Origin of the sequence: Vulcaniibacterium thermophilum (genome assembly GCF_007923255.1) — a bacterium.
GTDB lineage: Bacteria > Pseudomonadota > Gammaproteobacteria > Xanthomonadales > Xanthomonadaceae > Lysobacter_F > Lysobacter_F thermophilum.
Genome location: NZ_VOHJ01000001.1, coordinates 1 through 219,249 on the forward strand (window position 1 = coordinate 1; position 219,249 = coordinate 219,249).

The window sequence follows — 219,249 nt, forward strand, 5'->3', positions numbered from 1 at the left end:
GCGAAGCGTTCGGCGCGGATCAACCCAACCCGGACCCCGACGCCGACGGCATCGCCTTCGTGTTCGACATGCGCTTCCCAGGGCAGCGCTACGACAGTGCGAGCGGCCTGAACTACAACTACTTCCGCGATTACGAGCCGACGACGGGGCGGTATGTGCAGAGTGATCCGATTGGACAGATTGGCGGACTAGCGACTTTTGCATACTCCCTCTCAAATCCCCTGGTACTGTTCGATCGCAATGGGCTGGCAGCGTGCCGGATTGAGGCTGAGTTTGATGGCGATTACAAGAAGACCGGTTATATCGACAAGCGTGTGATTTCGTACACAGAGCGTCGGATTTGCGTTCCAGTTCCAGGGGTTGCACCCCCGGGGCCCACAGACTACATACCAGATCCCAGAGAGTACCCAGGGAGTGGGCGTGGCCGGATTCGAAGGTTTCCATTTGGTGTGCTCTCTTCATACAGTAGCTTCTGCGTGTTCCGCTACGCCACGACCTATAATTACTTCGACGAGTACGCGCTGAATATTTCGTACTACAACGTATGCCGCGATAGTTGTGGAGAAATCCTTTCGCGAGATTTCGTCCGAAGCGCTAAGGATTACAAGTACGAATATAGAGACACCGGGACCGAGGTTCGCTATGAATACAAGCTGCTCGACTCGCCCACGATGTAAAACCATTCTTTTCACCGCTATCGCGTTGAGCATTGCGGCTGTGGGGTTGCTTGGGTGCTCGATTGAAACTCAGCGGGGCGATGCCTGGAAATTGATCGATGGTGAACATCAGGATCTTCGAAGGGAAATTGCAATCGACTTTGCCAAGAACCCTGGCGCCGCACAGGAGAAGTATCTGACCGAATGGAAAGTGCTCAGGAGAAAGCAGAGCTTATTCGTACGGGACAAGATCTTTCTTGTTACTGTCGCGGGCGAGATGATGGCCCTACGGCGCGAGGGTGAGTATGAGAAGGTGGCCGCTAGTTTTCTGGGTGACCCATCACCTGAGGTGGTGGGGGGGGGCAATTGCCACGCTAGCTCAATCGCGAGATATCAAAACTATTGCAACGCTGCAAAAGTTTGGCTCAAGTGCAAATGAGAGGTATGCGACGGAAGCTATAAACGCTCTGTTATCACGACATTTGCGGGCGAGCCGTCAAGCAGATCGAGCCATCGAAGCGGAAATGCTGGAAAGCGCTATCAACATGGTCTGCGCACAACCTCAAACTTTGGTGGCACAGCAAGAGTGTGATTCTTGGCAGAGGCATATGCAGCAACGTTAGCCGTGGGCCTGCGGGCGGCTGTGTGGTGGTCGCGCCACACCCGCTACAACGCCGTCGGTCGGCAACACCGCCGCCATTGACGCACGCGAATTGGTCTGGTGCGGCCAACCGGCTGGGGGAGATGGGGTCAGCCAGCGTAGCCCGGTAAGGTCGAAGGCCGAACCCGGGTTTCTCATGGGAGGTGGAAGGCGAGTGAGCACGTTGAGGATCGACCACCGGCGTGGCGGCAAAGCCGAACTTTTCCGTCCCTAGGTGGGCACCACCCGCGCTACAGCGTCTACGACGAAGCCGGTCGCTGGCTGGCGACTACGACCCCGGCGCTCGGATCCAGGAGGTCATCTGGCTGGACGACCTGCCGGTCGGCCTGATCGCCAAGGACCCAGCGGCGAACGACAGGCTGTACTACATCCAGCCCGACCACCTCGGCAGCCCGCGTGTCGTCATCGACCCGATCTGACCTGTCCCCGCTGAGCCGTACCGAAGTTAGGTGGAGTCCGTCACTAAGAGAGAACGGACATGCGCAGGAGAGCAGTTCTGGCGGGTCGGCCGTGCGCCTCTCCCTCAGTTGGGAGAAGAACCAAAAGAAAGCCCCGCATGCGCGGGGCTTTCCGGTGCGGCTGGTCGTGCGTCAGAACTCGAAGCCGACGCGGGCGTAGTAGAAGCCGCCGTTGAAGCCGTACGGGGCGTGCACGGCGTAACGCGCGCCGGCGACGCCGCCCCACGGGTTCTCGTCGGGCACCTCGTCGAACAGGTTCTGCGCGCCGATGTTGAAGTACAGGCCGGAGGCGAACTTCCAGCCCACTTCCGCATCGACGGTCCAGGCGCTGCCTTCGTAGATCGGCAGGCCGCCGTCTTCCGCGCGCACCACGTCGCTGTCGAGGTGATCCTCGTAGAACGAGCCGTAGTAGCTCACGCGCAGATTGGCGCGGAACACCTCGCGCTGGTGGTTGATGCTGAAGTAGCCCTTGGTGCGCGGCAGGGATTCCTCCAGCTTCTTGATGCGCGCCTCGGTGATGATGCCCGGCGTGAAGTCGTCGACCTCGGTCTTGTTCCAGTTCACTGCCAGCGAGTACGTGGTCTCGCCGCCGAAATGCTGGCTGGTGTAGCTGGAGACCAGGTCGATGCCGGTGGTGGTGGTGTCGAAGTCGTTGACGAAGAAGTTCACCCGGCTGAGCGTGGCCGCCTCGGGCACGCCGGCGGCGATCAGCGCGGCGCGGTCGGCATCGGTGATGGTGAAGTCCGTGCTGCGCGCGATGCGGTCGGTGACCTTGATGCGGTACGCGTCGAGTGTGGTCTGCCAGTCGCCGGTGTTCCAGACCAGGCCGACCGAGGCGTTGCGCGATTCCTCCGGCGTGAGCGCCTCGCCGCCGTAGAACGCGGCCACCGGATTGGTGGGCGGCAGCGTGGCGGTATCGCGCAGTTCGCCATCGATGAAGGCGGTGGTGACCTGGCTGATGTTCGACTGGCCGGGCGTCGGCGCGCGGAACCCGGTGCTGAAGGCGGCGCGCAGCGCGAAGGTGTCGCTGAAGTCGTAGCGGGTGGTGAGCTTCCAGTTGGTGGTGCCGCCGAAGTCGCTGAAATCCTCGTGGCGTACGGCGGCCGCCAGCAGGAAGCGGTCGGTGAAGCGCGCTTCGGCGTCGACGTAGACCGCCCAGTTGTCGCGGCTCCAGGTGCCGGCGGTGCGCGGGTTGAAACCGGGGAAGCCGTTGGAGCCGATGCTGAAGCCCTGCTGGGTCAGCGGGCCGATGGCGAACGAGGCCGGGTCGCCCTGGATCACTTCGAATTCTTCCTCGCGCCACTCGGCGCCCATGGCCAGCGCGATCGGAGCGACGGTGAAGCCGGTCTCGATGTCGTGGCCGAGGTCGAAGTTCACGTTGCGCTCGGTCTGCACGTTACCGCCCGGGTTGAAGCGGAAGCCGGCCGGCTGGTTCGGACCCTGCGAGGCGTTGACCGTGTTGAGGATGAAGAAGTCGATCTCGTTGCGGCCCCAGGAGGCGCTGAAGTCCCAGTGCCAGCCTTCGCCCCACACGCCCTTGACGCCGGCGGTGATCGCGCGGTCCTCCATTTCGCCGCCGAAGTTCGGCGTGAAGCCGCCGGGGAACATCGACAGGAAGGTGAAGCAGTGCGCCGGCAGGGCGGAGACCTGCGGGCCGACGACCGAGTACGGGATGAGGTTGCCGTTGCCGTCGCGCAGGGCGATGGTCGGGCACGGATTGCCGTTGAGCGAGCCGATCAGCAGCGTCTGCCCGCCGTCGTTGGAGTAGACGCCGCCGCGGGTGGTCGGATTGCGGTAGTAGAAGCCGCCGATCACTTCGCGCCGCGCGTAGTTGCCGAACGCGTAGATATCCACCGTGTCGGTCGAGATCGCCATGTTGGCGACGAACTTGTGGTCCTTGTCGGTTTCCGGCGAGCCCCAGATCTGCGCCGGGTTGCGCACGCCGGGGTACCCGGCTGCGGCGACCGCGGCGGCGTCGTCGCGCTGCACGCTGCGCGAGGTGGCATCGGCCGTGCGCCACTCGGCGGTAAGGGTGGCGAAGCCGTTCTCGGTGAGCGGCAGGCCGATCTGCGCGCTGTACTGCTGGGTGAAGCCGTCGCCTTCGTAGTACTCGCCGGCGAACGCCTCGAAGGTGCCGCCTTCGCGGCGGCTGCGCAGGCCGAAGTTGATCACGCCGGCGATGGCGTCCGAGCCGTACTGTGCCGCGGCGCCGTCGCGCAGCACTTCGACCTGTTCCAGCGCCAGCGAGGGGAAGACCGAGATGTCCGGGCCCTGCGCGCCGTCGGACAGGCCGTGGCCGAGGAAGGTGATGACCGCCGAGCGGTGGCGGCGCTTGCCGTTCACCAGGATCAGCGTGTTGTCCGGCGGCAGGCCGCGCAGGTTGGCCGGACGCACGAGCGTGGCGGCGTCGTCGATGGGAATGGTGCTGACGTTGAACGACGGCACCATCACGCGCAGCTTGTCGAGTACGTCGACCGACGGCTGGTTGTGGAATTCCTGGCCGTCGAGGATGTCGATCGGAACCGCCGAGGTGGCTTCCGTGCGCGGCTTGGTGCGCGAGCCGAGCACCGAGACGGTCTCGAGGGTGGTGGCCCCCTCTTCGCCTGTCTGCGGCGCGGGTGTCTCCTGCGCGCCGGCCACGCCGGCCACCGACAGCACGGTGGTCGCCAGAGCCAGGCGGATGCCCAGTGCCAACGAATGGCGCCCGAGGCGCCGTTGAGCGTGCGTGTTCGCCCTCATCTCCTACCCCTCATCGTGTTGGATGAATCGGTTGTGACGCGTCCGTGTGACTTTGCCGCCCCTGTCCGTATTCCTTAAGGGCGTCTTAACATCGAACGAATCCGGCGCGCAAGCCGCCCGGCCGGGCGCATGGGGTGGGGCGAGCGCGGGCGTCAAGCCGGGGCGCGCCGCGCCGATACTGGAAGCGAAGGGGGCGTCACCGGCCGCCTCGGCGCCAAGGCTAGAATCCCGCCATGCAGCAAGAACCCACTCCGCTGACCCGCCAGCTCCTGATCGCCTTGCCCGCGCTGGCGCAGACCAACTTCTCCCGCAGCGTGGCCCTGATCTGCCAGCACGACGAGGACGGGGCGCTGGGCATCGTGGTCAACCGGCCCTCGGAATACACGCTGGGCGACGTGCTCAGCCAGATGGGCATCGAGGGCGGCGATCCGGCGGTGCGCGGCCAGGCGGTGCTGGCCGGCGGGCCGGTGCACCAGGAGCGCGGCTTCGTGCTGCACGACGGCGGCGTGCGCTGGACTTCGACGGTCGCCATCGGCGGCGGGCTGTATCTCACCACTTCGCGCGACATCCTCGAATCGATGGCGGCCGGCGAGGGGCCCGACCACGCGCTGGTGGCGCTGGGCTGCGCCGGCTGGGCGCCGGGCCAGTTGGAGAAGGAACTGGCCGAGAACGACTGGCTGACCGCGCCGGCCGATTCCGAACTGCTGTTCACCCTGCCGCTGGAGACCCGCTGGCAGGCGGCGGCCGGACGCATCGGGGTGGATTTCGCCCACCTCGCGGACTACACCGGGCACGCCTGAGCCGTATGCCCGGCGCCATCCGCGACGGCGGCACCGTGCTCGGCTTCGACGTCGGCGCGCGTCGCATCGGTGTGGCCGTCGGCAGCACGTTCGGTCACGGCGCGCGCGCGCTGGCGGTGGTCGACGTGCATGCGCACGGCCCGGACTGGGGCGCGATCGAGCGGTTGTTCCGCGAGTGGCGGCCCGACGGTTTCATCGTCGGCGACCCGATGACGCTCGACGGCGGCGAGCAGCCCTCGCGCACGCGTGCGCATGCGTTCGCGCGCGAACTGCAGGTGCGTTTCCGTCTGCCGGTGCTGCTGGTCGACGAACGCGCCAGTTCGATCGAGGCGGCCCAGCGCTTCGCGGTGGAACGCGCGCAAGGGCGCAAGCGCCGGCGCGATGCGGATGCGCTGGATGCGGTGGCGGCGGCGGTGATCGTCGAGCGCTGGCTGGCCGCGCCGCAGGACGCGCGGGCGCTGGAGAACTAGCGCCCGCCCGCGGGCGTGGCCGCGGTGGGCAGTAGAATCGCGCGGTCCCGGCCATCGCCCCTGCCATGCCCCATCTGCTCACTCTCGACGGGATGCCGCGCGAACGCATCCTGGCTCTGCTCGATCGCGCCCAGTTGTTCGCGGAGGGCCACGACCTGCGCGGCTCGCTCGCCGGCACCGCGGTCTGCACGCTGTTCTTCGAGCCCTCCACCCGCACGCGCATGAGCTTCCATCTCGCCGCGCAGCGGCTGGGCGCCGACGTGCTGAACTTCGACGCCTCGACCTCGTCCACCCGCAAGGGCGAGACCGCGCTCGACACGCTGAGGAATCTCGAAGCGATGGGCGTGCGCGGCTTCGTCGTCCGCCACTCGGAGGACGGTGCGGTGGCGGCGCTCGCGCGTCGCGTGCGGCCGGGCACCGCGCTGATCAACGCCGGCGACGGTCGCAGCGCGCATCCGACCCAGGGCCTGCTGGACATGCTGACGCTGCGCCAGGCCAAGGGCGATGCGTTCGAGCGGCTGACCGTGCTGATCGTCGGCGACGTGCGCCATTCGCGCGTCGCGCGCTCGGACCTGCATGCGTTGCGCACGCTCGGCGCCGGCGAGATCCGCGTGTGTGGGCCGCAGGCGCTGCTGCCCGACGACGGCACGCTGGCCGGTTGCGCCGTCTCGCACGATCTGGATGCGGCGCTGGACGGCGTCGACGTGGTGATGATGCTGCGCCTGCAGCGCGAGCGGATGGAGGAGGGGCTGGTCAGTTCGCTGGAGGACTACCACCGCACCTACGGCCTGACCGCGCAGCGCCTGCGCCGCGCGAAGCCGGACGCGGTGGTGATGCATCCGGGACCGATCAACCGCGGCGTGGAGATCACCGACGAGGTGGCGGACGGGCCGCAGTCGCTGATCCTGCGCCAGGTGCACAACGGTGTGGCGGTGCGGATGGCGGTGCTGGAGTCGCTGCTGGGCTGAGGCTCAGCCGCGGGTCTGCGGATGAACACGCATGCCAGCGGAGTAGCCCGGGTAAGCGAAGCGCACCCTGGGCTGTGGAGGCTGGCCGCCCCGGATGCGGCCTGCGGCCTTATCCGGGCTACGACCGCTGGTTCAACGGAGTAGCCCGGGTAAGCGAAGCGCACCCGGGGCTGTGGACTGCGGCCGACCCCGGATGGCCTGCGGCCTTATCCGGCCTGCGGGGTATCGGGGGTCTCGGGGAACTCCTGCGCCAGGCGCGCGATCACGGCGCGGCAGGTTCCGGCATCGAGCGCGAGCGGCAGCGCGTCGGCGTGCGGGGCGTCTTCGCCGAGCACCGAGGCCATCGCCAGACGTTCGCCGGCGACGAGCACCGCGGCGGCCGGGGCGCGACGGTCGCCCTCGGCCGCCTGTTCGAGCGCGTCGACCACGCCGTCCGGCACGCGCCAATGGCGTGCGGCGCGGGTGGTGAGACGGGCCGCTGCGCGGTGCAGTTCGAGCGCCGCCGCCTCCTCGACCGCGGCCCGCATCAGCACCGGCATCGGCGCGTGGCGCAGCAGCGCGGACAGGCCGGTGGTCCCGAGCACCGCCGCCAGTTGCACGTCGGATGCGTCGCACCGTCCGGGCGCCAGCAGCGCGCACGCGGTCATGTGGCGCTGCGTGTGCATCCAGAGGCGATCGAACGTGCGCGAGCCCGACGGCAGGCGCTCGCCCTGCGCGATCGGGCGCATCAGCACCGCGAGCGCGACGCGCCTGAGGCCATCGTGTCCCAGGCGCTGGACCGCCGCGGTCAGATCGTCGACCGCGCGCGCGCGTCGGTAGTACGCGCTGTTCGCCACCCGCAGCACCTCGCCGGCGACCACCGGATCGCGTGCGACGCAGTCGGCGAGCGCCTGCGCGCGGACGTCCTCGCGCCGCAGCGCGGCCAGCAGCGTCGGCAGCAGGGCGGGCAGGCGCGGCAGGCGGGCGACGTCGATCGCCGCGGCGATCGGGTCGGGCGACGCCGGTCCGGCGAGCGCGTGCGCATCCGCGCCGGCGGAGTCCGCCGGCAGATCCAGTACCCAGCGCAGCCATCGCGGTCGAAGCGCATCGCCCGCGTCCTCCGCGTCCGGCGCCGTGCGCGCGATCGTCTCGTCCTGCCGCCTGCGCGGCCACCAGCGCCCCAGCATCGCTCCCCCTCGCGTGCACGACGGCCGGCCAGGCCGGCCGGGCAAGCGTAGCGTCCGCGCCGTCAGGGAGCCATGCCGGCCGCGCGCAGCGACCGCGGCGCCACCAGCACCAGCACCGCGACCACCGCGAGCAGACGCCACGCCGCGGCGACGAAGCCGCCTTCGCCGACCAGCGAGGCGATCAGCGCGGTCAGCACGGCGCACGGCACCAGCACGACGGTCGCGGTGGCGAACAGCGCCAGCGTGAACAGGCGCTGCGCGCGGCGGTCGGACGCGGCATCGTGCGGCCGGCCGCGCAGATGGCGGAGGCCCTGCCAGCCCAGCACCGCGATCGCGAGCCAGATCGACACCGCCTTCGCCGCGCCCATCGTCAGCACCCAGGCGATGAACAGACCGACCGCCCCCGCGATCGCGCCCGGCCCGCCCGCGGCGGCACCGGCCCAGCCGCCTGCGATCAGCGCGAACAGCGCCGGCAGCATGGCCCAGGCGAGCTGCGCCCAGTTCGCGGGTGATGTGAGTTGTTCGAGGACGGTCGGTTCGCGGTGCGGCGTCATGCGCGGGCGTGTCGGTGGTGGTGGAGGTCAGCGCAGCAGGATGAGCGACGCCAGCCCGAGGAAGGTGAGAAAGCCCATCACGTCGGTGACGGTGGTGAGGATCACGCCGCCGGCGAGCGCGGGATCGAAACCCATGCGCTTGAGCGTCACCGGCACCAGCACGCCGGCGCTCGCCGCCGCCAGCAGGTTGAGCGTGAGCGCGGTGCCGATCACCAGCGACAGCGCGAGGTCGCGGTACCAGGCCAGCACGATCAGGCCGAGGAACAGTCCGAGCGACAGCCCGTTGATGAGCGCCACCGCCAGCTCCTTGCGCAACAGCACCCACATGTTGGACGCGCCGATCTGGCCGAGCGCCAGGCCGCGGATCGCCAGCGCCAGCACCTGGGTGCCGGCGTTGCCGCCCATGCCGGCGACGATCGGCATCAGCACCGCGAGCGCGACGATCTTCTCGATCGTGGCCTCGAAGCGGCTGACCACGCTGGCGGCGAGGAACGCGGTGCCGAGGTTGATCGTCAGCCACAGCAGGCGACGGCGGAACGCGCGCCGGATCGGGCTGAACAGGTCCTCATCCTCGTCCAGGCCGGCGGCGCCCAGCGCCTGGTGCTCGGCCTGCTCGCGGATGATGTCGACCACGTCGTCGATGGTGATGCGGCCGAGCAGGATGTTGTTGTCGTCCACCACCGGCGCGCTGATCCAGTCGTGGTCGGAGAACTTGCGCGCGACCTCGGCCGAGGACTCGTTGACGTTGATCGCCGGCTGTTCGTCGTCGATCAGGCGGTTGATCGGCGTGTTCGGGTCCTGCGTGAGCAGCGCCTGCAGCGCGATCCGGCCAAGGTACTGGTGGCGGCGGTTGACCACGTACAGGTGGTCGGTGTGCTCCGGCAGCTCGCCGCGCAGGCGCAGGTAGCGCAGCACCACGTCGATGGTGGTGTCGGCGCGCACCGTCACCACGTCGGGGTTCATCAGGCGGCCGGCGGTGTCCTCGTCGTAGGACAGCACCTGTTCGAGGCGCTCGCGGTTCTCGCGGTCCATCGACTTGAGCACCTCGTCGATGACCGTGTCGGGCAGGTCCTCGACCAGGTCGGCAAGGTCGTCGATGTCGAGATCCTCGACCGCGGCGACGATCTCGTCGGTGTCCATGTCGGCGAGCAGGCTCTCGCGCACCTCGTCGCCGACGTGCACCAGCACCTCGCCGTCGTCCTCCGGATCGACCAGGCCCCACACCACGGCGCGCTGATCCGGCGGCAACGACTCGAGCAGATTGCCGATCTCGGCGGGCGAGAGCGTGTTGACCAGCCGCCGCACCGGACCGAGGCGGCCGCTGTCGAGCGCGTCGGAAAGCAGGCGCAGCTGGCGCGCGGTCTTGTCGTGGCGGATGGCTTCGGCCATGCGGCGCTCCGGGTCGAGAGCCGCATCCACGACGGGATGCGACCGGCTTCAGGCGTTCATGTCGCGATTATCGCCGCTGCGGATGACGGACGGGAATGGGGCGGGACGCGATCCGCACGCCGGGCCCACGGCACGCGCGTTCAGATGTCGCCGTACAGCGCCTGCAGCGCCGCGATCGCCGCGAGGCCCGCGGTCTCGGTGCGCAGCACGCGCGGGCCGAGGCGGAGTCCGGCGAAGCCGGCGGCCCGCAGGTGCTCGCGGTCGCGCGGCGACCAGCCGCCCTCGGGGCCGACCGCGAGGCAGAGCGTCCGCGACCCGTCGAGGGCGAGCGTGCGCAGGCCGTGCGCGCCTTCCGGATCGAGCAGCAGTCCGAACGCATCGTGCGGCAACGCGACCAGCGCCTCATGCAGCGGCACCGGCGCGGCGACCTCGGGCACCGTCGCGCGCCCGCACTGCTCGCAGGCGGAGGCGACCACCTGCCGCCAGTGCGCCAGCCGCTTCTCCGCGCGCGCCTCGTCCAGGCGGACCTCGCTGCGCTCCGAGAACAGCGGCCGGATCGCGCTCACGCCCAGTTCGGTGGCCTTCTGCAGGATCAGATCCATCTTCTCGCCGCGCGCCACGCCCTGCAGCAGGACCAGCCGCAACGGCGATTCGCGCTCGACCGCGACGCGCGCTTCGACCCGCGCGCGGACTTCGCGCTTGCCGACGGCGACCAGCCGCGCCGGGTGGTCGTGGCCGTCGCCGTTGAACAGCACGCACGGGTCGCCTTCGCGCAGGCGCAGCACGCGCACGAGGTGATTGGCGGCGTGCTCGGGCAACGCGAGTTCCACGCCCGGCGCGAGCGGCGCATCGACGAAGGCGCGGGTGATCCTCACGCGGGATCTCCGGTGGCGATGCGGATCGCGGCGGCAGTGACCTCGGCGAGGTGGTCGAGCGCGGCCTCGTCCACGCAATAGGGCGGCATCCAGTACAGCACGTCGCCCAGCGGGCGCAGCAGCACGCCGCGCTCGAGCGCGGCGCGGTAGGCGCGCAGGCCGGTGCGACGCGCGGGATCGAACGGCGTGGCCTTGTCGCCGTCGCGGGTCAGCTCGAAGGCGACGATCATGCCGGTCTGGCGCACGTCGGCCACGTGCGGCTGCGCGCCGATCGCGCGCGCCCGTTCGGCCATGCCCTGCGCGGTGACGCGGTTGCGCGCCAGCACCTCGTCCTGCTCGAAGATGGCGAGCGATGCCAGCGCCGCCGCGCACGCCAGCGGGTTGCCGGTGTAGCTGTGCGAATGCAGGAACGCGCGCTCGCGCGAGTCGTCGAGGAAGCCGTCGTACAGCGCCTGGGTGGCGAGCACCGCGGCCAGCGGTAGCGCGCCGCCGGTGAGGCCTTTCGACACGCACATCAGGTCGGGCTGGATGCCGGCCTGCTCGCAGGCGAACAGCGTGCCGGTGCGGCCGAACCCGACCGCGATCTCGTCGGCGATCAGGAACACGCCGTGGCGATCGCACAGCTCGCGCACGCGCCGCAGGTACTGCGGGTGATGCATGCGCATGCCGCCGGCGCACTGCACCAGCGGTTCGAGGATCAGCGCGCAGACTTCGCCGGCGTGGGCCTGAAGCAGCGCGGCCAGTGCATCGGCGGCACGGTCGGCGCGCTGCGCGGGCGTCTCGCCGGCTGCGCACGGATAGGCGTCGGGCGACGGCGCGAACAGCGCCTCGGCCAGCAGCGGCGCGTACACGCGGCGGTAGAGCGGGATGTCGCCGACCGCGAGCGCGCCCAGCGTCTCGCCGTGGTAGCCGTTCGCCAGCGCGACGAACTTCGTGCGGCCGTCGATGCCGCGATTGCGGAACCAGTGGAACGCCATCTTCAGCGCCACTTCCACGCCCGCCGAGCCGTTGTCGGCGTAGAACACCTTGGCCAGCGGCGCGCGGCCGGGCTCGCGCGGGGCGATGGCGAGCAGGCGCTCGGCCAGCTCGACCGCGGGCGCGTGCGAGACGCCGGCCAGGATCACGTGCTCGAGCGTGCGCGCCTGTCGCGCGATCGCCTCGGCGATGCGCGGCTCGGCATGGCCGTGGATGTTGGTCCACCAGCTCGAGATCGCATCGAGATAGCGCCGTCCGTCGCGGCCGATCAGCCACGCGCCCTCGCCGCGCTCGACCGGCAGCAGCGGCAGCGTGTCGGGGTGCTCGCGCATCTGCGTGCACGGGTGCCAGAGCACGGCGAGGTCGCGCGCGCGCCACGCGGCCGCGTCGTCGCGCTCTGCTAGCATGCGGGGATCGTGAGGAGCCGTCTGCATCCGTCCATTATCGCCGCCCGCCCGGCCGCCGGAGAGTGCCGGTGAGCCGCGCGTTGCCGACCATCCACGGCGTCACCCGCCGGACCGAATCCGACGGGCGGGTGGTCGAGGAGCTGGATCTCGAATTCGGCAACGGCGAGCGCCGTCGCTATCACCGGGTCGTGCCGCAGGGGCAGGGCGCGGTGATCGTGGTGCCGATGCTCGATAAGGACACCGTGCTGCTGGTGCGCGAATACGCCGCCGGCGTGCACCGTTACGAGCTGGGGCTGGTCAAGGGCCGCATCGACGCCGGCGAGACGCCGCTGCAGGCGGCCGACCGCGAGCTGAAGGAGGAAGCCGGCTACGGCGCGCGTTCGCTGACCCTGCTGCGCACGCTCACGCTGGTGCCGACCTACATGGGCCACCAGACCTACGTGGTGCTGGCGCGCGATCTCTACCCCGAGCGCCTGCCCGGCGACGAGCCCGAGCCGCTCGACGTGGTGCCGTGGCGGCTCGATGCATTGCACGAACTGATTCTGCGCGAGGACTTCAGCGAGGGGCGCAGCATCGCCGCGCTGTTCATCGCGCGCGAATGGCTGAAGGGAGCACGCGATGCGGATGGATGAGCTGTGCGAGGGCGCGATCGCGGTGGCCCAGGCGGCCGCGGAGGCGATCCTGCACGTGTATCGCGGCGAGTTCGACGTCGAGCACAAGCGCGACGCCTCGCCGCTGACCGCGGCCGACCTCGCCGCGCATCATTGCATCGTCGACGGGCTGGCGAAGCTGACGCCGGACGTGCCGGTGCTGTCGGAGGAAGCGGCGAACCAGGTGCCGCCGCACGTGCGCCGCGGCTGGCATCGGCTGTGGCTGGTGGACCCGCTCGACGGCACCCGCGAGTTCGTCAAGCGCAACGGCGAGTTCACCGTGAACCTCGCGCTGATCGAGGACGGTGTCAGCGTGTTCGGCGTGGTGCAGGCGCCGGTGACCGGTGTGGTCTGGTACGGCGGCGCCGCGCTCGGCGGCGCGTTCCGCCGCGACGGCACCATCACTGTGCCGCTGCGCGTGCGCCAGCCTGCGACGTCGCCGCTGCGCGTCGCCGCCAGCCGCTCGCACCGCGATGCGCGCACCGAGGCGCTGATCGCGCGCATGGGGCCGATCGAGGAAGTGAACCTCGGCTCCTCGCTGAAGTTCTGCCGCCTCGCCGAGGGCGGGCTCGACGCCTATCCCCGCTTCGGCCCCACCTGCGAATGGGACACCGCCGCCGGCCAGGCCGTGCTGGAAGCCGCGGGCGGCTGCGTGATCGATCCGCGCGGCCGCCCGTTCCGCTACAACCAGCGCGACACCCTGCTCAACGGCGATTTCTTCGCCCTCGGCGATCCCGCGCTGCCGTGGCGGGCGTGGCTGGGCGAATGAGGCGCCGATCTGCGCGGATCGAAAGCGGATCAGGACAACGATCGCCGAATCTCCATTTGCGGTAGGTTGGGCTGAGCCGAAGGCGAAGCCCAACGTGCCCGGGCTTCCCGCCGCCATTTGTTGGGCTTCGCCACGCTCAGCCCAACCTACGGCTGTCGATCCGTGTCCATCCGCGCCGATCCCTGGCTGTCAGACCACCCACCATGACCGACCCGCACCCGATCGAACGCCTGCTCGAGATCATGGCCCGCCTGCGCGACCGCGAGCGCGGTTGCCCGTGGGACATCGAGCAGACCTTCGCGACCATCGCGCCGTACACGATCGAGGAGGCGTACGAGGTCGCCGACGCGATCGACCGCGGCGACCTCGCCGCGCTGAAGGACGAGCTGGGCGACCTCTTGCTGCAGGTGGTCTTCCACGCGCAGATGGCGCGCGAGCAGGGCGCGTTCGCGTTCGCCGACGTGGTCGCCGCGATCTGCGACAAGATGGTGCGGCGGCATCCGCACGTGTTCGGCGACGCCGACATCGCCGACGCCGAGGCGCAGACCGCGGCGTGGGAGGAGACCAAGCGCCGCGAGCGCGAGGCGGCGGGCGAGAACGACGGCTCCGCGCTCGCCGGCATCTCGCGCGGGCTGCCGGAGTGGATGCGCGCGATCAAGCTGCAGAAGCGCGCCGCGCGCGTGGGTTTCGACTGGCCGGGCGTGCAGCCGGTGATCGCCAAGCTGCACGAGGAGATCGAGGAAGTGCGCGCCGAGTTCGCGGCGAAGGCGGCGGGCGATGCGCAGGCGCAGGCGCGCCTGGAGGACGAGATCGGCGATCTGCTGTTCGTGTGCGCCAACCTGGCGCGCCACGCCGGCGTCGATCCCGGCGCCGCGCTGCGGCGCGCCAACCTGAAGTTCGAGCACCGCTTCCGCGCGATGGAGGCGCTGGCGCAGGCCGAAGGTCGCGCGCTGGCGGAACTCGATCTCGACGCGCAGGAGGCGCTGTGGGACCGCGCCAAGGCGGCCGGGCGCTGACCGCAAATCCCGTAGAGCGGCTTCAGCCGCGATCCGGGAGAGAGCGGCGCAGCGTTGTCGCGGCTGAAGCCGCTCCTGCCGACCGCTGCGCGGCGGCTCAGAAGCGGATGCGGCCGGTGAGGATGTCCTTGAACATCACCCAGTCGCCCATCAGCGACCAGACCGGATGACGGAACGTCGCCGGCCGGTTCTTCTCGAACACGAAGTGCCCCACCCAGGCGAAGCCGTAGCCGCACACCGGCATCGCCAGCAGCCACCACGGTTCGCGCTGCACGATCGCAAGCGCGAGGAACACCAGCACGCCGCAACTGCCGATGAAATGCAGCCGCCGGCTGGTGCGGTTGGCGTGCTCGCTGAGGTAGAACGGGTAGAACTCGCGGAAGCTGGCGAAGCGTGGCATGGACGGCTCCGGGGATCCTTTCGCGGCGCCATCATGCGACGGGCGCCGTGCGCGCGGTAGCCGCCCGTCAGTCCAGGAAGATCAGCCACGCCGCCGCCACGATCAGGGCGAACCCCGCCCAGTGGTTCCACTTCAGCGGCTGCCCCAGGTACAGCGCCGAGAAGCAGGCGAACACCAGCAGGGTGATCACCTCCTGCATGCCCTTGAGCTGGGGCGCGGAGTACACCGCCGCGCCCATGCGGTTGGCCGGCACCATCAGGCAGTATTCGAAGAACGCGATGCCCCAACTGGTCAGTATCACCAGCGGCAAGGCCACGTGCCGGTAGCGCAGATGGCCGTACCAGGCGAAGGTCATGAACACGTTGGAGCCGGTCAGCAGCAGCACGGGAAGCAGGCGTTCGAGCATGGGCGGGGTCCGGGGAGGGAGCACGCGACACTAGCCCCCCGTTCACGCCGCCTCAACACGGGGGCGGGCAGCCTTCACAAAACTGAAGACGCTCAGAGGAGTCGATGCCATGCAGATGCAGCGTGACGGCGGCCTGGTGCTCATCGTCGAGGACAACCGCAACATTTCCGAGATGGTGGGCGAATACCTGGAGGGCCGCGGTTTCGAGGTCGACTACGCCGGCGATGGCCTCGACGGCTACCGTCTGGCCGCCGAGAACAGCTACGACGTGGTGGTGCTCGACCTGATGCTGCCGCGTCTGGACGGCATCGAGGTCTGCCGCCGCCTGCGCAGCGAGGCCCGCAAGTCGACGCCGGTGCTGATGCTGACCGCGCGCGACACGCTCGACGAGAAGCTCACCGGTCTCGGCGCCGGTGCCGACGACTACCTCACCAAGCCGTTCGCGATCCAGGAGCTGGAAGCGCGCCTGCGCGCGCTGATCCGCCGCGAGCGCAAGCAGGTGGGCGGCGAGGTGCTGAAGGTCGCCGACCTGGTGCTCGATCCGGCATCGCTGCGCGTGACCCGCGGCGGTGTCGAACTGCAGCTCTCGCCGATCGGCCTGCGCCTGCTCACGATCCTGATGCGCGAGTCGCCGCGCGTGGTGAGCCGGCAGGAGATCGAGCGCGAGATCTGGGGCAACAGCCTGCCGGACTCGGACACCCTGCGCAGTCACCTGTACAACCTGCGCAAGACCATCGACAAACCCTTCGACAAGCCTCTACTCCACACGGTACAGAGCGCCGGCTACCGTATTGCGGACATCTCGCAGCCGCCGGAGTAGTCGTCCCTCATGCCCCAGGGACTGCCACGCAAGATCAAGGTCGCTTTCATCCTGCAGGCGTTCGTGGCCAGCATCGCGATCACGGTCGGCATCGTGATCGCGGGCTGGGCGATCCGCGAACACCTGATGCAGCAGCGCCTCGACGTCGAGGCGCGCGAGTTCTGGACGCACCGGGCCCGCGATCCGTCGTTCACCCCGCCGCAGGCCGCCAGCATCCGCGGATACCTGCGCACGCCCGGCGCGCCGCTCACCGGGATTCCGCAGGAACTGCGCGCGCTGGCGCCCGGGACGCACCGGCTGGACGACGGCCGCGTGGTGCGCGTCGAAGCGCGACCGGCCGGCACCCTGTACCTGCTGCTCGACGATTTCTTCGCCACCCGCAGCACCCTGCTGATGGGGATCGTGGCGATCGCGCTCTCGCTGCTGGTCACCTATCTGCTGTCGTGGCTGACCTACCGCACCTCCAAACGGCTGGTGGCGCCGGTGAGCTGGCTGGCCGAGGAGGTGGCGCGCTGGGATCCGCGCGGGCCCGACCCGCGCGCCCTCGTGCCGAGCAACCTGCCGGCGGAGGCCGGCAGCGAGGTCCATTCGCTGGCGACCGCGCTGCGCGGGCTGGCCGCGCGGGTGGCGGACTTCGTCCAGCGCGAGCGCGAGTTCACCCGCGACGCCAGTCACGAACTGCGCACGCCGCTGACCGTGATCCGCGTCGCGACCGACCTGATGATGGCCGATCCCGAAATGCCGCCGCGCGCGGTACGGTCGCTGGGTCGCGTGCAACGCGCCGGGCGCGACATGGAGGCGGTGATCGACGCCTTCCTGATCCTCGCGCGCGAGGCCGACATCCAGCCGCAGACCGAGGAGTTCGCGGTCGCCGACGTGGTGGCCGACGAGGTCGAACGCGTGCAGCCGCTGCTGGCCGGCAAGCCGGTGGAACTGCACGTGCACGACGAAGGCGCGCCGCGGCTGGTGGCGCCGCCGCACGTGCTGCGGGTGATGGTCGGCAACCTGCTGAGCAACGCGGTGCGCTTCACCGATCGCGGCGCGGTCAGCGTGCACATGTACGCCGATCGCATCGAGATCCGCGACACCGGCATCGGCATGTCGGAAGAAACGCTGGCGCGGGCGTTCGATCCGTTCTACCGCGCCCAGGTGGCCGAGAATTCGGGCAAAGGCATGGGGCTGTCGATCGTCCGCCGGCTCGGCGAGCGGTTCGGCTGGCCGGTGGAGCTGAGCAGCACGCTCGGGCAGGGCACGGTGGCGACGATCCGCTTCGCATCGCCCAAGTGACGCGACGAAACGCGCCGTCGAGGGCGATCGACGGCCGCCCTTGGACCCTTCGCCCCTTCCTCAGGACGCAACGCTCCGGCGCGCCTGGAGGCGCCGGTCAGGCGCGGCCTGCGCGCGGTCGGAAACTTCGTGCCACCGCCGCGGCATCGTCCACCGCCCGTATCCGCGCCGATCGCAATTCCTCGGCGAGATAGCGCGCGTTGGCGCCGCCGAGCCAGACCGGCACGTCGGGCGCCAGCGCGGCATCGAGCCGACGCAGCTCCTCCAGCGCCACGCGCGCCTGCTGCGGGTCCACCGAGCTCAGCGCGACGCCCGCGGCGCCGAGCTTGGACGCCACCCGCGCGATCTCCACTGCCGGCAGTTCGGTGCCGAGGTAGAGCACCGGCAGGCCCGCTTCGTGCGCCTGCAGCGCGGCGCCGATCAGACCGAGTTCGTGGCCTTCGCCCGGCAGCGTCGCGAACAGCACCCGGCGCCGCCGTTCGCGCGGCGGAGGATTGAGCACCGCGAGCAGTCGCATGCGCAGCAGGCTGCTGACCAGGCGCTCCTGGGCGACCGCGAGCCGGCCGTCGGCCCAGCGCAGTCCCACTTCCCGCAGCAGCGGCATGACCACGCGCTCCAGCAGGACCGGCATCGGCAGGGTGGCGATCGCCACCGACAGGTCGCGGTCGAATTCGTCGACGCGGTAGTCGGCGACGGCATCGAGCAGCCGCGACGGCAGCGTCTCCACGCCCCCGTAGGCGGCCCGACGGCCCTCGTCCAGCAGGCGGTCGAGCGCGGCATCGTCGAGCGCGGCCAGATCGCGGATCGGGTGGCCGCGGCTGGTCAGCCGGTGCAGCCGCGAGAGCCGCTCGATCGCCGCGGGGTCGTACAGGCGACGCCCGTTGGCGTCGCGCACCGGGCGGATCGCGCCATGCCGGCGCTCCCAGGCGCGCAGGGTCTCGGTGCTCAGTCCGGCGAGCTGGGCGGCGACCTTGATCGGGTACATGGCGCGAACGTACAGCATTTGTACAAGCCGTTGTTGTACGTCTGTCTAACGGCCGGGGGTGCAGAGTCCGCTTCGTTCCACCCCTTCCGGAGAACTCCATGGCTTCCCGCACCGCCCTGTTCCGAATCCCCGCGCTCGCCTGCGCGCTTGCCTTGGCCTGCCCGGCATCCGTCGCCGTTGCGGCGACCGCCGACGGCGGCACCGCCCACGGCGGCCGGGCGCAAACCCAGCCGCGCGCCGACATCGTCGATACCGCCGTCCGCGGCGGCCAGTTCAAGACCCTCGCCGCCGCGCTGAACGCGGCGGGCCTGGTCGAGACGCTGAAAGGGCCCGGTCCGTTCACCGTGTTCGCGCCCACCGACGCGGCCTTCGCGGCGCTGCCGCCGGGCACGCTGGAGGAGCTACTGAAGCCGGAGAACCGCCGGAAACTGGTCGCGATCCTCACCTACCACGTGGTGCCCGGCCGGGTCAGCGCGAGCCAGGCGGCGAAGCTGGACTCCGCCACCACCGTACAGGGCGGCGCCCTGGCGATCCGCGCCCGCGACGGCGCGGTGACCGTGGACGGCGCCCGCGTGGTCGCTGCCGACGTGGCCGCCAGCAACGGCGTGATCCACGTGATCGACAAGGTGCTCCTGCCCGAGGGCTGAGCATCCATCTCATCCGGAGAACCGCAATGAAGAGCCTGAATTTCGTGACGCTGGGCCTGCTGGTGATCGGCGGCCTCAACTGGGGACTGGTCGGCGCGTTCCAGTTCGATCTGGTCGCGGCGCTGTTCGGCGGCCAGGACGCGCTCCTGTCCCGCGTGGTGTACGGGCTGGTCGGGCTGTCGGCGCTGTGGCAGATCGCCGCGCTCGCACGCCCCGGATCGCGCGCCGACGTCGTTCGCAGCGCGTAACGCGCGCGTGGCCCCTTCGACGCCGGTCGCGGCAGCGCGGCCGGCGTCGCGCCGTCTGCACACGCCGCGCGGCTGGACCGCCCGGGGCCGTACGCTCGCAGCAGGCGCGGGCGGCGCTGCGCTCGGGCCGCGGGCCTTCCTGCGCCGCCGCGAATCGGCGAATCTGGGCAGCCCGCACACCGCCGTCCGTCCACATGCGAACCGTCGCCGCGCTGCTCCTGCTTGCCGCCATGTCCACCCACGCCGCCGAACCCGCCGCGCCCGCTCCCGAACGCCGGGTGGCGCTGGTCATCCACGGCGGCGCCGGCTTCGTGCCCAAGGATGCGCTCGGCGAGGAGGACCGGCGCGAGGTGCATGCCACGCTCAACCGCGCGCTGGATGCCGGCTACGCGATCCTGGCCCGCGGCGGCAGCGCGCTCGACGCGGTCGAGGCGGCGGTCGTCGTGCTGGAGGATTCGCCGCGCTTCAATGCCGGCAAGGGCGCGGTGTTCAACGCCAAGGGCGCGCACGAACTCGACGCCTCGATCATGGACGGCCACACCCGGCGCGCCGGCGCAGTCGCCGGAGTGACCACGGTGCGCAACCCGATCCGGCTGGCGCGTGCGGTGATGGAGCACACGCCGCACGTGATGCTCGCCGGCGCGGGCGCGGAGGAATTCGCCGACACGCGACCGGAGATCCGCCGCGTGCCGAACACCTGGTTCGACACCCCGCACCGCCGCGAACAGCTCGAGAAGGCGCAGCGCGCCGAGCGCGAGAAGCGCGCCGCGGTGCGCGATTCCGACAGCGACATGCCGGCCTACTTCGGCACCGTCGGCGCGGTCGCGCTGGACGCGCAGGGCCGCATCGCCGCCGCGACCAGCACCGGCGGCATGACCAACAAGCGCTACGGCCGGGTGGGCGACTCGCCGATCATCGGCGCCGGCACCTGGGCCGACGAGCGCTGCGGCGTGTCCGGCACCGGCTGGGGCGAGTTCTACATCCGCTACGCGGTGGCGCACGACATCTGCGCCCGCGTGGCCTACCGCGGGCAATCGCTGCAGGACGCCGCCGAGGAGGTGGTGAACCGCATCGTCCCCGCCGCCGGCGGCGACGGCGGCGCGATCGCGCTCGACCGCGACGGCAACATCGCCATGCCGTTCAACAGCGGCAGCATGTTCCGCGGCTGGATCCGATCCGACGGCAGCCGCGGCACCGCGATCCACGAAGACTGAACCGCCCCGTCCGGCCGCGGCCGGACGCCACGGGGCCTTGTGGCAGAATTCCCCGCCTGTCGCGGCCGCCGGAGACGGCTCCGCGCAGGCGCTCGTCGGACGACAGGATGGCGCCCGGGCACCACAACGTCAGCGTCGGGGGGCGCACATGGCGGACGAATACGGGCACCTGCCGCGCGGGCCGGGGCGGGTGCTGAAGGCGGCCTGGTGGTCGCTCAAGGGCCTGAGGGCCGCCTGGCTGCACGAGTCCTCGTTCCGGCTGGAGGTCTACCTGTTCGTCGTGCTGGCGCCGCTCGGCTGGTGGGCCGGACAGACGCCGGTGGAGCGCGTGCTGCTGGTCGGATCGCTGCTGCTGGTGCTGTCGGTGGAGCTGCTGAACTCGGCCGTGGAGGCGGTGATCGAGCGCTACGGCGCCGAGTTCCACGAGCTGGCCGGCCGAGCCAAGGACATGGGCTCGGCGGCGGTGCTGGTGGTCATGCTGAACGTGCTGCTGGTGTGGGGCTCGATCCTGGGCCCGCGCCTGTTCTGAAACAACGAGAAAAGAGGAAAACCCGTCCGTGATGGAGCTGCTGACCGATCCGCAGGTGTGGATCACCCTGTTCACGCTGAGCGCGATCGAGATCGTGCTCGGCATCGACAACCTGGTGTTCATCTCGATCGCGGTCAGCAAGCTGCCGTACGCGCGGCGTGAGGTCGCGCGCAAGTTCGGCATCGCGGTGGCGTGCATCACCCGCATCGGCCTGCTGGTCACGCTCGCCTGGCTGGCCGGTCTGACCGACGATCTGTTCTCGGTGATGGGGCACGGCATTTCGGTGCGCGACCTGGTGCTGATCCTCGGCGGCGCGTTCCTGGTGGTGAAGGGCACCGGCGAGATCCGCGACCTGATCGCCGGCGAGCCGGAAGAGGAGGACATCCACACCCGCCCGGCCACCGCGTTCTGGGCGGTGATCGCGCAGATCGCGATCATCGACATCGTGTTCTCGCTCGATTCGGTCATCGCCGCGGTGGGCATGGCCAACCACATCCCGGTGATGGTCGCCGCGATCCTGCTGGCGGTGGCGGTGATGCTGCTGGCGTCCAAGCCGCTGGGCCACTTCATCGACACCAATCCGACCATCAAGATGCTGGCGCTCGCCTTCATCGTGCTGGTCGGCGTGTATCTGGTGCTGGACGGCTTCGAGCTGCACGTGCCGAAGGCCTACGTGTACTTCGCGATGGGCTTCTCCGCCGCGGTGGAGGCGCTCAACCTGTGGGCCCGGCGCCGGGCCCAGCGGCGCCTGCAGCCGGAATAGCCGGGCCGTTGCGCGGCGTGGACGGGTGTGCTGCCATCCTGCGCACCCCCGCCACGAGGAGACGGTCCATGCGTGTCCTGGTCGTGATCCTGCTGGCCGCGCTGCTGAGCGGCTGCGGCTACAACACCATCCAGCAGAAGGACGAGGCGGTGAACGCCGCCTGGTCGCAGGTCATCAACGTCTACAAGCGCCGCGCCGATCTGGTGCCGAATCTGGTCGCCACCGTGCGCGGCTACGCGGCGCACGAGCAGCAGGTGCTCACCCAGGTCACCGAGGCGCGCGCCCGCGTCGGCAGCATCAACGTCGACGCCGGCGATCCGCAATCGCTGCGCCAGTTCGAGCAGGCGCAGGGCGAGCTGCGCAGCGCGATCGGCCGGCTGCTGGTGGTCAGCGAGAACTACCCGCAGCTCAAGGCCGACCAGCAGTTCCTCGCCTTGCAGGCGCAACTGGAAGGCACCGAGAACCGGATCGCGGTCGAGCGCCAGCGCTACATCCAGGCGGTGCAGGACTACAACACCTACATCCGCCAGTTCCCGGTCAATCTGACGGCGATGATGTTCGGCTACAAGACGCGCCCGAACTTCACGGTGGAGAACGAGGCCGCGATCCAGCAGGCGCCGACGGTCGATTTCGGCACGCCCGCCCGGCCGCAGCCGGCGCAGCCGCAGCCGCAGCCGCAATCGCCCGCGCCTTCCCAGCCGACGCCCGAGCCGGCTGGAGGCTGAGCCGGCGTCATGCCGCGGCCGCTCCAGGAATCCCCCGTCCCCGCCCGCGCGACGGCGTGGCGCGCGTTCGCGGCGGCGCTGCTCGTGCTGGCGATGGCGCTGATGCCGGCATGGGCGCAGGAGCTGGCGCCGATCCCGCCGCTGTCCTCGCCGGTGATCGACACCACCGGCACCCTCGATGCGCCGACGCGGCAACGCCTCGAGGCGCAGGCGCTGGCGCTGCAACAGCGCAAGGGCGCGCAGTTGCAGGTGCTGATCGTGCCGACCACGCAGCCGGAGGACATCGCGCAGTACGCGGTGCGCGCCTACGAGCAGTACCGTCTCGGCCGCGAGAAGGTCGACGACGGCGTGCTGCTGGTGGTCGCGAAGAACGACCGGCGGGTGCGGATCGAAGTCGGTTACGGACTGGAGGGGGCGATTCCGGACGCGATCGCGGTCCGGGTGATCCAGGAGTACCTGGTGCCGCGCTTCCGCCAGGGCGACTATGCCGGCGGCATCGTCGACGCCACCGCCGCGCTGGTGCGCCTGATCGACGGCGAGCCGCTGCCGCCGCCGATGGCCGACCATGCGCCCGCCGCGGACGGCGGCGGAAGCTGGGTGCTGGCGCTGTTCGCGGCATTCGTGGTGGCGCAGGTGGTGCGTGCGATGTTCCGCCGCGCACCGGTGCTGGTGCGCGGGGTCGCCGGCGGCGGCGCGGCGGGCGGCATCGCCTGGCTGATCTCCGCGCTGCTGCCGGTCGGACTGTTCGCCGGGCTGCTCGGGTTCTTCATGGCGCTGCCGGGGGCGGCGCCCGGGCGCTACGTGCGCGGCGGGCACTGGGGCGGCGGCTGGGGCGGCTTCCCGGGCGGGTTCGGCGGGGGCGGCGGCTTCGGCGGCGGAGGCGGCTGGTCGGGCGGCGGCGGCATGAGCGGAGGCGGCGGCGCCTCCGGAAGCTGGTGAGGTGAGCATGCGCCTGCTGCGTCATCTGTTTCCCCCGTCGGTCGCGCGCCGCTTCCCCGAGGCGAGCCTTGCGCGCATCACCGAGGCGATCGCCGCGGGCGAGCGCCGCCACACCGGCGAGGTCTGCTTCGCCGTGGAAGCGGCGCTGCCGCTGGCCGCGGCCTGGGCCGGCGTCGACGCGCGCCAGCGCGCCTGCGAGGTGTTCGCGCAACTGCGCGTGTGGGACACCGAGGCCAACAACGGCGTGCTGCTGTATCTGCTGCTGGCCGACCACCGGATCGAGATCGTGGCCGATCGCGGCTTCCGCGGCCGGGTGGACGACGCCCACTGGACCGCGATCTGCCGGGGCATCGAGGCGCGGCTGCGGCGCGGCGAGTACGAAGCCGGCGTGCTGCACGGCATCGCCGCGTTGCACGAGTGCGTGGCGACGCATTTCCCGCGGATCGAGGGCGCGTCCGACCCCAACGAACTGCCGGACCGCCCCCACATCCTGTAGGACGGTTTCCTCCAAGCCGTCTCCCGCGTGCGGTGCAGAGGCGCGTTTGCGGGCCGCAGGCTCGCGCGCCGCGAACGCCCGCCGCGCTGCGGCGGGCCGGACGAGGGGTTGCGGTGAGGGCGGCGGCGAAGGCGCGTGGCGCGGCGGGAGTCGCGGCCGAAGCTGCGCCTGCAGGGGCGCGTCCGTCGGCGTGGGCTTTGCCGCACAATAGGCCCCCAGCCCCGGTCTCCGAGCGCCATGACCTACCTGCACCAGATCGACCCGATCGCGTTCTCCTTCGGTCCGGTCACGGTCCACTGGTACGGGATCATGTACCTGCTCGGTTTCGCGGTCGCCTGGTGGCTGGGCCAGCGCCGCGTTCGCGCGGGGCGGCTGCCGGGCGTGGGCGACCAGGCGTTCGGCGACCTGATGTTCTACGCCATGCTCGGCGTGGTGCTCGGCGGCCGCATCGGCTACATCCTGTTCTACGCGTTCGACGACTTCCTGCGCGAGCCGCTGTCGCTGTTCCGCGTCTGGGAAGGCGGCATGAGCTTCCACGGCGGCCTGCTCGGCGTGCTGCTCGCCTGCTGGCTGTGGTCGCGCCGGCAGCGGTTGCACTTCTTCGACACGATGGATTTCATCGCGCCGCTGGTGACGCCCGGGCTGCTGTTCGGGCGTCTGGGCAACTTCATCGGCGGCGAGCTGTGGGGCAAGCAGACCGATGCCGGCTGGGGCGTGATCTTCCCGCGCGCGCTGCCGGCGCCCTACGCGCAGTTCGATGCGGCGGCGCTGCGCAGCGCGCACGAGGCCGGTCTGCTCGACGCGTTCGCGCGCCATCCCTCGCAGCTTTACGAGGCTGCGCTCGAGGGCCTGGCGATGTTCCTCGTGCTGTGGACGTTCTCGCGCATGCCGCGCCGCCGGTACACCGTGTCCGGGCTGTTCGCGCTGCTGTACGGCACGTTCCGCTTTCTGGTCGAATTCGTGCGCGTGCCCGACGCCGACATCGGCTACCTCGCCTTCGGCTGGCTGACGATGGGGCAGGCGCTGAGCCTGCCGCTGATCGCGCTCGGCGTGGTGCTGCTGGCGCTGTCGCGCCGCGCGCCGGTGCTGCAGCCGGCGAGGGCCTGAGCGATGCGCCAGTACCTGGAGCTGCTGCGCCACGTGCTCGAGCACGGCACCGACAAGGCCGACCGCACCGGCACCGGCACCCGCAGCGTGTTCGGCTGGCAGATGCGGTTCGACCTCAACGAAGGTTTTCCGCTGGTCACCACCAAGAAGCTGCACCTGCGCTCGATCGTGCACGAGCTGCTGTGGTTCCTGCGCGGCGAGACCAACATCGCCTACCTGCGCGAGAACAAGGTGACGATCTGGGACGAGTGGGCCGACGCCGACGGCGAGCTCGGTCCGGTGTACGGCAAGCAGTGGCGCCGCTGGAGCGCGCCCGACGGCAGCGAGATCGACCAGATCCGCTGGGTGGTCGACGAGATCCGCCGCAATCCCGACTCGCGCCGGCTGATCGTCTCCGCCTGGAACGTCGCCGATCTGCCGAAGATGGCGCTGATGCCGTGCCATGCGCTGTTCCAGTTCTACGTCGCCGACGGCAAGCTCAGTTGCCAGCTCTACCAGCGCAGCGGCGACATCTTTCTCGGCGTACCGTTCAACATCGCCAGCTACGCGCTGCTGACCCACATGGTGGCGCAGGTGTGCGGGCTCGGCGTCGGCGAGTTCGTGCACACGCTGGGCGATGCGCATCTGTATTCGAACCACGTCGAGCAGGCGCGCGAGCAGTTGAGCCGCGAACCGCGACCGCTGCCGCGCCTGCGGCTGAATCCCGCGGTGCGCGATCTCTTCGCGTTCACCTACGACGACATCGCCATCGAAGGTTACGAGCCGCATCCGGCGATCCGCGCGCCGGTGGCGGTGTGATTCTGACCATGCGGCCGCCGGCCGCTCGAAAAAGGGGAGTGAAGAGGATGATCCGGGGATGGAAATGGGCGGCCGCCGCCCTGTTGCTGACGGCGCCGGCGGTGCAGGCCGCGCCGGCGGATGCCGCTTACGAGGCGGCGCTGGACCGCTATTACGAGCTGACCATCGGCCACGAGCTGGCCACGCTCAACATCGACAAGGTCGTCGAAAGCTTCCGCCAGGGCGCGACCGGCAAGCTGCAGGAGCAGGACTGCGCGAAGCTCACCCGCACGATGGACGAGTTCGCCGACAAGGAGTTCCGCACCGCCGCGCAGAAGTACTTCACGTCGCCGGCGCTGCGCGAGGAGATCGAAGGCGCGCTGCGCAAGCACCTCACGCTCGAGGACCTCAACGCCTACCTCGCCTTCGCCGACACGCCCGCCGGACGGCGCTACATCGAGCACAACCGGCTGGCCTCCGGCGAGGCCGAGCGCGCGGTCGAGGCCAGCGCGGAGAAGCTGTTCGAGCGTCCCGAGTTCCAGGAGATGCTGTCCCAGCTCTTCGCCAAGGTCATGCCGGTGATGCTGGAGTGCCAGAAGAAGTGAGCGCATGGCGCCGCGCCTGAGCCTGATCGCCGCGCTCGACCGCCGCTACGCGATCGGGCGCGGCAACGCGCTGCCCTGGCACCTGCCGGACGACCTGCGCCGGTTCAAGGCGCTCACGCTGGGCAAGCCGGTGCTGATGGGGCGGCGTACGGCCGAATCGCTGGGACGGGCGCTGCCTGGCCGCCGGAACCTGGTGCTTACGCGCAGCGGCGCGGTGCCGTTTCCCGGCATGGAGCCGTTCGCGGCGCTGGAGACGGCACTGGAGGCGGTCGCCGACGCGCCGGAGGTGGCGGTGATCGGCGGCGGCGACGTGTTCGCACTGTGCCTGCCGCGCGCGCGCCAGATGCACCTGACCTGGGTCGACACGGAAGTCGGGGACGCCGATGCGTTCTTTCCGCCGTTCGATGCGGAAGCGTGGACGGTGACCTCGCGGCAGGCGCATCCGGCGGACGCGCGGCATGCGTTCGCGTTCGAATTCGTCGACTACGCGCGGCGCGGCGGCTAGCGGTCCGCCGGCCGTTCAGCGCCTGGACGGCGGTCGCGGCTTCGGCGGATCGGCCGGCACGTCGCGGCCGGGCACCTGCACCACGCACAGGGCCTCGCCGTCCAGCCGCAGCGCGGTGAGCCTGCCGCCCCACACCGCGCCGGTGTCGATCGCGTGCACGCCGTGGCCGATCATCAGCCCGAGCGTGGACCAGTGCCCGCAGACGATCCTCAGGTCGCGCTCCACGCGGCCGGGCACTTCGTACCACGGGTACAGACCGGCCGGCTGCGTGCCCGGCGCGCCCTTGTCCTCGAAGCCGATGCGGCCGCGTGGCGTGCAGTAGCGCAGGCGCGTGAAGACGTTGATGATCGCGCGCCAGCGGTCGATGCCGTTCAGTCGCGGATTCCATGCCGGCGCGTCGCCGTACATGTTCTTCAGCAGCTTGGCGTGCTGCTCGCCGTGCAGTTGCTTCTCCACCTCGGCCGCGTAGCGCTCGGCCATTTGCGTGGTCCACTTCGGCGCCAGCCCGGCATGGACCATCATCCAGCCGAGGCGGCGGTCCACGTGTGCCAGCTTCTGCCGGCGCAGCCAGCCCAGCAGCTCCGCGCCATCGTCGGCGAACAGGATCCGCTGCAGGTCCGGATTGACCTTGCGCTGCTCTTCCGGCTTGCGCTGCGCGATCGCCAGCAGCGACAGGTCGTGGTTGCCGAGCACGACCACGCTCTGTTCGCGCAGCGAATGCACCAGCCGCAGGGTCTCGAGCGACTGGCCACCGCGGTTCACCAGGTCGCCGCAGAACCAAAGCCGGTCGGTGGCAGGGTCGAAGCGGATCTTCTCGAGCAGCCGCTGCAACGGATCGAGACAGCCCTGCAGATCGCCGATCGCCCAGATCGCCATCGCGCGGCCTCAGTGCAGTGTGCGCGGCGTGCTGAGCGTGAACGCCGGGATCGGCGCCTCGAAGCGCGTGCCGTCGTCGGCCAGCATCGCGTAGCTGCCCTGCATGGTGCCGAGGCTGGTCTCCAGCACCGCGCCGGAGGTGTACTCGAAGTCCTCGCCGGGCCGCAGGCGCGGCTGCTGGCCGACCACGCCCTCGCCCTCGATTTCCTGCACCTTGCCGTTGGCGTCGGTGATCACCCAGCGGCGCGCCAGCAGGCGCGCCGGCACCCGGCCGCTGTTGCGGATGTGGATGGTGTAGGAGAAGACGTAGCGGTTCTTTTCCGGCTCGGACTGGTCTTCGAGGTAGCGCGTGGCGACGGCGATGTCGAGGGCGTAATCGTTGCGGCTCATCCCGGCAGTGTAAGCAATCGCGAACGGCGCGTGGAATGAAGGGCCGTAGGGGTTTTCCCATGCGCGCGGGCGCGATCGGGCCTGCGCGTGCGGCCGCGCGTGGCGGCTCAGGTCGGACCGCTGCGCTGGCCGAGGAGGTTGGCAAGACGCACGAAGTCCGCCACCGCGACCTGCTCGGCACGCGCGTCGGGACGCAGCCCGGCGGCCTCGATCGTCGCCGCGTCGCACTGCTGCGCCAGCGCGTTGCGCAAGGTCTTGCGGCGCTGGCCGAACGCGTCGCGCACCACCGCCGCGAAGCGGCCCGGATCGGCGATGCCGATGTCCTCGCGCCGGCGGGGCACCAGCCGCACCACCGCGGAGTCGACCTTGGGCGGCGGACGGAACGCGCCGGGCGGCACCCGGAACAGGGACGTGACCGTGCAGTAGGCCTGCAGCATCACGCTCAGCCGCCCGTACACCTTGCTGCCCGGCGCGGCGGCCATGCGGTCGACCACTTCCTTCTGCAGCATGAAGTGCATGTCGCGCACGACCGCGGCGTGGTCGAGCACATGGAACAGGATCGGCGAGGAGAGGTTGTACGGCAGGTTGCCGACCAGCCGCAGCGGCGGGCCGTCGCCGGCCAGCGCGGTGAAGTCGACTTCGAGCACGTCGCGGTGGATGACGGTCAGCTCGCCGTGCGCGCGCGCGGCCTCGGTGAGCGGCGCGATCAGATCGCGGTCGTACTCGATCACGGTGAGCGCGCGGTGGCGGTCCAGCAGCGGAAAGGTGATGGCGCCCTGGCCCGGGCCGATCTCCACGAGGCGATCGCCCGGCTGCGGATCCACCGCCTGCACGATCTTTCCGATGATGCCGCGCTCGTGCAGGAAGTGCTGGCCGAGGTGCTTCTTGGGCGGTTCGGTGAACGGTCGGCTCATGGCAGTGGATCCCACCGCGAATCCGCATGCACGATCGTGGACCGGGCAACGCAGCCCGGCGCATGGCGATCGGTCTTTGCGCGCCGCGCGTGATCGGCGTTCATCCGTGTCGATCCGTGGAGCGCCGGCGCGCGATGGCGATGCAGGTCTGCATCGCCGCGATCATGCTCGACGGGTCGGCGGCGTTGCGGCCGGCCAGATCGAGCGCGGTGCCGTGATCGACCGCCACCCGCGGGTACGGCAGGCCGAGCGTCAGGTTGACCGCCTGTTCGAAACCGGCGTGCTTGAGCACGGGCAGTCCCTGGTCGTGGTACATGGCCAGCACGGCGTCGAACTCGCGCAGTCTGGCCGGCAGGAAGGCGGTATCCGCGGGCAGGGGGCCGATCAGGGCGAGCCCTTCGGCGCAAAGCCGCGTCACTACCGGCGCGATGACCTCGATCTCCTCGCGGCCGAGATGACCGGCTTCGCCCGCGTGGGGGTTCAGACCCAACACCGCGATGCGCGGCGCCTCGATGCCGAAGTCCCGCCGCAGCGCGGCGTGCAGGATGCGCAGCGTGCGCTCCAGCGGCGCCGGCTGGAGCGCGTCGGGCACCGCGCGCAACGGCAGGTGCGTGGTCGCCAGCGCGACCCGCATCGACGGATTGGCGAGCATCATCACCACGTCGCAGCGCGCATGGGCCGCGAGCAGTTCGGTGGTGCCGCTGTAGGCGATGCCGCCGGCGTTGACGGTCGCCTTGTGCACCGGCCCCGTGACCAGCCCCGCGTAGTCGCCGCGCACGCAGCCGTCGGCCGCCCGCAGCAGGGCGTCGACGACGGCACGGGCATTGCGGGGATCGGGCGTGCCGAAGATCGTCGGCACCGCGTTCGGCACCGGCACCACCGCCAGTTCGCCGGGGCCGCGGGCGTCCGCGTCCGCGGGCAGCAGATGCAGCGGACGGCCGACCACGGCGGCGGCGGCGCGCAAGGTGTCCGGATCGGCGAGCGCGACCAGCGCGCACTCGCGCGGCCGATGCGCGAGATGGACGCACAGTTCCGGGCCGACGCCGGCCGGTTCGCCCGGGACCAGCGCGAGCCGCAGCGGGGCCATCAGCCGCCGGAGGTCGGCGCGGTCGCCTCGGCGTTGGCGTCGGCGGTGGCGTCCAGGCGCATCTCGACGAAGGCGTCGCCGCGCAGCTCGCCGAGGAAGCGGTTCCACTCGTCCTCGAGCTTGCGGCGGCCGATCATCTCGCGCACCTGTTCGCGGCGGTTCTGCTCGCCGACGTCGGTTTCGCGCGTGCCGACGCGCTGGATCAGGTGCCAGCCGGCCTGGGTACGCACCGGCGCCGACACCTCGCCGTCCTGCAGGCCGGCCACTGCGTTGCCGAACTCCAGGCCGTACTCGTCGCGGGTGAACCAGCCGATGTCGCCGCCGCGGCTCTTGGAGCCGAGATCCTCGGAATTCTCGCGCGCAAGCTGCTCGAAATCGGCGCCGCCGGCGATGCGCGCGCGCAGCGTCTCGGCGCGCGCGCGCGCCTCGGTGTCGCTGGTGTCCTCGTCGACGCGGATCAGGATGTGGCGCGCCTGATACTGGGTGACCAGACGCGGCTGCGCCTGGCTCGCATCGCGCGTCTCCACCAGACGCAGGAGCTGGAAGCCGCTCGGGCCGCGGATCGGTCCGACCACCTGGCCGACCGTCATGCCGCGCACGAGGTTGGCGAACGCCGGCGGGATCTCGTCGAGCGAACGCCAGCCGAGGTCGCCGCCTTCCAGCGCGTTGGGGCTGTCCGAATAGCGCACGGCGGCGGCCGCGAAATCCATCTCGCCGCGCTCGATGAGGTTGCGGATGCCCTCGATCTTCTTCTGGCCGGTGGCCACCTGCTCGGGCGTCGGATTCTCCGGCAGCGCGACCAGGATGTGCGCGAGCCGGTACTGGCTGCCGGTGGCCTGCTGCTGCTGGAGCGCGGCGTCGACTTCGGCGTCGCTGACGGCGATCCGGCTCTGCGCGAAGCGCTGGCGCAGGCGCTGGATCAGCATCTCGTCGCGCACCGAGGCGCGGAATTCGTTGAACGACGTGCCGTCGCGCGCGAGCTGCTCGCGCAACTGCTCCACGGTGATGCGGTTCTGGGCGGCGATGCCGGCGATCGCCTGGTCGATCTCCGGATCGGTGACGCGGATGCCGCTCTCCTGCGCGCGCCCGACCTGCAGCTTGATCAGCACCAGCCGCTCCAGCACCTGACGCTCGAGCACCTCGCGCGGAGGCAGCTGGGTCTCGCGCCCCGCGTACTGCTGGAGGATGTTGGCGACCGCGCGGTCGAGCTCGCTGCGCAGCACCACGTCCTCGTTGACCACGGCGACGATGCGGTCGATCGGCTGGGTCTGCTGCTGGGCGGGCGCGGCGGCGGCGAACAGCAGCAGCGTGGCGAGGAGACTCGCGAGGAATGTCTTCATGGGAGCGGATCGGAAGTGTCGTCGACGGGGCCGCGCGGGATCGACGAAGGCGGCACGAGGTAGAGATCGTCGCGGTCGTAGCCGAGGATAGCACGGCGCAACACGCGCTCGGTTTTCTGGCCGGCCGAGCCCAGGCCCTTCAGCTCGAATTCGACCTGCAGGGCGTTGTTGAGTTCCCCGGTGCGGTTGCGCAGATAACGCCGGCCCACCACGCGCACGGCGAGGCAGCAGCTTTCCCACTGCACGCCGGCGATGGTCTCCAGCTCCTTCTTCTCCAGCAGCGAGTAGTAGTAACGCCCGACCACGCTCCAGTTCTGATTGATCGGGTACAGGAAGGAGAGGTCGGCCTGCTCGAGCAGGTCGTTGCCGGTGGCCGGGTCGCGGCGGTAGCGGTAGCCCAGGTTGATCACGCCGGCCTCGCCCACGAGGTAGCGCACGCGCAGGCTGGCCAGATCCTCGCGGCGGAACTTGGGGTTCCACTGGTAGGCGGCGCCGATCGACCAGCGGTCGTCGGGCATGAAGCCGACCTCGGCCACCCACGCCGAGCGCCCGCGTTCGATCGACGGCTCGCCCGCGTACAGACGCACGCGGCTTTCGTCGAGGTAATGGATCTGACCGAGGCTGGCGGAAAGCCGCTCGCGGCCGTCGTCCTCGCTGATGAAACGGGTGGTGAGCGCGGTGGTGATCTGGTTCGCGTCCGCCTGGCGGTCGGCGCCGGTGTAGCGGTTGTCGCGGAACAGTTGACCCCAACTGAAGCTCATCAGGTTGGTGTCGAACAGCGGCAGGTCGTCCTGGTTCTCGTAGGGCACGCGCAGGTAGAACACGCGCGGTTCGAGCGTCTGCAGGAAGCGCTCGCCACGGAACCGGAAGGAGCGGTCGAAGTAGACCCCGGCGTCGATCGAGCCGATCGGCAGCGAGCGGCTGGGGCTGCGGTTGCGGAACGAGGCATCCAGCGCCGGGGTGTACGGTACCCCGTTCTCGGCCGCGAACGCGCGCGCGCGCGCTTCCGCGAGCGCGTCGGCGGTGTCGTTCTCCAGCGCATAGCCGGTGTAGCGCCAGGCCAGCCGTGGCGCGACGTACCAGGCAGCGCCGCCGATGGTGGCGGACACGTAGGGCCGTGCATCGAGGCGGCTGCCGCCGCCGAAGACCTCGTGGTCGAAGCGCACCGCCTCGGCGTCCACGCCCACCTCCAGCAGCCGCCCGAACGGCTGCGACCAGCGCGCCACCAGCCGCGGCAGGCGATGGAAGGGCAGGTTGGCGTCGCTGAGGGTGTAGTCGGCGAGCTGGTAGTGATCGGCACTGAGCGAGGCCTCCCAGTTCCGTCCGCGGCCGAACACGCCGATGTCGCTGCTGACGAAGTACGCCGAGTTGGTCAGCGTGCTGCTGCTGAAATCCTCGACGTAGTGGGTGTCGCTCACCCAGTTGAGGTTGGTCGCCGCGTGCCAGCGCGTGTCGAGCCTGTGTTGCGCGTCGAGGTGGAACATGCCGCGGTTGCGGCCGGGGCGCTCGGCCTCGGTGGAGACGCCATCGCGGTTGTCGTCGTAGCGGTCGGGCTCGTCGTCCGGGAGCTGGTCGTCGGGCATCCAGGTGCCGGCCACGCGCCCGTTGCCTTGGCCGTACAACCAGCGGAACTCGCCGCCGAGCGCCACGCCGCGCTTGCTCATCAGCCGTGGTTCGAGGGTGGCGTCGTAGTTCGGTGCGAGGTTGAGGTAGATCGGCTGGCGCCAGTCGAAGCCGTTGCGGCCCGAGTTGCCGACCCGCGGGTAGAGCAGGCCGGTGCGGCGGCGGTCGTCGACCGGGAACATGAACCACGGCACGTACAGCACGGGCACCTTGCCGACGCGCAGCGTCGCGTTGCGCGCCACGCCCAGGCCTTCGGCGGTGTCGATGTCGATCCGCTCCGCGCGCAGCTCCCAGGCGCGCTGCGAGGGCGCGCAGGTGGAGTAGGTGGAACCGATCAGCGCGCCGTGGTCGCCGCGCAGTTCCACGCGCTCGGCGCCGCCGTTGCCGCGGCGGCGGGTGAGCTGGTAGCGCACGTCCTCGATGCGGTGGCGGTCGGCTTGCTGGTCGCCTTCGGCGCGGGTGGCGGTGATGCGCATGCCCGAGTCCTGGTAGCGCACGCTGCCCTCGGCCACGTAACGCCCGGTCTCGGGGTTGTAGGTCATCTGGTCGGTGCCGAGGAACTGGTCGCCGCGCGTCAGCGTGACGTTGCCGCGGATCACCGCGGTGTCGTCCGCCTCGCCTTCGAGCTGACCGTCCAGCAGGTCGCCGGAGATGTCGGTCGGAAACTGCACGCGCGTGCCGGCATCGCCGGTGGGCGCGGGCGCATCCGGGAATACCGGCACCACGTCCTCGATCGGGCACAGGCCCCAGTTCTCCTCGTCTTCTCCCTCGGCGGCGAACGCGGGCAGCGCGAGGGCGATGCAGATCGACAACGGCAGCAGGCGGAGAGGTTTGCGCACGAGCACCGTTCCGGGCAGACGGAAAACGGCCGCTAGCTTGCCGGAAGGCTTGCGATGCGGCAATGCGGACGCCATCTTCGTGGAAACGGGCTTCATCCGCCGTGCAACCAGGAGGGCGTCATGACCGACATCCCGCGCACCGACGAGGAGTGGCGCCAGCGGCTCACGCCGGAGCAGTACGCGATCTGCCGCTGCTCGGCCACCGAGCGCGCGTTCACCGGCAAGTACTGGAACCACAAGGAGCCCGGGCGGTACGTCTGCGTCGCGTGCCGCGCGCCGCTGTTCGATTCGGCGGCGAAGTACGACTCCGGTTCGGGCTGGCCCAGCTTCCGCCAGCCGGTCGCGGCGGACGCGCTCGGCGAGCACGAGGACCGCAGTCACGGCATGCGCCGCATCGAGGTGCGCTGCCGCCGCTGCGATTCGCATCTCGGGCACGTGTTTCCCGATGGCCCGCCGCCGACCGGGCTGCGCTACTGCATCAATTCGGCCGCGCTGGATTTCGTGCCGGCGGAGGCGGGCTAGCCTCCTGCGACGCACTGCGCATGCCGGCTGGCGCGGCTTCGGTCGCGCTCAGGCCAGCAGGGCGCCGACGTGGGCGATGCTGCATTCGCGCAGCGCCGTGAGGTCGTAGCCGCCTTCCAGCATCGACACCACGCGGCCCTGCGCATGCCGCTGCGCCAGCGCGCACAGCGCGCCGGTGAGCCAGGCGTAGTCCTCGGCATCCAGCAGCAGTTGCGCCAGGGGGTCGCGCCGGTGCGCGTCGAAGCCGGCGGAGATCAGCAGCAACTGCGGCCGGAAGGCGTCGACGACCGGCAGCAGCCGTTCGCGCCATGCGGCGCGGAAGCCCTCGCCGCCGGTGCGCGGCGGCAGCGGCGCGTTGACCACGTTGCCCACGCCGCGCTCGTTGGCATGGCCGCTGTCCGGGTACAGCGGCATCTGGTGGGAACTGACGAACAGCACGCGCGGGTCGTGCTCGAAGATGGCCTGGGTGCCGTTGCCGTGATGGACGTCGAAATCGGCGATGGCCACCCGCGCGAGGCCATGCTTGTCGAGCGCGTGCGCGGCTGCCACCGCGATGTTGTTGAACAGGCAGAAGCCCATCGCGGTGCCGGCGGTCGCATGGTGGCCCGGCGGACGCACCGCGCAGAACGCCCGTCGCGCGTGGCCGCCGAGCACGGCGTCGACCGCCGCGATTCCGGCACCGGCGGCGTGCAGCGCGGCTTCGGCGGAGAACGGCGACAGATAGGTGTCCGGATCGAGCTGCACCGTCCCGCTCTCGACGCGCACGCCGAGCACGTCGCCCAGCAGGTCGGCGGTGTGCACGCGCAGAAGCTGGCCGCGTGTGGCGCGCGGCGATTCGTGCCACGACAGCGTGGGGTAGGCCTGGCCGAGCGCGTCCAGCACCGCCCGCAGACGCGCGGGCCGCTCGGCGTGCAGCGGCCCCGGGTCGTGCGCGAGGCACGACGGATGGGTGATCAGCCGCAGCGGATCGGCCGCCATGTCAGGCGCGGCGCCGTTCGTGGTTCCACAGCACCTCGCCGTGGCCGCTGGCGCGCGCCAGCACGCGCGCGAGCACGAACAGCAGATCGGAGAGACGGTTGAGGTAGCGCACGGCCTCGGGGCGCACGGCATCGTGGCGCGAGAGCGTCACCACTTCGCGCTCGGCGCGCCGCACCACGGTGCGGGCCAGATGGCAGCGCGCCGCGGCCTCGCCGCCGCCGGGCAAGATGAAATCCTTCAGCGGCGGCAGCGGCGCGTTGAACGCGTCGAGCTGCTGCTCCAGGCGCTCGACGTCGGCTTCGGAGATCGCCGCATGGCCGGGGATGCACAGCTCGCCGCCGAGGTCGAAGAGCTGATGCTGGATCGCGGTCAGCAGCGCGCGGACGTCGTCGGGAATCTCGCAGGCGAGGATCAGGCCGATGCACGAGTTGGCCTCGTCCACCGTGCCGTAGGCGGTCACCCGCGCGCTGTCCTTCGACACGCGCGTGCCGTCGCCCAGCCCGGTCGTGCCGTCGTCGCCGGTGCGGGTGTAGATCTTCGAGAGGCGGTTGCCCATCAGCGCGTCACGGCCGGCGCGCCGCGCAGGCGCGCGGCCTGCGCCACGGCGACGTGCAGCAGCGCCGCGGTGCCGACGTAGCGGGCGGTGGTGGCCATGAACGGCAGCAGCCAGTCGGTGTAGTTCTTCCACCAGCCGGCGAGCGTGGGTTCGGCCACCACGTCCGAGGTCCAGTAGAACGCGCCCTGGCTGATCAACTGGCAGACCACGACCGACAGCACGACGCTCGCCGCGAGCAGGCCGAGCGAGCGCAGGTCCGCGGCCGGGCGCCGGCGCTGCAGCCACATGCCGCCGGCCCACATCGCGAAATAGGCCGGCACCAGCGCCCAGTAGCCGGGCGAGACGCAGTAGTGCTGCCAGAAGCTCTGGCCGCTGGCGCTGATGACCAGCCAGTCGACCGCGACGGCGAGCGCCATCAGCGCGGGGAACGCGGCGCGCGTCCACGCGGCGAGATAGAAGCCGCCGATGAAGAACACGGCCCAGGACGCGTCCGGCAGCGGGCCGAAGTGGTCCGCGCGCGTGCCGGCCATCAGCACGGCGAGCAGGAGCAGGATCAGGCTGCGGAAAGCGGTGCGAGGCATGGGAACTCCGTGAACGGGCGGCGGCCGAGGCGCGGCCGGACCGGCGCATTCTAACGGAGCGCGCGGCGCGGACGCGTGCGCGGGGCCGCGGGCGCGGGGCCGCGGGCGCGGCGGCGTATCATCCGCGCATGAACGGATCCTCACGCACGCACGACGTCGTCATCGTGGGCGGCGGGCTGGTCGGCGCGAGTCTGGCGCTCGCGCTGGACCGCATCGGTCTGGACGTGGCGCTGGTGGAGGCCACGCCCGCCGACCGCATGCCGGCGGTGTTCGACGAGCGCAACCTCAGCTTCAGCGAGGCGACGGTGAACGCGTTGAACGCGCTGGGCGTGCTGCAGAAGCTGCGATCGCCGGCCGGCGCGATCGCGCGCATCCATGTCAGCCGTCGCGGCGATTTCGGGCGCGTGCTGCTGGAGGCCGCGCGGCACGGCCGGACCGAATTCGGCCGCGTGGTGGTCGCGCGCGATTTCGGCGAGGCGCTCGAGGCGCGGCTGGCCGAGCTGGGCGGACTCAGCCGCCATCGCCCCGCGCGTTTCGTCGGTCTGGGCGAGGTCGAGGCCGACGCGCGCCGCGTGCGCATCGCCGATGCGGGCGGCGAACGCGAGCTGCGCGCGCGCCTGCTGGTGGCCGCCGACGGCAGCGACAGCGCGGTGCGGGAATCGCTCGGCATCGCCGCGGATACCCACGATTACCGGCAGACGCTGCTGGTGGCCCGCCTGCGGGCGCAGCGCGCGCCCGACGGCACCGCCTACGAACGCCTCACCGCCGACGGACCGACCGCGCTGCTGCCGCGCGGCGACCGCCACTGGGGCCTGGTGCATGCGGTGCGCGCGGACGACGCGGCGGCGGTGATGGCGCTCGATGAGGCCGCGTTCCTGGCGCGCGTGCAGGACGCCTTCGGCTGGCGGGTCGGACGCCTGCTCGGCTGCGGCGCGCGCAGCGCCTATCCGGTCCGGCGCGTGCTGGCCTCGCGGCTGGTGGCGCCGCGCGCGGTGCTGGTGGGCAACGCCGCGCAGACCGTGCATCCGCTCGGCGCGCAGGGCTTCAACCTCGGCCTGCGCGACGCGCTCACGCTGGCCGAGCTGATCGCAACGCGCGGCGGCGATCCCGGCGCGCCCGCACTGCTCGCCGATCATGCCCGTCGCCGCGAGGAGGACCGCGCGCGTACCGTCGCCTTCTCCGACGGCCTGGTGCGCGTGAGCGGCAACGAGTCGCCGCTCGCCTCGCCGCTGCGCAGCGCGGGGTTGTGGGCGCTGCAGCGCGTGCCGTTCGTGCAGGCGTGGCTGGTCGGCGGTGCGATGGGCTACCGCGGCGACGTGCCCGCGCTGTGCCGGAGCGCGGCATGACGCGGCGCGAGCGGACCGAAGTGCTGGTGGTCGGCGGCGCCGTGGTGGGCGCGGCGATCGCGCTCGCGCTCGCGCAGGACGGCTTCGAGGTGATGCTGGCCGAGGCGCGCCCGCCGCCGCCGTGGCGGTTGGAGGCGCCCGACCTGCGCGTGTACGCGCTGGCGCCGGACAACGCCGCATTCCTCGATGCGCTGGGCGTGTGGGCGGCCATCCGCGAGGCGCGCGCGCAGCCGTATCGCAGCATGCGCGTGTGGGATGCCGGCGGCGGCGCGCCGCTGGTGTTCGAGGCCGATGCCGTCGGCCGGCCGCAGCTCGGCTGGATCGTCGAGCACGCGCTGCTGGTGGATCGGCTGTGGGCGGCGCTGCCCGCGGCCGGCGTGCGGGTGGCGAGCCCGGCTTCGCTGCAGTCGCTCGCCCAGGACGAGAGCCAGATCGAGGCGCGCTTCGTCGACGCGCAGGACCCGCTGGCGGTGCGCGCCCGCCTGCTGGTCGCGGCCGACGGCGGCGCCTCGCGGGCCCGCGAGCTGGCGGGCATCGGCATCTCGGCGCGCGATTACGGACAACGCGGGCTGGTGGCGTTCGTCGACAGCGAAGGCCCGCACCGCGCGACCTGCCTGCAGCGCTTCCTGCCCGGCGGGCCGCTCGCGTTCCTGCCGTTCGCGCACGCGGGCGGGCGTCGGCACTCGATCGTGTGGTCGCTGCCCGAGGCGGAGGCGCAGCGCCTGCTGGCGATCGACGACGCCGCGTTCGCCGGCGAGCTGCGGCGCGCGTCGGACGATGCGTTGGGCGCGCTGACGCTGGCCTCGCCGCGGGTGGCGTTCCCGCTGCGGCGCCAGCTCGCGCGCCGCTACCGCGACCGGCGGCTGCTGCTGGCCGGCGATGCCGCGCACGTGGTCCACCCGCTCGCAGGGCAGGGCGTCAATCTCGGCCTGCGCGACGCCGCCACGCTGCGCGAGACGCTGCGCCGCGCGCGGCAGCGCGGCGGCGATCCCGCCGCCTCGTCGCTGCTGGATCGCTGGGCGCGCACCCGGCGCAGCGAGAACGCGGCCGCCGCCTACACGTTCGAGACGATCAACCGCGTGTTCTCCAACGACGACCTCGCGCTGACGCTGCTGCGCGGCCCGCTGATGGGCCTCGGCGCGCGCGTGCCGATGGTGCCGGCGGCGCTGGCGCGGGCGGCGATGGGGCTCTGAGCGCGCAAAGGAAACGCCCCGGCGAGCCGGGGCGTTCCGATACGTCGAACCGGGTTGCCGCTCAGTCCATCCAGCCCTTCAGTTCGTCCTGGCTCAGGCGTCCGTCGCGGTTGCTGTCGACCGCGCGGAACTCGGCCATCAGCGTCGCGTTGGCGCGCGCCTCGCTGCGGCTCAGGGCGCCGTTGCCGTCCTTGTCGAGCGCGCCGAAGTCGATCTTGTAATCGCCGACCACCGAGTCGGGCAGGCTGCTGGTGACCTGCACGCCGCCGGCGACCGAGCCCACCGTTCGGGTCACGCCCGTGGCGGTGCCGGCGGCGCCGGCCTGCGTCGCGCCGGTGGCGCCCGTGGCGCCGCTGCCGCTCTGCAGGGTCCCGGCGGTGCCGGTGGCGCTGGTGCTGCCGCCCGCGCCGATGGTGCCGCTGCCCGCGGTGCCGCCCGCGCCCACCTCGCCGCTCGCGCTGGTCGACGTGCCCGACTGCGCGGCCGTGGAGGCGGCCGCGGCCTGCTCGGCGGCCACTTCCGTTTCCGCCGCCGCGGCCTGCGGGTTGGCGCCCTCGCTCGCGGCGGCGGCGCTGCCCTGCGCCGCCTGGGCCGCGTTCACCGCGGCGTTGGCGGAAGACTGGGCGGCGGCGCGGCTGTCGGTCTCGGCTTGCGCCGCGGCCTCGCGTGCCTTGCGCGCATCCTCGGTGGCCTTGCGCGCGTCGCGCTCGGCCTCGGCTTTCGGGCGGACGCCGGCCTGCGTCTGCTGCGCATACAGCGGGGCGGAGAAACCGGCGGCGGCGACGAGCGCCGCGGACAGGACGGAGCAGGTGAAAGCTTTGTTCTTCATGGCGCGTCCTCTCGGACTGGGGATCGACGCCACGCTAGGACGCGGCCGATCAAACGCCCGTTAAAAGCCGGCGAACGCGCGCTGAATCAGGACGTCGGTTCACTTGCGGTGGCGAAAACGGTGATCTCCTCGCGGTCGTGGTAGAGCTGCCGCGCGCGCAGCGTGAGCGGAGCGTGAACCTGCTCGCGCAGGCGATCCAGGCACAGCCGCGTCTCCGCCCAGCGCTTCTTCATCGGCAGCTTGAGATTGAACACGCTGCGCCGGCACCAGCCTTCGCGCAGCCAGGTGGCCATGCGGTCGGCGACGCGCCGGGGCTGTTCGACCATGTCGCACACCATCCAGTCCAGCGCTTGCGGCGGACGCCAGGTGAAGCCGTCGGCGCGCAGGTGTTCGACATGGCCGAGATCGAACAGATGCGCGCGCAGCGGGCCGTTGTCGATCGCGTACACGCGCAGGCCGTGGCGCAGCAGCACCCAGGTCCAGCCGCCCGGCGCGGCGCCGAGGTCGGCCGCGCGCATGCCCGGCCGCAGCAGGCGCTCGCGTTCGCGGTCGTCGAGCAGGGTGAGGAAGGCTTCCTCGAGCTTCAGCGCCGAGCGGCTGGGCGCATCGGGATGCAGGCGCAGGCGCGGTACGCCGAGCGGCCACGGCGCGCTGTCGTGCGGATCGCTCCATGCCAGCAGCGCGTGCTCGCCGCTGCGGAACACCACGTGCAGGCGGGGCAGGGCCGCATCGTCCTGCGGCGCGAGACGGCCGCTTTCGCGCAGCGCCGGGCGAAGCGCGTTGGCGAACGCGCGCGCGAGGCCCGCCAGCGGTTTGCCGGCATCGGAGTCGGCGTGCTCCACCCACAGCGTGCCGAAGCGCGAGGGGCAACCGGCCGCACCGTCGAGGGCGGCGAGGATCGGCGCGATGCGGTCGCGCGGATCGAGCGCCTGCAGTTCGGCGAAGCGGATCAGCTTCTGCCGCGCGAAGATCAGCGCGCGCAGCGGCAGCGCGGCCGACAGCGCGCTGGCGCCGTCGGCGAAGAACTCCACCAGCGCGCTGCCGCGCTCGGTGCGGGCGTAGCCGGCGAACCCGGCTTCGCTGGCGCGCTCGGTCAGCTCGGCGGCGAGTTCCGGTTCGAAGCCGGCACGGCAGTGGCAGAGGAGGGCGTCGGCGTGGGGCATGGCGGCGGGAGCGGAGAAGGGCGGCGTGCGCTCGGCTGGCGGGTTCACCCCGCCCCGGCCCTCCCCTGCCTTCGCAGGGAATGGAGCGGGCGGGCGCTGCCGTCCGCACCGGCGCGGGCGAACGGGTCAGTAGCGTGCGCCGCCGCTTTCGGCGTAGGCGCGCAACACCTGGCACGCGGCGTCGCGATGCAGGTCGCGCACGACCTCGATGCCGCGCCGCTGCAGCTCGCCGACCCAGTCCGCCGGCAGCGGCCCTTCGTCGAAGGCGGTGAGCGTTTCGACGTCCTCGCTGCGCGCGCCGATCAGCAGGCGGTCGATGCCGGCCCACACCGTCGCGCCGTAGCACTGGCAGCAGGGTTGGGCCGAGGTCGCCAGCGTGATCGGCCCGAGCCGCGCGCCGTCCTCGCCCTCGTTGAGCCGCGCGCGCTGGCAGCGCAGCTGCGCCAGCATGTAGGCCATCGTTTCCGCATGCGCGAGCGAGCACGACTGCGGCAGCACGCGGTTGACGCCGACCGCGATCACGCGGTGGTCGGGGCCGAACACGGCGGCGCCGAAGGGGCCGCCGCTGCGCGCCTCGACGTTGCGCCGCGCCAGCTCGATCGCGAGCGCGACCTTGGCGGCATCGTCGGGGTACACCGCGTGCGGGTCGACCGCCTCGTGCACCCAGGCCGGCAGGGTCAGATGGACTTGCGCGTAGAGCATCAGCGGACGACTCCTTCGCCGGCGGGGATTCCTTCGCAGCGGCCCCTCACGCAGCGGCAGCCGCCGAGCTCGGCAAAGCCGCACACCGACGCCATGCCCGTGCGCGCGCATTCGGCCTGCACCGCCTTGGGATCGGTCGGGCTGTCCTTGTTGAGGCATTGCGGGTAGTAGCCGCAGCAGTTGCCGACGTCCTTGACCGTGCAGTCGGCGTCGGTCCTGCAGCGGTAGTCGAGCTGCACGCCCGGTCGGCCGACCTGTTCCGGCGGCAGCGGGCCGCCGGTGCGCGGCATCGGCCGTGACGACGGAGCGGCGGGATCCACCGCTGCGGCCTGCGTGGGCGCGGTAGGCGCGGACTGCGGGCCATCGGTCGCCGGCGAGGCATCGCGTGCCGGCGGCGTGCAGGCCAGGACGACGAGGCCGATCAGCAGGACGAACAGCAGGCGTGCGGTCATGGCGGGGGTTCCTTGTCCGGGAGGGCAGGTTAGCCGAGCGCGCGTGGGCAGGCGGGACCGCACCCGCTCGTTGCCCCGGCGGAAGCCGGGGCCCTTGGGCTTCGTTCGTCGCGGGCGGCCGACGAAGGGGATGCCGGCTCGCGCCGGGATGGCGGCGCTACCCCGTCCAGCCGTCGCGCAAGGTCACGCTGCGGTTGAACACCGGCGCGTCGGCGCGGTGGTCGTAGCGGTCGGCGACGAAGTAGCCGAGCCGTTCGAACTGGAACGACTGCTCGGGCTGGGCGTTCGCCGCGGCCGGCTCCACGTAGCCGCGCACGGTGCGGCGCGAATCCGGGTTGAGGTGGTCCTTGTAGGTCTTGCCGCCCTCGTCGTTGTCCGGATCGGGCACCGCGAACAGGCGCTCGTACAGGCGCACTTCGGCCGGCACCGCGTGGCGCGCGCTGACCCAGTGGATGGTGCCCTTCACCTTGCGGTCGGCGCCGGGCAGGCCCGGGCGCGAATCGAGGTCGAGCGTGCAGCGCAGTTCGACCACCTCGCCGGCGCCGTTCTTCACCACCTCGTCGCAGCGCACGATGCCGGCGCCGCGCAGCCGGACCTCGCCGCCCGGGATCAGGCGCTTGAAGCCCTTCGGCGGCACCTCGGCGAAGTCGTCGCGCTCGATCCACACCTCGCGCGCGAACGGCACGTCGCGCTCGCCGAAGCTCGCATCCTTCGGGTGGTTGGCGAAGCGCAGCGTCGCCTCGTAGTCCTCCGGCAGGTTGGTCAGCACCATGCGGATCGGGTCGAGCACCGCCATGCGGCGCGGCGCGCGCGCGTCGAGATCCTCGCGCAGCGTGTTCTCCAGCACCGAGAAGTCGATCAGCGCGTTCTGTTTGGACAGGCCGAGCCGCTCGACGAACAGCCGCAGCGCGCGCGGCGTATAGCCGCGGCGGCGGATGCCCTGCAGGGTCGGCATGCGCGGATCGTCCCAGCCGTCCACCAGCCCGTCCTGCACCAGCGCCATCAGCTTGCGCTTGCTCATCACCGTGTAATTGATGTTGAGGCGCGAGAACTCGATCTGGCGCGGCTTGGCGGCCTCGAACGGAAAGCCCTTGTCGGTGAGCGGCTTCAGCAGCTCGGGATGGTGGGCCAGGTCCACCTTGTCCACGCACCAGTCGTACAGCGGGCGGTGGTCCTCGAACTCCAGCGTGCACAGCGAATGGGTGATGCCCTCGATCGCATCCGACAGCGAATGCGCGAAGTCGTACATCGGGTAGATGCACCAGGCATCGCCGGTGTTCTGGTGCGGCACGTGCTTGATCCGGTACAGCGCCGGATCGCGCAGGTTGATGTTGCCGCTGGCCATGTCGATCTTCGCCCGCAGCGTGCGCGCGCCGTCCGGGAACTCGCCGGCGCGCATGCGGCGGAACAGGTCGAGGTTCTCCTCCACCGAGCGGTTGCGGTACGGCGACTCGCGTCCGGGCTGGGTGAGCGTGCCGCGGTACTCGCGCACCTGCTCGGCGGTCAGGTCGCACACGAACGCGTCGCCCTGGCGGATCAGCTTCTCGGCGGCGAGGTAGAACACCTCGAAGTAGTCCGAGGCGTGGCGCAGCTCGTGCCAGTCGAAGCCGAGCCAGCGCACGTCGTCCTGGATCGCCTGCACGTACTCGGGGTCTTCCTTGGCCGGATTGGTGTCGTCGAAGCGCAGGTTGCAGCGGCCGCCGAACTCCTCGGCGATGCCGAAGTCGGTGCAGATCGCGCGCACGTGGCCGATGTGCAGGTAGCCGTTCGGCTCGGGCGGGAAGCGGGTCTTGATCGCGGCGTGCTTGCCGCTCGCCAGGTCGTCGCGGACGATCTGCCGGATGAAGTCCTGCTTCACGGGCGAGGCGTCCGTGGCGGCGGCGGAGGAAGGCGGCAGGGTGTCGGACGTCGCGGACATGCGGCGGCTGGCGTGGCGAAGGGGAACGCGCAGTTTAGCCGCTGCGGAGTGGACGCGTGCCCGCGCGGTGCCAGGCGGGTCGCCAGCCTGAACGCGGCCGACACCGTGGCGTGCCACACTGGCCGAGCCCGTCCGCGGAGTACGCCCGTGCGCGTCGTCTACGAAGCCGCCCATCTGATCGACGCCCATCTGGTCAAGCACGCGCTGGAGGATCTGGGCATCCCCGTGTTCCTGCGCGGCGAGGCGCTGGTCGGCGGCATGGGGGAGCTGCCGCTGTTCGGGGTGGTGGCGGTCTGCGTGCCGGAGGGCGCGCAGGCGCAGGCCGAAGCCTGCGTGCGGGCGCTCGGGCTGGGCGAGCCCGCCGCCGCGCGGCCGGCCGAGGACGGAGGCGCGATGCTGCCCGCCTGATCCCGGGGCCGCGCTGCGGATCGCGCCGTCCCGCCGCTGCGCTTGCCGCCGCCAGCCGCGCACGCGACGATGCGGCGCCTTCCGACGGAAACCCACGCCATGCCCGTGCTGGTGATCGGCAACAAGAACTATTCCTCGTGGTCGCTGCGGCCCTGGCTGCTGCTGCGGCATTTCGGCGTGCCGTTCGAGGAGCGCCGGCTGCCGCTGGATACGCCCGAGTTTCACGCCGAGATCGCGCGCTGGTCGCCCAGCCGCCGCCTGCCGGTGCTGCACGACGACGGCCTGGCGATCTGGGACTCGCTGGCGATCTGCGAGTACGCCAACGAGCGCTGGCTCGACGGCCGCGGCTGGCCGGCGGACTGCGCGGCGCGCGCACTGGCGCGTGCGGCCGCGGCCGAGATGCATTCGGGCTTCGCCCATCTTCGCGAGCAGTTGCCGATGAACGTGCGCCGCACGCCCGACCGCTACCGCTGGGACGCGCGCGCGCAGGCCGACATCGATCGCGTCCAGGCGCTGTGGCGCGACCTGCGCGGCCGCTTCGGCGGCGACGGCGAGTTCCTGTGCGGCGCGTTCGGCATCGTCGATGCGATGTTCGCGCCGGTGCTGTATCGCTTCCTCGGCTACGGGGTGGCGATGGACGAGGTCGCCACGCAGTGGTGCGCGGCGATGTCGGCGCTGCCGGCGATGCGCGAATGGCGGACGGCCGCGCTCGCCGAGACCGAGCGGATCGCCGACACCGACGCGAAGGCGCAGCCATGAGCGCGACGCCGTTCGCCGCGCTCATCCGCGATGTCGCGGATTTCCCGCAGCCCGGCATCCTCTTCAAGGACATCACGCCGCTGCTCGCCGACGCCGACGCGTTCGCCGACGCGATACGCGCGATGGCCGCGCCCTGGCGCGGGCGCGGGGTGCGCTACGTGGCCGGCATCGAGGCGCGCGGTTTCATCCTGGGTGCGGCGCTGGCGCGCGAGCTGCAGGCCGGTTTCGTACCGGTGCGCAAGCCCGGCAAGCTGCCGGCGCGGGTGATCGGCGAGCACTACACGCTCGAATACGGAGTCGCCCGCATCGAAGTGCATGCCGATGCGGTGCCGCCGCAGGCCGGGGTGCTGCTGGTCGACGACGTGCTGGCCACTGGCGGCACGCTGCGCGCGGCGCGCTCGCTGCTGCAGCGCACGGGCGCGCGTCTGCTGGGGGCGACCGTGCTGGTCGAGCTGGAGGCGCTCGGCGGCCGCCGGCACTGGGACGCGGACGTGCCGCTGCACGCGGTGCTGCGGTTCTGACGCGGCGGGGCGTACGCTGGCGGAGCGGCCGCCGGCGCCCGGCGCCGGTTTGACGGAAGCGGGGGTGATCACGATGCGGGGTATCGGAGCCTTCAAGCAGCGCATGCCGCGACCCGAGGACGCCTTGCCCGGCCGCGACGCGCCGCTGCCGCTGCGCAACGCGCACCACGTGCACGGCCGCCCGCTGCGGGGCGATTTTCCGGGCCTGCGCAGCGTGCTGTTCGGCATGGGCTGCTTCTGGGGCGCCGAGCGCAAGTTCTGGCCGCTGCCCGGCGTGTACACCACCGCGGTCGGCTATGCCGGCGGCTACACGCGCAACCCGACGTATCGCGAGGTGTGCTCCGGCCTCACCGGGCATGCGGAGGTCGTGCGCGTGGTCTACGAGCCGGGCGCGATCGCCTTCGGCGAGCTGCTGCGCGTGTTCTGGGAGAACCACGATCCGACCCAGGGCATGCGCCAGGGCAACGATGTGGGCACGCAGTACCGCTCGGTTGTCTACTGCGAGACGCAGGACCAGTACGACGCCGCGCTTGCCAGCCGCGAAACGTTCCAGCAACGCCTCGCCGATGCCGGCTTCGGCGCGATCACCACCGAGATCCGTTTCCCCGCTCCGGCGTTCTACTACGCCGAGGACGAGCACCAGCAGTACCTGGCCAAGCATCCGCACGGCTACTGCGGCCTGGGCGGGACGGGCGTGAGCTGTCCGGTGGGGTGGTAGCGGGGCCGGGGGGCGGCGAATCGGGGGTGGCGGCGCCTGGGCGAATCCCGAGCTTGAATGGGCCCCGGCCTTCCCCGGGGCGACGGGTGGCACGCTGTGCCGGCAGCCCTCTACGCCGTCGTCCCGGCGTCCTTCTTCACGCCCGGGATGAGCCCGGACCCGTTTGAACGTCGCCGTCGCCGGCTACTCGCAAGCGTCCTCCAGCCGCCGGTAGCGCACGCGGCCGGTCGGGAGGTGGAGGTAGGGCAGCTCGAAGCAGCGGCGTCGCACGCCGTCGGCGTCGCGCCCGCGCACCGTGCGCAGGGGATGGCGTTCGACGCGGCGACCGCGGGCGTCGTACACGTGCAGCTCGAGGCTCGGGCCCAGGACGGCCGGGCTGTCGCTGACGTCGGCGCCCGCCGCTTCGGCGAGCTGCAGGCGTCCGTCGGCCCCGCGCACGATGCGCGGCGCGAACACGATGCGGCCGTCCTCGTAACGGGGCATCGAGTAGTGATAGCGCAGCACGCCGTCGCCGCTGTCGACCGCGAAGAAGCGGCTCGATCCGCCGTCGACCCGCACCAGTGCGCGCCCGCGCCAGCGCCACACGCCCACCCCGTGCGAAGCCGCGCCATCGCGCCAGTAGGCGACCACGTTCCGCCGCTCGGCGTCGAACGCCGGCAAGGAGAGATCCTGCAGCGCTGCCGGCGCATCGACGAACCGCCCCGCGCGCGCGTCGTACAGCCAGGCCTGGTGCGGCACGTTCGGTCCCGCCGGCAGGTGCAGCCCGATCAGCAGATCGGCATCGCCGTCGAAATCGGCGTCCACGATCCACGGCGCGAACGGGCGGCAGGTGCCGATCGACTCGGTGTCCAGTTGCTGCAGCAGGCGGCCGTCGCGATGGATGCGGATGGCGCGCACGGTCGGCGCCTCGGCGCATTCGTCGCCACGCGGGGGCGGCGCGTCCATCAGCAGCGTGAGCGCGAACGGGAATGCCGGCGCGTGCGGTTGCGGGCGCAGCGCCACCGGCTGGGGGCCGTCGGCGCCGGTGCGCGTTCCCTGCCAGCCGTCGCCGGCGCGCGCGAGCGTCCAGCGCGCCGGCGCGTCGCCGGTTTCCACGAGTTCGAGCGTGCCGGCCGCGAACGTGCCCGACAGCCAGCGGCGACCGCCCGGCGGGCAGGGCGCGCGGCAGCGGGTGCCGGCGACGGTCGGCCCGAAGCGGTCCAGCTCGACCAGCGTTGGCTCGCCCGCCAGCGTGCCGTGCAGCCGCAGCGCTTCGAACTCGACTTCCACCGCCGCCTGGCCGCGGACCGGCCCGGCGAGCAGCAGCGCGCAGGCGAGGAGGCGGACGCAGCGGATCACGGTCGCCGCCGCCGCGAGGCCGGTACGGCGCGGCTCATGCGCGCGCTTCCGCCGGGGGCGCCTCGGCCGCCGGCGGGCGCAGCAGATCCGGCGGCAGGCGGCGGAGCTCGGCGGCGAGCCGCTGCAGGAACTCCCCCATCGCCGAACTGCGCCGCCACAGCATGGCGATGCGGCGGTGCGGCACCTCGCCGCGGAACGGCACCAGCCGGATGTCGGGCGAGGTCGGCACCGGCGGCTGCACCGCCAGCACCGGCAGCAGGGTGATGCCGACGCCGGCGGCGACCATCTGCCGCAGCGTCTCCAGGCTGGTGGCGCGGAAATCGTCGCGTTCGTCGGCGCCCGCCAGGCGGCAGACGTCGAGCGCCTGGTCGCGCAGGCAGTGGCCTTCCTCCAGCAGCAGCAGGTGCTGGCGGTCGAGGTCGCTGACTTCCAGCGCCTCGCCGCCGGCGAGCGCGTGGTCGCGGGGCACGGCCAGCACGAACGGCTCGTCGAACAGCGGCTCGACGTGCAACTGGTCGTCGTGCACCGGCAGCGCGAGGATGCCGGCATCGAGGCGGCCGTCGCGCAGGCGGGCCAGGATCTGGTCCGTCTTCTCCTCCACCAGCAGCAGCTCCAGCCGCGGGAAGCGCTCGCGCAGCGCCGGCACCACGTGCGGCAGCAGGTAGGGACCGAGCGTCGGGAACAGGCCCAGGCGCACGGTGCCGGCTTCCGGATCGCGGCTGCGGCGTGCGATCTCGGCCATCTCCTCCACCTGCGCGATGACCTTGCGCGCGCGCTCGGCGATCTGCTGGCCGACCGGCGTGAGCATCACCTGCCGCGGCGAACGCTCCACCAGCGCCACGCCGAGCTCCTCCTCGAGCTTCTTGATCTGGGTCGACAGCGTCGGCTGACTGACGAAGCTCGCGGCCGCGGCGCGGCCGAAGTGCTTGTGGTCGGCCAGAGCGACCAGATATCGCAGGTCTCGCAGGTTCATGCGTTCGATAGGTTCAGGCTATCGCCATCATAGGGACAATTCATTTCCCTGATCAAACGGCGCGCGCCACACTAGCCGTCTCCCGCGGCCTGCGGGCTTTCGATCCCCCATCCACGTTCAAGACAGGAGTCTTCGCATGCTCACCATCGGCGACAAGTTCCCGCAGTTCAAAGTCAAGGCCACCGTCGGCATCGACAACCTCGGCACCGCCTTCGCCGACATCGACAACGAAACCTACAAGGGCAAGTGGCTGTGCGTGTTCTTCTATCCGAAGGACTTCACCTTCGTCTGCCCGACCGAGATCAAGGGCTTCGCGGACATGAACCAGCAGTTCCTGGACCGCGACTGCCAGATCCTGGCGGCCAGCACCGACAGCGAGTTCGTGCACCTGGCCTGGCGCAAGGACCACAAGGACCTGCGCGATCTGCCGTTCCCGATGCTGGCCGACATCAAGAAGGAACTGACCACCGCGCTGGGCATCCTCGGTGAGGACGGCGTGGCGCAGCGCGCGACCTTCCTGGTCGACCCGGACGGCATCATCCGCTTCGTCTACGTCACCGACGGCTCGGTCGGCCGCAACCCGCAGGAAGTGCTGCGCGTGCTCGACGCGCTGCAGACCGACGAGCTCTGCCCGTGCAACTGGCACAAGGGCGAGGAGACGCTCAAGGTCGCCTGATCCTCCGGCGCTCCCGCGCGCGCCGCCGTCCGCTGGCGGGCGGCGCGCGGTTTCCGCACGCGGCCGCTGCGGCGGCTCTCTCTCCCTCCCACCGCGTGCGGGATCCGAGGCCGGGCGCTGCCCGGCCTCTTTTTTGCCCGCTCCCCACGAACGGAACCGCCATGACTCTTGCCGATCTGCGCAACCAGCTTCCCGACTACGCCAAGGACCTCAAGCTCAACCTCGACAGCGTGCTCAGCGAGAGCGGCGCGCCCGGACTCGATCCGCGCCAGATCCGCGTGATCGCGCTCGCCTGCGCCATCGCCGCCCGCCACGAGCCGCTGCGCCGCGCGGTGGAGGCGTTCGCCGCGGAGCAGCTTTCGCCCGCGGAGATCGACGGCGCGCGCGCGGCCGCCGCGATCATGGCGATGAACAACGTGTTCTACCGCGCCACCCACCTCATCTCGAATCCCGAGTACGGCCAGATGCGCGCCGGACTGCGGATGAACGTGATGATGAACCCGGGCGTGGACAAGGCGACCTTCGAGCTGGCGTCGCTGGCGGTGTCGGCGATCAACGGCTGCGGCGCCTGCCTGGATTCGCACGAGAAGGTCGTGCGCCAGCACGGGCTGAGCGCGCAGGCCGTGCACAGCGCGCTGAAGATCGCCTCGGTGGTGCACGCGGTGGCGGTGACGCTGGAGCAGTCGGAACCGGCCGCTGCCTGAGTCCGCGACCGCGCGGCTCAACTCCGCCCGCGCGCGGCCGATAGTCCGGATGACCCCGCGGCGCGCAGACCCGCCACGGGGCAGGGCATGCCGCTTGCATCCATGCGACGGCGCCGCCGCGTCGGCGGAGCCGGGATAGGATGGCCGCGAGGGGGGCGATGGAACAACTGCTGCTCCAACTCGACACGCGCACGCTGGCGTTCATCTCGGGCCTGGCCGGCTTGCTGCTGGCCGCGACCATGCTCGGCATCGCCATGACCGGCACGCGCCACCGCGCGCTCTACGACTGGGCCGCCGCCGGGCTGTGCTACGGGTTCGGTTTCCTGATCGGCGTGTGGATCTCGGTGCCGTGGCCGCCGTGGGTGTCGGCGGCGTTCGCCAATGCGCTGGTCGGCAGCGGGCACGTGCTGGTGCTCGCCGGCGTGCAGCGCCACCTCGGCCGGCGGGTGTGGGCGCCGCTGCTGCTGGTGCTGGTGGTCGCCCTGCTGCTGTCGACGCTCCTGCTGGAGCCGTTCCGCGCCGAACTGCGGCTGCGCGTGCTGGTGCATTCGGCGCTGTACTGCGCGGTCGATCTGACCGCCGGCGTGCTGCTGTGGCGCGCGGCGGCGCCGGGCCTGACCGCCTACCGGCGCGCCGTGGCGCTGCTGGCGATCCTCAACGGCCTGGCGATCGCCTGGCGCTTCGGCCATGCTTTGCTCGCGGAGCGGATCGAGAACACGCTGGTCGACAACCCGTTCAACATCGCCCTGTTCCTGGTCAGCATGGCGCAGATGTTCATGCTGACGATGGCGCTGGCGGTGATGCTGTTCCGCGGCAAGGCGGTGCAGTTGCAGTGGATCGGGCAGCACGACCCGATGACGGGGATGCTCAACCGCCGCTCGCTGCTGGAGCACGCGCAGCGCGAGGTCGCGCGCAGCCTTCGCTACGGGACGCCGCTGTCGCTGCTGATGCTCGACATCGACCGTTTCAAGACGATCAACGACCACGCCGGTCACGAGGCCGGCGACGAGGTGATCCGCCGTGTCGCCGCGCGGATCGGCGAAGGGCTGCGCGCCAGCGACACCGCGTTCCGGCTGGGCGGCGAGGAGTTCCTGATGCTGCTGCCGGCCACGTCCGTGGGCGCCGCGCTGCAGGTGGCCGAGCGCCTGCGCGCGGCGATCTCGGCGCTGCCGCCGGCCTGCGGCCGGCCGGTCACCGCGAGCATCGGCGTGACCGAGGTGATGCCGCGCGTGGAAAGCTGGGAGGACGCGATGCGGCGCGTGGACGGTGCGCTGTACCGCGCCAAGCACGAAGGCCGCGACCGCTCGGTGGCGATCGCGCATCCGGCCGCGCAGGCGCTCGCCGCGTCCGCCGCGCGCCTGGCGGAAGTGGGCTAGCATGGGCCCGGCGCCGCCTCCGCTTCCTGGCCGGCACCGGCGCCATGGGGACTGCGGATGGACCTGATCGTCCTGCTCGACACGCGCACGGTCGCGTTCGTGACCGGCCTGGCCGGTTTCGTGATGGCCGCGACGATGCTCGGCCTCTACGCCGCGGGCATGCGCGAGCGCGCGCTGCTGCACTGGGCGTTCGCCGGCCTGGCCTACGGCCTCGGCCACCAGGGCGGCCATCTGATGCTGAATCTGGCGACGCCGTGGTCGGTGGGCGTCTCGCTCGCGCTCGCCAACACGCTGATCGCGCTGGGTCACGTCTTCGGCCTGATCGGCACCCAGCGCTACCTCGGGCGTCGGCCGTGGACGCTTCCGCTGCTGGCCGCGTGCGCGCTGCTGTTCGCGGTGAGCGTGGCGTGGGAGCCGATGCACGCGAGCCTGCGCATGCGCGTGCTGGTGCTGTCCACGTTCTATCTGGGCGTGGACGCCATCGCCGGCGCGATGCTGTGGCGCGCCCGCGCCGAGGGCCTGACCGCCTACCGCCGCATCGTGGCGCTGGTGCTGCTGCTGGAGGCCGCGTTCCTCGTTGTCCGGCTGGGCTATGCGGCGGTGACCGACACGCTGACCACGTCCTTCGTCCAGGATCCGTTCCAGATCCTGTTCTACCTGCTCAGCATGGTGTTCGTGTTCGCGCTGGCGCTCGCGCTGGCGCTGCTGATGTTCCGCGGCAAGGAAGTCGAACTGCAGTGGCTGGTGATGCACGACCCGCTCACCGGCCTGTTCAACCGGCGCTCGCTCGAGGAGCACGCGGCGCGCGAGATCGCCCATTGCCGCCGCCACGGCGTGCCGCTGAGCGCGATCGTGTTCGACATCGACCATTTCAAGCGCATCAACGACACCCGCGGGCATCTGGCCGGCGACGAGGTGATCCGCGCGGTCGCGCGGCGGGTGGCGATGGAGCTGCGGGCCAGCGACATCGCGTTCCGGCTCGGCGGCGAGGAGTTCCTGCTGCTGCTGCCGTCGACCGCCGCCAACGGCGCGGCGACGCTCGCCGAGCGGCTGCGTGCGGGGCTGGCGTCGACGCCGCTGGAGGCGCTCGGCGCGCCGGTGACCGCGAGCTTCGGCGTGGCCGAACTCGGCCCGGGCGAGACGTGGAACGACGCCCTGCGCCGCGCCGACCAGGCGATGTACCGCGCCAAGCGCGAGGGCCGCGACCGGGTCGTGGTCGCCGCGCCGGCCGAGCCCGCGCCGGGCGCCCCCGTGCCCGCCGACGCGCCGGCCTGACGCGCCGCCCGACGCGGGGCGCTAGGATGGCGCCCGCCCCACCGACCGCACTCCGATGGCCCGCATCGACGCCCTGCTGCGCGCCGCGCGCGCGCGCCTGCCGCCCGGCGAGGCGGAGATCCTGCTCGCGCATGCGCTCGGCCGTCCGCCCGCGTGGCTGTTCGCGCACGGCGACGAGGAGGCCGCGCCGGCGCATGCGGCCGCGTTCGAGCGCCTGCTCGCCCGCCGCGTCGACGGCGAGCCGGTCGCCTATCTCGTCGGCCGACGCGGTTTCTGGCGGTTCGATCTCGATGTCACTCCGGCCACGCTGATTCCGCGACCCGACACCGAGCGCCTGGTCGAACTGGCGCTGGAACGCCTTCCGGACGACCGCGCGCTGCGCATCGTCGACCTCGGCACCGGCAGCGGCGCGATCGCGCTGGCGCTGGCGCTGGAGCGTCCCCGGGCGCGGGTGATCGCCACCGACGCCAGCGCGGAGGCGCTGGTGGTCGCGCGCCACAATGCGCAGCGGCTGGGCGCGGCCAACGTCGAGTTCCGCGCCGGCGACTGGTGGTCGCCGCTGGCGGGCGAGCGTTTCGACGCCGTGGTCAGCAACCCGCCGTACATCGCGGCGGACGATGCGCACCTGACGCAGGGCGACCTGCGCTTCGAGCCGCCCTCCGCGCTCGCCTCCGGCGCCGACGGCCTGGACGCGCTGCGCACGATCGCCGGCGGCGCGTGCGCGCACCTGGTGGAAGGCGGCTGGCTGATGGTCGAGCACGGCCACGACCAGGGCGCCGCGGTACGCGCGCTGTTCGCGCAGGCGGGACTGCGCGAGGTGCGCACGGCGCAGGACCTGGAAGCCCGCGACCGCGTGACCATCGGCCGCGCCCCCGGCTGACCCGGCGCCCGCGTGCCACCCGGCGAACGCCGGCGTTGCGCGCGCGTTCCCGGCGGCCGCGTCCGCCTGCTCTACAATCCTCCGCTGCGCGCGGCCCCGCCGGGTCGCGCCTTTTTCACGTCAACACGAGGGCAACGTGGCGGATCAGCAGCGCTGGATCGTACTCAAGTTCGGCGGGACCTCGGTGTCGCGCCGGCATCGCTGGGACACGATCGGAACGCTGGCCGCCAAACGTCGCGCCGAGAGCGGCGCGCGCGTGCTCGTCGTGGTCTCGGCGCTCTCCGGCGTCACCAACGAACTGCAGGCGATCGCCGACGGCCACGGCATCGACGCCCGCATCGACGCGCTGGTCGAGCGTCATCGCGCGTTCTGCGCCGAGCTCGGACTCGAGCCCGACGCGGTCCTCGGCGAGCGCCTGCGCGTGCTGCGCGCGCTCGCCGGCGATCGGCGCGCCGGAACGCGTCCGCTCGACTGGCAGGCCGAGGTGCTGGCGCAGGGCGAGCTGCTCTCGTCCACGCTCGGCGTGGCGTATCTGCGCGCGCAGGGCCACGAGGTCGGCTGGTGCGACGCGCGCCAGTGGCTGCACGCGGTGGAACTGCCGAACCAGAGCGAGTGGGCGCGGCGGCTCTCGGTCAACTGCCGCTACTTCGACCAGCCCGATTTCCCGTCGCGCTTCTGCAGCGCCGACGCGCCGGTGCTGGTGACGCAGGGCTTCATCGCGCGCCACGCCGACGGCGGTACCGCGATCCTCGGGCGCGGCGGCTCCGACACGTCCGCGGCGTACTTCGGCGCCTTGCTGAAGGCGCAACGCGTGGAGATCTGGACCGACGTACCCGGCATGTTCAGCGCCAACCCGCGCGAGGTGCCCGATGCGCGACTGCTCGCGCGGCTGGATTACGCCGAGGCGCAGGAAATCGCCACTACGGGCGCCAAGGTGCTGCATCCGCGCTCGATCGCGCCTTGTCGCGATGCCGGCGTGCCGATGGCGATCCTGGATACCGAACGCCCGGATCTGCCCGGCACGCGCATCGACGCCTCGGTGGTCACGGTGCCGGGCGTCAAGGCGATCAGCCGCCGCAACGGCATCGTGCTGGTGTCGATGGAAAGCATCGGCATGTGGCAGCAGGTCGGCTTCCTGGCCGACGTGTTCGAGCGCTTCAAGCGCCACGGCCTGTCGGTCGACCTGATCGGCTCCTCGGAAACCAACGTCACCGTCTCGCTGGATCCGAGCGAGAACCTGGTCAACACCAACGTGCTGGAGGCGCTCAGCGCGGATCTGGCCGAGGTGTGCCGGGTCAAGGTGATCGCGCCGTGCGCGGCGATCACGCTGGTCGGCCGCGGCATGCGTTCGCTGCTGCATCGGCTGTCGGACGTGTGGGCCACGTTCGGCCGCGAGCGGGTTCACCTGATCTCGCAGTCGTCCAACGATCTCAACCTCACGTTCGTGATCGACGAGGCCGATGCCGAAGGCCTGCTGCCGCAGTTGCACGCCGAGCTGATCCGCAGCGGCGCGATGCCGGTGCGCGATGCCAGCGTGTTCGGCCCGAGCTGGCGCGAGATCGCGCATGGGCGCGTGGCGCGGCCGACGCCGTGGTGGGTCGGCAAGCGCGCGGCGCTGCTGGAACGCGCGCGCGCCGGCACGCCGCGCTACGTGTACGACCTCGCCACCGTGCGCGAGCGCGCCCGGGCGCTGCGCGGCGATCCGGTCGACCGGCCGTTCTACGCCATCAAGGCCAACGCGCATCCGGCGATCCTGCGCGCGCTGGTCGAGGAGGGCTTCGGGCTCGAGTGCGTCTCGCAGGGCGAGCTGGAGCACGCGTTCGCATCGGTGCCGGGGTTGGCGCCGGAGCGGGTGCTGTTCACGCCGAGCTTCGCGCCGCGGCGCGAATTCGAGGCGGCCTTCGCGCGCGGCGCGCACGTCAACGTCGACGCCATCGAGGCGTTGCAGCGCTGGCCGGAGCTGTTCCGCGGGCGCTCCATCGGCCTGCGGCTGGATCTCGGCCACGGCGACGGGCACCACGAGAAGGTGGTCACCGGCGGCGCCGAGGCCAAGTTCGGGCTGCCGCTGTCGCGCTTCGACGCCTTCGTCGCCGAGGCGCGCCGGCTCGGCGCGCGCATCGCCGCGCTGCATGCGCATCTGGGCAGCGGGATCGAGGATCCGCGGCACTGGCGCGAGGTCTACGCCACGCTGGCCGCGCTCGCCGAGGGGCTGGACAGCGTGGAGACCATCGACGTCGGCGGCGGGCTGCCGATCCCGTACACGCCCGACGCCGAGCCGTTCGATCTCGCGGCCTGGCGCGCGGGACTGGCCGAGGTGAAGGCCGCCTATCCGCGCTACCGGTTGGCGATCGAGCCCGGACGCTATCTCGTCGCCGAGGCCGGCGTGCTGCTGGCGAGCGCCACGCAGGTGGTCGAGAAGGACGGCGTGCGCCGCGTCGGACTGGATGCGGGCATGAACGCGCTGATGCGGCCCGCGCTGTACGACGCCTGGCATGCGATCCACAACCTGAGCCGGCCCGACGACGAGGGGGCGGTCGCGTTCGACGTCGTCGGTCCGATCTGCGAGAGCAGCGACGTGCTCGGCCGGGCGCGGCTGTTGCCGGCCGCGACCGCCGAGGGCGACACGATGCTGATCGCCGATGCCGGCGCCTACGGCATGACGATGGCGAACACCTACAACCTGCGGGCGCTGCCCGCGGAGGATGTGCTGTAGGGCGGGCCTCGACCCGCCGCTGCGGCGCTTTCATGATGACGACACGGCGGGCCGAGGCCCGCCTCACGGGCAACGCATGACCGACTGGGTATTCAAACGCGACGCCATCCGGACCTTCCGCTTCGTGCGCTGCGGCTTCGACCCCGCGACCGGCGTGGCCGAGCTGGTGTACGCCTTCGACGACGGCCCCGAGCTCGTCGAAACGATCACCGTGCCCGGCGCGCCGTTCGCGCTGGAAGGCGCGCGCGCCGACGCGGTGCGGCATGCGCTGCGGCTGCTGCACCTGATCGCCGGCGTGAGCTACTACAAGGCGGCGGTGCCGGAGGACATCCGCATCGAGTCGTACGCGATCGACGCCGACACGGCGGCGCTGCTGACTTCGATCTACGAGAACGGCCTGGGCGAGTTCGCCTACCGCAACGGGCTGAACCTGCACGGGCGCATCCGGTTCCCCGTGAGCGCCGACGAGGACATGCGCGCCGGCACGCTCGGCCTGCGCCCGCACGCCCTCGTCGCCATCGGCGGCGGCAAGGATTCGCTGGTCACCGTCGAAGCGCTGCGCGAGGCGGGCCTGCCGCAGACGGTGGTGTGGGTCGGCGGTTCGCAACTGATCCGCGCCTGCGCCGAGCGCACCGGGCTGCCGACGCTCAACATCGGCCGCCAGCTCGCGCCGCAGTTGTTCGAATACAACCGCCAGGGCGCCTGGAACGGCCACATTCCGGTGACCGCGGTGAATTCGGCGATCCTGGTCCTTGCCGCCGTGCTGCACGGTTTCGACCAGGTGGTGTTCTCCAACGAACGCTCCGCCAGCTACGGCTCGATCATCCCCGGCACCGGCGAGGTGAATCACCAGTGGTCGAAGGGCTGGGCGTTCGAGGACGCGTTCGGCGCGCACGTGCAGGCGCGCGTCGCCGCCGATCTGCGCTACTACTCGCTGCTGCGACCGCTCAGCGAGCTCGCGGTGGCGCGCCAGTTCGCGCGGACCGACCGCTACGACCACCACTTCAGCAGCTGCAACCGCAATTTCCACATCCTCGGCGAACGGCCGGTCAACCGCTGGTGCGGCGTCTGCCCCAAGTGCCACTTCGTGTTCCTCGCGCTGGCGCCGTTCATGCCCAAACCGCGGCTGGTGTCGATCTTCGGTCGCAATCTGCTCGACGAACCGGCGCAGATGCCAGGCTTCGACGCGCTGCTCGAGTACCGCGACCACAAGCCGTTCGAATGCGTGGGCGAGGGCCGCGAGTCGCGCGCGGCGATGGCGGCGCTCGCCGAGCGTCCCGAGTGGCGCGAGGACTCGATCGTCGAGCGCTTCGCGCGCGAGATCCGGCCGCAGCTCGACGCCGCGGGATTGGCGCTGGCGCCGCTGCTCGCGCCCGAAGGTCCGCATCGCATTCCGCCCGCGCTGTGGGAGCGCGTGCATGCGCATTTCGCAGCTTGAGGGTCGGCGCGTCGCGCTGTGGGGCTGGGGGCGCGAGGGGCGCGCCGCCTACGCCGCGCTGCGCGCGCGATTGCCGGGACAGGCGCTGACGCTGTTCTGCGGTCCCGGCGAAGCGGCCGACGCCCGCGCGCTCGCCGATCCGGCGCTCTTCGTCGAGACCGGGGCGAGCGCCGAACGTCTGGCCGCATTCGAGGTGGTGGTGAAATCGCCGGGGATCAGTCCGTACCGGCCAGAGGCGCAGGCCGCGGCGGAGCGCGGCACGCGCTTCCTCGGCGGTACCGCACTGTGGTGCGCCGAACGCGTGGACGCCGACGGCCGCCTGCGCGGTGTGGTCTGCGTGACCGGCACCAAGGGCAAGAGCACCACCACCTCGCTGCTCGCGCATTTGCTGCGCGCCGGTGGGCACCGCACCGCACTGGCGGGCAACATCGGGCTGCCGTTGCTGGAGCTGCTGGCGCCCGATCCGGAACCCGAGTACTGGGCCATCGAGCTGTCGAGCTACCAGACCGGCGACGTGGCTGCGAGCGGCGCGCGCCCGGACGTCGCGGTGGTGCTGAACCTCTTTCCCGAGCATCTGGACTGGCACGGCTCGCAGCAGCGCTACGTCGAGGACAAGCTGAAGCTGGTCACCCACGCCCGGCCGCGCATCGCCGTGCTCAACGCCGCCGATCCCGTGCTCGCGGCGCTCGATCTGCCCGCCAGCGAGGTGCGCTGGTTCGGCCGCGAGGACGGCTGGCATCTGCGCGGGGACACGCTGTTCCGCGGCGGCGAGGCGGTCATGGACACCGCCGCGCTGCCGCTGCCGGGCCGCCACAACCGCGGCAACCTGTGCGCCGTGTTGACCGCCATCGAGGCGCTCGGGCTCGACGCGCGCCCGCTCGCGGCGCAGGCCGCCGCATTCCAGCCGTTGCCGCACCGTCTGCAGACTCTCGGCGAGCGCGCGGGCGTCGTGTACGTCAACGACTCGATCAGCACCACGCCGCATGCCACGCTGGCCGCGCTGGAATGCTTCCGTGGCCGGCGCGTCGCCGTGCTGGTCGGCGGCCACGATCGCGGCGTCGACTGGAGCGGATTCGCGGCGGCGATGCGGACCGGCGCACCGCATGCGGTGGTCACGATGGGCGAGAACGGCCCGCGCATCCGCGACGCGCTCGCGCCGGTGGCCGGCGAAGGCGGCTTTCGCCTGCTCGCCGCGCGCACGCTCGAGGAGGCGATGCGTGCCGGCGTGGACGCGCTGGGCGGTGCCGGGGTGCTGCTGTTGTCGCCCGGCGCGCCGAGTTTCGACGCGTACCGCGACTACGTCGCGCGCGGCCGCCATTTCGCCGGGCTGGCCGGCTTCGATCCGAACGCCATCAGCACGATCCCGGGTCTGGGCGTCTTCTGAGCCGGGCCGGGGCCGCGCGGCGCCGACGTGACTTCCTTCAGGCCGCCGACGCACACGGCGTGCGTATAGTGCGGCCGTCGCCACCCGATCCGCCCGCCATGCGCCTCCTCTCGCTGATCCCCGTGCTGCTTCTGGCGATGGCCCCGATGCCGGCCGCCGCGCAATCGCCCGCACAGGCCCCGCAGAAGGCCGAGCCGCGCCGCTGGAGCGAAGGCGACGACACCTTGCGCGTCAACATCATCGATCTGTCCCCGCGCTTCCTCGATTTCCATGCCGCGGCCAGCGCCGCTGGCGTGGACGCGGAGCAGCGATGGACGCTGTGGCAGCAGCGCTACGGGTTCGCCGCGGTGCCGCCGACGCCGGAAGGGCAGGCGATGGCGCGGCGCATGCTCGAGCAGGCGTGGCCGCGCTACGCCGGCGCGCTGCCGCTCATCCGCCGCGGCGCGAAGGCGATGCGGCCGCAACCGCTGGATACGCTGCGGGCAGTGGCGGCGGTGCTCGAACCGCGGGAGCCGGTCGAGGTGGACGTCGTCGCGTATGTCGGCGCGTTCGACGGCAATGCCTTCAGTTCCGGACAGGATGGCAGGCCGACGGTCGCGCTGCCGCTGGAGATGGACGAGCGCCAGCGCGAGGCGATCCTCCCGCACGAGATGACGCACGCGGTGCATATCGTCACCGCCGATCTGTCCGGCGGCTGGGAGCGCAGCATCGCCGCCACGTTGATGCAGGAAGGCCTGGCCACCCACGTGGCGCACGAAGTGGTTCCGGACCGTCCGCTCGCGGAACTGATCGAATACACGCCGGGCTGGTGGGCCGAGGTGCAGCCGAAGCGGCGCGGGATCCTGCAGGCGATCCTGCCGGCGCTGGAAGCGAAGGACGGCGATACCGTGTTCCGCTTCACCATGGGCAAGGGACCGAACGGCTTCGAGCGCGAGGCCTATGCGGCCGGCTGGTGGGTGATCGAGCACCTGCGCCGCCAGGGCATGAGCCTGGCCGAGATCGCGCGCATCCCGGAGGCGGAGATGCCGGCGGTCGCCCGGCGCGCGATCGAACAGATGCTTGCCGGGTCCGAGCCTGGGAGCTGAGTCGCCGCGGTGCGCGCGGCTCGGGTTCGCGCGACCTGTGGCGGAGCCGGGCGGACTTCAGTGATCGCGATCGACCGCGTAGCGCGCCAGACCGCGCAGCGCCGCCACGTGCGCGTTGTCGGCGAGTCCTTCGAGTTCCCGCTCGGCCGCACGCGCGTAGTCCTCGGCGCGGCGTCGGCTGTAGTCGAGACCGCCGGTGGCGCGGATCGCGGCGATCACCTCGGGCAGAGCGTCGACGTCGCCTTCCTCGACGATGGCGCGCAGCCGCGCGCGGACCGCATCGTCCGAATGCCCGATGGCGTGGATCAGCGGCAGCGTGGCCTTGCCTTCGGCGAGGTCGTCGCCGAGGTTCTTGCCCAGGGTGGCGGCGTCGGAGGCGTAGTCGAGCACATCGTCCGCGATCTGGAACGCGTAGCCCAGGTGGAGGCCGTAACGGTGCATCGCCTCGCACGTCGCCGCGTCGGCCCCGGCCAGCAGCGCCCCGAGCCGCGTCGCCGCGGCGAACAGCACCGCGGTCTTGCGCTCGATCACGCGCAGGTAGGCGGCCTCGTCGGTGTCCGGGTTGCGCACGTGCAGCAACTGCAGCACCTCGCCCTCGGCGATCGCGTTGGTGGTATCGGCGAGGATGCGCATCACCTCCATGCGGTCGAGTTCGACCATCAACTGGAAGCTGCGCGAATAGAGGAAATCGCCGACCAGCACGCTGGCGGCGTTGCCCCACACCGCGTTCGCCGTGCGGCGGCCGCGGCGCAGGTCGGACTCGTCGACCACGTCGTCGTGCAGCAGGGTCGCGGTGTGGATGAATTCGACCACCGCCGCCAACTGGTGCGCCTCCGCGCCGCGATGGCCGAGCGCGCCGGCGGCGAGGATCAGCAGCATCGGCCGCAGCCGTTTGCCGCCCGCGCCGACGATGTACTCGGCGATCTGGTTGATCAGCACCACCTCGGAGGCCAGCCGCCGGCGGATCAGCGCGTCCACCGCCGCCATGTCCTCGCGCGCGAGCGCCTGGATGGCGGGCAGGTCGAGCGCGTGCGGACCGGGAGCGGCGGAGCGGGCGTCCATCGAGGGCGGCGGCGGGAAAGACGCGGAATTATAGGCCGCCGCGCGTGCCGCCGACGCCGGCCCGGGTGCGGCGTTTTCCGAGGCGATTTCCGGACGGCGCCCGATGACGGGGGCCCGCGTATACTTCACCCTCCGTTGCCGTCCACCGGTAACTTCCAGGCAGGTTCTGAATCCATGGCACGCGGCGTCAACAAGGTCATCCTGGTCGGCAATCTCGGCAACGATCCCGAAGTGAAGTACACCCAGAGCGGCATGGCGGTCACCACGCTCAGCCTCGCCACCACCAGCGTCCGCAAGGACCGCGAGGGCAACACCCAGGAGCGGACCGAATGGCACCGGGTGAAGCTGTTCGGCAAGCTCGGCGAGATCGCCGGCGAGTACCTGCGCAAAGGTCGCCAAGTGTACATCGAAGGCTCCATCCGTTACGACAAGTTCACCGGTCAGGACGGACAGGAGCGCTACATCACCGAGATCGTCGCCGACGAGATGCAGATGCTCGGCGGTGGCGGCGGCGAAGGCGGCGGCGCACCGCGCCGCGAGTACGGCGGCGAATCGCGCGCCCCGCGCCAGGCGCCGCAGCGCGCCGAGTCCGCCCCGCGCCGCGAGGCGCCTGCCGCCCGCAACAACGATTTCGCCGGCGACTTCGCCGACGACGACATTCCGTTCTGAGAGCGACGGATCCGTTCCACGGCCGCCTCCGCGGCGGCCTTCGCATGTCCGTAAGGAGTTCCCGATGGCCACCTGGATCGTGACCGGCGGCGCCGGCTTCATCGGCGGCAATTTCGTGCTGGAGGCGGTGCGCCGGGGCGTCCGCGTCGTCAATCTCGACGCGCTGACCTACGCCGGCAACCTCGACACGCTCGCCTCCATCGCCGATGCGGACCATCATGTGTTCGTGCATGGCGACATCGGCGACGGCGAATGCGTGGAGCGCCTCCTGCGCGAGTACCAGCCGGACGCGATCGTCAACTTCGCGGCGGAGAGCCACGTCGACCGCTCGATCGACGGCCCGGCCGCGTTCGTGCGCACCAACGTGGTCGGCACCCTGAACCTGCTGGAGAAGGCCCGCGACTACTGGCGCGGCCTGGATGCGGCGCGGCGCGACGCGTTCCGCTTCCTGCACGTGTCCACCGACGAGGTCTACGGCAGCCTGGGTCCGACCGGCAAATTCACCGAGCAGACGCCCTACGCGCCGAACTCGCCGTACTCCGCCTCCAAGGCGGCGTCGGACCATCTGGTGCGCGCGTTCCACCACACCTACGGCCTGCCGACGCTGACCACCAACTGCTCGAACAACTACGGGCCGTTCCAGTTCCCGGAGAAGCTGATCCCGCTGATGATCGCCAAGGGCCTGGCGGGCGAGCCGCTGCCGGTCTACGGCGATGGCCTCAACGTGCGCGACTGGCTCTACGTCGGCGATCATTGCGCGGCCATCCGGCGCGTGCTCGAGGCCGGACGCGTCGGCGAGACCTACAACATCGGCGGCGACGCCGAGCGCGCCAACATCGAAGTGGTGCGCGCGATCTGCCGCCTGCTCGACGAGCGCCGCCCGCTGCCCGATGGCATCGCGCGCGAGTCGCTGATCACGTTCGTCAACGACCGCCCCGGTCACGACCGCCGCTATGCGATCGACGCGTCGAAGATCAAGCGCGAACTGGGTTGGCAGCCGACGGTGACGTTCGAGGAGGGCATCGCGCTGACCGTCGACTGGTACCTGGACAACCAGGCATGGGTGCGGCGCGTGCTCGACGGCAGCTACCGCCTCGAACGCATCGGCCAGGGCTGAGGACGCAGGCATGGCACGCAAGGGCATCATCCTCGCCGGCGGCTCCGGCACCCGGCTGTATCCGCTGACGCAGGCGGTGAGCAAGCAACTGCTGCCGGTGTACGACAAGCCGATGATCTACTACCCGCTCAGCGTGCTGATGCTGGCGGGCATCCGCGACGTGCTCATCATCAACACGCCGCACGAGCAGGTCCTGTTCCAGCGCCTGCTGGGCGACGGCGCGCAATGGGGCATGCGCTTCGAGTACGCCGTGCAGCCCAGCCCGGACGGGCTCGCGCAGGCGTTCCTGATCGGCGAGCGCTTCCTCGACGGCGCGCCGAGCTGCCTCGTGCTCGGCGACAACATCTTCCACGGTCCGGGGCTGACCGCGCTGCTCAAGCGCGCCGACGAGCGGCGCGAGGGCGCCACCGTGTTCGGTTACTGGGTGCACGACCCCGAGCGCTACGGCGTCGCCGAATTCGACGCATCGGGCCGCGTGATCGGCATCGAGGAGAAGCCCGCGCGGCCGCGGTCCAATTACGCGGTGACCGGCCTGTACTTCTACGACGGGCGTGCGCCGCAGTTCGCCGCGGCCTTGAAGCCTTCCGCCCGTGGGGAGCTTGAGATCACCGATCTGAACCGCCGTTACCTCGAGGAAGGCAGCCTGCACCTGGAGCGTCTCGGCCGCGGCTACGCCTGGCTCGATACCGGCACCCACCAGTCGCTGCTGGAAGCGTCCACCTTCATCGAGACGATCGAGGCGCGCCAGGGCCTGCGGATCTGCTGTCCGGAGGAGATCGCCTGGATCAACGGCTGGATCGGCGACGAGGATCTCGTCCGGCTGGCCAGACCGCTGGCGAAGAACGGCTACGGGCAGTACCTGCTCAGCCTGATCGAGCGGGGCCACGTGCCATGAAAGTGATCGGCACCGACCTGCCGGGTTGCATGGTGATCGAGCCGAAGGTTTTCGAGGACGCGCGCGGCTTCTTCTACGAATCGTTCAACTGCGACCGGCTCGCCGCCCACGGGCTGGACTTCCGCTTCGTGCAGGGCAACGTGTCCGCGTCGAAGCGCGGCGTCCTGCGCGGGTTGCACTACCAGTGGCCGAAACCGCAGGGCAAGTACGTCACGGTGCTCGAGGGCGAGGTGTGGGACGTCGCGGTCGACATCCGCCGCGGCTCGCCCACCTTCGGCCGCTGGACCGCCGTGCTGCTGAGCGCCGACAACCGGCGCCACTTCTGGATTCCGGAAGGCTTCGCGCACGGCTTCGTCGCGCTCAGCGAGCGCGCGGTCTTCAGCTACCTCTGCACCGCCACCTACGACCCGCAGGCGGACGCCGTGGTCCGCTGGGACGACCCGCAGCTCGCGATCGACTGGCCGGTGAGCGAGCCGCTGTTGTCCGACAAGGACGCGCGCGCGCCGCTGCTGGCCGGGATCGATCCGGAGCGTCTCCCCGTCTACCGGCCATGAGGCTGCTGCTGCTCGGCGCCAACGGCCAGGTCGGCCATGAACTGCGGCGCAGCCTGGCGCCGCTCGGCGAAGTGGTGGCGACCACCCGCACCGGCATGCTGCCGGACGGCGGCCCGTGCGAGGCGCTGGATCTGCACGAGCCGGGCAGCGCCGCGCGCATGATCGAACGCGTGCGCCCGGATGCGGTGATCAACGCCGCGGCCTACACGGCGGTCGACCGCGCCGAGGACGAGCCGGCATCGGCCTTCCGCATCAACGCCGAAGCGCCTGCGGACATCGCGCGCGCCTGCGCCGCGCTCGCCATCCCGCTGGTGCATTACTCGACCGACTACGTGTTCGACGGCACCGCCACGCGGCCCTACCGCGAGGACGATCCCACCGCGCCGCTCGGCGTGTACGGCGCGAGCAAACTCGCCGGCGAGCGGGCGATCCGCGACAGCGGCTGCGCGCACCTGATCCTGCGCACCGCGTGGGTCTATGGCCTGCACGGCCACAACTTCCTGAAGACGATGCTGCGGCTCGCCGCCGAACGCGATGCGCTGCGCGTGGTCGACGACCAGATCGGCACGCCGACCCCGGCCTGGCTGATCGCCGACGTGACCGCACGTCTGCTGCGGGACGGACTGCACGTGCGCGGCGTGCGCCACCTGACCGCGGCAGGCCGGACCTCCTGGCATGGCTTCGCGAGTGCGATCGTCGAGCAGGCGCATGCCCGCGGCCTGCTCGCGCGCGCGGTCCCGGTGCACGCGATCGCCACCGCCGACTTCCCGACCCGCGCCCGCCGCCCGGCGTTCTCCGTCCTCGACTGCGCGGCGCTGACGCAGGATCTGCGCGAGCCGCTTCCCGACTGGAACGCAGCGCTCGCCGCCACCCTGGAGGGGGTGACCCCCGCCGCGATCCGTTGAGTGTCGGGCAGCCCCCGTCTGACATACGCTTGTCGCGGGGATGCCCGTCACAGCAAGCAGGGGACAGCAATGAAGACAGGGGTATGGATCGCGGCCGGTCTGGCGCTGGCGTGCGCGTTCGGCGCGCGCGCGGCGGCGGAGCCGGCACCGTTGCCGATCGAGGATTTCGTCCGCCACCCGACCTACAGCGAAGTCAGGATCTCGCCCGCCGGCGAGTACCTGGCGATGACGGTCGACCGCGGCGGGCAGGACGTACTGACCGTGCTGCGCACGGCCGACCTGAGCATCGTCAAGGTCAACCAGCTCCCCGACGAGAAGAGCATCGGCTCGTTCTACTGGGTCAGCCGCGACCGCCTGGTGTTCAACGCGGTCAAGAAATTCGGCCGCTTCGCCGCTCCGTTCAACACCGGCGAGTGGTACGGCGTCAACGCCGACGGCAGCCAGCCGCGGCCGCTGGTGTTCTTCGGCACGCTCGATGCGACCCAGCGCAACAAGACCACCGACGGCATCTACAGCATGCTCGACACCCTGCGCGGCGACGACCAGCAGGTGCTGATGGCGGTCGCCAAGCCGCGCTCGAGCAAGGGCGCCGGAACCGAGGTGGTCGCGCTGGACGTGCTCTCCGGCCGCCGGCGCGAGATCGTCCGTGCGCCGCGCGAGAACTGCTCGATCGAGACCGACGCCAGCGACCAGCCGCGTTTCGCGGTCTGCTACGACGCGCAGAACGATGCCGGCCAGTTCGAGGAGCACCTCGAGCTGTACCGGCTGGAAGGCGCCAAGTGGGTGCTGATGAACCGCTCGCAGGATGCGGGCACCCGCATCCGGATCGTCGGCGTGGCGCCCGACGGCACCGTCTACGCGGAGCAGGACGACCGTAAGGCGCCGGCCGCGTTCGGCACGCTGGACCCGTCCACCGGCAAGTTCACCAAGCTGTTCCAGGATCCGGTCGCCGACCCCGCGGGCTACATCCGCGCCGCCGACATGCGCACGATCATCGGCGTGGTCACCGAGGCCGGCGCGCCGAAAGTGCATCTGCTGAACGAGGAACATCCCGACGCCGAGCTCTACGCCTCGCTCGCGCAGGCTTTCCCCGGCCAGTTCGTCACCTTCTCCAGCGCGACCGACGACGGCCGCAAGATCGTCGTCACCGTGCGCAGCGACCGCAATCCGGGCGAGTTGTACCTCTACGACCGCGACACCGGCAAAGCGCGTTTCCTCATGCAGAGCCGCAAGTGGATCGATCCCAAGCGCATGGCGAGCGTGAAGCCCTTCAGCTTCACCGCCCGCGACGGCGTGCGGATCTACGGCTACCTGACGATCCCGAACGGCTCCGACGGCCGCAACCTGCCGATGATCGTCAATCCGCACGGCGGCCCGATCGGTCCGCGCGACCACTGGTTCTTCAACTGGGAAGCGCAACTGCTCGCCAGCCGCGGCTACCTGGTGCTGCAGGTGAACTACCGCGGCTCCGGCGGCTACGGCCAGGCCTTCCAGGACATGGGTCATCGGCAGTGGGGCGGCAAGATGCAGGACGACCTCACCGATGCGGTGCGCTGGGCGGTCGCCCAGGGCTACGCCGATGGCGACCGGGTCTGCATCTACGGCGGCAGCTACGGCGGCTATGCCTCGCTGATGGGCGTGGCGAAGGATCCGGACCTGTACAAATGCGCGTTCGGCTACGTGGGCCTGTACGACGTGCAGATCCAGAAGAAGCTCAGCGACACCGCGGACTGGTATGCCGGCCAGAGCTTCTTCGAGCGCACCTTCGGCGCCACCCGCGCCGAGCAGGATGCGATCTCGCCGGTCAATCACGCGCACAAGATCAAGGCCGCCGTGTATCTCGCCGCCGGCGCGCGCGATCAGCGCTGCCCGCCCGAGCACACCGAGGCGATGCGCGACGCCCTGATCAAGGCCGGCAATCCGCCCGAGGGCGTGATCATCCAGTCCGGCGAGATGCACGGCTTCTACGACGAGAAGAACAACCTGAAGCTGTACACCGAGATGCTCGCCTTCTTCGGGCGGCACATCGGCGGCAAGGTGCAGGTCGGGGACGCCAAGCGCGAGTAGCGTTTGCTCCGCGTCCGACGCCTGCTAGCATCCGACGGCCACCGGGGAGGTGGCCGTCGTTTTTCCGGGACAGGGGAGGTCTCCGATGCGCTTCGCGCTCTTCGTTTCGTTGCTGATCGCCGGCCTGCTGGCCGCCGTGCCCGCCGACGCGGTCGACATCGACCGCTTCCTGCGCAAGGACACGTTCGAGAAACTCACGATCTCGCCGACCGGCGACTACTTCGCCGCGACCGTGCCGTTCGAGGACCGCACCGCGCTGGTGATCCTGCGCCGCAGCGACAGGAAGCTGCTCGGTACGTTCTCCCTCGGGCGGCATTCGCACGTGCAGGAGTTCGTCTGGGTCAGCCCGGAGCGGCTGCTGATCGCGGTGGCGGAGAAGATGGGCTCGCTCGACCGGCCGGTGCTGACCGGCGAGCTGTTCGCGATGGACGCCGACGGCTCCTCGCCCGAGCTTCTGGTCGGCTATCGGGCCCAGGACAACGGTTTGGGCACGCGGATCGTCGGCAAGAAGGAGGAATTCGTTTACGCCGAGCTGGTCGACGACCTGCCGGCCGACGACCGCAACGTCATCATCGCGGTCACCCCGTTCAGCGCCGACGCCTACAGCCGTGCGGACCGCATGGACGTGCACACCGGCCGCCGCGTCACCGTGGCGCGCTCGCCGGTGCGCAACGCCTCCTTCGTCACCGACAACAAGGGCGTGGTGCGTTTCACCTACGGCATCGGCACCGATCGGCGCATGCGCGTCTTCCACCGCGCCGCGGAGGGGCAGGAGTGGGAGCTGATCAGCGACGAAACCCGCACCGGCCTTGCGGAAATTCCGGTCGGCTTCGCCGAGGACGACCGCACCGCCTACCTCGTCGCCGAGCAGGCGGACGGCCCCGACAAGCTGATCGCCTACGACGTGGTGACGCGCGAGCGCCGCCCGGTGCTGGGGCACGAGATCGCCGACCCGGCGCGCCTGCTGTATCGGCCCTACACCCGCACGCCGATCGGCGCGGTGTTCCTGGACGGCCGCCGGCACACGAGCTTCATCGACCGCAACTCGCCGGAAGCGCGCATGCAGCGCAACCTGGAGGCCGCGTTCGCCGGCCATGCGGTCGAGATGACCTCGCGCACGCGGGACGGCCGGCTGACGCTGGTCTAAGTGTTCAGCGACCGCAACCCCGGCGACTTCTACCTCTTCGACTCCCAGACCAAGAAGGCCGATCTCGTCATCAGCCGGCGCGAATGGATCGACATCGACGCCATGGCCGAACAGCGGCCGGTGACGATCGCCGCCCGCGACGGCACGACCCTGCACGGCTATCTCACCGTGCCGCGCGGCCGCGAGGGCAGGCTGCCGATGATCGTCCATCCGCACGGCGGGCCGTTCGGCGTGCAGGACGTGTGGGGGTTCGACGACGACGTGCAGATGCTGGCCGCGGCCGGCTATGCGGTGCTGCAGGTGAACTTCCGTGGTTCCTCCGGCTACGGCAAGGCGTTCCGTGCCGCCGGCGCGCGCGAGTGGGGCGGGCGCATGCAGGACGATCTCACCGACGCCACCCGCTGGGCCATCGCGCAGGGCCATGCGGATCCGGCACGGATCTGCATCTACGGCGCGAGCTACGGCGGCTACGCGGCGCTGATGGGCGTGGCGAAGGAGCCCGACCTGTACGCGTGCGCCGCCGGCTACGTGGGCGTGTACGACCTGCCGACCATGTACAGCCACGGCGACATCCAGCGCAGCACTTCCGGCGAGACCTACCTGCGCGAGTGGCTCGGTGCGCCGGAAGCGGTGGCCGCGGTCTCGCCGGCGCGGCTGGCCGGGCGCATCCGCGCACCCGTGTTTCTGGCCGCAGGCGGCGAGGACGAGCGCGCTCCGCCGCAGCACACCGAGATGATGGAGAAGGCGCTGCGCCGCGCCAACGTGCCGGTGGAAGCGCTGTACTACGCGACCGAGGGCCACGGCTTCTATCGCGAGGAGCACCGCCGCGAGTACTACGCGCGCCTGCTCGCGTTCTTCGCGCGGCATCTCGGCGGACAGGCGGCGACGACCGGCGCCGCGCCGGCCGACGCGAAGAAATAGCGGCGTTCCGGCAGTCGTGGGCGAACGGCCCGATGCGTTATGCTCGGGCCGTTTGTCCGTCTGCCCTCGGAGCGCACATGAGTTCGCCGGCACAGATTCCCCAGCTGACGTTTCGGGCCGTTCTTCTGGCCGTCATCCTCGCGGTCGTGCTGTCGGCGGCCAATGCCTATCTCGGTCTGTTCGCGGGCTTGACGATCGCCACCGCGATTCCGGCGGCGGTGGTCTCGATGGGCGTGCTGCGTCTGCTCGGCGGCGGCACGATCCTCGAGAACAACATCGTGCAGACCGGCGCCTCGGCCGGCTCCTCGATCGCGGCGGGCGTGATCTTCACCATCCCGGCGCTGCTGATCCTCGGTTACTGGCAGGACTTCAAGTACTCGTGGGTGCTCGCCATCGCCGGTCTTGGCGGTCTGCTGGGCGTGCTGTTCTCGGTGCCGCTGCGGCGTTCGATGATCGTCGAGGACCCGCTGCCGTTCCCGGAAGGCAAGGCCGCCGCGGAAGTGCTCAAGGCCGGCGAGAACCCCGGCCCGGGGCTGAAGATCCTCGGGCTGTCGGCGGGCATCGGCGGGCTGGTGAAGCTGGCCGCCGAGAGCGGCCTGCGGATGATTCCCGACAACGCGGCCGGCGCCGGCTTCTTCGGCAAGTATCTGGGCTACATGGGGACGGGGCTTTCGCCGGCGCTGCTGGGCGTGGGCTACATCGTCGGGCTCAACATCGGCATCGTCGTGGTGTCGGGCAGCATCCTCGCCTACAACATCGCCATTCCGCTGTACCACGCGTTCTTCCTCGCCGGCGATCCGGAAGTCGCCGCGCAGGTGGCGGGCAAGACGGCGGCGGAGGCGGCGGCGATCATCCGCGCCGAACGCATCCGTTATCTCGGCGTCGGCGCGATGCTGATCGGCGGCATCTGGACGCTGTTCTCGCTGCGCAAGTCGTTGCTGTCCGGCATCCGCAGCGGCATCGCCGCCGCGCGCAAGGGCGCGGGTGCGAATCTCGCCGAGACCGAGCGCGATCTGCCGATGAAGTGGATGCTGGTCGCGCTGGTGCTGTTCATCCTGCCGCTGCTCGCGCTGTACCAGGCCATCGTCGGCAGTTGGGGCGTCAGCGTGCCGATGACGATCATCATGATCGTGGCGGGCTTCCTGTTCGTGTCGGTGTCGGCGTATCTGGCCGGTCTGGTCGGCTCGTCCAACAACCCGGTGTCGGGCATCACCATCGCCACCATCCTGTTCGCGTCGGTGGTGCTGATGCTGCTGCTGGGCAGCGACTCCAAGATCGGCGCGGTGGCCGCGATCATGATCGGCGCGGTGGTGTGCTGCGCGGCGGCGGTCGGCGGCGACAACCTGCAGGACCTCAAGGCCGGTTATCTGGTCGGCGCGACGCCGTGGAAGCAGCAGTTGATGCTGGGCATCGGCGCGTTCTCGTGCGCGTTGATCATGGCGCCGGTGCTGAATCTGCTGCACCAGGCCTACGGCATCGGCGATCCCACCCGCGAGGGCTCGCTGCAGGCTCCGCAGGCCACGCTGATGGCATCGGTGGCGCAGGGCATGTTCGGCGGCAAGCTGCCGTGGGACATGATCGCCGCCGGCGCGGTGATCGGCGCGATCGTGATCGCGATCGACAGCGCGCTGAAGGCGCGCGGTTCGCACTTCCGCGTGCCGGTGCTGGCGGCCGCGATCGGCATCTATCTGCCGCTGGAGCTGATGGTGCCGATCTTCCTCGGCGGCCTGCTGGCGTATTTCGTCGAGCGCCGCCACGGCGTCGTGGGCGCCGACGAGAGCCTGCGCGACCGCGTGCATCGTCCCGGCGTGCTGTTCTCGGCCGGCCTGATCACCGGCGAGGCGCTGATGGGCATCGCGATCGCCATTCCGATCGTGGTGAGCGAACGCGCCGACGTGCTGGCGCTGCCGGAGCGGTTCCACTTCGGTCAGGCGGTCGGCCTGGCGGTGCTGGCCATCGTCGGCTGGCTGATCTACCGCACCGGCGTGCGCGCACCGCACGCGCCGCGCGCCTGATCTCCCCTGCATAGCCCGGAGTTTCCGAGATGAAGTTCGCTGCTTCGTTGCTCGCCGCCGCGCTCGTGGCTGCCCTGCCTTCGACGGCCCTTGCGGCGCGGGGGTTCGAGGCGCGCGATCTGGCCGCCCTCGATCGCTATTCGGCGCCGACGCTGTCGCCGGATGGCCGCTTGCTGGTGTTCGCCAAGCGCGTGGTCGATTACGGCGCCAACAAGGCCAGCACCTCGCTGTGGATCGAGGACCTGCGCGCGCGCGACGCGGCGCCGCCGAAGCGGCTGACTCCGGACGGCTGGAACGTCAACTCGCCGGCGTTCTCGCCCGACGGCCGCACGGTGTATTTCCTCAGCGCCAAGTCCGGCAGCCAGCAACTGTATGCGGTGCCGGCGTCGGGCGGGACGCCGCGCCAGGTCACTGCCTTCGATGCCGACGTCGGCAGTTACCGCATCTCGCCGGACGGCCAGCGGGTGGCGTTCTCCGCCGAGGCGTTCGTCGAGTGCGGCGCCGATCTGTCCTGCACCAGGCGCAAACTCGACGAGCGCGAAAAGACGAAGGCGACGGGCCGCTCGTTCGACCGCCTGTTCATCCGCCACTGGGACAGTTGGAACGACGGCCGCCTCAACCGGCTGTTCGTCGCCGAGCTTCCGCGCGGCGACAAGCCGGTCGCCGAGGCGGTGCTGGTGAGCGACGACGTGGTCGGCGACGTGCCTTCGCGCCCGTTCGGCGACGACAGCGAGTACGCCTGGGCGCCCGACGGCCGCAGCCTCGTGTTCGCCGCCCGCAAGGCCGATCGCACCGAGCCGTGGTCGACCAATTTCGATCTGTACCTCGCCGCCGCCGACGGCAGCGGCGAGGCGCGCAATCTCACCGCCGACAACCCCGCCTGGGACACCGGCCCGCTGTTCTCCGCCGACGGCCGCACGCTGTACTACCGCGCGATGAAGCGTCCGGGGTTCGAGGCCGACCGCTTCGCGATCGTCGCGATGGACTTGGGCAGCGGCCAACGCCGCGAGATCGCGCCGAAGTGGGACCGTTCCGCGGACGCGATGGAGCTGTCGGAAGACGGCCGCACGCTGTACGTCAACGCGCAGCACCTGGGCGAGCATCCGCTGTTCGCGGTCGACATCGCCACCGGCATGGTGTCGCCGATCGTGCGCGAGGGTTCGGTGTCGGACTTCGATCTGGAGGCGGGCACGCTCGCGTTCGCGCGCAGCACGCTCAGAAGCGGCGACCAGATCTTCGTCGGCGGCATCGGCGGCGCGCCGGTGCGCGCGCTCACGCCGAGCGCGGGCGAGATGCTGCCCGACGTGCGCTTCGGCGACTTCGAGCAGTTCAGCTTCAAGGGCTGGAACGGCGAGACCGTGCACGGCTACGTGGTCAAGCCGTGGAACTACGAGGAAGGCAAGACCTATCCGGTCGCGTTCCTGATCCACGGCGGCCCGCAGGGCAGCTTCGGCAACGGCTGGAGCTACCGCTGGAACCCGCAGACGTACGCGGGCCAGGGCTACGCGGTGGTGATGATCGACTTCCACGGCTCGACCGGCTACGGCCAGGCGTTCACCGATTCGATCAGCCAGCACTGGGGCGACCGTCCGCTGGAGGATCTGCAGAAGGGCTGGGCGGCGGCGCAGCAGAAGTATCCGTTCCTCGACGGCTCGCGCGCGTGCGCGCTGGGCGCCAGCTACGGCGGCTACATGGTCAACTGGATCGCCAGCCAGTGGCGCGAGCCGTGGAAGTGCCTGGTGAGCCATGCCGGCGTGTTCGACACGCGGATGATGGGCTTCTCGACCGAGGAGCTGTGGTTCACCGAATGGGAGAACGGCGGCACGCCGTGGGATGCGCCGAAGAACTACGAGCGCTTCAATCCGGCGCTGCACGTGGACAAGTGGAAGGTGCCGATGCTGGTGATCCACGGCCAGCTCGACTACCGTATTCCGGTGGAGCAGGGCATCGCCGCGTTCACCGCGTTGCAGCGCCAGGGCATCGAGTCGAAGTTCCTGTACTTCCCCGACGAGAACCACTGGATCCTCAAGCCGCACAACAGCGTGCTGTGGCACGACACGGTGAACGGCTGGCTGCGCAAGCACATCGGCGACGGGCAGTGAGCGCATGACGGCTCCCGCCTCGGGCGCGCTGATCGCCAACGACGCCGTCGTTCTCGGCCTGCTCGCCGCCATTCTCGGCGCGGTGTTCTGGACCGCGTCGCGGCCGACCGGATTCTGGAAGAAGTTCTACGGGGTCGTGCCTGCGATCCTGCTGTGCTACTTCCTGCCGGCGGTGCTGAACTCGGCGGGCGTGATCGACGGCAAGGCCTCCGCGTTATATCCGATGGCGCGCGATTACCTGCTGCCGAGCGCGCTGGTCCTGCTGTGCGTGGCGATCGACTTCAGGGCGATCGTCCGCCTCGGACCGAAGGCGGTGGTGATGTTCCTGGTCGGCACCCTCGGCGTCATGCTGGGCGGCGTGGTGGCCTTTCTCGCGATGGGGGCCATCCATCCGGAAACGGTCGCCGGCGATACCTGGCGCGGCATGACGACGGTCGCGGGCTCGTGGATCGGCGGCGGCGCCAACCAGGCGGCGATGAAGGAGGTGTTCGCGGTCGATGCCACCACCTTCGGCCAGTTCGTCGCGGTCGATGTGCTGGTGGCGAACGTCTGGATGGCGGTACTGCTGTTCCTGGCCGCGCGCAGCGAGGCGTTCGACCGCTGGACGCGCGCGGACCTGTCCGCGATCGACGATCTCAAGCGCCGGGTGGAGGCCTATCAGGCCGAGCACACGCGTATTCCCACGCTCACCGACCTCACCGTCATCGTCGCGCTCGGGCTCGGTGCGACCGGCCTTGCGCATGCGATCACCGACCCGCTGGTGGCATGGCTGTCCAGCCTGCCGGCCGAATGGCGGTTGCAGGACTACAGCCTGACCGCGCGCTTCTTCTGGATCACGGTGCTCGCCACCACGTTCGGGCTGGCGCTGAGCTTCACCCGCGCGCGGCGGCTGGAGGGCGCCGGCGCGTCGAAGGTGGGATCGGTGTTCCTGTACGTGCTGGTGGCGACCATCGGCATGCAGATGGATCTTCGCGCGCTGCTCGACCGCCCGTGGCTGTTCGCGCTCGGGCTGATCTGGATCGCGGTGCATGCCGCGCTGATGCTGGGCGTGGCCAAGCTGATCCGGGCGCCGCTGTTCTTCATGGCGGTCGGTTCGCAGGCGAACATCGGCGGCGCCGCGTCGGCGCCGGTGGTGGCCAGCGCGTTCCATCCGGCGCTGGCGCCGGTGGGCGTGCTGCTGGCGGTGCTCGGTTACGCGCTGGGCACCTACTGCGCCTATCTCACGGGGCTGGTGCTGCAAGCGCTCGCCGCCTGAGCGCACACGTCGCGGCGGGGGCGAAAGTCGCCCCCGCAGCGGATGGACCGGGTGCTCAGTAGGTGGTGGCGAACGTGCGCTTGCAGGGCGTCGGCGACACCACCGCGGCCCCGTTGTTGAGCTGATCCAGCCAGTTCTTGAGCTGTTCGAGCTGCTCGCGGGTGGCGGCCGGGTCGGTCAGGGCGGCGTTGGCGTCCTCGAGCAGTTCGTCGATCGTGCACTGGCACGGCAGGAAGGTCGAACTGCCGTTGACGTAGCCGCCCTCCACGTTGAGCGTCATCGCCGCCAGGTGCGAGGACAGCTTGTAGGCCATGTTCACCGCGGTGCTGCCCAGCAGCCAGGTGCGGAACTGCTCGTAGCCGGTGGGATCGAACGCGTTGCCGGCGGCGTCGACCAGATTGAGGCTGGAGAGCAGGTTGAGCTCGGGCGCCATCGTCCCGCCGTCGGCCAGCTTCGCCTCGCCGTTCCTGTTGCTCCAGAAGCCGGGTGTGCGGCCGCCGCTGCCTTTCAGGCAGTAGTTGCCGAACTTCACCGTGACCGTCTTGCAGGGCACGACGGTGACCGACACCGGATGGGTGGCGGGAGCGGAGCGCACCCAGTTGGTTTCGACCGGCATCGATTCCTCGACCGTGTAGGTCGCACCACCCGGCAGTCCGCTCCAGGTGGCGGTGGTGAGCCGGGTGCTGGCGCTGACGCCGGGGCCGTTCAGCGTCATCGGCCAGCTCGACAGCCAGGGTTCGTACGCGTCGCGCACGCCGTTGGCGTTGGCGTCGTAGAACTTCTTCACCACGATGGTGCCGTGGTTCGGATCGACCGTGGTCGCCGTCTGCGCCAGCGCGGGCGCGGCCAACGCACAGGCGGCCAGACCGATCGCGGGAAGCAGGCGCCGGATCGCGGCATGCAGGCTCGGATGGTTGTTCTTCATTGGAAGCCTCTCTTGCGAAAGGGCTCCCGCATCGGACGTCCGTCCTACCGCATGGCACATGGAGCCGTGTGTCGGAAGCTGCCGATGGGCAGCGCGCGCTGCGACCGCCTCATGCGCTCGCATGCGCGGCGGACACCGTAGGTGCGAGGTCGTGAACGACGCGACGAGGAGCCACCCGCCGGCCGGCCCGTCAGGCGCTGCGCGTGCCGCCGGGCCACGTTGCGCGTCCCGCCGCGCGGGCCGACAGCGAAGCAGGCCTGGGGCGGCGCTGGCGGCGTTTCGCCCGCACTCGCGTCCGTGCCTGGCCGGGATCGGGTCTCACGCGGGAGCGCGACCGCCCGCCGGCATGCGGACACGGGAGAGCAGCCGCATCGGGCTCAGCCGTTGAGACGGCGTGGGCGTCCAATGGGCGCGGGCGTATACTGCCTGCGCAGGTAAAAATCCTTTTACCGGAACCGCCGATGCGCGAACTCACCGACCGCCAGGCCGCGATCCTGGCCTTCATCCACGCCCATGCCGAACGCGAGGGCGTGCCGCCGACCCTGCAGGAGATCGCCGCGGCGTTCGGCTTCCGCCAGCCCTGCGCGGCGCACAAGCACGTGCGGCGGCTGGAGCAGGCCGGTTACCTGAGCGTGCGGCCGAACGCGGCGCGCGGGATCCGGCTGAGCGCGACCGGCCGGGCGGCGACGCCGGGCGCGCGACGGGCCGGGCGGGCCCGCGAGGATCGGCTGGAACTGCCGGTGCTCGGCCGGGTCGCGGCCGGTGCGCCGATCGGCGCGGACGCGGGTATCGAGCGTCACTTCGTGCTCGACCGCGCGCTGTTCTCGCTGCGCCCGGACTATCTGCTGCGCGTGCACGGCGATTCGATGCGCGACGACGGCATCCTCGACGGCGACCTGGTCGCGGTGAAGCGCGGCAACGACGCGCGCGACGGGCAGACGGTGGTCGCGCGCATCGACGGCGAGCTGACCATCAAGCGGCTGCAGCGCACCGCGGACGCGATCCGGCTGCTGCCGCGCAATCCCGACTACGCCCCGATCGAGGTGCCGCCCGGCGCCGACTTCGCGATCGAAGGCCTCTACTGCGGGCTGGTGCGTCCCGATTGACATGGCCGCGCAGGATCTCCCTCTCGAATCCCTGCTGGCCGCGCGCACGGTCTGGCGCGCCGCGCGCAGTGCGGTGGTCGCGCCCAGCGGGGAATCGACCGGCTTTCCCGCGCTGGATGCGCTGCTGCCGCTCGCCGGCTGGCCGCGTGGTGCGTTGAGCGAGCTGCTGATTCCGGCCGACGGCGTCGGCGAGCTCGCGCTGCTGATGCCGACCTTCGCGCGGCTGACCCAGGCCGGCCAGCTCGTCGCGGTGGTGGCGCCGCCGTACCGGCCGTACGCGCCGGCGTGGCAGGCGACGGGCGTGGACCTGCGCAGGCTCGAAATCGTCGAGACCGACGGCAAGCGCGCGCTGTGGGCGCTCGAGCAGTGCCTGCGCAGCGCGGCATTCGCGGCGGTGCTCGGTTGGCCGCTGCAGGCCGATGGCCCGGCGCTGCGGCGGCTGCAGGTGGCGGCCGACACCGGCGACTGCCTGGGCTTCGCGATCCGCGACCGCCGGCACGCGGCCAATCCATCGCCGGCCGCGTTGCGGCTGGAACACGCGCAGGGCCGCTGGCACGTGCGCAAATGCCGCGGCGGGCAGGCGCCGGCCACCGCCTTCGTGCCGCCGGGACGGGTGGGGTGAGGCCATGCTGTGGGCCTGCATCGCCCTGCCGCATCTCGCGCTCGACAGCGTGCTGCGGCGCAGCGCCGATCCCGCGCGGCCGCTCGCGCTGGTGCACGGGCCGGTGCACCTGCGCAGCGTGCGCGCGGTGAATGCCGCGGCCGCCGCGGCCGGCCTCAAGCCCGGCATGCGCTTGGGTGCGGCGCATGCGTTGTGCGCCGAGGCCGTGTTCGTCGAGAGCGATCCGGCGCAGGAGCGCGCCGACCGCGCCATGCTCGCCCACTGGGCCTATCGCCACAGCTCGCTGGTGAGCCTGCAGGACGAGGACGCGATCGTGCTGGAGGTGCGCGCGAGCTTCCGCCTGTTCGGCGAATGGCCGCAGTTGCAGGCGCGCCTGCGCGAGGAGCTGACGCAACTGGGCTTCGCGCATGCGCTCGCGCTCGCGCCCACGCCGCGCGCGGCGCGGGTGTTCGCAGGATTGCGCGATGGGCTGGCGATCACCAATCCGGCGGCATTGCCCGACGTGCTCGATCGCGTGCCGACCCGCCGTGCCGGGTTGCCCGACGACGCCGGCGCGCGCCTGCACGACATGGGCGCACGCACGCTCGCCGACGTGCGCCGGCTGCCACGCGCGGGGCTGCGGCGGCGGTTCGGCGCGGCGCTGCTGGAGCATCTCGACCGCCTGTACGGCGAGGCCGACGATCCGCTCGATTTCTTCGTGCCGCCCGACCGCTTCGATGCCCGCATCGAACTCGGCTACGAGGTCGAAAGCCACCAGGCGCTGCTGTTCCCGCTGCGGCGGTTGACCGGCGATCTGGCCGTGCATCTGTCCGCGCGCGACGGCGGCGTGCAGCGCTTCGTGCTGCGGCTGGAACACGACCGCGCGCATACCGATGTCGAGGTCGGCCTGCTGGCGCCCGAGCGCGATGCCGCGCTGCTGTTCGACATCGCGCGCAACCGGCTGGAACAGGCGAGCCTGCCGGCCGCTGCGATCGGCGTGCGGCTGATCGCCGAGGAACTGCCGCCGTTCGTGCCGCCCTCGCGCGATCTGTTCGACACCCGGCCCGCGCAGGCCGTGTCCTGGCCGCAGCTGCGCGAACGCCTGCGCGCGCGGCTGGGCGACGGCGCGGTGTACCGGCTCGCGGCGACCGGCGATCCGCGTCCCGAACGCGCCTGGCGCAAGGCGGGCGTGGACGAGGACGCCGCCTGCGCTGCATCCGCGCCATCGCGTCCGCCGCGTCCGGCGCTGCTGCTCGACCCTCCGGTGCCGCTGCGCGATCACACGCTGCGCATCCTCGCCGGCCCCGAGCGCCTGGAGAGCGGCTGGTGGGACGGCGACGACCAGCGCCGCGACTACTACATCCTCGAAACCTCGCAGGGACAGCGCGCCTGGGCGTTCGTGCCCGCCGGCGAACGCGACGGCTGGATGCTGCACGGCTGGTTCGCATGAGCTGGGACGACGCCGTCGACGGTGTGGACCGCGAGACGCCGGGCGACCGCGTCCCGCGCGCGCTGCAGGTGGCCACGCGCCTGCGCGGCGCGGCCAACGACGACCCGCTCGACGCGCTACCGCCGTACGCCGAGCTGCACTGCATCAGCGACTTCAGCTTCCTGCGCGGCGCGGCGAACGCCGAACAGCTGTTCGCGCGCGCGGCGCAGTGCGGCTATCGCGCGCTCGCTATCACCGACGAGTGCTCGCTGGCCGGCATCGTGCGCGCGCTGGAGGCATCGAAGGCCACCGGCGTGCGGCTGATCGTCGGCAGCGAGTTCCGGCTGGAGGATGGTGCCCGTTTCGTGCTGCTGGTGGAGAACGCCGACGGCTACACGCGCCTGTGCGAGCTGATCACCCGCGGCCGCCGCGCGGCGGAGAAGGGCGCCTACCGGCTGACGCGCGCGGACGTGGAAGCACTGTTCGACACCATGGCGCCGGGCGTGTTCGCGCTGTGGCTGCCGGTGCGCGTGCCGGGGCGTGCGATCGACACGGAACCGGGACAGTGGCTGCGACGGGGGTTCGGCGAGTGCGCGTACCTCGCGGTCGAACTGCATCGCGACGAGGACGATGCCGCGCGGCTGCGCGAGTTGCTCGCGCTCGCCGACGTGCTTGGCATGACGCCGGTGGCCGCGGGCGACGTGCACATGGCCACGCGGCGCCAGCGCGTGCTGCAGGACACGATGACCGCGATCCGCCACGGCCTGCCGCTGGCCGAATGCGGCGCGCACCTGTTCCGCAACGGCGAGCGCCACCTGCGCCACCGCCGCGCGCTCGCCAACATCTACCCGCGCGCGCTGCTCGACAACGCGGTCGCGCTGGCCGAGCGCTGCACCTACGACCTGGAGAAGAACACCACCTACCGCTACCCACGCGAACTGGTGCCGGACGGCGAGACGCCCAGCTCGCACCTGCGCCGGCTGACCTACGAGGGTGTGGCGCGCCACTGGCCGGAGGGCGCGCCGCCGAAGGTGATCGCACAAATCGAGAGCGAGCTCGCGCTGATCGCCGAGCTGAAGTACGAAGCGTTCTTCCTCACCGTCGAGGACATCGTCCGCTTCGCGCGCGGCCGCGGCATCCTGTGCCAGGGGCGCGGCTCGTCGGCCAATTCCGCGGTCTGCTATGCGCTCGGGATCACCGCGGTGAACCCGGCCGAGAGCCGCCTGCTGATGGCACGCTTCCTGTCCAAGGAACGCAACGAGCCGCCCGACATCGACGTCGATTTCGAGCACGAGCGGCGCGAAGAGGTGCTGCAGTACGTCTATGCCAAGTACGGCCGCGAGCGTGCGGCGCTGGCGGCGACGGTGATCCGCTACCAGGGCAAGAGCGCGGTGCGCGACGTCGCCAAGGCGTTCGGCCTGCCGCCGGACCAGATCGCGCTGCTGGCCGGCTGCTTCGGCTGGGGCAACGGCGGCACGCCGATGGAGCAGCGTCTGCGCGAAGCGGGCTTCGATCCCCACAACCCGCTGATCGCCCGCATCCTTGCCGTGACCGAGGCGCTGATCGGCCACCCGCGCCACCTGTCGCAGCACGTCGGCGGCTTCGTGATCTCCGACGGGCCGCTGGCGACGGTGGTGCCGGTCGAGAACGCCGCGATGGACGAGCGCACCATCATCCAGTGGGACAAGGACGACCTGGAGACGATGCGGATGCTCAAGGTCGACTGCCTCGCGCTCGGCATGCTGACCTGCATCCGCAAGGCGTTCGACCTGGTGCGCGCGCATCGCGGCCGCGACCTCGACATGACCCGCGTGCCGCAGGAGGACCCGGCGACGTACGCGATGATCCAGATCGCCGATACGGTCGGCGTGTTCCAGATCGAATCGCGCGCGCAGATGACGATGCTGCCGCGGCTGAAGCCGCAAACCTTTTACGACCTGGTGATCGAAGTGGCGATCGTGCGGCCGGGGCCGATCCAGGGCGGCATGGTGCATCCGTACCTGCGCCGCAGGATGGGCCGCGAGCCGGTGAGCTATCCCTCGCCCGAGGTGAAGGAAATCCTCGAGAAGACGCTCGGCATCCCGCTGTTCCAGGAGCAGGTGATGGAGCTGGTCATGACGGCGGCGAAATACACACCCGACGAGGCCGACAAGCTGCGGCGCTCGATGGCCGCCTGGCGCCACAACGGCGACATGGAGCCGCACCGCGAACGCATCCGCACGCGCATGCTCGCCAACGGCTATAGGCCTGAGTTCGTCGACCAGATCTTCGAGCAGATCAAGGGCTTCGGCTCCTACGGCTTTCCGCAGAGCCACGCCGCTTCGTTCGCCAAGCTGGTCTACATCAGCTGCTGGCTCAAGCGCCACGAGCCCGCGGCGTTCGCCTGCGCGCTGCTCAACTCGCAGCCGATGGGGTTCTACTCGCCCAGCCAGATCGTGCAGGACGCGCGGCGCGGCTCGCGCGAGCGCGAGCCGGTGGAGGTGCGGCCGGTCGACGTGCAGTGCAGCGACTGGGACTGCACGCTGGAGGGCGGCGAGCCGGGCGGGACGCAGCCGGCGATCCGCCTCGGCCTGCGCGAGGTGCGCGGCCTGTCGGAAGCCGCCGGCCGCGCCATCGCCGCCGCGCGCGCCGGGCGTCCGTTCCGCGACCTGGACGACCTGCGCCTGCGCGCCGGGCTCGACGAGAAGGCCTGCCGCGTCCTCGCCGAGGCCGATGCGCTGCGCGGCCTCGTCGGCGATCGCCACGCCGCGCGCTGGGCGGTGGCCGGGCTTGAACGTCGGCGACCGCTGCTGCCCGGCAATGCGCCCGAGGACGCCGTCGTGCTGCCGGCGCCGCGCGCGGGCGAGGAGATCCTGTCCGACTACCGCGCGCTGGGCCTGACGCTGAAGGCGCATCCGATGGCGCTGATGCGTTCGCAGCTGCGCCAGCGGCGCATCCTCGGCTCGCGCGAGCTGCGCGCGATGCGGCACGGCCGCGGCGTGCACGTGGCCGGGCTGGTCACCCAGCGCCAGCGCCCGGCCACCGCCAAGGGCACGATCTTCGTCACGCTCGAAGACGAGGACGGCATGATCAACGTCATCGTCTGGCCCGACCTCGCGATCCGCCAGCGCAAGGCGCTGCTCGCCTCCACGCTGCTGGCCGTGCGTGGCCACTGGGAGCGCGTGGACGGCGTCGAACATCTGATCGCCGCGCAACTGCACGATCTCAGCCCGTTGCTGGGCAACCTGCGCGCCGGATCCCGCGACTTCCGCTGATTCGTGGATGCCCTGGCCATCCTGCTTCCCGCATCGCCACCGCCCGCGAGGCGAAGCGCACCGGCGCGCGCGGGACTGCGCCTCGCGCGGTGCCCGCTCAGCAGCAGCGCGAGCGGCCGCGGCCGTAGCGCGCGGCGAGGCGTTCGCGGAAGAACTCCTCGCGCGTCATGGGGGGGCGTTCCGGATGCATGCGGCGCGCGTGCGCGACGTAGCGGTCGTAGTCGGGCAGGCCGACCGCCATCCGGGCCGCGACGCAGGCCGCGCGCCAGGCGCGGCGCAGGCGCTCCGGCCAGCGCTCAGCGCGCCACGGCATCGAGCGCGACATAGTCGCTCTCCCGCGCGGTGGGCTCGCGATGGCGCCAGGCGGCCAGCCCCGCGCGCAGCCCGAACAACGCGGCGCTGAGCAGCACCGCCATGAACAGCGCGCACAGGCCCGCGTCGAGGTAGTTGTTGAAGACGACGCGCTGCATCTCATCGATCGATTTCGCCGGCGCCAGCACCTCGCCGCGCGCCGCCGCCTCGGCGAAGCGGCGCGCGTTGGCGAGGAAGCCGATCCTGGGATCGTCGTGGAAGAGCTTCTGCCAGCCGGCCGTCATCGTGCAGACCAGCAGCCACGCGGTCGGCAGCAGCGGGATCCACAGGTACCGCTCGCGCTTCATCCGCACCATCACCACGCAGCAGAACACCAGCGCCATGCCGGCGAGCATCTGGTTGGCGATGCCGAACAGCGGCCACAGCGTATTGATGCCGCCGAGCGGGTCGACCACGCCCTGGTAGAGGAAGTAGCCCCAGCAGGCGACCGCGATTCCGGTGCAGACCACGTTGGCGCCCCAGCTTTCGGTGCGCCGGAACGGCGCGTACGCCAGGCCGATCAGCTCCTGGAACATGAAGCGTGCCACCCGCGTGCCGGCGTCGATGGTGGTGAGGATGAACAGCGCCTCGAACAGGATCGCGTAGTGGTACCAGAAGGCCATCATCCCTTCGCCCGGAACCAGGCCGTGCAGGATCTGCGCCATGCCCACCGCGAGCGTGGGCGCGCCGCCCGTGCGCGAGAGGATGCTCGCCTCGCCGATGTCCCGCGCGACCCCGCTCAGCGTTTCCGGCGTGACCACGAAGCCGAGCGTGCGGATCGCCTCGGCGGCGGTGTCCGCCGTGGTGCCGAGCAGCGCGGCCGGCGCGTTCATCGCGAAATACACGCCCGGATCGAGCACGCACGCGGCCACCAGCGCCATCACCGCGACGAACGCTTCCATCAGCATGCCGCCGTAGCCCACCAGCGGGATGTGCGCCTCATTGGCGATCAGCTTGGGCGTGGTGCCCGAGCTGATCAGCGAATGGAAGCCGGACACCGCACCGCAGGCGATGGTGATGAACAGGAACGGGAACAGGTTGCCGGCGAATACCGGCCCGGTGCCGTCGACGAAGCGGGTCACCGCCGGCATCTGCAGGTCAGGGCGCGCCAGCAGGATGGCGACGGCGAGCAACACCACCGTGCCGATCTTCAGGAACGTCGAGAGGTAATCGCGCGGCGCCAGCAGCAGCCACACCGGCAGCACCGCGGCGACGAAGCCGTAGCCGATCAGCAGCCAGGCCAGCGTCGTCGCTTCGAGATGGAACCACGCCGCCCACTGCGGGTGGGCCGCGACCTTGCCGCCGATCGCGATCGATACCAGCAGCAGCGCCAGGCCCAGCACCGACACCTCGAGGATGCGTCCCGGCCGCAGCCAGCGCAGATACACGCCCATCAGCAGCGCGATCGGGATCGTCATCGCCACCGTGAACGTGCCCCACGGGCTTTCGGCGAGCGCCTTCACCACCACCAGCGCCAGCACCGCGAGCAGGATCACCATGATCATCAGGATGCCGACCATCGTGATAACCCCAGCCGCCGGACCGAGCTCGGCGCGGATCATCTCGCCCAGCGAGCGGCCGTCGCGGCGCGTGGAGAAGAACAGCACCAGCATGTCCTGCACCGCGCCGGCCAGCACCACACCGACCAGGATCCACAGCGTGCCCGGCAGGTAGCCCATCTGCGCCGCCAGCACGGGCCCGACCAGCGGCCCAGCGCCGGCGATCGCGGCGAAGTGATGGCCGAACACCACCGCCTTCGCGGTCGGCACGTAATCCAGACCGTCGTTGCGCCGCCATGCGGGCGTGGCGCGGGTGGGATCGACGCCGAGCGCGCGGCTGGCGATGTAACGCGCATAGAAACGGTACGCGATCAGCAGGGTGCAGACCGCCGCGGTCACCAGCCACATCGCGCCGATGGTTTCGCCGCGATGGAGCGCCAGCACGCCGAAGCTGGCGGCGCCGAGCAGCGCGACCAGCGGCCAGCCGATCCAGGACATCGCCTTCATGCTCAACCCTCCCAGTGACCGCGCGAGGGTGGCGCGCGCGGGCGGCCGCGGTCAACGGGTGAGCGCCGGCACGACATCCTGCCCCTGCAGGGGGGCTTCAGCCGCGATGGACGCGCCCGCCAGGCTTCGCGCTTGCGGCTGAAGCCGCTCCTGAGAGTTCGGGCGCTCCTGCAGGCGCGGCTTCGGCCGCGACCGAACCGCCCGCCGATCCTCGACCCGCGGTGCGCACCAACGCCGGTCAAAGCCAGCGCGCGCGCTTGAGCCAGGCGTACAGCACCACGCACACCAGCGCGGTCACCCCGATCAGCACGGGATACGCGTAGCGCTCGTCCAGCTCCGGCATGTGGCGGAAGTTCATCCCGTACCAGCTTGCGATCAGCGTGGGCGCCGCCAGCAGCGCCGCCCAGCCGGCGAGGCGCTTGACCACCTCGCCCTGGTGGATGGTGACCAGCGACAGGTTCACGCTCATCGCCGCGGTCAGCATCTCGCGCAGGGTGTCGGTGCTGTCGTTGATGCGCACGGCGTGGTCGTGCACGTCGCGCAGGTAGAGCTGGCTCTCCTCGTCGATCAGCACGGTGCGGTTGCGCACGAGCTGGCCGAGCAGATCCTGCAGCGGCGACACCGCCAGCCGCAGGCGCGCCAGGTCGCGCTTCAGCCGGTACAGGCGGCGGACCGTCTCCTTGCGGAAATCCTCGGCGAACACGTCCTGCTCGAGCGCGTTGAGCTCCTGCGAGAAGGCGTCGACGATCGGCATGAAGTTGTCGACGATCTGGTCCAGCACCATGTAGAGCCCGGCCGCCGGACCGCGCGCCATCGCCTCGGGTTCGCGCTCGAAGCGGGCGCGCGCGCTCGCGTAGCTGGTGGACGCGCCGTGGCGCACGGTGATCAGGTAGCGCGCACCGAAGAAGACGTGGGTTTCGCCGAAGCGGACCGTGCCTTCGACATGCTGCGCGGTATGCAGCACCAGGAACAGCGAATCGCCGTACGCTTCGAGTTTCGGCCGCTGGTGGGCGTGGTGCGCGTCCTCGACCGCGAGGTCGTGCAGGCCGAATTCCTCCTGCAGTTTGTCGAGCAGCGCCTCGTCCGGCTCGTACAGGCCGACCCAGACGAAACTCCCATCATTCACCGCGAGCACGTCGCTGATCGCATCGAGCGTGATTTCGCGGCGACTGCCGTCGCGCCCGTAGGCGACGCAGGCGACGACGGAGTGCGGCAGGCCGCGGGCATCGCAGGCGAGGGGATTCATGCGCGCATCCTGCCGCGTGAGGCGCGATGCGGCAATCAGCGCGCGGGCAGGGCGAAGGCGTCGCCGAAGAACACCCAGGCGAGCGTGCAGAGCGCGAAGACGACGGCGAGCCATCCGGCCCCCAGCGCGGTCAGTCGGTACAGTCGCATGCAGGCATCCCAGCCGGTCCAGCTCCCCGATTGGATGCGCGCGGGCGCGCGAACGTTGCATCGCGACGCAAGCCGGCGATCCTGCGCGTGGCCGGCCCGGCGCGGGTCAGCCGGTCCGCCGGGCCGCGCGCGGCCAGGCGAGGGCCAGCGCCGCGTGCACGGGCAGCGTCAGCACGATCCAGTGCAGGTTCTGCTGCGGCACCTTCGGCAGCCAGTAGAAGAACAACGCCAGCGCGGCGATGCCGGCGACGACGGCCAGCGCGGTGCGCTCCCACCTGCGCGGCGCGCGCGCGCGCAGGCGCCGCCAGGCCGCCGGCAGCAGCAGCGCGCACAGCGGCAGGAACAGCAGCAGGTTGCGGTTGGCCCAGGCGTAGCGGTGCTCGGTGCCGACCCACAGGAACAGCAACGTCGCCCCGATCAGCGTGCACAGCGTCCACCAGACCAGCGCGAACGCGCCGAGCGCGCGCGGCGCGCGCCGTGCCGCAAGCAGCAGCGCCGCCGCCAGCGCCACGCCCGCCGCCGCCCACGGCATCCAGCGGATCGGACGTTCGCCCGGTTCCGGCGCGAGCCGGTGCGGCAGCACGCGTTCGGTGGCGACCACCAGCGGGCCGCCGGCGGCGGTGCGCGTTTCCGCCAGCGCGTCGGCCAGCCGCATCGGCACGAACGCGTCCTCCCACACCGAGCGCGGCGCGTCGGCGGCCGGGCCCAGGCCGAGGTCGAACCCCAGCCACATCCACCACACCGGCCGCGACAGCCGCAGCGCCTCGCCGCGGTAGGTGTTGCCGTGCGAGCGCCCCGCGGTCTGCCGTTTCAGCGCGCCATCCAGCGCGCGGTCCAGCGCGTCGCGCACGCGAGTGGCGCAGTTGTCGTCGAAATACTGGTAGTCGTAATGCGCGTTCTGCGGCAGCGCGTTGATGCGCAGCGCCTGCGCGAGCTCCCGCGCCTGATCGGGAGTGAGGTCCAGCCACTGCACGGTCACGCCGCGGCCGACCTGGCGGTAATACGCCAGATCCTCCGCGAACGGCAGCGCGGCCAGACGGTAGCGCATGCGCCCTTCGACGAAGCGCGCGAGAAAGTCGGGCTCGGTCGGATCGAAGAAACCGAAGTTGTAGGCGGTGGCCGCGCCCGTGCGCGGGTCGGCCACCACGATCGCGTTGTGCCCGAAGCGCTCGAAGAAGATCTCGCCGGGCGCCATCGTCGCCACCCCGATCCGGGGCGCGTCGGCCTGCGCCTGCGCCGGCGGCGCCGCCAGCAGCCAGCCGAAGGCGAGCAGGGCGGTCAGCAGCAGGCGCAGGCAGCCGCCGCCGCGGGCCGGCGTGCGCCCGGTCATTCGGCCAGCACGCCGACGTGGAACGCGTGCACGCGGCGCGCGTCGGCGCTGGAGACGCGGAACACGAACCGGCCGAGCGTGAGCTCCTCGCCCGGCTCGGGCAGGTGTCCGATCGCCGCGGTCACCAGGCCGCCGATGGTGTCGTACTCGTCGTCGTCGAACTCGGCCTGGAAACGTTCGTTGAAGTCGGCGATCGGCGTCAGCGCGTCGACCACGAACTGGCCGTCGGCCTGCGCCGCGATCAGCGCGTTGGGGTCTTCGGCATCGTCGTGCTCGTCGTCGATCTCGCCGACGATCTGCTCCAGCACGTCCTCGATCGTCACCAGCCCGGCGACGCCGCCGTGCTCGTCGATCACGATCGCCATGTGGTTGCGCGACTGCCGGAACTCGCGCAGCAGCACGTCCAGCCGCTTCGATTCGGGGATCAGCACCGCCGGGCGCAGCAGCGCGTGGATGGTGGCCGGACCGTGATCGCAGACCACGCCGCGCAGCAGATCCTTGGCGAGCAGGATGCCGAGCACGTCGTCGGTGGTCTCGCCGTGCACGGGGAAGCGCGAATGGCCGGACTCGACCACCTTCTTCATGATGTCCAGCAGCGGCGCCTCGGCCGGCAGCGACACCATCTGCGCGCGCGGCACCATCACGTCGCCGACGGTGAGGTCGGACACCGCGATCGCGCCTTCCATCATCCGCAGCGTGTCGGCGCCGATCAGGCCGTCGGCCTGGGCGTCGCGCAGCAGCTCGACCAGATCCTCGCGGGAGGAGGGTTCGCCGGTGAACGCCGCGCCGATGCGCTCGAGCCAGGAGCGGCGACGTTCGTGGGGTTCGTGGGACTGGGAAGACTTACTGTCGTCCTCGGACATCGCGTTGGCATGGACGCCCCCGGGAGCGGGCGTCGGGCCTGGGAGTCTACCGCGGACCGGTGACGGGGGTGCAGTGGCGCCTCAGGCGGACCGCAGCCGGGCGCGCAGCCAGGCGGCGAGGGCGGCCTCGTCCAGCTCGCCGGCGGCGAGGGCGAGAAACGTGACCACGCACTCGGCGTCCGAAGCGTCCAGCCAGAAGCCGTGGAGGTTGAGGAACGTTTCGGCCAGTACCAGCGCCGTGCGTTTGTTGCCGTCTACGAAGGGGTGGAGCCGGGCGATGCCATGCGCGTAGGACGCCGCGAGCGCGGCCGCGTCGGGTGGCGGATCCGCATAGGCGTCGAGCTGGCGCGGCTTCGCCAGGGCCGTCTGGAGCAGGGACGAATCACGCAGGCCGGGGGCCCCGCCATGTTCCGCGAGCTGTTCGCCGTCAATGGCGATGGCGGTTTCTTCGGCAAGCCAGATCCATTGACTCATGGGCGCTCCGTGTCACTTGGCCAGTTCCCGCAACGCGGCGCGGCGCCGCTTCATGACTTCGCGGGCCACCTTCATCTGCGCCTCGAATTCGGCGTCGTAAGGCGTAAGCCGGTAGCCGTCGGGGGCTTCGGTCAGGAACACGCTGTCGCCGGCGTCGAGCTTGAGGCGGGCGAGCACCTCCTTGGGCAGGATCACGCCCACGGAGTTGCCGATACGGGTGAGTTTGAGCGCGGTCATGGCGGCGTCCTCGTTATAACGAGCGTTATTACGCCGCCGGAGGCTGCATGTCAAACACGCTGGCGTGCGGGCACCGGAGCGGGGGCGCCCACCCGCGCGGAACGATGGCGAAGTCGCGGTACCGCCTGCCCGCCGGCCTCAGCCGCGATAGGGATCGGGAATGCCGAGGTCCGCCAGGATCTCGCGTTCGAGCTGCTCCATCGCCTCGGCCTCGCGCTCGTCCTGATGGTCCCAGCCGAGCAGGTGCAGCGTGCCGTGCACGGTCAGGTGGGCGTAGTGGGCGGCGAGCGGCTTGCCCTGCTCGGCGGCCTCGCGCGCGACCACCGGCGCGCACAGCACCAGATCGCCCAGCAGCGGCATGCGCACGCCGGCCGGCAGGCCTTCCGGCAACTCGGCCGGGAAGCTGAGCACGTTGGTGGCGTAGTCCTTGCCGCGGTAATGGCGGTTGAGGTGGCGGCCTTCCTCCTCACCGACCACGCGCACGGCGAGATCCGCTTCCAGGATGCGCCCCTGCAGCGCCGCGGCCACCCAGCGCCGGAAGCTCACCGGCGCCGGCACGCCCGCGCGCGGGACCGCATAGAAGACCGCCACGTCCAGGCGGCGCGGCCCGCGCGTCATGCCGGCGGCACCGGCGGCGGCAGCGCCGGCGCGACCGGCGGCGCGGGCCCCGCTGCGGCCGCCTGCGCGTCGCGCGCGTCGTAGGCATCGACGATGCGGGCCACCAGCGGATGCCGCACCACGTCGCGCGCCTCGAAAAAGGTGAAGCTGATGCCGCCCACGCCGCGCAGCACGTCCAGCGCGTCGCGCAGCCCCGACTTCTGGTTGCGCGGCAGGTCGATCTGGGTGAGGTCGCCGGTCACCACCGCGGTGCTGCCGTAGCCGATGCGGGTCAGGAACATCTTCATCTGCTCGATGGTGGTGTTCTGCGCCTCGTCGAGGATCACGAACGCATCGTTGAGCGTGCGGCCGCGCATGTAGGCCAGCGGCGCCACCTCGATGACGTTCTTCTCCAGCAGCTTGACCACCTTCTCCACGCCGAGCATCTCGTACAGCGCGTCGTACAGCGGGCGCAGGTAGGGGTCGACCTTCTGGGTGAGATCGCCCGGCAGGAAGCCGAGCTTCTCGCCGGCCTCGACCGCCGGACGCACCAGGATCAGCCGCTGCACGCGCGATTCGTTCAGCGCTTCCACCGCGCTCGCCACCGCCAGGAACGTCTTGCCGGTGCCGGCCGGGCCGATGCCGAAGTTGATGTCGTGGGTGGCGATCGCGTGCAGGTACTTCTGCTGGTTCGGACCGCGCCCGCGGATGCTGCCGCGGCGCACGCGGATCACCACCTCCTGCGGGACGATCTCGTCGTCCTCGGCCTCCTGCGCGGCGGCTTCGCTCAGGAACAGGTGGATGGCGGCGTCGTCGAGCGGCTCGCCGTCGGCCTCCTCCCACAGGCGGCGCAGCAGGCGTTCGGCGCGGGCGACCGCCGGTTGCGGCCCGGCGATGCGGAACACGTTGCCGCGATTGGCGATCTCCACGCCCAGCCGCAGTTCGATCTGGCGCAGGTGCGCGTCGAACGGTCCGGACAGGTTGGCGAGGCGCTCGGCTTCGGGCGGGTGGAGGACGAATTCGGACGTGGCGAGCGGATGCATCGGGCGAAGGGGTGGAGCCGGATCGGGCAGTGTCGCAGATGGCGGTGGCGCCCGCGTCATCGCCGCTCGCGCAGCAGCGCCAGACCGAGCGCCAGCAGAACGGTCGCGCCGAGCGCCCACGCCGCATCGGTCGCCTGCCACGGCCCGGTTCCGCGCTGCCCGTGCGCGCCCAGGCGCAGCAGGGCGAGCGCGGCGAGGCCAAGGAACCAGAACGCGAGCGGGCGGCGGGACCGGGGGGCGGGCATCCGCACATTCTGCCGGGCGCCGCGCCGCCCAGGGCAGGCCCGCTCACGCGTCATTAATTGAACAAACAATTAAATATCGCGCCATGCCCCGCAAGCCCGCCCGCCGCCCCGGCCGACCCGCGGCCGCCGCCGCCCCGGATCTGCGCGAGCGTCTGCTCGACGCCGCCATCGCCTGCTTCTGCCGCGAAGGGATCGCGGGCACCTCGGTGCGCGCGATCGCCCGCGAAGCCGGCGTCACTCCCGCGCTGCTGCATTACTACTTCGGCGACAAGGCGCAACTGCAGCAGGCGGTGGTCACCGACCGCATCCTCCCGGCGGTCGCGCTGCTGCGCGAGCACCTGCTCGCCAACGGCGACGACATCGCCGGCATGGTGGCCGGCTTCGTCAGCGGCGTGGGCGCGGCGGTGGCGCGTCACCCGTGGCTGCCCGCGCTGTGGGTGCGCGAGGTGCTGTGCGAGGGCGGCGCGCTGCGCGAGGTGGTGCTGCAGCACGTCGGACCGCAGGTGCCGGCGCTCATGGCCGCGCGGTTCGCGCAGGCGCAGCGGAGCGGGGAGATCAATCCCGATCTGGATCCGCGGCTGCTGGTGGTCTCGCTGGTCGGCCTCACCTTCTTCCCGCTGGCGAGCGCGCCGATCTGGCGCCGCCTGTTCGGTGCCGACGATCTCGACTTCGCCGCCCTGCGCAAGCACACGCTGGCGCTGCTCGACCGCGGCCTGGAGCTTCCCGCATGAGCCCTTCCTCGCACCGCCCGCACGCGCGCCCGGCCACGACGCGTCGCCGCCTCCGCACATTCTGCGCGCCGCTCGCCGCGCTGCTGCTCGCGGCCTGCACGGCCGAGCCGCCGCAGGCGCTCGGCACGCTCGAATACGACCGTGTGACGCTCACCGCGCCCGCCTCCGAACGCATCCTCGCCGTGCTGGTGCGCGAGGGCGAGCGCGTGCGCGCAGGCCAGCCGCTGCTGCGCGTCGAACCCGCCCGCACGCGGGCCGCCGAGCAGGCCGCGCGGGCGGACGTCGAACGCAGCCGGGCGCAACTGGACGAGCTGCGCGAAGGCCCGCGCGCGGAGGCGATCGCCCGTGCGCGCGCCGAACTCGCCGCCGCGCGCGCCCAGGCCCGCGAGGCCCAGGCGTACCACGCCCGCCTGCAGCCGTTGGCGCGCCAGCGCCTGGTGGCCGCGGCCGACGCCGACCGCGCGCGGGCCGCCGCCGAGAACGCGGTCGCGCGCGAACGGGCCGCGGAGCAGGCGCTGCAGGAACTGGAGCGGGGCACCCGGCCGGAGCAGATCGCGCAGGGCGAAGCCGCGGTGCGCGCGGCCGAGGCGCGCGCGACGGCGCAGGCGGTCACGCTCGCCAAGCTCACGGTGAGCGCGCCGCGCGCCGGGCGGGTGGACAGCCTGCCCTACGAGCCCGGCGACGAACCGCCCGCCGGCGCGCCCCTGGCGGTGCTGCAGGTCGGCGACCGGCCCCACGCGCGCATCTACGTGCCGCAACCGTTGCGCGCGTCCGTGCGCGTCGGCACGCCGGTACAGGTGGAGGTCGACGGCCGCCGCTACGCGGGGCGCGTGCGCATGATCCGCAACGAGCCCGCGTTCACCCCGTACTACGCGCTGATCGGCGAGGACGTCGCGCGCCTGAGCTACCTCGCCGAAGTCGAACTCACCGACCCGCGCGCCGACGGCCTGCCGGCCGGGCTGCCGGTGGGCGTGCGTTTCGCGGCGGAGCGGGCCCGTGACTGAGGAAGCCGCGATCCGCGCGCGCGGCCTCACCAAGCGCTTCGGCGCGCTGGTGGCGGTCGATGCGGTCGACCTGACCGTGCCGCGCGCGCACGTGTACGGCTTCCTCGGCCCGAACGGCTCCGGCAAGTCGACCACCATCCGCATGCTGTGCGGGCTGCTGACGCCCGATGCCGGCGAGATCGAAGTGCTGGGCCTGCGCATCCCCGAGCAGGCCGAGGCGCTGCGCCGCCGCGTGGGATATATGACGCAGCGCTTCTCGCTGTTCGACAACCTCACCGTGCGCGAGAACCTGGAGTTCCTCGCCACCATCTACGGCCTGCCGCGCGCCGCGGCGCGTCGCCGCGTGGACGAGCTGCTGGCGAGCTACGACTTCGCCGACCGCACCCGGCAGCTCGCCGGCACGCTCAGCGGCGGACAGAAGCAGCGGCTCGCCTTGGCGGGCGCGATCGTGCACCAGCCCGAGCTGCTGTTCCTCGACGAGCCCACCAGCGCGGTCGATCCGGAATCGCGCCGCGCGTTCTGGGAAACACTGTTCGACCTCGCCGATGCCGGCACCACGCTGCTGGTGTCCACGCACTACATGGACGAAGCGGAGCGCTGCCATCGCCTTGCGATCCTCGACCGCGGCCGGCTGGTGGCCGATGGCACGCCGCGCGAACTCGCCGCCGCGCTCGCCGGCCGCACGCTCGAGGTGCACGCGCAGGCCCCGCGCCCGGCGCAGCGTTTGATCGAGCGCGTCGACGGCGTGCTCAGCGTCGCCCAGATCGGCAACGCCATCCGCGTGCTGTGCGACGACGCCGACGCGACACGCGCGAGGATCGCGCGCACGCTCGCCGATGCCGGCATCGGTGCGGCGATCGACGCGGTGACCCCGTCGCTGGAGGACGTGTTCGTCGCCGCCACCCGTGCCCGCGAGGCGCGGGGGAAGGCCGCATGAACGGGCAGCGGCTGTTCGCGATCATGCTCAAGGAGCTGCGCCAGTTGCGGCGCGACCGCATCACGCTGGCCATGATCGTCGGCATCCCGGTGCTGCAGCTCGTGCTGTTCGGCTACGCCATCAACCTCAACGTGCGCGGCCTTCCCGCGGTGATCGCCGACCAGGCCAACACCGCCGGTTCGCGCGCCGCGGTGATGGACATGCTGGCGAGCGGCGTGATCGCGCCGGTCGCCGACGTGCCCACCCCGCAGCAGGCCGAGGCGCTGCTGCGCCAGGGCGTGGCGAGCGTCGCCGTGGTGGTGCCGCACGATTTCGAACGCCGGCTCGCCGACGGCCGCGAGGCGATCCAGGTGGTGGTCGACGGCTCCGACACGGTGGTGCAGAGCGCCGCCGCCCAGCTCGCGCAGATGCCATTGGGTGCGTCGGCGCGCGCCGCCCGCGCCGAGCCGGCGATCGCCGTGGTCGCGTTCTACAACCCGCAGCGCCGGTCGGCGCTCAACATCGTGCCCGGCCTGATCGGCGTGATCCTGACCATGACGATGGTGCTGTTCACCTCGGTCGCCATCGTGCGCGAGCGCGAACGCGGCAACATGGAGCTGCTGATCGCAACGCCCATCAGCCGCAGCGAACTGATAGTCGGCAAGGTGCTGCCGTACGTGGCGATCGGGCTGGTGCAGACCAGCGTCGTGCTCGCGCTCGGGCTGTGGCTGTTCGACGTGCCCATCCGCGGCAGCGTGCTCGATGTCTACCTCGCCGCGCTGCTGCTGATCCTCGCCAACCTCACCCTCGGCCTGCTGATTTCCACCCGCGCGCAGTCGCAGTTCCAGGCGATGCAGATGACGTTCTTCGTGTTCCTGCCGTCGATCCTGCTGTCCGGCTTCATGTTCCCGTTCGCCGGCATGCCGCGCTTCGCGCAATGGATCGCCGAACTGCTGCCGCTCACCCACTTCCTGCGCCTGATCCGCGGCATCGTCCTGCGCGGCGCCGCGCTCGCCGAACTGTGGCCGGACGCGGTCGCGCTGCTGGTCTTCACCGCGGCGATGATGACGTTCGCCATCCTGCGGTTCCGTAAGCGGCTCGACTGACGCCCCGAAGCCCCTCTCCCGCGTCGCGGGGTGAGGAGGCGCGCTTGCGAGCCGCAGGCTCGCGCGCCGACGAACGCCCGCCGCGCTGCGGCGGGCCGGACGAGGGGTTGGGGTGAGGGTGAACCGGACGCAAGCGAAGGGCGTCAGCGCACCCCACGCCCACCCATTTGCGGCCATCCCCCACCTTCCCGCACAGTCCCGCCCACGCCTTCCGGAGTTCCGCCATGCGCAAACCGCTTCTGGGCCTCCTGCTCTCCGTGTTCGCCGGCCTCGCCTGCGCCGCCGACGTCACGCTCGTCACCGCCGCCCGCATCCACACCATGGACGCACGCCAGCCCACCGCGGAGGCGCTGGCGTACGACGACAGCGGCCGCATCCTCGCCGTCGGCACGCGCGCCGAGCTGCAGCGCCGCTACCCGAACGCGAAGCATCTCGACGTCGGCACCGCCACCGTCGTCCCCGGCCTGATCGACGCCCACGCGCACGTCTCGGGCCTCGGCATGACGCGCCTCACCGCCGACCTCGTCGGCGCGCGCGACAAGGCCGACGTGATCGCGCGCCTGCGCGCGTTCGAGCGCGAACTGCCGCAAGGCGCATGGCTGATCGGCCGCGGCTGGGATCAGAACGACTGGCCGGACAAGCGCTTCCCCACCGCCGCCGACCTCGACGCCGCGTTCCCGCAACGCCCGGTGTGGCTGGAGCGCGTCGACGGCCACGCCGGCTGGGCCAACACCGCCGCCATGCGCGCGGTGAAGCGCGACCTGCGCGGCGACTGGCAGCCCGACGGCGGCCGCATCGAGCGCACCGCGAACGGCGAGCCGACCGGCATCTTCATCGACGCCGCGATGGCGCTGATCGACCAGGCGCGCCCGCCGCTCGACGAGGCCACCGCCGAGCGCGCGCTGGTGCTCGGCATGCAGGAAGCGGTCGCGCACGGCCTCACCGGTATCCACGACGCCGGCATCAACCTCGCCGAGCTGCAGCGCTACCGCCGCCTCGCCGACCGCAACGCGCTGCCGCTGCGCATCACCGCGATGGCCGCGGGCGACGGCGATGCGCTCGCGTTCCTGTGCGAGCACGGCCTCTATCGCCATCCCGGTGGCCGCCTGCAGATGCGCACGGTCAAGGTGTACGCCGACGGCGCGCTCGGCAGCCGCGGTGCCGCATTGCTGGCCGACTACAGCGACGATGCCGGCAACCGCGGCCTGATGCTGACCTCACCCGCGGACCTCGCGCGCATCGCCGCGCGCGCCAAGCAATGCGGCGTGCAGGCCGCCACCCACGGCATCGGCGACCGCGGCAACCGCGAGATCCTCGACGCCTACGCGCGTGTGCTCGGCAACGACGCGCGCGGCGACCACCGCTGGCGGATCGAACACGCGCAGGTGCTGGCGCTCGACGACCTCGCGCGCTTCGCCGAACTTGGCGTCATCGCCTCGATGCAGCCGACGCACGCCACCAGCGACATGCCCTGGGCCGAGGACCGCGTCGGCCCCGAGCGCATCGTCGGCGCCTACGCCTGGCGCCAGCTCCGCGACCGCGGCGCCCGCCTGGCGCTCGGCTCCGATGCGCCGGTCGAATCCATCGACCCGCGCCTCGGCCTGTACGCCGCCGTCGCCCGCGCCGATGCCGAAGGCCAACCCGTCGGCGGCTGGCGCCCGCAGGAAAAGCTGACGAACTTCGAGGCGCTGCGCGGCTTCACTCTGGATGCCGCCTACGCGGGCTTCGCGGAACACGACGTCGGCAGCCTCGCAGTGGGCAAGCGCGCCGACTTCGTCGTCCTCGCCGAAGACCCGCTCGCCGCGGAAGCCGCCGCACTACGCAAGCTCACCGTGCTCGCCACCTACGTCGACGGCAAACCCGTCTTCCAGCGCCAGCAAGCAAAGTAGGGCGCCTCTCTCCCTCCCCTGCGAATGCAGGGGAGGGCCGGGGAGGGGTTGAGCAGTAACCCGACCGCGCGCACCGAGCCGGGGGCGCTCACGCCGCACGGTCTTGCGACGCCTCCAATCGATACCGGGTGTGGCAGGCTGGCGATATTCTCGACGGCTGCGCTCATATGCTCCTCTGCCAGTGGTTCTCCTCTATGAAGCACCCTGTTCAGAGCGGGCAGGTGTGCGGGTCAAGAACTCATCCGCACACAAACGTGGCGAGAACTGCCGTTGCGAATGGCGTAACGGCAATGTCCCGGCTCGCAGCGTTGAGGCTGTAAGGGGGAAACATGGAAGCGACCACCGGCGGCTGCCTCTGCGGCAACGTCCGCCTCGAAGCGCGGGGTCGGCCTTACCGCGTCGGCCTCTGCCATTGCCTGGACTGCCGCAAGCACCACGGCGCGCTGTTCCACGCCTCGGCGATCTATCCGCAGGAGGCGGTGACGGTCGAAGGCGAGGCCCGCGACTATGCCGGCCGCTTTTTCTGCCCGCGGTGCGGGTCTTCGGTGTTTTCGCGCAGCGGTGACGAGGTGGAGGTGCATCTGGGCGCGCTCGATGCGCCCGACCGCTTCACGCCCACCTACGAGCTGTGGACCGTCCGCCGGGAAGCCTGGCTGCCGCCCTTTCCGCTGGCGAGGCGCTACCCGCGCGACCGCGAGTCGGAGAGCCGCACGGAGCCGTAGCGGCCGACACCGCTGCCGCCCGCGGCGATCTCCGGGGCGCTTTTTCCACCGGAACGGCGAGAGCGGCGTACCCGGCGCGATACGCCGCCGGACCGCACGCAGACGAGGGGCCTACGCCCCCGCCTCCACCGTCACCACCCGCCCGCGCAGCGAATTCGACAGCGCCTCGGTGATCTGCACCTGCACGAACTGGCCGACCAGGCGCCTGGGGGCGGGGAAGTTCACGTAGCGCATGTTTTCGGTGCGGCCGGTCAGCTCGTCGGGGTTTTTCTTCGACGGGCCTTCGACCAGCACGGTCTGCACGGTGCCCACCATCGCCTGCGAAATGCGCGCGGCATTCGCGTTGATCGCCGCCTGCAGGCGGGCGAGGCGGGCGTGCTTTTCGGTATCCGTGACGTCGTCCGGCAGGTCGGCGGCCGGGGTGCCGGGGCGGCGGGAATAGATGAAGGAGAACGACTGGTCGAAGCCGACGTCCTCGATCAGCTTCATGGTCTTTTCGAAATCGGCGTCGGTTTCGCCGGGGAAGCCGACGATGAAATCCGAGCTGATCGAAATGTCCGGCCGCACCGCGCGCAGCTTGCGGATCCTCTGCTTGTATTCGAGCGCGGTGTAGCCGCGCTTCATCGCGGCGAGGATGCGGTCGCTGCCGGCCTGCACGGGCAGGTGCAGGTAGTTGGCGAGCTTGGGCACGTCGCGGAAGGCCTCGATCAGCGAGTCGCTGAATTCGACCGGGTGCGAGGTGGTGAAGCGGATGCGGCCGATGCCGTCGATTTCGGCGATGGCGCGGATCAGCAGGGCGAGGTCGGCGACTTCGCCGTCGCCGTACGGGCCGCGGTAGGCGTTGACGTTCTGGCCGAGCAGGTTGACCTCGCGCACGCCCTGCGCGGCGAGCTGGGCCACTTCCACCAGCACGTCCTCGAACGGACGGCTGACTTCCTCGCCGCGGGTGTAGGGGACCACGCAGAAGCTGCAGTACTTGGAGCAGCCTTCCATGATCGAGACGAACGCGGTCGGGCCTTCGGCGCGCGGCTCGGGCAGGCGGTCGAACTTCTCGATCTCGGGGAAGCTGATGTCCACCTGCGGCTGGCCGGTTTCGCGCTTGGCGCGGATCAGCTCGGGCAGGCGGTGCAGGGTCTGCGGACCGAACACCAGGTCGACGTAGGGCGCGCGCTTGATGATCGCCTCGCCCTCCTGGCTGGCCACGCAGCCGCCGACGCCGATGATCACCGGGCGGCCGGCCTTCTTCAGCGTCTTCCAGCGGCCGAGCTGGCTGAACACCTTCTCCTGCGCCTTCTCGCGGATGGAGCAGGTGTTGATGAGGATGACGTCGGCCTCCTCGGCCCTGTCGGTCAGCTCCAGGCCTTCGGACGCGGCGAGCAGGTCGGCCATCTTGGCCGAGTCGTACTCGTTCATCTGGCACCCGTGGGTCTGGATGTAGAGCTTGCCGGTCGCCGGCTTGCCGTCGCGGGTGGCGGAACGGGCTTCGGCGTCGAGGACGGGGAGGTCGATCAGGTCGGTCATGGCGGTGTCCGGGGGCGGCGGCGGTTAATCCGGGCCGGAGGCCGCGCAGTGTACCCGTGCCCGGCACCGGACGGTGCCCGCGGCGTCGGTCGCGACCGGTTGCCCCACCCCGCCCCCTCTCCGCCCGCTGGGAAGGGGTTTCGATGCGTGGGGGGGCTCACCCCAACCCCTCGTCCGGCCCTTGGCGCAGCGCGGCGGGCGTTCGTCGGCGCGCGAACCTGCGGCTCGCAAGCACGCCTCCTCATCCGCCCGCGGGAGAGAGGCTCATCAGGGCGGAGGCGATGAAGGCCGCCCCGCAATCACGTTTTTGAACCCGGGTCTTGGCATTTCACACGGACACCCGCCACACTGGCGGCATGGGGAAGGGGTGGGGCCTGCCATTGACGCTTCTGTGCCTGCTGGCCGCCGGGCCGGCAGCGGCGGGCACCGTTTACCGTTGCGAAACCGCCGACGGCATTCCCAGCTACGTCAGCAAGCGCGTACCCGGGGCGGAGTGCACCGTGGTCAGCCGCTACCGGGCGGGGCGCTCGCGCCCGGCGCCCGCGCGTCCCGCGCCGTCCGCTCCGGTGACCGTCGCGTCCGCGAGCGACGGGGCCGCCACGCCTGCGCCGGCCGCGCCCGTACCGGTCGCCGCGTCCGCGCCGGCCGCCGCAGGCACCCCGGCCCGCCGCCTGGTCCAGGGGCAGATCTACTCCTACGTCAAGGATGGCGTGCGGCACTACACCAGCCGCCCGCCGAAGGGTGTGGCCGGCGTGGACTCGATGCGGACCATCCGCTACAGCTTCATGGAGACCTGCTACGCCTGCGCCGCGCTGCCGGGCGTCAACTTCGGGCGGGTCCGCCTCAACACCGACGCCTATCGCGACGAGATCGCCGCCGCCTCGCGCGAGTTCGGCGTCGACGAGGCGGTGGTGCGCGCGATCATCCATGCCGAGTCCGCGTTCAACCCCAATGCCCTGTCGAGGGTAGGCGCGCAGGGGCTGATGCAGCTCATGCCGGCGACCGCGCGCCGCTTCGGGGTCAGCAACGCGTTCGACGCCGCGCAGAACATCCGCGGCGGCGTGCAGTACCTCGCCTGGCTGCTCAAGCGCTTCAACGGCAACCTCACCCTGGCGGCTGCCGGCTACAACGCGGGCGAGGGCGCGGTCGACCGCTACGGCGGCGTGCCGCCCTACAACGAGACGCAGCGCTACGTACAGCGCGTGGCCCAGCTCGCCGAGCGCTACCGCAGCGCGCTCAACCCGGTCGCCGCCAACCGCTGAACCCCGGCGCGGGCGGGCGTCCGGCGCAGTCGCGGATTGTCGGGCTCCTTCACCTTCCGCTACACTTTCGTGTCTTTTGAGCCGCGAGCCATCGCCAGTGGCGGGCCCTGCGGCACGGCTTCGACTTTCAACGCTTTGCGGAGTGCCGGATGGCCAATCCAGGGGTCAACGATCCAATTGAGCCCGTCAACACCGGTCGCCGTCGGTTCCTGACCATGACCACCGCCGTGGTGGGCGCGGTCGGTGCCGGAGTCGCGGCGGTCCCCTTCATCAAGTCGTGGAATCCGAGCGCGCGGGCCAAGCTCGCCGGCGCGCCGGTGATCGCCGACATCGGCGCCCTGCAGGAAGGTCAGCGTCTGATCTTCGAATGGCGTGGGCAGCCGATCTGGATCGTCAAGCGCTCCAAGGCGGTGCTCGAGGCGCTGCCGACGCTCAACGACCAGTTGCGCGACCCGATGTCGGAGAACCCGGAGCAGCAGCCGCCCTACATCAAGGGCGTCACGCGCTCGCTGAAGCCGGAAATCTCGGTGCTGGTGGGGCTGTGCACGCATCTGGGCTGCTCGCCCGAGATGAAGGCGGAGATCCGCCCCGAGCCGTTCGATCCGAACTGGAAGGGCGGCTACTTCTGCCCCTGCCACAAGTCGAAGTTCGACATGGCCGGGCGCGTGTTCGAGGGCGTGCCGGCGCCGACCAACCTGATCGTGCCGCCGCATCACTATGAGAACGACACCACGATCGTGATCGGCGTGGATCCCCAGGGAGCTGCCTGACCATGGCGAACGAGAAGCATTCGGCCCCCCTCGATCCGGCGACGGGCCTCGTCGCCGCCGTGCGTGCCTGGTTCGACGACCGCGCGCCGGGCATGGGCGTGGCCTACAAGAAGCACATGTCGGAGTATTTCGCTCCGAAGAACTTCAACGTCTGGTACTACTTCGGCTCGCTGGCGCTGCTGGTGCTGGTGAACCAGATCGTCACCGGCATCTTCCTGACGATGCACTTCAAGCCGAGCGCCGCGGAAGCGTTCGCCTCGGTCGAGTACATCATGCGCGACGTCGAGTGGGGCTGGCTGATCCGGTACATGCATTCCACCGGCGCCTCGCTGTTCTTCATCGTCGTTTACCTGCACATGTTCCGCGGGCTGATGTACGGCAGCTACCAGAAGCCGCGCGAGCTGGTGTGGATCCTCGGCATGGTGATCTACCTCGTGCTGATGGCCGAGGCGTTCATGGGCTACGTGCTGCCGTGGGGCCAGATGTCGTTCTGGGGCGCCAAGGTGATCATCTCGCTGTTCGGCGCCATTCCGGTGATCGGCAACGGGCTCACCGAGTGGATCATGGGCGACTACCTGCCCGGCGACGCCACCCTCAACCGCTTCTTCGCGCTGCACGTGATCGCGCTGCCGCTGGTGCTGCTGCTGCTGGTGGTGCTGCACCTGGGGGCGCTGCACGAGGTCGGCTCGAACAACCCCGACGGCGTGGACATCAAGAAGGGGCCGAAGGGCAACCGCTGGTCGAAGGACGCGCCGGCCGACGGCATCCCGTTCCACCCGTACTACACGGTGAAGGACCTGTTCGGCGTCGGCTTCTTCCTGCTGATCGCCGCTTTCATCATCTTCTTCACTCCGGAGTTCGGCGGCTGGTTCCTCGAGCACGACAACTTCACCGAGGCCAACCGCCTGGTGACGCCGGAGCACATCAAGCCGGTGTGGTACTTCACCCCGTACTACGCGATGCTGCGCGTCGTTCCGGACAAGCTCGGCGGCGTGCTGGTGATGTTCGGCGCGATCGTGCTGCTGTTCTTCGTGCCCTGGCTCGATCGGGCGAAGGTGCGCTCGTTCCGCTACCGCGGCTGGATCTCGAAGACGGCGCTGGCGGTGTTCGCGATCAGCTTCGTCTGGCTGGGCAAGATCGGCGCCGGTCCGGGCACCGACCCGGTCGAGACGCAGATCGGCCGCGTGCTGACTTTCCTCTACTTCGCGTTCTTCATCACGATGCCGCTGTGGACCAAGATCGACAAGACCAAGCCGGTGCCGGAACGGGTGAAGCTGCATGACTAAGATCCAGTCTCTCGCCCGTCGTGTGGGCGCGCTCGCGCTGGTGTGCGCGGGCCTGTTCGGCGCCGCCCCGGTTCTCGCCGCCGGCGCCGGCAACGTGCAGCCGGCCGGCACCGACCTCGGCGACCGCGCGTCGCTGCAGCGCGGCGCCAAGCTGTACATGAACTACTGCTCCGGCTGCCATTCGCTGAAGTACCTGCGCTACTCGCGCATGGCCGAGGATCTCGGCCTGACCGAGGAGCAGGTGATGCAGAACCTCAACTTCACCGGCGCCAAGTTCGGCGAGCACATCAACGTCGCGATGACGCCGGAGCAGGGCACCCAGTGGTTCGGCAAGAACCCGCCGGACCTCAGCCTGGTCGCGCGCGTGCGCGGCCGCGACTGGGTGTACACCTATCTGAAGTCGTTCTATCTGGACGAGTCGCGCCCGATGGGGTGGAACAACACCCTGTTCGCCAACGCCTCGATGCCCAACCCGCTGTGGAAGCTGCAGGGCCTGCAGGTCGCCGAGTACGGCGCGCCGGACAAGGCGACCGGCGAACGTCCGGTCACCGGCCTGAAGCTGCTGCACGCCGGGCAGCTCGACGAGGCCGAGTTCGATCAGGTCGTGCGCGACATCACCGCTTTCCTCGAGTACGCCGGCGAACCGGCCGCGCTCAAGCGCCAGAGCATCGGCGTGTGGGTGATCCTGTTCCTCGCGCTGTTCACCTTCCTCGCCTGGTTGTTGAAGCGGGAGTACTGGCGCGACGTCCACTGACGTCGAAGCGAAGGCGATCCGGCGCGGCTCCTCCGTGGGCCGCGCCCGCGCGATTGGCGTTCGAGGCCGTGACGACCGCCCGCACCGGGTGGGCGGCGTCGTGCGACCGGCGGATTCCGGTCGCGGGAGAGGTCGATGATGGCCGCGAGTCCTCGTATGCGTAATGCCTTGACCCTGTTTTCCTCCGTCGATTGCGTCCTATGCCACCGCGTGCGCCTGGTGCTCGCGGCGAAGGGCGTGACCTACGACCTGGTTCCCGTCGATCCGCAGAATCCACCCGAGGATCTGATCGACCTGAACCCGTACCACTCCGTGCCGACGCTGGTCGAGCGCGATCTGGTGCTGTACGCGGCGAGCGTCGTCAGCGAGTACCTCGACGAGCGCTATCCGCATCCGCCGCTGATGCCGGTCGATCCGCTTTCGCGCGCGCGGCTGCGGCTGGCGATGCTGCGCATCGAGCACGACTGGGTGCCGCAGGTGCAGGCGATTCAACTCGGCAACAAGGCGCAGGCCGAGGCCGGCCGCAAGCGGCTCAAGGAGCTGCTGACCGCGTCGGTCCCGCTGTTCAAGGCCAGCAAGTTCTTCCTGAATCCCGAGATGAGCCTCGCCGACTGCGCGATGGCGCCGATCATCTGGCGTCTGCCGGCGCTCGGCGTGCCGCTGCCGAAGGACGGCAAGGTGATCGAGGATTACGGCAACCGCATCTTCCGCAATCCGGGTTTCGCGCGCAGCCTGACCGAGCAGGAGCGCAAGCTGCGCGAGCTGCCGGCCTGACGGGCGTCGGGATGGGGTGCATCAAAGAGGGCCTGCGGGCCCTCTTTCGTTTCGGGCATGCATGGGATTCATCGGCCGGTGAAGCCGGGCGCCGGACGCGGCGTGCCCAGGGGAACGTCCATTGGGTTCCCGCTTGCGCGGGAACGACGAGCGTGACGAGGCAGCGCGTAGGTTGGGCTGAGCGCAGCGAAGCCCAACGGGCAGGCCGGCGTGGCATGGCCGGTTGCGTCGGGCTTCGCCTCCAGCTCAGCCCGAGCTACGCGAGCTGTCGAAGGGCCGAAGGAGGGAGCGACGCGGCATGGGCGCAGGTGAGGCCGGCGCAGTGCGTCATGCGTCGCCTGCCGGTTCCGCCGGTTGCTCGTCCGAAGCGGGCGGCCGGCGCGGCGCGGGCAGGCGGTCGGCCTTGCGCAGCGCGTCGCGCAGCACGTATTCGATCTGCGCGTTGAGGCTGCGCAGTTCGTCGTCCGCCCAGCGCTGCATGGCCGCGAGCACCTCGGCGCTGATCCGCAGCGGGTAGGCCTTGCGCTCGCTCATCGGTGCGGGGGACCCGACGGCGGACGCGCGCGTGCCACAGTGGCGACGATCGCGATTCCCAGCCCGTTCACCGCCACGAGCATCGCCAGCACCACCAGCAACTGACGGGCGCGGTCTTCGCCCGCCCACAGCATGCCGGCGCCGCCGAGCAGCACCGCGAAGCCGGTGGCGGCGAGCAGCCGCGAGAGGCGGCGCGCGAGCGCCGCCGGATCGCGCACCGTGCGCGCGTCCAGACCGGCGATCAGGTGCAGATGCCCACGCGAGACCATGCCGGCGATGACGAACAGCGGCGCGGCGCTGACCGCGAAGATGAGCGGCAGGAGCCACTTGTCGAAGTCCATGGCCGTGCGCCCTCAGTACAGCGTGCCGGCGTTGACGATCGGTTGCGTGCCGCGCTCGCCGCACAGCACCACCAGCAGGTTGCTGACCATCTGCGCCTTGCGCTCCTCGTCGAGGTGGACGACGCCGTTCTTCTGCAGTTCGGCCAGCGCCAGTTCGACCATGCCGACCGCGCCGGCGACGATGCGCGTGCGCGCGGCGACCACGGCGTTCGCCTGCTGGCGCTGCAGCATGGCCTGCGCGATCTCCGGCGCGTAGGCGAGGTGGCTGATGCGGGCGTCGAGCACCTGCACGCCGGCGTCCGCCAGCCGCTCCTGCAGTTCGTCGCGCAGGTGCTGCGAGATCTCGCTGGCGTGGCTGCGCAGCGAAAGCTGGCCGGGCTCGTGCTGGTCGTAGGGGTAGCTGGTCGCCATCGCGCGCAGGGCGGATTCCGACTGGATATGCACGAAGCTCTCATAGTCGTCGACGTTGTAGACGGCCTCCGCCGAGTCGACCACCTGCCAGACGATCACCGCGGCGATCTCGATCGGGCTGCCGTCCAGTTCGTTGACCTTGAGCTTGCCGCTCTCGAAGTTGCGCACGCGCAGCGAGAGCTTCTTCTTGCCGTAGAAGGGGTTGTTCCAGCGCAGGCCGTCCTGCTTGACGGTGCCGACGTACTTGCCGAACAGGCTGAGCACCGCGGCCTGATTGGGCTCGACCATGTACAGGCCGAACAGCAGGAAGAAGGCGACGACCGCGACGGCGACGCCGGCGACGGCCCGCGCGGGGGCGTCCTGGCTCGCGCCGGTCAACAGCAGGAAACCGCCGACCAGGAGTGCCGCGAGCAGGACCAGCAGGACGGGGATGCCGGGCAGGGAACGGATCGGGTTTTCTCTCATGGGACACCTCGGGTGTTTGCGAATTGATATCACATCGATATCAATCCGCGTGGCCGTATGTCGGGAAAGAGGGTGGTTTGGAACGCGGGTGCCGGGGCCGCGGATCGGGCAGCGAAGCCCGACATCGCGTTGCCGGGCGACGTTGGGCTTCGCCTTCGGCTCGGCCCAACCTACGGTCGATCGCGTCGTCGCCCGAATTCCTCGTCCGGCCCGCGGTGGAGAGGGGCCAAGGCCAAGGGGGCTGGCGGTCAGCGTGCCTTGAGGCGGTACAGGGGGGCGGCGACGAATTCGCCGGTGGCGTAGAGGTGGCGGCCGTCGGCGGACCAGGCGAGCGCTTCGGCCTGCGGCATCCAGGGCAGGGGGATCACGCGAATCGGGCGGCGCAGGCCTTCGGCCCAGCCGTCGCGGCCACGCGCGTACAACAGCACGTGGCGGTAGGTCATCACCGCGAGGGTGCGGCCGTCGGGGGCGAGGTCGGCGGCGGTGACCTGGGTCGCCAGGCGCGCGCCCTGCGGATCGCGGCGGCGCTCCTCGGCGTCCGGCTGCGGCATGCCGCCGAGCGTGCCGATCCGCCGGGCGGTGACGCGCTCGATGCCGGGCGGGTGCAGCGGCACCGCGAACAACTCCGGCGGCCGCCGGCGCTTGGAGATCAACAGCACCTCGCCGCGCGCCGCGTCCACCGCCACCGCCTCGGCGTCGCGCGCGCCGTCGGGCCAGCGGAACGCGACCGACCACGCGGGGGCGATCCGCCCGTTGGCGACCCGCGCAGGCTCGGCGAACACGTGCAACTGCAGCGTGCGCCGCAGGCCGCCGTTATCGCCGATGTCGGCCACCAGCAGATAGTCGCGTCCGCGCAGGCGGAATGCGGCCATGTCTTCCCAGTCGGTCTTGGTGACGCCTTCCACGCGCAGGGTCGCCAGCCGGTTGCCTTCCTCGTCGGTGGCGAACAGCCGCGCCGGATTGCCGCCATCGTCGTGCATCCACAGCACGCCCGGATGCGCGCGCGAGGCGGCCAGGCCGCTGACCTCGCCGAGTTGCGCGTCGAGCAGCATGCCCGCCACCTCGTGCCCGGGCGCCTCCGACGAGGGCGTCTGCCCGCAGCCCGCAAGCAAGGCGGCGAGCGCGAGCGCATACGCGGCGGCGTGGGGGAGACGCGTCATCCGGCAAGCATCGCATGCCGGCGCACGGCGCCATAGGCGCGGACGCTAGACTTACGCGCCCTCCCACGGACACCCGCCATGACCACGCTCGGTACGCCGCTGTCGCCCCATGCCTTCCGTGTGCTGCTGCTGGGGTCGGGCGAGTTGGGCAAGGAGGTGGCGATCGAGCTGCAGCGCCTGGGCGTCGAAGTGATCGCCGCCGACCGCTATGCCGATGCGCCGGCGATGCAGGTGGCGCATCGCAGCCATGTGCTCGACATGCTCGATGGGGCCGCGGTGCGCGCGCTGGTCGAGCGCGAGCGGCCGCACCTGATCGTGCCGGAGATCGAGGCGATCCATACCCAGACGCTGCTCGAGCTGGAGCAGGAGTACGCCCGCACCGGCGCGGCGACCCGCATCATCCCGACCGCGCGCGCGGCGCGGCTGACGATGGATCGCGAAGGCATCCGTCGGCTGGCGGCGGAAACGCTCGGCCTGCCGACCTCGCCGTACCGTTTCGTCGACACGATCGAGGACTACCGCGCGGCGGTGCGCGAACTGGGTCTGCCGTGCGTGGTGAAGCCGGTGATGTCCTCCTCCGGCAAGGGCCAGAGTCTCGTTCGCCGCGAGGACGAGATCGACGCCGCCTGGGACTATGCGCAGACCGGCGGTCGCGCCGGTCGCGGCCGGGTGATCGTCGAGGGCTTCGTCGACTTCGATTACGAGATCACCCTGCTGACCGTGCGCCATGCCGGCGGCACCACCTTCTGCGCGCCGATCGGCCACCTGCAGAAGGACGGCGACTACCGCGAGAGCTGGATGCCGCAGCCGATGAGCGAGGCCGCGCTGCGCCGCTCGCAGCAGATCGCGCGTGCGATCACCGACGACCTCGGCGGCTGGGGCGTGTTCGGCGTCGAGCTGTTCGTGAAGGGCGACGAGGTGTGGTTCAGCGAAGTCTCGCCGCGCCCGCACGACACCGGGCTGGTGACGCTGATCGCGCAGGACCTGAGCGAATTCGCGCTGCACGCGCGCGCCATCCTCGGCCTGCCGATCCCGGCGGTCCGGCAGTACGCGCCGGCCGCGTCGTGCGCGGTGCTGGCGCATGGCCACGGCGTGCCGGTGTTCGACAACGTCGAGGGCGCGCTGCGCGAACCCGACACCGCGCTGCGCCTGTTCGGCAAGCCGCGCGTGGAAGGCCATCGCCGCGTGGCGGTGACGCTGGCGCTGGGCGGGGATGTCGAGCAGGCGCGCGCCAGGGCGCGCGAGGCCGCGGCGGCGTTGCGCATCGAACTGCGCTGAGCGCACTGGCGTCGGTCTTGCGGCCGGCGCACGATGCGGGTGGGAAATCGCGTTCGGGGAGGGCGGCGATGGACGAGGTCCGCGGCTACGCGGTGTATCTGTTCGACGAGGCGCTGCAGGTGCTGGGCGAGGCGATCCGCCCCTACCTGCAGGACGGGCCGGGCGGGCCGCACGTGTTCTGCCGCGAGGTCGATGCCGGCGGGATGCTGCTCAACATGCAGCTCGACGGCCGCATGGCCGACGGCAAGCCGGTGGCGATCGAGCTGATGGTGCCGACCGGCATGGTGCGGATGATCGTCTCCGCGCGCAGCGACGGCGCGTTCGGCTTCCATCCGCGGTCGCAGGCGGCCCCGGCGGTGGCGGCGCTGGACGACTAGCGCGGCGGCGACAGATCGGCCCACACCAGGCGGTGGTCGCTGGCCTCGACCAGCTCCGCGCCCGGCGTGCCGCTGCGTGGCCAGAACACGCCGGCGCGGCGCACGGCAAGCCCGCGCGAAGGCAGCACGTAATCCAGCCGCAACGTGCCCGTGCGCGGGCCGAAATCGCCGGTGTGGGTGGCGGTGTCGCCGTCGCGCGGCAGGCCGTAGCGCGCGGCGCGTTCGCTGGCGCCGTCGCTGCGTGGCGCGATCGGCTGGACGCGCGGATGGCGCAGGAGCTGGTCGATCGCGCCCGCTTCGCCCGCGCCGTCGTGCGGGTCGGCGTTGAGGTCGCCGAGGATCACGAACGCGGCCCCGCGCGGCAGCCCGCCGCAGCGGCCGCGGTCGTCGCACAGCCAGGGCGCGTCGCCGTCGAGGTAGTGCGCCCACAGCGCGATCTCGTCGGCGTTGCGCAGGCCGTTGCGGTTCTCCGGACCGTCGAACACCGGCGGCGTGGGATGCGAGGCGAGCACGTGCAGGCGCCCGAGCGGCGTGTCCACCGGCACATCCCAGTGCGATTTCGAGGACAGCCGCAGTTGCGCCCACACCGCATCGGCATGGAACGGGCGACCGTCCGGCCAGTGCGGCCGGCGCGCGCCGGGCACCGCGCTCCAGCGCAGCAGGCGGAACGTGCGCGCGGCGTCGGCGTCGATCGGATGGCGCGAGAGCAGCAGCATGCCGTACTGGCCCGGGTGCAGGCCGTAGCCCCAGGCGTCGTCGCCGCGCGCGCGGCCCTCGCGGCCAAGCTCGCCGCTGCCGTCCAGATCGAGTCCGCTGGGCACGCCGGTGTTGACCGGCGCCAGATAGCGGTACGGATAGCGCAGCGGTTCGCCGCCGTCCTGCGCGACCTCCAGGTACCGCCGCTGGAACAGGTCCGCCGCGCGGCCGTGATCGTCGTAGTCGAACTCGTTGAGCAGCACGATGTCCGGGCGCACGCGCTGCAGCACGGCGGCGATGCGGCGCGCCTGCGCGTCGTCGCCCTCGAGCCGGCGGATCAGGCCGCCGGGGGCGTCGTCGTACAGCGAAGTGTTGTAGGTGGCCACGCGCACCACGCGCGGCGGCTCGCGGTGCGTCAGCACACGCACGCAGCCGGCGGCCGCCAGCGCGCCCAGCGCGAGCAGGGCCAGGCGCCAGGGCGTCATGCGAACGCTCCGCGGTCCGGATCGAAATCGCGCCAGCCGCGGCCGTCGAACGCCTCCAGCGGACGGAAGCGGCGCTTGTAGTCCATCTTGGGATGCGCCCCGATCCAGTAGCCGAGGTACAGATGCGCGCGCTGCTCGCGGCGCGCCCATTGCAACTGGTGCAGGATCGCCAGTGTGCCCGGGCTGCGGTGCGCCTCGGCCGGTTCGTAGAACGTGTAGACGGCCGACAGCGCGCCGTCGGCGAGGTCGGTGACGGCGACCGCCAGCAGGCGCCCCCGTTCGCGCAGTTCGAGGAAGCGCACCTCGCTCCAACTGCCGATCAGGAACTGGTCGAACTCGACCGCGCCGTGGTTCTCCATGCCGCCGCCCGGGTGCCGCGACTGCAGGTAACGGCGGTAGAGCGCCAGGTGCTCGTCGCTGCGCACGGCGGGGCACACCCGCGATTCGACCGCGGCGTTGCGCTGCAGACAGCGCCGCTGGGTGCGGTTCGGCACGAACCGCGCGACCGGGATGCGCACCGGCACGCAGGCACGGCAGGCGGCGCAGTGCGGGCGGTAGACGATGTCGCCCGAGCGGCGGAAGCCCCAGGCCAGCGCCAGCGGGTACCAGCGCGGCAGACGCGGATCGCGCGGATCCAGCACCAGATCGCGCGCGACGCGCCCCGGCCAGTAGCCGCAGGCGTGTTCGCCGGTGTGGAAGAGGCGGAGCTCGTCTTCGCCGTGCGCGTCGGTGCCCATGCGCCGCAGCATACCGCCGTCGCCGCCGCGCGCCCGTGGCCGCTGTCGGCGGGCTGAACGCGCCGGGCGCAAGCGGTCAACCGCGCGCCGGCGCACGCGTTACCCCGTGCGCGACGGCGCCGTTCGCCGTCGGGAGCCCCGGCATGAAATCGACATTCCCGCTGCGCGGCGGACGCCGCGCGTTGCTCGCCCTCACCGGCATCGTGCTCGCCGCCGCCGTCGCGCGCGCCTTCGCCGCGCCGCCCGACCCGGCGCCGGGGCCGGGGTCGAAGCTGGACGCCAACGCCGATGGCGTCGTCGACCGCGCCGAAGCCGCCGCGCGGCCGCGCCTGGCCGCACGTTTCGACAGCCTCGACGCCAACCGCGACGGCAAGCTGCAGCGCGACGAGCTGGCGTCCATGCGCGGCCGGCGCGCCGGCCACCACGGCATGCGGCTGGATCGCGATGGCGACGGCGCCGTCAGCCGCGCGGAGGCGGCCGCGCGGCCGCAGCTCGCCGAACGCTTCGACCGCATCGATGGCAATGGCGATGGCCGTCTCGAGCGTGCAGAGCTGCGCGCGCATCACGGTGAGGGGCTGCGGCAGCGGTTCGACGAAGCCGACCGGGATCGCGACGGCCGGCTCAGCCGCGCCGAAGCGGAGGCCGCGATGCCGCGCCTGGCGCAGCGGTTCGACCGCATCGACCGCGACCGCGACGGCCGGATTTCGCGCGACGAACTGGGCCACGGACGCGCGCGCCGGCAGCCCTGAACGCGGCGCGCGGGTGCGCGGCCCGGCGGGCCCGCGTATCCGCGCGGCTATGCGCCGCGCACGCGGATGCGGACGTCGCCGACCTCCACGGTCTGGCCGGCGCGGATCTTGCGCGTCTTGCGCAGTTCCACCTCGCCATCCACGCGCACGGCGCCGCTCGCGACCAGGTGCTTGCCGGCGCCGCCGCTGTCGCACAGGCCGGTCAGCTTCAGCAACTGGTTCAGTTCGACGTGGTCGCGGTCGAGGAGGAAATCGAGGGCGGTCATGGCGGCATTATCGCCGCCGGCGTCCGTTCGCGGTCTGCCGGCGCGTCCGGGCGTGTGACGAAGCCCGGCGCCGCGCGCCCGGCCGAACCGTTCATGCGCGATTGCGGCGTTGCCGACGAACGGCTCCTACACTGGGGGTCAAGCCCGCGCCGTCCCGGCCGATAGCCCGATCGAGAGGTGCAAACGCCGATGTTCCGCCCGTCCGTGTCGCTGCTGCCCGTCGTCCTGCTGGCCGCGCTGGCCGGCTGTACGCGGCAGGCGCCGGAGGAGCGGACGCAGACGATGATGCGCGCGGCCGACGCGGCGCCTCCGTCGGAGACCGCGCCCGCCGTGCCGGCGCGCGCGCAGGAGGCCGAGGCCGACGAAGTCGACGTGCGCCGTACCACCCGCTGGCCGGTGGCGCGGCTGACGTCGGGGCAGGCGCGCATCAGTTGCACGCTCGACTACGCCGCCACCGGCGACGGCGCCGCGCTCACCTCGCTCGAGTTCTTCAGCGTGCTGGACGCGATGAGCCCCTGCCAGGACGCCGGTGTGGTGCGCCTGAGCTACGACGGCAAGATCGCGGCCGACTTCACCGACCTGGTGAAGCGGGTCGCGGCGATGGCCGACCGCATGGGCATCCGCAAGCGCGTGCTCGACCTGAACTCGAGCGGCGGCCAGGTGGAGGACGCGATCGCGGCCGGCGACGACATCGGCCAGGCCGGCTGGACGATCTGGGTGCGCGAGGGGGCGGTCTGCCACAGCTCGTGCGTGCTGGTGCTCGCGGCGGGCGACAACCGCATGGTCGCGGGCGAGGTCGGCATCCACCGGATGATGCGCGTGCGTTCCAAGGCCACCACGCGCGCCGAACTGAGCCGCGAGCTGCAGGACATCTACGCCGAAGTGAAGGATTACCTGCAGCGCAACGGCGTGGCGATCGCCATCGCCGACGTGATGATGACCGTGCCCAACCGCAGCCTGCGCCTGCTCACCGCCGAGGAGATGGCGCGCTACGGCCTGTCGGGGCCGAACGCGGCGCAGGACGATCTCAACCGCATCGCTCTGATCCGCAAATGCGGCGAAGCGTTCGTCTGGCGCAAGGACGCGTTCGCGCAGGCCTACGCGCAGGAGTGCGAACGACAGGGGCGCGACGTCGACGAGGTCAATACCTGCGGCATGAAGCTGCGCGAGCGCTTCGGCTTCCCCGACGAGAAGTGCCCGGACGAGAGCCCGCTGTCGGAGTACGACGCCGGTCTTGCGCTGCTGCCCGTCGCGCCGGCGGGCGGAGGGTCGCGCGCCGGCCGCTGACGCCGCGCGTGATGCCGCCTGCACGCCCGCTCGGGCAGCCTGCGGGCGGATGCGAGGAGCACGCATGCGGCGCAAGCAGCTTCGATTCGGCAAGGGCTTCCGGGTGGCGTGGACGGTGCGCCGGGCGCAGGCCGCCGAGATGGTGATTCCGCCGGGCGGCCGCGAGGGCGGGCCCGACAACCGCCATCGCGGCGCGGACCAGTGGCTGTTCGTGGTGGACGGCGAGGGCGTGGCGGTGGTCGAAGGCCGCCGCGTGCGCCTGAAGCCGGGCACGCTGCTGACCATCGAGAAGGGCGAACGCCACGAGGTGCGCAACACCGGCGCGACGCCGTTGCGCACGCTCAATTTCTACTCCCCGCCTGCGTTCGATGCCGACGGCGATCCGGTCGGCCCCGGCCGCGGCTGAGCGTCAGTCGAGCGTGCCCTTGGCCTCGGAGGCGGCGAGCATGTCGGCGTGCTCGATGCGGGTGCGCCGGTGCAGCAGCGGATAGGCGAACACCGCCGCGAGCAGGATCGCCACGCCGGCGTAGAACAGCGGAGTGAGTTCGCGCTGCTCGTCCAGCAGCAGGATCGCCAGCACCACCGCGTACACCGGCTCCAGGTTCACCGCCAGTTGCGCGGCGAACGCGCTCATGTGCCGCAGCGCGACCAGCGAGAGCGCGTACGGCAGCAGCGTGCAGCCCAGCGCCAGCGCCAGCAGGTACGCCGTATCGCGCGGGGAGGGCAGGGCGAACAGCCCTTCTCCCTGGCCCGGCCAGAGCAGATCCGCCAGCGGCGCGAGCAGCACCAGCGCGACGGTTCCGGACGCCAGCTCGATGCCGGTCACGGTGAGCGCGTCGCCGTGCTCCACCAGCCGTTTGTTGAGCGAGCCGAACGCCGCCACCAGCAGCGCCGACAGCGCGCCCATCGCGATCCCGGCGCGCATGTCCGCCGGCACGCCGCCGACCACCAGCGCCACGCCCGGCAACACCGCGATGCCGAGCGCCAGATCGCGGAAGCGGAAGCGGGTGCCCGTCAGCGCCGGCTCCAGCAGCGCGGTGAAGGCGGTGCCGAGCGCGATGCAGGTGGCGCCCACCGACGCGTTGGAGAGCTTGATCGAGGCGTAGAAGGTGACCCAGTGCAGCGCCACCAGCACGCCGATGCCGGCGTAGGCGGCGATCAGGCGCGCCGGCATCGCGCGCAACGCGCGCCACACGCGCGGCACCAGCGCCAGCGCGCCGACCACGATCAGCATGCGCCACGTCACCAGCGCCATCGCCGGCAGCGTGATGAGCTTGCCGAGGATCGCGGTGAAGCCCCACAGCAGGACGCAGAAGTGGATTTGCCAATGGGCGCGGGTGGCGGGATGCATGCGGGTCGGGAACGGTGGAGGGAGATCGAGGACGGGCGCGCGTCGCCGCCTATTGGGTGTCGAGCGACAGCAGCCAGTCGACGAAGCGCTGTGCCGGTTCGCGCAGGCGCCGGTGCGCGGGGTAGACGATGTGGTAGCCCCAGCGTCCGGGCATCTCCGGGCCGGGCAGCTTCACCAACTGGCCGGCGTCGAGGTACGGCTGCACGATGCGCCCGCGCGCCAGCGCCACCCCCAGCCCCGCCGCGGCGGCGCGCATGGCGTCGGTCGAATCGGTGAACGTGAAGCGCGGCTCCACGCGCGCGCCGTGCACGTCGGCGAGACGGAACCAGTCGTGCCATCCCTGCCGGGCGTGATCGGCGATCAGCGGCGACGCGGCGATCGCCGCGGGCGTGGCGATCGCGGCCAGACCGGGGAACTGCGGCGAGGCCACCGGGAACAGGCGCTCGTCCATCAGCCGCACCGCGGCCAAGCCGTGCCATTGCCCCGGCCCGTGGCGGATGCCGAGGTCCGGCCCGCCGTCGTCGAAGCGGGTGAGGGCGACGTCGGTCTCGATGTCGAGGCGGACGTCGGGATGCAGCCGCGCGAACTGCGGCAGGCGCGGCAGCAGCCAGGTGTAGGCGAGCGAATGCAGGGTGGTGACGCGCACGCGCTGGCGCTGATCGCGGCCCGGGCGCAGGCTCGCCAGCACGCTCTCCAGATCGGCGAGGGCGGTGCCGGCGGTGTCGGCGAGCTGGCGACCGGCGGGGGTGAGGATCACGCCGCGCGCGTGCCGGCGGAACAGCGTGACGCCGAGCCGCGCCTCCAGCTTGCGCACCTGATGGCTCACCGCACTGGCGGTGAGATGCAGCTCCTCGGCCGCGTGCGCGAAGTTCTGGTGCCGCGCCGCCGACTCGAACGCCGCCAGCGCCGAGAGCCAGTCCGCCCGCATGCCCATCGCAGCCTCAAATCCGGTTTGTGCCTGGGGCAGAAAGTATGCGCTTGTGCAGTGCCGGGGCGGAAGCACAATGCCGAACACGGCGTGAGCGGTTTTTGTGCCCGGCGCCGAGGAGCCCGCATGAACACACTCGCCACGGACATCGCCGCCGCCCGCACGCACGTCTGGCTGACCCCGCTGGAGCTGGGCCTGCTCGGCGCCATCTGGGGCGCCTCCTTCATGTTCATGCGGGTGGCCGCGCCCGAATTCGGTGCTGCGCCGCTGGTCGAGCTGCGGCTGGCGCTCGGCGCGTTGGTGCTGCTGCCGATGCTGTGGCGCGCACGCGCGCAGTTTCCGCGCGCGCTGTGGCAGAAGCTGGCGCTGATCGGCGCGATCAACTCCGCCGTGCCGTTCGCGCTGTTCGCGTGGGCGGCGCAGCGCGCGCCCGCGGGCGTGGGCGCGATCACCAACGCGATGGCGGTGCTGTTCACCGCGCTCGTGGGCTTTCTGTTCTTCGGCGAGAAGATCGGCGTGCGTCGCGCCGGTGCGCTGCTGGCGGGCTTCGCCGGCGTGGTCGTGCTCGCCAGCGGCAAGACCGCGGGCGCCTCGATCGGCTGGGCGGTGGTGGCCGGCTGCAGCGCCGCGTTCCTGTACGGCGTCGGCGTGCATCTGGTGAAGCGCCATCTGACCGGCCTGCCACCGATGGCGGTCGCCGCCGCGACCCTGGGAACCGCGGCGTTGCTGATGCTGCCGTTCGCGCTGGCGCAATGGCCGCAGCACGCGGTGCCGGGGCGCGCGTGGTTCGCCGCCGGCATGCTGGGCGTACTGTGCACGGGCATCGCCTACGGCCTGTATTACCGCCTGATCAAGCGCGTCGGCCCCGGGCGCGCGGTGACGGTGACCTACCTCGTGCCGCTGTTCGCGGTCGGCTGGGCGTGGGCGTTGCTGGACGAGCCGCTGACGGTACCGATGGCGATCTCCGGCGCGCTGATCCTCGGCAGCGTGGCGATGAGCCAGCGCGGCGCGAAGTGATCAGCCGCGCAGGCGCTGCAGCAGCGCCATCGCCGCGTGCGGGTTGCGTTCCTTGGCGGCGGCGATGAAGAACACGAACACCTCGCGCGGCCGCTGTGGCGCGCGTAGGTCGGGCTCGATGCTGGGCAGATCGGCGGGCTCGCCGCCGCGCGCCCACTCGCGCGCGCGGGCTGCCCAGGCGTCGAGCTCGTCGGCCGGATAGCCGGTGGGCACCTCGCTGCGCGCACGCATCAGCCTCGCGTACACGAAATCGGCGGTGAGATCGGCGAACGAGGGGTAGTCGGGCGAGTCGGTGTACACCATCGCCATGCCATGCGCGCGCGCCAGCGCGAGCAGTGCGGCGTCGACGAAGGCCCGCACCCGCACATCCAGCACGTGCCGCAGCGGGCGGTCGCCGACGCGGGCGGGCAGCAGCTCGAGAAAGCGGGCGAAGTCGTCGCGGTCGAGGCGGCTGCCGACGTCGAACTGCCAGACCAGCGGCCCGAGCCGGTCGCCCATACTGGCGATGCCGGCGACGAAGTCCTCCACCTGCGCACCGGTCCGCGCCAGCGCGCGCGCCTGCACGATGCGCTGCGGCGCCTTGGCCGAGAACACGAAGCCCTCCGGCGTCTGCGCCGCCCAGTTGGCGTAGGTGGCCGGCTTCTGCGCGCCGTAGTAGGTGCCGTTGATCTCGATGGCGGTGAGCTGGCGCGAGGCGTACTCGAGCTCGCGACGCTGCACCAGTCCGGGCGGATAGAAGTTGTTCCGCCACGGCGCGTACACCCAGCCGCCGATGCCGACGCGGATCGCGTGTGCGGGCGGGGCGGTGAAAAGGTCGTGCATGGCGGCGCTCGCGGAGACGGCGCCTCATGCTGCCACGCGGCGGGCGGCGCGGGCGATGCGGCCCGCCCGGCTGCGCAATCGATTTCATCGCCAAGGCCGTCGACGGTCGTGCTGCAATCGGCGGGTCCGGTCGAGGAGGCTTCGCATGCGCTGGCGCGCGTCGTGGGCATTGGCACTGCTGCTGGCCGTGTGCTCCGCGCACGCGCAGGGGTGGCGTCACCTGGGGACGGTCGAGGCGGTGCGGTCCACGCCCGATGGCGTGGAACTGGCCGCGGGCCAGGCGCGTGTGCGCATCCACGCCTTCGCCGGCGGTGTGCTGCGCATCCGCGTCGCGCCCGAAGGCCGGTTCGCATCGGGGCCGTCCTGGGCCATCGCGCAGGCGCCGCGGGCGGTGCCCATCGAGCTGCTGGAGCGGGGCGACGCGCTCGAAGCGCGCGCCGGGCCGCTGACCGCCCGCATCCGCCGCTCGCCGCTGTCGATCGAGATCCTCGATGCGCAGGGACGCACGCTGGTGGCCGACGCGCCCGAGCTGCCGACCGCCTGGCAGCGCACGCACGTTCGCACGTGGAAGCGCATGCCGGCCGACGAGCGCTACTACGGTCTCGGCGACAAGCCCGGCCCGATCGACCGCCGCGGCCGCGCGTTCGTCAACTGGAACACGGACGCCTACGCCTGGCAGGGCCACAGCGATCCGCTCTACAAGTCGATCCCGTTCGTGCTGGCGTTGCGCAGCGACGGCTTCGCCTGGGGCCTGTTCCTCGACAGCCCGCACCGCAGCCACTTCGATTTCGGCAAGGAATCCGACACGCGCTTCAGCTTCGGCGGCGACGGCGGCGAGCTCGACTACTACGTGATCGCAGGCCCCACGCCGGCGCAGGTGATCGAGCGCTACACCGCGCTGACCGGACGCACGCCGCTGCCGCCGAAGTGGGCGCTGGGCTTCCAGCAGTCGCGCTACAGCTATGCCAGCGAGGCGCAGGTGCGCGAGATCGCCCGCACCCTGCGCGAGCGCCGCATCCCGGCCGATGCGATCTACCTCGACATCGACTACCAGCAGGGGCACGCGCCGTTCACCGTCGACCGCGCGAAGTTCCCGGCCTTCGAACGCATGATCGCCGACCTGCGCCGCGACGGCCTGCGCACGGTGCTGATCACCGACCTGCACATCAAGCGCGATCCGGGCAAAGGCTACGCGCCCTACGACGAAGGCATGGCGCAGGACGTGTTCGTGAGGAACGCCGACGGCAGCGTGTACGTCGGCCCGGTGTGGCCGGGCGAGAGCGTGTTCCCCGACTTCACCCTGAGCCGTGTGCGCCGCTGGTGGGGCGGGCTGTACCGCGACTTCGTGCGCGCCGGCGCCGCCGGCTTCTGGAACGACATGAACGAGCCGTCCGTGTTCAACGTGCCGGGCAACACCATGCCGCCGGATGTGCGCCACCGGCTCGACGACGGGACCACGCTCGACCATCGCGCCGTGCACAACGTCTACGGCATGCAGAACGCACGCGCGACCTACGAGGGGCTGCTGGCATTGAAGCCCGACACCCGCCCGTTCGTGCTCACGCGCGCGGCCTATGCCGGCACGCAGCGTTACGCCGCGACGTGGACCGGCGACAACACCGCAAGCTGGCATCACCTGTCGATGAGCACCGCGACGCTTCTCAGCCTGGGGCTGTCCGGTTACGCGCTGGCGGGCGACGACGTCGGCGGCTTCATCGGCTCGCCCGATCCGGAACTGCTGACGCGCTGGTACCAGCTCGGCGCGTTCAATCCGGTGTTCCGCAGCCACGCGGCCACCGACACGCGGCCGCACGAGGCGTGGGTGGACGGGGCCGAACACGAGGCGCGCCGGCGTGAGGCGATCGAGCTGCGCTACCGCCTGCTGCCGTACCTGTACACGCTGGCCGAGGAGAACGCGCGCACGGGCCTTCCGATCCTGCGCCCGGTGTTCCTGCATGACCCGCAGGCGGAGGCGTTCCACGGCGAGGGCCGCAGCTTCCTGTTCGGCCGCGACCTGTTCGTCGCGCCGGTGGTGACCGAGGCGGTCGATCCGCATCGGATCGCGCTGCCGCCGGGGCGCTGGTACGACTTCCGCAGCGGCCGCCGCATGCAGGAGGCGAAGCTCGTGCTCGATCCGCGGCCGCGCGATACGCCGATCTACGCGCGCGCCGGCGCGATCGTTCCGATGCAGCCGCTGGTGCAGCACACCGGCGAAACACCCAAGGGCCCGCTGGAGCTGCGCGTCTACCTGCCGGATGCCGGCCAGCCGTGCGACGGCGCCCTCTACGACGACGATGGCGAGAGCTTCGCGTATCGCAGCGGTGCGTACCTGCGTGTGCGCTTCACCTGCGCGGTGGATGCAGGCGGGATACGCGTTGCGGCGAACATCGAGCACGCGCGCTTCCGTCCGTGGTGGCGTGACGCCCAACTCATGCTCGTCGGATTGACGCGCGCGCCAGCGGCGGTACGACTGGACGGACGCGCGCTGCAAGACTGGCGCTACGACGAAGCGGCGCGCACGTTGCGGGTGCCGGTTGCGCATGCGCGACGCGACTGGACGTTGACCGTACAGCCGTAGGGCGGGTCTCGACCCGCCGTTCGTAACGCGTCCATCAGCCCGTAGGTTGGGCTGAGCGCAGCGAAGCCCAACGTCGCGCGCCAGCGCGACGTGGTACCGGGCAACGTTGGGCTTCGCCTTCGGCTCAGCCCAACCTACCGATCGAGCCTTGCGTAGGGCGGGCCTTGTCCCGCCGCATGCGGCGAAGCCGTGCGCGCCTGCGGGGCGCGCCCTCACGTTGCGAGGCCCGACGTCGGACTTCGCCTTCGGCTCAGCCCAACCTACCGATCGAGCCTTGCGTAGGGCGGGACTTGTCCCGCCGCATGCGGCGAAGCCGTGCGCGCCTGCGGGGCGCGCGCCCTCACGTTGCGAGGCCCGACGTCGGGCTTCGCCTTCGGCTCAGCCCGACCTACGGGAATCGACCGACGGGCCGGTCGGCGCGGGGTCAACTCCCCTCGCGCGCGTTCGGCGTCCACGGCCGCGCCAGCGCGACCTTCACCGCTTTCACGCCGGGCAATGAACGCAGCCGGCTCGGCAACTCGGCATCGACCCGCACCGAGCACGTGCCGTTGAGCTCCAGCGTGCCGGCCGCGCCGCGCACGAACGCATCCAGCCGCAGCGGCGTCGGCCCGGGCCGGTGCTCGGCCAGCAGCGCGTCGACCTTCGCCCACGCGCCGTCCTCGCGCAGGTCCACGCGCAGCGACAGCCGCTGCGCCTGCCTCGGACAAAGTTGCGCGTAGTCCCAGCAGCGCTGCGCGCGCAGCGCGAAGCCGCCGCTGAACGCGTCCTCGCGCAGGCCGCCCTGCACGACGATCAGGCGGTCGCGCGCGATCAGCGCCGAATACTCCGCGTAGGTCTCGGCGAAGAACGCGCACTCGAGCCGGCCGCGGCCGTCCTCGATCAGCACGAACATCTGCGCGTCGCCCTTCTTGCGGAAGCCGGTGACCAGACCCGCAACCACCACCTCGATCTCCGGCCGCCAGCCGCCGCGCGCGTTCTCCGGCCGCGACTCCCAGATCCGTTCCAGATCGCCGAGGTCGTGGCCGATCAGCCCGCGCACCTCCTCGCGATACGGATCGAACGGATGGCCGCTGAGGTAATGGCCGAGCGTCTCGCGCTCGCCGGCCAGCTTCTGCGCCAGCGGCCATTCGTCGGTCTCCGGCAGCTCGATCCGCAGCGCGGGCGCGGCGGTTTCGAAGCCGCCGAACAGCGACACCTGGCCGGCCTCGCGTTCGCGCGCGAGCTGCTCGGTGGCCTTCAGCACCTCCGGCAACTGCAGCATCAGGCTGGCGCGGTTCTTCCCCAGCGCATCGAGCGCGCCGGCGTGGATCAGCGCTTCCAGCGCGCGGCGGTTGAGCTTGCCGCCTTCCACGCGCCGGCAGAAGTCGAGCAGGTCGGTGAACACGCCCGCACGCCGCGCCTCGACGATCGCCTCGCACACGCCGCGGCCGACGCCCTTCACCGCGCCGAGGCCGTAGCGGATGGTGTCCGGCCGGTTCGCCTGCGGACCGGGTTCCGGCACGACCGCCTCGAACATGTACGCCGATGCGTTGACATCCGGCGGCAGCACGGTGAGGCCGAGCGCGCGCGCCTCGTCGAGAAAGCCGACCACCTTGTCGGTGTTGTCCATGTCCGAGGACAGCACCGCCGCCATGAACTCGGCGGGGTAGTGCACCTTCAGCCACGCGGTCTGGTAGGCGACCAGCGCGTACGCCGCCGAGTGCGACTTGTTGAAGCCGTACTCGGCGAACTTCTCCATCAGGTCGAAGATCTGCGACGCCTGCTTCGGATCGACGCCGCGCTCGGCCGCGCCGGCCTCGAACTTGGCGCGCTCCTTCGCCATCTCCTCGGGCTTCTTCTTGCCCATCGCGCGGCGCAGCAGGTCGGCGCCGCCGAGCGAATAGCCCGCCAGCACCTGCGCGATCTGCATCACCTGTTCCTGGTACACGATGACGCCGTAGGTCGGCGCCAGCACCGGCTCCAGCGCCGGGTGCGGATAGGTGACCTCGGTGTTGCCGTGCTTGCGGTCGACCCATTCGCGATCCATCCCCGAGCCGAGCGGGCCGGGGCGGAACAGCGCGGCGAGCGCGATGATGTCCTCGAAGGTGTCGGGCTTTGCGCGCTTGAGCAGCTCGCGCATGCCGCGCGATTCGAACTGGAACACCGCGACCGTGTCGCCGCGCGCGAACAGCTTGTAGGTCTCGGCGTCGTCGAGCGGCAGCGCGCCGATGTCGAGTGCCGGCTCGCCGGCTTTGGCGCGGCGCCGGTTGATGGCCTTCACCGCCCAGTCGATGATCGTGAGCGTGCGCAGGCCGAGGAAGTCGAACTTCACCAGACCGACCGCCTCGACGTCGTCCTTGTCGAACTGCGTCACCGGGTTCCTGCCGCGGCCTTCGCCGTCGTGTTCGGCGAACAGCGGGCAGAAGTCGGACAGCGGGCTGGGCGCGATCACCACGCCGCCGGCGTGCTTGCCGGCGTTGCGCGTGAGGTCCTCGAGCTTGAGCGCGAGGTCGATCAGATCGCGCACCTCGTCCTCGGCCTCGTAGCGCTGGATCAGCTCGGCCGAGGCCAGCGACGGATCCTTCTTCGCCGCCTCGCTGCGGCCGAGCGCGTCCTCCAGCGTGATGCCGAGCGTGTTCGGGATCAGCTTGGCGATGCCGTCGACGAAGCCGTACGGATGGCCGAGCACGCGGCCGGTGTCGCGCACCACCGCCTTCGCGGCCATGGTGCCGTAGGTGATGATCTGGCTGACGCGGTCGCGGCCGTACTTGCGCGCGACGTACTCGATCACCTCGTCGCGCCGGTCCATGCAGAAATCGATGTCGAAGTCCGGCATCGACACGCGTTCCGGGTTGAGGAAGCGTTCGAACAGCAGGTCGTACGGCAGCGGGTCGAGGTCGGTGATGCCCAGCGCCCAGGCGACCAGGGAGCCTGCGCCCGAACCGCGGCCGGGGCCGACCGGAATGCCGTGCTGCTTGGCCCAGTTGATGAAGTCCGCGACGATCAGGAAGTAGCCGGGAAACCCCATCTTGATGATGACGTCGAGCTCGGTCTCGAGCCGCTGCTCGTAGTCCTCGCGCGTCTTGCCCGCCGCCAGCGGGTACTTCTCCAGCCGCTTCGCCAGGCCCTCGCGCGCCTGGTTGCGCAGCCAGCTCTCGATCGTGTGCTCGCTCGGCACCGGGAACGCCGGCAGCGCGTACTGGCCGAGCTTCAGCTCGACGTTGCAGCGTTTGGCCAGCAGCACGGCGTTGTCGATCGCATCCGGCACGTCGGCGAACAGCGCCGCCATCTCCGGCGTCGACTTCAGGTATTGCTCGGGGCTGTACTCGCGCGGCCGCTTGGGGTCGTCGAGCACGCGGCCGGTGGCGATGCACACGCGCGCCTCGTGCGCTTCGAACTCGCCGGCGTGCAGGAAGCGCACGTCGTTGCTGGCCACCACCGGGATGCCGCGCCGCGCGGCGGCGTACAGCGCGAAGGCATTGAACGCGTCCTCGCCGTCGCGCCGCGCGCGCACCAGCTCCAGATGCAGACGGTCGCCCAACACGCCGGCCCAGTCGGCCAGCCACGCCTCGGCCAGTTCGTGACGATGGCCTGCGACGAGGCGGCCGGCGAGGCTCGCGCGTCCGGCCAGCGCGAACAGGCCCGTGTTGTCCTCGCGCAGCCAGTCCGGCCGCAGCGCCACGCCCTCGGTGCGGTGGCCTTCCATCCAGGCGCGCGTCAGCAACCGCGACAGCGTCAGATAGCCGGTGCGGTCGCGGCACAGCAGCGTCATCCGCGTGGCCGCCTCGTTGCCGTCGGCCAGCGCGACGTCGGCGCCGATGATCGGCTTGATGCCCCGGGCCTCGGCGGCCTTGTAGAACTTCACCGCCGCGAACACGTTGTCGAGGTCGGTGATCGCCACCGCCGGCTGGCCGAGTTCCACGCAGCGCTTCACCAGCCGGTCGACGCGGATGGTCGAGTCGGCCAGCGAGTATTCGCTGTGCAGGTGGAGATGGACGAACGCGGCGGACATGCGCGAGGGCGGCGTGGCAGGCCGCAGCGTAGCAGGGCGGGGCGGCGGCACACAGGCTTGACAGCACCGCCGCCGCGCGCGGCCGCCGGTTCATCGCCGACGGCCGCGCCGGCCGTCCGCTAATGCACCTGGAACAGGCGGCCGGAGCCGGACAGGTAGCTCGACTCGCGCACGCGCCGTGCCTGGGCCTCGTAGGCGGCCTGGTCGGCCTCGTCCGGGGTCGGCGGGCGGTCCGGCTCGGCGTTGCGACGGCGCGCCGCGGCCAGCGCCTCGGCGCAGGCGGCGCGGCGGGCCAAGCGGTCCTGCGTGGGGGCAAAGCGCGCAGACGGCGGGACGAGCAGGTTGGACAGGGTGTGGATGACGTTCATGGCTCTCTCCGAAGGGCGCCGCGCGGGGGTTCGCGACGCGGGGCCAGCATCCGCCGGGGGCCGCCGCCGATCATGAGGACGCAACATCGTTCATGAGAGGCTTTCGCGCGTTTTCCGAGGCCGTCATGAGGATTCGCCGATGACCGCCAACGGACGAGCGGCCGCGGAGCCGGCACCGGGTCGATACCGCTTCGACGGCTTCGTGGTCGACGTCGCCGCGCACACGCTGACCCGCGACGGCGTCGCGGTGACGGTCGAGCCGAAGGCGTTCGCGGTGCTGGCGGTGCTGCTGGTCCGCGCCGGCGAACTGGTCGGCCGCGACGAACTGCTCGATGCCGTGTGGGGCCATCGCCACGTCACGCCCGGCGTGCTGACGCGGGTGATCGCCCAGCTCCGCCATGCGCTCGGCGACGACGCCCACCACCCGCGCTACATCCAGACCCAGCACGCGCTCGGCTACCGCTTCGTCGGCACGCTGCAGACGGAGCAGCCGGCGCGGGCCGCGGCGCCGATCGCGACACGGGCGGCGGAGCCGGTGGCTGTCGCCGATGGCCCGTCCGCATCCGTTCCGGCGGCACTGCCATCGCCGCGCCGCCGCGGCGGCGAACCGCCTGCGCGCATGCGCCCGCGCGCGCGTCGGTCGGTGCGTCTGGCCGCGCTCGTGCTGGCGCTTCCCGCCTTGCTGCTGGTGTGGAACGCGCGGCAGCCTCCGGCGACGCCGACCGTCGCGCCGTCGGTCGCGGTGCTGCCGTTCACCCCGATCGGCCGCGACGAGGCCGACCGCTACTTCGCCGAAGGCCTGGCGGCGGAGATGCACGACGCGCTGGCCGGCGTGCCCGGGCTGAAGGTGGCCGCGTGGCTGCCGGCCACCGCCGGGCGTGCCGATCCGCGCGCGCTCGGCCAGCGGCTCGGCGTGGCCGCGGTTCTCGATGCGTCGGTGCAGCGCGAGGGCCAGCGGGTGCGCATCCGCGCCCGTCTCACCGACACCGCCACCGGCTTCACCCTCTGGAGCCGGCGCTACGACCGCGAGCTCGGCGACGTGTTCGCCACCCAGAGCGAGATCGCGCGCGAAGTCGCCTCGGCGCTGGTCGGCGTGCTGCCCGATGCGGGCGAAGGCCTGCGCCGGCGGCTGGCGCCCACCCGCGACGTGGCCGCCTTCGACGCCTACCTGCGCGGCCTGCACGCGCTGGCGAGCGGCGGCGACCGCCCGGCCGCGGGCGTCTACTTCCGGCGCGCGTTGGCGCAGGACGCCGGCTTCGCGCGCGCGCAGGCCGGGCTGTGCCGGGTCGAGGCATGGCGGTTCGAGACGCAGCGCAACGCCGCCGCATTCGACGGCGCGCGGCTGGCCTGCCGCACCGCCGAGAACATGGATCCGGGCATCCCCGACGTGCAGCTCGCGCTCGGCGACCTCTACCGCGTGCGCGGCGATCTCGACCGCGCCGCCGAGCAGTACCGCCGGATCGTCGAGGACCCGGCGCAACGCGCCTCGGCGCTGGTCGGGCTGGCGAAGGTCGAGGCCGCCCGCGGCCGCCCCGACGCCGCGCTGGCGCTGTTCCGCCAAGCCCTGCGCGCCAGCCCGTCCGACGCCCGCATCCATGCCGAGATGGGCTACCGGCTCTACCTCGCCAACCGCCTCGACGAGGCGGTGGCCGCGTTGAAGCGGGCCACCGAACTGCGCCCCGATTCGGCCGAGCACTGGGGGCTGCTGGGCGCGTTGCTGCTCACCGCGGGGTCGAACGAAGCGGCGATGCGGGCGCTCGAGCGCGCCGCGGCGATCGAGCCGGACGCGGGCGTGCTCAGCAATCTCGGCACGCTCAAGTACCAGGGCGGCGACTACGCCGGCGCGGCCGCGCTCTACCGCCGCGCCGCCCGGCTCAGCCCGGGCAATCACCAGTTGCTCGGCAACCTCGGCGATGCGCTGCTCGCCGATCCGGCCACCGCTGCGCAGGCGCGCGACGCGTTCCGCGAGGCCGCCGAGCTGGCGCAGCGCTACGTCGAACTCAAGCCGGAAGACGCCAAGGCGCTGGCCGCGCTGGGCTGGTATCGCGCCAACCTCGGCCAACGCGAGGCCGCCGTCGCGCTGGCGCGCCGCGCCGAAGCGCTGGGCGGCGAGCCGGCCGAAGTCGCCTTCTACAACGCCGAGACGTTCGCGCTGCTCGGCGATCGCGACGCGGCGCGGGCGCGCCTGCAGGCCGCGCGCGCCGCCGGGCTCGCGGAAACCCGCCTGACCACCCACCCGCTGTTCGCCCGTGCGGGACTGCTGGAGCGGCCGCCGGCGGCCGTCCGCGGCGCCGATCTCACCGCCGGCCTGCATCAGGAGAAAACGCCATGACCGCCGATGCCCCGACCTCGCGCGATTTCGCCGAGCGCGAATTCGTCATCCCGCTGTCGCAGGACGAGCATGCCGTCGTCCGCGTGCGCCTGGCCGCCAACACGCCGGTGGTGGTCGGGCCGCGGCCCAAGCGCTATCACGCCGCGCTCGGCGACGAGGCGCTGGAGCTCGAGGTGGACATGGAAGTGGTGCCGCCGATGAGCAACACGCCAGTCGTCACCGGCCCGCGGCCGGTACAGCGCTAGACGCCGTCCTCCAGCGCCAGCGCGAGCTGCTGCACCTGCGCCGCGTACACCGGCGCGAAGCTGCGCCGGTGCACGGGGCACGGGCCGTGCTCGGCCAGCGCCGCCAGATGGCGCGGCGTCGAATAGCCCTTGTGCTCGTCGAAGCCGTACTGCGGCCAGCGCTCGTGCAGGCGGCACATCAGACGGTCGCGCGCGACCTTGGCGAGGATCGAGGCGGCCATGATCGCAGGCTCGCTCGCATCGCCGCCCACCAGCGCCTCCGCCGCGCACGGCAGTTCCGGCGGCAGATGGTTGCCGTCGACGATCGCCAGCTCCGCGCACGGCGACAGCGCGCACAGCGCGCGCCGCATTCCGGCCATCGTGGCACGGAAGATGTTCAGACGGTCGATCTCCTCGACCTCGACGAACTCCACGTGCCAGCACAGCGCGCGCTCGACGATCTTCTCGTACAGCGCCTCGCGCTGCAGCGCGGTGAGCTTCTTCGAATCGTCGAGGCCGCGGATGCGGCGCGTTCGGTCCAGGATCACCGCGGCCACCGCGACCGGCCCCGCCAGCGGCCCGCGCCCGGCTTCGTCCACGCCGGCGATCAACCGGGTGTCGGCGGCGCGGAATCGGCGTGCGGGACGGGAGGCGGGCGGCACCGCGCCACCTTAGCGCGCGGCGCGCAGCGAATGAAGCGGGCGCGGCCCCGACGCCGCGTGCGGCGTGAAACGCGTGAACGGCAGGCGCAGTCGCGCGTTCATCGCGGTGAACCGCATCGCGCCCGGGCGCCGTCGATCAGCGCCGCGATCGCTTCGGCCGCGCGTGCCGAGGCATCGCGGCGCAGCCCGGCGTGGATCGCCTCGAAGCGGGGAACGAGCGCATCCGCCGCGTGCGGATCGCGCAGCCAGGCCAGCACCGCATCGGCGAGCTTCGCCGGCGTGCACTCGTGCTGCATCAGTTCGGGCACCAGCGTTTCGCCCGCGAGAATGTTCGGCAGCGCGTAGCGGCTCACCTTCAGCATGCCGAGGCCCTTCACCAGCCGGTAGGTCAACGCCGAAACGCGATAACCGACCACCATCGGCCGCTTCGCCAGCATCGCCTCCAGCGTCGCGGTGCCGGACGCCAGCAGAACGACGTCGCTGGCGACCATCAGCTCGCGGGCGCGACCGTGGTAGAGGCGCAATGCGCCGCCGGCGTCCGGCGCCCGCGCGAGGAGCGTCTCCAGCGCGGCATGGCAGCCGTCGTTGGCGGCCGGTACCACCACCTGCACGTCGGGCATGGCCTGCCGCACGCGCGCGGCGGCGTCGAGGAACACCGTGCCGAGGCGTTCGATCTCGCCCAGCCGCGAGCCGGGCAGCACCGCCAGCACGGTCGCGTCCTGCGCGATGCCGAGTGCGGCGCGGGCGGTGGCGCGGTCGGGATGCAGCGGCATCGCATCGGCGAGCGGGTGGCCCACGAACCGCGCATCGACCCCGTGCCGCGCGTAGATCGGCGGCTCCATCGGAAACAGGCACAGCACGCGGTCGGCGCTGAGACCGATCTTCGCCGCGCGCTTCTCGCGCCAGGCCCACACCGACGGGCTGACGTAATGCGCGGTGCGCACGCCGCGCTGCTTGAGCCAGCGCTCGACGCCGAGGTTGAAGTCGGGCGCGTCGATGCCGACGAACACATCGGGCCGCCACGCCAGCAGCCGCTCACGCAGCGCGCGGCGCAGCCGCAGCAACCGCGGCAGGTGCCGCAGCACCTCCGCCAGCCCCATCACCGCAAGCTCGGAGGCATCGTGCCACGCCTCCAGACCCGCTTCGCGCATGCGATCGCCGCCGACGCCGGCGAACACGGCGTCCGGATACCGCTCGCGCAGCGCCGCGACCAGCCCGGCGCCCAGCAGATCGCCCGACGCCTCGCCGGCGACGAGCGCGATGCGGGGAGAATGGGGATTCGGGATCGGGGATTCGGGATTCGACAAAGCAGGAGGCATCGCGACGGGTCGTCGCATGATCCGTCATTCCCGCGCGGGCGGGAATCCACGCAACCGGCGCGGCGGAGGGCGCCGCAGGCGCGCATCGCTTCGCCGCACAGACGGCGGGACAAGTCCCGCCCTACGCTGCGGGGCCGGACGAGGGGTTGGGGTGAGGGCGTGCGCCGCAGGCGCGCAGGGCTTCGCCGCACATGCGGCGGGACAAGTCCCGCCCTACGCTGTGGCGCCGGACGAGGGGTTGGGGTGAGGGCGCGCGCCGCAGGCGCGCATCGCTTCGTCGCACAGGCGGCGGGACAAGTCCCGCCCTACGCCGCCGACGTTCCCTGTTCCCTGTTCCCGATTCCCGATTCCCGATTCCCGATTCCCGATTCCCACCCTACCGAAGCAACGGCCGCTCGCCGCTGTCGACGAACTCCAGGAACGCGCGCACGTCGTCGCTCTGCGCCGCCAGTTCGGCGAGCCGGGCGCGCGCCTCGTCGAGCGAACCTGAGCCCAGGTAGAGCGCACGATAGGCGCGCTTGATCGCGGCGATCCGTTCCGGCCCGAAGCCGCGGCGCTTGAGCCCCTCGGCGTTGATCCCGCGCGGCCGGCCGTAGCCCTCCTGCGCCACCATCACGAACGGCGGCACGTCGCCGTTGACGAACGCGCCCATGCCGATGAACGCGTGCGCGCCGATGCGGCAGAACTGGTGCACGCCGACGAAGCCGCTGAGGATCACGTGGTCGCCCACGGTGACGTGGCCGGCGAGCGTGGCGTTGTTGGAGAACACGCAGTGATTGCCCACCTGGCAGTCGTGGGCGACGTGCGTGTAGGCCAGCATCCAGTTGTCGCTGCCGATCCGCGTCACGCCGCCGCCGCCGCCGGTGCCGCGGTTGAGGGTCACGAACTCGCGGAACAGGTTGCGGTCGCCGATCACCAGCTCGGTACGCTCGCCGCCGTACTTCTTGTCCTGCGGCTCGCCGCCGACCGCGCAATGGCCGACGAAGCGATTGTCGCGGCCGATGCGCGTCGGGCCGTGCACGCTGCAGTGCGGGCCGAACAGGGTGTTCTCGCCGACCTCGACCTCTTCGCCGATGTAGCAGAACGGACCGACCTGCACGCCGTCCGCGAGCCGCGCGCCCGGTTCGACCACCGCGGTCGGATGGATCTTCGCTCCCATCGCCGTCAGCGCTTCGCCTCGGCGCACAGCACGTCGGCGCAGGCGACCTGCTCGCCGTCCACGCGCGCCACGCCCGACAGCAGCGCCATGTTGCGGATCATGCGCTTGAGATGGACCTCGAGCTCCAGCCGGTCGCCCGGCACCACCATTTTCGAGAATTTCGCGTTGTCCACCTTCACCAGGTAGAACTGGCGGCCCTCCGCGCGGTTCGGATCGGAGAGCTGGGTGAGCACGCCGCCGGCCTGCGCCAGCGCCTCGATCACCAGCACGCCCGGCATCACCGGATGGCCCGGGAAATGGCCGTTGAAGAACGCCTCGTTGGCGCTCACGTTCTTGTAGGCCAGCACGCGCCTGGACGGCTCGAACTCGACCACGCGGTCGACCAGCAGGAACGGGTAGCGGTGCGGAAGCAGCCGCTGAATCGCGGCGATGTCGAGCGGCAGTTGGATGGTGTCGGTCATGTCGGATCGGAATCGGCGCCGCGGCGGAGCCGGCGGGCGAGGGCGTCGAGTTGCTTGAAGCGCGCGGCATTCCGTCGCCAGGAACGATTGTCCATCAACGGCGTGCCCGAGGAGTATTCGCCGGGCTCGCGGATCGAGTGGGTCACCAGGCTCATCGCCGTCACCGTGACCCGGTCGCACAGCTCCAGATGGCCCAGTACGCCGGCGCCGCCGCCGATCAGGCAGTAGCGGCCGATCCGCGCGCTGCCGGCCACGGCGGCGCAGCCGGCCATCGCGGTGTGCGCGCCGATGTGCGCGTTGTGGCCGATCTGGATCTGGTTGTCGAGGCGCACGTCCTCCTCGAGCACGGTGTCCTCGATCGCGCCGCGGTCGATCGTGGTGTTGGCGCCGATCTCGCAGTCGTCGCCGACCACCACGCCGCCGAGCTGCGGCACCTTGAGCCAGCGCCCGCCGTCCATCGCCAGCCCGAAGCCGTCGGCGCCGAGCACGGCGCCCGGGTGGACCAGCACGCGGCGGCCGAGCCGCACCCGCTTCACCAGCGTCACCCGCGCGACCAGTTCGGAGCCTTCGCCGACCACGCAGTCCTCCCCGATCACGCAACCGGGGCCGACGATGGCGCCGGCCTCGATGCGGCTGCGCGCGCCGATGCTGACGAACGCACCGACGTGCGCTCGCGGGTCCACCCGCGCGCCCGGATCGACGACCGCGCTCGGGTGCACGCCCGGCTCCGGCGCCGCGCGCGTTTCGAACAGGGCGGCGAGCCGGGCGAAGGCCGCGTACGGGTCGCGCGCGATCAGCGCGGTGCCGGCGAACCCTTCGGCGTCCTCGGCGCGCATCACCACCGCGGCGGCCGCGGTGTCGGCCAACTGCGCGCGGTAGCGGGGATTGGCGAGAAACGCCAGCTCGTCCGCCCGCGCCCGCGCCAGCGTGCCGACGCCGCGCACGCGCACGGCGCCGTCGCCCCTGAGCCCAAGTCCGGCGCGCTGCGCCAGCTCGGCGGCGGTGTAGACGGGAGCGGACACGGTCACACCGTGCGCGCGATCAGAACGCGCCGCCGAAGGTGAACTGCAGGCGTTCCAGCTCGTCGTCGTCTTCCTTGCGGATCGGGAACGCGTAGCTGATCGAGATCGGGCCGACCGGCGCGCGCCAGACCAGCGCCACGCCCGCCGAGGCGCGCAGCTCGCCGGCATCGAACGCATCGACGTCGGTGAACACGTTGCCCACGTCCACGAACGCCGACACGCGCGCCGTCGGCGTGCGCAGCAGCGAGGGGAAGTACATCTCCAGCGAGCCGACCGTCTTCAGCGCGCCGCCCATCGGCTGCGCGGTGCCGCCGGGGCGCGGCGCCGCGCGCGGCCCGAGCGTGTTGTCGCGGAAACCGCGCACCGAACGCACGCCGCCGGCGTAGAAGTTCTCGAAGAACGGCAGGCCGCTGGCGGTGACCGTGCGCTCGAAGTCCGGCGAGGTGGTAAGGCACGGCTCGCTCGGCGCAGGCCCCGGCGTGTAGACCGGCGGCGTGCTGGCGTTGTTGTCGTGGTCGACCCAGGTCGGCGGGGTGAAGCAGATGTTGCGCGTCACGTCGTCGCCGTAGCTGTCGCCGTAGCCCAGATCGACGCGCGTGTTGAGCACCAGGTGGCGCGAGAGCGGCCAGAACTTCGAGAAGTTGTAGCTGAGCTTGAAGTACTCGGCCGTCGAACCCGGCAGCGTCATCTCCAGGCCGACGCGCTGGATGGTGCCGCGGTTCGGCGTCAGGAAGTTGTCGATCGTGCTGCGCTGCCAGCCGAGCTCGGCGCGCCAGGCATGGAAGGTGCGCTGGTCGAGCGCGTCGACGTAATCGACGATCGGCGCGGGCGAATACGTCTCGCCGACGAAGATCTGGTTGCTGTCGGCGCCGACCATCAGCGAGACGGTGTCGGTCTCGGTGATCGGCAGGCCCAGCACGACCTGGCCGATGCGGCTGGTGGTGGAGTACTGCGCCGTGTTGAAGTCGGCGTTGTCGAACTCGCGGTACGACAGGTGATAGCCCAGCGACAACCCGTTGTCGGTGAAGTACGGGTTGGTATACGAGAAGTCGTAGCGCTGCACGAATCGGTTGCGCTGCGCCTGCACGGCGACGCGGTTGCCGCTGCCAAGGAAGTTGGACTGCGACAACTGGATCTGCGTGGTCAGCCCCGAGAGCTGCGAATAGCCCACGCCGAACACGAAGCTGCCCGACGTGGTTTCCTTGACGTTGAACACCACGTCGACCTGGTCCGGCGTGCCCGGCACCGGCTGGGTTTCGACGTCGACCTGCTCGAAGAACCCGAGCTGCTGCAGGCGGATCTTGGAGCGGTCCACCGCCGCCTGCGAGAACCAGGCGCCCTCGAACTGGCGCATCTCGCGGCGGATCACCTCGTCGGAGGTGCGGGTGTTGCCCTTGACCTGGATGCGGCGCACGCTCACGCGCGGACCGGGCACCACCTCGAGCGTCAGATCGACCGTCTTGTTCCCGCGATCGACGTCGGGGATCGGATTCACCTGCGCGAACGCGTAGCCGATGTTGCCGAGCGTGGCGGTGATCGAATCCGAGCTCAGCTCGATCAGCCGCCGCGAGAAGATCTGGTCGGGCTTGACCAGCACCAGCCGTTCGACCTGCTCGCGCGGCAGCACCGTGTCGCCGGCCAGTTCGACCTTGGCCACCTTGTACTGGTCGCCCTCGGTGATGCCGGCGGTGATGTACACGTCCTGGCGCTCGGGACTGATCGCCACCTGCGTGCTGTCGACGCTGAAGTCGACGTAGCCGCGGTCGAGATAGAACGCGTTGAGACGCTCGAGGTCGCCGGACAGCTTCTCGCGCGAGTACTGGTCGTCGCGCCGGTACCAGCTCAGCCAGTTGCTCGGGCGCGATTCCCAGGCGTCGAGGATCTGTTCCTCGTCGAGCTTCTCGGTGCCCACCAGGTTGATGTGGCGGATCTTGGCCGCCTTGCCTTCCTTGATGGTGATCGTCAGGTCGACGCGGTTGCGGTCCAGGCGCGCGACCGTCGGGGTGATCTCGACGTTGTACTTGCCGCGGTTGTTGTACTGCCGCGTGAGCTCCTGCCTGATGCGGTCGAGCGCGAGGCGGTCGTAGGTGTCGCCCTCGCGCAGGCCGGCCTCGCCGAGGCCCTTCATCAGGTCTTCGGTCTTGATGTCCTTGTTGCCGGTGACCGTGAGCTTGTTGATCGCCGGGCGCTCGGTCACCGTCACCACGAGGATGTCGCCCTGGCGGTCCAGGCGCACGTCGTCGAAGAAGCCGGTGCGGTACAGCGCGCGGATCGCCTCGGCGGCGCGCGCGGAGTCGATGCGGTCGCCGCGTTCCACCGGCAGATAGGTGAACACGGTACCGGCGGAGATGCGCTGCAGGCCGTCGATGCGGATGTCGGTGACGGTGAACGGATCGACCGACTGCGCCCACGCGGGAGCGGCGAGCGCCGCGGCGAGAGCGAGGGCGAGCAGGCGGCGAGGAAGGGGTCGCGTCATCATCACGTCCGGTTGGGAGTCGTCGACGCCCGCGGACGGGCGACGGGTCTGCAGGTTCGGGCCGGCCGCCGCCATCAGCGCACCAGGTTGTTCACGATGTCGTTGTAGAACGCCAGGCCCATCAGCCCGACGATCAGCGCCAGGCCGACGTACTGCCCGGCAGCCATGACGCGCTCGCTGACCGGGCTGCCCTTGATCAGCTCGATAAGGTAATACAGCAGGTGACCGCCGTCCAAGATCGGGATCGGCAGCAGGTTCAATATCCCGAGGCTGAGCGACAGCAGCGCCAGCATCGACAGGTACCAGGCCGCGCCCTGCTGGGCGAACGCGTTCGCGGCGCGCGCGATGGTGAGCGGACCTGCGACCGTGTGCTGTGCGGACACCTTGCCGCTGAACGCGCGGCCGATCATCGCGAACAGCTCGCGGGTCTGCTGCGCGCCCTCGCGCAATGCGGCCGGCACCGCGGCCACCGGACCATGGCGCAGCAGCGCGTCCTTCCCGGGTACCGCCACCTGGATGCCGAGCGCCCAGTACGTGCGGCCTTCGACGGTGCGCTGCCGCGGCCGCAGCGACACCGCGAGCTCGCGGCCGTCGCGGGCGAGCCGCAACCGCACCGGCGTGCCGCGCTCGCCGGCGCGCTGCACGAGCGGAAGGATCTGATCCCAGCGTTCGATGGGCTCCCCGTCGACCGCGAGGATGCGGTCGCCCGGCCGCAGCGCGCCGAGCGCCGGCGCTGCGGCGACCGCGCCGACCACGGGCGCCGGCGCGAGATGGCGCGGCACCAGACCGACCGCGCGCACCGCATCGAGGCCGCGCAGGCTGTCGGGCAGACGCGACAGGCGCAGCGTGCGCGTGGTCTCGCCGCCCGCGGCGGTGCGCACGCGCAGCGCGACGTCGTCGCGATCGAGCGCCGCCGGCAGCAGGCGCGTTTCGACTTCGGTCCAGGTGCTCACCGGCGTGTCGCCGACCGCGAGCACGGTGTCGCCCGCGCGCAGGCCGGACTCGGCCGCGACGTCGCGTACCGCGCCGATCACCGGCGCGTAGTCCGGCCGGCCGATGACGAACATCGCCCACAGCAGGGCGATGCACAGCAGCAGGTTCGCCAGCGGCCCGGCGACCACGATCGCCATCCGCTTCCACACCGACTGGCGGTTGAAGGCGCGATGCCGCTCCTCCGGCGCCACCTCGCCCTCGCGCTCGTCCAGCATCTTCACGTAGCCGCCGAGCGGGATCGCGGCCACCACGAACTCGGTGCCGTCGGCGCCGCGACGCCGCCACAGCGGCGTGCCGAAACCGATCGAGAAGCGCAGCACCTTCACGCCGCAGCGGCGCGCCACCCAGAAGTGGCCGAATTCGTGGATAGTGATGAGGATGCCGAGGCTGACCAGCAGCCACCACACCGAACCGAGGAACTCATTCATGGGTGGGCGGCTCTCGGGAAACCAAACGGGAACTCAGGACGCGGGGAACGCACGGAGGAGGGACTCGGCATGGCGGCGCGCGCGCGCGTCGGCGTCCAACAGGACCGCAAGCGAGGCCGCAGGTTCCGCGGGGATCGCCTCCAGCGTCGCACGGACCACCTCGGGAATGGCCAAGAATGCGATCCGGCGCTGAAGAAAGGCTGAAACCGCCACCTCGTTGGCGGCGTTGAGCACCGCCGGTGCGGTGCCGCCCGCGCGCAGCGCGTCGAAGGCCAGCGCCAGGCACGGGAAGGCGTCGAGGTCGGGCGCCTCGAAGTCGAGCCGGCCGTGACGGACCAGGTCCAGCCCGGCCACGCCCGAGGCGATGCGTTCCGGCCAGCCGAAGCCGACCGCCAGCGCGGTGCGCATGTCCGGCAGGCCCAGTTGCGCCAGCAGCGAGCCATCGGCGAACTCGACCAGCGAATGGACGAGGCTCTGCGGATGCACGACGACCTCGATGCGCTCGGCCGGCACGCCGAACAGGTGGTGCGCCTCGATCACCTCCAGGCCCTTGTTCATCAGCGTGGCCGAGTCCACCGAGATCTTCGGCCCCATCGACCACCTCGGGTGCGCGATCGCCTGTTCGGGCGTCACGTCGTGCAGCGATTCGCGCGGGCGTCCGCGGAAGGGTCCGCCGGAGGCGGTCAGCACGATGCGCGTCACGCCAGCGCGTCGCCAGTCGTCGCCGTGGCCCCAGGCGCCATGCCCGACCGGCAGGCACTGGAACAGGGCGTTGTGCTCGCTGTCGATCGGCACCACCACCGCGCCGGCCTCGTGCGCGGCGCCCATCACCAGCTCGCCGGCCAGCACCAGCGATTCCTTGTTGGCCAGCAGCAGGCGCTTGCCGCTGCGTGCGGCGGCGAGCGTGCCCGGCAGGCCGGCGGCGCCGACGATCGCGGCCACCACGGTGTCGCACGCGTCGCTTGCGACCAGCGCCTCCAGCGCCTGCGTGCCGCAGTGCGCCCGGGTCGCCAGGCCGCGTTCGCGCAGGCCCTCGCGCAACGCGTCGAAGCAGGAGGCATCGTCGATCACCGCATGCTCGGGGCGGTGGGCCGCACACAGCCGCAGCAGCGCCTCGACGTTGCAGCCGGCGGCCAGCACGCTCGCGCGCAGGCGCTCGGGATGGCGCGCGATCACGTCGAGGGCCGAGGTCCCGATCGACCCGGTGGCGCCCAGTACGGCGATCCGGCGCATCTCAGAACCCCAGCAGACCCTTGCCGAGCGCGAACACCGGCAATGCCGCCAGGACGCCGTCGATGCGGTCGAGCACGCCGCCGTGGCCCGGAATCAGGTGCCCCGAATCCTTCACGCCGGCGTGGCGCTTGAGCAGGCTCTCGAACAGGTCGCCGACCACCGAGAACAGCACGGTCGCGAACGCGAGCAGCGCCACCAGCGGCAGCTCCGCCACGCCGGCCTTGGCGAACAGGGCGAACGGGAGGCTCACCGCGACGCCGGCGGCGACGCCGCCGAGCAGCCCTTCGACCGTCTTGTTCGGGCTTACCACCGGCGCCAGCTTGCGGCGGCCGAAATGGCGGCCGACGAAGTAGGCGCCGGTGTCGGCCGCCCACACGATCGCCAGCGCCGCCAGCAGCCAGCGGTGGCCGTTGGGCTCCTCGACGTGGATCCAGCCGAGCGCGGCCCAGGCCGGGATCACCGCCAGCGCGCCGGCCGCGAGCTTGAACACCCGCGCGTGGGTCTGGTGGTTGCTGCCGAAGCGGGGGAAGCGCAGCCACAGCAGCGCCAGCACCCACCACACCACGCCGACCACGGTCGCCGTCTGCAGCAGGGCGAGGCTGAAACCCTGGGTGGAGCGCGAGGCCCATACCAGCGCCACCATCATCGCCACGTGCGCGACCAGCAGCACCCAGCGGCCCAGCGTGTCCTCGATTTCCGCCAGCTCGAACCATTCCCACAGGCCGGCCAGGAAGACCACGGCGGCCAGCGCCATCATCCAGGGCGTGGGCAGCAGCAGCATCGCGGCGATCGCGACGGGCGTCATCACCAGCGCGGCGATCAGGCGGGTTCGGGTCATTGCGGGTTTCCTTGCGGGGTTGCGTCGCTGCCTTCGCGCGCGGCGATCTGCGCGCCGGTCAGGCCGAAGCGGCGTTCGCGGCGGGCGTAGTCGTCGAGCGCCTGCTGGAGTGTCGCCGCGTCGACCTCGGGCCACAACCGCTCGGTGAACCACAGTTCGGTGTAGGCGAGCTGCCACAGCAGGAAATTGCTGACGCGCATCTCACCTCCGGTGCGGATGAACAGGTCCGGCGGCGGCAGATCGGCCAGCGCGACGCGCGCGCCGACCGCGGCCTCGTCGATCGCCTCCGGCGCGAGGCGGCCGGCCGCGACCTCGAGCGCCAGCGCGCGCGCGGCCTGGGCGATGTCCCAGCGCCCGCCGTAGCTGGCGGCGATGGTCAGGTGCAGGCGCTGGTTGGCGCGGGTGAGCGCTTCGGCCGCGTCCATGCGCTCGACGATGGCCGGCTGGAAGCGCTCGCGCTCGCCGATGAAGCGGATGCGCACGCCGCGGCGGGCGAGGTCGTCGACCTCGCGCTCCAGCGCGGTCATGAACAGCTTCATCAGCGCGCCGACCTCGTCCTGCGGGCGGCCCCAGTTCTCGCTCGAGAAGGCGAACAGGGTCAGCGCCCGGATGCCTTTCTCCAGGCAGAAGTCGATGCAGACGTTGACCGCGCGCGCGCCGGCGCGATGGCCGATGGCGCGCGGACGCCGGCGGCGCTCGGCCCAGCGGCCGTTGCCGTCCATGATGATGGCCAAGTGCCGCGGAATGCGCGGCGCGGCGGAAGTCGCTTCCGACATGACGACGGCGGCCGGCGCCGTCAGACCGCCATCAGTTCCTGTTCCTTCGCCTTGACGATCTCGTCCACCTCCTTGATGGCGTGATCGGTCAGCTTCTGGATCTCGTCCTCGGCGCGGCGCACGTCGTCCTCCGTGATCTGCTTGTCCTTCAGCAGCTCCTTGACGTGGTGATTGGCGTCGCGGCGGATGTTGCGGATCGCGACCTTGGCGTCCTCGCCCTCCGAATGCACCACCTTGGCCAGTTCGCGGCGGCGCTCCTCGGTGAGCGGCGGCAGGTTCAGGCGGATCACCGTGCCCGCGGTGTTCGGCGTCAGTCCGAGGTCGGAGGCGAGGATGGCCTTCTCGATCGGGCCGACCATCTGCTTCTCCCACGGCGTGATGGTGATCGTGCGCGCGTCGGTGACCGCCACGCTCGCGACCTGCGAGACCGGCACGTCCGAGCCGTAGTAGTTCACCTTCAGGTGGTCCACCAGGGCGGTGGAGGCGCGGCCGGTGCGCAGCTTGACCAGCTCCTGACGGAAGGCCTCCACGCTCTTGGCCATGCGGGTCTGCGCGTCTTTCTTGATCTGGTTGAGCATCGCCGGCTCCGGGATATCGCGGTAAGCGCGCGATTATACGGGGCGCGGCAGCGCGCGCGCCGGTCAGTGGCCGCCGTGCGGGGCGCGGACGTGGCGATCGTGCTCGCAGCCCTGCCCGTGCTCGATCTGCAGCGTCGGGTGGTTGATCCCGAAGCGGGCGTCGAGCGCGTGGTTCAGGCGGTCGATGAAGGCGTCGTGGTCGCCGGGGTCGGGGCGGACCAGGTGCGCCGTCATCGCCACTTCGCCCGCGCCCAGCGACCAGATGTGCAGGTGATGGACCGCCCGCACGCCCGGCTGCCCGCGCAGGAACGCCTCCACCTCGGCGCGGTCGATGCCGCGCGGCACGGCGTCCATCGCCGCATCGAAACTCTCGCGCAGCAGGCCGAACGAGCCCACCGCCACCACCGCGGCGACCAGCGCGCCCATCGCCGGGTCGAGCCAGGCCCAGCCCAGCCACAGCATCCCGGCGCCGGCCAGCACCGCCGCCAGCGACACCGCGGCGTCGGCCATCAGATGCAGGAAGGCGCCGCGGCGGTTGAGGTCGCGCTGATGGCCGCCGCCGTGCACCAGCCAGGCGGCGCCCAGGTTGACCGCGATGCCGATCGCGGCCACCGCCATCACCGGAACGGCCGGCACCTCGGGGGGCTGTGCGAAGCGGCGCACGGCCTCCCACGCCAGCGCGCCGGCGAAAGCGACCAGCACGATCGCGTTCGCCAGCGGCGAGAGCAGGGTGGCGCGGCGCCAGCCGTAGGTGTGGCGCGCGGTCGGCGGCCGGCGGGCGATACGCGCCGCGCCCCACGCCAAGCCCAGGCCGAGCACGTCGCCGAGGTTGTGCAGGGCGTCCGACAGCAGCGCCAGCGAGTTGGTCGCGAACCCGTAGCCGGCCTCGAGCGCGGTGTAGGCCAGGTTGACCAGGGTCGCGATCGCGAACGTGCGCGTCGCGCTGCCGTGGCCGTGAGCGTGATCGTGATCGTGGTGGCGGTGGTGCGCGTGCATGCGGCGATGGTGGCATGCGCGGGCGGCGGACACTATTCCGCGGCCGCCCGGGGCGTGCCGCCGCGACGCCGGCGGCCGGCGATCACGCGCCGCCGTTGCGGCCCTGCACCAGCGTGCCGATGTTCTCGCCGCGCAGGATCCTCAGCAGCACGCCGGGCTGGCCCATGTCGAAGATGCGCAGCGGCAGGTCGGAGTCGCGGCACAGGGCGAACGCGGCGGTGTCCATCACCTCCAGCTCGCGCGCGATCACCTCGTCGTAGGTGAGCTTCTCGAACCGCACCGCGTCGGCGTGCTTCTTGGGGTCCTTGTCGTACACGCCGTCGACCTTGGTCGCCTTCAGCAGCAGATCGGCGCCGATCTCGATCGCGCGCAGCGCCGCGCCCGAGTCGGTGGTGAAGAACGGGTTGCCGGTGCCGGCGGCGAAGATGGTGATGCGGCCCTTCTCGAGGTGACGCACGGCGCGGCGGCGGATGTAGTCCTCGCAGACGTCGTTGATCTTGATCGCGCTCATCACCCGGCACTTGGCGCCGAGCTTCTCCAGCGCGTCCTGCATCGCCAGCGCGTTGATGACGGTGGCCAGCATGCCCATCTGGTCGCCGGTGACGCGGTCCATGCCGGCCGCGGCCAGACCCGCGCCGCGGAAGATGTTGCCGCCGCCGATGACGAGGGCGATCTCGGCGCCGGCCTGCTGCGCTTCGATCACCTCGCGCGCCAGGCGCCCGATCACCTTCGGATCGATCCCGTAGTCCTCGTCTCCCATCAGCGCCTCGCCGGACAGTTTGAGCAGGACACGGCGGTAGGCGAGCTGGGACATGACGACCTCATGGAGTGGGGGCAAACGGCGGAATTGTAAGGGAGCGCCGCGACGCGCCGGTTCACGGCCGCCGACGCCCCCGCCGGCGACGCCGCGGATCGTCGCCCGCGCGGGTGGGGGGGAGGCGTGCCGGCTCCGTTATCGAATGCAGTCCGGCCGGGCAGCGGGTCAGGCTCGAACGTATCAGCCGGCGTCGTGTGGTCTACCATGCGGCGCCGGGCGTCCGGAAAAGTGCGGTGCCCCTCCGCCATGCTCAGACCCGCTGCCCGTGCCGGATCACCCGTGTTCGTACTCCGTAGCCGTTGGAAACCGAGACCGTGACCGAAGCGCCACTGGGCCCGGCCCACGACGGGGACGGATTCGATGCCTTCGTGCGTCGGCATCATGCCGCGCTGGTCGGTTTCCTGGCCCGGCGTTGTCATGAGGAGGACGCGCGCGACATCGCGCAGGAAGCCATGGTGCGGCTGATGCGCTACCGCGACCAGCCGCCGGAGAAGCTGAAGCTGCTGATGTACCGGATCGCCCTCAACGCGCTGCTCGACAGCGGCCGCCAGCAGACCAGCCGGCAGGCCGGGGCGCACGTCAGTCTGGACGCGGATTTCGAGCGGCTGCCGTCGGCCGAGCTGCCGCACGAACAGCGCATCGAGCACCAGCAGCAGCTCGAACGGGTGCGCGCGGCGATCCTGCGGCTGCCGGCGCGCTGCCGCGAGATCTACCTGCTGAACCGGATCGAAGGCATGAGCTACACCCAGATCGCGCGGCACTGCCGGATCTCGGTCGGCGCGGTGGAGAAGAACATCAGTCGTGCGCTGCACCTGCTGCGGCTGCACCTGCAGGGACACGTGGCCGGGGAAGGCTCATGAACGAATCGACGATCGCGCGACCGACCAGTACGGGCGGTCCGGAACAGGCCGACGCCTGGCTGGCGCGCCTGCTCTCGCCGGAGTGCACGCGCGAGGAGCGCGCCGAGTTCGAACTGTGGCTGGCGCGCTCGCCGCGGCATGTCGACGCCTATCTGGAAGCGGAGACGATGCACCGGCTGGTGGCCGAACTGGGCGACGATCCGCTGCTGCGTGCCGCCGCCCGTCGCGCGCGGCGCGAGGCCGGCGCGCGCACGGCAGGCCGGCGCTGGGGCTGGATCGCGAGCGGGCTGGCGGCGGCGCTGGCCCTGGTGGCGGGCGGCGCGCTCTGGCTCGGGCGGGCACCGCAGCCGCCTGCGGCGGAGGCCTTCGCCACCGTCGTCGGCCAGCAGCGCAGCCTGGTGCTCGCCGACGGCACGCGCGTGCATCTGGATACCGACTCGGCGATCGTCGCCCGCTTCGGCGAGGACGCGCGCGAGATCGAGGTCGAGCGCGGTCGCGTGCAGTTCACGGTGGCCGCCGATCCGCATCGCCCGTTCCGGGTGCGCGCCGGCGCCGGCACCGTCGAGGACATCGGCACCACGTTCCAGGTGCGCCGCGAGGGCGCCGACGTGAGCGTCGGGCTGATCGAGGGCGCGGTGATCGTCAGCGGACGCGAGGGGGCCTCGGCGCGGCTGGCGCCCGGCGAGCAGATCGCGGTCGACGCGCGCGGCCGGGTGGGGACGCGCGAGGCGTTCGATCTCGAGGTCGCCTCCGGCTGGACGCGCGGCGAGCTGGTGTTCAAGCGCCGCCGCCTGGACCAGCTGGTGGCGGAGATGAACCGCTATTCCAGCACGCGGCTGCGGCTGGCGGACGCCGAGCTCGGCGCGCTCACCGTCAGCGGCGTGTTCCATGCGGGGGATCAGGCGTCGCTGGTGGCGGCGCTGCGACAGGGGTGGGGCTTGCAGGCCGAGCGCACGGGCGATGGGGAGATCGTCCTGCGCAAGGCGCGCTAGCTAGGACGCTTTCGGCAGGAGGTCGAGAGCAGCAGCCCAGGGAGGGCTTGCGGCGGGCGGGGGCGCTGGATTCCGTCCGCGGCACGGTCAGGCAGGACCGCCGGGCGGCGCCAGGAAGGCTGCCGCCCGGCACTCTGCGATGCGGGGCGCCGGTTGCGCGCCGATGCCTGCCGCGTTCATGACGGCCGCGTTGCGCGGCCGGATGGCCTCTCGTAAGGTGGCAGGTCCCTGCCGCCCTGCCGACGAATGGCCAAGCCCCGCTTCACGCTTGCCCTCTGCTGCGCATTGAGCTTCACCGGCGCTGCGGTGGCGGCGGAAACCGGGCAGGCGGCGAGAACCGCGTTCGAGATCCGCGCCGGCTCGCTGGACAAGGCGCTGGAGACGCTCGCGCGCCAGAGCCGCATCCAGATCCTCTACGCCCCCGAGCTGGTCGCCGGCCGGCGCAGCCGCGGGCTTTCCGCGGCGTTGACGCCCGCCGAGGCGCTGGAACGGCTGCTCGCCGGCACCGGGCTGCGCGCGGTGGCGGTCAACGCCAACACCTTCCTGCTGCAGCGCGCGCGTGCGCCGGCGCCCGCGCCGCGCCCCGCGCCGTCGCCGCGCGCGGACGATGCGATCGCGTCGCTGGAGAGCGTGGAAGTCACCGGCACGCGCATCCAGCGGCACGACATCGACGTGCTGACGCCCTCGCCGGTCACCCTCATCACCCGCGAGGACATCGAGGCGAGCGGCCATCAGACCCTGTTCGACCTGCTGCGCGCGCGGCCGGGCATGGTCGGCCATCATCCGGTGGACGTCGCGGTGGAGGGCGGCGGCGGCGTGCAGCAGCCGTTCGCGGCCGCCGCCACCACCAGCCTCAACGCGCTCGGCCCGCGGGCGACGCTGTTCCTGGTCGATGGCCGCCGGGTCGCGCAGTACGGCCTCATCTCCACCGAGCTGGGCGGGCTGGTCGACCTCGACGGCATTCCGCTCAGCATGGTGGAGCGGATCGAGATCCTGCGCGGCGGCGCCTCGGCGATCTACGGCGCGGACGCGATGGCGGGCGTGGTCAACATCATCCTGCGCCGCGAGCTCGAGGGCGGCGAGGTGAGCGCACGCTACGGCGAGTCGGCCCACGGCGACGCGCAGGAGCGCCGGGTCTCGTTCGGCAACGGCTTCGACCTGCGGCGCGGCGGCCACCTGTTCGTGTCCGGCGACCGCTTCGAGCGCGAGGCGCTCGGCGCCGGACGACGCGACTGGCGCACGCAGGACATGCGGCGCTTCGGCCTGGGCGACTGGCGCTATCCGCTCGGTTACCGCGACGAGGACGGCGCGCTGCTGCGCACCGACTGCCCGGCGTGGAGCGGGCTGGGGCCGGGGTGCCTGTTCGATCCGCCGCGATACGACACCCTGCAGCCGGCGCAGGAGCGCACGTCGCTGTACGCCCGCCTGCAACAGCCGCTGGGCGGGGACCGCCTGTTCGATCTCAGCGCGCGCGCGAGCGACGCCCGGCAGACCCTTTCGGCGGCGCCGTTCTACGCGCGCGTGCGGCTGCCCGAGGCGCTGCGGCAGACGCCGCAGGACTACTACCTCGATTACGCCTTCTTCGACACCGGCCCGGTGCGCGGGATCACCGACACCCGCAGCGCCGACGTGGCGGCCCGCCTGCAGGGCGGCTGGCGACGCTGGGACTGGACGCTGCAGGCCTCGTACAGCCGCAACCAGGTGACCAGCCGCGCCGAGGGGCTGGTGCGGACGGACGCGTTCATGGACGCGCTGGAGGCGGGGGAATACCGCTTCGGCGCGCCGGACAACCCGCGCGAGGTGCTGGAGCGGATCTCGCCCGACGTGAGTTCGCGCGGTGTCTCCACCTTCGAGCAGGTGGGGCTGGAGGCCCACGGGCCGCTGTTTTCGATGCCGGCCGGCGAGGCGATGATGGCGGCCGGCATCGAGTACGGCCGCGACCGCCTGCGGCATCGCCCGGACGCGCTGATCGTGACCCGCGCGCTGGCGCTCGCGCCGCAGAAGCTCGACGTGGACACGGGGCGGCGCCACGCGTCGCTGTTCGCCGAAGTCAGCCTGCCGCTCGCGCGTCGCCTGCAGGCGGACCTGGCCGCGCGCGTGGACCAGCGCGAAGGCTACGGCAGCCGGCTGTCGCCGAAGATCGGCATGAAATGGCGCGCGCGCGACCGCTTCACGCTGCGCGCGACCGCGGCCGACGGCTACCGCGCGCCCTCGCTGTTCGAACTGCGGCAGCCGGTCAATTTCGACAGCTACGCGATCGTGGCGCGCACGCCGGCGCTGGCGCCGTGCGCGTTCGAGTTCGAGTTCGAGGACGCCGCCTACTGCATCGTCGAGCGCGGCGCGGTGGAGAATCCCGATCTGCGGCCGGAAACCTCGCGCAGCTACACGCTCGGCGCGGTGTGGACGCCGGCGCGCGACCTCAGCGTGGAACTGGACCGCTTCCGCATCATCCGCCGCAACGAGATCCAGCCGGGCAACGCGCTGGTCGATCCGGCGGCGTTCCCGCGCTCGCTGCGGCGCGATGCCGACGGCCTGCTGATCGGCATCGACGACTACTTCGAGAACGTCGGCCGCACCGACGTGCGCGGCTGGGAAGTGCAGGCGCGCTACGTGCTGGAGAGCGCGCGTTTCGGACGCTGGTCGCTGCAGGCGGCCGGGCAGGTGCTCGACCGCATCGAACGCCAGCCGCATCCCGGCGCGCCGGCGCTGCAGCACGCCGGCCACGGCGCGCCCGACCGCAGCGCGCTGGCCTCGCTGCAGTGGAGCCGCGGCGACTGGACCACCACGCTCAGCGCGCGGGCGGTGGGGCCGGTGCGGCTGGCCGAGCCCGGCGATTTCTGCCCGCGCTTCTACCTGCGCGCCGGCCGTTGCAATACCCCGGGCTGGACCACGTGGGATCTCAACCTGGTCTACGCGGGCGTTCCCAACTGGCGCTTCAGCCTCAACGTGCGCAACCTCGCCGACCGCGAGCCGGTCAACTACGACATCGACAAGGCCGGTTACGACATCGCCTGGGACGACCCGCGCGGCCGTTACGTGCTGCTCGGCGTGAGCTACCGCTTCGAGTGACGCCCCGAAGGGGGGTGAAGCGTGACGCGCGTCGTTATCGAATCGGCGCGAGGTTGCGCGCTCAATCCCTGACGAGGTTCAGAACGATGCAGAACAGGACGCATGCCGCGCGCCGGACGCGCGGCGACAGGACGTCGCGCGGCCGCTCGGCGCTCGCCGCCGCCATCGCCGGCGCATTGCTGTTTTCCGGCGCCGCGCTGGCGCAGGATCCGGGCCGCGGCGGCGATCCCGACTCGTGGGTGACCGACGAATTCGCGGCCGACTGGGGGCTGCAGGCGATCAACGCCCACTACGCCTACGCCCGCGGACTGACCGGACGCGGCATCCGCCTCGGCGTGTTCGACAGCGGCGCCGATCTGCGCCATCCCGAGTTCGCAGGCCGCACCCACCGCGGCATCCGCATCGCCGACCTGCTGAAGGACGGCAGCCGTTGCACCAACACGGTGGCGCTGGAAGGGCCGGACGCCTGCTTCATGTCCGACGGCGACCGCGCGCAGGTCGAGTACTTCGAATACACCGACGAGGACCGCGCGCTGGTGCAGTACCTCGTCGAGATCGGCTACCTCTACGACTGGGTGCCGGACTACCTCGAGTCCATCGCCGGTTTCAGCTACAACGCGCACGGCACGCACGTGGCCGGCACGATGGTCGCCAACCGCGACGGCGAAGGCACGCACGGCGTCGCCTTCGGCGCGGATCTGACCACCGCGCGCCTGTTCTCCAACAGCTACTACGACCTGTTCTCGCTGCTGGGCGTGGGCGGCGAGTCGTACCAGATCGGCCCCGATTCCACCGCGGTCGCCAGCATGTACGCGCAGATGGCGGCGCAGGGCGTGCGCGCCATCAACCATAGCTGGGGCCTGGCGCAGGAGCCCACTTCGGTGGAGGAGATGGACGAGCTGTACGCGCTGCCGGGCGTGGCCGAGTACTTTGCCACCTATGCCGATCCCTCGCTGCAGCACGGCATGCTGCAGGTGTGGGCGGCCGGCAACAACTACGGCGAGATCGCCGGCATCTACGCCACGCTGCCGCGCTGGGTCGAAGGCCTCGAGCAGTACTGGCTGAGCGTGGTCAATCTGGCGCCGAACGGCCAGCTCGACGACAGCTCCAGCATCTGCGGCCAGACCAGGGACTGGTGCGTCACCGCGCCGGGCACCGGCATCGCCTCCACCATCGTCGACGGCGAGATCGACGGACGCGTGGTGCGCGATGCCGACGGCAACTTCGTCGGCCTCGAGATCGACGAGGAGAACCCGGAGTACGGCTACGCCGACTTCACCGGCACCTCGATGGCCGCGCCGCACGTCACCGGCGCACTGGCGCTGCTGATGGAGCGCTTTCCGTATCTGAACAACCCGCAGATCCGCGACGTGCTGCTGACCACCGCCACCGACATCGGCGAGGAAGGCGTCGACGACATCTACGGCTGGGGCCTGATCGACCTGCGCCGCGCGATCGAAGGCCCGGGCCAGATCCGCGTCGACACCGAGGTGGTGATGAACCAGCGCGCCGGCGGCGCCAAGGTCTGGGAAGGCCTGGCCTGGGACGACTGGACCAACGACATCGGCGGCGACGGCCGGCTGACCAAGTCCGGCATCGGCTGGCTGCGTCTGAGCGGCGACAACACGTTCGGCGGCCTGACGGTGAAGCAGGGCGTGCTCGAACTGGACGGCGACAACGCGCTCGGCGGCGATGTGCGCGTGCAGGGCGGCTTCCTGCTGCTCGATGGCGGCCTGCACACCACGCTGCAGGTCGACGGCGGCCAGGCGATCGTCAACGGCCTCCAGACCGGCCTGACCACGATCGGCGCCGGCGGCAAACTCAGCGGCGCCGGCACGCTCGCCGACACCACGGTGGCAGGCACCGTCGCGCCGGGCAACTCGATCGGCACGCTGACCGTCGACGGCAATTACGTGCAGACCGCCAGCGGCGTGTACGAGGCCGAGCTCGCCGCCAACGGCAGCGCCGACCTGCTGCGCGTCACCGGCAGCGCGACGCTGGACGGCACGCTGCGGCTGTTCGCATCGGCCGGCCAGTACCGGCTCGGCCAGAGCTACACCCTGCTGACCGCCGGCGGCGGTATCGACGGCCGCTTCGCCACGCTCGATACCCGTGCGTTCTCGCCGTTCCTGCGCTTCCTGCCGGACTACCGCACCAGCGCGTTCGGGCTGAGCGTGGTGCGCGGCATGGCGCTGGCCGACGCCGCGCGCACGCCGAACCAGCGCGCGGTGGGCGCCGCCGCCGATCGCGCGGCCGACAGCGACCCGATGCTGCAGACCCTCGCGCAGATGTTCCCGGCGCAGGCGCTGCCGGCGTTCGACGCGCTCAGCGGCGAACTGCACGCCAGCGCGCAGGCGGCGCTGATCGCCGACAGCCGCCACCTGCGCGATGCCGCGCTGGCGCGCGCGCAGGCGGGCGAGGGCGCGTTCGATGCCGCGGTCGAGGGCGAGGCGCAGGGCACGGCGTGGGTGGAACTGCTGCGCACCGGCGGCAAGCTCGATGCCGACGGCAACGCGGCGCGGCTGGACCACGACGGCGACGCCACGCTGGTCGGCTACGACTACCGTTTCGCCAACGGCTGGCGGATCGGGGCGTTCGGCGGCGTCGGCGACGCCCGCCTGGACGTGCGCGATCGCGCTTCCGAGGCCGAGGTCGACTCGCGCCATCTCGGCGTCTACGCCGCGCAGAACTGGGGCGGCCTCGGCGTGCGCGCCGGCATCGTGCAGTCGCGCCACGAGCTCGACATCGAACGCACCTTGGCGTTCCCGGGCATCACCGCGCAGACCCGCGCGCGCTACGACGGCGACGCCCTGCAGGGCTTCGCCGAGGCCGGCTACCGCTTCGGCGCGCAGGCCTGGGAGGTGCAGCCGTTCGTGCAGTACGCGCACGTCCGCCTCGACACCGACGGCTTCCGCGAGAGCGGCGGCGCGGCGGCGCTGACCGGCCGCGGCGAGGAGGAGCGCCGCGACGTCGCCACCGCCGGCCTGCGCTTCGCGCTCGACCTCAAGGGCGCGCGGCAGGAGGAAAGCTGGCTGAGCCTGCGCGGCATGATCGGCCGTCGCCACATCGGCGGCGACGGCGCCCCCGCGAGCACGGTGATGTGGACCGGCGGCAGCGCGTTCGACGTGCGCGGCACGCCGCTGGCCGACGAGGCGACGGTGCTCGAAGCCGGCCTGGCCGCGCGGCTGGGTCGCGACGGTCTGCTCGAGCTCGGCTACAGCGGCCAGCACGGCGACCAGGCGCGCGACCACGGACTCAACGCCCGACTCTCCTGGAAGTTCTGAGCCTCCCGCGCCCGCGGCGGGCTTCCCGTCGCGGGCGCGGAACGGATTCGCTGGGCTCGTTCAGCCGCCTTCGGGCGGCTGTTTTTTCGTCTGCGGCCGCCTATGCTCGGCCTTCGCATCCGACCGAGGTGAACGATGAGCGTCAGGAGCCTGAAGGAGTTCGTCGAGAGCAGCCGGCAGAAGGACGCCAGCCCCGAGCCGTTCGAGCTGGAGAGCTCGCACCTGCTCGAAGTGAAGCTGAGCGGCCGCGTGTGGGCGAAGGCCGGCGCGATGGTGGCCTATCGCGGCGCGGTGAAGTTCACCCGCCAGGGCGTGCTGGAGCAGGGCCTCGGCAACCTGCTCAAGAAGGCGCTCACCGGCGAGGGCACCCAGCTCATGAAGATGGAAGGACAGGGGCGCGTGTATCTGGCCGACTCCGGCAAGAAGATCACGCTGCTGCGCCTGGCCGGCGAGTCGATCTACGTCAACGGCAACGACGTGCTGGCCTTCGAGGACGGCATCGCCTCCGACATCACGATGATGCGCCGCGTCGCCGGGATGATGTCCGGCGGTCTGTTCAACGTGCGGCTCTCCGGCAACGGCGTGGTCGCCATCACCTCGCACTACGAGCCGCTGACGCTCGCCGTCACGCCGGACCAGCCGGTGTTCTGCGATCCCAATTCGACCGTCGCCTGGTCGGGATCGCTCAACCCCGACATCGTCACCGACATCTCGCTCGGCACGCTGTTCGGGCGCGGCTCGGGCGAGACCGTGCAGCTCAAGTTCGCCGGCGAGGGCTGGGTCGTGGTGCAGCCTTACGAAGAGGTGTATTTCCAGCAGCCCGGCGCCGGCCGCGGCTGACGGCGGCATCGCGCCGTGGGGCGCGCGAATCCCCCCTCGCTCGGCGCGCCAAGCGGCGTAGGGCGGGACTCGTCCCGCCCGCGGATGTGGCGAAGCCGTGCGCGCCTCCGGCGTGTCCGAGCCACGTGTCGTGATCGGGGCGTTGGGCTTCGCCTGCGGCTCAGCCCAACCTACAGGCGTAGGGCGGGACTTGTCCCGCCGTGGATGCCGATGAAGCCGCGCGCGCCTGCGGCGTGTCCGTGCCATGTCTCGTGATCGGGGCGTTGTTGGGCTTCGCCTGCGGCTCAGCCCAACCTACAGGCGTAGGGCGGGACTTGTCCCGCCGTGGATGCCGATGAAGCCGTGCGCCCGCAGCGTGTCCGTGCCCGTGTCGTGATCGGGGCGTTGTTGGGCTTCGCCTGCGGCTCAGCCCAACCTGCAGACGTAGGGCGGGACTTGTCCCGCCGTGGATGCGGCAAAGCCGTGCGCCCGCAGCGTGTCCGTGCCCGTGTCGTGATCGGGGCGTTGTTGGGCTTCGCCTGCGGCTCAGCCCCACCTACAGACGTAGGGCGGGACTTGTCCCGCCGCGGATGGGGCGAAGCCGTAGGCGCTTGCGGCTCGTCACCGCGCCTCCTCCACCCCGCACCCCGAATTCCCAAACGAAAAGGCCGCGGTCCCCCGCGGCCTTTCGCTTGCTGCATCGGCAGGAAGGCTTACGCCAGGCCGGCCTGCTTCATCACCTCGGCGGCGAAGTCGTCGGCCTGCTTCTCGATGCCTTCGCCCACGGCCAGGCGCTTGAAACCCACCACATCGGCGCCGGCGGTCTTCAGCACCTGCTCGACGCTCTGGTTGGTGTCCATCACGTACGGCTGGCCGTACAGCGTGTTCTCGCTGACGATCTTGTTGAGCTTGCCGCTGATGATCTTCTCGAGGATGTCGGCCGGCTTGGCCTTGTCCTTCTCGCTCATCTTCGCCAGCTCGATCTCCTTCTCCTTGGCGATGAACTCGGCCGGCACGTCGCTGGCCTTGTTGTAGGGCGGGTTCATCGCGGCCACGTGCATGGCGATGCCGCGCGCCAGCTCCATGTCGCCGCCCTTCAGCTCCACCAGCACGCCGATGCGGCCGCCGTGCACGTAGGCGGCGACGTGGTTGGCGCTGTCCACGCGCACCATGCGGCGCACCTGCACGTTCTCGCCGACCTTGGCCACCACCGCGGCGCGCGCTTCCTCCACGGTCTCGCCGGAGGCGATCTTCGCCTGCTTCAGGGCTTCGACGTCCTGCACGCCGGACGCGAGCGCGGCCTGCGCGACGGCCTCGGCGAAAGCGAGGAAATTGCTGTCCTTGGCGACGAAGTCGGTCTCGGAGTTGATCTCCACCAGCACCGCCTTGCCCTCGCTCTGGGCGACGGCGATGCGGCCCTCGGCGGCGACGCGGCTGGCCTTCTTGTCGGCCTTGGCCAGGCCCTGCTTGCGCAGCCACTCGGCGGCGGCGTCGATGTCGCCCGCCGTCTCGGTGAGCGCCTTCTTGCACTCCATCATGCCGGCGCCGGTGCGCTCGCGCAGTTCCTTGACCAGGGAAGCGGTGATTTCTGCCATGGGACACCTCGAATCGGAAAACGGGCAGGCGGAGGCGCGTGGACGCGCCGGGCGCCGGGGGAAAGGGGATTGCGCGGCCGCGCAGCGTCGCGCGGCCGCATGACGCGGGAGTTACTCGGCGGCAGGCGCTTCGGCGTCGGCCTTCTTGGCCGGGCCCTTCTTGGCGTTGCCGCGGCCGCGCGGGGCCTTGCGGTCGTCCTTGGCGGCGGCTTCGTCGCCCTCGACCGCCACGAACTCCTCGTCGCGCGCGCCCATGACCGGCGCCGCGGCCTTGCCTTCCAGCACGGCGTCGGCGGCGGCGCGGGCGTAGAGCTGCACGGCGCGGATGGCGTCGTCGTTGCCCGGAATCGGGTAGTCGACGATGTTCGGGTCGTAGTTGGTGTCGACCACGGCGACCACCGGGATGCCGAGCGCCTTGGCCTCCTTGACCGCGATGTCCTCGTGGCCGATGTCGATCACGAACAGCGCGTCGGGCAGGCGGTTCATGTCCTTGATGCCGCCCAGCGAAGCCTGCAGCTTGTCGCGCTCGCGGCGCAGGGCCAGCACTTCGTGCTTGACCAGGCGGTTGAAGGTGCCGTCGGTCTCGGCCGCTTCCAGCTCCTTCAGGCGCTGCACCGACTGCTTGACGGTGCGGAAGTTGGTCAGCGTGCCGCCCAGCCAGCGCTGGGTCATGTACGGCATGCCGCAGCGCTCGGCCTCTTCCTTGATCGCGTCGCGCGCGGAGCGCTTGGTGCCGACGAACAGGACGATGCCGCGCTTCTGCGCCACGCCCGAGAGGAAGTTCATCGCGTCGTTGAACAGCGGAACCGTCTTCTCGAGGTTGATGATGTGGATCTTGCCACGGGCGCCGAAGATGTACGGGCCCATCTTGGGGTTCCAGTAGCGGGTCTGGTGGCCGAAGTGAACGCCGGCCTCCAGCATCTGGCGCATGGTGATCTGGGGCATTGCAGTGTCTCCAGGACGTGGAACCGGCCGCCGCGACGATGGAAAAGGGCGGGTGTCCCGCCGATGCGGGACGCGGGTTCCGGGGTTGGGCCTCCCCGCCGCGTTCGTGGCCGAACCCGCAGGCGGACCTGACGGGCACCCCGGCACGAAGGTGGGCGGCGGGTGTGTATTCGCCTGCGCGGAAGCGGGCTTCGCGCGCTGCGCCCGGCGTGGGCGGCCGACGACCGGGGCCGTCGGCAAGCCGCGCATTCTAGCGGGGCGGCGGAGCGGGCGGCAACCGCGGCGGTTCAGCGGGGGCGGCGGGCGCCGAGATCGAGGCGGGCGGTATCGCGAACACGGACCTCGACGCTGCGGGTGGCCGAGGCGTCGTCCAGATACCACGGCAGCGGCAGGTTGTCCGGCAGCACGGTGATCGTGTGCGTGCCCACCGCCACCCGCGGGAACTCGAAGTTGCCGAGGCTGTCGGTGCGCACCGACCAGCGCCCGTCGAGCACGACGGTGAGGTTCGCCGCCGGCAGTTCGGCCGCCGAACGCACGCCGTCGTCGTTGTCGTCCAGGAACACGCTGCCGGCGATGCGGCCGTGCGCGGCGTTCGGCGGCCCGCCCAGCACCGCCTGCGGCCGCCCGGCCTGGCGCTGGAACTGTAGGCTGAGCAGCAGCGCGCGGTCGCGCGGCAGGCGCACGAACGGCTGCTCGTTCGCCAGCGGATCGATGACGAACGGCGAACGCTGCGAGCCGCGCGTCTCGTAGTAGGCCGCGGTCAGCGTCAGGTGGCGCGACAGCCGCCAGTTGAGGCCGAGATTGACGTCGTTGCCGCGCAGCGCCGAGGGGCCGTCGGCATGCGTCCAGCGCGCGCTGCCGTCGAGCGAAAGGGTGTCGGTGAGATCGGCGCTGCCGTAGAACGCGACGCTCGCGGTGGTCGTCGCGGCCTCGCCCTCGGCGGCCACCGCGCCGTAGGAGGCGCTCAGCGCGAGACGGCGGCCCTGCTGCAGCGGCAGATCCTGGTCGAGGGTCAGCAGCCAACTGTCGCCGCTGCCTTCGCCGCCGGCCTGATCGAACTGCAGGCGCGTCTGGCCCCAGACGGTGCGCTTGTCGAGGAAGAGCTGCACGCTGTGCGCCACGTCCGGCGTGCGCCGCAGGTTGACGCTGGCGCCGTAACCGAGCGTGGTGCTGGCCTGGTAGCGCGCGTAGCCGGTGGCGTACCAGCCGTCGAGTCCCGGGCCCTCGAGCGTGCGCAGGCGGTCGATCCCGGCGGTCCAGTTCCAGCGCGCGTACTGGTAGCTCAGACGGTAGTAGCCGCCGGCGACGTTGTTGTTGATCGGCAACGCGCCCCAGGCGAGATCCGGCTCCAACCGGAACAGCCCGGCGTTGTGGCCGAAGCGTCCGCGGCGGTGGGCGTAATCGGCCCAGACGCCGAGCGCGGAATCGAGTCCGTCGCCGGCGCTGCCGAGCAGGTTCATCTGCAGGGAGGCATCGCCCGACGTGCGCGCCACCGCGGTGTGCAGCGCCCGCGTGCGGCCGGGCTGCAGCGCCGCCTCGCCGGGCGGCGGCAGCGAACCGTCGGGGTCGGGCACGACGCGGCCGTCGGTGACCAGCGCGGTGGCCGCGCCGCTCCACAGCGGCGAGAAGCGCCATTGCGCGCCGAGGGTGCCGACCTGCCCGGAGGCGACGTCGAAGCCGACCACGCGGGTGCCGTCGTACCGCCCGGCGCGTCCGAACGCGGCCTGCAGCTCGGTTCCGGTGTCCGGGTTGCGCCAGCCGCTGGCGATGCCGGCGAAGCTGACGGTCGGCAGGAAGAAGCGGTACTGGTCGCGCAGCATCGGCACGGTCGGCGTGTTGAGCACGCCGAGGCCGTTGTCGACCCGCCAGCCGCCGTCGAGCGGCAGATTGCGCTGCCACAGGGTCGCGCTGCCGCCGACGCCGGTGCTGCCGGGGCGCTCGCTGCGGAAGGCGGTGAAGTCGAAGGAGAAGCTGCCGAGCGCGGCGGTCTCCCAGAACGCGCCGCCACGCAGGCCGTATTCGTCGTACGAGGCGTCGCCGCGCTGGTTGCGGCTGACGAGGACTTCGGCCCGCTGGCTGCGCGGCAGGCCGCCGCTGTCCTCCGGGGCGTCCTCCTCGGGCGCCAGCGGCGGCAGTTGCGCGGGCGAAAGGATGCGGTCGCGGTAAGGTTCCGCGTCGCGCGCGGCGGGACGCCCGCCCGCCGGCGCCACGGCCGGAGGCAGTTCGCGCTGGGCCGCCGGCCCGCCCAGCGTCAGCACCGCCGCGCGGGTGAGGACGTTGCCTTCCCCGTCCTCGCGCTCGTCGGTTGCCGCCGGGGTCGGCGTCCGGGCCCAGGTCGCGCCGGCGAGGATGGCCAGGATCGCCGCGCTCAGCCGGCGGGCGCGCGGCGCGCCGGAGCCGCTCATCCCGGAAACGTGCCTTCGACGTCCACCGCGCCGGCCGACGTCTCCAGGCGGCCCTTCAGCCGGACCGGGAAGCGCAGCGTCGGCGCCGGGGCGTCGGGACGGTCGGCTTGCGGGACCAGCGGGATCACGCGGGTCTCCCCCGGCAGGATCGGAAGGCCGTTGGGCGCGAACGCGTAGCGCGTGCCGCCGGCGTCCTCGCCTTCGACCAGGCCGTCCAGGCGGCCGTGGGCGTTGCCGTCGTTGCGCACCTCGATCGCGGGCACCTCGCGGCCCTCCACCGTCGCCGTGCGCGTTCCCATCACCGTCAGCCTGGGCGCGGCGCCGCCGACGGCGAGGTAGACGATCACTCCGATCCGCCCGGCGATCGGCACGGTGGAGCCGCGCACCGCCTGCGGGTCGCCCTCCAGCATCAGCGCGAAGCGGCATTCGCCGACCGGCGCGTCGGCCGGCACGGCGACCTCGAACCGGTAGCGTCGCTTGCCGTTGGCCGGCAGGTGCACCTCGGCCGCCTCCAGGCCGACCCACGGCCGGCAACTGCCGGGCGCCAGCGCGTAGTCGAATTCCGCGCTGGCGTCGGCGCGCAGGGTCCAGTCGGCGGTGCGGATGCCCAGCCGCGCCGGCTGGCTGGAGACGTTGGTGATCTCCAGCACGCTGCGGAAGGTCTCGCCCGGCTTTGTCGACGCCTCGAAGCGGGGCGGCGAGACCAGCACGGAGAACTCCTGCGCCGCGGCGGGCAGCGCGCAGAGAGCGAGAGCGAGCAGGGCGGACAGGCGGATCACGGGGTATCGACGTCGATTTCGAAGCGGAACTCGACCGCCTCCGTGCGGAACAGGCGGCTGCCGTCGGCTTTCAGCGTGAGCAGCAGCACGTCCTCGATCTCGTCGGTCGCGATCGGGCCGGCGTAGACCAGCGTGCGCTGGCCGCTGCGCACGGTGCCGGGCAGCAGCCGGCCATGCGTGGTCCAGGACGCCGTCAGCGCATCGAACGCCTGCGGCGGCAACGTCAGGTAGATGCGGCCCTCCCGCCCGCGCCACGGCGACACGTCCAGCCGCGCCACCACGGTGAGCTGGCCGATCACCGCATTGCTGCCGCGCCCGGGCACCGGATCCTCCCAGCGCGTGCGCACGAGCGGGCTCTGCACATGGCTGCGGCTGTCGTCGACCGGGAACGTGGACGCGGCGGTCGCGGGGCCGGCAGCCAGCAGGAGCGCAAGCGGAAGGAAGCGGCTCATGGCGCGGTCAGCGTGTAGGTCGCACGCCCGGTGTAGGTGCCCGCCGGCACGACCGCGTCGTTGGCGTAGAAGAAGCTCATGCAGCTCTCGCGCCACGAGTTGTCTCCGAACGTCGCGAGCGTCTGCACGCCGCCGTTGAAGCTCCCGGCCGGCACAGGCTGCGCCGTTCCGGCGCCGTCACTGTTGCCGCTGGTGGTCCAGCGGATCTGGCCGATCGGGATGGCGTCGCCGAGGCCGTTGCCGAGCGAGGGCGGCGTCGTCACCGTAAGCGTCGCTGTCCCCGACTCCCGCCTCGGCAGCCGGTAGAAAAACCCGACGTAGACCTGGTTGGGATTGCAGAACAGGTAGTTGTCCCAGTGGCTGATCTGCTGCGGGGTTCCGCCATTGACGGCCATCGCCAGGTCGGTCCCATTGCCGACCTGGGCGGCCGGGATCGCCAGCGATACCATGTTGACCGTGGTGTTCGCTTGCAGCGTGTCCTCGTCGCTGCTGTACGGCGTGCCGTTGTAGCCACCGGTGCCCACGCGCAGATAGATCGCGCGCGGCCCGGGCGAGATGGTGACGGTGAACGCGTTCGCCAGGCACGGCAGCGCCAGCGCGGTCACCAGCAACGCAGGCCGCACGCGGCGGAGCATCGGGACGTCCTCGCGAGAAAAGGCCGCCGGCATGGGACCGGCGGCCTTCACGACTTACGGCATCGACGCGGTGTAGGTCACGCGGCCGTTCTGGGTGTTCACGCCGCCGTAAGTACCGGGGGCGACGACCGCCGCGTTGCTGTAAGTGTACGTCCACTGCGCGCCGCGGTTGATGACGCGGCCGGACGTCGGGGTCAGGTTGAGGCTGGTGGTCGTGCCGTCGGCCAGGGCCGGATGCATGAGCTGCTCGCTGACACCCGCCAGGCTGGCCACCGAGGTGGCGATCGCGGCGTAGGAGATCGTGTCGCCCGCACCGTTGCTGAGCGCGCCGGTGGTGGTGGACGAGAAGGTGATCGCGCCGCCGTTGCCGATCAGGCGGGCGGTGACGGTGCCGTTGCCGAGGTCGCCGGAAGCGGCGGTGGCCGCGACCGCGGTGCCGTTGCCCACCTGCGCGGCCGGCACGTTGAAGTCGATCAGGTTGACCGCGGTGTTGTTGGCCATGGCGTTACCGGCGCCCACGCGCAGGTAGAGCACGCGCGGCACGGTGATCTGGAAGTCGAGCCGCGCATTGGCGGTCAGGGCGCCGTTGCCGGTGACGAAGTTGGACTCGGCATGGGCGAGGAACGGAGCGGCCAGCAGAGCGGCCGCCAGCAGAGACTTCTGGAAAACGCGCATTACGGTAACCCCCTGTGGATGGAAGCCGGGCTCGGCCTGGGCCGGCGGTAGGTCCGGCGCCACCCCGGCGGCCGATTGCGAACGGCGTCACATCGGCTTGCGGACCAAGCGCGAAATCTAAAAGGACGTGATTGGCGTGTCAAACCTTTGTCTTGTGATTGTGATCACGTAATGACGCGCTTCCGTCGCGCCGTGGAGGCGACGGGGTGCCGTCGCCCGCCCGCAGCCCCAGGTGGCCACCGGACGGCGGCCGGGCGAAATCGGCGATACTTGCCGGATGCCCGTGACCCTGAAGACTCCCGAAGAGATCGAGAAGATGCGCGCCGCCGGCCGCCTGGCGGCCGAGGTGCTGCAGGTGGTGGCCCCGCACGTCCGCCCCGGCGTGACCACCGCCGATCTGGACCGCATCTGCCACGATCACATCGTCAACGTGCAGAAGGCGATCCCGGCCAACGTCGGCTACAAGGGGTTTCCGGCGTCGATCTGCACCTCGGTCAACAACGTGATCTGCCACGGCATCCCGAGCCCGGCGAAGGTGCTGAAGGACGGCGACATCCTCAACATCGACGTCACCGTCATCAAGGACGGCTGGCACGGCGACACCAGCCGCATGTACTTCGTCGGCACGCCCTCGGTGATGGCCCGGCGCCTGGTGGAGGTCACGCGCGAGGCGATGTTCCGCGGCATCCGCGCGGTCCGGCCGGGCGCGACGCTCGGCGACATCGGCCATGCGATCCAGAGCTTCGTCGAGAGCGAGCGCTTCTCGGTGGTGCGCGAGTACTGCGGCCACGGCATCGGCCGGGTCTACCACGAGGAACCGCAGGTCCTGCACTACGGGCGGCCCGGCGAGGGGCTGGTGCTCAAGCCGGGGATGACCTTCACCATCGAGCCGATGGTGAACGAGGGCAGCCGGCATACCCGCCTGCTTCCGGATGGCTGGACCGTGGTGACCAAGGACCGGAAGCTGTCCGCGCAGTGGGAGCACACGGTGGCCGTCACCGAGGACGGCGTGGAGATCCTCACCCGTCTGCCGGGCGACGACAACGACCTATGACCGACGCGACGGCCGGGCAGGCGGTCGGCTCCCAGGACGCGGGGAACTGGGCGGCACGGACCCGTGCCTGGCTCGCCGAGCACGACGCCGCCCTCGCGGCGCGCTTCGGCGCCGAGGTCCAGCTCGATGCGCTCACCGCCGCGCGCGCGGCGGCCGCCGACCGCGTGGTGCTCGAGGCCTGGCGCCGCTGCATCGCCGACGACGCGCCGCTGGCGCTGTTCGCGGTGGGCGGGTACGGCCGCGGCGAGCTGTTCCCGCACTCCGACATCGACCTGCTCGTGCTCGCCGACGAGGACGCGCAGGCGCGCCACCGCGAGGCGCTCGGCTGCTTCTTCGCGATGCTGTGGGACGTGCGCCTGCCGGTCGGCCATGCGGTGCGGTCGCCTGCGGCGTGCACGGAAGCGGCCGCCGACGACATCACGGTGCTGACCGCGATACTGGAGGCGCGCCAACTGGCGGGCCTTGCGTCCGCGCGCGAGGCGCTGCGGCAGGCGATCGCGCCGGAACGGGTGTGGCCGGCGCGCGCGTTCTTCTTCGCCAAGCGCGACGAGCTGCGCGCCCGCCACGCGCGCTACGGCGACACCGCCGACAACCTCGAACCGAACGTGAAGGAGGGCCCCGGCGGCCTGCGCGACCTGCAGACGCTGCGCTGGATGGCGCTGCGCATCGCCGGCACGCCCGACCTGCAGTCGCTGGTGGCGCTGGGGCAGCTCGGCCAGGACGAATACGCCACGCTCGATCGCCAGCGGCTCGTGCTCTCGCGGCTGCGCTTCGGCCTGCATCTGGTCGCCGGCAAGCGCGAGGAGCGCCTGCGCTTCGACCACCAGAAGGCGCTGGCCGCGCGGCTGGGCCACGTGGACGATGCCGACACGCTCGCGGTCGAGCGGATGATGCAGGAGTTCTACCGCGCCGCCGCGCTGGTGATCCGCATCGGCGACCGCCTGCTGCAGCGGTTCGAGGAGCAACTGGAAGGCGAGGGCGCGCCGACGCCGATCGACGATGCGTTCGAGCTGCGCCGCGGCTACGTCGCCGCGCGCGATCCGCGATGGCCGCGCACGCCGGCCGACGTGTTCGCGCTGTTCTCGGTCTGGGCCGGACGCGACGACGCCCGCGGCCTGCATTCGCGTACCGCGCGCGCGCTGGCCGAAGCGTTGCCATCGATCCCGGCCTACGACGCCGCGCCGCCGGAACTGCGCGCGCGCTTCCTGCAACTGCTGCGCGGCCCGCAGCCGGTGGAGTCGTTGACGCGGATGGCGCGGCTGGGTGTGCTCGGCCGCTGGATTCCGGCCTTCGCGCAGGTCTCCGGCCGCATGCAGTTCGACCTGTTCCATGTCTACACGGTCGATCAGCACACGCTGGCGGTGCTGAAGAACCTGGCGGCGTTCGCCTCGGGCGAGCGCGACGAGCGCTTCGCGGTCGCGCACGAAGTCTGGCCGCAATTGCGCAAACCGGAGCTGCTGCTGCTCGCCGGTCTGTTCCACGACATCGGCAAGGGCCGGGGCGGCGATCATTCCGAGCTCGGCGCGGTGGACGCGCGCGCGTTCTGCGAGGCGCATGGGCTGTCGGAAGCCGACACCGCGCTGGTCGAATGGCTGGTGCGGCATCACCTGCTGATGTCGGTGACCGCGCAGAAGCAGGACATCGCCGACCCCGAGGTGATCCACCGCTTCGCGTCGAAGGTGGCCGACCGCGAGCGGCTCGACCATCTCTACCTGCTCACCTGCGCCGACATCGCCGGCACCTCGCCGAAGCTGTGGAACGCCTGGAAGGACCGGCTGCTGGCCGATCTGCACACCGCCACCCGACTGGCGTTGCGGCGAGGGCTGGAGAACCCGGTGGCGGAGGCCGAGCGCAGCGCCGAGACGCGCGCGCAGGCCGCCGCGCTGCTGCGCGCGCAGGGCGTCGCCGACGCGGAAATCGAAACGCTGTTCGCGCGCATGCCGGAGGTGTCGTTCCAGCGCGCGCGGCCGGATCAGATCGCCTGGCATGCCGAGGTCATCCGCGACGCCGCGGCCGGCGACACCCGCGTCGCCGTGCGGGCGCTCGGGGCGCAGCAGACCGCGTTCGAGGTGTTCGTGCATTCGCCCGATCGCGACGGCCTGTTCGCGGCGATCGTCGCCACCCTCGACCGCGGCGGCTACGCGATCCAGCAGGCGCGCATCCTCGACGGGCCGCACCACGCGGTGTTCGACACGTTGCTGGTGGTGCCGGTGGAGCCGCAGCGGGCGGTGCCGCCGGAAACCCTGCGCGCCGAGCTGGAACGCGTGCTGGCCGGCGCGCTCGAACACGTGCGCCCGCCGCGCCGCGCGCAGCCGCGCCATCTGCGCCATTTCCGCATCGCGCCGCAGATCGCCTTCGACGACGCGCCGAACGGGCGCACGCTGATGAGCCTGGTCTGCACGGACCGGCCCGGCCTGCTCGCCGATGTCGCGCAGACGCTGCGCGCCCAGGGCCTGCGCGTGCACGACGCGCGCATCGCCACCTTCGGCGAGCGCGCCGAGGACGTGTTCCAGATCACCGACCGCGCCGATCGGGCGCTGGATCCCGCTCAACAGCAGGCGCTGCGCGAGGCGCTGATCGCCTGCCTCGACCCTGGAGTGAACCGATGAGCATCGACAAGACGCCCGCCAAGCGCGTGCGGAAGAAGGCCGTGCCGAAAGGGCCGGGCCGCGAGGAACTGAAGTTCATGGTGGAGAGCGCGTTCGAGCGCCGCACCATGCTCACGCTCGACGAGATCGAGGGGTCCACCCGGCCGACCGTGGAGCGCGTGATCGCGGGCCTGGAGAGCGGCGAGTTCCGCGTCGCCGAGCCCGACGGCCAAGGCGGCTGGACGGTCAACGAGTGGCTGAAGAAGGCGGTGCTGCTGTACTTCCGCGTCAACGACATGCAGGTGATCGATGCGCAGCCGGCGCCGTTCTGGGACAAGGTGCCGGCGCGCTTCGGCGGCTTCGGCGAGAACGACTTCCGCAAGCTCGGCGCGCGCGTGGTGCCCGGCGCGATCGCGCGCCGCGGCGCCTACATCGGCAAGGACGTGGTGCTGATGCCGAGCTTCGTCAACATCGGCGCCTACGTCGGCGAGGGAACGATGGTGGACACCTGGGCCACGGTCGGTTCCTGCGCGCAGATCGGCAAGCACTGCCACCTGTCCGGCGGCGCCGGCATCGGCGGCGTGCTGGAGCCGCTGCAGGCCTCGCCGACGATCATCGAGGACCATTGCTTCATCGGCGCGCGCTCGGAGATCGTCGAAGGCGTGGTGGTCGGCCACCACAGCGTGATCGGCATGGGCGTGTTCATCGGCCAGAGCACGCGCATCTACAACCGCATGACCGGCGAGATCGGCTACGGCTACGTGCCGCCGTACAGCGTGGTGGTCTCCGGCCAGCTTCCGGCGAAGGACGGCTCGCACTCGCTGTACTGCGCGGTGATCGTCAAGCAGGTCGACGCCAAAACGCGCGCGAAGACGTCGATCAACGATCTGTTGCGCGGCTTGGCGGAGTGAGTTTTGCCACGGATCGGCACGGATGAACGCGGATCGATGCCTCGCGCGTACAGGCAGCGCCGGGACGGCCCCGCGACGGCAGACGCTGATAACGCAGTAGGAAGAAGGGATCCGCGTTCATCCGCGAAAATCCGTGGCTGAACTCCCCTGTCTGCACCGAGGAAATCGAGAGATGGTGACCCTGTACGGCCTCGCCAACTGCGACACCTGCCGGAAGGCGCGCAACTGGCTGACGCGCTTCGGCATCGAGCACGCGTTCGTGGATTACCGCGAGCAGCGCGTGGCGCCGGAGACACTGGTCGCGTGGAAGGACGAGCTGGGCGGCTGGGATGCGATGGTCAACAAGGCCTCGCCGACCTGGCGCAACCTGCCGCCGGCGCGCAAGACGCCCGGTTCCGACGCCGAGTGGAAGCTGCTGCTGAAGGAGTACCCGCAGTTGATCCGCCGCCCGGTGGTGGTGACCGACGACGGCGCAGTGACCCAAGGCTTCAGCGACAACGGCTTCAAAAAGCGGTTCGGCGTGGCGTAGGGCGGGTCTCGACCCGCCGACAACGGGCTGGGGAGATGGGATGCGGTCCGTAGGTCGGGCTGAGCGCAGCGAAGCCCGACGCCGGGCCGGTGCGTGAGAGGGATGGGAGTGTTGGGCTTCGCCTTCGGCTCAGCCCAACCTACGGATTCACTCCTGACGGGCGGGTCTCGACCCGCCGACAACGGGCGGGTCCCACCGCCCTGCGGAGATGCGATGAGCGACGTGTTCGACCTCACCTGTGAGCTGATCGCGCGGCCTTCGATCACGCCCGACGACGCCGGCTGCCAGGGGCTGATCGCGCGGCGGCTGGAAGCCCGCGGATTCCGCTGTGAAGCGCTGCGCTTCGGCGCGGTCGACAACCTGTGGGCGGTGCACGGCGAGAGCGGTCCCACGCTGGTGCTGCTCGGCCATACCGATGTGGTGCCGCCGGGGCCGCGCGAGGCGTGGTCGAGCGATCCGTTCGTGCCCCAGGTGCGCGACGGCCTGCTGTACGGCCGCGGCGCGGCCGACATGAAGGGCAGCGTGGCGGCGTTCGTGGTGGCGCTGGAGCGCTTCGTCGTCGCGCATCCCGGGCACACGGGCCGGGTCGCGCTGCTGCTGACCTCGGACGAGGAGGGCGACGCCATCGACGGCGTGCGCCGGGTCGCCGAGATGTTCCGCCAGCGCGGCGAGCGCATCGACTGGTGCGTGACCGGCGAGCCCTCCTCGAAGGCGACGCTCGGCGACCTGCTGCGCGTCGGGCGGCGCGGTACGTTGTCGGCGACGCTCACCGTGCACGGCATCCAGGGCCACGTGGCGTATCCCGAGAAGGCGCGCAATCCGATCCACAAGGCGTTGCCGGCGCTGGCGGAACTCGCCGCGCGGCGCTGGGACGAGGGCTACGAGAGCTTCCCGCCGACCAGCCTGCAGATCAGCAACGTGCACGCCGGCACCGGCGCCAACAACGTCATTCCCGGCGAGCTGCAGGTGCTGTTCAACCTGCGCTTCAACCCGCACTGGAGCGCGCCGCGCCTGGAACAGGAATGCGAGGCGGTGCTGCGCGCGCACGGGCTCGACTACGCGATCCACTGGCACCGCGGCGGCGAGCCGTTCTACACGCCCGAAGGCCCGCTGCGCGCCGCCGCGCGCGAGGTGCTGGCGGCTTTCGCCGGCAGCGCACCCGACGAGAGCACCGGCGGCGGCACGTCGGACGCGCGTTTCATCGCGCCGCTTGGCGCGCACTGCGTCGAGATCGGCCCGGTCAACGCCAGCATCCACAAGGTCGACGAGCACGTGCGGGTGGCCGATCTGGAGCGGCTGCCCGCGCTGTACCTCGCCTTGATCGAGCGCCTGCTGCTGCCGTCCTGAGCGGCGCGGTCAGGCTTCGCGCGCGAGCAGGCGGCGGATCGGCGCCGGCATCCCGTACTCCGGCAGCGCGAGCGGTTCGACCCAGCGCAGGTCGTCGGCATCGCGCACCCCGGGCGGCGCCGCGACGCCGCGCAACCGCCGCGGATGCAGCCGCAGGCGGTAGTGGCTGAAGCCGTGTTCGATCGGCGGCAAGGGCTCGGCGTCGCGGCAAACGCGCCCGTGCGCGGCCAGCCACGCGGCCGCCGCCGCCTCGTCGTCGAACTGCGGCAGCGACCACAGCGCGGCCCACACGCCGGTGGGCGGCCGGCGCGCCAGCAGCACGCGGCCGGACGCGTCCTCCAGCCACAGCAGGATGGCCTCGCGCTGCGGCAATGCCCTGTTCGGCCGCGGCGTCGGCAGTTCGGCGGTGCGGCCCTCGATGCGCGCCACGCAGTCGGCCTGCAGCGGGCACAGCGCGCAGGCCGGATCGCGGGTGCAGATCGTCGCGCCGAGATCCATCTGCGCCTGCGTGTAGTCGGCCAGCCGCGCGTGCGGCAGGTGCGATTCGGCCAGCGCCCACAGCCGCTTCTCCACCGCCGGCAGTCCGGGCCAGCCGTCGATGCCGTGATAGCGCGCCAGCACGCGTTTGACGTTGCCGTCGAGGATCGCGTGCCGCTCGCCCCAGGCCTGGGTGAGGATCGCCGCGGCGGTGCTGCGGCCGATGCCGGGCAGTGCGGTCAGCGCCTCGGGATCGCGCGGCAGTTCGCCGCCGTGCCTGTCCATGCACACGCGCGCCGCCGCGTGCAGATTGCGCGCGCGGCTGTAGTAGCCCAGCCCCGACCACAGCGCCAGCACCTGGTCCAGCGGTGCGGCGGCGAGCGCGGGCAGGGTCGGCAGCGCGTCGACGAAGCGCAGGAAGTAGGGGATCACCGTCCTCACCTGCGTCTGCTGCAGCATGATCTCCGACAGCCAGACGCGGTACGGCGTGCGCGGGTGCTGCCACGGCAGATCGTGGCGGCCGGAGACGTCGAACCAGCGCAGGAGGCGAGCGGCGAAGTCGTCGCGCGCGGTCATGGCGCGGCGTCGCCCAGTTCGATCTCCACGCCTTCCAGCGTCGCGCCTGCGACCTCCAGCCGCGGCGCGCGCAGGCGGCCGTCGAGCGGCGGCAGCGGCGATTGCGTCAGGCCCGCATCCAGCCAATCCAGCACCGCCGGCAGGCGGAAGCGGGCGTCGAAGGTGGCGGCGTCGCGCGCCAGGTGCAGCTCGACCGGCGCGGCGAGGTCGGTCGGGCCGGCATAGCGCAGCGCGAACGGCAGCGGCGCATCCGATGGCCCGACCGGCGCGGGCAGCGCCGGCCAGGTGTCGGGCCAGTCGGCGAGCGCGCCTCGCAGGTCCAGCCGCAGCGTCTCGCCGACACCGAGCGCGCCGCGCGCGCGCAGCACCGGCATCAGCGCGGGAGCGACGCCCTCCTGCGGGCGCAGCGCGATCGTCGCCGGTTCCATCGCAAGCCTCCCGTCGGCGAACGCGAGCGGCCCGTACGCCCCCACGCGGAACGGAACCGTCGCCTCGTGCGCGAGGTAGCGCGCGGCCACGCCGAGGCGCAGCGGGCGCACGGCGAAACCGCCGTCGGCCGCGTGCAGCGCGCCGCTCGCCGTCAGCCAGGCCGGCATCGCCCAGGTCGCGGTTTCCACGCGCACCGTGCCGTCGAGCCGCACGGGCGTCGGCAGAGTCGCGCGATCCACCCGGCCCTCGAGCGCGAAGTCGGCCGCCAGCGCGCCGCCCACGTAGCGCCCGCGCACCTCGCCCTCGAGCGCGAGGTCGCCGCCGTAGCGCGGCACGTCGAGGGTGATGCCCTCCACGCGCCAGCCTTCGCCGCGCAGTACGCCGTGCTCGACCGCAAGGCCGTCGGTGAGGACGAACACGCGTCCGGGCTCGGTCGGAGGGCGCGCGGCCAGCCAGCGTTGCAGCGCGGGAAGGTCGATCTCCGGCGCGTCCAGTTCGATCCGTGTCACCACCAGCGGCGCGCCGCGCGTGCGCAGCGTGCGCCACGGCAGTTCGACGTGGACGCGACGGGCGCGCAGCAGCGGCACCGACTCGCCGGGCCGGCGCGCGACCACCTCGCGCAGCGTGATGCTCGGCGCGCCGCGCCAGGTGTACTCGCTGACGCCTTCGGCGGTGATCGCAAGATCCAGCGCCTTGCCGAGCTGCGCCACCACCAGCCCGGCGACCTGCGGCGGCCGCGTCAACCAGACCAGCGCGAGCGCCAGCGCGGCGAGCAGCAGCGCGAGCGCGATCCAGCGCCGGCGCGGGCGCGGGCGGTCGGGTCCGGCGTCGCGGGCGGGCGCGTCGGGATGCACGGATCGGGGATCAGCCGCCGTTGCCGAGCGCTTCCGGCAGCAGCGCGTCGACGAACGCTTCGGCGTCGAACACGCGCAGGTCTTCCGGCCGCTCGCCGATCCCCGCGAACCGGATCGGGATGCCGAACTCGCGCGCCAGCGCGAACAGCACGCCGCCCTTGGCGGTGCCGTCGAGCTTGGTGACGACCAGGCCGGTGACGTTGACCGCGGCATGGAACTGGCGAAGCTGCGAGATCGCGTTCTGCCCGGTGGTGCCGTCGAGCACCATCAGCACCTCGTGCGGTGCGGCCGGATCGAGCTTGCCGAGCACGCGGCGGATCTTGCCCAGCTCGGCCATCAGACCCTGCTGGGTGTGGAGGCGGCCGGCGGTGTCGGCGATCAGCACCTCGGTGCCGCGCGCCCTGGCCGCCTGCAGCGCATCGAACGCGACCGAGGCGGCGTCGGCGTTCTGGCCCTGGGCGACGACCGGCACCCCGTTGCGTTCGCCCCACGCCTGCAGTTGCGCGACCGCAGCGGCGCGGAAGGTGTCGCCCGCGGCCAGCATCAGCGAGCGGCCTTCGCTGCGGAACCGGTGCGCCAGCTTGCCGATGGTGGTGGTCTTGCCGACGCCGTTGACGCCGACGGTGAGGATCACGAACGGCCGCGCCTGCGCATCGATCGCCAGCGGCCGGGCCACCGGCGCGAGCATCGACACCAGCTCGGCGCGCAACGCCGCAAGCAGCGCGTTGGCGTCGGCGAACTCGCGCGCCTTCATCCGCTTGCGCAGCGTCTCGACCAGTTGCGTGGTCGCGGCGACGCCGACGTCGGCGGTGATCAGCGCGGTTTCGATCTCGTCGAGCAGATCGTCGTCGAGCTTCGGATTGCGCGAGAACAGGCCGGCGAACGTGCGCGCGAATGCGGTGCCGCGCAGCCGCTCGCGCCAGCCCGGCTTGCCGGGCGCGGCCGGGGCGGCTGCAGCTTCGGGAGCGGGCGCGGGCGTGGGCTCGGACACGGTCGGCGCGATCGCGGCGACGTCCGGCGTCGCCGGCTGCGCGGGGGGCGGAGCGGCGGCGGGCGCGGAGCGCTCGGCCGCGGGCGCTGCGACCGCCGCGACGTCCTCGACCGGCGCCGCGGGCGCCGGCGCGGCAGGTTCGGATGCTTCGGCTGCCGGCGTATCGCGCTGCGCGTCCGGAAACGCGGCGGCGAGTTCCTCGATGCTGTAGCGACGCTCGCCTTCCGGCTTCTTGCGGCGGAAAAAACTGACCATCGAAGCGGAGGGGGACGATGGGGGAGAATGGCGGCAATGCTAACACCCGACCTGGGAGCCCCCCGATGAACCGACCGCGCGCGGGCGGCGCGCCGGGCAAGGTGCGCCTGATCGCCGGACGCTGGCGCGGCACGCGGCTGGCGGTGCCCGACGCGCCGGGGTTGCGCCCCACGTCCGACCGCGTGCGCGAGACGCTGTTCAACTGGCTGATGCCCGCGCTGCCCGGCGCGCGCGTGCTCGACCTGTTCGCCGGCAGCGGCGCGCTCGGCCTGGAGGCGGTCTCGCGCGGCGCCGCGCATGCGACGCTGATCGAGCGCGACGCGCGTCTGGCGCAGGCCTTGCGCGACACCGTGGCCCGTCTGCCCGGCGGCGATGCGGTGCGGGTGCTTCCGGCCGACGCGCTTGCGTGGTTGCGCCAGCCCGCCGAGCCCGCGCCGCCGTACGACATCGCCTTCGTCGATCCGCCGTTCGCCGCCGGCCTGTGGCCCGAGGTGCTCCAGCGCCTGCCCGCGCGTCTTGCGCCGCAGGCATGGTTGTATCTGGAATCGCCGGTCGACCTTGCGCCCGCTCCGGACGCCGACTGGCGCCTGCATCGCGAAGGCCGCACGCGCGAGGTGCGCTACGCGCTGTACCGGCGGGCGGCGTCCGCGGGCTGATACACTCCGGCGCGAGCCGGCGGGCGCCGGCGACCGAGTCCTCCATGAGTCCGGCCCGTCATCGCATCGCGGTCTATCCCGGCACGTTCGACCCCATCACCAACGGCCACATCGACCTGGTGGACCGTGCCGCGCCGCTGTTCGAGAGGATGGTGATCGGCGTGGCGGCCAGTCCCGGCAAAGGCCCGGCGCTGCCGCTCGAGCTGCGCGTGGAGCTGGCGCGGCAGGCCGTGGCACGCCACGCCAACGTCGAAGTGCGCGGCTTCACCGGACTGCTGGCGCACTTCGTTTCCGAGATCGGCGCCGGCGTGCTGCTGCGCGGCCTGCGCGCGGTGTCCGACTTCGAGTACGAGTTCCAGATGGCGAGCATGAACCGTCATCTCATTCCCGACGTGGAGACGCTGTTCCTCACCCCCGCGGAGCAGTACGGCTTCATCTCCTCCTCGCTGGTGCGCGAGATTTCCCGCCTGGGCGGCGATGTGTCAGGGTTCGTCCCGCCGGCGGTGGCCAGCGCGTTGCAGGCACACTGGCAACGCCATTCCTTCTGACCGACAAACCCGGGGACCGCATCCATGAAGACTTCCATCCGCCTGCTGCTGATCGCCTGCCTCTCGCTGCCCGCGCTGGCCGCGTGCAAGAAGGAGGAGGCCCCCCAGAAAGTCGAGAAGGCGCCGCTGACCGCGCCGGCCAGCGCCGACGACGAGAAGGCGTGGGAGGCGTACGTGATCGACGTGGTGCAGCGCCGCGTCGAGGCCGACGGCCTCAACACCAACCCGTACGTCTACTTCCTGCCGCCGGAAAGCAAGCCGGGCTTCGAGGACGAGTACAACCGCCTGCTCGAGAAGGCCACCGCCGATGCCTCGCGCGGCATCACCGCCGGCAACATGCTCGTGTTCGCCTCGCCCTCGTCGGCGAAGATGGCCGACCTGGTGGTGGCGGCGTTCGCCAAGGCGCAGGAAGGCTCGATGAAGGGCGTGAAGCTGTACTTCATCGGCAAGCCCGAGGATAGCGAGCGCGTCAAGGCGGCGGTGTCGCCGGCCGGCGTCGACTACGCCTTCATCGAAGCGAAGTGACGCACCGGCGCGTCCGCGCACAGCGCGGACGCCTGTGCCGGTGCGTCATCCCCGCGCAAGCGGGGATGCATGGACCTCGCACACGGCCGCCGCAAGGCGGCCGTGCTCTTTGCGCCCGTCCGCGCCTGGCGCGGCGCCTTTGCCGTGCGTCATCCCCGCGCCAGCGCACTGCCGTCCGGAATCCCGCCAGCCTTATTGCTCGAATATCCCCGCGTGGGACCTGAGCCTGTCGAAGGACCTGGCCTGTCGAACGATCGCGGGAACGACGACAGCGGGAGCAGTGGCCGCGGCCCGGCTCCTGAACGCTGTTTTCCCGATACGGCCCCCCCATCGCGCGGCCCGCGCGGGCGCGAGGTGCGACAATGGCGCGGTCTGCCGGCCGGTCCCACCATGGCGCTCAAGATCAACGAGACCTGCGTCAACTGCGACGTCTGCGAGCCCGCCTGCCCGAACCAGGCGATCTCGCAGGGCGAGGTCGTCTACGTGATCGACCCGTCGCGCTGCACCGAGTGCGTGGGTCACTACGACGAACCGCAGTGCGTCATGGTATGTCCGGTGGAGTGCATCGACCCCGACCCCGCGCATCCCGAGACGCAGGAGCAGCTGCTCGCCAAGCTCAAGCGGCTGCAGGAGACCGTGCCGTGAAGCCGACCGCCCGCCGCTGGATCTGGACCCTCTGGCTTCTGCTTGCGCTGCCCGCGTTCGCCGCGGAGTCGCCGCGCGCCACCCCGCCCGGCGCGGCGATCGCCAGCGCGCACGAGCTCGCCACCGAGGCGGGGCTTCGGATCCTGCGCGAGGGCGGCAATGCGTTCGACGCCGCGGTGGCGGTATCGGCCACGCTGTCGGTGGTCGAGCCGGTCAGCTCGGGACTGGGCGGCGGCGGCTTCTTCCTGCTGCACGACGCGCGCAGCGGCCGCGACGTGTTCGTCGACGCGCGCGAGGTCGCGCCGCGCTCGGCCTCGCCGCAGGCCTATCTCGACGCCGCCGGCGAGCTCGACCGCGACCGCGCCGTCAACGGCCCGTGGGCCGCGGGCATTCCCGGGCTGCCCGCCGCGCTGGTGCACATCGCCGGCAAATACGGACGGCTGCCGCTCGCGCGTTCGCTGCAACCGGCGATCCGCATCGCGCGCGACGGCTTCCCGGTGTACGCGCGTCTGGCCGACGGCTACCGCAGCCGCAGCAAGGTGATGGAACGCTACCGCGGCACGCGCGAGGTGTTCCTGGCCGACGGCGATCCGCCCGAGGAAGGCGAACTGCTGAAGCAGCCGGACCTTGCGCGCACGCTGGAGAAGCTGGCGCGCGAGGGCTTCGACGGCTTCTATCGCGGCGAGGTGGCGCGCCGCCTGCTGGCCGGCGTCCGCGCCGAGGGCGGGCGCTGGAACGCCGAGGAGCTGGCCGCCTACCGGGTCAAGGAACGCGAGCCGCTGCGGTTCGAGTACGACGGCTGGCAGGTGGTCACCGCGCCGCCGCCGTCCTCCGGCGGCATCGCGCTGGCGCAGATGCTGCAGATCCTCGAGCCGTGGGATCTCGCCGGCCTGTCCGAACCGCAGCGCGTGCATCTCACCGTCGAGGCGATGCGCCGTGCCTACCGCGACCGCACGTTCTACCTCGGCGATCCCGACTTCGTGCAGGTGCCGGTCGCCCTGTTGACCAGCCCCGACTACGCCGCGGGCCTGCGCGCGACGATCCATCCGCAGAAGGCCACCCCGAGCGCGCTGCTGTCGGGCGCGCCGACGCCGCTCGAGGACGAGGAGACCACCCACTTCTCGATCATCGATGGCGAAGGCAACCGCGTCGCCGCCACCCAGACCGTCAACCTCACGTACGGCTCCGGATTCATTCCGCGCGGCACCGGCGTGCTGCTCAACAACGAAATGGACGACTTCGCGCTGCGCCCGGGCACGCCCAACGCGTTCGGCGTGATGGGCTTCGAGGCCAACGCGCCGGCGCCGGGCAAGCGCATGCTCAGTTCGATGACGCCGACCTTCCTGGTGTCCCGCGACCGGATCGCGGTGCTGGGCACGCCGGGCGGCAGCCGCATCATCACGATGGTGCTGCTCGGCATCCTCGGCTATGCGGACGGGCTTTCGCCGCAGCAGGTCGCGGCGCTGCCGCGCTACCACCACCAGTGGCTGCCGGACGCGATCCAGATCGAGACCGGCGCGCTACCGCCGGCGACGATCGCCGCGCTGCAGGCGATGGGGCACACCGTGCGCACGCCGGTGGATCCCTCCGAAGGCCGCGGCTCCAGCCACGTCTGGGGCAACCTGCAGACGGTGATGTGGGACCTGCGCGCGGGCACGCTCGAGGGCGGTACCGATCCGCGCAATCCGGTCGGCAAGGTCGGCCTGCTGCCGGCCGCCGCGCAGCAGGCGCGCGCCAGCGCGCGCTGAGCGGGTTTATCGGCGCGCGCCGATCGCCGATCATGTCGAAGGCGCTTTCGTAGGACGCATCGCGATGAAACTCTGGTCGGTTCTCGGCAACAGTCAGAAGCTCGACGGCGGCGCGATGTTCGGCAACGCGCCGCGCGCGATGTGGGCGCGATGGGCCAGCCCCGACGAGCACAACCGCATCGATCTCGCCTGCCGCGCGCTGCTGGCCTCCCCGCTGGCCGGCAGGACGGTGCTGTTCGAGGCCGGCATCGGCGCGTTCTTCGAACCGAAGCTGCGCGAGCGCTACGGCGTCAACGAGGACCGCCACGTGCTGCTCGATTCGCTCGCCGCCGCCGGCTTCACGCCCGAGGACATCGACGTGGTGGTGCTTTCGCACCTGCATTTCGACCATGCCGGCGGCATCCTCGCGCCGTGGCGGGAAGGGCAGCCGCCGCGGCTGGTGTTCCCGAACGCCACCTACCTCGTAGGCCGCCGGCACTGGGAACGCGCCCGCGCGCCGCATCCGCGCGACCGCGCCAGCTTCATCGCCGAGCTGCCGGCGCTGCTGGAGGCGAGCGGGCGGCTGGAGCTGGTGGACGGCGAATACTCGCGCACGCTCGGCAGCGCGGTGCGCTTCCATTTCAGCGACGGCCATACGCCGGGGCTGATGCTGGCCGAGATCGTCGGACCGGAAACCGTGGACGGCCAGCCGCACGGCGGCGTCGTGTTCTGCGCCGACCTCATTCCGGGGCGGCCGTGGGTGCACGTGCCGATCACCATGGGCTACGACCGCAACGCCGAGCTTCTGATCGACGAGAAGCAGGCGTTCCTGCAGGACAAGCTCGAGCGCAACGTGCACCTGTTCTTCACCCACGATCCCGGCTGCGCGCTGGCCCAGGTGGTGCGCGACGAGAAGGGCCGCTTCGCCACCGCGCACGAGGTGGCGGAGCTGAAGGCGCGGACGCTCGCGGCATGATCCCGCGGCACGGCGCGCTGCTGGCCGTGCTGCTCGCGCTGGCGCCGGCGGCGGCGGCGCAGACGCCCGGCGCTTCCGGCGGCGCGCAGCCGGTCGGCGAGCCGCAAGCGGGCGAGGTGCTGCGCGACCGCGAGTTCGGCGTGAGCGCGCGCGCCTTCGGCCTGCAGCGCGACGTCGAGATGTTCCAGTGGCGGCGCACGCCCTACGGGTACGTGCAGGAGTGGAGCGCGGGGGTGATCGCGTCCGACGCGTTCGACCCCGCCTATCGCAACCCCGACGAGATGCCGCTGCCCGGCCGCATCTGGTGGTCCCGGCAGGTGACGCTGGACGGGCGCCCGGTATCGCCCGACGTGCTGCGCGCGTTCGGCGAATGGCGCAGCTTCCGGCCCTCGTTCAGCCGCCTGCCGGCCAATCTCGCCGCGACCTTCCAGCCGGACGGCGACGGCCTCAGCAGCGCGGAGAACCCGTTGCGGCCGCAGATCGGCGATCTGCGCATCACCTGGCGCAGGCTCCACCTGCCGCCGCTGCGGGGCAAGGTGACGCTGCGCGACGGCGTCTGGGTACCGGTACCGACGCCGGAGGCCGCGCCGGCCGCCGCCTCGAGCCTGCCCGCGGCCGCGCCGGAGCCCGCCGGATGGCGCTGGCGCGGCTGGTACTGGTTGCCGCTCGCGCTCCTCGCCTTCGGCGGGGCGATGGCGCTGCGGCGCGGGCGGGGACGCCGCCCTCAGTGACCCATGACCATTCGCGCCGCCGAGGGAGCGTCCGGGGGGATCAGACGGTCTCGCGCCGGCTCCCGTGTCTGGACGAGGGACTCGGCGAGGACTTCGAGTTGCCGATAGCGTTCCTCCGCCGGCATCGCCAACGCCTCCCGCGTCGACATGTGCGTGCGGTTGGCCGCCGGATCGGGCGAAGCGGTCGGCCTGTCGCGCCATAGATGCACGATCTCGCCCGCCGCGTAGCGGTCGGTCGGCAGGTTGAAGGCCAGACGCAGCTCGTCGTCGGCGCCGAACCCGTTCGCCTTCGCCATGACCAGCGCGCTGGCGAGCAGCCGCTCGCTGTGTTCGTCCCAGCCCTTGCCGGCGGCCCGGTCGAGTTCGCGCACGCGGTCCTGCATCTTCACCCACAGCGCGTGATCGGGATGGTCTGCATCGGCCGGCGTGCCGGCCACCATGCGTGACCGCGCCTCGTGCAGTTCCGGTGTGCGGCGAGGGGCGCTGCCGCGGAACTCGATAAGACGTGATCGTCCGTCGCTGATATCGACGATCTCGAACGGCGCCTCCGCTGCAAGCCTCATCGGCATCGCACGCAGCCGTTTGGCATCCAGGCCCAAGCGGGCGAGATCGATCCGGTTGTCGGTGACCGGCCGCAGTGGATCGTCGGCGCGCAGGGCCAATTCACGGTCGGCGATCAGCCGCATCGCGCTGGCGGCGTAGTGATGGCGGTAATGGGGGTTGGCGTCGAAGTGGCAGCGCGCGATCGCGGCCAGGTTCTCGGGGGTGGGGCGGACCGACTGGGTAGCGGGGTCGAAGGTGACGCCGGGTTTGAAGCGATATCGATTGTCAGCGCCAATCTCAACACACGCCGAAGTCTGTCGTAGGCGTTCCGCAAGATCCACCTCAGTGACAGGACCATTGCCTTCGCGCCGGATGCGATCGGCCAGAGTGTTGATGCCGTCCAGCTCGGCCAATGCTTCCATCCGCCGTCCGAAAGCGATGTAGTCGCCGACGAAGGCGGTCCACTCGCGCGGCCCCTTGCTCTGCCCGAAAGCCTGCGCGCGATCCAGCATCCTGGCATCGAACCCGTTGATTTCGTCGAGCTGCAAGGCGTGGCGCGTTTCATGGGCCAGCACATCGACGACTTTGTCGAGGCTTTCCTGGTTGATCGGGGCGCCGAACAGGGCTGGGTGCAGCCTGATCTCGCGGTAGTGCGGGTCGTATTCGCCGTAAACCGTCGCACTGGGCGGCAACAGCCGAAACGAGGCCAGACGGCCGGTACGCATCGCCTCGGTCATCGCACGGTTCAGTTCGGGGGAGGCGCTTACCGCCTCGGCGATCATCCGCAACTGGTGTGCGTTGGCCCCTGCCCGCTGGAAGCGGTGGAACGGAGTGTCTACTCCCGGCCCGGTCATCGCGCACTCCCCTCAGCAGGGATAACGAAACTCATCACCACCCGATCGACGCAGGCCTCGTCGTAGTTGGCTTCATCCATCTCCTGCGGTCGCAGGAAGTAGTAGTACGTATTGAGAACGAGCGGAGGACGGCTGAAGGTCCAGGAGTACGCGCGATCCCCAGTGGCGGTGAGATTGCGCGCTTCGAAGCCCCGCGCCAGCAGTGCATCATGCAACTGGCGGAACGGGAAGGTGCAGGTCGGCGCAACCCCGTTTGAGCTGCTCAGCTCTGGAACGTAAACATCGAACGCGACCCTGCGATCCGCCTTCGAATAGGTCATAAGCTTGAAGGCGTAGTGCCAGCCGCCTGTGGTTCGGCCGGCGATCATGGTCATCCTGACCGAGCCATCGTGCTGCTGGAGCGGCAGTCCGATCGCCCGTTCGATATGGCCGCGATTGAGGTCGGTCTCGTCGCGCAGGCTGTCGATCAGGCCCATCAGCTTGCGCCACACCTGCTCCGGCGTTAGTTGGGGGCCATCGGGTGGTTCGGGAGTTGGCGGTCTGGTGTCGGGTGCGATCATGGGGCGTCCTTCCGTGGGCGTTGGGGTCGCAACCGGGACTGGCTCGAAGCGAGCCGCTTCAACATCAGGCGCACCGGCCGCTGTGCAAGCCGTGATCGCCAGGAGCATGCACAGCATCAGCCCGGCCTCGACCTTCAATGGGGTGCTATCGGGCATGTCCTTGTGCCTTGCTCGGGTCAGGTCATGGTAGGTGACGGAGGAACCCCATTGTCAAACGCAGCGCCTTCGGCCTTGGCGTGGATCAGGCACGGCATCGGGTCACGATATGTCCGTCAGGCTGCGGAGGCGGCGGCGCTCACGACGCCGTCGTCGTACGGCCGGGCAGGGGCCTGCGCCCCGCCGCGATCGCCTCGCCGGGGCGGAAACCGGGTGCGCCGCGCGTGCGGCCCTGCGCGCCTACCAGTCCGACCCGCACAGCACCTCGACGCCCTCGCGGCCGCCGATGGCGGTGCGCAACAGGGCGACCAGCGCGCCGGCTTCCGGGTGCTCGCGCTCGATGGCCTCCAGCGAGATCGCATCGACCCAGTAATCGTGGTCGTGCGGGCCTTCCTTCTCCAGCGCCGCGACCAGGATCGCGTGCTCCTCGGGCGTGATCACGCCGATCGGCGTACCGGTGTCCTTGTCGATGAGCTGGATCATCGGGCCTCCTCGCCGGTCAGGCGGCGGCGGCCTGCTCCAGTCGCGGACCTTCGCGCAGGGCGCGGCCGACCATGCCCACCACCAGTTCCAATTCTTCGCTGGTGATGGCGAAGTGCGGCGTGAAGCGCAGCGAATTCACGCCGCCGTGGATCACGCCGATGCCGCGCTCGCGCAGCCATTCCTCGATCGAGCCCGCGCCGTAGCACTTGAACACGGGCGCCAGCTCGCAGGAGAACAGCAGCCCGGTGCCCTGGACCTTGGTGATCAGGCCGCCCGACTCGTTCTTCAGCGCCTCCAGGCGCTCGATCGCCTCGCGGCCGCGTTCGCGGATGTTGGCGCGCAGTTCCGGGGTGAGTTGCGACAGCACCGCGGCCGCCACGTCCATCGCGCGCGGATTCGCGGTCATGGTGTTGCCGTACACGCCCTTGCGGTACAGCGAGGCGGCGCGCTCGTTCACCGCCAGCACCGACAGCGGATACTGGCCGGCGTTGAGCGCCTTCGAGTAGGTCTCCATGTCGGGCGCGTCCAGGCCCTCGAAGCCCGGGTAGTCGACGATCGACAGCACGCCCTGCGCGCGCAGGCCGGCCTGGATCGAATCCACCAGCAGCAGCGTGCCGTGCTCGCGCGTCAGCTCGCGCGCGGCGGCGTAGAACTCGGGCGGCACGCTGCGGCCCGGATCGCCTTCGCCCATCACCGGCTCGAGGAACATCGCCTCGATCGTGTACCCCTGCGTGTCCGCCTCGGCGAACGCCCGGCGCAACTGGTCGATGTCATACGGCTCGATGGTGATCAGCTCGCCCTCGCGGCGCATGAAGCTGGCGAGGTACTTCGCGTAGGTCGGCCGGGTGGAGTCCGAATACTGCGCCGGCAGCTCGGTGCGGCCGTGGAACGCGCCCTTGATGGCGATGCGCTTCACCGCGCGGCCGGCGTGACGGCCGCCCGCCTCGATGTTCAGTCGGGTGTTGACGTCGGCGATGCGGCCGGCGAGCGAGACCGATTCCGAACCCGAGTTCAGGCACAGGAACGCCGCGTACGGGCAGCCGCCGCGGCTGTGGCCGATCTCGCGGCGCAGCGCGCGGGTGAGGCGGAGCTGGGCGAGGTTCGGCGTCATCACGTTCGCCATCGCTTGCGGACGCGCCATCGCCTCCAGCACCGGCGCCGGGGTGTGGCCGAAGCCGAGCATGCCGTAGCCGCCGGAGTCGTGGATCACCGCGCCCTTGAGGGTCACGATCCACGGTCCGCGCGCGACCAGCGCGACGTACGGGTTGACGTTGTCGTCGGCGTAGAAATTGACGAAGTCGGCCTGCACCGCACGCATCTGGGCGTCCTCGTCGAGGTCGAGCAGGTCGGCGAACTCGGCGCGGATGCGCGCGTATTCGGCGGGAGCCGCCTCGATCGCCGCCGCAAGGTCGGGATCGCGCGCGGCGAACCGCAGCACGGTCGCATCGTCCAGACCGGACGTGCGCCGGCGGCCGGCATGGGCGCGCAGCGGGGCGAGCTTGTCGAGCAGGGTCATGGCGTCCTCCCGGCGGAAAAAGGGGTATCGGCGTATTATCCGGAACGATTCGTCGTTCGATAGCTGGCAATTGGACGAATCAACGGACAATTCCGTGCAGATCGACGAAACGAGGCGGCCAGAATGCGACTTTCCGCGACCGACCGGCAACTGCTCGCGCTGCTGCGCGAGGACGCCCGCGCGCCGGTGGCCGAGCTCGCGCGCCGGCTGAAGCTGTCGCGCACGACGGTGCAGAGCCGGATCGAGCGCCTGCAGCGCGAGGGCGTGATCGCCGGCTACACCGTGCGCGTGCACGACGAGGCCGAACGCAGTTGGATCCGCGCCTGGATCATGATCACCGTGCTGCCCAAGCAGATGCCGGCGGTGGTGGAGGCGCTGCGGGCGATGCCGGAGGTGCGGTCGCTGCATTCGGTCAGCGGCCCGTTCGATCTGATCGCGCTGGGCACGGTGCCGACGGTGGGCGAGATGGACGAGCTGACCGATCGCATCGGCGCACTGGACGGCGTGGAGCGCACCACCTCGTCGATCGTCCTCTCCGCGAAGTTCGAGCGCTGAGGCCGAAGCCTTCGCCCGGCGAAAGACCACTGCTGTCCGGAGAACATGGGTGGCAGCGGCATGAGGGCGGCGCCGTGCGCGAGTACGCGGCAGTCTGCGCGCATGGCGACCTGTCACGCGTGGCGTCGTGCGGCTGGACGCTCGTGAGGTTTCTCCTCCCCCTGCTCGCAGGGGGAGGTCGGGAGGGGAGCCAACGGTTACGCCCGGATGCCTGTTTTCGTCGTTCCCGCGAAAGCGGGAACCGATGGACGTTGGCTGCAGCATGGGTGACGTCCATGGATCCCCGCTTGCGCGGGGATGAGAGCGCGACGGCCGGCTGGATTCCGCGCAGCAGTGGGCGAAAGCCGGAACCCGTTCTCGTCCGTGCGACGCCCTCCCATCGCGGCCCGAGCTGGCGGACGCTTTCAGCGACGAGCCACCGCCCCCAGCCCGTACAATGGCCGGTTCCGTAGCCCCTCGTTCCCCGGCCGGTGAAGAAATCCGACTTCGACTACGAACTGCCGCCCGAGCTGATCGCGCAGGCGCCGCTGCCCGAGCGCGCGGCGAGCCGCCTGCTGGTCGTGCCGGCCGGCGATGCGCCGTTCGAGGACCGCGTGTTCCGCGATCTGCCGTCGCTGCTGGCGGCGGGCGACCTGCTGGTGTTCAACGACACCCGCGTGATCCCGGCGCGGCTGTTCGGGCAGAAGGCCACCGGCGGGCGGGTCGAGATTCTGATCGAGCGCCTGCTCGGCGGCTTTGACGCGCGCGCGCAGATCGGCGCGAGCAAGCCGCCCAAAGCGGGCTCCCGCATCGCGCTGGACGCCGGCGGCGAAGCGGAGGTGATCGAGCGCGAGGGCGAGTTCTATCGCCTGCGTTTCCACGTGCCCGAATCGCTGGAGCAGTGGCTGCTGCACGCCGGCCAACTGCCGCTGCCGCCCTACATCCAGCGCGCGCCGGGCGCGGACGACGCCGAGCGCTACCAGACCGTGTTCGCGCGCCAGCCGGGTGCGGTCGCCGCGCCCACCGCCGGCCTGCATTTCGACGAGCCGCTGCTGGCGACGCTGCGCGAGCGCGGCATCGAGTTCGGCCACGTCACCCTGCACGTCGGTGCGGGGACGTTCCAGCCGGTGCGCGTGGAGGACGTGCGCCAGCATCGGATGCACAGCGAATGGCTCAACGTCGGCGCCGAACTGGTCGAGCAGGTGCGGCGCACGCGCGCCCGCGGCGGGCGGGTGATCGCGGTCGGCACCACGGTCGTGCGCGCGCTGGAGAGCGCGATGCGCGACGGCGAATTGCAGCCGTTCGCCGGCGAGACGCAACTGTTCATCTTCCCCGGTTACCGCATCCGCTCGATCGACGCGCTGATCACCAACTTCCACCTGCCGCAGAGCACGCTGCTGATGCTGGTCTCCGCGTTCGCCGGTCGCGAGCGGGTGCTGGCGGCGTACCGCCACGCGGTGCAGGCGCGCTACCGGTTCTTCTCCTACGGCGACGCCATGCTGCTGTGGCCGGGAGAGGCGTGATGTCGCGGACGGCGTTCGAGCTGCTGGGCACCGACGGCGTCGCGCGCCGCGGGCGGCTGACGTTTCCGCGCGGCACGGTGGAGACGCCGGCGTTCATGCCGGTCGGCACCTACGGCACGGTCAAGGGGGTGCTGCCGCACCAGGTGCGCGAGCTGGGCGCGGAGATCATCCTCGGCAACACGTTCCACCTGTACCTGCGCCCCGGGCTCGACGTCATCGCCGACCACGGCGGCCTGCACGGCTTCGCGCGCTGGGACGGGCCGATCCTGACCGACTCCGGCGGCTTCCAGGTCTTCTCGCTGGCGCACCGGCGCAGGATCACCGAACAGGGTGTCACCTTCGCCTCGCCGGTGGACGGCAGCAGGGTGTTCCTCGGCCCCGAGGAGAGCATGCGCATCCAGCGCGTGCTCGATTCGGACATCGTGATGATCTTCGACGAGTGCCCGCCGGTGCACGTGGACGGCAAGCCGGTCGACCCGCGGGTGGTGGAGCGCTCGATGGAGCTGTCGCTGCGCTGGGCCGAGCGCAGCAAGCGCGCGCACGAGGGCAACGACGCCGCGCTGTTCGGCATCGTGCAGGGCGGGGTGCACCACGAGCTGCGCACGCGCTCGGCCGAGGGGCTCAAGGCGATCGGCTTCGACGGCTACGCGATCGGCGGGCTGGCGGTCGGCGAGACCGAGGCCGAGCGCAACGCGATGCTCGAGCACACCTGCCCGCAGTTGCCGGAAGACCGCCCGCGCTATCTGATGGGTGTGGGCCGTCCCGAGGACCTGGTCGAGGCGGTCGCGCGCGGCGTGGACATGTTCGACTGCGTGATGCCCACCCGCAACGCGCGCAACGGCCACTACTTCACCCGCTTCGGCGTCGTGCGCGTGCGCAACGCGAAGTACGAGCGCGACACCCGGCCGATCGAGGAGGGCTGCGACTGCGTGGCCTGCGCCGGCGGCTACACGCGCGCCTACCTGCGGCATCTGGACCGCTGCGGCGAGATGCTCGGGCCGATGCTCGGCACCCTGCACAACCTGCGCTACTACCAGCGGCTGATGGCGCAGATGCGCGAGGCGATCGCGCACGGCCGTTTCGCCGAGTTCCGCGCCCGGTTCCACGCCCTGCGCCGCGCGGGCGAGGGTGCGGCATAGGCGGTCAGGCCCGTAAGCGGGACCCATCGGCCTTCGCTGCAGCTTGCGTGACGTCCATGGATCCCCGCCGCTCATCCCGATCCTGTCGAAGGAATGCGGGGATGACGGGCGAAGGGCAGGGAGGCGGGTCTTCCCGACGGCATGGGCGCACGTGGGTTGCCGACGCGCGATGCCCCACCGGCGTCGTCCCGGCGAAAGCCGGGACCCATTGTCGTGCTCCCGCCACATGCAGGCCCTTCGCCCGGTCGCGCAACGAAGCGCTGCGCGGCAACCCGCAAGCGCTCGCCCCGCCTCACGACGCGCGCGCACGCCTCCGCCCGGCGCCGTCGGAACCCACGCCCGGTGAAGCCGCCGTGTGCGTGGCATAATCCCCGGCTATTTTCCGTGCCGGACCCTCGCGATGAACCTGCTCGACCTCCTGATCGCTCCCGCCTACGCCCAGACCGCGCAGCCGCAGGGCGGCGGCCTCGGCATGCTGCTGCCGATGCTGATCATCCTGCCGATCATGTACTTCCTGATGATCCGGCCGCAGATGAAGCGCCAGAAGGAGCACCGCGCGATGCTCGAGAAGCTCGCCAAGGGGGACGAGGTGCTCACCAACGGCGGCATCGCCGGAACCGTCGCCGAGATCGGCGAGAACTTCGTCAGCGTCGAGATCGCCGAGGGCGTGCGCGTGCGCGTGCAGAAGGCCGCGATCGCCCACGTCCTGCCCAAGGGCACCTTGAAGTCGGCCTAAGTCGCCGCCACGCCCTGACTCGACCGTAAGGCGCCGCCGGTGCGGCGCCGCAGGAAGCGCCCATGCTGACCTACGCACGCTGGAAGTACGTCGTGATGGTGCTCGTGCTGATCGCGAGCGCCCTCTACGCACTGCCGAACCTGTTCCCGCCCGATTCGTCGGTGCAGATCACCGCCAGCCGCAACGCGCCGGTCGACGCCGCGTTGCGCCAGCGCGTCGAAGGCGCGCTGCGCCAGGCGGGCGTCGCGCCGAAGGCGATCGAGCTGGAGGGCGACAACCTCCTGGTCCGGCTCGGCAACGCCGACCAGCAGGCGAAGGCGGCCGACGCGATCCGCCCGCTGCTGGGGTCGGACTACGTCGCCGCGCTCAGCTTGGCGCCGACCGCGCCGGACTGGCTCGATCGGATCGGCGCGCGGCCGATGCTGCTGGGCCTGGATCTGCAGGGCGGCGTGCACTTCGTGATGCAGGTGGACCGCGCGGCCGCGCTGGAGAAGCGGCTGGAGGCGGTGGCCGAGGACGTGCGCGGCGCGCTGCGCGACAAGCGCGTGGTGTACGAATCGGTCGAACGGCGCGGCAACGGCGTCGCGGTCACGCTCGCCAACGCCGGCGACGCCCAGCGCGCGCGGCAACTGATCCTCGACACGCTGAACACCGGCGCCCCCATCGGCGGCGAACCGCCGGCGAGCGTGCAGGGCGACGGACGCGAGCTGCGGGTGCAGCTTTCGGAGGGCGAGCTGACGCGCACCGCGGTCGACGCGGTCGAGCAGAACATCGGCACGCTGCGCAACCGCATCAACGCACTGGGCGTGGCCGAGCCGGTGATCCAGCGCCAGGGCGAGGAGCGCATCGTCGTGCAGTTGCCGGGCGTGCAGGACACCGCCCAGGCCAAGCGCATCCTCGGCGCCACCGCCACGCTCGAGTACCGCGCGGTGATCGGTACCGAGAGCGAGTGGATCGAAGCCGAACGGACCGGCGTCGCGCCGCCGGGCGCGAAGCTTTACCGCACCCGCGCCGGAACGCCCGTGCTGTTGAGCCGCCGCGTGATCGTCTCCGGCGACCAGTTGATCGGCGCCAGCTCCCTGCGCGATCCGCAGAGCGGCACGCCGGCGGTTTCGGTGCGCCTCAACAGCCTCGGCGGTTCGCGCATGTACGACTTCACCAGCCAGAACGTCGGCAAGCCGATGGCGGTGGTCTACATCGAACGCATCCCCGAGGTACGCACCGTCGACGGCAAGGAGGTCCGCTCGACCCGTGTGGACGAGGAGGTGATCTCGGTCGCCAACATCCAGGAGCCCTTCAGCAACCAGTTCCAGACCACCGGCCTCGCCAGCATGAAGGAGGCCGCCGATCTGGCGCTGCTGCTGCGCTCCGGCTCGCTCGCCGCGCCGATGGAGTTCGTCGAGGAGCGCGTGATCGGCCCCAGCCTGGGCGCCGAGAACGTCGAACGCGGCCTGCGCGCGGTGCTGTATTCGTTCCTGTTCGCGCTGGCGTTCTTCCTCGTCTACTACAGGATGTTCGGCGTCATCACCTGCCTTGCGCTGCTGCTGAACATGCTGATGCTGGTGGCGGTGATGTCGCTGTTCGGCGCCACCCTCACGCTGCCGGGTCTTGCCGGTATCGCGCTCACGGTCGGCATGTCGGTGGACGCCAACGTGCTCATCAACGAACGCATCCGCGAGGAGCTGCGCGCCGGCGTGCCGCCGCTGACGGCGATCGCCTCCGGCTACGACAAGGCCAGCGGCACGATCGCCGACGCCAACATCACGGCCATCCTGGCCGGCATCGCGCTGTACGCGTTCGGCACCGGGCCGGTGAAGGGCTTCGCGGTCGCGCTGATCGTCGGCATCCTGACCTCGATGTACACCGCCGTGTCGGTGTCGCGCGGCATCGCGACGCTGATCTACGGCCACCGCCGCAAGCTGAAGTCGATCGCGATCTGAGGGAGCCAGCATGAAGCCGTTCAACGTGTTCCCGTACGACAGCCGCTTCGATTTCATGCGGCTGCGCTGGGTTTCCCTGGCGGTCGCGCTGCTGCTGCTGCTCGCCGCGGTCGCCGCCATCGGCCTGAAGGGATTCAACTTCGCGCTCGATTTCACCGGCGGCATGGGCATCGAACTGCGGTTCGAGCGCCCGGCCGACGTCGACGCGGTGCGCACCCGCCTCACCCAGGCCGGTTACGACGGGGCGCAGGTGCAGACGCTCGGCACCGGCGCCGATCTGCTGGTGCGCCTGCAGCCCAAGCCCGGCCACGCGCTGGCGGAAACGCGCGCCGAGGTGCTGCGTCTGGTCTCCACGCCAGAGAATCCGGCCCAGGCCATCGGCGGCGAGTTCGTCGGCCCGCAGGTCGGCAAGGACCTGGCCGTCAACGGAATCTGGGCGCTGATCTTCGTCGTGGTCGGCTTCCTGATCTACATCTCGTTCCGGTTCGAGAAGAAGTTGGCCGTCGCCGCGGTGATGACGACCATGCACGACGTGGTGGTGGTCGCCGGCTGGTTCGCGTTCACCGGGCACGAGTTCGACCTCACGGTGCTCGCCGGCCTGCTGTCGGTGATGGGCTATTCGATCAACGACACGATCGTGGTGTTCGACCGCGTGCGCGAGAACTTCCGCTCGATGCGCGCCGATTCGCTGACCGTGCTGAACGTATCGATCAACCAGACGCTGTCGCGCACGGTGATCACCTCGTTCGTGGCGTTCCTGACCGTGCTGGCGCTGTATCTGTACGGCGGCGGTTCGCTGCGCGGCATGGCCGAGGCGCAGATCATCGGCATCGTGATCGGCACGCTCTCCACCATCTTCATCGCCTGTCCGCTGCTGACGCTCGGCTGGCTGAAGGTGAGCAAGCAGGATCTGCTGCCGAAGGCGCGCGACGAGGAGGCGCTGGCGCGGCGTCCGTAAGCGGCCCGCGAAGCTGGCCACGACGACGGGCCCTGTGGGGCCCGTCGCCGTTTTTTGCGCCAAGCCGATCGATAGCGACAGGGACGCCCGCTTCCCGCTTCCCGCTTCCCGGTTCCCGGTTCCCCGTTCCCGATTCCCGATCCCCGCCCTCAGTCGAACGCCGCCGCGTACCCCGTCTCGACGATCCTCTTCTGCAGCACGTCGGCGATCTTGACGTTGCCGGCGATCAGGCCGCGGCCGGCGGTGCCGCGGCCGTCCATCGGGCCGGTGGCGCGGCCGCGGAAATCGGAGACCTTGCCGCCGGCCTCGCGCACCAGCAGCACGCCGGCGGCGATGTCCCACGGCTTCACGCCGGCTTCGAAGTAGGCGTCGGCGCGGCCGCAGGCGACGTAGGCGAGGTCGAGCGCGGCCGAGCCGGTGCGGCGCACGTCCTCGGCTTCGGCCAGCAGCGCCTCCAGGCAGCGCAGGTGCGGCGCCACGCGCGCGCGCTCGCGCGGCGGGAAGCCGGTGATCAGCATCGCGCCCTGCAGGTCCTTGCGCTCGCCGATGCGGATGCGCTTGTCGTTGAGCGTCGCGCCGCCGCCGCGGCTGGCGGTCCACAGCTCGTTGCGCAGCGGGTCGAAGATCACGCCGTGCACCGGCTCGCCGTTCTCGACCAGCGCGATCGACACGCAGAAATGCGGGATGCCGTGCAGGTAGTTGCTGGTGCCGTCGAGCGGGTCGATCACCCACGTGTAGCGGCCCTTGCCCTGGGCGCCGCCTTCCTCGCCGAGGAAGGCGTAATCCGGCCCGGCCTTGCGCAGTTCGCGCACGATCTCCTTCTCGGCGGCCTCGTCCACCTCGCTGGCGTAGTCCATCCGGCCCTTCTCGACGATGTTGAGCGCATCGAGCCGGTTCATGTGCCGGATCAGCACGTTGCCGGCGGCGCGGGCGGCACGGACCATGAGCGTGACGGCGGGTTTCTGCACGGCGGGCAGCCTCGTGGGAGCAGGGCGGGGAGAAAGAACGAACCCGGCGCGAGGCCGGGGCGCGGAGTTTACCATTCGCGCCCATGAGCATTTCCTCAACCCAACCTCTCGACCGCGTGCGCGTCGTGCTGGTCGGCACCCAGCATCCGGGCAACATCGGGTCGGCCGCCCGTGCGCTGAAGACGATGGGCCTGCGCCGGCTGGTGCTGGTGTCCCCGGAACGCCCACCCAACGCCGAATCGACGGCGCTGGCGGCCGGAGCGGAGGACGTGCTGGCGGCGGCCGTCACCTGCGGCACGCTGGCCGAGGCGGTGGCCGACTGTCACCTCGTGCTCGGTTCGACCGCCCGCGCGCGCCGGATCGCGCTCGAGGAGCTGTGGCCGCGCCCGGCCGCCGCGCGCGCGCTCGACGCGGCCGCGGGCGGGGCGGAGGTCGCCCTGGTGTTCGGCCGCGAGCGCACCGGGCTGACCAACGAGGAGCTCGATCTGTGCCATGCGGCCGTGTTCATTCCGGCCGATCCGGGCTACAGCTCGCTCAATCTGGCCGCGGCGGTGCAGGTGGTCGCCTACGAATTGCGGCTGGCCTGGCTGGGCGGCGCCGGAGCGGCGCAGGCGCCTGCCCCGGCGACGGCGGCCGCCGACGCCGATCGCGAGCCGCCGGCGCCGCACGCGCAGATGGAGGCGCTGTTCGCGCACTTCGACGCCGCGCTCGAGGCGATCGACTTCCACAAAGGCCGCGCCCCGGAAGTGGCGATGCGCAAGCTGCGCCGCCTGCTGCTGCGGGCGGCGCCGGAGGAGCGCGAGGTGCGTCTGCTGCGGGCGATCCTGGCCGACGTGGAGCGGACCGCGCGGCTGGCGTCCGGGCGGAATTGAGCCGGCATCGCGACACGATTGCCGCGCCGACCCGGTTTTCGTTTAGGCTGCGAGCGTCTCGGAAGCAGGGGGCGGGGATGGGCGCAGCCGTCAGCCGGATCGCGGCGTGGGTGCTTTGCGCATTCGCGTTGGCGATCCCGCGCGTGGCCGCCCCGGCCACCGACGGGGGCGTGCTGGTGCTGGGCCGCATCAGCGACGACCCCAAGGCGCACTACGACCAGCTCAAGCCGCTGCTGGAGTACGTGGTCGCGCACATGGAGGATCTGGGCGTTCGCCACGGCCGGATCCTGATGGCGAAGGACGCCCAGCAGATGGCGAGTTACCTGCGGCGCGGCCGCGTCGACTGGGTCACCGAGACCGCCGGCTCGGCGATGCTGCTGGCGCAGCGCGCCGGAGCGCGGCCGCTGCTGATCACCGAGCGCGAAGGCGTCAGCCGCTACCACACCGTGTTCTTCGCGCGTCGCGACGGCGCGGTGGACGCGCTCGCCGATCTGCCCGGCCATTCGGTGGCGTTCCAGCGCCCGGCCTCGACCAGCGCCTACTTCGTGCCGGCCGCGACCCTGCTCGATCAGCGTTTCCGGCTCGAACTGCTGCTTTCGCCCACCGATGCCCCCGGCACCGGCGCGGTGGGGTATCTGTTCGCGCGCTCGGAACTCAACATCGCCACCTGGGTGCACAAGCGCCTGGTCGATGTCGGCGTGATGAGCAATCTCGACTGGAACAACCCGCGCCGCGTGCCGCCCGCGTTCCGCCCGGACCTGCGCATCATCGCGCGCACGCCGGACTACCCGCGCGCGGTGGAGATGGTGCGCGCCGATCTGGACCCGCGCATCGCCGCCCGCCTGCGCGAGGTGCTGCTGCGCGCGCACGCCGATCCGCAGGCGCAGGACGCGCTGCGGCGTTTCTTCGCGACCTCGCGGTTCCTGCCGGTCGACGACGCCGCGCGCCGGGAGCTGGAGCGCGTGTCCGCGGGCGTGCGCCGCGTCCGCGAGGAGGTCGAATGAGACTGCGCTACGGCCTGCAGGCGCGCTTCCTCACCGGCATGACCGCGGTGCTGGTGCTGACCCTGCTGCTGCTGGGCCTGCTGTGGCAGCGCCAGACCGCGATGCAGCGCGAGGTCGAGAGCATCAGCCGCGAAGTGCTGGACGCGATGGTGCGGCAGAGCGTGGAGCGCCGCGGTACCGCGACCGCGAACCAGCTCGCGCGCACGCTCGCCAACCCGCTGTACTACTTCGACCTCGACGCGATCGGCGACCAGACCCGTTCCGCGATGCGCCAACCGGGCATCGCCTACGTGCTGGTCTACGACGCCGACGGCAACATCATCCACGACGGTACCGAGGACATCGGCCGCTTCGGCCAGATCATGGCCGACCCGCTCGCCTCGCGCGTGATGGCCGCGCGCGAGCCGGCGGTGGTCTGGACCGATCGGGTGATGGACGCCTCCGCGCCGATCATGATCGGCAGCCAGCGCATCGGCGGCGTGCGTCTGGGCCTGGACCTGGCCAGCGCGCGGCGGACGCAGGAGGACGCGCTGCTCGGCCTGCGCACCCGCCTGGACGCGATGGCGCGGCGCCAGCTCGGCTGGATCGTGGTGCTGGGGCTGGTGCTGTTCGCCGCCGCCGCCGCCGCCCTGCTGCTGGTCCAGCGCTTCGTCGTGCGGCCGATCCGCGAGCTGGCGAGCGCGGCCGGCGAGATCGAGGCGGGCCGCTACGACACCGACACCCCGGCCAGCGTGCGCCACGACGAGATCGGCGAACTGGTGCGCGGCTTCCGCCGCATGCGCGACAGCATCGCGCGGCACGATCGCGAGATCCGCCACATCGCCTACACCGACGCGCTCACCGGCCTGCCCAACCGCACCGCGTTCCGCGACGTGCTCGAAGCGCGCATGGAGGAGGCGCGCAAGGGCGGCGCGGATCTGCAGATCGCGCTGCTGTTCGCCGACGTCGACGACTTCAAGCGCGTCAACGACACCCTCGGTCACGACGCCGGCGACGAGGTGCTGCTGCAGTGCGCCAACCGCATCCGCAACGCGGTCGACCGCCACGGCGGCGACCGCGCGATGCTCGCGCGCTTCGGCGGCGACGAGTTCGTGGTGATGCTCGAGGGCGTGGAGCTGCGGCAGACCGCTGCCCAGCTCGGCGCCGCCCTGGTGCGCGCGCTGGCCGAGCCGATCGCGGTCGAGGGTCGTCAACTGTTCCTGGGCACGTCGGTCGGCATCACCCTCTACCCGGACGACGCGCGCGACGCCGCGGTGCTGATGAAGAACGGCGACATCGCGATGTACCAGGCGAAGATCGCCGGCAAGAACTGCCATCGCTTCTACAACGCCACCATGAACCAGGCGATGGAGCGGCGCGTGTATCTCGAGCACGACCTGCGCGGTGCCTGGAACCGCGGCGAGCTGAGCCTGGCCTACCAGCCGATCTACCGGCTCTCCGACGGCGCGCTGGTCGGCGCCGAGACCCTGCTGCGCTGGCTGCATCCGGAGCTGGGGCTGGTGGCGCCGGCGGCGTTCATCGACGTCGCCGAGCAGAGCGGGGTGATCGAGACCCTGGGGCCGCTGGTGCTGGATGCCGCCTGCCGCGACGCGGCGCGCTGGCAGGCGGTGGCCGGCGAGGCCGGGCCGCTGTTCCTGTCGGTGAACGTCTCGCCGCGTCAGCTCCGCACCGGCGATCTGGCGTCGCTCATCGGCCAGTCGCTGGCCGATACCGGGCTGGCGCCGGCGCTGCTGCACATCGAGCTCACCGAGACCGCGGTGCTCGGCGACGAGGCGCACGTGAGCCGCCTGCTGGAGCGCATCCGCGAGCTCGGCGTGAAGGTGTGGCTGGACGACTTCGGCACCGGTTTCTCCGGCCTGAGCCATTTGCGCCGGGTGCCGGTGGACGGCGTCAAGATCGACCGCAGCTTCATCGCCGACATCCTGCACGACACCGACGACCTGGCGCTGACCGGCGCGATCATCTCGATGGCGCATTCGCTCGGCATCGTGGTGGTCGCCGAGGGCGTGGAGAAGGAGGGGCAGTACGCCGTGCTGCGCGAGCGCGGATGCGATCTGGCGCAGGGCTTCTGGCTGGGCCCGCCGGTCGGCGCCGAACAGTTCCTGAAGCTGCTCGACCCCGCCGAAGCCTGAGGCGCGTCGTCAGCCGGTCAGCCGCCCGACCCAGTCCGCGATCAGCGTGGCGATCTGCCCGGACAGCACACCGAACACCGCCACCGCCGCCGCACCGCCCGCCCATGCGGCCGCCATCAACCAGCCGTCGCGTTCCAGCAGCGCCAGCGCGAACAGCAGCAACAGGCCGCCGAAGATGTAGTTCGTCAGCGGGATCGGCAGCGCCAGCAGCACGCCCACCAGCACCACCAGCGTGCCGGAGACGCCGCTGGCGAGGCGGTGATCGAGCAGCCAGGCCGCGCGCGGACGCACCACGCGCTCCAGCCGCCTGAGGAACGGCGCGAGCAGGTCGCGGAAGCGCTTGAGGGTGTGCCGGTGCGGCCCGCGCCGGGCGACGAACTGCGGCAGCCACGGCCGCCGCAGGCCGACCAGCAGTTGCAGCCCGATCAGCACCGCGAGCGGGCCGCTGACGATGCCGCCGGCGCCGGGGATGGGGATGAAGGCCGGCAGCGCCGACACGAACAGCAGCATGCCGAAGGAGCGCTTGCCGAGGCCGCCGAACAGCGCGTCCAGGCGCAGGGCATCCTCGTCGGGGCCTTCGGCGAAGGCGTCGAGCAGGGCGCGCGTGCCCGCCTCGTCGAAGCGGGGATCAGCCGGCGGTCGCATCCGGGTCATCGTCGGAGGATGGCGCCCGCCTCAGCAACAGCTTGTCGACGCGCGGGCCGTCGAGGTCCACCACCTCGATCCGCCAGCCGTCCCAGTCGAACGCCTCGCCCACGTGCGGAATGCGGCCGAAGCGGGCGATCACCATGCCGGCGGCGGTGTGGTAGTCGTGCTCGTCCTCGCCGGGCAGGCGCCCGCCGCCGAGCAGCTCGCGCAGGTCCTCGCGCGGCAGCGCGCCGTCCACCAGCAACGAGCCGTCGGCGCGGTGCACCACCGGGTTCTCGTCCTCGTCGCCCTCCGGCGACTGGATGCGGCCAAGCACCGCGGTGAGGACGTCGTTCACCGTCACCAGGCCGGCGATGTCGCCGTACTCGTCGACCACCAGCGCCAGCGACTGCTGCTCCTCGCGGAAGATCTCCAGCAGCTTCAGCGCGTGGGTCGATTCGGAGACGAACAGCGGCTTGCGCAGGCGGTCGAACAGCGCCGGCGCGCCGCTCTGGATGCCCTCCAGCAGCGATTTGACCTCGAGGATGCCGAGCACGTCGCGGTCGCTCTCGCGGTAGACCGGATAGCGCGAGAACGGCGTCTCGCGCATCACCGCCAGGTTGTCGGCCAGCGGCGCGGCGGCGTCCAGCCAGGCGATGCGCGTGCGCGGCGTCATCAGGCTCTCGACCGTGCGGTCGCCGAGGCTGAGCACGCGGTAGACCATCTTGCGCTCGTCGGCGTCGATCACGCCCTGCTCGTGGCTCTCGCTCACCAGCAGGCGGATCTCCTCCTCGCTGATGTGCGCGCGGGCGTCGTCCTTGAGCCCCAGCAGGCGCAGCACGCCGCGGTTGATCGCACCCAGCGCCAGCACGGCCGGGCGCGCGGCGCGCGACAGGCCGTACAGCGGCAGCGCGACCGCGCAGGCGATCCGCTCCGGATTGGTCAGCGCCAGCCGCTTGGGCACCAGCTCGCCGAAGATCACCGAGCCGGCGGTGATCAGGCCCACCGCGGTGCCGATGCCGATCGGCTGCGCGTACTCGCGCACGAGCGGCATGCCTTCGCCCAGCCAGCCGGCGATCGCAAGGCCGATGCTCTCGCCGCCGAACACGCCGGTCAGCACGCCGATCAGGGTGATGCCGATCTGCACCGTGGACAGCAACTGGTCCGGATGCTCGGCCAGCAGCAGCGCGGTGCGCGCGCCGCGGCTGGTTTCGGCCATCTGCTTCAGGCGCAGCTTGCGCGAGGTCATCAGCGCCATCTCCGACATCGCGAAGAAGGCGTTGAGGACGATCAGGAAGACCACCACCGCCAGCTCAAGCATCCGCCGCGCTCCGGTCGTACGGCAGGCGCGCGCCCGGGGCGCGCGGAGCGGGAGGTCGGGAGGGCGTCGGGTCGTCGTCCATGCGGCGGCGGGGGCCCGGAGGGGGGTGTCCGGGAGCGGGCGATCTTAGCAGGCGCGGGCGGATGTGCCGGTGGCGAGCGCAAACGGTCATCGAGCGGTCATAATTCGCGCTTCGCCCCGCTGGCGCAGAGGCTTCCTGCGATGTTCTCCCTGCAAACCATCTTCGGCCAAGGCAACCAGTTCTACTCCCTGCTCGAGCAGGCGGCGGTCGCCGCGCACGACTCGACCAAGGCCCTTCACGCGATGCTGAGGGAGTCCAACCGCGAGCCCGCGCTGGACGCCTTCAAGCTGGCCCGCCAGCGCGAGCGCGAAGCCGCCGACCGCATCAGCCACGAGCTGGTCAACAGCTTCATCACGCCGATCGAGCGCGAGGACATCGAAGCGCTCGGCTCGGCGCTGTACAAGATCCCCAAGCAGGTCGAGAAGTTCGCCGACCGCTACGCGCTGGCGACCCAGCACCTGGCCCACATCGACTTCGCGCCGCGCGCGGCGATGCTGGAGAAGGCCGCCGACGTGGTGGTGCGGATGGTGCGGCAGTTGCCGAAGATGAAGCTCGAGCCGATGAAGGCGCTCAACGACGAGCTGCGCGCGCTGGAGAACGAGGCCGACCGCCTGATGCTGGAGCTGTACCGCGACATCTACTCCGGCAAGCTCGACCCGGTGCAGATGTTCCTGCTGAAGGAGTTCTTCGAGATCCTGGAGAAGGCGATCGACCGCTGCCGCGAGGCGGGCGTGGTCGCATACGAAATCGTGCTGAAGAACTCCTGAGGCCGCCGCCATGCTGACGCTGGTCCTGGTGGTCGTACTGGCCGCGCTCGTGTTCGAGTACATCAACGGCTTCCACGACACCGCCAACTCCATCGCCACCGTGGTCGCCACCAAGGTGCTGACGCCGCTCCAGGCGGTCAGCCTGGCGGCGTTCACCAACCTGGTCGGCGCGCTGTGGGGCACCGCGGTGGCGAAGACGATCGCCTCCGGCATCGTCGATGCCGGCGTGGTGGAGGTCACCTCGCAGATGATCCTGTGCGCGTTGCTGGGCGGGATCATCTGGAACCTGATCACCTGGTGGTGGGGGCTGCCGTCGTCCTCGTCGCACGCGCTGATCGGCGGACTGGTCGGCGCCGCGTTCGCGGCGGCGATGAACAACCCCGAGGCGATCGTGTGGTCCGAAGTGAAGGACCCCTGGTACAAGAGCGCGGGCATCCTGTGGAAGGTCATCGTGCCGATGGTGAGCTCGCCGCTGCTCGGGTTCGCCGCGGGCTTCCTGGTGATGGGCCTGCTGTTCGCGGCGATCGGCCTGATGGCGCGCAGCGGCGGTCTGGCGGCGCGCATCGCGCGGCCGCGCTGGGTCAATTCGATCTTCGGCAAGGCGCAGCTGGTCAGCGCCGGCGCGATGGGCTTCGCGCACGGCTCCAACGACGCCCAGAAGACGATGGGCATCATCGCGCTGACGCTGGTGGCCGCGCAGGCCGACGGCACGCTGGACAACCTGCCGTCGTGGCTGGCGTTCCTGCATCCCTCGCCGAATGCGCTCGCCAACAACGACATCGACGCCTGGATCAAGGTCACCTGCGCGATCGTGATGGCCGCCGGCACCGCGGCGGGCGGCTGGCGGATCATCAAGACGCTCGGCCACAAGCTGGTGAAGCTGCATCCGATCCACGGCTTCGCCGCCGAAACCAGCGCCGCCTCGGTGATCCTGGCGGCGTCGTCGCTGGGCATCCCGGTGTCGACCACGCACAACATCTCGTCGGCGATCATGGGCGTGGGCACCGCCAAGCGCTTCAACGCGATTCGCTGGACGGTGGTGGAGCGGATGATCTGGGCGTGGATCCTGACCATCCCGGCCGCGGGCGGCATCGCCTACGCGCTGTTCCACGGGCTGCGCTGGGCGGGGTGGGTCTGAGGGCGGGGAACGGGGAACAGGGAACAGGGAACAGGGAACAGGGAACAGGGAACAGGGAACAGGGAACAGCAGGGCTCGTTCCCCGTTCCCCGTTCCCCGTTCCCCCCTCTCAGAACAGATCGCCGTCGGACAGCGCCCGTTCCATGCGGTCGCCCATGCCGCCGATCTCGAGCACCAGGCGGTCGACTTCCGACAGGTTGAGCCCTTCGTACGGCCGGTTCTCGCACAACTGCAGGTGCGCGGTGCCGTCCAGGTCGCCGATCGCGAGATAGCCCACCCGGCTCTCCCAGTTGAACGCCAGCGCCTGGCGCGCATCGATGCCGTCCGCCGCGCCGATGGCGGTGCTCACGCGCAGGAACGGGCGGCCGTACTCGTCGTCGATCTCGGCGAGGAAGATCGACTGGTGACGCTGGCCGTTCTCCAGCGAGAGCTCGACCCAGGCGAGGCGGTCTTCCTCGAGCGTGACGCGGAAGCCCGCGGTGTGCAGGTGGCGGCGGATCTGTTCGAAGGTGCGCATGGGCTCGGCCGGTAGCGGTCGTGGCTATGCTACGCCGATGGGCGAGGAAAGCACCCGACGGATTCTCGACGCGATCCGCGCCGTGCCGCGCGGGCAGGTGGCCGGGTACGGCGAGATCGCGCGTCGCGCCGGCCTGCCGGGCCGGGCGCGCCTGGTCGCGCGCGTGCTGGCGGAAAACGACGACGCCACGCTGCCCTGGCATCGCGTGCTGCGCTCGGACGGGCGGATCGCGTTTCCGGAAGGCTCGCGCGGGTGGCGCGAGCAGTGCGCGCGGTTGCGCGCCGAGGGCGTGCGCGTGGAGAACGGGCGCGTGCGCGGCCAGGCCGCCGCGGCCACGCTCGACGAGCGGCTCTGGCGGATGGATTGAGGCGCAGCGGCGGCCTCGCCCGCGGAACACGGCGTTCGCGCCGCGGTGAACGGCCGAGCCGCTACCATGGCGCGACTGCGAGGACCCCCATGCTGCGCAACCTACCCCCCGTGACCCGGGCGTTGCTGATCGCCAACGCCGCGATGTTCGTCCTGCAATGGCTGCTGCAGGACAGCGAAGTGACGCTCGCGCTGATGCTGTGGCCGGTGGGCAGCGCCGGCACCTATCCGGGCGCGCCGGGGTTCGAGCCGTGGCAGCTCGTCACCTACGGCTTCCTGCACGGCAACCTGCCGCATCTGCTGTTCAACATGCTGGCGCTGCTGATGTTCGGCGCGCCGCTGGAGCACGTGTGGGGCGCGCGCCGCTTCCTGCTGTACTACCTGGTGTGCGTGGTGGGCGCGGCGTTGTTCCAGCTCGGCGTGGGCCTGTGGGCGGTGTCGGAGGGCGCGCCGGCGTATCCCACGGTGGGCGCGTCCGGCGGCGTGTTCGGGCTGTTGCTGGCCTACGGGATGCTGTTTCCGCAGCAGCGCGTGATGCTGCTGATCCCGCCGATCCCGATGAAGGCGCGCACGCTGGTGATCGTGTACGGCGTGATCGAACTGCTGCTCGGCGTGACCGGCCGGCAGCCGGGCGTGGCGCACTTCGCGCACCTGGGCGGGATGCTGTTCGGCTGGCTGCTGATCCGCTACTGGCGCGGGCAGCCGCCGTTCGGGCCGCGCCGGCGCAGGCCGCCGCCGCACATCCGCATCGTGCGCTGATCAGGGCGCGGGCAGCCGTTCCAGCCCGCACTGCGCGAGCACGCGCGGCCACGGGAAATGCGGCCCCGGGTCGCGCTTGCGGCGCACGCGCACGGCCGGGTCGTCGCTGGCCGGCACGTCCTCGCGGTCGAGATCCTCGTGGCCGGCGATCCAGCGCAGCGCGGGCAGCGCCCCGCCCAGCGCGCGCAGCAGGCGCACCAGCGCGTCGATCTGCGCATCCGGGTAGGGTTCGTCCATCGTCTGGTGGCGCGAGTCGAGCCAGTGCGGCCAGCGGCCGCGGTTGACCAGCTCGATGCCGACCGAACGCGCGTTGTAGCCGCGAACGTGGTGGGCGATGCGCCCGGGCGGTACGTACTGCTCGATACGGCCGTCGCGGTCGATGTAGAAATGCCCGCTGTTGCCGGTGCCGGAGGCCGGGTAGAGCACGCGTTCGCCGTACTCGCGCGCGGTGGCGAGGTCCGGCAGTTCGGTGCAGTGGATCACCGCCAGATCGATCGACTCCACGGGGCGCGCCTCCAGCCGTTCGGCATACGGGAGCCAGTGGAGGCGGACGGGAAGCGCGGTCAGGGGCTGCATGCGGGCCGATGCTAGCATCGCCACCCCGGCGCCCGACCGGCGACGTGCCGCACGCGCCACGCCCGATCGGCGATCATGGCGCCCCTTCTTTCCACGCCGGATCGCATGCGCGGACACTGCATCCTTTCCCACGGCTTCGAGAGCGGCCCGGACGCCGCCAAGGTGACGGCGCTGGCCGAAGCGGCCGCGCGGCTGGGCTGGACGCACGAGCGTCCCGACTACACCGACCTCGACGTCCGCCGCGAAGTGAGCGAGCTCGGCGACGTTCCGGCGCGCATGGCGCGGCTGCGCGCGCTCGCGCAGGCGGCCGGGGAGCGCGGTCCGCTGGTGCTCGCGGGCTCGAGCCTCGGCGCCTGGATCTCGGCGCGGGTGTCGCTGGAGGTGCCGGTGGCCGCGCTGTTCCTGATGGCGCCGCCGGTGCGGATGGGGCACGCGCCGGCGCTCGATGCGCGCGCGGTGCCGACTTCGATCGTGCACGGCTGGGACGACGAACTGATCCCGGTCGCGGACGTGGTCGCCTGGGCGCATGCGCGCCGCGCGCGCCTGCTGCTGGTCGACGACGGCCACCGGCTGTCCTCGCACGTGCGGGCGAGCGCGGAGGCGTTCGCCGCATTGCTGGCGTCGCTCGCGTGAGCCGCTTCTTCGCCAGTTGCGCCAAGGGCCTGGAGTACCTGCTCGTCGACGAGCTGGTCGCGCTCGGCTGCGCGCGCGCCACCGCCACCGTCGCCGGCGTCAACGTCGAAGGCACGCTGCGCGACGCGCAACGCGCGGTGCTGTGGTCGCGCCTGGCCAGCCGCGTGCTGTGGCCGCTGGCGACGTTCGACTGCGCCGACGAGCACGCGCTGTACGCCGGTGTGGCCGCGCTCGACTGGGAGGCGCACCTCGACCCCGACGACACGCTGGCGGTGGACGCGCACGTCGCCGGTCCCGCGCTCACCCACGCGCGTTACGCCGCGCAGCGGGTCAAGGATGCGGTGGTCGACGTGCTGCGCGCGCGCACCGGCCGCCGGCCGGCGGTGGACGTCGAAGCGCCCGGCCTGCGCCTGAACCTGGTGGTGCGCAAGGGGCGGGCGACGCTGTCGGTGGATCTCGGCGGCGGTCCGCTGCACCGGCGCGGCTGGCGCCGCGCGCAGGGCGAGGCGCCGCTGAAGGAGACGCTCGCCGCCGCCGTGCTGCTGCGCGGCGGCTGGCCGCAGGTGTACGCGCAGGGCGGCGCGCTGCTCGATCCGATGTGCGGCAGCGGCACGCTGGTGATCGAGGGCGCGCTGATGGCGGCCGACGTCGCTCCCGGCCTGCAACGCCACGGGGAAGCGTCGCCGACGCGCTGGCCCGGTTTCGACCTCGCGGCCTGGCGCGAACTGCACGCCGAGGCGCGCACGCGCGCGGACGCGGGACGCGCCAAGCTGCGGCGCGCGTTCCTCGGCCGCGACCTCGACCCGCGCGCCATCGCCGCCGCCCGCCAGAACGCCGAGGCCGCGGGCGTGGCCGATGCCATCGCCTGGGACGTCGGCGACGTGGCGGTGCTGGACGCGGCGCACCTCGCGCCGCTGACGGGCGACGGCGCGCCGCCGGCGACCGGGCTTGCGGTCGGCAATCCGCCGTACGACGCGCGGCTGGCCGCCGATCCGGCGCTGTACCGCGAGCTGGGCGATGCGCTCAGGCGCGCGGTGCCCACCTGGCGCGCCAGCCTGCTGTGCGGCGACGCGGAACTGGCGCGCGCCACCGGCCTGCGCGCGAAGAAGGCGTACACGGTGTTCAACGGCGCGCTCGAATGCGCGCTGATCGCGGTCGATCCGATCGCGCCGCCCGCGCGCGTCGAGCCCGAAGCGCCGCGCGAGCTGAGCGAAGGCGCGCGCATGGTGGCCAACCGACTGCGCAAGAACCTGCGGCACCTGAAGGGCTGGCGCGAGCGCGAGGGCGTGAGCTGCTTCCGCGCCTACGACGCCGATCTGCCGGAATACGCCGCGGCGATCGACGTCTACATCACCGACGAACCCGAGCCGCGCACCTTCCTGCATGTGCAGGAATACGCCGCGCCGGCCGAGATTCCCGAGGCCGACGTGCGCCGCCGCCGTAACGAACTGCTGGCCGCCGCGCGCGAGGTGTTCGAGGTGCCGCGCGAGCGCATCGCGCTCAAGACCCGCGCGCGCGGCAAGGGCGGCAGCAAGTACGGCCAGTTCGACCAGCGCGGCGAGTTCGTCGTCGTGCGCGAAGGGCGCGCGCGACTGCGGGTGAACCTGTTCGACTACCTCGACACCGGGCTGTTCCTCGACCACCGGCCGATGCGGCTGCGCCTCGCGCAGGAGGCGCACGACGCGCGCTTCCTCAACCTGTTCGCCTACACCGGCGCGGCGACCGTGCATGCCGCGCTCGGCGGCGCCCGCAGCACCGCCACGGTCGACCTGTCGGCCACCTACCTGCAGTGGTGCGCCGACAACCTGCGCGAGAACGGCGTGGGCGGCGCGCGCCACGCGCTGGTGCAGGGCGATGCGCTGGCCTGGCTGGAGGCCGACCGCGGCCAGTACGACCTGATCTTCTGCGACCCGCCGACGTTCTCGAACTCCAAGCGCGCCGAGGACTTCGACGTCCAGCGCGAGCACGTGCGCCTGCTGCGCGCGGCGGTGGCGCGGCTGGCGCCGGACGGGGTGCTGTACTTCTCCAACAACTTCCGCCGCTTCCGGCTCGATGCCGAGGCGGTCGCCGCGTTCGCGCAGTGCGAGGAGATCACGCCGCAGACGATTCCGCCGGATTTCGCCCGCGATCCGCGCATCCACCGCTGCTGGCGGTTGCGGCGGCGCTGAGCCGCCGCGCGCGCGTCACCACCAGCCCCACCACGGCCACGGCGCCGGGTGGGTGATGACGTCCACGCGCTCGCGCACCGGCCACAGGTAGACGACGTCGGCGTCGACGCGCGGGAAGCGGTAGTCGTAGCCGCCGATCTTGCGGTTCTCGTAGCCGCCGATGCGGCCGGTGAAGGTGACTTCGCGGTTCTTCTCGAACACCGCCGGGTCGTAGAAGCCCGCGCGGCAGGCGATGAAGCGGCCGCCGATCTCGTCGCTGGCCCAGCGCGGGCGGCCGTAGGCGTCCAGCGGCATCGACAGCATCTCGAAGCAGGTGCTGTTGGGCTGCGGCTCGACCGCGACGATGCGGCCGCCCCAGCGCACCGTGGTGCCGGTGGCGTCGCGCGCGGCCGCCTCGTGCGGGGTGATGGCGGCGTACTCGCCCTGCAGCGGGGTGGGCAGAGTGGTGCAGGCGGCCAGCAGGGCCGCGGCCAGGGCGGTGAGAGCGAGGCGGGTGGTCATCGGCGGTCTCCGGTGGGGCGGGGGCGGTGCGCGTGCAGCAGGCGCACCAGTTCGCGCTGTTCGCGGGCCGCGGCGGGCCCGGGGGTGCGGGCAGCGTAGCGCCAGTGCACGAAACGCCGACTGAGCGCCTCCAGCGCCGGCGCGAGGTCCGGGCGCTGCGCGGCCACGCGGGCCACCCAGTCGCCGGCCGGTTCGTGCGGCTCGCGGCCCAGGCCCAGCCGGCGGTAGCGCCGCTCCAGCCGGTGCCAGGCGCGCAGCACCGGGTCGGGCTCGCGCACGCCGCGCGCGCTCAGCCAGGCCATCCACAGCAGCGCCAGCGCGGCAGCGGCGGCGAACAGCGCGATCAGCGCGCCGCTGTCGAGGCGCTCGATGCCGAACGGACGCAGCAGCCGCTGCTGGCGCTGCGCGTCGTAGCCGAGCACGAAGTCGTTCCACGCCCGGCGCGCCCAGTCGCCCAGGTTGAACAGCGGCGTGGCGCCCGCGCCGAGCAGCCCCTCGGCGCCGGGCGCGCGGTCGTCGATGGTGTCGTAGATGCGCTCGGGCGCGACCGCGGCGGTCGGGTCCACCCGCACCCAGCCGCGGCGCGGCAGCCACACCTCGGCCCACGCATGCGCATCGGAGTTGCGCACCAGCCAGTAGTCGCCGAGCGGATTGCGGTAGCCGCCCGCATAGCCGGTGACCACGCGGGCGGGGATGCCGGCCGCGCGCATCAGCACCACGAACGCGCCGGCGTAGTGCTCGCAGTAGCCGGTCCGGGTGTCGAACAGGAATTCGTCGACCGCGTTGCGGCCCAGCGGCGGCGCGCTGATCGAGTAGGCGAACTCGCGCCGGAACCAGCCGAGCGCGCGGCGCACCACCGCCGCGTCGTCGTCGCCGGCCTCGGCGCGCCAGCGGCGGGCGAGGGCGAGCGTGCGCGGGTTGTAGTCCGGCGGAAGCTGCAGCGCCATGCGCAGCACCATCGGCGTGAGCTTGTCCTCGAAGCGCACCGGCGGCGCGGATTCCAGCCGCCAGCGGGTGAGTCCGCTGAGCGGGCGCAGCGTGCTGAGCGTGTGGCCGAAGGTGAACCGCGTGCCGGCCGGAGCGGCGAGCGGCACTTCGAGCGCCGGCAGCTCGCGGCGGTCGGTCGGCTCGACTTCCAGTTCGTAGCGCCAGCGCGGGCGTCCGGGCTGCGGCGGCGGCACCGGCGCGGCGGCGAGCCAGTCCGGCCGCGACCACGTGCGCCCGTCGTAATGCCACAGCACCGGGCCGCGCCAGTACATCGCCGACTGCGGCGGCGCCGCGCCGAAGAACCGCACGCGCAGTGCCGGCGTGTCGTCCGGCAGCAGATCCAACCAGTCGCCCGGCGACATCCGGTCCGACAGCCCGGTGCGCGCCAGCGCCCGTTCCGGCACGCCCCACATCGGCGCGGCCAGGCGCGGGAACAGCCAGAACGCCGCCAGCGCCAGCGGCAGTCCGATCGCCACCAGCCGGCCGACCTGCGCCAGGCTGCGCGCCAGGGCGCGCGGCGCGGCATCGCCCGTCTCCAGCTCCGCCAGCCGCTGCAGCGCCGTCAGCGCCGCCAGCGCGCCGAGCAGTCCGAGCGCCAACGGCAGCGGTCCCTGATCCAGCAGGAAGGTGCCGAACGGCGCGAACAGCGAAAAGCCGATGAAACTGCGCGCATCGCGCACCTGCGTCATCTCCGCCGGCTTGAGCGCCAGCATCGCCGCCAGCAGCGCGCTGCCGGTGTCGCGCCCGAGCTGGAAGCGGCTCTGCGCCAGCATCACGCCGAGCACGGCCAGCGCCAGCAGCGCGCGCAACGCCGCCGGCATCGGACCGCGCGCGCTGAGCGCGACGATCAGCACGCCGCCGACCGCGATCGGCGCCGACAGCGTCGGCGGCAGCGTGAGCAGCAGCGGCAGCAGGCACAGCGCGCCGGCGGCGAGCGTCCAGCGCCGGGTGGGCGCATCGAGCGGAACCGGCGTGCGCTCAGCCATCGGGCATCAGCGCCAGTGCGCGCAGGCAGGCGTGGCGGTGCGCCTCGCCGCGGTCGGGTCCGAGCTCGGGCTGGCCGGGCAGGCGCAGACGGTAGCGGCGGCCATCGCGCTCGGCCTCGTCCACCCATCGCGCCAGGCGCGCGATGCGCGGCTCGACGTCGAGCGTGGGCAGCGCGGTCCAGTCCAGCACCACCTCGGCGCCGAGCGGCTGCTCGAACTCGCGCACCAGCAGCGCATCGCGCCGCGCCGAGGCCTTCCAGGCGATCGCGCGGCGCGCATCCCCGGCGCGGTAGGCGCGCAGGTGGTGGACGTCGTCGCCGGCCGGATGCAGCCGTGTCTGCGCGATCTCGCCGGCGCCCTCGGGCAGCGGCGGGCCGTCGGTTTCGGGGCGCGGGTACACCAGCAGGGGGCGCTCGGGCCAGACGTAGGCCCAGGCGCGCGCCAGCCCGAGCGGACGGGTGGTCCACACGCGCAGACGGGGCACGTCCAGCCAGCCGCGGCGCTCGGTCGGCAGCGTCCATCCGGTTTCGCCCAGCCCCTGGTCGAGATGCAGCACCGCCGCCGGCGCCGCGGCGGTGACGCCGTCGTCGTCCACGCGCAGCCCGCGGCGGATGCGGCCCGGCGCCGCGCGGACGTGGATGCGCAGGTGCAGGGGTTCGCCGGCGGGGACCGGCTCGGCGTCGATCGCGGTCACCGACAGGCCCGAGAGCTGCAGGTGGGCGGCGACCAGGCTGGCCAGACCCGCGCCGGCCAGCAGCAGCGCGAGCAGCAGCGCCGGGTTGTTGTTGTAGTTGAGCGCTCCGGCCGTCATCGCCGCCAGCAGCGCGGCGTAGAACAGGCCGAAGCGGGTCGGAAGCACGTAGATGCGACGGCGGTCGAACGCGGCCGGAAGCGGCTCGGGCTCGCGCGGCCGGACCCAGCGGCGCATCGCGGCGATCGCACGGCGCGCGGGCATCCTTCAGTCCACCGGCACCGCGTGCAGGATCTGCTTGGCCAGCTGAGCGCCGCTGCCGGCATCGGCGTCGGTCACCAGCCGGTGCGCGGCGACCGGCAGGAACAGCGTCTGCACGTCTTCCGGCACCACGTGGACGCGGCCGAGCAGCATCGCGTGGGCGCGCGCGGCCCGCAGCAGCGCCAGCCCGGCGCGCGGCGACAGCCCGACGCGCACCCCCGGATGGCGGCGGCTGCGTGTCAGCAGCGCCTGCACGTAGGCGATCAGCGCGTCGCTGGCGTGGATCGCGTTGACCGCCCGCTGCGCGGCGCGCACGTCGTCGGTGCCGAGCGCCGGCATCAGTTGCGCGATCATCGCCCGGCGGTCGACGCCGGCCAGCAGCTCGCGTTCGGCCTGCTCGTTCGGATAGCCCAGCGCCAGGCGCAGCAGGAAGCGGTCGAGCTGCGAATCCGGCAGCGGGTAGGTGCCGGAGAGATCGACCGGGTTCTGGGTGGCGATCACGAAGAACGGCTCCGGCAGCGTGTGGGTGACGCCGTCCACCGTCACCTGGTGCTCGGCCATCGCTTCCAGCAGCGCGCTCTGCGTGCGCGGCGGAGCGCGGTTGATCTCGTCGGCCAGCAGCACCTGGGCGAACACCGGACCGGGATGGAACTCGAAGCGGCGCGCCTGCGGATCGAACACCGACACGCCGACCACGTCGGCCGGCAGCAGGTCGGAGGTGAACTGCACGCGCTGGAACTCCAGCCCCAGCGTGGCGGCGAGCGCGTGCGCCAGCGTGGTCTTGCCCAACCCCGGGAGATCCTCGATCAGCACGTGGCCGCCGGCCAGCAGCGCGACGAACGTCAGCCGCACCTCGTGCGGCTTGCCGAGCACGATGCCGTTGACCTGCGCCAGCGCGCGTTCGAGGGCGGCGCGCAGGCCGTCGGGTAGCATGGCCGCCGCGGTGGGGTGTGCCGCCATCGTGATCTCCTTCGAGGCGACCGGCGCGCATCGCCGGCCACGGGCCGTCCGCCCGCCCAGAGTGTAGCGAGGACGCGAGTCGATGCAGGACGAAGGTCAGCGCGCGCGACGCGCGTTCTGGACGCTGTGGACGCTCGTGCTGGCGGCGAAGATCGCGCTCGCCGCGCGCCTGCCGCTGTTCGTCGACGAGGCGTTCTACTGGCAGGAAGGGCAGCATCTGGCCTGGGCGTACTCCGATCTGCCGGGGCTTACGGCCTGGCTGACGCGCCTGGGCGTGGAGCTGGGCGGCACGCACCCGCTGGCGTTGCGCGCGCCGTTCCTGGCGATCGGCGCGCTCGTGCCCTGGCTGCTGGCGCGGCTGGCGATGCGCGAGTACGGGGCCCGCGACGGATGGCGCGCGGGCACGCTCGCGCTGCTGCTGCCGTTGGCCGGAACGCTCGGCCTGCTGGCGCTGCCGGACGTGCCGATGGCGTTGGCGACGGTGCTGTGCCTCGACGCCGGCGCGCGCCTGCTCAAGCGCGCGAGCGCGTCCGCATCGCTCGAACTCGCGGCCGGGCTGGCGATCGGCGCGCTCAGTCACTACCGGTTCCTCGGCGTGATCGCGGTGGGGCTGGCGGCGCTGCTGATGCTGCGCGACGGACGCCGCGTCTTGCGCCATCCGTGGGTGTGGGCCGCGATCGCGACCGGCGCCGCCGCCTGGACACCGCTGGTGCTGTGGAACCTGCACAACGCGGATGCGGGCCTGCGCTTCCAGTTGCTCGACCGCCATCCGTGGGCGTTCCATCCGGACGGCGCGCTGTTCGTGCTGGTGCAGGCCGCGGCGGTCACGCCGCTGCTACTGGCGGCGCTGCTGGTCGCGGTGCGCCGCGGCGCGCAGGACGCGGCGCCGGTCTCGCGCTACTTCGCCGCGCTCGGCGGCCTCACCGTGTTCGGCTTCTTCGCGCTGGGCTTCTTCGCCGACAACGAGCGCGTCAGCTTCCACTGGCCGCTGCCGGGGTATCTCGCCTTGCTGCCGCTCGCGCCGCGCGTGCTGGACGCCTGGCCGCGTACGGCGCGCGTCGCCACGCTGGCCCTCGCCGCGCTGGGACTGGCCGGTGCGCTGGGCTATCACCTGACCGCCGCGCGCGCGGATCTGCGCGAGCGTCTTGCCGGCACCAAGGCGTATCCCGCCAACTTCGCCGGGTGGCGGCCGCTCGCCGATGAGGTGCGTCGCACGCTCGCCACGCTGCCGCCGGGCACGCGCGTGATCGCCGACAACTTCAAGGTCGGCGCCCAGCTCGGCTTCGCCCTCGGCGATCCGGACATCCCCGTGCTCGATCATCCGCTCAACCACAAGCATGGCCGCGCGCCGCAGTTGCGTCTGTGGGGGCTGCGCGCCGACCGGCTGCCGGACGAGACGCCCGTGCTGCTGGTGGCCGGCACGTCCGACGTGCGCCTGCGCGATCTGCCGGCCTACTACCACGCCCTGTGCGCACGCCTCGGCCCGCTGCCGCCGCCGCGCGTGCTGCACGTGGACCGCGGCGAGCAGCGGTTCCTGCTCTTCCGTTTCGATCCCGGCGCGCCCCGCGCGGGCTCCTGCCGCACGCCGGCGATGGCGTGGATCGACGTTCCGGCCGAAGGCGGGCGCGTGCCGCGCCGCTTCGTGGTGCGCGGCTGGGCGTTCAAGGACGGCGTCGGCCTGGACCGGGTCGAAGTGACGCTCGACGGACGGGTGGTCGCGCAGGCGCGCTACGGAACGCCGGATCCGGGGCCCCGGCAGCGGTGGCCGTTCTCGAACGATCCGCAGCACCCGCAGGTCGGTTTCCAGGCGCAGGTCGATGCGCGCCGCCTCGCGCCGGGGCGCCACCGGCTCGGCCTGCGCCTGCACGGGCGCGACGGCAGCGTCGAGCCCTGGCCGGAGCAGGCCATCGAACTGCGCTAGGGCAGCGCGAATCCGGCCTCGCGCAGGAGCTGCGCGGTGGCGATCAGCGGCAGGCCCACCAGCGCGGTCGGGTCGCACGTTTCGATCGCATCGAACAGGGCGATGCCGTAGCCCTCGGATTTGAAGCTGCCGGCGCAGTCGAACGGCCGCTCGGCATCGACGTAGCGCTCGATCTCGGGATCGGTCAGCGCGCGGAAGCGCACCACGGTGGTATCGAGCTGCTCGGCCACGATACGGCCATCGCGCGCCAGGCAGACCGCGGTATGGAAGGCCACCGCCCGTCCCCGCATCGACCGCAATTGGCCGATCGCGGCGTCGCGCCCGCCGGGCTTGCCGAGCGGGCGCTCGCCGAGCGCCGCCACCTGGTCCGAACCGATCACCCACGCCTGCGGCCGCCGCGCCGCCACCGCCTGCGCCTTGGCGCGCGCCAGGCGCATCGCCAGTGCGACCGGCGGCTCGCCCGGCTGCGCCGTCTCGTCGACCTCCGGACGCTCGGTGTCGAACGGCAGCCGCAGCCGCGCCAGCAGTTCGCGGCGGTAGGCCGACGTGGACGCGAGGATCAGCGGCGCCATCGGACGGGGGCCGACTCAGGTCATCGGTGCGCGGGCGCGCTCGATCCGGTCGAGCTGGTCGTCGATCCGGCCGCGGGCCTGGTCGATGCTGGCCCGCACGCGGTCGAGCTGCTCGATGCTGGCGCTGGCGCCGTGGTCGCGCAGCCACAGCCGCTGCCGCAGCATCTCGCGCAGGGCATCGCCCACCGGATCGCGCTCGCGCTCGCCGACCACCGCCTCGATCTCGGCGCGGGCCACCCGCAGGCGCTCCTCGAGCGCATCGGCCGCGTCCAGCACCTGCCGCAGGGCGCGTTCCCGGCGCGACGGCCGGTGCGCGCGGACCAGGAGGATCGCCGCCGCCACCGCGGCCAGGCCGGACAACAGGAGCAGGAACGTGGACAGAGGCGGCAGCGGCTGGGGAACGGACGGGAAGTCTGCGCGACCGGGTCAGTGTGGCGCAAATGGCGGTCGAGGGCCGGTCAATCCGCGCCGGTTTGACACGTTCCGGGCGGCTCCCTACCATTTCGCGTCTTATGTCAGCGGGTACTTCGGCAGGGCGCAGGCCCGAGGCGGTCGACGCCTGGCGCATGGTGTCCGGCCGGCGCGGGGTCGAGGGGCAGTTGCCGCTGTCGTCGATGCCGCGCCTGGGCGGGTTGCTGGTCGACGGCGAAGGCAGCGTGCGCTACGCGCTGCAGTTCGACCGCGACGCCCTGCAGGTCGCCTACGTCGAGCTGCGCGCCGAAGCCGAATTGCCGTTGACGTGCCAGCGCAGCCTGGAACGGTTCCTGCTGCCGGTGCGGATCGTGCAGCGGCTCGGCCTGATCCGCGACGAGGCCGAGGAGGCCGCGCTGCCGGCCGGCTACGAGCCGCTGCTGGTGCCCGAGGACGGCATGCTCGATCCGGCCGAACTGGTCGAGGACGAGCTGATCCTGGCGGTTCCCGCGGTGCCGGTGGCGCCCGGCAGCGAGACGGTCGAGCGCGAGTTCGGCCCTGCGACGGAGGAGGCCCCGCGCCCCAATCCGTTCGCCGCGCTGGAAGCGCTGAAGAAGAACAAACCGAGCTGAACCGCGCGAAGGCGCGAAACACCGGGCGCATTCGCGCCGCAACCGATTCACCTGGAGCAAGACCATGGCCGTTCAGAAGTCCCGCGTCACCCCGTCCAAGCGTGGCATGCGCCGTTCGCACGACGCGCTCACCAGCAAGCAGCTCGCCACCGATCCGACCAGCGGCGAGACCCACCTGCGCCACCACGTCACCGCCGACGGCTACTACCGCGGCCGTCGCGTGATCGAGCCGAAGACCAAGATCGTCGACGAGGAGTAAGCGTCGGTGCCGTGTCCGCACGGCCCGCGCCATCCATCTTCGTGAGGCTCTGACCGGAAGAGGGGAACGGTCAGGCGTCCGGCCGGCGACGCCGGTCCGCAAGCGGCACTCCCCTGCGCCGCGCAAGCGCCCGAGGCGTTTGGCGGCGGCGTCGCTGGAGCGGTGATGAGCGAACGTATCTATTCCCGCATTGCGGGAACCGGCAGCTACCTGCCGGAGAAAGTGCTGACCAACGATGACCTGGCGCAATTCGTCGACACCAGCGACGAATGGATCACCGCCCGGACCGGCATCCGCGAGCGGCACGTCGCCGCCGAGGGCGAGACCACCTGCGATCTCGCCTACCAGGCGGCCATCCGCGCGATGGAGGCGGCCGGCGTCACCGGCGCCGATCTGGATCTCATCGTCGTCGGCACCACCACGCCCGACCTGATCTTTCCGTCCACCGCCTGCCTGCTGCAGGCGCGGCTGGGCGCCAGCGGCTGCGGCGCGTTCGACGTCAACGCCGCCTGCTCCGGCTTCATCTACGCGCTGACGGTCGCCGACCAGTTCATCCGCGCCGGCACGGTGAGGACGGTGCTGGTGGTCGGCAGCGAAACGCTCACCCGCATGCTGGACTGGGGCGACCGCTCCACCTGCGTGCTGTTCGGCGACGGCGCCGGCGCGGTGGTGCTCAAGGCCGACCGCGAAACCGGCATCCTCAGCACCCACCTGCACGCGGACGGCGCGAAGAAGGAGCTGCTGTGGAACCCGGTCGGCGTCTCCGCCGGCTTCAAGCCCGGCGAGAAGAACGCCGGCGTGCGCGTGCTGATGACCGGCAACGAGGTCTTCAAGCACGCGGTGAAGGCGCTCGACTCGGTGGTCGAGGAGACGCTCGAAGCCAACGGCCTCGACCGCCACGACATCGACTGGCTGATTCCGCATCAGGCCAACCTGCGCATCATCGAAGCCACCGCCAAGCGGCTGGACATGCCGATGGACCGCGTGGTGGTCACCGTCGACCGGCACGGCAACACCAGCTCCGGTTCGGTGCCGCTGGCGCTGGACGAGGCGATCCGCTCCGGCCGCGTGCAGCGCGGTCAGTTGCTGCTGCTGGAAGCCTTCGGCGGCGGCTTCACCTGGGGCGCCGTTCTGCTGCGCTACTGACGCCGTGCAGAAGCGGCTTCAGCCGCGACAACGGTTGCAGGATCGCGGGGCGCACGTCGCGTGGGCCGGACCATCCGCGCGGGCGCGGCCCTGTTCGCGCGACCCGAGCGTACGGGCCGGTACAGACAATCGTGCGGACCTGCCCGTATCATCGCGCTCCGTTTCGCCACTGGATTCCCGCGTGAGCGCTTCGCAACTCGCCTTCGTGTTCCCTGGCCAGGGCTCGCAGTCGCTCGGCATGCTCGCCGAGCTCGGCGAGCGCCACGCCCTCGTGCGCGAGACCTTCGCCGAGGCCAGCGAGGGCGCGGGCGTGGACCTGTGGGCGCTGGCGCAGCAGGGCCCCGAGGACCAGCTCAACCGCACCGAGTTCACCCAGCCGGCGCTGCTGGCCGCGGGCATCGCGGTGTGGCGCGTGTGGCAGGCCTGCGGCGGCGCGCAGCCGGCGCGGCTGGCCGGCCACAGCCTGGGCGAATACACCGCGCTGGTCGCCGCCGGCGCGCTGACGCTGGCCGACGGCGCGCGCCTGGTGCGCCTGCGCGGCCAGCTCATGCAGGACGCCGCCCCCGCCGGCACCGGCGCGATGGCCGCGGTGCTCGGCGCCGAGGACGCGCTGGTGCAGGAGGTCTGCGCCGCGGCGTCGGGCGAGGAGGTGGTGGTGCCGGCGAACTTCAATTCGCCCGGACAGATCGTGATCGGCGGCCATGCCGCCGCGGTCGACCGCGCGCTGGCGATGCTGGCCGAGCGCGGTGTGCGCAAGGCGGTCAAGCTCGCGGTGAGCGTGCCTTCGCACACGCCGCTGATGCGCGAGGCCGCCAACCGCCTGAGCGATGCCATGTCCACGCTCGATTGGCGGGCACCGCAGTTGCCGGTCGTGCAGAACGTCGACGCGCAGGTGCGCGACAGCATCGAATCGATCCGCGACGCGCTGGTGCGCCAGCTCTATCTGCCGGTGCGCTGGACCGAATGCGTGCAGGCGCTCGCCGCCGCCGGCAGTACGCGCATCGCCGAATGCGGCCCGGGCAAGGTGCTCGCGGGTCTCGTCAAGCGCATCGACAAGGCGCTCGACGCACGCGCGCTCGGCACGCCTGCAGAGCTCGATGCGGCGTTGGCCGACTGGAAACTTTGATCCGGGCCACGGATCACCACGGATAAGGCGCGGATACGAGCGATGCACTGCGGTCACGCCGCGCTACCGCATGACGGATCCTTGCGCTCTCCGTGCGGAACCGCATCCGTCCGTGGCTCAAACATCATCCAGGGAGAATGGGAATGACCCAACCGCTGAAGGGTGAAATCGCGCTGGTTACCGGCGCCAGCCGCGGCATCGGCGCCGCCATCGCCGACGAACTGGCCGCGCAGGGCGCGACCGTGATCGGCACCGCGACCAGCGAGAGCGGCGCCGCCGCGATCGGCGAGCGTCTCGCGCCGCACGGCGGACAGGGCCGCGTGCTGAACGTGACCGACGGCGCGGCGATCGACGCGCTGATCGACGCGATCGCCAAGGAGATCGGCCCGATCGGCATCCTCGTCAACAACGCCGGCATCACCCGCGACAACCTGCTGATGCGGATGAAGGACGAGGACTGGCAGGCGATCCTCGACACCAACCTGACCAGCGTCTACCGCACCTGCAAGGCGGTGATGCGCGGCATGATGAAGGCGCGCAAGGGCCGCATCATCAACATCGCCTCGGTGATCGGCGTCACCGGCAATGCGGGCCAGGCCAACTACGCGGCGGCGAAGGCCGGCATCATCGCCTTCAGCAAGTCGCTGGCGCGCGAGATCGGCAGCCGCAATGTCACCGTCAACGTGGTCGCGCCGGGCTTCATCGACACCGACATGACCCGCTCCCTGCCGGAGGACGCCAGGAACGCGATGCTCGGCCAGATCGCGCTCGGCCGCTTCGGCGAGCCGGCCGACGTCGCCCGCGCGGTGGCGTTCCTGGCCGGCCCGGCCGCCGCCTACATCACCGGCGAGACGCTGCACGTCAACGGCGGCATGTACATGCCCTGAGCCGCCACGGGGCGCGGTCGGCCCCGCCCGGGCGGTTGCACGGCCCGGTTTCCACTACACTATCCCTTTGATTCAACCCTCCCGAGAGGAGCCATCACATGAGCAGCATCGAAGAGCGCGTCAAGAAGATCGTCGTTGAACAGCTTGGCGTCAAGGAAGAGGAAGTCACCAACAACGCTTCGTTCGTCGACGACCTCGGCGCGGACTCGCTCGACACGGTCGAGCTGGTCATGGCCCTCGAGGAAGAGTTCGAGTGCGAGATCCCGGACGAAGAGGCCGAGAAGATCACCACGGTCCAGCAGGCGATCGACTACATCAAGGCGCACGTCAAGGCCTGATCCGATCGCGGACGGCGCCGCTTGCGCGGTGCCGTCGTTCCGGGGCCGCGTCCGCGCGGCCCCGTGCGTTTGGGGCCGCGTACGGCCCCGTACCCACGAGCCGACCGCCGTGGGCAGCCGGCGCAGCGGGCGCCGGCACCAAAGGCCGGCGCGCCGCCGGCGAGGTCACGACACACTCTGGAGTCCGTCATGTCGAAACGCCGCGTAGTGGTCACCGGGATGGGCATCGTCTCCCCGCTTGGCAACGACCTCGCCAGCACCTGGGACGGCATCGTCAACGGCCGCTCGGGCATCGCCCCGGTGACGCATTTCGATGCGTCCGGCTTCCCGACCCGCATCGCCGGCGAGATCCGCGATTTCGACGTCACCCGCTGGGTGAGTCCGAAAGACGCCAAGAAGATGGACCCGTTCATCCACTACGGCGTGGCCGCCTCGCTGATGGCGATGGAGGACGCGGGCCTGAAGGTGGACGAGTCCAATGCCGACCGCATCGGCGCGCTGATCGGTTCCGGCATCGGCGGCATCCTCGGCATCGAGGAACAGGCCATCAAGTACCACGAGGGCGGCCCGCGCAAGATCTCGCCGTTCTACGTGCCGAGCACGATCATCAACATGCTGCCGGGGCAGGTGTCGCTGCTCACCGGCATCAAGGGGCCGAACTTCTCGGCCGTGTCCGCCTGCGCGACGTCGAACCACTCGATCGGCGTGGCGATGCGGATGATCCAGTACGGCGATGCCGACGTGATGCTGGCCGGCGGCGCCGAGCGCGGATCCTCGCCGACCTCGATGGGCGGCTTCTGCGCGATGAAGGCGATGTCCACCCGCAACGACGAGCCGGCGAAGGCATCGCGTCCGTGGGACAAGGACCGCGACGGCTTCGTGCTCGGCGACGGCGCCGGCGTGCTGGTGCTGGAGGAATACGAGCACGCGAAGGCGCGCGGCGCGCGCATCTACTGCGAGCTGGCCGGTTTCGGCGCCAGCTCCGACGCCTACCACATGACCGCGCCGAGCGAGGACGGCGAGGGCGCGGCGCGCTGCATGATCGCGGCGATGAAGGATGCCGGCGTCAATGCCGACGAGGTCGGCTACCTCAACGCGCACGGCACCTCCACGCCGCTCGGCGACGTCGCCGAGACGCTGGCGATCAAGCGCGCGCTGGGCGAGCACGCCTACCGCACGATGGTCAGTTCGACCAAGTCGATGATCGGCCACCTGCTGGGCGCGGCCGGCGGCGCCGAGGCGATCTTCTCGGTGATGGCGCTGCACACCGGCATCATTCCGCCGACCATCAATCTCGACGAGCCCGGCGAGGGCTGCGACCTCGACTACGTGCCGAACGTGGCGCGCGAGGCCAAGGTCGACGTGGCGATGTCGAACGGTTTCGGCTTCGGCGGCACCAACGGCACGCTGATCTTCCGGCGGATCTGAAGAAGCCGGGCTTGGGACTTCGGCTTTCGGGATTCGGCGCGCCGCAGCTTCGCTCTCCCGAATCCCGAATCCCGATCCCGCATCCCACCCGATGATCCTGACCCGCGCGCTGCCCGCCGGCTTCGACCTGCTGGCGCTGCACCGGCTCGCGCCGCAGCGCTATCCGGTGCTGCTGGAGTCGAGCGCGCACGGCACCGCGCAGGGGCGCTGGGATCTGCTGCTGGCGACGGGCGGCGAAGCGCTCGTGTGCGGGCGCGATGGCGTCACCCGCGACCACACCGGACGCGCGCTGCCCGGCGGCTTCCTGGATGCGCTCGACGCCGCCTGGCAGGCGTTGCGGGTGCCGCGCGACGAACCGCGCTGGCCGTTCCGCGGCGGCTGGGCGTTGCTTTTGGCCTACGAGCTGGCGGGCGAGGTCGAGCCGGTGCTGCGCCTGCCGCAGGCCGAAGGCGCGCTGCCGGTGGCGATCGCGCTGCGCTGCCCGGCGGCCGTGCTGCGCGATCGCGTGACCGGCGAATGCGTGGCGGTGGCGGAGCCCGAACACGCGGCGCTGCTCGATGCGATCGAAGGCGATGCGCGGGCGGCGGGCGAAGTCGCACCGCCGGCGTGGACGCCGCCGGTCGCGCTCGAGGAGGACGCGCCCGCGCGCTTCACCGACGGGGTCGCGCGCGTGCTCGACTACCTCGCCGCCGGCGACGTGTTCCAGGTGAACCTGTCGCGCGGCTGGCGCGCGCGTTTCGCGCAGGCGCCGGAGCCGGCGGCGCTGTTCGCGCAGTTGCGGCGCCACAACCCCGCTCCGTTCGCCGGCCTGTTCGCGCAGGCCGACTGGGCGGTGGTGAGCTCTTCGCCGGAGCGGCTGGTCGCGATCCGCGGCGAGAGCGTGGAGACGCGTCCGATCGCCGGCACCCGGCCGCGTCTGCCGGGCGACGACGAGGCCGCGCGCATCCGCGAGCTGGTCGGACATCCGAAGGAACGCGCCGAGCACGTGATGCTGATCGACCTCGAACGCAACGACCTCGGCCGCGTCTGCGCGCCCGGCAGCGTCGAGGTCGACGAGCTGATGACGGTGGAGAGCTACGCCCACGTGCACCACATCGTCAGCAACGTGCGCGGCCGCCTGCGCGCGGACGCCACGCCCGGCGCGGTGATCCGCGCGGTGTTTCCCGGCGGCACCATCACCGGCTGTCCGAAGGTGCGCTGCATGCAGATCATCGCCGAGCTCGAAGGCGTCGGCCGCGGCGCCTACACCGGGGCGATGGGCTGGCTGAACCGCGACGGCGACCTCGACCTCAACATCCTGATCCGCACCGCCGAGCTCGAGGGCGACACCCTGCGTTTCCGCACCGGCGCCGGCATCGTGATCGACTCGGTGCCCGAGCGCGAGCTGGAGGAAACCCGCGCCAAGGCCCGCGGGCTGCTGCGCGCGCTGGGAAACGCGTCGTAGGAGGCTTCGGCCGCGACCGCATGCCGTGATGCGCGACGCCTTCGTCCCGCGCGGCCGGCGCCACGGTCACGGTGTTCGCCCGCTAGACTGCCCCATCCCGTGACGTTCCCGACCGCGTGACCGCGCCTCCGCCCCGTTTCCGTCTGTTCCGCGGCGATCGGCCGCTGGATGCGTTGCCGTCCGACGACCGCGGACTCGCCTACGGCGACGGCCTGTTCGAGACGATGCGCGCGCATCGCGGCGATGTGCCGTGGTGGGAGGCGCACTGGGCGCGGTTGGCGCAGGGCGCCGCGCGTTTAGGCCTGCCGCTGCCCGATCCGGCGCAGGTGCGCGCCGAAGCCGGGGCGTTGCTCGCCGGCGACGACGCGGTGCTGAAGCTGGTCGTGACGCGCGGCAGCGGCGGTCGCGGCTATGCGCCGCCGCGCGACGCCGCGCCCACCTGGCTGCTGGCGCGCCATCCGCTGCCGCCGGCCGCGCCCGAGGAAGGCATCGTGCTGCGCTGGTGCCGCACCGCGCTGGCGCTGCAGCCGGCGCTGGCCGGAATGAAGCACTGCAACCGGCTCGAACAGGTGCTCGCCCGGCGCGAATGGGACGAGCCCGGCAGCGCCGACCGCGACGCCGACGAAGGGCTGATGTGCTCCACCGAAGGCGACGTGGTGTGCGCCACCGCCGGCAACCTGTTCGCGCTGCGCGGCGGCCGCTGGCACACGCCACCGGTGGATCGCTGCGGCGTGGCGGGCGTGTGTCGCGCCTGGCTGGTTCCGCGCACGCAGGCGGTTGTGGTCCGGCTGTCGCCGGAGGATGTCGAACGCGCCGAGGCGCTGTTCGTCTGCAATGCCGTGCGGGGTATCCTGCCGGTCGCGCGGCTCGGCCGTCGCCGCTGGCCGCCGCACCCCGCGGTGGACGCCCTGCGGCGCGCGCTGGCCGACGCGCATCCCGGACTCGTGCTCTAGGAGGTTTCGTGGCCCGCAGCCGCACGCGCCGCTTCGGCGGTTTCCTGCTCGTGCTGATCGCGCTCGCCGTGGCGGTCGCCGCCTGGGGCTGGCAGCGCTATGCCGCGTTCGTCGACGCGCCGCTGGCCACGGTGGAAGCGGGCACGCGGGTGGAGGTTTCGCCGGGCGACTCGCTGCCGGCGGTGCTGCGCAAGCTGCGCGAGGCCGGCGTGCGACAGGGCGACGACTGGGCGTGGCGGCTGCTCGCGCAGCAGCTCGGCGCCGCCGGCCGGCTGCAGGTGGGCGAGTACGAACTCACGCCGCAGACCACGCCGAAGGCGCTGCTGACCGCCATGCGCGACGGCCGCGTGGTCAGCTACCGCTTCACCATCGTGCCCGGCTGGAACATCCGCGACCTGCGCGCGGCGCTCGCCCGTGCGAAACCGCTCAGGCAGACGATCCAGACGATGGACGATGCCGCGCTGATGAAGGCGCTCGGCCATCCCGGACAGCATCCCGAGGGCCGCTTCCTGCCGGAAACCTACCACTACGGCAGCCGCGACCGCGATCTCGACGTGCTCAGACGCGCCCATGCGGCGATGGAGGAAGCGCTGCAACGCGCCTGGGCGCAGCGTGCGCCGGACAGCGTGCTGAAGTCGCCCGAGGAACTGCTCACCCTCGCCTCGATCGTCGAGAAGGAGACCGGCGTGGCCGAGGAGCGCCCGCGCATCGCCGGCCTGTTCGCGCGGCGCCTCGAGCTCGGCATGAAGCTGCAGACCGACCCGACCGTGATCTACGGCCTCGGCACGAACTACGACGGCAACCTGCGGCGCGTGCACCTCGACACCGACACCCCGTACAACACCTACACCCGCACCGGCCTGCCGCCGACACCGATCGCGATGCCCAGCGAGGATGCGCTGATGGCTGCGGCCAAGCCGGCGCCGGGCGAGGATCTGTATTTCGTCGCGGTCGGCGACGGCAGCGGCCGTCACCGCTTCGCGCGCACGCTGGAGGAGCACAACGCCAACGTGCGCGCCTACCTGCAGCAGTACCGCGCCGCGCGCCGGGCCGAGGCGGAACGCCGATGAGCCTGCGGACCGAGCCGCGGCTGATCACGCTGGAAGGCGGCGAGGGCGCGGGCAAGACCACGGTGCTGACCGCGCTGCGCGATGCGCTGCTGGAATCCGGGCACGAGGTGGTCAGCACGCGCGAGCCCGGCGGTACGCCGCTGGCCGAACAGATCCGCACCCTGCTGCTGGCCGGCGACCACGAGCCGCCCGCGCCCGAGACCGAACTGCTGCTGATGTTCGCCGCGCGCGCCCAGCACGTGCGCGAGACCGTGCTGCCCGCGCTGCGCCGCGGCGCATTCGTGCTCAGCGACCGCTTCACCGATTCCAGCTACGCCTACCAGGGCGGCGCGCGCGGGCTCGATCCGGCGTTCATCGCAGAACTGGAGCGGCGCGCGGTCGGCATCCGTCCGGGGCTGACGCTGCTGCTCGACGTGCCGGTCGCGCACGGGCGCGAACGCACGCGCGGGCGCGACGTGTATCCCGACCGCATCGAGCGCGAGCAGGACGCGTTCTTCGAAAAGGTGCGCGCCGCCTTCCGCGAACGCGCGCAGGCCGAACCCGGGCGCATCCGGGTGATCGACGCCACGCCGGCCCCCGAGCGCGTGGTCGCGGCGGCCGTCGGCGCGCTGCGCGCCTACCTGGAGACGCTGCGATGACCGCGTTCGCGCCGTGGCAGCAGCGGCCGTACGCGCAGGCGGTGGCGGCGCTCGAAGGCGGCCGCCTCGGTCATGCGCTGCTGTTCTGCGGGCCGGCCCGGCTCGGCAAGCGCGCGGTGGCCGAACGGCTTGCGCAGCGCCTGCTGTGCCCGCAGCGACGGCCCGACGGCGAGCCCTGCGGCGCATGCCGCAGTTGCCATCTGCTGGCGAGCGGGACGCATCCCGACTTCCACGCCGTCGGACTGGAGATGAACCGCGAAGGCACGCGTCTGCGCACCGAGATCGTCATCGAGCAGGTGCGCGCGGTCTCGGAGAAGCTGGCGCTCACGCCGCAGTACGGCAGCGCGCAGGTCGCACTGATCGATCCCGCCGAGGCGATGAACGCGGCCGCGTACAACGCGCTGCTGAAGACGCTCGAGGAACCGGTGCCCGGTCGTTATCTGTGGCTGGTCAGCGCGCATCCGGCGCGCTTGCCGGCCACCATCCGCAGCCGCTGCCAGCGGCTCGAATTCCGTCTGCCGCCGCGGCAGGAAGCGCTCGACTGGCTGCGCGCGCAGGGCCATGCCGGGCGCGATGCGGTCGAGGCGCTCGAGGCCGCGCGCGGTCACCCCGGGCTGGCGGATGCCTGGCTGCAGGGCGAGGGGCTGGCGCTGCGGCGCGAGGTCGCGCGCGATCTCGACCAGTTGGCGCGCGGCGATGCGGACGTGCTGGGCACGGCGCAGCGCTGGACCGGCGACGAGCACGCCGAGCTGCGGTTGCGTCACGCCGCCGATCTGGCCCTCGACCGCGCCGCGCGCGACTTGACCGAGCCGGCGCAGGTGCGCAGGCTGGGGGCCTGGTTCGAACGGGCCAACCGCACCCGCGATCTGCTGCGCACCACGGTGCGCGCGGATCTCGCGGTGGCCGAGCTGTTGATGGCCTGGCGCGACGGCGAGCCGCGTCCGGCGGACACCGGGAGCAAGCGATGAGTGCAACGGGAGCGGGCGCAGGGCGGCAGGGCATCCTGTCGGTCGCGATCAAGGACAAGGCGCAGCTTTACAACGCCTACATGCCCTTCCTGAAGTCCGGCGGCCTGTTCGTGCCCACGCCGAAGCGCTACTTCCTCGGCGACGAGGTCTTCCTGCTGGTGACCCTGCCGGATTCGGCCGAGCGCCTGCCGGTGGCGGGCAAGGTGGTATGGGTCACCCCGGTCGGTGCGCAGGGCAATCGCCCCGCCGGCATCGGCGTGCAGTTCGCCGACAGCGCCGAAGGCGAGGCCATCAAGGGCAAGATCGAGACGCTGCTCGCAGGCCAGCTCAGCGGCGAGCGGCCGACGCACACGATGTGAGCCGCCGGCGAGGCGCGCCCGTCGCCTCGAGCCCACGTGTTCTGCAGGAGCGGCTTCAGCCGCGAAACAGGATGCCTGCCAGGCTTCCGGGTCGCGGCTGAAGCGGCTCCCACAACGGTGGGCGACCTCAGGCGCGCATCGACGCATGCCGCGCGCGGCGCGGAGTCGCCTTCGGGCTCGTCCGCGCCGCGCTCCTAGGCGCGCAGCGCGGGATCGTCCCAGCCCGGCCGCGGCGCGAAGCGCTCGCCGTACTTGGCCTGCAGCGTTTCGAGGCGCGCGCGGACCGCATCGACGCCGGTCTCGCGGATGTACTGGATGGGGCCGCCGCGGAACGGCGCGAAGCCGGTGCCGAAGATCACGCCGGCGTCGAGCAGTTCGGCGTCCGCCACCACGCCCTCGTGCAGGCAGGCCACGCACTCGTTGAGCATCGGCAGGATCAGGCGGTCCTGCAGATCCTCCGGCGCGCGGTAGTCCCGTGGCAGCGGCGGCTTGACCGCCTTGCCGTTCTCCCAGCGGTACAGGCCCTGGCCGTCCTTCTTGCCGCGTCGGCCGGGCTGCGGCGGCGCCGACAGCGACGCGGGGATCTGCAGCCCGAGGAACGGCGCCAGCTCCGCGCCCACGCCCGCGGCGACGTCCAGCCCCACGGTATCGAGCAGTTCGATCGGTCCCATCGGCATGCCGAACGCGGTCGCCGCCTTGTCGATCGCCGGACCCGGAACGCCCTCGGCCAGCGCGGTCGCCGCCTCCAGCATGTAGGGGAACAGCACGCGGTTGACCAGGAAGCCCGGTGTGCCCGCCACCGGCACCGGCAACTTGTCGATCGCGCGGCAGAACGCCGCCAGGCGGCGCTCGGTCTCGGGCGCCATCGCGTCGTGGCGGACGATCTCCACCAGCGGCATCATCGCCACCGGATTGAAGTAGTGCAGGCCCGCGAACTGCGCCGGCCGCTGCAGGCCCTCGCGCAGTTCGTGCAGCGGAATCGAAGAGGTGTTGGTGGTCAGCAGCGCGTCCGCCTTCAGCCGCGGCTCGACCTGCGCGTACAGCGCGCGCTTGGCGTCGGGATTCTCGACGATCGCCTCGATCACCAGATCCGCATCGGCCACGCCGTCGCCGGCGAGGTCGCCCCTCAGGCGCGCGGCGACCTCGGCGCGCCTGTGCTCGTCCTTCACCTTCTTCTCGAACAGCGCCTTCGCGCGTTCCAGCGCGCCGTCGACGAAGCGCTGCTCGCGGTCGGTGAGCGTCACATCGAAGCCCTTGTAGGCCGACCAGGCGGCGATGTCGCCGCCCATCACGCCGGCGCCGACCACGTGCACGCGGGCGATGCCCGGCAGCGGCTTGCCGCCGCTGCCATCCTTGCCGCCCTGGCTCTTCAGCCGTTCCTGCAGGAAGAACACGCGGATCAGATTGCGCGCGGTCGGGGTGGAGGCGAGCTTGACCACCGACTTGCGTTCGGCCGCCAGCCGCGCCTGGATGCCGCCGCCGCTGCGACGCCAGGTCTCGATCAGCAGGTACGGGGCGGGGTAGTGCTCGCGGCGCGCCTTGCGGGCGACCTGCTTCACCAGCATCGGCGCCAGCACCTGCCGCGCCGGCCAGGTGTTGGTGATCCAGCCGAGCAAACGCTGGCGCAGCGGACGCTCGGCGCCGCGCCTGGCCAGTTCGACCGCGGCGTCCAGCAGGAACGCGGGCTCGGCCACCTTGTCCACCAGGCCGATCGCGCGCGCGGCCTTGGCGTTCAGGCTGCGGCCGGTCAGCATCAGATCGAACGCCGCCGGCGCGCCGACCAGCCGCGGCAGGCGCACGCTGCCGCCCCAGCCGGGGAAGATGCCGAGCTTGATCTCCGGCAGGCCGATGCGGGTGGACGGATCGCTGCTGGCCACGCGGTAGCGGCAGGCGAGCGCGATCTCGGTGCCGCCGCCCATGCAGAAGCCGTGGATCGCCGCGACCGTGGGGCAGGGCAGTTCGGCCAGCCGCTGGAACACCTGCTGGCCGCGGCGGATCGCATCGCCGACCGTGCCCTGGGCGTCGAAGGTCTGGAACTCCTTGATGTCGGCGCCGGCGATGAAGCCGCTGGCCTTGGCCGAGCGCAGCACCAGCGCCTTCGGCGGATCGAGCGCGACGCGCTCCAGCAGCGCGTCCAGCTCGAGCAGCACGTCCTGGCCGAACGTGTTGACGGCGCTTCCGGCGCGGTCGAACGACAGCACCAGCACGCCGTCGTCGCGGACCTCGGTGGTCCAATGCTGGAAGCGGAGACCGTCCATGCCTGCTGTCATCGCGGCACCATTCGTTCAGGTATGGGAAAGGCCGTTATCATCCCGGCCTCGTTTCGTCGGCGTCAAATGCGCGCGTGGCGCGCCAAGCCGGCCCGACCGCCCGCGCGCCGGCCCGACGTCGACCGAACGCCGACGCACGCGCGTCGGGCGCCCTGAACTTTTCCGCGGACGCGTTGTCCCATTGCCCGGCCATCGGCCGCGCCTGACTGGAGTGCCGGCACGGCATGGCCGAAGACCTTTCGACGAAGCGGGACGTGTCCCCCGAAGCGGAGTTCGACGTGGAGCTGGTCAAACGGGTCCAGCAGGGCGACAGCGCGGCGTTCGATGCGCTCGTGCGCCGCCATCAGCACCGCGTGCTGGCGGTGATCGCGCGCTACATCCCCGACTGGAGCGAGGCGCAGGACGTGGCGCAGGAGACCTTCCTGCGCGCCTACCGCGCGCTCGGCAGCTTCCGCGGCGAGGCGCAGTTCTCCACCTGGCTGCACCGCATCGCCGTCAATACCGCCAAGAACCACCTGGTCGCGCATCACCGCCGCCCGCCCAACGAGGACGTCGATGCGGTCGAAGCCGAACAGTTCGACATCGGCGGCCGTCTGCGCGAAACCGCCACACCCGAACATGAACTCCTGCGCGAGGAAATCGAACGCACGGTGATGCGCGCGGTCGAAGCCCTGCCGGAGGAACTGCGGGCCGCCATCACCCTGCGCGAGGTGGACGGCCTGAGCTACGAGGAAATCGCGCAGAGGATGGGGTGTCCGATCGGCACCGTGCGTTCGCGGATCTTCCGCGCCCGCGAGGCGATCGACGCCCAGCTCCGGCCCCTGCTCGACCACGACACACGGGAGCGCGCGTTCTGATGTCCACGAGCCCCTTCCGCCCCGAAGCGCCCGGCACGGGCGACCGCGAAACCCTGAGCGCGCTGATCGACGGCGAGCTGCACGGCGATGCCGTGCGCTTCGCCATGAAGCGGCTGGGCCACGACGCCGAATGGCGCGCGACCGCGGGCCGCTGGCAGCTCATCGGCGATGTCCTGCGCGGGCAGCAGGTGGCGATCGCGCGTGGGGATTTCGCCGCGCGCGTGGGCGAGCGCATCGCCCGCGAGGCGGCCGCGACGCCGGTCCGGCCGCGTCGGGCCGGCCGCTGGGCGGTCGGCGGCGCGCTGGCGGCTTCGGTCGCGCTGGCGGCGTGGATCGGTCTGCGTCCGCACACCGGGCCCGCGCCC

Annotated in this window: 209 protein-coding genes and 1 pseudogene; 121 read left to right on the top strand and 89 right to left on the bottom strand. The window is 71.7% G+C overall.

What is annotated here, in order from left to right; all coding sequences use genetic code 11:
* The 3 genes from FQY64_RS00005 to FQY64_RS00015 form a co-directional block, all read left to right on the top strand.
* A partial coding sequence (locus tag FQY64_RS00005) for an RHS repeat-associated core domain-containing protein (protein WP_146471650.1) occupies positions 1 to 677 on the top strand: 677 nt, incomplete at its 5' end.
* 25 nt (positions 678 to 702) lie between these two features.
* Entirely contained in the window at positions 703 to 1,095 is a 393-nt protein-coding gene (locus FQY64_RS00010) for a hypothetical protein (protein ID WP_146471651.1), read from the top strand.
* A gap of 404 nt (positions 1,096 to 1,499) precedes the next feature.
* Positions 1,500 to 1,736 carry a hypothetical protein gene (locus tag FQY64_RS00015; protein WP_146471652.1) on the top strand — a complete coding sequence of 79 codons (237 nt, stop codon included), beginning with the start codon at positions 1,500 to 1,502 and terminating at the stop codon, positions 1,734 to 1,736.
* A gap of 171 nt (positions 1,737 to 1,907) precedes the next feature.
* On the opposite strand, the gene FQY64_RS00020 is transcribed toward FQY64_RS00015, so the two are convergent.
* Positions 1,908 to 4,469, bottom strand: a complete 2,562-nt coding sequence (locus FQY64_RS00020) for a TonB-dependent receptor plug domain-containing protein (protein ID WP_229814828.1) — start codon at positions 4,467 to 4,469, stop codon at positions 1,908 to 1,910.
* A 278-nt stretch (positions 4,470 to 4,747) separates the two neighbouring features.
* On the opposite strand from FQY64_RS00020, the gene FQY64_RS00025 reads away from it, so the two are divergent.
* The 3 genes from FQY64_RS00025 (at position 4,748) to FQY64_RS00035 (ending at position 6,752) form a co-directional block, all read left to right on the top strand.
* Positions 4,748 to 5,314 (top strand): YqgE/AlgH family protein, encoded by a 567-nt coding sequence (locus tag FQY64_RS00025; RefSeq protein WP_146471654.1) that lies wholly within the window; start codon positions 4,748 to 4,750, stop codon positions 5,312 to 5,314.
* A 5-nt stretch (positions 5,315 to 5,319) separates the two neighbouring features.
* Positions 5,320 to 5,784, top strand: a complete 465-nt coding sequence (gene ruvX / locus FQY64_RS00030) for a Holliday junction resolvase RuvX (RefSeq protein WP_146471655.1) — start codon at positions 5,320 to 5,322, stop codon at positions 5,782 to 5,784.
* Positions 5,785 to 5,849: 65 nt separating this feature from the next.
* On the top strand, positions 5,850 to 6,752 hold the full coding sequence (locus tag FQY64_RS00035; RefSeq protein WP_146471656.1) for an aspartate carbamoyltransferase catalytic subunit: 903 nt from the start codon (positions 5,850 to 5,852) through the stop codon (positions 6,750 to 6,752).
* 206 nt (positions 6,753 to 6,958) lie between these two features.
* Here FQY64_RS00035 and FQY64_RS00040 read toward each other — a convergent pair whose 3' ends face one another.
* The 5 genes from FQY64_RS00040 to bioA form a co-directional block, all read right to left on the bottom strand.
* Positions 6,959 to 7,918 carry an HDOD domain-containing protein gene (locus FQY64_RS00040; protein WP_146471657.1) on the bottom strand — a complete coding sequence of 320 codons (960 nt, stop codon included), beginning with the start codon at positions 7,916 to 7,918 and terminating at the stop codon, positions 6,959 to 6,961.
* Between the two features lie 62 nt (positions 7,919 to 7,980).
* On the bottom strand, positions 7,981 to 8,472 hold the full coding sequence (locus tag FQY64_RS00045) for a hypothetical protein (protein WP_146471658.1): 492 nt from the start codon (positions 8,470 to 8,472) through the stop codon (positions 7,981 to 7,983).
* A 27-nt stretch (positions 8,473 to 8,499) separates the two neighbouring features.
* Entirely contained in the window at positions 8,500 to 9,861 is a 1,362-nt protein-coding gene (gene mgtE, locus FQY64_RS00050) for a magnesium transporter (protein ID WP_146471659.1), read from the bottom strand.
* Between the two features lie 140 nt (positions 9,862 to 10,001).
* Positions 10,002 to 10,736, bottom strand: coding sequence for a 16S rRNA (uracil(1498)-N(3))-methyltransferase (locus FQY64_RS00055; protein ID WP_146471660.1), 735 nt, complete (start codon positions 10,734 to 10,736; stop codon positions 10,002 to 10,004).
* Positions 10,733 to 12,145 carry an adenosylmethionine--8-amino-7-oxononanoate transaminase gene (gene bioA / locus FQY64_RS00060; protein ID WP_146471661.1) on the bottom strand — a complete coding sequence of 471 codons (1,413 nt, stop codon included), beginning with the start codon at positions 12,143 to 12,145 and terminating at the stop codon, positions 10,733 to 10,735. Before bioA ends, FQY64_RS00055 begins: the two co-directional genes overlap by 4 nt.
* A gap of 41 nt (positions 12,146 to 12,186) precedes the next feature.
* Between bioA and nudE the strand changes: the two genes are divergently transcribed.
* From nudE to mazG, 3 genes are all read left to right on the top strand, one after another.
* A complete protein-coding gene (gene nudE / locus FQY64_RS00065) occupies positions 12,187 to 12,750 on the top strand; it encodes an ADP compounds hydrolase NudE (RefSeq protein ID WP_146471662.1) in 564 nt (187 codons plus the stop codon).
* Positions 12,743 to 13,537, top strand: a complete 795-nt coding sequence (cysQ, locus tag FQY64_RS00070; RefSeq protein WP_425476666.1) for a 3'(2'),5'-bisphosphate nucleotidase CysQ — start codon at positions 12,743 to 12,745, stop codon at positions 13,535 to 13,537. Before nudE ends, cysQ begins: the two co-directional genes overlap by 8 nt.
* Positions 13,538 to 13,719: 182 nt before the next feature.
* Positions 13,720 to 14,553, top strand: a complete 834-nt coding sequence (mazG, locus tag FQY64_RS00075; protein ID WP_386112955.1) for a nucleoside triphosphate pyrophosphohydrolase — start codon at positions 13,720 to 13,722, stop codon at positions 14,551 to 14,553.
* A gap of 97 nt (positions 14,554 to 14,650) precedes the next feature.
* On the opposite strand, the gene FQY64_RS00080 is transcribed toward mazG, so the two are convergent.
* Both FQY64_RS00080 and FQY64_RS00085 read right to left on the bottom strand, forming a co-directional pair.
* Positions 14,651 to 14,953, bottom strand: a complete 303-nt coding sequence (locus FQY64_RS00080; protein ID WP_146471665.1) for an Mpo1-like protein — start codon at positions 14,951 to 14,953, stop codon at positions 14,651 to 14,653.
* Positions 14,954 to 15,020: 67 nt separating this feature from the next.
* Complete coding sequence (locus FQY64_RS00085) at positions 15,021 to 15,359, bottom strand: DMT family protein (protein WP_146471666.1); 339 nt, start codon at positions 15,357 to 15,359, stop codon at positions 15,021 to 15,023.
* 109 nt (positions 15,360 to 15,468) lie between these two features.
* Here FQY64_RS00085 and FQY64_RS00090 point away from each other — a divergent pair, with 109 nt between their 5' ends.
* Positions 15,469 to 16,179, top strand: a complete 711-nt coding sequence (locus FQY64_RS00090; RefSeq protein ID WP_146471667.1) for a response regulator transcription factor — start codon at positions 15,469 to 15,471, stop codon at positions 16,177 to 16,179.
* A gap of 9 nt (positions 16,180 to 16,188) precedes the next feature.
* On the top strand, positions 16,189 to 17,466 hold the full coding sequence (locus FQY64_RS00095) for a sensor histidine kinase (protein WP_146471668.1): 1,278 nt from the start codon (positions 16,189 to 16,191) through the stop codon (positions 17,464 to 17,466).
* 97 nt (positions 17,467 to 17,563) lie between these two features.
* Here FQY64_RS00095 and FQY64_RS00100 read toward each other — a convergent pair whose 3' ends face one another.
* The gene (locus FQY64_RS00100) at positions 17,564 to 18,469 is read right to left on the bottom strand and encodes a MerR family transcriptional regulator (RefSeq protein WP_146471669.1); all 906 of its coding nucleotides are present in this window, start codon (positions 18,467 to 18,469) and stop codon (positions 17,564 to 17,566) included.
* An 80-nt stretch (positions 18,470 to 18,549) separates the two neighbouring features.
* Here FQY64_RS00100 and FQY64_RS00105 point away from each other — a divergent pair, with 80 nt between their 5' ends.
* The 12 genes from FQY64_RS00105 (at position 18,550) to FQY64_RS00160 (ending at position 27,006) form a co-directional block, all read left to right on the top strand.
* The gene (locus FQY64_RS00105) at positions 18,550 to 19,098 is read left to right on the top strand and encodes a fasciclin domain-containing protein (protein ID WP_146471670.1); all 549 of its coding nucleotides are present in this window, start codon (positions 18,550 to 18,552) and stop codon (positions 19,096 to 19,098) included.
* 26 nt (positions 19,099 to 19,124) lie between these two features.
* Positions 19,125 to 19,346 carry a DUF378 domain-containing protein gene (locus FQY64_RS00110; protein ID WP_146471671.1) on the top strand — a complete coding sequence of 74 codons (222 nt, stop codon included), beginning with the start codon at positions 19,125 to 19,127 and terminating at the stop codon, positions 19,344 to 19,346.
* A 194-nt stretch (positions 19,347 to 19,540) separates the two neighbouring features.
* Positions 19,541 to 20,560, top strand: coding sequence for an isoaspartyl peptidase/L-asparaginase family protein (locus tag FQY64_RS00115; protein WP_146471672.1), 1,020 nt, complete (start codon positions 19,541 to 19,543; stop codon positions 20,558 to 20,560).
* 148 nt (positions 20,561 to 20,708) lie between these two features.
* The gene (locus tag FQY64_RS00120; protein WP_146471673.1) at positions 20,709 to 21,089 is read left to right on the top strand and encodes a diacylglycerol kinase; all 381 of its coding nucleotides are present in this window, start codon (positions 20,709 to 20,711) and stop codon (positions 21,087 to 21,089) included.
* Positions 21,090 to 21,120: 31 nt separating this feature from the next.
* Positions 21,121 to 21,852: a TerC family protein gene (locus FQY64_RS00125; protein WP_146471851.1), complete on the top strand. Its 732-nt coding sequence runs from the start codon at positions 21,121 to 21,123 to the stop codon at positions 21,850 to 21,852.
* Between the two features lie 68 nt (positions 21,853 to 21,920).
* Positions 21,921 to 22,577: a LemA family protein gene (locus FQY64_RS00130; protein WP_146471674.1), complete on the top strand. Its 657-nt coding sequence runs from the start codon at positions 21,921 to 21,923 to the stop codon at positions 22,575 to 22,577.
* A 93-nt stretch (positions 22,578 to 22,670) separates the two neighbouring features.
* Positions 22,671 to 23,516, top strand: coding sequence for a TPM domain-containing protein (locus FQY64_RS00135; protein WP_229814842.1), 846 nt, complete (start codon positions 22,671 to 22,673; stop codon positions 23,514 to 23,516).
* 7 nt (positions 23,517 to 23,523) lie between these two features.
* Positions 23,524 to 24,012 (top strand): TPM domain-containing protein, encoded by a 489-nt coding sequence (locus tag FQY64_RS00140; RefSeq protein WP_146471853.1) that lies wholly within the window; start codon positions 23,524 to 23,526, stop codon positions 24,010 to 24,012.
* A gap of 237 nt (positions 24,013 to 24,249) precedes the next feature.
* Positions 24,250 to 25,119: a prolipoprotein diacylglyceryl transferase gene (gene lgt / locus FQY64_RS00145; protein ID WP_146471675.1), complete on the top strand. Its 870-nt coding sequence runs from the start codon at positions 24,250 to 24,252 to the stop codon at positions 25,117 to 25,119.
* Positions 25,120 to 25,122: 3 nt separating this feature from the next.
* Positions 25,123 to 25,917, top strand: coding sequence for a thymidylate synthase (locus tag FQY64_RS00150; RefSeq protein WP_146471676.1), 795 nt, complete (start codon positions 25,123 to 25,125; stop codon positions 25,915 to 25,917).
* Positions 25,918 to 25,964: 47 nt separating this feature from the next.
* Positions 25,965 to 26,501, top strand: coding sequence for a DUF2059 domain-containing protein (locus FQY64_RS00155; protein WP_186760815.1), 537 nt, complete (start codon positions 25,965 to 25,967; stop codon positions 26,499 to 26,501).
* A gap of 4 nt (positions 26,502 to 26,505) precedes the next feature.
* Positions 26,506 to 27,006 (top strand): dihydrofolate reductase, encoded by a 501-nt coding sequence (locus FQY64_RS00160; protein WP_146471678.1) that lies wholly within the window; start codon positions 26,506 to 26,508, stop codon positions 27,004 to 27,006.
* A gap of 15 nt (positions 27,007 to 27,021) precedes the next feature.
* On the opposite strand, the gene FQY64_RS00165 is transcribed toward FQY64_RS00160, so the two are convergent.
* The 6 genes from FQY64_RS00165 to lptD all read right to left on the bottom strand — a co-directional run bounded on the left by FQY64_RS00165 (position 27,022) and on the right by lptD (position 34,075).
* The gene (locus FQY64_RS00165; RefSeq protein ID WP_146471679.1) at positions 27,022 to 27,882 is read right to left on the bottom strand and encodes a symmetrical bis(5'-nucleosyl)-tetraphosphatase; all 861 of its coding nucleotides are present in this window, start codon (positions 27,880 to 27,882) and stop codon (positions 27,022 to 27,024) included.
* A 9-nt stretch (positions 27,883 to 27,891) separates the two neighbouring features.
* A complete protein-coding gene (gene apaG / locus FQY64_RS00170) occupies positions 27,892 to 28,272 on the bottom strand; it encodes a Co2+/Mg2+ efflux protein ApaG (RefSeq protein ID WP_146471680.1) in 381 nt (126 codons plus the stop codon).
* 107 nt (positions 28,273 to 28,379) lie between these two features.
* On the bottom strand, positions 28,380 to 29,186 hold the full coding sequence (rsmA, locus tag FQY64_RS00175) for a 16S rRNA (adenine(1518)-N(6)/adenine(1519)-N(6))-dimethyltransferase RsmA (protein ID WP_146471681.1): 807 nt from the start codon (positions 29,184 to 29,186) through the stop codon (positions 28,380 to 28,382).
* 100 nt (positions 29,187 to 29,286) lie between these two features.
* On the bottom strand, positions 29,287 to 30,273 hold the full coding sequence (pdxA, locus tag FQY64_RS00180; RefSeq protein ID WP_146471682.1) for a 4-hydroxythreonine-4-phosphate dehydrogenase PdxA: 987 nt from the start codon (positions 30,271 to 30,273) through the stop codon (positions 29,287 to 29,289).
* Positions 30,273 to 31,613: a peptidylprolyl isomerase gene (locus FQY64_RS00185; RefSeq protein ID WP_146471683.1), complete on the bottom strand. Its 1,341-nt coding sequence runs from the start codon at positions 31,611 to 31,613 to the stop codon at positions 30,273 to 30,275. The genes pdxA and FQY64_RS00185 overlap by 1 nt, the downstream gene beginning before the upstream one ends.
* Positions 31,610 to 34,075 (bottom strand): LPS assembly protein LptD, encoded by a 2,466-nt coding sequence (gene lptD / locus FQY64_RS00190; protein WP_146471684.1) that lies wholly within the window; start codon positions 34,073 to 34,075, stop codon positions 31,610 to 31,612. The genes FQY64_RS00185 and lptD overlap by 4 nt, the downstream gene beginning before the upstream one ends.
* A gap of 120 nt (positions 34,076 to 34,195) precedes the next feature.
* Between lptD and msrB the strand changes: the two genes are divergently transcribed.
* A complete protein-coding gene (msrB, locus tag FQY64_RS00195; RefSeq protein ID WP_146471685.1) occupies positions 34,196 to 34,597 on the top strand; it encodes a peptide-methionine (R)-S-oxide reductase MsrB in 402 nt (133 codons plus the stop codon).
* Between the two features lie 48 nt (positions 34,598 to 34,645).
* Here the strand turns inward: msrB and FQY64_RS00200 are convergent, their stop codons facing one another.
* Genes FQY64_RS00200 through FQY64_RS00210 form a run of 3 tightly spaced genes read right to left on the bottom strand, consistent with a single transcriptional unit; the run spans position 34,646 to position 36,712 of the window.
* A complete protein-coding gene (locus FQY64_RS00200) occupies positions 34,646 to 35,560 on the bottom strand; it encodes a histone deacetylase family protein (RefSeq protein ID WP_146471854.1) in 915 nt (304 codons plus the stop codon).
* 16 nt (positions 35,561 to 35,576) lie between these two features.
* On the bottom strand, positions 35,577 to 36,131 hold the full coding sequence (locus FQY64_RS00205; RefSeq protein ID WP_146471686.1) for a cob(I)yrinic acid a,c-diamide adenosyltransferase: 555 nt from the start codon (positions 36,129 to 36,131) through the stop codon (positions 35,577 to 35,579).
* On the bottom strand, positions 36,131 to 36,712 hold the full coding sequence (locus FQY64_RS00210; RefSeq protein ID WP_146471687.1) for a hypothetical protein: 582 nt from the start codon (positions 36,710 to 36,712) through the stop codon (positions 36,131 to 36,133). Before FQY64_RS00210 ends, FQY64_RS00205 begins: the two co-directional genes overlap by 1 nt.
* Positions 36,713 to 36,840: 128 nt before the next feature.
* On the opposite strand from FQY64_RS00210, the gene ubiH reads away from it, so the two are divergent.
* Together ubiH and FQY64_RS00220 are read left to right on the top strand one after the other, a co-directional pair.
* Complete coding sequence (gene ubiH / locus FQY64_RS00215) at positions 36,841 to 38,058, top strand: 2-octaprenyl-6-methoxyphenyl hydroxylase (protein WP_146471688.1); 1,218 nt, start codon at positions 36,841 to 36,843, stop codon at positions 38,056 to 38,058.
* Positions 38,055 to 39,251, top strand: coding sequence for an FAD-dependent monooxygenase (locus FQY64_RS00220; protein ID WP_146471689.1), 1,197 nt, complete (start codon positions 38,055 to 38,057; stop codon positions 39,249 to 39,251). Before ubiH ends, FQY64_RS00220 begins: the two co-directional genes overlap by 4 nt.
* Before the next feature lie 61 nt (positions 39,252 to 39,312).
* Here FQY64_RS00220 and FQY64_RS14975 read toward each other — a convergent pair whose 3' ends face one another.
* The 5 genes from FQY64_RS14975 to FQY64_RS00245 all read right to left on the bottom strand — a co-directional run bounded on the left by FQY64_RS14975 (position 39,313) and on the right by FQY64_RS00245 (position 44,315).
* On the bottom strand, positions 39,313 to 40,080 hold the full coding sequence (locus tag FQY64_RS14975) for an EF-hand domain-containing protein (protein WP_229814829.1): 768 nt from the start codon (positions 40,078 to 40,080) through the stop codon (positions 39,313 to 39,315).
* Between the two features lie 86 nt (positions 40,081 to 40,166).
* Complete coding sequence (rlmM, locus tag FQY64_RS00230) at positions 40,167 to 41,243, bottom strand: 23S rRNA (cytidine(2498)-2'-O)-methyltransferase RlmM (RefSeq protein WP_146471690.1); 1,077 nt, start codon at positions 41,241 to 41,243, stop codon at positions 40,167 to 40,169.
* Between the two features lie 126 nt (positions 41,244 to 41,369).
* Positions 41,370 to 41,945 carry a nucleoside deaminase gene (locus FQY64_RS00235; protein ID WP_146471691.1) on the bottom strand — a complete coding sequence of 192 codons (576 nt, stop codon included), beginning with the start codon at positions 41,943 to 41,945 and terminating at the stop codon, positions 41,370 to 41,372.
* Positions 41,945 to 42,397 (bottom strand): hypothetical protein, encoded by a 453-nt coding sequence (locus tag FQY64_RS00240; RefSeq protein ID WP_146471692.1) that lies wholly within the window; start codon positions 42,395 to 42,397, stop codon positions 41,945 to 41,947. Before FQY64_RS00240 ends, FQY64_RS00235 begins: the two co-directional genes overlap by 1 nt.
* A gap of 157 nt (positions 42,398 to 42,554) precedes the next feature.
* Entirely contained in the window at positions 42,555 to 44,315 is a 1,761-nt protein-coding gene (locus FQY64_RS00245; RefSeq protein WP_146471693.1) for a glutamine--tRNA ligase/YqeY domain fusion protein, read from the bottom strand.
* A gap of 147 nt (positions 44,316 to 44,462) precedes the next feature.
* Between FQY64_RS00245 and FQY64_RS00250 the strand changes: the two genes are divergently transcribed.
* From FQY64_RS00250 to msrA, 4 genes are all read left to right on the top strand, one after another.
* A complete protein-coding gene (locus FQY64_RS00250) occupies positions 44,463 to 44,723 on the top strand; it encodes a putative signal transducing protein (RefSeq protein ID WP_146471694.1) in 261 nt (86 codons plus the stop codon).
* Positions 44,724 to 44,822: 99 nt separating this feature from the next.
* Positions 44,823 to 45,482, top strand: a complete 660-nt coding sequence (locus tag FQY64_RS00255) for a glutathione S-transferase family protein (RefSeq protein WP_146471695.1) — start codon at positions 44,823 to 44,825, stop codon at positions 45,480 to 45,482.
* Entirely contained in the window at positions 45,479 to 46,003 is a 525-nt protein-coding gene (locus FQY64_RS00260) for an adenine phosphoribosyltransferase (RefSeq protein ID WP_146471696.1), read from the top strand. The genes FQY64_RS00255 and FQY64_RS00260 overlap by 4 nt, the downstream gene beginning before the upstream one ends.
* 73 nt (positions 46,004 to 46,076) lie before the next feature.
* Positions 46,077 to 46,721, top strand: a complete 645-nt coding sequence (gene msrA / locus FQY64_RS00265) for a peptide-methionine (S)-S-oxide reductase MsrA (RefSeq protein WP_146471697.1) — start codon at positions 46,077 to 46,079, stop codon at positions 46,719 to 46,721.
* Between the two features lie 183 nt (positions 46,722 to 46,904).
* Here the strand turns inward: msrA and FQY64_RS00270 are convergent, their stop codons facing one another.
* A complete protein-coding gene (locus FQY64_RS00270; protein ID WP_146471698.1) occupies positions 46,905 to 48,059 on the bottom strand; it encodes an XAC2610-related protein in 1,155 nt (384 codons plus the stop codon).
* A gap of 34 nt (positions 48,060 to 48,093) precedes the next feature.
* A complete protein-coding gene (locus FQY64_RS00275) occupies positions 48,094 to 49,032 on the bottom strand; it encodes a LysR substrate-binding domain-containing protein (RefSeq protein WP_146471699.1) in 939 nt (312 codons plus the stop codon).
* A gap of 136 nt (positions 49,033 to 49,168) precedes the next feature.
* Here FQY64_RS00275 and FQY64_RS00280 point away from each other — a divergent pair, with 136 nt between their 5' ends.
* From FQY64_RS00280 to FQY64_RS00320, 9 genes are all read left to right on the top strand, one after another.
* Positions 49,169 to 49,708, top strand: a complete 540-nt coding sequence (locus tag FQY64_RS00280; RefSeq protein WP_146471700.1) for a peroxiredoxin — start codon at positions 49,169 to 49,171, stop codon at positions 49,706 to 49,708.
* Between the two features lie 161 nt (positions 49,709 to 49,869).
* On the top strand, positions 49,870 to 50,412 hold the full coding sequence (ahpD, locus tag FQY64_RS00285; protein WP_146471701.1) for an alkylhydroperoxidase, AhpD family: 543 nt from the start codon (positions 49,870 to 49,872) through the stop codon (positions 50,410 to 50,412).
* Positions 50,413 to 50,570: 158 nt separating this feature from the next.
* Positions 50,571 to 51,788, top strand: a complete 1,218-nt coding sequence (locus FQY64_RS00290) for a GGDEF domain-containing protein (RefSeq protein ID WP_186760817.1) — start codon at positions 50,571 to 50,573, stop codon at positions 51,786 to 51,788.
* 57 nt (positions 51,789 to 51,845) lie between these two features.
* Complete coding sequence (locus FQY64_RS00295; RefSeq protein ID WP_146471703.1) at positions 51,846 to 53,063, top strand: GGDEF domain-containing protein; 1,218 nt, start codon at positions 51,846 to 51,848, stop codon at positions 53,061 to 53,063.
* A gap of 55 nt (positions 53,064 to 53,118) precedes the next feature.
* On the top strand, positions 53,119 to 53,943 hold the full coding sequence (gene prmC, locus FQY64_RS00300; protein WP_146471704.1) for a peptide chain release factor N(5)-glutamine methyltransferase: 825 nt from the start codon (positions 53,119 to 53,121) through the stop codon (positions 53,941 to 53,943).
* A 136-nt stretch (positions 53,944 to 54,079) separates the two neighbouring features.
* Positions 54,080 to 56,656 carry a bifunctional aspartate kinase/diaminopimelate decarboxylase gene (locus FQY64_RS00305; protein WP_146471705.1) on the top strand — a complete coding sequence of 859 codons (2,577 nt, stop codon included), beginning with the start codon at positions 54,080 to 54,082 and terminating at the stop codon, positions 56,654 to 56,656.
* Between the two features lie 76 nt (positions 56,657 to 56,732).
* Positions 56,733 to 58,094 carry a UDP-N-acetyl-alpha-D-muramoyl-L-alanyl-L-glutamate epimerase gene (gene murL / locus FQY64_RS00310; RefSeq protein ID WP_146471706.1) on the top strand — a complete coding sequence of 454 codons (1,362 nt, stop codon included), beginning with the start codon at positions 56,733 to 56,735 and terminating at the stop codon, positions 58,092 to 58,094.
* On the top strand, positions 58,075 to 59,478 hold the full coding sequence (murD, locus tag FQY64_RS00315; protein ID WP_146471707.1) for a UDP-N-acetylmuramoyl-L-alanine--D-glutamate ligase: 1,404 nt from the start codon (positions 58,075 to 58,077) through the stop codon (positions 59,476 to 59,478). Before murL ends, murD begins: the two co-directional genes overlap by 20 nt.
* A gap of 98 nt (positions 59,479 to 59,576) precedes the next feature.
* A complete protein-coding gene (locus FQY64_RS00320) occupies positions 59,577 to 60,563 on the top strand; it encodes a DUF2268 domain-containing putative Zn-dependent protease (RefSeq protein ID WP_146471708.1) in 987 nt (328 codons plus the stop codon).
* A 57-nt stretch (positions 60,564 to 60,620) separates the two neighbouring features.
* On the opposite strand, the gene FQY64_RS00325 is transcribed toward FQY64_RS00320, so the two are convergent.
* A complete protein-coding gene (locus FQY64_RS00325) occupies positions 60,621 to 61,625 on the bottom strand; it encodes a polyprenyl synthetase family protein (RefSeq protein ID WP_146471709.1) in 1,005 nt (334 codons plus the stop codon).
* A 174-nt stretch (positions 61,626 to 61,799) separates the two neighbouring features.
* Here FQY64_RS00325 and ssb point away from each other — a divergent pair, with 174 nt between their 5' ends.
* From ssb to FQY64_RS00375, 10 genes and pseudogenes are all read left to right on the top strand, one after another.
* A complete protein-coding gene (gene ssb, locus FQY64_RS00330) occupies positions 61,800 to 62,294 on the top strand; it encodes a single-stranded DNA-binding protein (protein ID WP_146471710.1) in 495 nt (164 codons plus the stop codon).
* Between the two features lie 64 nt (positions 62,295 to 62,358).
* On the top strand, positions 62,359 to 63,411 hold the full coding sequence (rfbB, locus tag FQY64_RS00335) for a dTDP-glucose 4,6-dehydratase (RefSeq protein ID WP_146471711.1): 1,053 nt from the start codon (positions 62,359 to 62,361) through the stop codon (positions 63,409 to 63,411).
* Positions 63,412 to 63,421: 10 nt separating this feature from the next.
* Positions 63,422 to 64,306: a glucose-1-phosphate thymidylyltransferase RfbA gene (gene rfbA / locus FQY64_RS00340; protein ID WP_146471712.1), complete on the top strand. Its 885-nt coding sequence runs from the start codon at positions 63,422 to 63,424 to the stop codon at positions 64,304 to 64,306.
* The gene (gene rfbC / locus FQY64_RS00345; protein WP_146471713.1) at positions 64,303 to 64,860 is read left to right on the top strand and encodes a dTDP-4-dehydrorhamnose 3,5-epimerase; all 558 of its coding nucleotides are present in this window, start codon (positions 64,303 to 64,305) and stop codon (positions 64,858 to 64,860) included. The genes rfbA and rfbC overlap by 4 nt, the downstream gene beginning before the upstream one ends.
* Positions 64,857 to 65,765, top strand: a complete 909-nt coding sequence (rfbD, locus tag FQY64_RS00350; RefSeq protein WP_146471714.1) for a dTDP-4-dehydrorhamnose reductase — start codon at positions 64,857 to 64,859, stop codon at positions 65,763 to 65,765. The genes rfbC and rfbD overlap by 4 nt, the downstream gene beginning before the upstream one ends.
* A 69-nt stretch (positions 65,766 to 65,834) precedes the next feature.
* Positions 65,835 to 67,832, top strand: coding sequence for an alpha/beta hydrolase family protein (locus FQY64_RS00355; protein WP_146471715.1), 1,998 nt, complete (start codon positions 65,835 to 65,837; stop codon positions 67,830 to 67,832).
* A 424-nt stretch (positions 67,833 to 68,256) separates the two neighbouring features.
* Positions 68,257 to 69,900: pseudogene (locus tag FQY64_RS00360) on the top strand (alpha/beta hydrolase family protein).
* A gap of 77 nt (positions 69,901 to 69,977) precedes the next feature.
* Positions 69,978 to 71,915: an OPT family oligopeptide transporter gene (locus FQY64_RS00365; protein WP_146471716.1), complete on the top strand. Its 1,938-nt coding sequence runs from the start codon at positions 69,978 to 69,980 to the stop codon at positions 71,913 to 71,915.
* 29 nt (positions 71,916 to 71,944) lie between these two features.
* Positions 71,945 to 74,017: an alpha/beta hydrolase family protein gene (locus FQY64_RS00370; RefSeq protein WP_146471717.1), complete on the top strand. Its 2,073-nt coding sequence runs from the start codon at positions 71,945 to 71,947 to the stop codon at positions 74,015 to 74,017.
* A 4-nt stretch (positions 74,018 to 74,021) separates the two neighbouring features.
* Complete coding sequence (locus tag FQY64_RS00375; RefSeq protein WP_146471718.1) at positions 74,022 to 75,272, top strand: DUF819 family protein; 1,251 nt, start codon at positions 74,022 to 74,024, stop codon at positions 75,270 to 75,272.
* A 55-nt stretch (positions 75,273 to 75,327) separates the two neighbouring features.
* Here FQY64_RS00375 and FQY64_RS00380 read toward each other — a convergent pair whose 3' ends face one another.
* The gene (locus tag FQY64_RS00380; RefSeq protein WP_146471719.1) at positions 75,328 to 76,197 is read right to left on the bottom strand and encodes a DUF5979 domain-containing protein; all 870 of its coding nucleotides are present in this window, start codon (positions 76,195 to 76,197) and stop codon (positions 75,328 to 75,330) included.
* Positions 76,198 to 76,658: 461 nt separating this feature from the next.
* On the opposite strand from FQY64_RS00380, the gene lexA reads away from it, so the two are divergent.
* The 4 genes from lexA to FQY64_RS00400 are packed head-to-tail and all read left to right on the top strand — an operon-like array spanning position 76,659 to position 82,587.
* Positions 76,659 to 77,303 (top strand): transcriptional repressor LexA, encoded by a 645-nt coding sequence (gene lexA / locus FQY64_RS00385; RefSeq protein WP_146471720.1) that lies wholly within the window; start codon positions 76,659 to 76,661, stop codon positions 77,301 to 77,303.
* Between the two features lies 1 nt (position 77,304).
* Positions 77,305 to 77,925 carry a translesion DNA synthesis-associated protein ImuA gene (gene imuA, locus FQY64_RS00390; RefSeq protein WP_146471721.1) on the top strand — a complete coding sequence of 207 codons (621 nt, stop codon included), beginning with the start codon at positions 77,305 to 77,307 and terminating at the stop codon, positions 77,923 to 77,925.
* Positions 77,926 to 77,929: 4 nt separating this feature from the next.
* Positions 77,930 to 79,354 carry a Y-family DNA polymerase gene (locus tag FQY64_RS00395; protein WP_146471722.1) on the top strand — a complete coding sequence of 475 codons (1,425 nt, stop codon included), beginning with the start codon at positions 77,930 to 77,932 and terminating at the stop codon, positions 79,352 to 79,354.
* The gene (locus FQY64_RS00400) at positions 79,351 to 82,587 is read left to right on the top strand and encodes an error-prone DNA polymerase (RefSeq protein WP_146471723.1); all 3,237 of its coding nucleotides are present in this window, start codon (positions 79,351 to 79,353) and stop codon (positions 82,585 to 82,587) included. Before FQY64_RS00395 ends, FQY64_RS00400 begins: the two co-directional genes overlap by 4 nt.
* A gap of 97 nt (positions 82,588 to 82,684) precedes the next feature.
* Here the strand turns inward: FQY64_RS00400 and FQY64_RS00405 are convergent, their stop codons facing one another.
* The 10 genes from FQY64_RS00405 to FQY64_RS00450 all read right to left on the bottom strand — a co-directional run bounded on the left by FQY64_RS00405 (position 82,685) and on the right by FQY64_RS00450 (position 91,128).
* Positions 82,685 to 82,900 carry a YbdD/YjiX family protein gene (locus FQY64_RS00405; RefSeq protein ID WP_146471724.1) on the bottom strand — a complete coding sequence of 72 codons (216 nt, stop codon included), beginning with the start codon at positions 82,898 to 82,900 and terminating at the stop codon, positions 82,685 to 82,687.
* Positions 82,884 to 84,944, bottom strand: coding sequence for a carbon starvation CstA family protein (locus tag FQY64_RS00410; protein WP_146471725.1), 2,061 nt, complete (start codon positions 84,942 to 84,944; stop codon positions 82,884 to 82,886). Before FQY64_RS00410 ends, FQY64_RS00405 begins: the two co-directional genes overlap by 17 nt.
* Positions 84,945 to 85,182: 238 nt before the next feature.
* Positions 85,183 to 86,190 carry a magnesium/cobalt transporter CorA gene (gene corA / locus FQY64_RS00415; RefSeq protein WP_146471726.1) on the bottom strand — a complete coding sequence of 336 codons (1,008 nt, stop codon included), beginning with the start codon at positions 86,188 to 86,190 and terminating at the stop codon, positions 85,183 to 85,185.
* A gap of 255 nt (positions 86,191 to 86,445) precedes the next feature.
* Positions 86,446 to 87,669 carry a lipoprotein N-acyltransferase Lnb domain-containing protein gene (locus FQY64_RS00420; RefSeq protein WP_146471727.1) on the bottom strand — a complete coding sequence of 408 codons (1,224 nt, stop codon included), beginning with the start codon at positions 87,667 to 87,669 and terminating at the stop codon, positions 86,446 to 86,448.
* Positions 87,666 to 88,532, bottom strand: a complete 867-nt coding sequence (locus FQY64_RS00425) for a CorC family transporter (protein WP_146471728.1) — start codon at positions 88,530 to 88,532, stop codon at positions 87,666 to 87,668. The genes FQY64_RS00420 and FQY64_RS00425 overlap by 4 nt, the downstream gene beginning before the upstream one ends.
* Before the next feature lie 81 nt (positions 88,533 to 88,613).
* Positions 88,614 to 89,006, bottom strand: a complete 393-nt coding sequence (locus FQY64_RS00430) for a type II toxin-antitoxin system death-on-curing family toxin (protein ID WP_146471729.1) — start codon at positions 89,004 to 89,006, stop codon at positions 88,614 to 88,616.
* Between the two features lie 12 nt (positions 89,007 to 89,018).
* Complete coding sequence (locus FQY64_RS00435) at positions 89,019 to 89,243, bottom strand: AbrB/MazE/SpoVT family DNA-binding domain-containing protein (RefSeq protein WP_146471730.1); 225 nt, start codon at positions 89,241 to 89,243, stop codon at positions 89,019 to 89,021.
* Between the two features lie 138 nt (positions 89,244 to 89,381).
* Complete coding sequence (gene ybeY / locus FQY64_RS00440; RefSeq protein ID WP_146471731.1) at positions 89,382 to 89,861, bottom strand: rRNA maturation RNase YbeY; 480 nt, start codon at positions 89,859 to 89,861, stop codon at positions 89,382 to 89,384.
* Positions 89,858 to 90,883 carry a PhoH family protein gene (locus FQY64_RS00445; RefSeq protein WP_146471732.1) on the bottom strand — a complete coding sequence of 342 codons (1,026 nt, stop codon included), beginning with the start codon at positions 90,881 to 90,883 and terminating at the stop codon, positions 89,858 to 89,860. Before FQY64_RS00445 ends, ybeY begins: the two co-directional genes overlap by 4 nt.
* A gap of 56 nt (positions 90,884 to 90,939) precedes the next feature.
* A complete protein-coding gene (locus FQY64_RS00450; RefSeq protein ID WP_146471733.1) occupies positions 90,940 to 91,128 on the bottom strand; it encodes a hypothetical protein in 189 nt (62 codons plus the stop codon).
* Between the two features lie 83 nt (positions 91,129 to 91,211).
* Here FQY64_RS00450 and FQY64_RS00455 point away from each other — a divergent pair, with 83 nt between their 5' ends.
* The 6 genes from FQY64_RS00455 to FQY64_RS00480 all read left to right on the top strand — a co-directional run bounded on the left by FQY64_RS00455 (position 91,212) and on the right by FQY64_RS00480 (position 97,496).
* Entirely contained in the window at positions 91,212 to 91,859 is a 648-nt protein-coding gene (locus FQY64_RS00455) for a TetR/AcrR family transcriptional regulator (protein WP_146471734.1), read from the top strand.
* Complete coding sequence (locus FQY64_RS00460) at positions 91,856 to 92,863, top strand: HlyD family secretion protein (RefSeq protein WP_146471735.1); 1,008 nt, start codon at positions 91,856 to 91,858, stop codon at positions 92,861 to 92,863. Before FQY64_RS00455 ends, FQY64_RS00460 begins: the two co-directional genes overlap by 4 nt.
* Positions 92,864 to 92,873: 10 nt before the next feature.
* On the top strand, positions 92,874 to 93,800 hold the full coding sequence (locus FQY64_RS00465) for an ABC transporter ATP-binding protein (RefSeq protein WP_146471856.1): 927 nt from the start codon (positions 92,874 to 92,876) through the stop codon (positions 93,798 to 93,800).
* Positions 93,797 to 94,885 carry an ABC transporter permease gene (locus tag FQY64_RS00470; protein ID WP_146471736.1) on the top strand — a complete coding sequence of 363 codons (1,089 nt, stop codon included), beginning with the start codon at positions 93,797 to 93,799 and terminating at the stop codon, positions 94,883 to 94,885. Before FQY64_RS00465 ends, FQY64_RS00470 begins: the two co-directional genes overlap by 4 nt.
* Positions 94,886 to 95,109: 224 nt before the next feature.
* Complete coding sequence (locus FQY64_RS00475; RefSeq protein WP_146471737.1) at positions 95,110 to 96,774, top strand: amidohydrolase; 1,665 nt, start codon at positions 95,110 to 95,112, stop codon at positions 96,772 to 96,774.
* A 329-nt stretch (positions 96,775 to 97,103) separates the two neighbouring features.
* Positions 97,104 to 97,496, top strand: coding sequence for a GFA family protein (locus FQY64_RS00480; RefSeq protein WP_146471738.1), 393 nt, complete (start codon positions 97,104 to 97,106; stop codon positions 97,494 to 97,496).
* A gap of 111 nt (positions 97,497 to 97,607) precedes the next feature.
* Here FQY64_RS00480 and miaB read toward each other — a convergent pair whose 3' ends face one another.
* Positions 97,608 to 99,017: a tRNA (N6-isopentenyl adenosine(37)-C2)-methylthiotransferase MiaB gene (gene miaB, locus FQY64_RS00485; protein WP_146471739.1), complete on the bottom strand. Its 1,410-nt coding sequence runs from the start codon at positions 99,015 to 99,017 to the stop codon at positions 97,608 to 97,610.
* Positions 99,018 to 99,373: 356 nt separating this feature from the next.
* On the opposite strand from miaB, the gene FQY64_RS00490 reads away from it, so the two are divergent.
* From FQY64_RS00490 to FQY64_RS00510, 5 genes are all read left to right on the top strand, one after another.
* Complete coding sequence (locus tag FQY64_RS00490) at positions 99,374 to 100,279, top strand: lytic transglycosylase domain-containing protein (RefSeq protein ID WP_146471740.1); 906 nt, start codon at positions 99,374 to 99,376, stop codon at positions 100,277 to 100,279.
* 149 nt (positions 100,280 to 100,428) lie between these two features.
* A complete protein-coding gene (gene petA, locus FQY64_RS00495) occupies positions 100,429 to 101,049 on the top strand; it encodes a ubiquinol-cytochrome c reductase iron-sulfur subunit (protein ID WP_146471741.1) in 621 nt (206 codons plus the stop codon).
* A 92-nt stretch (positions 101,050 to 101,141) separates the two neighbouring features.
* Positions 101,142 to 102,335, top strand: a complete 1,194-nt coding sequence (locus tag FQY64_RS00500; protein WP_229814843.1) for a cytochrome b — start codon at positions 101,142 to 101,144, stop codon at positions 102,333 to 102,335.
* Complete coding sequence (locus FQY64_RS00505; protein WP_146471743.1) at positions 102,328 to 103,089, top strand: cytochrome c1; 762 nt, start codon at positions 102,328 to 102,330, stop codon at positions 103,087 to 103,089. The genes FQY64_RS00500 and FQY64_RS00505 overlap by 8 nt, the downstream gene beginning before the upstream one ends.
* A gap of 138 nt (positions 103,090 to 103,227) precedes the next feature.
* Positions 103,228 to 103,863, top strand: coding sequence for a glutathione S-transferase N-terminal domain-containing protein (locus tag FQY64_RS00510; RefSeq protein ID WP_146471744.1), 636 nt, complete (start codon positions 103,228 to 103,230; stop codon positions 103,861 to 103,863).
* A 327-nt stretch (positions 103,864 to 104,190) separates the two neighbouring features.
* On the opposite strand, the gene FQY64_RS00515 is transcribed toward FQY64_RS00510, so the two are convergent.
* The 4 genes from FQY64_RS00515 to FQY64_RS00530 all read right to left on the bottom strand — a co-directional run bounded on the left by FQY64_RS00515 (position 104,191) and on the right by FQY64_RS00530 (position 106,774).
* Positions 104,191 to 104,397 (bottom strand): type II toxin-antitoxin system antitoxin, encoded by a 207-nt coding sequence (locus FQY64_RS00515; RefSeq protein WP_146471745.1) that lies wholly within the window; start codon positions 104,395 to 104,397, stop codon positions 104,191 to 104,193.
* A complete protein-coding gene (locus FQY64_RS00520) occupies positions 104,394 to 104,738 on the bottom strand; it encodes a hypothetical protein (protein WP_146471746.1) in 345 nt (114 codons plus the stop codon). Before FQY64_RS00520 ends, FQY64_RS00515 begins: the two co-directional genes overlap by 4 nt.
* A gap of 12 nt (positions 104,739 to 104,750) precedes the next feature.
* Complete coding sequence (locus FQY64_RS00525; RefSeq protein WP_146471747.1) at positions 104,751 to 105,614, bottom strand: SPFH domain-containing protein; 864 nt, start codon at positions 105,612 to 105,614, stop codon at positions 104,751 to 104,753.
* Between the two features lie 248 nt (positions 105,615 to 105,862).
* Complete coding sequence (locus FQY64_RS00530) at positions 105,863 to 106,774, bottom strand: hypothetical protein (RefSeq protein ID WP_146471748.1); 912 nt, start codon at positions 106,772 to 106,774, stop codon at positions 105,863 to 105,865.
* Positions 106,775 to 106,852: 78 nt separating this feature from the next.
* Between FQY64_RS00530 and purT the strand changes: the two genes are divergently transcribed.
* Entirely contained in the window at positions 106,853 to 108,052 is a 1,200-nt protein-coding gene (gene purT, locus FQY64_RS00535) for a formate-dependent phosphoribosylglycinamide formyltransferase (RefSeq protein WP_146471749.1), read from the top strand.
* A gap of 68 nt (positions 108,053 to 108,120) precedes the next feature.
* Complete coding sequence (locus FQY64_RS00540; protein ID WP_146471750.1) at positions 108,121 to 108,429, top strand: hypothetical protein; 309 nt, start codon at positions 108,121 to 108,123, stop codon at positions 108,427 to 108,429.
* Here the strand turns inward: FQY64_RS00540 and FQY64_RS00545 are convergent.
* Positions 108,426 to 109,610, bottom strand: coding sequence for an endonuclease/exonuclease/phosphatase family protein (locus FQY64_RS00545; protein WP_146471751.1), 1,185 nt, complete (start codon positions 109,608 to 109,610; stop codon positions 108,426 to 108,428). The genes FQY64_RS00540 and FQY64_RS00545 overlap by 4 nt on opposite strands.
* A complete protein-coding gene (locus FQY64_RS00550; protein ID WP_146471752.1) occupies positions 109,607 to 110,347 on the bottom strand; it encodes an arginyltransferase in 741 nt (246 codons plus the stop codon). Before FQY64_RS00550 ends, FQY64_RS00545 begins: the two co-directional genes overlap by 4 nt.
* Before the next feature lie 143 nt (positions 110,348 to 110,490).
* Here FQY64_RS00550 and FQY64_RS00555 point away from each other — a divergent pair, with 143 nt between their 5' ends.
* Positions 110,491 to 111,096, top strand: coding sequence for an EF-hand domain-containing protein (locus tag FQY64_RS00555; protein ID WP_146471753.1), 606 nt, complete (start codon positions 110,491 to 110,493; stop codon positions 111,094 to 111,096).
* A 47-nt stretch (positions 111,097 to 111,143) separates the two neighbouring features.
* Here FQY64_RS00555 and FQY64_RS00560 read toward each other — a convergent pair whose 3' ends face one another.
* Positions 111,144 to 111,362, bottom strand: coding sequence for an RNA-binding S4 domain-containing protein (locus FQY64_RS00560; RefSeq protein WP_146471754.1), 219 nt, complete (start codon positions 111,360 to 111,362; stop codon positions 111,144 to 111,146).
* Between the two features lie 189 nt (positions 111,363 to 111,551).
* On the opposite strand from FQY64_RS00560, the gene FQY64_RS00565 reads away from it, so the two are divergent.
* Both FQY64_RS00565 and FQY64_RS00570 read left to right on the top strand, forming a co-directional pair.
* Positions 111,552 to 112,649, top strand: coding sequence for a COG3904 family protein (locus FQY64_RS00565; protein ID WP_146471755.1), 1,098 nt, complete (start codon positions 111,552 to 111,554; stop codon positions 112,647 to 112,649).
* Between the two features lie 64 nt (positions 112,650 to 112,713).
* Complete coding sequence (locus FQY64_RS00570) at positions 112,714 to 113,055, top strand: cupin domain-containing protein (RefSeq protein ID WP_146471756.1); 342 nt, start codon at positions 112,714 to 112,716, stop codon at positions 113,053 to 113,055.
* Between the two features lie 3 nt (positions 113,056 to 113,058).
* Here FQY64_RS00570 and FQY64_RS00575 read toward each other — a convergent pair whose 3' ends face one another.
* Together FQY64_RS00575 and FQY64_RS00580 are read right to left on the bottom strand one after the other, a co-directional pair.
* Positions 113,059 to 114,000: a DMT family transporter gene (locus tag FQY64_RS00575; protein ID WP_146471757.1), complete on the bottom strand. Its 942-nt coding sequence runs from the start codon at positions 113,998 to 114,000 to the stop codon at positions 113,059 to 113,061.
* 49 nt (positions 114,001 to 114,049) lie between these two features.
* Positions 114,050 to 114,934 carry a LysR substrate-binding domain-containing protein gene (locus FQY64_RS00580; RefSeq protein ID WP_146471758.1) on the bottom strand — a complete coding sequence of 295 codons (885 nt, stop codon included), beginning with the start codon at positions 114,932 to 114,934 and terminating at the stop codon, positions 114,050 to 114,052.
* 120 nt (positions 114,935 to 115,054) lie between these two features.
* On the opposite strand from FQY64_RS00580, the gene FQY64_RS00585 reads away from it, so the two are divergent.
* Entirely contained in the window at positions 115,055 to 115,945 is an 891-nt protein-coding gene (locus FQY64_RS00585; RefSeq protein WP_146471759.1) for a DMT family transporter, read from the top strand.
* On the opposite strand, the gene FQY64_RS00590 is transcribed toward FQY64_RS00585, so the two are convergent.
* Positions 115,946 to 116,767, bottom strand: a complete 822-nt coding sequence (locus FQY64_RS00590) for a DUF72 domain-containing protein (protein ID WP_146471760.1) — start codon at positions 116,765 to 116,767, stop codon at positions 115,946 to 115,948.
* Between the two features lie 145 nt (positions 116,768 to 116,912).
* On the opposite strand from FQY64_RS00590, the gene FQY64_RS00595 reads away from it, so the two are divergent.
* The gene (locus FQY64_RS00595; RefSeq protein WP_146471761.1) at positions 116,913 to 119,345 is read left to right on the top strand and encodes a glycoside hydrolase family 31 protein; all 2,433 of its coding nucleotides are present in this window, start codon (positions 116,913 to 116,915) and stop codon (positions 119,343 to 119,345) included.
* Between the two features lie 424 nt (positions 119,346 to 119,769).
* On the opposite strand, the gene dnaE is transcribed toward FQY64_RS00595, so the two are convergent.
* Both dnaE and FQY64_RS00605 read right to left on the bottom strand, forming a co-directional pair.
* Positions 119,770 to 123,336, bottom strand: coding sequence for a DNA polymerase III subunit alpha (gene dnaE / locus FQY64_RS00600; protein WP_146471762.1), 3,567 nt, complete (start codon positions 123,334 to 123,336; stop codon positions 119,770 to 119,772).
* Positions 123,337 to 123,455: 119 nt separating this feature from the next.
* On the bottom strand, positions 123,456 to 123,704 hold the full coding sequence (locus tag FQY64_RS00605; RefSeq protein WP_146471763.1) for a hypothetical protein: 249 nt from the start codon (positions 123,702 to 123,704) through the stop codon (positions 123,456 to 123,458).
* A gap of 139 nt (positions 123,705 to 123,843) precedes the next feature.
* Between FQY64_RS00605 and FQY64_RS00610 the strand changes: the two genes are divergently transcribed.
* Positions 123,844 to 126,036: a tetratricopeptide repeat protein gene (locus tag FQY64_RS00610; RefSeq protein WP_146471764.1), complete on the top strand. Its 2,193-nt coding sequence runs from the start codon at positions 123,844 to 123,846 to the stop codon at positions 126,034 to 126,036.
* A complete protein-coding gene (locus tag FQY64_RS00615) occupies positions 126,033 to 126,281 on the top strand; it encodes a hypothetical protein (RefSeq protein ID WP_146471765.1) in 249 nt (82 codons plus the stop codon). The genes FQY64_RS00610 and FQY64_RS00615 overlap by 4 nt, the downstream gene beginning before the upstream one ends.
* Here the strand turns inward: FQY64_RS00615 and FQY64_RS00620 are convergent.
* The 13 genes from FQY64_RS00620 to pyrH form a co-directional block, all read right to left on the bottom strand.
* The gene (locus FQY64_RS00620) at positions 126,278 to 126,922 is read right to left on the bottom strand and encodes a ribonuclease HII (protein ID WP_146471766.1); all 645 of its coding nucleotides are present in this window, start codon (positions 126,920 to 126,922) and stop codon (positions 126,278 to 126,280) included. The two genes, FQY64_RS00615 and FQY64_RS00620, sit on opposite strands and share 4 nt — an antisense overlap.
* Before the next feature lie 98 nt (positions 126,923 to 127,020).
* The gene (lpxB, locus tag FQY64_RS00625) at positions 127,021 to 128,259 is read right to left on the bottom strand and encodes a lipid-A-disaccharide synthase (protein ID WP_146471767.1); all 1,239 of its coding nucleotides are present in this window, start codon (positions 128,257 to 128,259) and stop codon (positions 127,021 to 127,023) included.
* A 358-nt stretch (positions 128,260 to 128,617) separates the two neighbouring features.
* Positions 128,618 to 129,400, bottom strand: a complete 783-nt coding sequence (gene lpxA, locus FQY64_RS00630) for an acyl-ACP--UDP-N-acetylglucosamine O-acyltransferase (RefSeq protein ID WP_146471768.1) — start codon at positions 129,398 to 129,400, stop codon at positions 128,618 to 128,620.
* Between the two features lie 5 nt (positions 129,401 to 129,405).
* Positions 129,406 to 129,861: a 3-hydroxyacyl-ACP dehydratase FabZ gene (gene fabZ, locus FQY64_RS00635; RefSeq protein ID WP_146471769.1), complete on the bottom strand. Its 456-nt coding sequence runs from the start codon at positions 129,859 to 129,861 to the stop codon at positions 129,406 to 129,408.
* Positions 129,858 to 130,883, bottom strand: coding sequence for a UDP-3-O-(3-hydroxymyristoyl)glucosamine N-acyltransferase (lpxD, locus tag FQY64_RS00640; protein WP_146471770.1), 1,026 nt, complete (start codon positions 130,881 to 130,883; stop codon positions 129,858 to 129,860). The genes fabZ and lpxD overlap by 4 nt, the downstream gene beginning before the upstream one ends.
* A 19-nt stretch (positions 130,884 to 130,902) precedes the next feature.
* On the bottom strand, positions 130,903 to 133,359 hold the full coding sequence (gene bamA, locus FQY64_RS00645; protein WP_146471771.1) for an outer membrane protein assembly factor BamA: 2,457 nt from the start codon (positions 133,357 to 133,359) through the stop codon (positions 130,903 to 130,905).
* A gap of 74 nt (positions 133,360 to 133,433) precedes the next feature.
* The gene (rseP, locus tag FQY64_RS00650) at positions 133,434 to 134,780 is read right to left on the bottom strand and encodes an RIP metalloprotease RseP (RefSeq protein ID WP_146471772.1); all 1,347 of its coding nucleotides are present in this window, start codon (positions 134,778 to 134,780) and stop codon (positions 133,434 to 133,436) included.
* A 33-nt stretch (positions 134,781 to 134,813) separates the two neighbouring features.
* The gene (locus FQY64_RS00655) at positions 134,814 to 136,013 is read right to left on the bottom strand and encodes a 1-deoxy-D-xylulose-5-phosphate reductoisomerase (protein WP_146471773.1); all 1,200 of its coding nucleotides are present in this window, start codon (positions 136,011 to 136,013) and stop codon (positions 134,814 to 134,816) included.
* 1 nt (position 136,014) lies between these two features.
* Complete coding sequence (locus tag FQY64_RS00660) at positions 136,015 to 136,851, bottom strand: phosphatidate cytidylyltransferase (protein WP_146471774.1); 837 nt, start codon at positions 136,849 to 136,851, stop codon at positions 136,015 to 136,017.
* Entirely contained in the window at positions 136,848 to 137,627 is a 780-nt protein-coding gene (gene uppS, locus FQY64_RS00665) for a polyprenyl diphosphate synthase (protein WP_146471775.1), read from the bottom strand. Before uppS ends, FQY64_RS00660 begins: the two co-directional genes overlap by 4 nt.
* 20 nt (positions 137,628 to 137,647) lie before the next feature.
* Positions 137,648 to 138,205 (bottom strand): ribosome recycling factor, encoded by a 558-nt coding sequence (gene frr, locus FQY64_RS00670; protein WP_146471776.1) that lies wholly within the window; start codon positions 138,203 to 138,205, stop codon positions 137,648 to 137,650.
* A 63-nt stretch (positions 138,206 to 138,268) separates the two neighbouring features.
* The gene (locus FQY64_RS00675; RefSeq protein WP_146471777.1) at positions 138,269 to 139,201 is read right to left on the bottom strand and encodes a cation diffusion facilitator family transporter; all 933 of its coding nucleotides are present in this window, start codon (positions 139,199 to 139,201) and stop codon (positions 138,269 to 138,271) included.
* An 82-nt stretch (positions 139,202 to 139,283) separates the two neighbouring features.
* On the bottom strand, positions 139,284 to 140,015 hold the full coding sequence (pyrH, locus tag FQY64_RS00680; RefSeq protein WP_146471778.1) for a UMP kinase: 732 nt from the start codon (positions 140,013 to 140,015) through the stop codon (positions 139,284 to 139,286).
* A 317-nt stretch (positions 140,016 to 140,332) separates the two neighbouring features.
* Between pyrH and FQY64_RS00685 the strand changes: the two genes are divergently transcribed.
* The 5 genes from FQY64_RS00685 (at position 140,333) to FQY64_RS00705 (ending at position 149,063) form a co-directional block, all read left to right on the top strand.
* Positions 140,333 to 140,878 carry an RNA polymerase sigma factor gene (locus FQY64_RS00685; protein WP_268245294.1) on the top strand — a complete coding sequence of 182 codons (546 nt, stop codon included), beginning with the start codon at positions 140,333 to 140,335 and terminating at the stop codon, positions 140,876 to 140,878.
* Positions 140,875 to 141,870 carry a FecR family protein gene (locus FQY64_RS00690; protein WP_146471780.1) on the top strand — a complete coding sequence of 332 codons (996 nt, stop codon included), beginning with the start codon at positions 140,875 to 140,877 and terminating at the stop codon, positions 141,868 to 141,870. The genes FQY64_RS00685 and FQY64_RS00690 overlap by 4 nt, the downstream gene beginning before the upstream one ends.
* Before the next feature lie 246 nt (positions 141,871 to 142,116).
* A complete protein-coding gene (locus FQY64_RS00695; RefSeq protein WP_146471781.1) occupies positions 142,117 to 144,939 on the top strand; it encodes a TonB-dependent receptor in 2,823 nt (940 codons plus the stop codon).
* 86 nt (positions 144,940 to 145,025) lie between these two features.
* Positions 145,026 to 148,223: an autotransporter domain-containing protein gene (locus FQY64_RS00700; RefSeq protein WP_146471782.1), complete on the top strand. Its 3,198-nt coding sequence runs from the start codon at positions 145,026 to 145,028 to the stop codon at positions 148,221 to 148,223.
* 135 nt (positions 148,224 to 148,358) lie between these two features.
* Complete coding sequence (locus FQY64_RS00705) at positions 148,359 to 149,063, top strand: AIM24 family protein (protein WP_146471783.1); 705 nt, start codon at positions 148,359 to 148,361, stop codon at positions 149,061 to 149,063.
* A gap of 692 nt (positions 149,064 to 149,755) precedes the next feature.
* On the opposite strand, the gene tsf is transcribed toward FQY64_RS00705, so the two are convergent.
* The 7 genes from tsf to FQY64_RS00740 form a co-directional block, all read right to left on the bottom strand.
* Positions 149,756 to 150,637, bottom strand: a complete 882-nt coding sequence (tsf, locus tag FQY64_RS00710; RefSeq protein ID WP_146471784.1) for a translation elongation factor Ts — start codon at positions 150,635 to 150,637, stop codon at positions 149,756 to 149,758.
* A 111-nt stretch (positions 150,638 to 150,748) separates the two neighbouring features.
* Complete coding sequence (gene rpsB / locus FQY64_RS00715; protein WP_146471785.1) at positions 150,749 to 151,582, bottom strand: 30S ribosomal protein S2; 834 nt, start codon at positions 151,580 to 151,582, stop codon at positions 150,749 to 150,751.
* Between the two features lie 287 nt (positions 151,583 to 151,869).
* On the bottom strand, positions 151,870 to 153,987 hold the full coding sequence (locus FQY64_RS00720; RefSeq protein ID WP_146471786.1) for a carboxypeptidase-like regulatory domain-containing protein: 2,118 nt from the start codon (positions 153,985 to 153,987) through the stop codon (positions 151,870 to 151,872).
* Complete coding sequence (locus FQY64_RS00725; RefSeq protein WP_146471787.1) at positions 153,984 to 154,766, bottom strand: hypothetical protein; 783 nt, start codon at positions 154,764 to 154,766, stop codon at positions 153,984 to 153,986. The genes FQY64_RS00720 and FQY64_RS00725 overlap by 4 nt, the downstream gene beginning before the upstream one ends.
* The gene (locus tag FQY64_RS00730; RefSeq protein WP_146471788.1) at positions 154,763 to 155,218 is read right to left on the bottom strand and encodes a hypothetical protein; all 456 of its coding nucleotides are present in this window, start codon (positions 155,216 to 155,218) and stop codon (positions 154,763 to 154,765) included. The genes FQY64_RS00725 and FQY64_RS00730 overlap by 4 nt, the downstream gene beginning before the upstream one ends.
* Positions 155,215 to 155,841, bottom strand: coding sequence for a hypothetical protein (locus FQY64_RS00735; RefSeq protein ID WP_146471789.1), 627 nt, complete (start codon positions 155,839 to 155,841; stop codon positions 155,215 to 155,217). Before FQY64_RS00735 ends, FQY64_RS00730 begins: the two co-directional genes overlap by 4 nt.
* 66 nt (positions 155,842 to 155,907) lie before the next feature.
* Positions 155,908 to 156,528 carry a hypothetical protein gene (locus tag FQY64_RS00740; RefSeq protein ID WP_146471790.1) on the bottom strand — a complete coding sequence of 207 codons (621 nt, stop codon included), beginning with the start codon at positions 156,526 to 156,528 and terminating at the stop codon, positions 155,908 to 155,910.
* A gap of 277 nt (positions 156,529 to 156,805) precedes the next feature.
* On the opposite strand from FQY64_RS00740, the gene map reads away from it, so the two are divergent.
* From map to dapE, 5 genes are all read left to right on the top strand, one after another.
* Positions 156,806 to 157,582, top strand: a complete 777-nt coding sequence (gene map / locus FQY64_RS00745) for a type I methionyl aminopeptidase (RefSeq protein WP_146471791.1) — start codon at positions 156,806 to 156,808, stop codon at positions 157,580 to 157,582.
* Positions 157,579 to 160,191, top strand: coding sequence for a [protein-PII] uridylyltransferase (gene glnD, locus FQY64_RS00750; protein ID WP_146471792.1), 2,613 nt, complete (start codon positions 157,579 to 157,581; stop codon positions 160,189 to 160,191). The genes map and glnD overlap by 4 nt, the downstream gene beginning before the upstream one ends.
* Complete coding sequence (gene dapD, locus FQY64_RS00755; RefSeq protein ID WP_146471793.1) at positions 160,188 to 161,081, top strand: 2,3,4,5-tetrahydropyridine-2,6-dicarboxylate N-succinyltransferase; 894 nt, start codon at positions 160,188 to 160,190, stop codon at positions 161,079 to 161,081. The genes glnD and dapD overlap by 4 nt, the downstream gene beginning before the upstream one ends.
* Positions 161,082 to 161,253: 172 nt before the next feature.
* Positions 161,254 to 161,610 (top strand): Spx/MgsR family RNA polymerase-binding regulatory protein, encoded by a 357-nt coding sequence (locus tag FQY64_RS00760; RefSeq protein WP_146471794.1) that lies wholly within the window; start codon positions 161,254 to 161,256, stop codon positions 161,608 to 161,610.
* A 213-nt stretch (positions 161,611 to 161,823) separates the two neighbouring features.
* The gene (dapE, locus tag FQY64_RS00765) at positions 161,824 to 162,957 is read left to right on the top strand and encodes a succinyl-diaminopimelate desuccinylase (protein ID WP_146471795.1); all 1,134 of its coding nucleotides are present in this window, start codon (positions 161,824 to 161,826) and stop codon (positions 162,955 to 162,957) included.
* 9 nt (positions 162,958 to 162,966) lie between these two features.
* On the opposite strand, the gene mutY is transcribed toward dapE, so the two are convergent.
* Genes mutY through ftsY form a run of 3 tightly spaced genes read right to left on the bottom strand, consistent with a single transcriptional unit; the run spans position 162,967 to position 166,539 of the window.
* Positions 162,967 to 164,010: an A/G-specific adenine glycosylase gene (gene mutY, locus FQY64_RS00770; protein WP_146471796.1), complete on the bottom strand. Its 1,044-nt coding sequence runs from the start codon at positions 164,008 to 164,010 to the stop codon at positions 162,967 to 162,969.
* A complete protein-coding gene (locus FQY64_RS00775) occupies positions 164,007 to 165,293 on the bottom strand; it encodes an AsmA family protein (protein ID WP_146471797.1) in 1,287 nt (428 codons plus the stop codon). The genes mutY and FQY64_RS00775 overlap by 4 nt, the downstream gene beginning before the upstream one ends.
* Before the next feature lie 10 nt (positions 165,294 to 165,303).
* Entirely contained in the window at positions 165,304 to 166,539 is a 1,236-nt protein-coding gene (gene ftsY / locus FQY64_RS00780) for a signal recognition particle-docking protein FtsY (protein ID WP_146471798.1), read from the bottom strand.
* 65 nt (positions 166,540 to 166,604) lie between these two features.
* Here ftsY and rsmD point away from each other — a divergent pair, with 65 nt between their 5' ends.
* The 7 genes from rsmD (at position 166,605) to FQY64_RS00815 (ending at position 172,347) form a co-directional block, all read left to right on the top strand.
* Positions 166,605 to 167,195, top strand: a complete 591-nt coding sequence (rsmD, locus tag FQY64_RS00785) for a 16S rRNA (guanine(966)-N(2))-methyltransferase RsmD (protein ID WP_146471799.1) — start codon at positions 166,605 to 166,607, stop codon at positions 167,193 to 167,195.
* 44 nt (positions 167,196 to 167,239) lie between these two features.
* Positions 167,240 to 167,743 (top strand): pantetheine-phosphate adenylyltransferase, encoded by a 504-nt coding sequence (coaD, locus tag FQY64_RS00790; RefSeq protein ID WP_146471800.1) that lies wholly within the window; start codon positions 167,240 to 167,242, stop codon positions 167,741 to 167,743.
* A 24-nt stretch (positions 167,744 to 167,767) separates the two neighbouring features.
* A complete protein-coding gene (locus tag FQY64_RS00795; RefSeq protein ID WP_146471801.1) occupies positions 167,768 to 168,268 on the top strand; it encodes a hypothetical protein in 501 nt (166 codons plus the stop codon).
* Between the two features lie 390 nt (positions 168,269 to 168,658).
* Positions 168,659 to 168,913: a YfhL family 4Fe-4S dicluster ferredoxin gene (locus tag FQY64_RS00800; RefSeq protein WP_146471802.1), complete on the top strand. Its 255-nt coding sequence runs from the start codon at positions 168,659 to 168,661 to the stop codon at positions 168,911 to 168,913.
* 20 nt (positions 168,914 to 168,933) lie between these two features.
* Positions 168,934 to 170,661, top strand: coding sequence for a gamma-glutamyltransferase (ggt, locus tag FQY64_RS00805; RefSeq protein ID WP_386112952.1), 1,728 nt, complete (start codon positions 168,934 to 168,936; stop codon positions 170,659 to 170,661).
* Between the two features lie 64 nt (positions 170,662 to 170,725).
* Positions 170,726 to 171,616: an MBL fold metallo-hydrolase gene (locus tag FQY64_RS00810; RefSeq protein ID WP_146471804.1), complete on the top strand. Its 891-nt coding sequence runs from the start codon at positions 170,726 to 170,728 to the stop codon at positions 171,614 to 171,616.
* On the top strand, positions 171,613 to 172,347 hold the full coding sequence (locus FQY64_RS00815; protein ID WP_146471805.1) for a TMEM43 family protein: 735 nt from the start codon (positions 171,613 to 171,615) through the stop codon (positions 172,345 to 172,347). Before FQY64_RS00810 ends, FQY64_RS00815 begins: the two co-directional genes overlap by 4 nt.
* Here the strand turns inward: FQY64_RS00815 and FQY64_RS00820 are convergent.
* The 4 genes from FQY64_RS00820 to FQY64_RS00835 form a co-directional block, all read right to left on the bottom strand.
* Positions 172,341 to 173,672: an XVIPCD domain-containing protein gene (locus FQY64_RS00820; protein ID WP_146471806.1), complete on the bottom strand. Its 1,332-nt coding sequence runs from the start codon at positions 173,670 to 173,672 to the stop codon at positions 172,341 to 172,343. The two genes, FQY64_RS00815 and FQY64_RS00820, sit on opposite strands and share 7 nt — an antisense overlap.
* 68 nt (positions 173,673 to 173,740) lie before the next feature.
* Complete coding sequence (locus FQY64_RS00825) at positions 173,741 to 174,460, bottom strand: hypothetical protein (RefSeq protein ID WP_146471807.1); 720 nt, start codon at positions 174,458 to 174,460, stop codon at positions 173,741 to 173,743.
* A gap of 240 nt (positions 174,461 to 174,700) precedes the next feature.
* Positions 174,701 to 174,943 (bottom strand): galactosyldiacylglycerol synthase, encoded by a 243-nt coding sequence (locus FQY64_RS00830; protein WP_146471808.1) that lies wholly within the window; start codon positions 174,941 to 174,943, stop codon positions 174,701 to 174,703.
* Positions 174,944 to 174,959: 16 nt separating this feature from the next.
* Positions 174,960 to 176,459, bottom strand: a complete 1,500-nt coding sequence (locus FQY64_RS00835) for an aminotransferase class III-fold pyridoxal phosphate-dependent enzyme (protein ID WP_146471809.1) — start codon at positions 176,457 to 176,459, stop codon at positions 174,960 to 174,962.
* A gap of 123 nt (positions 176,460 to 176,582) precedes the next feature.
* On the opposite strand from FQY64_RS00835, the gene FQY64_RS00840 reads away from it, so the two are divergent.
* The 6 genes from FQY64_RS00840 to secF all read left to right on the top strand — a co-directional run bounded on the left by FQY64_RS00840 (position 176,583) and on the right by secF (position 183,289).
* Positions 176,583 to 177,014: an Lrp/AsnC family transcriptional regulator gene (locus tag FQY64_RS00840; protein WP_146471810.1), complete on the top strand. Its 432-nt coding sequence runs from the start codon at positions 176,583 to 176,585 to the stop codon at positions 177,012 to 177,014.
* A 470-nt stretch (positions 177,015 to 177,484) separates the two neighbouring features.
* On the top strand, positions 177,485 to 178,516 hold the full coding sequence (queA, locus tag FQY64_RS00845) for a tRNA preQ1(34) S-adenosylmethionine ribosyltransferase-isomerase QueA (RefSeq protein ID WP_146471811.1): 1,032 nt from the start codon (positions 177,485 to 177,487) through the stop codon (positions 178,514 to 178,516).
* Positions 178,516 to 179,655 carry a tRNA guanosine(34) transglycosylase Tgt gene (tgt, locus tag FQY64_RS00850; RefSeq protein WP_146471812.1) on the top strand — a complete coding sequence of 380 codons (1,140 nt, stop codon included), beginning with the start codon at positions 178,516 to 178,518 and terminating at the stop codon, positions 179,653 to 179,655. Before queA ends, tgt begins: the two co-directional genes overlap by 1 nt.
* Positions 179,656 to 180,055: 400 nt before the next feature.
* The gene (gene yajC, locus FQY64_RS00855; protein ID WP_146471813.1) at positions 180,056 to 180,391 is read left to right on the top strand and encodes a preprotein translocase subunit YajC; all 336 of its coding nucleotides are present in this window, start codon (positions 180,056 to 180,058) and stop codon (positions 180,389 to 180,391) included.
* 62 nt (positions 180,392 to 180,453) lie between these two features.
* Positions 180,454 to 182,331 carry a protein translocase subunit SecD gene (secD, locus tag FQY64_RS00860; RefSeq protein WP_146471814.1) on the top strand — a complete coding sequence of 626 codons (1,878 nt, stop codon included), beginning with the start codon at positions 180,454 to 180,456 and terminating at the stop codon, positions 182,329 to 182,331.
* A gap of 10 nt (positions 182,332 to 182,341) precedes the next feature.
* Positions 182,342 to 183,289 (top strand): protein translocase subunit SecF, encoded by a 948-nt coding sequence (secF, locus tag FQY64_RS00865; protein ID WP_146471815.1) that lies wholly within the window; start codon positions 182,342 to 182,344, stop codon positions 183,287 to 183,289.
* 149 nt (positions 183,290 to 183,438) lie between these two features.
* Here the strand turns inward: secF and FQY64_RS00870 are convergent, their stop codons facing one another.
* A complete protein-coding gene (locus FQY64_RS00870; RefSeq protein WP_146471816.1) occupies positions 183,439 to 184,257 on the bottom strand; it encodes an inositol monophosphatase family protein in 819 nt (272 codons plus the stop codon).
* An 83-nt stretch (positions 184,258 to 184,340) separates the two neighbouring features.
* On the opposite strand from FQY64_RS00870, the gene FQY64_RS00875 reads away from it, so the two are divergent.
* From FQY64_RS00875 to FQY64_RS00885, 3 genes are all read left to right on the top strand, one after another.
* Positions 184,341 to 185,129: an RNA methyltransferase gene (locus tag FQY64_RS00875; RefSeq protein ID WP_146471817.1), complete on the top strand. Its 789-nt coding sequence runs from the start codon at positions 184,341 to 184,343 to the stop codon at positions 185,127 to 185,129.
* Between the two features lie 77 nt (positions 185,130 to 185,206).
* Complete coding sequence (locus FQY64_RS00880) at positions 185,207 to 186,133, top strand: phosphate/phosphite/phosphonate ABC transporter substrate-binding protein (protein ID WP_146471818.1); 927 nt, start codon at positions 185,207 to 185,209, stop codon at positions 186,131 to 186,133.
* Positions 186,130 to 188,265, top strand: coding sequence for a putative bifunctional diguanylate cyclase/phosphodiesterase (locus FQY64_RS00885; protein ID WP_146471819.1), 2,136 nt, complete (start codon positions 186,130 to 186,132; stop codon positions 188,263 to 188,265). The genes FQY64_RS00880 and FQY64_RS00885 overlap by 4 nt, the downstream gene beginning before the upstream one ends.
* Positions 188,266 to 188,274: 9 nt before the next feature.
* Here FQY64_RS00885 and FQY64_RS00890 read toward each other — a convergent pair whose 3' ends face one another.
* A complete protein-coding gene (locus FQY64_RS00890) occupies positions 188,275 to 188,919 on the bottom strand; it encodes an exopolysaccharide biosynthesis protein (protein WP_386112675.1) in 645 nt (214 codons plus the stop codon).
* Positions 188,894 to 190,213, bottom strand: coding sequence for a hemolysin family protein (locus FQY64_RS00895; RefSeq protein WP_146471821.1), 1,320 nt, complete (start codon positions 190,211 to 190,213; stop codon positions 188,894 to 188,896). Before FQY64_RS00895 ends, FQY64_RS00890 begins: the two co-directional genes overlap by 26 nt.
* A 222-nt stretch (positions 190,214 to 190,435) precedes the next feature.
* Here FQY64_RS00895 and FQY64_RS00900 point away from each other — a divergent pair, with 222 nt between their 5' ends.
* The gene (locus FQY64_RS00900; RefSeq protein ID WP_146471822.1) at positions 190,436 to 191,062 is read left to right on the top strand and encodes a DUF47 domain-containing protein; all 627 of its coding nucleotides are present in this window, start codon (positions 190,436 to 190,438) and stop codon (positions 191,060 to 191,062) included.
* 10 nt (positions 191,063 to 191,072) lie between these two features.
* Entirely contained in the window at positions 191,073 to 192,200 is a 1,128-nt protein-coding gene (locus FQY64_RS00905) for an inorganic phosphate transporter (protein WP_146471823.1), read from the top strand.
* A gap of 109 nt (positions 192,201 to 192,309) precedes the next feature.
* Here FQY64_RS00905 and FQY64_RS00915 read toward each other — a convergent pair whose 3' ends face one another.
* On the bottom strand, positions 192,310 to 192,717 hold the full coding sequence (locus FQY64_RS00915; protein WP_146471824.1) for a hypothetical protein: 408 nt from the start codon (positions 192,715 to 192,717) through the stop codon (positions 192,310 to 192,312).
* Between FQY64_RS00915 and FQY64_RS00920 the strand changes: the two genes are divergently transcribed.
* Positions 192,716 to 193,084, top strand: coding sequence for an MGMT family protein (locus FQY64_RS00920; protein WP_146471825.1), 369 nt, complete (start codon positions 192,716 to 192,718; stop codon positions 193,082 to 193,084). The genes FQY64_RS00915 and FQY64_RS00920 overlap by 2 nt on opposite strands.
* Before the next feature lie 89 nt (positions 193,085 to 193,173).
* Positions 193,174 to 193,842 (top strand): rhomboid family intramembrane serine protease, encoded by a 669-nt coding sequence (locus FQY64_RS00925; protein WP_146471826.1) that lies wholly within the window; start codon positions 193,174 to 193,176, stop codon positions 193,840 to 193,842.
* On the opposite strand, the gene FQY64_RS00930 is transcribed toward FQY64_RS00925, so the two are convergent.
* Entirely contained in the window at positions 193,843 to 194,418 is a 576-nt protein-coding gene (locus FQY64_RS00930; RefSeq protein WP_146471827.1) for an N-acetylmuramoyl-L-alanine amidase, read from the bottom strand.
* 105 nt (positions 194,419 to 194,523) lie between these two features.
* Between FQY64_RS00930 and FQY64_RS00935 the strand changes: the two genes are divergently transcribed.
* Complete coding sequence (locus FQY64_RS00935; RefSeq protein WP_146471828.1) at positions 194,524 to 195,051, top strand: hypothetical protein; 528 nt, start codon at positions 194,524 to 194,526, stop codon at positions 195,049 to 195,051.
* On the top strand, positions 195,048 to 197,219 hold the full coding sequence (gene rlmKL / locus FQY64_RS00940; protein ID WP_146471829.1) for a bifunctional 23S rRNA (guanine(2069)-N(7))-methyltransferase RlmK/23S rRNA (guanine(2445)-N(2))-methyltransferase RlmL: 2,172 nt from the start codon (positions 195,048 to 195,050) through the stop codon (positions 197,217 to 197,219). Before FQY64_RS00935 ends, rlmKL begins: the two co-directional genes overlap by 4 nt.
* Before the next feature lie 15 nt (positions 197,220 to 197,234).
* On the opposite strand, the gene FQY64_RS00945 is transcribed toward rlmKL, so the two are convergent.
* Genes FQY64_RS00945 through FQY64_RS00960 form a run of 4 tightly spaced genes read right to left on the bottom strand, consistent with a single transcriptional unit; the run spans position 197,235 to position 201,605 of the window.
* On the bottom strand, positions 197,235 to 197,720 hold the full coding sequence (locus FQY64_RS00945) for a Slp family lipoprotein (protein WP_146471830.1): 486 nt from the start codon (positions 197,718 to 197,720) through the stop codon (positions 197,235 to 197,237).
* Positions 197,717 to 199,693 carry a transglutaminase TgpA family protein gene (locus FQY64_RS00950; protein WP_146471831.1) on the bottom strand — a complete coding sequence of 659 codons (1,977 nt, stop codon included), beginning with the start codon at positions 199,691 to 199,693 and terminating at the stop codon, positions 197,717 to 197,719. The genes FQY64_RS00945 and FQY64_RS00950 overlap by 4 nt, the downstream gene beginning before the upstream one ends.
* On the bottom strand, positions 199,686 to 200,648 hold the full coding sequence (locus tag FQY64_RS00955) for a DUF58 domain-containing protein (RefSeq protein ID WP_146471832.1): 963 nt from the start codon (positions 200,646 to 200,648) through the stop codon (positions 199,686 to 199,688). The genes FQY64_RS00950 and FQY64_RS00955 overlap by 8 nt, the downstream gene beginning before the upstream one ends.
* Before the next feature lie 3 nt (positions 200,649 to 200,651).
* On the bottom strand, positions 200,652 to 201,605 hold the full coding sequence (locus tag FQY64_RS00960) for an AAA family ATPase (RefSeq protein ID WP_146471833.1): 954 nt from the start codon (positions 201,603 to 201,605) through the stop codon (positions 200,652 to 200,654).
* A gap of 82 nt (positions 201,606 to 201,687) precedes the next feature.
* Between FQY64_RS00960 and FQY64_RS00965 the strand changes: the two genes are divergently transcribed.
* Positions 201,688 to 203,526 (top strand): ArnT family glycosyltransferase, encoded by a 1,839-nt coding sequence (locus FQY64_RS00965; protein WP_146471834.1) that lies wholly within the window; start codon positions 201,688 to 201,690, stop codon positions 203,524 to 203,526.
* On the opposite strand, the gene FQY64_RS00970 is transcribed toward FQY64_RS00965, so the two are convergent.
* Together FQY64_RS00970 and FQY64_RS00975 are read right to left on the bottom strand one after the other, a co-directional pair.
* Entirely contained in the window at positions 203,523 to 204,098 is a 576-nt protein-coding gene (locus FQY64_RS00970) for a Maf family protein (RefSeq protein WP_146471835.1), read from the bottom strand. The two genes, FQY64_RS00965 and FQY64_RS00970, sit on opposite strands and share 4 nt — an antisense overlap.
* A 15-nt stretch (positions 204,099 to 204,113) precedes the next feature.
* Positions 204,114 to 204,458 (bottom strand): hypothetical protein, encoded by a 345-nt coding sequence (locus tag FQY64_RS00975; protein ID WP_146471836.1) that lies wholly within the window; start codon positions 204,456 to 204,458, stop codon positions 204,114 to 204,116.
* Positions 204,459 to 204,664: 206 nt separating this feature from the next.
* Here FQY64_RS00975 and FQY64_RS00980 point away from each other — a divergent pair, with 206 nt between their 5' ends.
* The 13 genes from FQY64_RS00980 (at position 204,665) to FQY64_RS01040 (ending at position 215,757) form a co-directional block, all read left to right on the top strand.
* The gene (locus FQY64_RS00980) at positions 204,665 to 205,141 is read left to right on the top strand and encodes a YceD family protein (protein WP_229814832.1); all 477 of its coding nucleotides are present in this window, start codon (positions 204,665 to 204,667) and stop codon (positions 205,139 to 205,141) included.
* Positions 205,142 to 205,205: 64 nt separating this feature from the next.
* Complete coding sequence (rpmF, locus tag FQY64_RS00985) at positions 205,206 to 205,400, top strand: 50S ribosomal protein L32 (protein WP_146471838.1); 195 nt, start codon at positions 205,206 to 205,208, stop codon at positions 205,398 to 205,400.
* 165 nt (positions 205,401 to 205,565) lie between these two features.
* Positions 205,566 to 206,546, top strand: a complete 981-nt coding sequence (locus tag FQY64_RS00990) for a beta-ketoacyl-ACP synthase III (protein WP_146471839.1) — start codon at positions 205,566 to 205,568, stop codon at positions 206,544 to 206,546.
* Between the two features lie 181 nt (positions 206,547 to 206,727).
* Positions 206,728 to 207,672 (top strand): ACP S-malonyltransferase, encoded by a 945-nt coding sequence (gene fabD / locus FQY64_RS00995; RefSeq protein WP_146471840.1) that lies wholly within the window; start codon positions 206,728 to 206,730, stop codon positions 207,670 to 207,672.
* Positions 207,673 to 207,815: 143 nt separating this feature from the next.
* A complete protein-coding gene (gene fabG, locus FQY64_RS01000) occupies positions 207,816 to 208,559 on the top strand; it encodes a 3-oxoacyl-ACP reductase FabG (RefSeq protein ID WP_146471841.1) in 744 nt (247 codons plus the stop codon).
* Between the two features lie 98 nt (positions 208,560 to 208,657).
* On the top strand, positions 208,658 to 208,897 hold the full coding sequence (gene acpP / locus FQY64_RS01005; protein ID WP_146471842.1) for an acyl carrier protein: 240 nt from the start codon (positions 208,658 to 208,660) through the stop codon (positions 208,895 to 208,897).
* A 189-nt stretch (positions 208,898 to 209,086) separates the two neighbouring features.
* Complete coding sequence (gene fabF, locus FQY64_RS01010) at positions 209,087 to 210,325, top strand: beta-ketoacyl-ACP synthase II (protein ID WP_146471843.1); 1,239 nt, start codon at positions 209,087 to 209,089, stop codon at positions 210,323 to 210,325.
* A gap of 91 nt (positions 210,326 to 210,416) precedes the next feature.
* Entirely contained in the window at positions 210,417 to 211,769 is a 1,353-nt protein-coding gene (locus FQY64_RS01015) for an aminodeoxychorismate synthase component I (RefSeq protein WP_146471844.1), read from the top strand.
* Between the two features lie 116 nt (positions 211,770 to 211,885).
* The gene (gene pabC / locus FQY64_RS01020; protein WP_146471845.1) at positions 211,886 to 212,722 is read left to right on the top strand and encodes an aminodeoxychorismate lyase; all 837 of its coding nucleotides are present in this window, start codon (positions 211,886 to 211,888) and stop codon (positions 212,720 to 212,722) included.
* A gap of 8 nt (positions 212,723 to 212,730) precedes the next feature.
* Positions 212,731 to 213,792 (top strand): endolytic transglycosylase MltG, encoded by a 1,062-nt coding sequence (mltG, locus tag FQY64_RS01025; RefSeq protein ID WP_229814833.1) that lies wholly within the window; start codon positions 212,731 to 212,733, stop codon positions 213,790 to 213,792.
* Entirely contained in the window at positions 213,789 to 214,430 is a 642-nt protein-coding gene (gene tmk, locus FQY64_RS01030) for a dTMP kinase (protein ID WP_146471846.1), read from the top strand. The genes mltG and tmk overlap by 4 nt, the downstream gene beginning before the upstream one ends.
* Complete coding sequence (locus FQY64_RS01035) at positions 214,427 to 215,398, top strand: DNA polymerase III subunit delta' (RefSeq protein WP_146471847.1); 972 nt, start codon at positions 214,427 to 214,429, stop codon at positions 215,396 to 215,398. The genes tmk and FQY64_RS01035 overlap by 4 nt, the downstream gene beginning before the upstream one ends.
* On the top strand, positions 215,395 to 215,757 hold the full coding sequence (locus FQY64_RS01040) for a PilZ domain-containing protein (RefSeq protein WP_146471848.1): 363 nt from the start codon (positions 215,395 to 215,397) through the stop codon (positions 215,755 to 215,757). The genes FQY64_RS01035 and FQY64_RS01040 overlap by 4 nt, the downstream gene beginning before the upstream one ends.
* Before the next feature lie 194 nt (positions 215,758 to 215,951).
* Here the strand turns inward: FQY64_RS01040 and FQY64_RS01045 are convergent, their stop codons facing one another.
* Positions 215,952 to 218,027 (bottom strand): 3-hydroxyacyl-CoA dehydrogenase NAD-binding domain-containing protein, encoded by a 2,076-nt coding sequence (locus tag FQY64_RS01045; RefSeq protein WP_146471849.1) that lies wholly within the window; start codon positions 218,025 to 218,027, stop codon positions 215,952 to 215,954.
* Between the two features lie 224 nt (positions 218,028 to 218,251).
* On the opposite strand from FQY64_RS01045, the gene rpoE reads away from it, so the two are divergent.
* Together rpoE and FQY64_RS01055 are read left to right on the top strand one after the other, a co-directional pair.
* On the top strand, positions 218,252 to 218,884 hold the full coding sequence (gene rpoE / locus FQY64_RS01050) for an RNA polymerase sigma factor RpoE (protein ID WP_146471850.1): 633 nt from the start codon (positions 218,252 to 218,254) through the stop codon (positions 218,882 to 218,884).
* On the top strand, positions 218,884 to 219,249 hold a 366-nt coding region (locus FQY64_RS01055; protein ID WP_186760818.1), incomplete at its 3' end, for a sigma-E factor negative regulatory protein. The genes rpoE and FQY64_RS01055, both read left to right, overlap by 1 nt.

Excerpts from the sequence above, each read along its gene's own strand:
- FQY64_RS00025 (WP_146471654.1), top strand. The coding sequence starts at position 4,748 with ATGCAGCAAGAACCCACTCCGCTGACCCGCCAGCTCCTGATCGCCTTG.
- ruvX (WP_146471655.1), top strand. The coding sequence starts at position 5,320 with ATGCCCGGCGCCATCCGCGACGGCGGCACCGTGCTCGGCTTCGACGTC.
- FQY64_RS00035 (WP_146471656.1), top strand. The coding sequence starts at position 5,850 with ATGCCCCATCTGCTCACTCTCGACGGGATGCCGCGCGAACGCATCCTG.
- FQY64_RS00040 (WP_146471657.1), bottom strand. The coding sequence starts at position 7,918 with ATGCTGGGGCGCTGGTGGCCGCGCAGGCGGCAGGACGAGACGATCGCG.
- FQY64_RS00045 (WP_146471658.1), bottom strand. The coding sequence starts at position 8,472 with ATGACGCCGCACCGCGAACCGACCGTCCTCGAACAACTCACATCACCC.
- mgtE (WP_146471659.1), bottom strand. The coding sequence starts at position 9,861 with ATGGCCGAAGCCATCCGCCACGACAAGACCGCGCGCCAGCTGCGCCTG.
- bioA (WP_146471661.1), bottom strand. The coding sequence starts at position 12,145 with ATGCAGACGGCTCCTCACGATCCCCGCATGCTAGCAGAGCGCGACGAC.
- cysQ (WP_425476666.1), top strand. The coding sequence starts at position 12,743 with ATGGATGAGCTGTGCGAGGGCGCGATCGCGGTGGCCCAGGCGGCCGCG.
- FQY64_RS00080 (WP_146471665.1), bottom strand. The coding sequence starts at position 14,953 with ATGCCACGCTTCGCCAGCTTCCGCGAGTTCTACCCGTTCTACCTCAGC.
- FQY64_RS00085 (WP_146471666.1), bottom strand. The coding sequence starts at position 15,359 with ATGCTCGAACGCCTGCTTCCCGTGCTGCTGCTGACCGGCTCCAACGTG.
- FQY64_RS00090 (WP_146471667.1), top strand. The coding sequence starts at position 15,469 with ATGCAGATGCAGCGTGACGGCGGCCTGGTGCTCATCGTCGAGGACAAC.
- FQY64_RS00095 (WP_146471668.1), top strand. The coding sequence starts at position 16,189 with ATGCCCCAGGGACTGCCACGCAAGATCAAGGTCGCTTTCATCCTGCAG.
- FQY64_RS00100 (WP_146471669.1), bottom strand. The coding sequence starts at position 18,469 with ATGCTGTACGTTCGCGCCATGTACCCGATCAAGGTCGCCGCCCAGCTC.
- FQY64_RS00105 (WP_146471670.1), top strand. The coding sequence starts at position 18,550 with ATGGCTTCCCGCACCGCCCTGTTCCGAATCCCCGCGCTCGCCTGCGCG.
- FQY64_RS00110 (WP_146471671.1), top strand. The coding sequence starts at position 19,125 with ATGAAGAGCCTGAATTTCGTGACGCTGGGCCTGCTGGTGATCGGCGGC.
- FQY64_RS00115 (WP_146471672.1), top strand. The coding sequence starts at position 19,541 with ATGCGAACCGTCGCCGCGCTGCTCCTGCTTGCCGCCATGTCCACCCAC.
- FQY64_RS00120 (WP_146471673.1), top strand. The coding sequence starts at position 20,709 with ATGGCGGACGAATACGGGCACCTGCCGCGCGGGCCGGGGCGGGTGCTG.
- FQY64_RS00125 (WP_146471851.1), top strand. The coding sequence starts at position 21,121 with ATGGAGCTGCTGACCGATCCGCAGGTGTGGATCACCCTGTTCACGCTG.
- FQY64_RS00130 (WP_146471674.1), top strand. The coding sequence starts at position 21,921 with ATGCGTGTCCTGGTCGTGATCCTGCTGGCCGCGCTGCTGAGCGGCTGC.
- FQY64_RS00135 (WP_229814842.1), top strand. The coding sequence starts at position 22,671 with ATGGCGCTGATGCCGGCATGGGCGCAGGAGCTGGCGCCGATCCCGCCG.
- FQY64_RS00140 (WP_146471853.1), top strand. The coding sequence starts at position 23,524 with ATGCGCCTGCTGCGTCATCTGTTTCCCCCGTCGGTCGCGCGCCGCTTC.
- lgt (WP_146471675.1), top strand. The coding sequence starts at position 24,250 with ATGACCTACCTGCACCAGATCGACCCGATCGCGTTCTCCTTCGGTCCG.
- FQY64_RS00150 (WP_146471676.1), top strand. The coding sequence starts at position 25,123 with ATGCGCCAGTACCTGGAGCTGCTGCGCCACGTGCTCGAGCACGGCACC.
- FQY64_RS00155 (WP_186760815.1), top strand. The coding sequence starts at position 25,965 with ATGATCCGGGGATGGAAATGGGCGGCCGCCGCCCTGTTGCTGACGGCG.
- FQY64_RS00160 (WP_146471678.1), top strand. The coding sequence starts at position 26,506 with ATGGCGCCGCGCCTGAGCCTGATCGCCGCGCTCGACCGCCGCTACGCG.
- FQY64_RS00165 (WP_146471679.1), bottom strand. The coding sequence starts at position 27,882 with ATGGCGATCTGGGCGATCGGCGATCTGCAGGGCTGTCTCGATCCGTTG.
- apaG (WP_146471680.1), bottom strand. The coding sequence starts at position 28,272 with ATGAGCCGCAACGATTACGCCCTCGACATCGCCGTCGCCACGCGCTAC.
- rsmA (WP_146471681.1), bottom strand. The coding sequence starts at position 29,186 with ATGAGCCGACCGTTCACCGAACCGCCCAAGAAGCACCTCGGCCAGCAC.
- pdxA (WP_146471682.1), bottom strand. The coding sequence starts at position 30,273 with ATGGCCCCGCTGCGGCTCGCGCTGGTCCCGGGCGAACCGGCCGGCGTC.
- FQY64_RS00185 (WP_146471683.1), bottom strand. The coding sequence starts at position 31,613 with ATGAAGACATTCCTCGCGAGTCTCCTCGCCACGCTGCTGCTGTTCGCC.
- msrB (WP_146471685.1), top strand. The coding sequence starts at position 34,196 with ATGACCGACATCCCGCGCACCGACGAGGAGTGGCGCCAGCGGCTCACG.
- FQY64_RS00205 (WP_146471686.1), bottom strand. The coding sequence starts at position 36,131 with ATGGGCAACCGCCTCTCGAAGATCTACACCCGCACCGGCGACGACGGC.
- FQY64_RS00210 (WP_146471687.1), bottom strand. The coding sequence starts at position 36,712 with ATGCCTCGCACCGCTTTCCGCAGCCTGATCCTGCTCCTGCTCGCCGTG.
- ubiH (WP_146471688.1), top strand. The coding sequence starts at position 36,841 with ATGAACGGATCCTCACGCACGCACGACGTCGTCATCGTGGGCGGCGGG.
- FQY64_RS00220 (WP_146471689.1), top strand. The coding sequence starts at position 38,055 with ATGACGCGGCGCGAGCGGACCGAAGTGCTGGTGGTCGGCGGCGCCGTG.
- FQY64_RS14975 (WP_229814829.1), bottom strand. The coding sequence starts at position 40,080 with ATGAAGAACAAAGCTTTCACCTGCTCCGTCCTGTCCGCGGCGCTCGTC.
- rlmM (WP_146471690.1), bottom strand. The coding sequence starts at position 41,243 with ATGCCCCACGCCGACGCCCTCCTCTGCCACTGCCGTGCCGGCTTCGAA.
- FQY64_RS00235 (WP_146471691.1), bottom strand. The coding sequence starts at position 41,945 with ATGCTCTACGCGCAAGTCCATCTGACCCTGCCGGCCTGGGTGCACGAG.
- FQY64_RS00240 (WP_146471692.1), bottom strand. The coding sequence starts at position 42,397 with ATGACCGCACGCCTGCTGTTCGTCCTGCTGATCGGCCTCGTCGTCCTG.
- FQY64_RS00245 (WP_146471693.1), bottom strand. The coding sequence starts at position 44,315 with ATGTCCGCGACGTCCGACACCCTGCCGCCTTCCTCCGCCGCCGCCACG.
- FQY64_RS00255 (WP_146471695.1), top strand. The coding sequence starts at position 44,823 with ATGCCCGTGCTGGTGATCGGCAACAAGAACTATTCCTCGTGGTCGCTG.
- FQY64_RS00260 (WP_146471696.1), top strand. The coding sequence starts at position 45,479 with ATGAGCGCGACGCCGTTCGCCGCGCTCATCCGCGATGTCGCGGATTTC.
- msrA (WP_146471697.1), top strand. The coding sequence starts at position 46,077 with ATGCGGGGTATCGGAGCCTTCAAGCAGCGCATGCCGCGACCCGAGGAC.
- FQY64_RS00275 (WP_146471699.1), bottom strand. The coding sequence starts at position 49,032 with ATGAACCTGCGAGACCTGCGATATCTGGTCGCTCTGGCCGACCACAAG.
- FQY64_RS00280 (WP_146471700.1), top strand. The coding sequence starts at position 49,169 with ATGCTCACCATCGGCGACAAGTTCCCGCAGTTCAAAGTCAAGGCCACC.
- ahpD (WP_146471701.1), top strand. The coding sequence starts at position 49,870 with ATGACTCTTGCCGATCTGCGCAACCAGCTTCCCGACTACGCCAAGGAC.
- FQY64_RS00290 (WP_186760817.1), top strand. The coding sequence starts at position 50,571 with ATGGAACAACTGCTGCTCCAACTCGACACGCGCACGCTGGCGTTCATC.
- FQY64_RS00295 (WP_146471703.1), top strand. The coding sequence starts at position 51,846 with ATGGACCTGATCGTCCTGCTCGACACGCGCACGGTCGCGTTCGTGACC.
- prmC (WP_146471704.1), top strand. The coding sequence starts at position 53,119 with ATGGCCCGCATCGACGCCCTGCTGCGCGCCGCGCGCGCGCGCCTGCCG.
- murL (WP_146471706.1), top strand. The coding sequence starts at position 56,733 with ATGACCGACTGGGTATTCAAACGCGACGCCATCCGGACCTTCCGCTTC.
- murD (WP_146471707.1), top strand. The coding sequence starts at position 58,075 with ATGCGCATTTCGCAGCTTGAGGGTCGGCGCGTCGCGCTGTGGGGCTGG.
- FQY64_RS00320 (WP_146471708.1), top strand. The coding sequence starts at position 59,577 with ATGCGCCTCCTCTCGCTGATCCCCGTGCTGCTTCTGGCGATGGCCCCG.
- FQY64_RS00325 (WP_146471709.1), bottom strand. The coding sequence starts at position 61,625 with ATGGACGCCCGCTCCGCCGCTCCCGGTCCGCACGCGCTCGACCTGCCC.
- ssb (WP_146471710.1), top strand. The coding sequence starts at position 61,800 with ATGGCACGCGGCGTCAACAAGGTCATCCTGGTCGGCAATCTCGGCAAC.
- rfbB (WP_146471711.1), top strand. The coding sequence starts at position 62,359 with ATGGCCACCTGGATCGTGACCGGCGGCGCCGGCTTCATCGGCGGCAAT.
- rfbA (WP_146471712.1), top strand. The coding sequence starts at position 63,422 with ATGGCACGCAAGGGCATCATCCTCGCCGGCGGCTCCGGCACCCGGCTG.
- rfbC (WP_146471713.1), top strand. The coding sequence starts at position 64,303 with ATGAAAGTGATCGGCACCGACCTGCCGGGTTGCATGGTGATCGAGCCG.
- rfbD (WP_146471714.1), top strand. The coding sequence starts at position 64,857 with ATGAGGCTGCTGCTGCTCGGCGCCAACGGCCAGGTCGGCCATGAACTG.
- FQY64_RS00355 (WP_146471715.1), top strand. The coding sequence starts at position 65,835 with ATGAAGACAGGGGTATGGATCGCGGCCGGTCTGGCGCTGGCGTGCGCG.
- FQY64_RS00365 (WP_146471716.1), top strand. The coding sequence starts at position 69,978 with ATGAGTTCGCCGGCACAGATTCCCCAGCTGACGTTTCGGGCCGTTCTT.
- FQY64_RS00370 (WP_146471717.1), top strand. The coding sequence starts at position 71,945 with ATGAAGTTCGCTGCTTCGTTGCTCGCCGCCGCGCTCGTGGCTGCCCTG.
- FQY64_RS00375 (WP_146471718.1), top strand. The coding sequence starts at position 74,022 with ATGACGGCTCCCGCCTCGGGCGCGCTGATCGCCAACGACGCCGTCGTT.
- FQY64_RS00380 (WP_146471719.1), bottom strand. The coding sequence starts at position 76,197 with ATGAAGAACAACCATCCGAGCCTGCATGCCGCGATCCGGCGCCTGCTT.
- lexA (WP_146471720.1), top strand. The coding sequence starts at position 76,659 with ATGCGCGAACTCACCGACCGCCAGGCCGCGATCCTGGCCTTCATCCAC.
- imuA (WP_146471721.1), top strand. The coding sequence starts at position 77,305 with ATGGCCGCGCAGGATCTCCCTCTCGAATCCCTGCTGGCCGCGCGCACG.
- FQY64_RS00395 (WP_146471722.1), top strand. The coding sequence starts at position 77,930 with ATGCTGTGGGCCTGCATCGCCCTGCCGCATCTCGCGCTCGACAGCGTG.
- FQY64_RS00400 (WP_146471723.1), top strand. The coding sequence starts at position 79,351 with ATGAGCTGGGACGACGCCGTCGACGGTGTGGACCGCGAGACGCCGGGC.
- FQY64_RS00405 (WP_146471724.1), bottom strand. The coding sequence starts at position 82,900 with ATGCCGTGGCGCGCTGAGCGCTGGCCGGAGCGCCTGCGCCGCGCCTGG.
- FQY64_RS00410 (WP_146471725.1), bottom strand. The coding sequence starts at position 84,944 with ATGAAGGCGATGTCCTGGATCGGCTGGCCGCTGGTCGCGCTGCTCGGC.
- corA (WP_146471726.1), bottom strand. The coding sequence starts at position 86,190 with ATGAATCCCCTCGCCTGCGATGCCCGCGGCCTGCCGCACTCCGTCGTC.
- FQY64_RS00420 (WP_146471727.1), bottom strand. The coding sequence starts at position 87,669 with ATGACCGGGCGCACGCCGGCCCGCGGCGGCGGCTGCCTGCGCCTGCTG.
- FQY64_RS00425 (WP_146471728.1), bottom strand. The coding sequence starts at position 88,532 with ATGTCCGAGGACGACAGTAAGTCTTCCCAGTCCCACGAACCCCACGAA.
- FQY64_RS00430 (WP_146471729.1), bottom strand. The coding sequence starts at position 89,006 with ATGAGTCAATGGATCTGGCTTGCCGAAGAAACCGCCATCGCCATTGAC.
- FQY64_RS00435 (WP_146471730.1), bottom strand. The coding sequence starts at position 89,243 with ATGACCGCGCTCAAACTCACCCGTATCGGCAACTCCGTGGGCGTGATC.
- ybeY (WP_146471731.1), bottom strand. The coding sequence starts at position 89,861 with ATGACGCGCGGGCCGCGCCGCCTGGACGTGGCGGTCTTCTATGCGGTC.
- FQY64_RS00445 (WP_146471732.1), bottom strand. The coding sequence starts at position 90,883 with ATGCATCCGCTCGCCACGTCCGAATTCGTCCTCCACCCGCCCGAAGCC.
- FQY64_RS00450 (WP_146471733.1), bottom strand. The coding sequence starts at position 91,128 with ATGCCCGCCCCCCGGTCCCGCCGCCCGCTCGCGTTCTGGTTCCTTGGC.
- FQY64_RS00455 (WP_146471734.1), top strand. The coding sequence starts at position 91,212 with ATGCCCCGCAAGCCCGCCCGCCGCCCCGGCCGACCCGCGGCCGCCGCC.
- FQY64_RS00460 (WP_146471735.1), top strand. The coding sequence starts at position 91,856 with ATGAGCCCTTCCTCGCACCGCCCGCACGCGCGCCCGGCCACGACGCGT.
- FQY64_RS00470 (WP_146471736.1), top strand. The coding sequence starts at position 93,797 with ATGAACGGGCAGCGGCTGTTCGCGATCATGCTCAAGGAGCTGCGCCAG.
- FQY64_RS00475 (WP_146471737.1), top strand. The coding sequence starts at position 95,110 with ATGCGCAAACCGCTTCTGGGCCTCCTGCTCTCCGTGTTCGCCGGCCTC.
- FQY64_RS00480 (WP_146471738.1), top strand. The coding sequence starts at position 97,104 with ATGGAAGCGACCACCGGCGGCTGCCTCTGCGGCAACGTCCGCCTCGAA.
- miaB (WP_146471739.1), bottom strand. The coding sequence starts at position 99,017 with ATGACCGACCTGATCGACCTCCCCGTCCTCGACGCCGAAGCCCGTTCC.
- FQY64_RS00490 (WP_146471740.1), top strand. The coding sequence starts at position 99,374 with ATGGGGAAGGGGTGGGGCCTGCCATTGACGCTTCTGTGCCTGCTGGCC.
- petA (WP_146471741.1), top strand. The coding sequence starts at position 100,429 with ATGGCCAATCCAGGGGTCAACGATCCAATTGAGCCCGTCAACACCGGT.
- FQY64_RS00500 (WP_229814843.1), top strand. The coding sequence starts at position 101,142 with ATGGGCGTGGCCTACAAGAAGCACATGTCGGAGTATTTCGCTCCGAAG.
- FQY64_RS00505 (WP_146471743.1), top strand. The coding sequence starts at position 102,328 with ATGACTAAGATCCAGTCTCTCGCCCGTCGTGTGGGCGCGCTCGCGCTG.
- FQY64_RS00510 (WP_146471744.1), top strand. The coding sequence starts at position 103,228 with ATGGCCGCGAGTCCTCGTATGCGTAATGCCTTGACCCTGTTTTCCTCC.
- FQY64_RS00515 (WP_146471745.1), bottom strand. The coding sequence starts at position 104,397 with ATGAGCGAGCGCAAGGCCTACCCGCTGCGGATCAGCGCCGAGGTGCTC.
- FQY64_RS00520 (WP_146471746.1), bottom strand. The coding sequence starts at position 104,738 with ATGGACTTCGACAAGTGGCTCCTGCCGCTCATCTTCGCGGTCAGCGCC.
- FQY64_RS00525 (WP_146471747.1), bottom strand. The coding sequence starts at position 105,614 with ATGAGAGAAAACCCGATCCGTTCCCTGCCCGGCATCCCCGTCCTGCTG.
- FQY64_RS00530 (WP_146471748.1), bottom strand. The coding sequence starts at position 106,774 with ATGACGCGTCTCCCCCACGCCGCCGCGTATGCGCTCGCGCTCGCCGCC.
- purT (WP_146471749.1), top strand. The coding sequence starts at position 106,853 with ATGACCACGCTCGGTACGCCGCTGTCGCCCCATGCCTTCCGTGTGCTG.
- FQY64_RS00540 (WP_146471750.1), top strand. The coding sequence starts at position 108,121 with ATGGACGAGGTCCGCGGCTACGCGGTGTATCTGTTCGACGAGGCGCTG.
- FQY64_RS00545 (WP_146471751.1), bottom strand. The coding sequence starts at position 109,610 with ATGACGCCCTGGCGCCTGGCCCTGCTCGCGCTGGGCGCGCTGGCGGCC.
- FQY64_RS00550 (WP_146471752.1), bottom strand. The coding sequence starts at position 110,347 with ATGGGCACCGACGCGCACGGCGAAGACGAGCTCCGCCTCTTCCACACC.
- FQY64_RS00555 (WP_146471753.1), top strand. The coding sequence starts at position 110,491 with ATGAAATCGACATTCCCGCTGCGCGGCGGACGCCGCGCGTTGCTCGCC.
- FQY64_RS00560 (WP_146471754.1), bottom strand. The coding sequence starts at position 111,362 with ATGACCGCCCTCGATTTCCTCCTCGACCGCGACCACGTCGAACTGAAC.
- FQY64_RS00565 (WP_146471755.1), top strand. The coding sequence starts at position 111,552 with ATGTTCCGCCCGTCCGTGTCGCTGCTGCCCGTCGTCCTGCTGGCCGCG.
- FQY64_RS00570 (WP_146471756.1), top strand. The coding sequence starts at position 112,714 with ATGCGGCGCAAGCAGCTTCGATTCGGCAAGGGCTTCCGGGTGGCGTGG.
- FQY64_RS00575 (WP_146471757.1), bottom strand. The coding sequence starts at position 114,000 with ATGCATCCCGCCACCCGCGCCCATTGGCAAATCCACTTCTGCGTCCTG.
- FQY64_RS00580 (WP_146471758.1), bottom strand. The coding sequence starts at position 114,934 with ATGGGCATGCGGGCGGACTGGCTCTCGGCGCTGGCGGCGTTCGAGTCG.
- FQY64_RS00585 (WP_146471759.1), top strand. The coding sequence starts at position 115,055 with ATGAACACACTCGCCACGGACATCGCCGCCGCCCGCACGCACGTCTGG.
- FQY64_RS00590 (WP_146471760.1), bottom strand. The coding sequence starts at position 116,767 with ATGCACGACCTTTTCACCGCCCCGCCCGCACACGCGATCCGCGTCGGC.
- FQY64_RS00595 (WP_146471761.1), top strand. The coding sequence starts at position 116,913 with ATGCGCTGGCGCGCGTCGTGGGCATTGGCACTGCTGCTGGCCGTGTGC.
- dnaE (WP_146471762.1), bottom strand. The coding sequence starts at position 123,336 with ATGTCCGCCGCGTTCGTCCATCTCCACCTGCACAGCGAATACTCGCTG.
- FQY64_RS00605 (WP_146471763.1), bottom strand. The coding sequence starts at position 123,704 with ATGAACGTCATCCACACCCTGTCCAACCTGCTCGTCCCGCCGTCTGCG.
- FQY64_RS00610 (WP_146471764.1), top strand. The coding sequence starts at position 123,844 with ATGACCGCCAACGGACGAGCGGCCGCGGAGCCGGCACCGGGTCGATAC.
- FQY64_RS00615 (WP_146471765.1), top strand. The coding sequence starts at position 126,033 with ATGACCGCCGATGCCCCGACCTCGCGCGATTTCGCCGAGCGCGAATTC.
- lpxB (WP_146471767.1), bottom strand. The coding sequence starts at position 128,259 with ATGCGACGACCCGTCGCGATGCCTCCTGCTTTGTCGAATCCCGAATCC.
- lpxA (WP_146471768.1), bottom strand. The coding sequence starts at position 129,400 with ATGGGAGCGAAGATCCATCCGACCGCGGTGGTCGAACCGGGCGCGCGG.
- fabZ (WP_146471769.1), bottom strand. The coding sequence starts at position 129,861 with ATGACCGACACCATCCAACTGCCGCTCGACATCGCCGCGATTCAGCGG.
- bamA (WP_146471771.1), bottom strand. The coding sequence starts at position 133,359 with ATGACGCGACCCCTTCCTCGCCGCCTGCTCGCCCTCGCTCTCGCCGCG.
- rseP (WP_146471772.1), bottom strand. The coding sequence starts at position 134,780 with ATGAATGAGTTCCTCGGTTCGGTGTGGTGGCTGCTGGTCAGCCTCGGC.
- FQY64_RS00655 (WP_146471773.1), bottom strand. The coding sequence starts at position 136,013 with ATGCGCCGGATCGCCGTACTGGGCGCCACCGGGTCGATCGGGACCTCG.
- FQY64_RS00660 (WP_146471774.1), bottom strand. The coding sequence starts at position 136,851 with ATGACCCGAACCCGCCTGATCGCCGCGCTGGTGATGACGCCCGTCGCG.
- uppS (WP_146471775.1), bottom strand. The coding sequence starts at position 137,627 with ATGTCGGAAGCGACTTCCGCCGCGCCGCGCATTCCGCGGCACTTGGCC.
- frr (WP_146471776.1), bottom strand. The coding sequence starts at position 138,205 with ATGCTCAACCAGATCAAGAAAGACGCGCAGACCCGCATGGCCAAGAGC.
- FQY64_RS00675 (WP_146471777.1), bottom strand. The coding sequence starts at position 139,201 with ATGCACGCGCACCACCGCCACCACGATCACGATCACGCTCACGGCCAC.
- pyrH (WP_146471778.1), bottom strand. The coding sequence starts at position 140,015 with ATGTCCCAGCTCGCCTACCGCCGTGTCCTGCTCAAACTGTCCGGCGAG.
- FQY64_RS00690 (WP_146471780.1), top strand. The coding sequence starts at position 140,875 with ATGAACGAATCGACGATCGCGCGACCGACCAGTACGGGCGGTCCGGAA.
- FQY64_RS00695 (WP_146471781.1), top strand. The coding sequence starts at position 142,117 with ATGGCCAAGCCCCGCTTCACGCTTGCCCTCTGCTGCGCATTGAGCTTC.
- FQY64_RS00700 (WP_146471782.1), top strand. The coding sequence starts at position 145,026 with ATGCAGAACAGGACGCATGCCGCGCGCCGGACGCGCGGCGACAGGACG.
- FQY64_RS00705 (WP_146471783.1), top strand. The coding sequence starts at position 148,359 with ATGAGCGTCAGGAGCCTGAAGGAGTTCGTCGAGAGCAGCCGGCAGAAG.
- tsf (WP_146471784.1), bottom strand. The coding sequence starts at position 150,637 with ATGGCAGAAATCACCGCTTCCCTGGTCAAGGAACTGCGCGAGCGCACC.
- rpsB (WP_146471785.1), bottom strand. The coding sequence starts at position 151,582 with ATGCCCCAGATCACCATGCGCCAGATGCTGGAGGCCGGCGTTCACTTC.
- FQY64_RS00720 (WP_146471786.1), bottom strand. The coding sequence starts at position 153,987 with ATGAGCGGCTCCGGCGCGCCGCGCGCCCGCCGGCTGAGCGCGGCGATC.
- FQY64_RS00730 (WP_146471788.1), bottom strand. The coding sequence starts at position 155,218 with ATGAGCCGCTTCCTTCCGCTTGCGCTCCTGCTGGCTGCCGGCCCCGCG.
- FQY64_RS00740 (WP_146471790.1), bottom strand. The coding sequence starts at position 156,528 with ATGCGCGTTTTCCAGAAGTCTCTGCTGGCGGCCGCTCTGCTGGCCGCT.
- map (WP_146471791.1), top strand. The coding sequence starts at position 156,806 with ATGCCCGTGACCCTGAAGACTCCCGAAGAGATCGAGAAGATGCGCGCC.
- glnD (WP_146471792.1), top strand. The coding sequence starts at position 157,579 with ATGACCGACGCGACGGCCGGGCAGGCGGTCGGCTCCCAGGACGCGGGG.
- dapD (WP_146471793.1), top strand. The coding sequence starts at position 160,188 with ATGAGCATCGACAAGACGCCCGCCAAGCGCGTGCGGAAGAAGGCCGTG.
- FQY64_RS00760 (WP_146471794.1), top strand. The coding sequence starts at position 161,254 with ATGGTGACCCTGTACGGCCTCGCCAACTGCGACACCTGCCGGAAGGCG.
- dapE (WP_146471795.1), top strand. The coding sequence starts at position 161,824 with ATGAGCGACGTGTTCGACCTCACCTGTGAGCTGATCGCGCGGCCTTCG.
- mutY (WP_146471796.1), bottom strand. The coding sequence starts at position 164,010 with ATGACCGCGCGCGACGACTTCGCCGCTCGCCTCCTGCGCTGGTTCGAC.
- ftsY (WP_146471798.1), bottom strand. The coding sequence starts at position 166,539 with ATGGTCAGTTTTTTCCGCCGCAAGAAGCCGGAAGGCGAGCGTCGCTAC.
- rsmD (WP_146471799.1), top strand. The coding sequence starts at position 166,605 with ATGAACCGACCGCGCGCGGGCGGCGCGCCGGGCAAGGTGCGCCTGATC.
- coaD (WP_146471800.1), top strand. The coding sequence starts at position 167,240 with ATGAGTCCGGCCCGTCATCGCATCGCGGTCTATCCCGGCACGTTCGAC.
- FQY64_RS00795 (WP_146471801.1), top strand. The coding sequence starts at position 167,768 with ATGAAGACTTCCATCCGCCTGCTGCTGATCGCCTGCCTCTCGCTGCCC.
- FQY64_RS00800 (WP_146471802.1), top strand. The coding sequence starts at position 168,659 with ATGGCGCTCAAGATCAACGAGACCTGCGTCAACTGCGACGTCTGCGAG.
- FQY64_RS00810 (WP_146471804.1), top strand. The coding sequence starts at position 170,726 with ATGAAACTCTGGTCGGTTCTCGGCAACAGTCAGAAGCTCGACGGCGGC.
- FQY64_RS00815 (WP_146471805.1), top strand. The coding sequence starts at position 171,613 with ATGATCCCGCGGCACGGCGCGCTGCTGGCCGTGCTGCTCGCGCTGGCG.
- FQY64_RS00820 (WP_146471806.1), bottom strand. The coding sequence starts at position 173,672 with ATGATCGCCGAGGCGGTAAGCGCCTCCCCCGAACTGAACCGTGCGATG.
- FQY64_RS00825 (WP_146471807.1), bottom strand. The coding sequence starts at position 174,460 with ATGCCCGATAGCACCCCATTGAAGGTCGAGGCCGGGCTGATGCTGTGC.
- FQY64_RS00830 (WP_146471808.1), bottom strand. The coding sequence starts at position 174,943 with ATGATCCAGCTCATCGACAAGGACACCGGTACGCCGATCGGCGTGATC.
- FQY64_RS00835 (WP_146471809.1), bottom strand. The coding sequence starts at position 176,459 with ATGACCCTGCTCGACAAGCTCGCCCCGCTGCGCGCCCATGCCGGCCGC.
- FQY64_RS00840 (WP_146471810.1), top strand. The coding sequence starts at position 176,583 with ATGCGACTTTCCGCGACCGACCGGCAACTGCTCGCGCTGCTGCGCGAG.
- tgt (WP_146471812.1), top strand. The coding sequence starts at position 178,516 with ATGTCGCGGACGGCGTTCGAGCTGCTGGGCACCGACGGCGTCGCGCGC.
- yajC (WP_146471813.1), top strand. The coding sequence starts at position 180,056 with ATGAACCTGCTCGACCTCCTGATCGCTCCCGCCTACGCCCAGACCGCG.
- secD (WP_146471814.1), top strand. The coding sequence starts at position 180,454 with ATGCTGACCTACGCACGCTGGAAGTACGTCGTGATGGTGCTCGTGCTG.
- secF (WP_146471815.1), top strand. The coding sequence starts at position 182,342 with ATGAAGCCGTTCAACGTGTTCCCGTACGACAGCCGCTTCGATTTCATG.
- FQY64_RS00875 (WP_146471817.1), top strand. The coding sequence starts at position 184,341 with ATGAGCATTTCCTCAACCCAACCTCTCGACCGCGTGCGCGTCGTGCTG.
- FQY64_RS00880 (WP_146471818.1), top strand. The coding sequence starts at position 185,207 with ATGGGCGCAGCCGTCAGCCGGATCGCGGCGTGGGTGCTTTGCGCATTC.
- FQY64_RS00885 (WP_146471819.1), top strand. The coding sequence starts at position 186,130 with ATGAGACTGCGCTACGGCCTGCAGGCGCGCTTCCTCACCGGCATGACC.
- FQY64_RS00890 (WP_386112675.1), bottom strand. The coding sequence starts at position 188,919 with ATGACCCGGATGCGACCGCCGGCTGATCCCCGCTTCGACGAGGCGGGC.
- FQY64_RS00895 (WP_146471821.1), bottom strand. The coding sequence starts at position 190,213 with ATGCTTGAGCTGGCGGTGGTGGTCTTCCTGATCGTCCTCAACGCCTTC.
- FQY64_RS00900 (WP_146471822.1), top strand. The coding sequence starts at position 190,436 with ATGTTCTCCCTGCAAACCATCTTCGGCCAAGGCAACCAGTTCTACTCC.
- FQY64_RS00905 (WP_146471823.1), top strand. The coding sequence starts at position 191,073 with ATGCTGACGCTGGTCCTGGTGGTCGTACTGGCCGCGCTCGTGTTCGAG.
- FQY64_RS00920 (WP_146471825.1), top strand. The coding sequence starts at position 192,716 with ATGGGCTCGGCCGGTAGCGGTCGTGGCTATGCTACGCCGATGGGCGAG.
- FQY64_RS00915 (WP_146471824.1), bottom strand. The coding sequence starts at position 192,717 with ATGCGCACCTTCGAACAGATCCGCCGCCACCTGCACACCGCGGGCTTC.
- FQY64_RS00925 (WP_146471826.1), top strand. The coding sequence starts at position 193,174 with ATGCTGCGCAACCTACCCCCCGTGACCCGGGCGTTGCTGATCGCCAAC.
- FQY64_RS00930 (WP_146471827.1), bottom strand. The coding sequence starts at position 194,418 with ATGCAGCCCCTGACCGCGCTTCCCGTCCGCCTCCACTGGCTCCCGTAT.
- FQY64_RS00935 (WP_146471828.1), top strand. The coding sequence starts at position 194,524 with ATGCGCGGACACTGCATCCTTTCCCACGGCTTCGAGAGCGGCCCGGAC.
- FQY64_RS00945 (WP_146471830.1), bottom strand. The coding sequence starts at position 197,720 with ATGACCACCCGCCTCGCTCTCACCGCCCTGGCCGCGGCCCTGCTGGCC.
- FQY64_RS00950 (WP_146471831.1), bottom strand. The coding sequence starts at position 199,693 with ATGGCTGAGCGCACGCCGGTTCCGCTCGATGCGCCCACCCGGCGCTGG.
- FQY64_RS00955 (WP_146471832.1), bottom strand. The coding sequence starts at position 200,648 with ATGCCCGCGCGCCGTGCGATCGCCGCGATGCGCCGCTGGGTCCGGCCG.
- FQY64_RS00960 (WP_146471833.1), bottom strand. The coding sequence starts at position 201,605 with ATGGCGGCACACCCCACCGCGGCGGCCATGCTACCCGACGGCCTGCGC.
- FQY64_RS00965 (WP_146471834.1), top strand. The coding sequence starts at position 201,688 with ATGCAGGACGAAGGTCAGCGCGCGCGACGCGCGTTCTGGACGCTGTGG.
- FQY64_RS00970 (WP_146471835.1), bottom strand. The coding sequence starts at position 204,098 with ATGGCGCCGCTGATCCTCGCGTCCACGTCGGCCTACCGCCGCGAACTG.
- FQY64_RS00980 (WP_229814832.1), top strand. The coding sequence starts at position 204,665 with ATGGTGTCCGGCCGGCGCGGGGTCGAGGGGCAGTTGCCGCTGTCGTCG.
- rpmF (WP_146471838.1), top strand. The coding sequence starts at position 205,206 with ATGGCCGTTCAGAAGTCCCGCGTCACCCCGTCCAAGCGTGGCATGCGC.
- FQY64_RS00990 (WP_146471839.1), top strand. The coding sequence starts at position 205,566 with ATGAGCGAACGTATCTATTCCCGCATTGCGGGAACCGGCAGCTACCTG.
- fabG (WP_146471841.1), top strand. The coding sequence starts at position 207,816 with ATGACCCAACCGCTGAAGGGTGAAATCGCGCTGGTTACCGGCGCCAGC.
- acpP (WP_146471842.1), top strand. The coding sequence starts at position 208,658 with ATGAGCAGCATCGAAGAGCGCGTCAAGAAGATCGTCGTTGAACAGCTT.
- fabF (WP_146471843.1), top strand. The coding sequence starts at position 209,087 with ATGTCGAAACGCCGCGTAGTGGTCACCGGGATGGGCATCGTCTCCCCG.
- FQY64_RS01015 (WP_146471844.1), top strand. The coding sequence starts at position 210,417 with ATGATCCTGACCCGCGCGCTGCCCGCCGGCTTCGACCTGCTGGCGCTG.
- tmk (WP_146471846.1), top strand. The coding sequence starts at position 213,789 with ATGAGCCTGCGGACCGAGCCGCGGCTGATCACGCTGGAAGGCGGCGAG.
- FQY64_RS01035 (WP_146471847.1), top strand. The coding sequence starts at position 214,427 with ATGACCGCGTTCGCGCCGTGGCAGCAGCGGCCGTACGCGCAGGCGGTG.
- FQY64_RS01040 (WP_146471848.1), top strand. The coding sequence starts at position 215,395 with ATGAGTGCAACGGGAGCGGGCGCAGGGCGGCAGGGCATCCTGTCGGTC.
- FQY64_RS01045 (WP_146471849.1), bottom strand. The coding sequence starts at position 218,027 with ATGACAGCAGGCATGGACGGTCTCCGCTTCCAGCATTGGACCACCGAG.
- rpoE (WP_146471850.1), top strand. The coding sequence starts at position 218,252 with ATGGCCGAAGACCTTTCGACGAAGCGGGACGTGTCCCCCGAAGCGGAG.